The 229,139-nt window shown below is 69.2% G+C and carries 208 protein-coding genes, 3 tRNA genes and 4 pseudogenes (1 of these 215 running past the window's edge); 121 read left to right on the top strand and 94 right to left on the bottom strand.

What is annotated here, in order from left to right:
- Positions 1-588, top strand: partial view of an FtsX-like permease family protein gene (locus CLV30_RS01040; protein WP_106535324.1) — the final stretch only. The gene continues 771 nt to the left of window position 1, outside the view; only the last 588 of its 1,359 coding nucleotides appear in the window; the start codon falls outside the window, past its left edge; its stop codon occupies positions 586-588.
- 155 nt (positions 589-743) lie between these two features.
- Here the strand turns inward: CLV30_RS01040 and CLV30_RS01035 are convergent, their stop codons facing one another.
- From CLV30_RS01035 to CLV30_RS01005, 7 genes are all read right to left on the bottom strand, one after another.
- Positions 744-2,060, bottom strand: a complete 1,317-nt coding sequence (locus tag CLV30_RS01035) for a formimidoylglutamate deiminase (protein ID WP_106535323.1) — start codon at positions 2,058-2,060, stop codon at positions 744-746.
- Positions 2,057-3,232, bottom strand: a complete 1,176-nt coding sequence (locus CLV30_RS01030) for an allantoate amidohydrolase (RefSeq protein ID WP_106535603.1) — start codon at positions 3,230-3,232, stop codon at positions 2,057-2,059. Before CLV30_RS01030 ends, CLV30_RS01035 begins: the two co-directional genes overlap by 4 nt.
- A 17-nt stretch (positions 3,233-3,249) precedes the next feature.
- On the bottom strand, positions 3,250-4,413 hold the full coding sequence (locus CLV30_RS01025; RefSeq protein ID WP_106535322.1) for an NAD(P)/FAD-dependent oxidoreductase: 1,164 nt from the start codon (positions 4,411-4,413) through the stop codon (positions 3,250-3,252).
- A complete protein-coding gene (locus CLV30_RS01020; RefSeq protein WP_106535321.1) occupies positions 4,410-6,077 on the bottom strand; it encodes a urocanate hydratase in 1,668 nt (555 codons plus the stop codon). The genes CLV30_RS01025 and CLV30_RS01020 overlap by 4 nt, the downstream gene beginning before the upstream one ends.
- A gap of 31 nt (positions 6,078-6,108) precedes the next feature.
- A complete protein-coding gene (gene hutH, locus CLV30_RS01015) occupies positions 6,109-7,662 on the bottom strand; it encodes a histidine ammonia-lyase (protein WP_106535320.1) in 1,554 nt (517 codons plus the stop codon).
- A 94-nt stretch (positions 7,663-7,756) separates the two neighbouring features.
- Entirely contained in the window at positions 7,757-7,954 is a 198-nt protein-coding gene (locus CLV30_RS01010) for a hypothetical protein (protein WP_106535319.1), read from the bottom strand.
- Positions 7,955-8,162: 208 nt separating this feature from the next.
- Complete coding sequence (locus CLV30_RS01005; protein ID WP_106535318.1) at positions 8,163-9,200, bottom strand: hypothetical protein; 1,038 nt, start codon at positions 9,198-9,200, stop codon at positions 8,163-8,165.
- A 154-nt stretch (positions 9,201-9,354) separates the two neighbouring features.
- Between CLV30_RS01005 and CLV30_RS01000 the strand changes: the two genes are divergently transcribed.
- The 16 genes from CLV30_RS01000 to CLV30_RS00925 all read left to right on the top strand — a co-directional run bounded on the left by CLV30_RS01000 (position 9,355) and on the right by CLV30_RS00925 (position 28,827).
- Positions 9,355-10,164 carry an IclR family transcriptional regulator gene (locus tag CLV30_RS01000; protein WP_106535317.1) on the top strand — a complete coding sequence of 270 codons (810 nt, stop codon included), beginning with the start codon at positions 9,355-9,357 and terminating at the stop codon, positions 10,162-10,164.
- A gap of 109 nt (positions 10,165-10,273) precedes the next feature.
- Complete coding sequence (locus tag CLV30_RS00995) at positions 10,274-11,101, top strand: universal stress protein (RefSeq protein WP_106535316.1); 828 nt, start codon at positions 10,274-10,276, stop codon at positions 11,099-11,101.
- 85 nt (positions 11,102-11,186) lie between these two features.
- Complete coding sequence (locus tag CLV30_RS00990) at positions 11,187-12,881, top strand: sensor histidine kinase (RefSeq protein WP_106535315.1); 1,695 nt, start codon at positions 11,187-11,189, stop codon at positions 12,879-12,881.
- Positions 12,882-13,115: 234 nt separating this feature from the next.
- The gene (locus CLV30_RS00985; protein WP_106535602.1) at positions 13,116-13,886 is read left to right on the top strand and encodes an SDR family NAD(P)-dependent oxidoreductase; all 771 of its coding nucleotides are present in this window, start codon (positions 13,116-13,118) and stop codon (positions 13,884-13,886) included.
- Positions 13,886-15,250 carry a lyase family protein gene (locus CLV30_RS00980; RefSeq protein WP_106535314.1) on the top strand — a complete coding sequence of 455 codons (1,365 nt, stop codon included), beginning with the start codon at positions 13,886-13,888 and terminating at the stop codon, positions 15,248-15,250. The genes CLV30_RS00985 and CLV30_RS00980 overlap by 1 nt, the downstream gene beginning before the upstream one ends.
- Complete coding sequence (locus CLV30_RS00975) at positions 15,247-16,200, top strand: thiamine pyrophosphate-dependent dehydrogenase E1 component subunit alpha (RefSeq protein WP_106535313.1); 954 nt, start codon at positions 15,247-15,249, stop codon at positions 16,198-16,200. The genes CLV30_RS00980 and CLV30_RS00975 overlap by 4 nt, the downstream gene beginning before the upstream one ends.
- Positions 16,193-17,173 (top strand): alpha-ketoacid dehydrogenase subunit beta, encoded by a 981-nt coding sequence (locus tag CLV30_RS00970; RefSeq protein WP_106535312.1) that lies wholly within the window; start codon positions 16,193-16,195, stop codon positions 17,171-17,173. The genes CLV30_RS00975 and CLV30_RS00970 overlap by 8 nt, the downstream gene beginning before the upstream one ends.
- A gap of 91 nt (positions 17,174-17,264) precedes the next feature.
- Positions 17,265-18,260 carry a sugar ABC transporter substrate-binding protein gene (locus CLV30_RS00965; RefSeq protein WP_106535311.1) on the top strand — a complete coding sequence of 332 codons (996 nt, stop codon included), beginning with the start codon at positions 17,265-17,267 and terminating at the stop codon, positions 18,258-18,260.
- A 28-nt stretch (positions 18,261-18,288) separates the two neighbouring features.
- Positions 18,289-19,803 carry a sugar ABC transporter ATP-binding protein gene (locus CLV30_RS00960; protein WP_106535310.1) on the top strand — a complete coding sequence of 505 codons (1,515 nt, stop codon included), beginning with the start codon at positions 18,289-18,291 and terminating at the stop codon, positions 19,801-19,803.
- Positions 19,800-21,014 carry an ABC transporter permease gene (locus CLV30_RS00955; RefSeq protein WP_106535309.1) on the top strand — a complete coding sequence of 405 codons (1,215 nt, stop codon included), beginning with the start codon at positions 19,800-19,802 and terminating at the stop codon, positions 21,012-21,014. The genes CLV30_RS00960 and CLV30_RS00955 overlap by 4 nt, the downstream gene beginning before the upstream one ends.
- Positions 21,011-21,517: a VOC family protein gene (locus tag CLV30_RS00950; protein ID WP_106535308.1), complete on the top strand. Its 507-nt coding sequence runs from the start codon at positions 21,011-21,013 to the stop codon at positions 21,515-21,517. Before CLV30_RS00955 ends, CLV30_RS00950 begins: the two co-directional genes overlap by 4 nt.
- Before the next feature lie 120 nt (positions 21,518-21,637).
- Entirely contained in the window at positions 21,638-22,486 is an 849-nt protein-coding gene (locus tag CLV30_RS00945) for an amidohydrolase family protein (RefSeq protein ID WP_106535307.1), read from the top strand.
- A complete protein-coding gene (locus tag CLV30_RS00940; protein WP_106535306.1) occupies positions 22,487-23,560 on the top strand; it encodes a Gfo/Idh/MocA family protein in 1,074 nt (357 codons plus the stop codon).
- A complete protein-coding gene (locus tag CLV30_RS00935; RefSeq protein ID WP_165358394.1) occupies positions 23,557-24,579 on the top strand; it encodes a LacI family DNA-binding transcriptional regulator in 1,023 nt (340 codons plus the stop codon). The genes CLV30_RS00940 and CLV30_RS00935 overlap by 4 nt, the downstream gene beginning before the upstream one ends.
- Positions 24,580-24,593: 14 nt before the next feature.
- Positions 24,594-25,367, top strand: a complete 774-nt coding sequence (locus tag CLV30_RS00930) for an E3 binding domain-containing protein (RefSeq protein ID WP_106535304.1) — start codon at positions 24,594-24,596, stop codon at positions 25,365-25,367.
- Positions 25,368-25,494: 127 nt separating this feature from the next.
- The gene (locus tag CLV30_RS00925; protein ID WP_129710808.1) at positions 25,495-28,827 is read left to right on the top strand and encodes a glycosyl hydrolase family 95 catalytic domain-containing protein; all 3,333 of its coding nucleotides are present in this window, start codon (positions 25,495-25,497) and stop codon (positions 28,825-28,827) included.
- A gap of 111 nt (positions 28,828-28,938) precedes the next feature.
- Here CLV30_RS00925 and CLV30_RS00920 read toward each other — a convergent pair whose 3' ends face one another.
- The gene (locus tag CLV30_RS00920) at positions 28,939-29,622 is read right to left on the bottom strand and encodes a response regulator (RefSeq protein WP_106535302.1); all 684 of its coding nucleotides are present in this window, start codon (positions 29,620-29,622) and stop codon (positions 28,939-28,941) included.
- 146 nt (positions 29,623-29,768) lie between these two features.
- Between CLV30_RS00920 and CLV30_RS00915 the strand changes: the two genes are divergently transcribed.
- The 5 genes from CLV30_RS00915 to CLV30_RS00895 all read left to right on the top strand — a co-directional run bounded on the left by CLV30_RS00915 (position 29,769) and on the right by CLV30_RS00895 (position 34,473).
- A complete protein-coding gene (locus CLV30_RS00915) occupies positions 29,769-30,239 on the top strand; it encodes a Fur family transcriptional regulator (RefSeq protein ID WP_205740354.1) in 471 nt (156 codons plus the stop codon).
- Between the two features lie 196 nt (positions 30,240-30,435).
- On the top strand, positions 30,436-31,482 hold the full coding sequence (locus CLV30_RS00910; RefSeq protein WP_420841947.1) for a FecCD family ABC transporter permease: 1,047 nt from the start codon (positions 30,436-30,438) through the stop codon (positions 31,480-31,482).
- Positions 31,483-31,555: 73 nt separating this feature from the next.
- Positions 31,556-32,503, top strand: a complete 948-nt coding sequence (locus tag CLV30_RS00905) for an ABC transporter substrate-binding protein (RefSeq protein WP_420841946.1) — start codon at positions 31,556-31,558, stop codon at positions 32,501-32,503.
- Complete coding sequence (locus CLV30_RS00900; RefSeq protein WP_106535300.1) at positions 32,500-33,300, top strand: ABC transporter ATP-binding protein; 801 nt, start codon at positions 32,500-32,502, stop codon at positions 33,298-33,300. Before CLV30_RS00905 ends, CLV30_RS00900 begins: the two co-directional genes overlap by 4 nt.
- Before the next feature lie 72 nt (positions 33,301-33,372).
- A complete protein-coding gene (locus CLV30_RS00895) occupies positions 33,373-34,473 on the top strand; it encodes a baeRF2 domain-containing protein (protein ID WP_129710807.1) in 1,101 nt (366 codons plus the stop codon).
- Positions 34,474-34,488: 15 nt separating this feature from the next.
- Here the strand turns inward: CLV30_RS00895 and CLV30_RS00890 are convergent, their stop codons facing one another.
- From CLV30_RS00890 to CLV30_RS00875, 4 genes are all read right to left on the bottom strand, one after another.
- Positions 34,489-35,439 carry an endonuclease/exonuclease/phosphatase family protein gene (locus CLV30_RS00890; RefSeq protein ID WP_420841945.1) on the bottom strand — a complete coding sequence of 317 codons (951 nt, stop codon included), beginning with the start codon at positions 35,437-35,439 and terminating at the stop codon, positions 34,489-34,491.
- 309 nt (positions 35,440-35,748) lie between these two features.
- Positions 35,749-35,826: transfer RNA gene (locus CLV30_RS00885), tRNA-Asp, on the bottom strand.
- A gap of 45 nt (positions 35,827-35,871) precedes the next feature.
- A tRNA-Glu gene (locus tag CLV30_RS00880) sits at positions 35,872-35,944 on the bottom strand.
- A gap of 69 nt (positions 35,945-36,013) precedes the next feature.
- Positions 36,014-37,546: a metallophosphoesterase family protein gene (locus CLV30_RS00875; RefSeq protein ID WP_205740352.1), complete on the bottom strand. Its 1,533-nt coding sequence runs from the start codon at positions 37,544-37,546 to the stop codon at positions 36,014-36,016.
- A 68-nt stretch (positions 37,547-37,614) separates the two neighbouring features.
- Between CLV30_RS00875 and CLV30_RS00870 the strand changes: the two genes are divergently transcribed.
- On the top strand, positions 37,615-37,965 hold the full coding sequence (locus CLV30_RS00870; protein WP_205740351.1) for a metallopeptidase family protein: 351 nt from the start codon (positions 37,615-37,617) through the stop codon (positions 37,963-37,965).
- A gap of 301 nt (positions 37,966-38,266) precedes the next feature.
- Here CLV30_RS00870 and CLV30_RS00865 read toward each other — a convergent pair whose 3' ends face one another.
- Genes CLV30_RS00865 through CLV30_RS00855 form a run of 3 tightly spaced genes read right to left on the bottom strand, consistent with a single transcriptional unit; the run spans position 38,267 to position 40,226 of the window.
- The gene (locus CLV30_RS00865; RefSeq protein WP_205740350.1) at positions 38,267-38,896 is read right to left on the bottom strand and encodes a hypothetical protein; all 630 of its coding nucleotides are present in this window, start codon (positions 38,894-38,896) and stop codon (positions 38,267-38,269) included.
- Between the two features lie 39 nt (positions 38,897-38,935).
- Positions 38,936-39,565: an MBL fold metallo-hydrolase gene (locus tag CLV30_RS00860; protein ID WP_106535294.1), complete on the bottom strand. Its 630-nt coding sequence runs from the start codon at positions 39,563-39,565 to the stop codon at positions 38,936-38,938.
- Positions 39,566-39,587: 22 nt separating this feature from the next.
- Positions 39,588-40,226, bottom strand: a complete 639-nt coding sequence (locus CLV30_RS00855) for a cob(I)yrinic acid a,c-diamide adenosyltransferase (protein WP_106535293.1) — start codon at positions 40,224-40,226, stop codon at positions 39,588-39,590.
- Between the two features lie 109 nt (positions 40,227-40,335).
- Between CLV30_RS00855 and CLV30_RS00850 the strand changes: the two genes are divergently transcribed.
- Positions 40,336-41,037 (top strand): ABC transporter permease, encoded by a 702-nt coding sequence (locus tag CLV30_RS00850; RefSeq protein WP_211299992.1) that lies wholly within the window; start codon positions 40,336-40,338, stop codon positions 41,035-41,037.
- A gap of 6 nt (positions 41,038-41,043) precedes the next feature.
- Here the strand turns inward: CLV30_RS00850 and CLV30_RS00845 are convergent, their stop codons facing one another.
- The 6 genes from CLV30_RS00845 to CLV30_RS00820 are packed head-to-tail and all read right to left on the bottom strand — an operon-like array spanning position 41,044 to position 49,490.
- The gene (locus CLV30_RS00845; RefSeq protein ID WP_106535291.1) at positions 41,044-42,819 is read right to left on the bottom strand and encodes an IucA/IucC family protein; all 1,776 of its coding nucleotides are present in this window, start codon (positions 42,817-42,819) and stop codon (positions 41,044-41,046) included.
- The gene (locus tag CLV30_RS00840; protein ID WP_106535290.1) at positions 42,816-44,147 is read right to left on the bottom strand and encodes a lysine N(6)-hydroxylase/L-ornithine N(5)-oxygenase family protein; all 1,332 of its coding nucleotides are present in this window, start codon (positions 44,145-44,147) and stop codon (positions 42,816-42,818) included. Before CLV30_RS00840 ends, CLV30_RS00845 begins: the two co-directional genes overlap by 4 nt.
- Positions 44,148-44,765: a GNAT family N-acetyltransferase gene (locus CLV30_RS00835; RefSeq protein ID WP_165358393.1), complete on the bottom strand. Its 618-nt coding sequence runs from the start codon at positions 44,763-44,765 to the stop codon at positions 44,148-44,150. It abuts the gene before it with no gap.
- A complete protein-coding gene (locus tag CLV30_RS00830; RefSeq protein WP_106535288.1) occupies positions 44,762-46,576 on the bottom strand; it encodes an IucA/IucC family protein in 1,815 nt (604 codons plus the stop codon). The genes CLV30_RS00835 and CLV30_RS00830 overlap by 4 nt, the downstream gene beginning before the upstream one ends.
- Positions 46,573-48,087, bottom strand: a complete 1,515-nt coding sequence (locus tag CLV30_RS00825; RefSeq protein WP_106535287.1) for a pyridoxal phosphate-dependent decarboxylase family protein — start codon at positions 48,085-48,087, stop codon at positions 46,573-46,575. Before CLV30_RS00825 ends, CLV30_RS00830 begins: the two co-directional genes overlap by 4 nt.
- A complete protein-coding gene (locus CLV30_RS00820; RefSeq protein WP_205740348.1) occupies positions 48,084-49,490 on the bottom strand; it encodes a diaminobutyrate--2-oxoglutarate transaminase family protein in 1,407 nt (468 codons plus the stop codon). The genes CLV30_RS00825 and CLV30_RS00820 overlap by 4 nt, the downstream gene beginning before the upstream one ends.
- 254 nt (positions 49,491-49,744) lie before the next feature.
- On the opposite strand from CLV30_RS00820, the gene CLV30_RS00815 reads away from it, so the two are divergent.
- Entirely contained in the window at positions 49,745-51,121 is a 1,377-nt protein-coding gene (locus CLV30_RS00815; protein ID WP_165358392.1) for a zinc carboxypeptidase, read from the top strand.
- A gap of 100 nt (positions 51,122-51,221) precedes the next feature.
- On the opposite strand, the gene CLV30_RS00810 is transcribed toward CLV30_RS00815, so the two are convergent.
- The gene (locus tag CLV30_RS00810; RefSeq protein ID WP_106535284.1) at positions 51,222-52,607 is read right to left on the bottom strand and encodes an FAD-binding oxidoreductase; all 1,386 of its coding nucleotides are present in this window, start codon (positions 52,605-52,607) and stop codon (positions 51,222-51,224) included.
- Positions 52,608-52,796: 189 nt separating this feature from the next.
- Here CLV30_RS00810 and CLV30_RS00805 point away from each other — a divergent pair, with 189 nt between their 5' ends.
- From CLV30_RS00805 to CLV30_RS00795, 3 genes are all read left to right on the top strand, one after another.
- Complete coding sequence (locus CLV30_RS00805; RefSeq protein WP_106535283.1) at positions 52,797-53,867, top strand: ArsR/SmtB family transcription factor; 1,071 nt, start codon at positions 52,797-52,799, stop codon at positions 53,865-53,867.
- A gap of 90 nt (positions 53,868-53,957) precedes the next feature.
- Positions 53,958-54,506, top strand: coding sequence for a DinB family protein (locus CLV30_RS00800; protein ID WP_165358391.1), 549 nt, complete (start codon positions 53,958-53,960; stop codon positions 54,504-54,506).
- The gene (locus CLV30_RS00795; RefSeq protein WP_106535281.1) at positions 54,503-55,435 is read left to right on the top strand and encodes an alpha/beta hydrolase; all 933 of its coding nucleotides are present in this window, start codon (positions 54,503-54,505) and stop codon (positions 55,433-55,435) included. Before CLV30_RS00800 ends, CLV30_RS00795 begins: the two co-directional genes overlap by 4 nt.
- Before the next feature lie 6 nt (positions 55,436-55,441).
- Here the strand turns inward: CLV30_RS00795 and CLV30_RS00790 are convergent, their stop codons facing one another.
- Positions 55,442-55,915: a DUF488 family protein, N3 subclade gene (locus CLV30_RS00790; protein ID WP_106535280.1), complete on the bottom strand. Its 474-nt coding sequence runs from the start codon at positions 55,913-55,915 to the stop codon at positions 55,442-55,444.
- Positions 55,916-56,070: 155 nt separating this feature from the next.
- Here CLV30_RS00790 and CLV30_RS00785 point away from each other — a divergent pair.
- From CLV30_RS00785 to CLV30_RS00765, 5 genes are all read left to right on the top strand, one after another.
- A tRNA-Lys gene (locus CLV30_RS00785) sits at positions 56,071-56,142 on the top strand.
- 101 nt (positions 56,143-56,243) lie between these two features.
- Entirely contained in the window at positions 56,244-58,040 is a 1,797-nt protein-coding gene (locus tag CLV30_RS00780; protein WP_205740347.1) for a tyrosine-type recombinase/integrase, read from the top strand.
- Between the two features lie 546 nt (positions 58,041-58,586).
- Positions 58,587-58,862, top strand: a complete 276-nt coding sequence (locus CLV30_RS00775) for a hypothetical protein (RefSeq protein WP_106535278.1) — start codon at positions 58,587-58,589, stop codon at positions 58,860-58,862.
- Positions 58,863-58,949: 87 nt separating this feature from the next.
- Complete coding sequence (locus CLV30_RS00770) at positions 58,950-59,162, top strand: hypothetical protein (protein WP_106535277.1); 213 nt, start codon at positions 58,950-58,952, stop codon at positions 59,160-59,162.
- Positions 59,159-59,599 (top strand): hypothetical protein, encoded by a 441-nt coding sequence (locus tag CLV30_RS00765; RefSeq protein ID WP_106535276.1) that lies wholly within the window; start codon positions 59,159-59,161, stop codon positions 59,597-59,599. The genes CLV30_RS00770 and CLV30_RS00765 overlap by 4 nt, the downstream gene beginning before the upstream one ends.
- Positions 59,600-59,656: 57 nt before the next feature.
- Here the strand turns inward: CLV30_RS00765 and CLV30_RS00760 are convergent, their stop codons facing one another.
- The 3 genes from CLV30_RS00760 to CLV30_RS00750 form a co-directional block, all read right to left on the bottom strand.
- Positions 59,657-60,139: an SAM-dependent methyltransferase gene (locus CLV30_RS00760; RefSeq protein ID WP_106535275.1), complete on the bottom strand. Its 483-nt coding sequence runs from the start codon at positions 60,137-60,139 to the stop codon at positions 59,657-59,659.
- Between the two features lie 58 nt (positions 60,140-60,197).
- Positions 60,198-61,604, bottom strand: coding sequence for an NsdA family TPR-like regulatory protein (locus tag CLV30_RS00755; RefSeq protein WP_106535274.1), 1,407 nt, complete (start codon positions 61,602-61,604; stop codon positions 60,198-60,200).
- A gap of 250 nt (positions 61,605-61,854) precedes the next feature.
- The gene (locus CLV30_RS00750) at positions 61,855-62,247 is read right to left on the bottom strand and encodes a GntR family transcriptional regulator (protein ID WP_106535273.1); all 393 of its coding nucleotides are present in this window, start codon (positions 62,245-62,247) and stop codon (positions 61,855-61,857) included.
- Between the two features lie 145 nt (positions 62,248-62,392).
- Here CLV30_RS00750 and CLV30_RS00745 point away from each other — a divergent pair, with 145 nt between their 5' ends.
- The 4 genes from CLV30_RS00745 (at position 62,393) to CLV30_RS00725 (ending at position 64,860) form a co-directional block, all read left to right on the top strand.
- Positions 62,393-62,635 (top strand): helix-turn-helix domain-containing protein, encoded by a 243-nt coding sequence (locus CLV30_RS00745; RefSeq protein WP_205740346.1) that lies wholly within the window; start codon positions 62,393-62,395, stop codon positions 62,633-62,635.
- A 106-nt stretch (positions 62,636-62,741) separates the two neighbouring features.
- Entirely contained in the window at positions 62,742-63,152 is a 411-nt protein-coding gene (locus tag CLV30_RS00740; protein WP_129710806.1) for a hypothetical protein, read from the top strand.
- On the top strand, positions 63,149-64,000 hold the full coding sequence (locus tag CLV30_RS26190; RefSeq protein ID WP_165358390.1) for a hypothetical protein: 852 nt from the start codon (positions 63,149-63,151) through the stop codon (positions 63,998-64,000). Before CLV30_RS00740 ends, CLV30_RS26190 begins: the two co-directional genes overlap by 4 nt.
- A 56-nt stretch (positions 64,001-64,056) precedes the next feature.
- On the top strand, positions 64,057-64,860 hold the full coding sequence (locus tag CLV30_RS00725; RefSeq protein ID WP_106535268.1) for a hypothetical protein: 804 nt from the start codon (positions 64,057-64,059) through the stop codon (positions 64,858-64,860).
- Between the two features lie 59 nt (positions 64,861-64,919).
- On the opposite strand, the gene CLV30_RS00720 is transcribed toward CLV30_RS00725, so the two are convergent.
- On the bottom strand, positions 64,920-65,255 hold the full coding sequence (locus CLV30_RS00720) for a hypothetical protein (protein ID WP_205740345.1): 336 nt from the start codon (positions 65,253-65,255) through the stop codon (positions 64,920-64,922).
- A 259-nt stretch (positions 65,256-65,514) separates the two neighbouring features.
- On the opposite strand from CLV30_RS00720, the gene CLV30_RS25825 reads away from it, so the two are divergent.
- The 11 genes from CLV30_RS25825 (at position 65,515) to CLV30_RS00665 (ending at position 75,625) form a co-directional block, all read left to right on the top strand.
- Positions 65,515-66,237 carry a hypothetical protein gene (locus CLV30_RS25825; protein WP_129710805.1) on the top strand — a complete coding sequence of 241 codons (723 nt, stop codon included), beginning with the start codon at positions 65,515-65,517 and terminating at the stop codon, positions 66,235-66,237.
- Positions 66,234-67,778, top strand: coding sequence for a type IV secretion system protein (locus tag CLV30_RS00710; protein ID WP_106535265.1), 1,545 nt, complete (start codon positions 66,234-66,236; stop codon positions 67,776-67,778). Before CLV30_RS25825 ends, CLV30_RS00710 begins: the two co-directional genes overlap by 4 nt.
- Positions 67,778-68,803, top strand: coding sequence for a C40 family peptidase (locus tag CLV30_RS26850; RefSeq protein ID WP_205740413.1), 1,026 nt, complete (start codon positions 67,778-67,780; stop codon positions 68,801-68,803). The genes CLV30_RS00710 and CLV30_RS26850 overlap by 1 nt, the downstream gene beginning before the upstream one ends.
- Positions 68,804-68,817: 14 nt before the next feature.
- Positions 68,818-69,174 (top strand): hypothetical protein, encoded by a 357-nt coding sequence (locus CLV30_RS00700; RefSeq protein WP_106535264.1) that lies wholly within the window; start codon positions 68,818-68,820, stop codon positions 69,172-69,174.
- A gap of 160 nt (positions 69,175-69,334) precedes the next feature.
- Complete coding sequence (locus tag CLV30_RS00695; protein ID WP_106535263.1) at positions 69,335-69,682, top strand: DUF6112 family protein; 348 nt, start codon at positions 69,335-69,337, stop codon at positions 69,680-69,682.
- Positions 69,683-69,728: 46 nt separating this feature from the next.
- Positions 69,729-71,192: an SCO6880 family protein gene (locus CLV30_RS00690; RefSeq protein ID WP_106535262.1), complete on the top strand. Its 1,464-nt coding sequence runs from the start codon at positions 69,729-69,731 to the stop codon at positions 71,190-71,192.
- Positions 71,189-72,760: an ATP-binding protein gene (locus CLV30_RS00685; RefSeq protein ID WP_205740344.1), complete on the top strand. Its 1,572-nt coding sequence runs from the start codon at positions 71,189-71,191 to the stop codon at positions 72,758-72,760. Before CLV30_RS00690 ends, CLV30_RS00685 begins: the two co-directional genes overlap by 4 nt.
- Before the next feature lie 6 nt (positions 72,761-72,766).
- Positions 72,767-74,602: a type IV secretory system conjugative DNA transfer family protein gene (locus CLV30_RS00680; RefSeq protein ID WP_106535261.1), complete on the top strand. Its 1,836-nt coding sequence runs from the start codon at positions 72,767-72,769 to the stop codon at positions 74,600-74,602.
- On the top strand, positions 74,599-74,952 hold the full coding sequence (locus CLV30_RS00675; protein ID WP_106535260.1) for a hypothetical protein: 354 nt from the start codon (positions 74,599-74,601) through the stop codon (positions 74,950-74,952). Before CLV30_RS00680 ends, CLV30_RS00675 begins: the two co-directional genes overlap by 4 nt.
- Positions 74,949-75,350, top strand: a complete 402-nt coding sequence (locus tag CLV30_RS00670; RefSeq protein WP_106535259.1) for a hypothetical protein — start codon at positions 74,949-74,951, stop codon at positions 75,348-75,350. The genes CLV30_RS00675 and CLV30_RS00670 overlap by 4 nt, the downstream gene beginning before the upstream one ends.
- Complete coding sequence (locus CLV30_RS00665; protein ID WP_106535258.1) at positions 75,347-75,625, top strand: hypothetical protein; 279 nt, start codon at positions 75,347-75,349, stop codon at positions 75,623-75,625. The genes CLV30_RS00670 and CLV30_RS00665 overlap by 4 nt, the downstream gene beginning before the upstream one ends.
- Positions 75,626-75,939: 314 nt before the next feature.
- Here CLV30_RS00665 and CLV30_RS25820 read toward each other — a convergent pair whose 3' ends face one another.
- A complete protein-coding gene (locus tag CLV30_RS25820; protein ID WP_129710804.1) occupies positions 75,940-76,377 on the bottom strand; it encodes a hypothetical protein in 438 nt (145 codons plus the stop codon).
- A gap of 446 nt (positions 76,378-76,823) precedes the next feature.
- On the opposite strand from CLV30_RS25820, the gene CLV30_RS25815 reads away from it, so the two are divergent.
- The 6 genes and pseudogenes from CLV30_RS25815 to CLV30_RS00640 all read left to right on the top strand — a co-directional run bounded on the left by CLV30_RS25815 (position 76,824) and on the right by CLV30_RS00640 (position 81,979).
- Positions 76,824-78,008: a hypothetical protein gene (locus tag CLV30_RS25815; protein ID WP_129710803.1), complete on the top strand. Its 1,185-nt coding sequence runs from the start codon at positions 76,824-76,826 to the stop codon at positions 78,006-78,008.
- A 282-nt stretch (positions 78,009-78,290) separates the two neighbouring features.
- Positions 78,291-78,953: a recombinase family protein gene (locus CLV30_RS00660; protein WP_106535257.1), complete on the top strand. Its 663-nt coding sequence runs from the start codon at positions 78,291-78,293 to the stop codon at positions 78,951-78,953.
- The gene (locus CLV30_RS00655; RefSeq protein ID WP_106535256.1) at positions 78,950-79,516 is read left to right on the top strand and encodes a hypothetical protein; all 567 of its coding nucleotides are present in this window, start codon (positions 78,950-78,952) and stop codon (positions 79,514-79,516) included. Before CLV30_RS00660 ends, CLV30_RS00655 begins: the two co-directional genes overlap by 4 nt.
- Positions 79,517-79,733: 217 nt before the next feature.
- The gene (locus CLV30_RS00650) at positions 79,734-79,949 is read left to right on the top strand and encodes a hypothetical protein (protein WP_106535255.1); all 216 of its coding nucleotides are present in this window, start codon (positions 79,734-79,736) and stop codon (positions 79,947-79,949) included.
- A 265-nt stretch (positions 79,950-80,214) separates the two neighbouring features.
- Complete coding sequence (locus tag CLV30_RS00645) at positions 80,215-80,832, top strand: SGNH/GDSL hydrolase family protein (protein ID WP_106535254.1); 618 nt, start codon at positions 80,215-80,217, stop codon at positions 80,830-80,832.
- A 289-nt stretch (positions 80,833-81,121) separates the two neighbouring features.
- Positions 81,122-81,979: pseudogene (locus tag CLV30_RS00640) on the top strand (IS5 family transposase).
- 9 nt (positions 81,980-81,988) lie between these two features.
- On the opposite strand, the gene CLV30_RS00635 reads toward CLV30_RS00640, so the two are convergent.
- A complete protein-coding gene (locus CLV30_RS00635; protein WP_106535253.1) occupies positions 81,989-82,705 on the bottom strand; it encodes an SDR family oxidoreductase in 717 nt (238 codons plus the stop codon).
- Between the two features lie 98 nt (positions 82,706-82,803).
- Here CLV30_RS00635 and CLV30_RS00630 point away from each other — a divergent pair, with 98 nt between their 5' ends.
- Positions 82,804-83,190 (top strand): MerR family transcriptional regulator, encoded by a 387-nt coding sequence (locus CLV30_RS00630; RefSeq protein ID WP_106535252.1) that lies wholly within the window; start codon positions 82,804-82,806, stop codon positions 83,188-83,190.
- Between the two features lie 28 nt (positions 83,191-83,218).
- Here the strand turns inward: CLV30_RS00630 and CLV30_RS00625 are convergent, their stop codons facing one another.
- The 4 genes from CLV30_RS00625 to CLV30_RS00610 are packed head-to-tail and all read right to left on the bottom strand — an operon-like array spanning position 83,219 to position 85,101.
- Complete coding sequence (locus CLV30_RS00625) at positions 83,219-83,503, bottom strand: hypothetical protein (protein WP_129710802.1); 285 nt, start codon at positions 83,501-83,503, stop codon at positions 83,219-83,221.
- A 33-nt stretch (positions 83,504-83,536) separates the two neighbouring features.
- On the bottom strand, positions 83,537-84,361 hold the full coding sequence (locus CLV30_RS00620; RefSeq protein ID WP_106535250.1) for a helix-turn-helix domain-containing protein: 825 nt from the start codon (positions 84,359-84,361) through the stop codon (positions 83,537-83,539).
- Positions 84,358-84,897, bottom strand: coding sequence for a DUF6879 family protein (locus CLV30_RS00615; protein ID WP_106535249.1), 540 nt, complete (start codon positions 84,895-84,897; stop codon positions 84,358-84,360). Before CLV30_RS00615 ends, CLV30_RS00620 begins: the two co-directional genes overlap by 4 nt.
- Before the next feature lie 3 nt (positions 84,898-84,900).
- On the bottom strand, positions 84,901-85,101 hold the full coding sequence (locus CLV30_RS00610; RefSeq protein ID WP_106535248.1) for a hypothetical protein: 201 nt from the start codon (positions 85,099-85,101) through the stop codon (positions 84,901-84,903).
- A 183-nt stretch (positions 85,102-85,284) separates the two neighbouring features.
- On the opposite strand from CLV30_RS00610, the gene CLV30_RS27450 reads away from it, so the two are divergent.
- Positions 85,285-85,416 (top strand): hypothetical protein, encoded by a 132-nt coding sequence (locus tag CLV30_RS27450; RefSeq protein WP_276319969.1) that lies wholly within the window; start codon positions 85,285-85,287, stop codon positions 85,414-85,416.
- A gap of 72 nt (positions 85,417-85,488) precedes the next feature.
- Here the strand turns inward: CLV30_RS27450 and CLV30_RS26185 are convergent, their stop codons facing one another.
- On the bottom strand, positions 85,489-85,644 hold the full coding sequence (locus tag CLV30_RS26185; protein WP_165358389.1) for a hypothetical protein: 156 nt from the start codon (positions 85,642-85,644) through the stop codon (positions 85,489-85,491).
- A complete protein-coding gene (locus CLV30_RS00605) occupies positions 85,641-86,030 on the bottom strand; it encodes a hypothetical protein (RefSeq protein WP_106535247.1) in 390 nt (129 codons plus the stop codon). Before CLV30_RS00605 ends, CLV30_RS26185 begins: the two co-directional genes overlap by 4 nt.
- A 175-nt stretch (positions 86,031-86,205) precedes the next feature.
- On the opposite strand from CLV30_RS00605, the gene CLV30_RS00600 reads away from it, so the two are divergent.
- The 8 genes from CLV30_RS00600 to CLV30_RS00565 all read left to right on the top strand — a co-directional run bounded on the left by CLV30_RS00600 (position 86,206) and on the right by CLV30_RS00565 (position 97,715).
- Entirely contained in the window at positions 86,206-86,958 is a 753-nt protein-coding gene (locus tag CLV30_RS00600) for a helix-turn-helix domain-containing protein (RefSeq protein ID WP_106535246.1), read from the top strand.
- A 155-nt stretch (positions 86,959-87,113) separates the two neighbouring features.
- Positions 87,114-87,518, top strand: a complete 405-nt coding sequence (locus tag CLV30_RS26845) for a hypothetical protein (protein ID WP_205740342.1) — start codon at positions 87,114-87,116, stop codon at positions 87,516-87,518.
- Between the two features lie 65 nt (positions 87,519-87,583).
- Positions 87,584-92,533, top strand: coding sequence for a helicase-related protein (locus CLV30_RS00590; RefSeq protein ID WP_170119621.1), 4,950 nt, complete (start codon positions 87,584-87,586; stop codon positions 92,531-92,533).
- Between the two features lie 71 nt (positions 92,534-92,604).
- On the top strand, positions 92,605-93,186 hold the full coding sequence (locus tag CLV30_RS00585; RefSeq protein ID WP_106535245.1) for a single-stranded DNA-binding protein: 582 nt from the start codon (positions 92,605-92,607) through the stop codon (positions 93,184-93,186).
- 100 nt (positions 93,187-93,286) lie between these two features.
- Complete coding sequence (locus CLV30_RS00580; RefSeq protein WP_146154780.1) at positions 93,287-93,826, top strand: hypothetical protein; 540 nt, start codon at positions 93,287-93,289, stop codon at positions 93,824-93,826.
- Between the two features lie 6 nt (positions 93,827-93,832).
- Positions 93,833-94,702 carry a bifunctional DNA primase/polymerase gene (locus CLV30_RS00575; RefSeq protein WP_106535243.1) on the top strand — a complete coding sequence of 290 codons (870 nt, stop codon included), beginning with the start codon at positions 93,833-93,835 and terminating at the stop codon, positions 94,700-94,702.
- 713 nt (positions 94,703-95,415) lie between these two features.
- Positions 95,416-96,567 (top strand): serine/threonine-protein kinase, encoded by a 1,152-nt coding sequence (locus tag CLV30_RS00570; protein ID WP_106535242.1) that lies wholly within the window; start codon positions 95,416-95,418, stop codon positions 96,565-96,567.
- A complete protein-coding gene (locus CLV30_RS00565) occupies positions 96,567-97,715 on the top strand; it encodes a hypothetical protein (RefSeq protein ID WP_106535241.1) in 1,149 nt (382 codons plus the stop codon). Before CLV30_RS00570 ends, CLV30_RS00565 begins: the two co-directional genes overlap by 1 nt.
- Here CLV30_RS00565 and CLV30_RS00560 read toward each other — a convergent pair.
- Together CLV30_RS00560 and mobF are read right to left on the bottom strand one after the other, a co-directional pair.
- Complete coding sequence (locus CLV30_RS00560) at positions 97,698-98,489, bottom strand: helix-turn-helix domain-containing protein (RefSeq protein WP_106535240.1); 792 nt, start codon at positions 98,487-98,489, stop codon at positions 97,698-97,700. The two genes, CLV30_RS00565 and CLV30_RS00560, sit on opposite strands and share 18 nt — an antisense overlap.
- A 413-nt stretch (positions 98,490-98,902) precedes the next feature.
- Positions 98,903-102,685: a MobF family relaxase gene (gene mobF / locus CLV30_RS00550; protein WP_106535238.1), complete on the bottom strand. Its 3,783-nt coding sequence runs from the start codon at positions 102,683-102,685 to the stop codon at positions 98,903-98,905.
- Positions 102,686-103,484: 799 nt separating this feature from the next.
- Between mobF and CLV30_RS00545 the strand changes: the two genes are divergently transcribed.
- Both CLV30_RS00545 and CLV30_RS00540 read left to right on the top strand, forming a co-directional pair.
- Entirely contained in the window at positions 103,485-104,447 is a 963-nt protein-coding gene (locus tag CLV30_RS00545) for a DUF2637 domain-containing protein (protein ID WP_165358388.1), read from the top strand.
- On the top strand, positions 104,425-104,655 hold the full coding sequence (locus CLV30_RS00540) for a hypothetical protein (RefSeq protein ID WP_106535236.1): 231 nt from the start codon (positions 104,425-104,427) through the stop codon (positions 104,653-104,655). Before CLV30_RS00545 ends, CLV30_RS00540 begins: the two co-directional genes overlap by 23 nt.
- Positions 104,656-104,714: 59 nt before the next feature.
- Here CLV30_RS00540 and CLV30_RS26180 read toward each other — a convergent pair whose 3' ends face one another.
- A complete protein-coding gene (locus CLV30_RS26180; RefSeq protein WP_165358387.1) occupies positions 104,715-104,882 on the bottom strand; it encodes a hypothetical protein in 168 nt (55 codons plus the stop codon).
- A gap of 9 nt (positions 104,883-104,891) precedes the next feature.
- Between CLV30_RS26180 and CLV30_RS00535 the strand changes: the two genes are divergently transcribed.
- From CLV30_RS00535 to CLV30_RS00495, 7 genes are all read left to right on the top strand, one after another.
- Positions 104,892-105,266, top strand: coding sequence for a hypothetical protein (locus CLV30_RS00535; RefSeq protein ID WP_129710801.1), 375 nt, complete (start codon positions 104,892-104,894; stop codon positions 105,264-105,266).
- An 894-nt stretch (positions 105,267-106,160) separates the two neighbouring features.
- Positions 106,161-108,248 carry a methylation-associated defense system DNA methyltransferase MAD2 gene (gene mads2, locus CLV30_RS00525; protein WP_106535599.1) on the top strand — a complete coding sequence of 696 codons (2,088 nt, stop codon included), beginning with the start codon at positions 106,161-106,163 and terminating at the stop codon, positions 108,246-108,248.
- Positions 108,245-109,675 carry a methylation-associated defense system restriction endonuclease subunit S MAD5 gene (mads5, locus tag CLV30_RS00520; protein ID WP_106535234.1) on the top strand — a complete coding sequence of 477 codons (1,431 nt, stop codon included), beginning with the start codon at positions 108,245-108,247 and terminating at the stop codon, positions 109,673-109,675. Before mads2 ends, mads5 begins: the two co-directional genes overlap by 4 nt.
- On the top strand, positions 109,669-113,898 hold the full coding sequence (gene mads6, locus CLV30_RS00515; protein ID WP_106535233.1) for a methylation-associated defense system protein kinase MAD6: 4,230 nt from the start codon (positions 109,669-109,671) through the stop codon (positions 113,896-113,898). Before mads5 ends, mads6 begins: the two co-directional genes overlap by 7 nt.
- Entirely contained in the window at positions 113,889-115,544 is a 1,656-nt protein-coding gene (gene mads7 / locus CLV30_RS00510; protein ID WP_106535232.1) for a methylation-associated defense system protein MAD7, read from the top strand. The genes mads6 and mads7 overlap by 10 nt, the downstream gene beginning before the upstream one ends.
- Positions 115,520-120,964, top strand: a complete 5,445-nt coding sequence (mads8, locus tag CLV30_RS00505) for a methylation-associated defense system ATP-binding protein MAD8 (protein WP_106535231.1) — start codon at positions 115,520-115,522, stop codon at positions 120,962-120,964. The genes mads7 and mads8 overlap by 25 nt, the downstream gene beginning before the upstream one ends.
- Before the next feature lie 1,287 nt (positions 120,965-122,251).
- Positions 122,252-125,242 (top strand): RNA 2'-phosphotransferase, encoded by a 2,991-nt coding sequence (locus tag CLV30_RS00495; RefSeq protein WP_129710800.1) that lies wholly within the window; start codon positions 122,252-122,254, stop codon positions 125,240-125,242.
- Between the two features lie 609 nt (positions 125,243-125,851).
- Here CLV30_RS00495 and CLV30_RS00490 read toward each other — a convergent pair.
- The 3 genes from CLV30_RS00490 to CLV30_RS00480 all read right to left on the bottom strand — a co-directional run bounded on the left by CLV30_RS00490 (position 125,852) and on the right by CLV30_RS00480 (position 127,030).
- Positions 125,852-126,298, bottom strand: a complete 447-nt coding sequence (locus CLV30_RS00490) for a hypothetical protein (protein WP_106535229.1) — start codon at positions 126,296-126,298, stop codon at positions 125,852-125,854.
- A gap of 115 nt (positions 126,299-126,413) precedes the next feature.
- Entirely contained in the window at positions 126,414-126,719 is a 306-nt protein-coding gene (locus tag CLV30_RS00485) for a hypothetical protein (RefSeq protein WP_106535228.1), read from the bottom strand.
- Positions 126,719-127,030, bottom strand: a complete 312-nt coding sequence (locus CLV30_RS00480) for a hypothetical protein (RefSeq protein ID WP_205740340.1) — start codon at positions 127,028-127,030, stop codon at positions 126,719-126,721. Before CLV30_RS00480 ends, CLV30_RS00485 begins: the two co-directional genes overlap by 1 nt.
- Before the next feature lie 246 nt (positions 127,031-127,276).
- Here CLV30_RS00480 and CLV30_RS00475 point away from each other — a divergent pair, with 246 nt between their 5' ends.
- The 4 genes from CLV30_RS00475 to CLV30_RS26175 all read left to right on the top strand — a co-directional run bounded on the left by CLV30_RS00475 (position 127,277) and on the right by CLV30_RS26175 (position 129,883).
- Positions 127,277-127,744, top strand: coding sequence for a hypothetical protein (locus CLV30_RS00475; protein WP_106535227.1), 468 nt, complete (start codon positions 127,277-127,279; stop codon positions 127,742-127,744).
- Between the two features lie 164 nt (positions 127,745-127,908).
- The gene (locus CLV30_RS00470; protein ID WP_165358386.1) at positions 127,909-128,718 is read left to right on the top strand and encodes a DNA/RNA non-specific endonuclease; all 810 of its coding nucleotides are present in this window, start codon (positions 127,909-127,911) and stop codon (positions 128,716-128,718) included.
- Entirely contained in the window at positions 128,715-129,164 is a 450-nt protein-coding gene (locus tag CLV30_RS00465) for an antitoxin YezG family protein (protein ID WP_106535225.1), read from the top strand. Before CLV30_RS00470 ends, CLV30_RS00465 begins: the two co-directional genes overlap by 4 nt.
- Before the next feature lie 557 nt (positions 129,165-129,721).
- Positions 129,722-129,883: a hypothetical protein gene (locus CLV30_RS26175; RefSeq protein WP_165358385.1), complete on the top strand. Its 162-nt coding sequence runs from the start codon at positions 129,722-129,724 to the stop codon at positions 129,881-129,883.
- 20 nt (positions 129,884-129,903) lie between these two features.
- On the opposite strand, the gene CLV30_RS26170 is transcribed toward CLV30_RS26175, so the two are convergent.
- Positions 129,904-130,041 carry a hypothetical protein gene (locus CLV30_RS26170; RefSeq protein ID WP_165358384.1) on the bottom strand — a complete coding sequence of 46 codons (138 nt, stop codon included), beginning with the start codon at positions 130,039-130,041 and terminating at the stop codon, positions 129,904-129,906.
- 208 nt (positions 130,042-130,249) lie between these two features.
- Here CLV30_RS26170 and CLV30_RS00450 point away from each other — a divergent pair, with 208 nt between their 5' ends.
- The 6 genes and pseudogenes from CLV30_RS00450 to CLV30_RS00430 all read left to right on the top strand — a co-directional run bounded on the left by CLV30_RS00450 (position 130,250) and on the right by CLV30_RS00430 (position 134,781).
- A complete protein-coding gene (locus tag CLV30_RS00450; RefSeq protein ID WP_106535222.1) occupies positions 130,250-130,597 on the top strand; it encodes a MarR family winged helix-turn-helix transcriptional regulator in 348 nt (115 codons plus the stop codon).
- A gap of 42 nt (positions 130,598-130,639) precedes the next feature.
- Complete coding sequence (locus CLV30_RS00445; protein WP_106535221.1) at positions 130,640-132,040, top strand: MFS transporter; 1,401 nt, start codon at positions 130,640-130,642, stop codon at positions 132,038-132,040.
- A gap of 33 nt (positions 132,041-132,073) precedes the next feature.
- Positions 132,074-132,370, top strand: a complete 297-nt coding sequence (locus CLV30_RS00440; protein WP_106535220.1) for a DUF1330 domain-containing protein — start codon at positions 132,074-132,076, stop codon at positions 132,368-132,370.
- Positions 132,371-132,845: 475 nt separating this feature from the next.
- Positions 132,846-133,013 (top strand): annotated as a pseudogene (locus tag CLV30_RS27710) (DNA/RNA non-specific endonuclease); the annotation flags it as partial.
- 101 nt (positions 133,014-133,114) lie between these two features.
- Entirely contained in the window at positions 133,115-133,408 is a 294-nt protein-coding gene (locus CLV30_RS27125; RefSeq protein ID WP_240723123.1) for a hypothetical protein, read from the top strand.
- Between the two features lie 488 nt (positions 133,409-133,896).
- Complete coding sequence (locus tag CLV30_RS00430; RefSeq protein ID WP_205740339.1) at positions 133,897-134,781, top strand: DUF5677 domain-containing protein; 885 nt, start codon at positions 133,897-133,899, stop codon at positions 134,779-134,781.
- A gap of 338 nt (positions 134,782-135,119) precedes the next feature.
- On the opposite strand, the gene CLV30_RS00425 is transcribed toward CLV30_RS00430, so the two are convergent.
- The 5 genes from CLV30_RS00425 to CLV30_RS00405 form a co-directional block, all read right to left on the bottom strand.
- Complete coding sequence (locus CLV30_RS00425; protein WP_106535218.1) at positions 135,120-136,403, bottom strand: nucleotide-binding domain-containing protein; 1,284 nt, start codon at positions 136,401-136,403, stop codon at positions 135,120-135,122.
- Positions 136,404-136,405: 2 nt separating this feature from the next.
- Positions 136,406-137,113: an SLATT domain-containing protein gene (locus CLV30_RS00420; RefSeq protein WP_205740337.1), complete on the bottom strand. Its 708-nt coding sequence runs from the start codon at positions 137,111-137,113 to the stop codon at positions 136,406-136,408.
- Positions 137,114-137,622: 509 nt separating this feature from the next.
- Positions 137,623-138,069: an antitoxin YezG family protein gene (locus CLV30_RS00415; RefSeq protein ID WP_106535216.1), complete on the bottom strand. Its 447-nt coding sequence runs from the start codon at positions 138,067-138,069 to the stop codon at positions 137,623-137,625.
- Positions 138,066-138,887, bottom strand: a complete 822-nt coding sequence (locus CLV30_RS00410) for a DNA/RNA non-specific endonuclease (RefSeq protein WP_165358383.1) — start codon at positions 138,885-138,887, stop codon at positions 138,066-138,068. Before CLV30_RS00410 ends, CLV30_RS00415 begins: the two co-directional genes overlap by 4 nt.
- A gap of 590 nt (positions 138,888-139,477) precedes the next feature.
- On the bottom strand, positions 139,478-140,338 hold the full coding sequence (locus CLV30_RS00405) for an MBL fold metallo-hydrolase (protein ID WP_211299991.1): 861 nt from the start codon (positions 140,336-140,338) through the stop codon (positions 139,478-139,480).
- Between the two features lie 50 nt (positions 140,339-140,388).
- On the opposite strand from CLV30_RS00405, the gene CLV30_RS00400 reads away from it, so the two are divergent.
- Complete coding sequence (locus tag CLV30_RS00400) at positions 140,389-140,988, top strand: CGNR zinc finger domain-containing protein (RefSeq protein ID WP_106535214.1); 600 nt, start codon at positions 140,389-140,391, stop codon at positions 140,986-140,988.
- A 249-nt stretch (positions 140,989-141,237) separates the two neighbouring features.
- Here the strand turns inward: CLV30_RS00400 and CLV30_RS00395 are convergent, their stop codons facing one another.
- Positions 141,238-142,245, bottom strand: coding sequence for a DUF6528 family protein (locus CLV30_RS00395; protein ID WP_205740336.1), 1,008 nt, complete (start codon positions 142,243-142,245; stop codon positions 141,238-141,240).
- 187 nt (positions 142,246-142,432) lie between these two features.
- A complete protein-coding gene (locus tag CLV30_RS26840) occupies positions 142,433-142,570 on the bottom strand; it encodes a hypothetical protein (protein ID WP_211299990.1) in 138 nt (45 codons plus the stop codon).
- Positions 142,571-142,589: 19 nt separating this feature from the next.
- Here CLV30_RS26840 and CLV30_RS00390 point away from each other — a divergent pair, with 19 nt between their 5' ends.
- The 5 genes and pseudogenes from CLV30_RS00390 (at position 142,590) to CLV30_RS00370 (ending at position 146,627) form a co-directional block, all read left to right on the top strand.
- Positions 142,590-143,561 carry a hypothetical protein gene (locus CLV30_RS00390; RefSeq protein WP_129710799.1) on the top strand — a complete coding sequence of 324 codons (972 nt, stop codon included), beginning with the start codon at positions 142,590-142,592 and terminating at the stop codon, positions 143,559-143,561.
- Between the two features lie 17 nt (positions 143,562-143,578).
- Positions 143,579-143,932, top strand: coding sequence for a hypothetical protein (locus tag CLV30_RS00385; RefSeq protein ID WP_129710798.1), 354 nt, complete (start codon positions 143,579-143,581; stop codon positions 143,930-143,932).
- Between the two features lie 32 nt (positions 143,933-143,964).
- Positions 143,965-144,236 (top strand): annotated as a pseudogene (locus CLV30_RS27705) (sugar phosphate isomerase family); the annotation flags it as partial.
- Positions 144,237-144,472: 236 nt separating this feature from the next.
- Entirely contained in the window at positions 144,473-145,348 is an 876-nt protein-coding gene (locus CLV30_RS00375) for a helix-turn-helix transcriptional regulator (protein WP_106535211.1), read from the top strand.
- 82 nt (positions 145,349-145,430) lie between these two features.
- The gene (locus CLV30_RS00370) at positions 145,431-146,627 is read left to right on the top strand and encodes an amidohydrolase family protein (protein WP_106535594.1); all 1,197 of its coding nucleotides are present in this window, start codon (positions 145,431-145,433) and stop codon (positions 146,625-146,627) included.
- 99 nt (positions 146,628-146,726) lie between these two features.
- Here the strand turns inward: CLV30_RS00370 and CLV30_RS00365 are convergent, their stop codons facing one another.
- A complete protein-coding gene (locus tag CLV30_RS00365) occupies positions 146,727-147,035 on the bottom strand; it encodes a putative quinol monooxygenase (RefSeq protein ID WP_165358382.1) in 309 nt (102 codons plus the stop codon).
- A 209-nt stretch (positions 147,036-147,244) separates the two neighbouring features.
- Between CLV30_RS00365 and CLV30_RS00360 the strand changes: the two genes are divergently transcribed.
- Positions 147,245-147,793, top strand: a complete 549-nt coding sequence (locus CLV30_RS00360; RefSeq protein WP_106535593.1) for a VanZ family protein — start codon at positions 147,245-147,247, stop codon at positions 147,791-147,793.
- A gap of 103 nt (positions 147,794-147,896) precedes the next feature.
- On the opposite strand, the gene CLV30_RS00355 is transcribed toward CLV30_RS00360, so the two are convergent.
- The gene (locus CLV30_RS00355; protein WP_106535209.1) at positions 147,897-148,847 is read right to left on the bottom strand and encodes a glycoside hydrolase family 6 protein; all 951 of its coding nucleotides are present in this window, start codon (positions 148,845-148,847) and stop codon (positions 147,897-147,899) included.
- Positions 148,844-151,144: a glycoside hydrolase family 9 protein gene (locus tag CLV30_RS00350; protein WP_106535208.1), complete on the bottom strand. Its 2,301-nt coding sequence runs from the start codon at positions 151,142-151,144 to the stop codon at positions 148,844-148,846. Before CLV30_RS00350 ends, CLV30_RS00355 begins: the two co-directional genes overlap by 4 nt.
- Positions 151,145-151,443: 299 nt before the next feature.
- On the opposite strand from CLV30_RS00350, the gene CLV30_RS00345 reads away from it, so the two are divergent.
- The 5 genes from CLV30_RS00345 to CLV30_RS00325 all read left to right on the top strand — a co-directional run bounded on the left by CLV30_RS00345 (position 151,444) and on the right by CLV30_RS00325 (position 156,983).
- Complete coding sequence (locus CLV30_RS00345; protein WP_106535207.1) at positions 151,444-152,730, top strand: extracellular solute-binding protein; 1,287 nt, start codon at positions 151,444-151,446, stop codon at positions 152,728-152,730.
- A gap of 166 nt (positions 152,731-152,896) precedes the next feature.
- Positions 152,897-153,769, top strand: coding sequence for a carbohydrate ABC transporter permease (locus CLV30_RS00340; protein WP_106535206.1), 873 nt, complete (start codon positions 152,897-152,899; stop codon positions 153,767-153,769).
- Positions 153,766-154,593, top strand: a complete 828-nt coding sequence (locus tag CLV30_RS00335) for a carbohydrate ABC transporter permease (protein WP_420841944.1) — start codon at positions 153,766-153,768, stop codon at positions 154,591-154,593. Before CLV30_RS00340 ends, CLV30_RS00335 begins: the two co-directional genes overlap by 4 nt.
- Positions 154,590-155,921, top strand: coding sequence for a GH1 family beta-glucosidase (locus CLV30_RS00330; protein ID WP_106535205.1), 1,332 nt, complete (start codon positions 154,590-154,592; stop codon positions 155,919-155,921). The genes CLV30_RS00335 and CLV30_RS00330 overlap by 4 nt, the downstream gene beginning before the upstream one ends.
- Before the next feature lie 54 nt (positions 155,922-155,975).
- Positions 155,976-156,983: a LacI family DNA-binding transcriptional regulator gene (locus CLV30_RS00325; RefSeq protein WP_106535204.1), complete on the top strand. Its 1,008-nt coding sequence runs from the start codon at positions 155,976-155,978 to the stop codon at positions 156,981-156,983.
- A 96-nt stretch (positions 156,984-157,079) separates the two neighbouring features.
- Here CLV30_RS00325 and CLV30_RS00320 read toward each other — a convergent pair whose 3' ends face one another.
- The 5 genes from CLV30_RS00320 to CLV30_RS00300 form a co-directional block, all read right to left on the bottom strand.
- Positions 157,080-158,912: a DUF2264 domain-containing protein gene (locus CLV30_RS00320; RefSeq protein ID WP_106535203.1), complete on the bottom strand. Its 1,833-nt coding sequence runs from the start codon at positions 158,910-158,912 to the stop codon at positions 157,080-157,082.
- Positions 158,909-159,886, bottom strand: coding sequence for a hydroxyacid dehydrogenase (locus CLV30_RS00315; RefSeq protein WP_165358420.1), 978 nt, complete (start codon positions 159,884-159,886; stop codon positions 158,909-158,911). The genes CLV30_RS00320 and CLV30_RS00315 overlap by 4 nt, the downstream gene beginning before the upstream one ends.
- A gap of 163 nt (positions 159,887-160,049) precedes the next feature.
- The gene (locus tag CLV30_RS00310; protein ID WP_106535202.1) at positions 160,050-161,129 is read right to left on the bottom strand and encodes a substrate-binding domain-containing protein; all 1,080 of its coding nucleotides are present in this window, start codon (positions 161,127-161,129) and stop codon (positions 160,050-160,052) included.
- Positions 161,130-161,273: 144 nt separating this feature from the next.
- Positions 161,274-162,155 (bottom strand): alpha/beta fold hydrolase, encoded by an 882-nt coding sequence (locus tag CLV30_RS00305; protein WP_106535201.1) that lies wholly within the window; start codon positions 162,153-162,155, stop codon positions 161,274-161,276.
- A 197-nt stretch (positions 162,156-162,352) separates the two neighbouring features.
- Positions 162,353-163,078, bottom strand: a complete 726-nt coding sequence (locus CLV30_RS00300) for an SDR family oxidoreductase (RefSeq protein WP_420841943.1) — start codon at positions 163,076-163,078, stop codon at positions 162,353-162,355.
- Positions 163,079-163,162: 84 nt separating this feature from the next.
- Here CLV30_RS00300 and CLV30_RS00295 point away from each other — a divergent pair, with 84 nt between their 5' ends.
- Positions 163,163-164,134, top strand: a complete 972-nt coding sequence (locus CLV30_RS00295) for a LysR family transcriptional regulator (RefSeq protein ID WP_106535199.1) — start codon at positions 163,163-163,165, stop codon at positions 164,132-164,134.
- On the opposite strand, the gene CLV30_RS00290 is transcribed toward CLV30_RS00295, so the two are convergent.
- The 4 genes from CLV30_RS00290 to CLV30_RS00275 form a co-directional block, all read right to left on the bottom strand.
- Complete coding sequence (locus CLV30_RS00290) at positions 164,131-165,774, bottom strand: ATP-binding cassette domain-containing protein (RefSeq protein ID WP_129710797.1); 1,644 nt, start codon at positions 165,772-165,774, stop codon at positions 164,131-164,133. The two genes, CLV30_RS00295 and CLV30_RS00290, sit on opposite strands and share 4 nt — an antisense overlap.
- The gene (locus CLV30_RS00285) at positions 165,771-166,901 is read right to left on the bottom strand and encodes a molybdopterin-guanine dinucleotide biosynthesis protein MobB (protein ID WP_106535590.1); all 1,131 of its coding nucleotides are present in this window, start codon (positions 166,899-166,901) and stop codon (positions 165,771-165,773) included. Before CLV30_RS00285 ends, CLV30_RS00290 begins: the two co-directional genes overlap by 4 nt.
- Positions 166,902-167,117: 216 nt before the next feature.
- Positions 167,118-168,299, bottom strand: a complete 1,182-nt coding sequence (locus tag CLV30_RS00280; RefSeq protein ID WP_106535197.1) for a metallophosphoesterase family protein — start codon at positions 168,297-168,299, stop codon at positions 167,118-167,120.
- A gap of 508 nt (positions 168,300-168,807) precedes the next feature.
- Positions 168,808-169,266, bottom strand: a complete 459-nt coding sequence (locus CLV30_RS00275) for a winged helix-turn-helix transcriptional regulator (protein WP_106535196.1) — start codon at positions 169,264-169,266, stop codon at positions 168,808-168,810.
- An 84-nt stretch (positions 169,267-169,350) separates the two neighbouring features.
- Between CLV30_RS00275 and CLV30_RS00270 the strand changes: the two genes are divergently transcribed.
- Positions 169,351-170,592, top strand: a complete 1,242-nt coding sequence (locus tag CLV30_RS00270; RefSeq protein WP_106535195.1) for an MFS transporter — start codon at positions 169,351-169,353, stop codon at positions 170,590-170,592.
- A gap of 263 nt (positions 170,593-170,855) precedes the next feature.
- On the opposite strand, the gene CLV30_RS26165 is transcribed toward CLV30_RS00270, so the two are convergent.
- Positions 170,856-171,374 carry a hypothetical protein gene (locus CLV30_RS26165; RefSeq protein ID WP_165358381.1) on the bottom strand — a complete coding sequence of 173 codons (519 nt, stop codon included), beginning with the start codon at positions 171,372-171,374 and terminating at the stop codon, positions 170,856-170,858.
- 209 nt (positions 171,375-171,583) lie between these two features.
- Here CLV30_RS26165 and CLV30_RS00260 point away from each other — a divergent pair, with 209 nt between their 5' ends.
- From CLV30_RS00260 to CLV30_RS00250, 4 genes are all read left to right on the top strand, one after another.
- A complete protein-coding gene (locus CLV30_RS00260; protein ID WP_106535194.1) occupies positions 171,584-172,144 on the top strand; it encodes a GNAT family N-acetyltransferase in 561 nt (186 codons plus the stop codon).
- Between the two features lie 119 nt (positions 172,145-172,263).
- A complete protein-coding gene (locus CLV30_RS26160; RefSeq protein ID WP_165358380.1) occupies positions 172,264-172,434 on the top strand; it encodes a hypothetical protein in 171 nt (56 codons plus the stop codon).
- 84 nt (positions 172,435-172,518) lie between these two features.
- On the top strand, positions 172,519-173,433 hold the full coding sequence (locus tag CLV30_RS00255) for an NAD-dependent epimerase/dehydratase family protein (RefSeq protein ID WP_106535193.1): 915 nt from the start codon (positions 172,519-172,521) through the stop codon (positions 173,431-173,433).
- Entirely contained in the window at positions 173,430-174,353 is a 924-nt protein-coding gene (locus tag CLV30_RS00250; RefSeq protein WP_106535192.1) for an RNA polymerase sigma-70 factor, read from the top strand. The genes CLV30_RS00255 and CLV30_RS00250 overlap by 4 nt, the downstream gene beginning before the upstream one ends.
- Positions 174,354-174,407: 54 nt before the next feature.
- On the opposite strand, the gene CLV30_RS00245 is transcribed toward CLV30_RS00250, so the two are convergent.
- The 6 genes from CLV30_RS00245 to CLV30_RS00225 form a co-directional block, all read right to left on the bottom strand.
- Positions 174,408-175,238 (bottom strand): PASTA domain-containing protein, encoded by an 831-nt coding sequence (locus CLV30_RS00245; RefSeq protein ID WP_106535191.1) that lies wholly within the window; start codon positions 175,236-175,238, stop codon positions 174,408-174,410.
- Positions 175,235-175,735, bottom strand: a complete 501-nt coding sequence (locus tag CLV30_RS00240) for a SigE family RNA polymerase sigma factor (protein WP_106535190.1) — start codon at positions 175,733-175,735, stop codon at positions 175,235-175,237. Before CLV30_RS00240 ends, CLV30_RS00245 begins: the two co-directional genes overlap by 4 nt.
- Before the next feature lie 34 nt (positions 175,736-175,769).
- Entirely contained in the window at positions 175,770-176,153 is a 384-nt protein-coding gene (locus CLV30_RS00235; RefSeq protein ID WP_106535189.1) for a hypothetical protein, read from the bottom strand.
- A gap of 94 nt (positions 176,154-176,247) precedes the next feature.
- The gene (locus CLV30_RS27700; protein ID WP_205740398.1) at positions 176,248-176,484 is read right to left on the bottom strand and encodes a hypothetical protein; all 237 of its coding nucleotides are present in this window, start codon (positions 176,482-176,484) and stop codon (positions 176,248-176,250) included.
- A gap of 134 nt (positions 176,485-176,618) precedes the next feature.
- Positions 176,619-176,834, bottom strand: a complete 216-nt coding sequence (locus CLV30_RS26830) for a hypothetical protein (RefSeq protein ID WP_205740331.1) — start codon at positions 176,832-176,834, stop codon at positions 176,619-176,621.
- A gap of 452 nt (positions 176,835-177,286) precedes the next feature.
- A complete protein-coding gene (locus CLV30_RS00225; protein ID WP_106535188.1) occupies positions 177,287-177,826 on the bottom strand; it encodes a dihydrofolate reductase family protein in 540 nt (179 codons plus the stop codon).
- 281 nt (positions 177,827-178,107) lie between these two features.
- On the opposite strand from CLV30_RS00225, the gene CLV30_RS00220 reads away from it, so the two are divergent.
- Positions 178,108-178,932: a DUF5937 family protein gene (locus CLV30_RS00220; protein WP_205740330.1), complete on the top strand. Its 825-nt coding sequence runs from the start codon at positions 178,108-178,110 to the stop codon at positions 178,930-178,932.
- Here the strand turns inward: CLV30_RS00220 and CLV30_RS00215 are convergent.
- The 5 genes from CLV30_RS00215 to CLV30_RS00195 all read right to left on the bottom strand — a co-directional run bounded on the left by CLV30_RS00215 (position 178,929) and on the right by CLV30_RS00195 (position 184,700).
- Positions 178,929-180,428, bottom strand: a complete 1,500-nt coding sequence (locus CLV30_RS00215; RefSeq protein WP_205740329.1) for an MFS transporter — start codon at positions 180,426-180,428, stop codon at positions 178,929-178,931. The genes CLV30_RS00220 and CLV30_RS00215 overlap by 4 nt on opposite strands.
- 92 nt (positions 180,429-180,520) lie before the next feature.
- The gene (locus CLV30_RS00210; RefSeq protein WP_106535186.1) at positions 180,521-180,970 is read right to left on the bottom strand and encodes an RrF2 family transcriptional regulator; all 450 of its coding nucleotides are present in this window, start codon (positions 180,968-180,970) and stop codon (positions 180,521-180,523) included.
- A gap of 63 nt (positions 180,971-181,033) precedes the next feature.
- Positions 181,034-181,801 (bottom strand): hypothetical protein, encoded by a 768-nt coding sequence (locus CLV30_RS00205; protein ID WP_106535185.1) that lies wholly within the window; start codon positions 181,799-181,801, stop codon positions 181,034-181,036.
- The gene (locus CLV30_RS00200; protein ID WP_165358379.1) at positions 181,798-184,101 is read right to left on the bottom strand and encodes a GMC oxidoreductase; all 2,304 of its coding nucleotides are present in this window, start codon (positions 184,099-184,101) and stop codon (positions 181,798-181,800) included. Before CLV30_RS00200 ends, CLV30_RS00205 begins: the two co-directional genes overlap by 4 nt.
- On the bottom strand, positions 184,098-184,700 hold the full coding sequence (locus CLV30_RS00195; RefSeq protein ID WP_106535183.1) for a TetR/AcrR family transcriptional regulator: 603 nt from the start codon (positions 184,698-184,700) through the stop codon (positions 184,098-184,100). The genes CLV30_RS00200 and CLV30_RS00195 overlap by 4 nt, the downstream gene beginning before the upstream one ends.
- Positions 184,701-184,857: 157 nt before the next feature.
- Here CLV30_RS00195 and CLV30_RS00190 point away from each other — a divergent pair, with 157 nt between their 5' ends.
- Complete coding sequence (locus tag CLV30_RS00190) at positions 184,858-188,520, top strand: CARDB domain-containing protein (RefSeq protein WP_106535182.1); 3,663 nt, start codon at positions 184,858-184,860, stop codon at positions 188,518-188,520.
- A 25-nt stretch (positions 188,521-188,545) separates the two neighbouring features.
- Here CLV30_RS00190 and CLV30_RS00185 read toward each other — a convergent pair whose 3' ends face one another.
- The 3 genes from CLV30_RS00185 to CLV30_RS00180 form a co-directional block, all read right to left on the bottom strand.
- Positions 188,546-188,857 carry a TraR/DksA family transcriptional regulator gene (locus CLV30_RS00185; protein WP_106535181.1) on the bottom strand — a complete coding sequence of 104 codons (312 nt, stop codon included), beginning with the start codon at positions 188,855-188,857 and terminating at the stop codon, positions 188,546-188,548.
- An 83-nt stretch (positions 188,858-188,940) separates the two neighbouring features.
- A complete protein-coding gene (locus CLV30_RS26155) occupies positions 188,941-189,105 on the bottom strand; it encodes a hypothetical protein (protein ID WP_165358378.1) in 165 nt (54 codons plus the stop codon).
- A 143-nt stretch (positions 189,106-189,248) separates the two neighbouring features.
- Positions 189,249-190,103, bottom strand: a complete 855-nt coding sequence (locus CLV30_RS00180) for a LysR family transcriptional regulator (protein WP_205740327.1) — start codon at positions 190,101-190,103, stop codon at positions 189,249-189,251.
- Positions 190,104-190,172: 69 nt separating this feature from the next.
- Between CLV30_RS00180 and CLV30_RS00175 the strand changes: the two genes are divergently transcribed.
- The gene (locus CLV30_RS00175; RefSeq protein ID WP_106535180.1) at positions 190,173-190,922 is read left to right on the top strand and encodes an SDR family oxidoreductase; all 750 of its coding nucleotides are present in this window, start codon (positions 190,173-190,175) and stop codon (positions 190,920-190,922) included.
- Positions 190,923-190,962: 40 nt separating this feature from the next.
- Here CLV30_RS00175 and CLV30_RS00170 read toward each other — a convergent pair whose 3' ends face one another.
- The 6 genes from CLV30_RS00170 to CLV30_RS00145 form a co-directional block, all read right to left on the bottom strand.
- Positions 190,963-192,279, bottom strand: coding sequence for a sulfatase-like hydrolase/transferase (locus CLV30_RS00170; protein WP_106535179.1), 1,317 nt, complete (start codon positions 192,277-192,279; stop codon positions 190,963-190,965).
- On the bottom strand, positions 192,276-194,126 hold the full coding sequence (locus CLV30_RS00165; RefSeq protein WP_106535178.1) for a glycoside hydrolase family 2 protein: 1,851 nt from the start codon (positions 194,124-194,126) through the stop codon (positions 192,276-192,278). Before CLV30_RS00165 ends, CLV30_RS00170 begins: the two co-directional genes overlap by 4 nt.
- Before the next feature lie 108 nt (positions 194,127-194,234).
- On the bottom strand, positions 194,235-197,201 hold the full coding sequence (locus CLV30_RS00160; RefSeq protein ID WP_165358419.1) for an alpha-mannosidase: 2,967 nt from the start codon (positions 197,199-197,201) through the stop codon (positions 194,235-194,237).
- A gap of 108 nt (positions 197,202-197,309) precedes the next feature.
- On the bottom strand, positions 197,310-198,119 hold the full coding sequence (locus CLV30_RS00155; RefSeq protein WP_205740325.1) for a carbohydrate ABC transporter permease: 810 nt from the start codon (positions 198,117-198,119) through the stop codon (positions 197,310-197,312).
- Between the two features lie 71 nt (positions 198,120-198,190).
- A complete protein-coding gene (locus CLV30_RS00150) occupies positions 198,191-199,045 on the bottom strand; it encodes a carbohydrate ABC transporter permease (RefSeq protein ID WP_106535175.1) in 855 nt (284 codons plus the stop codon).
- A gap of 56 nt (positions 199,046-199,101) precedes the next feature.
- Positions 199,102-200,445, bottom strand: coding sequence for an ABC transporter substrate-binding protein (locus tag CLV30_RS00145; protein WP_106535174.1), 1,344 nt, complete (start codon positions 200,443-200,445; stop codon positions 199,102-199,104).
- A gap of 275 nt (positions 200,446-200,720) precedes the next feature.
- Between CLV30_RS00145 and CLV30_RS00140 the strand changes: the two genes are divergently transcribed.
- The 9 genes from CLV30_RS00140 to CLV30_RS00100 all read left to right on the top strand — a co-directional run bounded on the left by CLV30_RS00140 (position 200,721) and on the right by CLV30_RS00100 (position 210,344).
- Positions 200,721-201,941, top strand: coding sequence for an ROK family transcriptional regulator (locus CLV30_RS00140; RefSeq protein ID WP_106535173.1), 1,221 nt, complete (start codon positions 200,721-200,723; stop codon positions 201,939-201,941).
- Positions 201,942-202,108: 167 nt separating this feature from the next.
- A complete protein-coding gene (locus tag CLV30_RS00135; protein WP_106535172.1) occupies positions 202,109-202,861 on the top strand; it encodes a DeoR/GlpR family DNA-binding transcription regulator in 753 nt (250 codons plus the stop codon).
- A 75-nt stretch (positions 202,862-202,936) separates the two neighbouring features.
- Positions 202,937-203,980, top strand: a complete 1,044-nt coding sequence (locus CLV30_RS00130) for a DctP family TRAP transporter solute-binding subunit (protein ID WP_106535171.1) — start codon at positions 202,937-202,939, stop codon at positions 203,978-203,980.
- On the top strand, positions 203,967-204,563 hold the full coding sequence (locus tag CLV30_RS00125) for a TRAP transporter small permease (protein WP_106535170.1): 597 nt from the start codon (positions 203,967-203,969) through the stop codon (positions 204,561-204,563). The genes CLV30_RS00130 and CLV30_RS00125 overlap by 14 nt, the downstream gene beginning before the upstream one ends.
- A complete protein-coding gene (locus tag CLV30_RS00120) occupies positions 204,560-205,834 on the top strand; it encodes a TRAP transporter large permease (protein ID WP_106535169.1) in 1,275 nt (424 codons plus the stop codon). Before CLV30_RS00125 ends, CLV30_RS00120 begins: the two co-directional genes overlap by 4 nt.
- Positions 205,835-205,889: 55 nt before the next feature.
- The gene (locus tag CLV30_RS00115; protein WP_106535168.1) at positions 205,890-206,714 is read left to right on the top strand and encodes a class I fructose-bisphosphate aldolase; all 825 of its coding nucleotides are present in this window, start codon (positions 205,890-205,892) and stop codon (positions 206,712-206,714) included.
- On the top strand, positions 206,711-207,793 hold the full coding sequence (locus tag CLV30_RS00110; protein WP_205740324.1) for an alcohol dehydrogenase catalytic domain-containing protein: 1,083 nt from the start codon (positions 206,711-206,713) through the stop codon (positions 207,791-207,793). The genes CLV30_RS00115 and CLV30_RS00110 overlap by 4 nt, the downstream gene beginning before the upstream one ends.
- Positions 207,790-209,340 carry a xylulokinase gene (locus CLV30_RS00105; protein ID WP_106535167.1) on the top strand — a complete coding sequence of 517 codons (1,551 nt, stop codon included), beginning with the start codon at positions 207,790-207,792 and terminating at the stop codon, positions 209,338-209,340. The genes CLV30_RS00110 and CLV30_RS00105 overlap by 4 nt, the downstream gene beginning before the upstream one ends.
- The gene (locus CLV30_RS00100) at positions 209,337-210,344 is read left to right on the top strand and encodes a 2-hydroxyacid dehydrogenase (RefSeq protein ID WP_106535166.1); all 1,008 of its coding nucleotides are present in this window, start codon (positions 209,337-209,339) and stop codon (positions 210,342-210,344) included. The genes CLV30_RS00105 and CLV30_RS00100 overlap by 4 nt, the downstream gene beginning before the upstream one ends.
- Before the next feature lie 212 nt (positions 210,345-210,556).
- Here CLV30_RS00100 and CLV30_RS00095 read toward each other — a convergent pair whose 3' ends face one another.
- The 3 genes from CLV30_RS00095 to CLV30_RS00085 form a co-directional block, all read right to left on the bottom strand.
- Positions 210,557-211,237: a potassium channel family protein gene (locus CLV30_RS00095; RefSeq protein WP_240723121.1), complete on the bottom strand. Its 681-nt coding sequence runs from the start codon at positions 211,235-211,237 to the stop codon at positions 210,557-210,559.
- A complete protein-coding gene (locus CLV30_RS00090; RefSeq protein ID WP_205740323.1) occupies positions 211,230-212,498 on the bottom strand; it encodes a TrkH family potassium uptake protein in 1,269 nt (422 codons plus the stop codon). The genes CLV30_RS00095 and CLV30_RS00090 overlap by 8 nt, the downstream gene beginning before the upstream one ends.
- Positions 212,499-212,772: 274 nt before the next feature.
- Positions 212,773-215,343 carry a DUF4118 domain-containing protein gene (locus tag CLV30_RS00085; RefSeq protein ID WP_106535164.1) on the bottom strand — a complete coding sequence of 857 codons (2,571 nt, stop codon included), beginning with the start codon at positions 215,341-215,343 and terminating at the stop codon, positions 212,773-212,775.
- 94 nt (positions 215,344-215,437) lie between these two features.
- Here CLV30_RS00085 and CLV30_RS00080 point away from each other — a divergent pair, with 94 nt between their 5' ends.
- Entirely contained in the window at positions 215,438-216,127 is a 690-nt protein-coding gene (locus CLV30_RS00080) for a response regulator (protein WP_106535163.1), read from the top strand.
- A 30-nt stretch (positions 216,128-216,157) separates the two neighbouring features.
- Here the strand turns inward: CLV30_RS00080 and CLV30_RS00075 are convergent, their stop codons facing one another.
- The 6 genes and pseudogenes from CLV30_RS00075 to CLV30_RS00050 all read right to left on the bottom strand — a co-directional run bounded on the left by CLV30_RS00075 (position 216,158) and on the right by CLV30_RS00050 (position 221,457).
- Positions 216,158-216,514, bottom strand: coding sequence for a hypothetical protein (locus CLV30_RS00075; protein WP_129710795.1), 357 nt, complete (start codon positions 216,512-216,514; stop codon positions 216,158-216,160).
- Between the two features lie 9 nt (positions 216,515-216,523).
- Complete coding sequence (locus CLV30_RS00070; protein ID WP_205740322.1) at positions 216,524-217,984, bottom strand: sensor histidine kinase; 1,461 nt, start codon at positions 217,982-217,984, stop codon at positions 216,524-216,526.
- Entirely contained in the window at positions 217,981-218,691 is a 711-nt protein-coding gene (locus CLV30_RS00065) for a response regulator transcription factor (RefSeq protein ID WP_106535161.1), read from the bottom strand. Before CLV30_RS00065 ends, CLV30_RS00070 begins: the two co-directional genes overlap by 4 nt.
- Positions 218,692-218,738: 47 nt before the next feature.
- On the bottom strand, positions 218,739-219,572 hold the full coding sequence (locus CLV30_RS00060; RefSeq protein ID WP_106535160.1) for an ABC transporter permease: 834 nt from the start codon (positions 219,570-219,572) through the stop codon (positions 218,739-218,741).
- Positions 219,569-220,483 (bottom strand): ATP-binding cassette domain-containing protein, encoded by a 915-nt coding sequence (locus tag CLV30_RS00055; protein WP_106535159.1) that lies wholly within the window; start codon positions 220,481-220,483, stop codon positions 219,569-219,571. The genes CLV30_RS00060 and CLV30_RS00055 overlap by 4 nt, the downstream gene beginning before the upstream one ends.
- Before the next feature lie 237 nt (positions 220,484-220,720).
- Positions 220,721-221,457: pseudogene (locus CLV30_RS00050) on the bottom strand (SDR family oxidoreductase).
- Between the two features lie 101 nt (positions 221,458-221,558).
- Here CLV30_RS00050 and CLV30_RS00045 point away from each other — a divergent pair.
- Complete coding sequence (locus CLV30_RS00045) at positions 221,559-222,389, top strand: helix-turn-helix transcriptional regulator (RefSeq protein ID WP_106535158.1); 831 nt, start codon at positions 221,559-221,561, stop codon at positions 222,387-222,389.
- Between the two features lie 110 nt (positions 222,390-222,499).
- Complete coding sequence (locus tag CLV30_RS00040; protein ID WP_106535157.1) at positions 222,500-223,174, top strand: haloacid dehalogenase type II; 675 nt, start codon at positions 222,500-222,502, stop codon at positions 223,172-223,174.
- A gap of 41 nt (positions 223,175-223,215) precedes the next feature.
- Here CLV30_RS00040 and CLV30_RS00035 read toward each other — a convergent pair whose 3' ends face one another.
- Entirely contained in the window at positions 223,216-223,620 is a 405-nt protein-coding gene (locus CLV30_RS00035) for an ACT domain-containing protein (RefSeq protein WP_106535156.1), read from the bottom strand.
- On the bottom strand, positions 223,617-224,075 hold the full coding sequence (locus CLV30_RS00030; protein ID WP_106535155.1) for an OsmC family protein: 459 nt from the start codon (positions 224,073-224,075) through the stop codon (positions 223,617-223,619). Before CLV30_RS00030 ends, CLV30_RS00035 begins: the two co-directional genes overlap by 4 nt.
- A gap of 65 nt (positions 224,076-224,140) precedes the next feature.
- Between CLV30_RS00030 and CLV30_RS00025 the strand changes: the two genes are divergently transcribed.
- The 4 genes from CLV30_RS00025 to lnt all read left to right on the top strand — a co-directional run bounded on the left by CLV30_RS00025 (position 224,141) and on the right by lnt (position 227,435).
- A complete protein-coding gene (locus tag CLV30_RS00025; protein ID WP_106535584.1) occupies positions 224,141-224,848 on the top strand; it encodes an ArsR/SmtB family transcription factor in 708 nt (235 codons plus the stop codon).
- A gap of 213 nt (positions 224,849-225,061) precedes the next feature.
- On the top strand, positions 225,062-225,778 hold the full coding sequence (locus tag CLV30_RS00020; RefSeq protein ID WP_165358377.1) for a class E sortase: 717 nt from the start codon (positions 225,062-225,064) through the stop codon (positions 225,776-225,778).
- A complete protein-coding gene (locus CLV30_RS25810; RefSeq protein ID WP_146154779.1) occupies positions 225,779-225,934 on the top strand; it encodes a DUF4175 domain-containing protein in 156 nt (51 codons plus the stop codon).
- Entirely contained in the window at positions 225,927-227,435 is a 1,509-nt protein-coding gene (gene lnt, locus CLV30_RS00015; RefSeq protein ID WP_205740321.1) for an apolipoprotein N-acyltransferase, read from the top strand. The genes CLV30_RS25810 and lnt overlap by 8 nt, the downstream gene beginning before the upstream one ends.
- 96 nt (positions 227,436-227,531) lie before the next feature.
- Here the strand turns inward: lnt and CLV30_RS00010 are convergent, their stop codons facing one another.
- Entirely contained in the window at positions 227,532-227,939 is a 408-nt protein-coding gene (locus CLV30_RS00010; RefSeq protein ID WP_106535152.1) for a VOC family protein, read from the bottom strand.
- Between the two features lie 60 nt (positions 227,940-227,999).
- Between CLV30_RS00010 and CLV30_RS00005 the strand changes: the two genes are divergently transcribed.
- Positions 228,000-229,010: a helix-turn-helix transcriptional regulator gene (locus CLV30_RS00005; RefSeq protein ID WP_106535151.1), complete on the top strand. Its 1,011-nt coding sequence runs from the start codon at positions 228,000-228,002 to the stop codon at positions 229,008-229,010.
- Positions 229,011-229,139 lie beyond the last annotated feature (129 nt).

Genomic DNA, 229,139 nt, shown 5'->3' with positions numbered 1-229,139 from the left:
GGCGCGCTGCTGAGCCGCCTTGGTGCCGGCGGCTGGATGGCGACACAGAACATGCGCCAGCGTGTGCACCAGATGGGTGGTGCCCTGATGCCGATCATCCTGTTCACCGGGATCGCGACGGGCACGCTCTACATGCAGAGCATCGAGAACGCGGCGGCGCCGGTGGCGAACACGGTTACCACCGCGGAGGAGGCGCAGACGATCGAGACGCTCAACCTGGTCGTGGTCGGCATGATCGCGCTGTTCGCGGCGGTCATGGTGATCAACACGCTGGTGTCGGCGACGACGTACCGGCGCCAGGAGTTCGGCCAGCAGCGCCTGGCCGGCTCGACCCCGCAGCAGGTGCTGCGGATGGTGGGCGCCGAGGGGGCGGTGCTGGCTTCGGCCGGTGTGCTGTTCGGCTCGATCGCGTCGATCGCCACGGTGATCCCGTACAGCATCGCGCGGACCGATTCGGTGCTTCCGGACGTGACCGTGCTGCTGTACGTGGGCATCGTGTCGGCGGCGGCGCTCCTGACGCTGGCGTCCAGTCTGGGCGCGGCGCGGAAGACGATCAGCACTCCGGCGGTCGAGGCGGTCGCCGTGTGAGAGGGACGACCCCGGCGGGGTGGCCGGCGCGTGTAGGAGCGTGCCGGCCACCCCGTCGCCGTCGTCACGGGACCGCCTCGTCGCATCACCAGGCGATTGCACGCGTCACCAGGGCTGTACGGGTGGTGACGCAGGGAATTCCATGGTGAACGTGGTCATTTTCCGGCGGCTGGGGGGATTGTGGCGGTGAGGAGGTGGGCGATGTCGCCGAGGTGGTGGTGGCCGTCCCGCACGACGACGCGGCCGCCCGACACGACGGTGTCGACGTCGGCGGCCGTGGCGGCCAGGACCAGCTGGGCGGGCTCGGCGCCGGCCGTGCGGACAGTGTCGGTGCGGACGGCGACCAGGTCGGCCGATGCGCCGACGGCGATCCGCCCGTCGCCGGCCCAGCCGAGCGCCGCGTGACCGTGCCGCGTCAGCGCCGCGACCAGCTCGGACGGGTCGAACACTCCCCGTTCGCCACCGGCCAGCCGTTCGTGCATCTCGAGTAGCCGGGCCTCGCCCAGCAGGTCCACCACGGTGTGCTGGTCGCTGCCGAGACACAGCGGGGAACCGGCCGCACGCAATGCGGCCGCCGGCGACAGCCCGTCCGCGAGGTCCTGTTCGGTGGTGGGACAGGCGCAGATCGACGTGCGCGTCGACCCCAGCAGCCCGACGTCGCCGGGACCGGGGTGGTTGGCGTGCACGGCGGTACTGCGCGGGCCGAGGGCGCCGGCGTCGGCGAGCAGTTCCGTAGGGGACACGCCGTACGCGGCCCGGCAGTGCTCGTTCTCCGCCGGCTGCTCGGACAGGTGGACGTGCAACGGTGCGCGACGCTCGTGCGCCCACGCGGCGACGGTACCGATGGCTTGCGGCGGCACCGCACGGACCGAGTGCACGGCGGCCCCGACCCGGAACCCCGGCCCCTCGCGCAGCCGCGTGACCCGGTCGGCCCACGCCTGCGCGGACCCGTCGCCGAACCGCTGCTGCGCGCCGGTGAGCTCTCGCCCGATCCCACCCTCCAGGTAGCAGGTGTCCAGAAGGGTCAGCCGCACGCCCGCGTCGTCGGCGGCGGCACGCAGCGCCTCGCCCATCGCGTTCGGATCGTCGTACCGAGCGCCGCCCGGCCCGTGGTGCAGGTAGTGGAACTCCCCGACGACGGTGACGCCCGCGAGCGCCATCTCGGCGTACACCGCCCGTGCCAGCTGGTGGTACGACTCCGGCGTCAGCCGTCCGGCCAGCTCGTACATGCCCTCGCGCCAGCTCCAGAACGAGCCGCGGCCGCGGTGCGTGCGCCCGCGCAGCGCCCGGTGGAACGCGTGCGAGTGCGCGTCGGCGAACCCGGGCAGCACGAGCCCCGGCAGCCGGACGTCGTCCGCTTCCGGATCCACGCCGGAGGTGACCGTGGTGATCACACCGCCGCCGACACCGATCCGCACTCGCGCGGCCGGAGCGTCGTCCAGCCACGCGTGCTCGGCCCAGTACGTCGTCATCGGGTCAGCTCGGTGAGCGCGGCGGCCAGCGCCCGGACGCCCGCGTGGCAGTCGTCGCGTTCGGCGTGCTCGGCCGGCGAGTGCGAGACGCCGGTGGGGTTGCGGACGAACAGCATCGCCGTCGGCACGCCCGCTGCGCCGAGGATGCCCGCGTCGTGACCCGCGCCGGTCCCCAGCAGCGGCGCCCGCTCGCCGGCCGCGCCGACAGCATCGCCGACCGTGTCGGCCAGGCGGGTCGCCAGCGCCGCGTCGAACGTCGTCGGCGGCGTCCACGACTCGCGCACGGGGTCGAACGAGGCGAGCTCGGCCAGCACGGCGGACACCGCGTCCACGCCCGGAGCGCGGCAGTCGAGCCAGGCCCGGACCCGCGACGGGACGGCGTTGACGCCGTTCGGCTCGACCTGCACGCGGCCGACCGTGGCGAGCGCGTCGTGCCGGACCGCCGCGGCGCGGACCTCCTGCACCAGCGCGGCCAGGTCGATCATCGGGTCGCGGCGGTCGGCCAGCGGTGTGGTTCCGGCGTGGTTGGCCTCGCCGTCGAGGGTCACCCGCCAGCGGCCGTGCGGCCAGATGCCGCTGCCGACGCCCACCGGGTGGTCGAGCTCGACCAGCCCGCGGCCCTGCTCGACGTGCAACTCGACGAACGTGCCGACGCGCGCCAGCGCCTCGCGGTCCGCGCCGGCGGCGTCGGCGTCGTGCCCGGCGCGGCGCATCGCCTCGGCGACCGTCACGCCGTCGACATCGGTGAGACCGAGTGCGCGCTCGGCCGGCAGTGCGCCGGTCAGCAACCGCGACCCGGCGCACGCCACGCCGAACCGGGCGCCCTCCTCGTCGGCGAACGCAGCGACGCCGATCGGCCGCGACGGGCTCCATCCGCGTTCACGCAGCAGGTCGACGGCGGCGAAGGCGGACACGACACCCAGCGGACCGTCGAACGCGCCGCCGGACGGGACGGAGTCCAGGTGACTGCCGGCGACCACGCCCGGGCCGTCCCCGTCGGGGTCGCCCCACCAGGCCCACTGGTTCCCGGCCCGGTCGACGACACAGCTCAGCCCGCGGCGCCGGGCCTCGGCGGCGAACCACTCGCGCAGGGCGGCGTCCTCGGCGGTCCAGGCGAACCGCCGGTAACCGCCGTCCGCGTGCGCGCCCACCGGGGCGAGCTCGGCCCACATCGTGTCGAACGTGGCGCTCACCGCTGCACCTCGTCCGGGCCGGTCGCCTCGATGCGGCGGCCGGGGGCGAACGCGGGCGGGATCTCGGCCGGGCGGTCGAGCACGGCGTCGGCCACGAGCTTGCCGGAGTACGGCGCGAGCGTCAGGCCCTGCGGCCCGAAGCCGGTGGCCAGCCACAACCCGTCGACACCGTCGGCGCGGCCCACGAACGGCTCGCCGTCCCGGCTGGCCGGGCGGATACCGACCCGGACCTCGAGCCACTCGGCCCGGTCGAGTCCCGGGACGACCGCGCGGCCCTGATCGAGCACCCGGGTGATGCCGCCTGCCGTGGCGCGGCCGTCGAAACCGCTGTCGTCCTCGCGGGTGGCGCCGAGTGCCAGCCGGTCGTCGTCGAACGGCACCAGGTAGTGCCCGCGCAGCGTGTTGAGGATCGGCAGTTCGCCGGACAGCGGAGTGCGGACGTGCACGATCTGGCCGCGCTGGGGGTAGACGGCCAGATGCAGGCCCGCCGGCGCCGCGGCGGCCTGCGACCACGCGCCCGCGGCCAGCACCACGTGGTCGGCCTCGACGAGCCCGGCCGGCGTTCGTACGCCGCGCGCCGCGGGCGGCCCGGCCGAGCCCGGGGTGGTCACCAGTTCGGCGCTCGCCTGGATGACCTCCGCTCCGTGCCGCCGCGCCATCGACATCAACCGGTCCCGGACGGCCCGTCCGTCGAGGCGGGCGACCTCCGGCAACCACAACCCGCCGTGCGCGGAGGTCAACGCGGGGAAGCGGCGCAGCACCGCGGCGCCGTCGAGCAGCTCCGGAGTGCCCACGCCCTCCGCGCCGTGGGCACGGACCAGGGCGTCGGCGCGCTCGGCCACCTCCGACAGCCGCGGCGTCTCGGCGTCGTCCAGGGCGACGATCAGCTCGCCGGGCACGGCGTAGGAGTGGTCGTCGTACCCGGACGCACGGAAGCGATCCACCAGCGCCCTGTGGTGCTCGGCCGCGGCGACGACGAACCGGCTCTTCTCGTCGGTGCTCGGGCGGGTGCTCACCGGCGCGATGATCCCCGCGCCCGCAGCGGTGGCCCGGCCGGACCGGGCGTCGTCGACGACGATGACGTCGACGCCGGACGTCGCGAGGTGGTAGGCGACACTGGCGCCGGCGATACCGGCGCCGACGACCACGACCCGGCTCATGGCTGCTCCGGGCCGAGCATCGGCACCCGGACGCCACGCTCGCTCGCCACCCGGCCGGCGTGCTCGTAGCCGGCGTCGACGTGTCGCATCACCCCGGTCGCCGGGTCGTTGGTCAGCACCCGCTCGAGCTTCGCCGCTGCCAGTGCCGTACCGTCCGCGACGGTCACCTGCCCGGCGTGGATCGAGCGGCCCATGCCGACGCCGCCGCCGTGGTGGATCGACACCCAGGACGCGCCGGAAGCGGTGGTGGCCAGGGCGTTCAGCAGCGGCCAGTCGGCGATGGCGTCCGACCCGTCGGCCATGCCCTCGGTCTCGCGGTACGGCGAGGCCACCGACCCGGCGTCCAGATGGTCGCGGCCGATCACGATGGGCGCCGAGATGCGGCCCTCGGCCACCAGCTCGTTGAACCGCAGCCCGGCGCGGTGCCGCTCGCCGTAACCGAGCCAGCAGATCCGCGCCGGCAGCCCCTGGAACGACACCCGGTCCTGGGCGGCCCGGATCCACGTCCGCAGGTGCTCGTCGTCGAACAGCTCCAGCACCGCCTCGTCGGTGACGGCGATGTCCCGCGGGTCGCCGGACAGCGCTGCCCACCGGAACGGGCCCTTGCCCTCGCAGAACAGCGGCCGGATGTAGGCGGGCACGAACCCGGGGAAGTCAAAGGCCCGCGGGTACCCGCCCTGTCGTGCTTCGTCACGCAGCGAGTTGCCGTAGTCGAACACCTCCGCGCCCGCGTCCAGATACCCCACCATCGCCTCGACGTGCCGCGCCATCGACGCCTGGGCACGCTCGGTGAACTCGGCCGGTTTCCGCGCGGCGTAGTCGTGCCAGTCGGCGACGTCGACCCCCTCCGGCAGGTAGGACAGCGGGTCGTGCGCCGACGTCTGGTCGGTGACGACGTCGGCCTCGACGCCGCGGCGCAGCAGCTCGGGGAGGACGCTCGCGCAGTTGCCCACCAGCCCCACGGACAGCGCCTGGCGCTCGTGCTTGGCCGTCTCGACCCGGCGTAGCGCGTCCTCGAGGTCGCCGGCCACCACGTCGAGGTAACGCTGCTGCGTACGACGGTGCAGCCGGTCGGCATCGACGTCGACGACCAGGCACACGCCGCCGTTCAACGTCACCGCCAGCGGCTGCGCGCCGCCCATGCCCCCGCAGCCGCCGGTGACGGTGAGGGTGCCGGCCAGTGTCCCGCCGAAGCGGTGTGCGGCGACGGCGGCCAGCGTCTCGTACGTGCCCTGCAGGATGCCCTGCGTGCCGATGTAGATCCACGAACCCGCGGTCATCTGCCCGTACATCGTCAGGCCGAGCTGCTCGAGGCGGCGGAACTCCGTCCAGTTCGCCCAGTCGCCCACCAGGTTGGAGTTCGCGATCAGCACCCGCGGGGCCCACTCGTGCGTGGTCAGCACACCGACCGGCTTGCCCGACTGGACCAGCAGCGTCTCGTCGTCGGCGAGCGTGGTGAGCGTGCGGACGATGGCATCGAAACTGGCCCAGTCGCGTGCGGCTCGCCCGGTGCCGCCGTAGACGACCAGGTCGTCGGGGCGTTCGGCGACCTCCGGGTCGAGGTTGTTCATCAGCATCCGCAGCGGCGCCTCGGTCTGCCAGCTGCGGGCGGTGATCCCGGGGCCGCGTGGTGCGCGGACCGGGCGGGCTTCGGGGTGCGACATGGCGGGCTCCTCGCGGGGTGGCGGGCCGGGTCTAGGCAAGGTCCCCGACGGCGGTGGCGGCTGCGGTCGCCAGCGTCCCGGCGCGGATCTGCCGGGCGACGGCGTCGATCTCGGGGGAGAGATAGCGGTCCGGGCCCGGACCGCCGACCTCGGCGCGGACGGCGTCACGGACCGCGCCCGTCCCCGGCGCCGTCGTCAGCGGGGTGCGCAGATCGAGGGCGCGCGCCGCGGTGAGGATCTCCACGGCCAGCACCCGGGTGAGCCCGTCGACGGCGCGCCGGAGCTTCCGGGCACCGGACCAGCCCATCGACACGTGGTCCTCCTGCATCGCCGACGACGGTAACGAGTCCGCGGACGACGGCACGGCCAGTCGCTTGAGTTCGGAGACGATGCCGGCGGAGGTGTACTGGGCGATCATGTGGCCGGAGTCGACGCCCGGGTCGTCGGCCAGGAAGGCGGGCAGCCCCTGGCTGCGGGCGACGTCGAGCATCCGGTCGGTGCGCCGTTCGGCGATGCCGGCGACGTCGGCGACGGCGATCGCGAGGAAGTCGAGGACGTACCCGACGGGCGCGCCGTGGAAGTTGCCGTTGGACTCCACCCGGCCGTCCGGGGTGATGACGGGGTTGTCGATGGTGGCCGCGAGCTCACGCTCGGCGACGGTGCGCGCGTGCCCGGCGGTGTCGCGGGCGGCGCCGTGCACCTGCGGTGAGCACCGCAGCGAGTAGGCGTCCTGGACCCGGGTGCAGTCGGGGGTGCGGTGGCTCGCCATGATCGCGGAGTCGGCCAGCAGCGCACGCAGGTTGGCCGCGGACTCCGCCTGTCCCGGGTGCGGGCGCATCCGTACCAGATCGTCGGCGAACACCGCGTCGGTGGCCAGCAGCGCCTCGACGCTCATGGCCGCGGCGATGTCGGCGGTGGTGAGCAGCGCGTCCAGGTCGTGCAGAGCGAGAATCAACTGCCCGAGCATGCCGTCGGTGCCGTTGATCAGCGCCAGCCCTTCTTTCTCGGCCGGTACGACCGGCTCGAGGCCGGCCGCCGTGAGCGCCTGCGCCGCCGGGATCCGCCGGCCGTCGGCGTCGTCGACCTCGCCCTCGCCGATGAGCGCCAGGGCGCAGTGCGCCAGCGGCGCGAGGTCGCCGGAGCAGCCGAGGGAACCGTACTCGTGCACCACCGGGGTGATGCCGTGGTTGAGCAGATCGGCGTAACCCTGTGCGGTCGGGGCCCGTACGCCGGTGCCGCCGGTGGCCATGGTGGACAGCCGCAGCAGCATCAGCGCCCGTACGACCTCACGTTCCACCTCGGGGCCCGAGCCCGCGGCGTGCGAGCGGATCAGGCTCGCCTGCAGCGTGGCACGGCGCGAGGCGGGGATGTGCCGCGTCGCCAGGGCGCCGAACCCGGTGGACACGCCGTAATGCGGAGCGTCGTCGACCGCGAGGGTGTCGACGACCGCGCGCCCGCGTGTGATGGCGTCCTTGGCCTGCTCGGTGAGAGCGACGGGTGCGCCGGCGCGCGCGACCGCGACCACGTCGGTGGCCGCGACGGGTCCCCGGTCGAGCCGGACGGTGTCGGTGTGCGTGGTGGGCATACCCACATTGCACCGCTGCCGGCGGGGTCGGTGGTACTCGTTCGCCCGTGATTGTGTCTGGGATGCCAGACACAATCACGGGCGACGCCGTGGATCAGCGGTTGCCGCGCCGACCCTTGAACCGGGGCTGAGCCAGTACCTGGCTCTGCCTGACCTGATCGTTCTTCCGCGGCGACGCGGTGGTGCCGGACGGCGCCGACTTGCCCGCTCGGCGGGCGCGCCGTTCGGCGCGGTTGGCCGGGGCCGCGGAAGCGTCGGCCGTGCGGGCGTCGGTGTGCTGCTGCGAAGACATGAGGCCTCCTGAGGTGCTCGTGAGCACGGGCCAGACCGTGAACGTCTGCCTGTAGAGCCACGGCGGGAAAGCCGATGCTCGAGGGACAGTGCGGATGGCGGGCGTCCCACCGACGCGTCACGTTGCGTGGCGGGAGCTCAGGAGAGAAGGCGCATGTCGCTGACGCTACCGCACTCTCGTGATCTCGCCAACGGGTTTTCGCCGGGGCTCAGCAGTCTCCCCGCCAGGCGGTCATGTCGCACATGCCCGGGCCCTGCCGCCAGGTGAGACCGCCACGGGCGTTCGCCCCGAACGGCCTGACGACCTCCACGTCACCGGCGGCGCCCGAGTCGAGGGTCAGCCAGTACCGCAGCTCCGTCGTCCTGACGCCGTCCAGCCGGATCACGTAGAAGGGGGCCGCGACCGGAGAGCGTCCGCCGCCGGGAGCGGCCCACCAGTCCGACCCCTGCGCGGCGGCCGGATCGACGAACATGCAGTCGTGTGCCGCCCCGCGGTACCAGCACCGCCGCGGTTCCGCGCCGCCGTAGCGGCCGACACTGTCGTCGGTGACGACGCCGTCGAGAGCGCGCTGGTAGGTGTTCTCGCACGCGCCTTCGCGGCAGGCCACCCAGTCGGTCCAGGCGTGAGCGCGGGCGGCCGCGCGGCCGGCGCCGTCCGCACGCCGTGCGCAGTACTTGTCGACGATGAACGGCGCCATCCGCTCGGCGGCGTACTTGGTGTCCATGGCCTCGGCAGCGGTGAAGTCGGTTCCCAGACCCGCCGAGTCGAGCTGCCACATCCCGATGCCGGGGTGGAACCACAGGCCCGGAGCGCGGTTCTGCGGGTCGCCGAGGCTCGGCTGGGTGTCGTAGCGCGACAGGGTCATCGGTGACGGAGGCGCTCCGGACGGCGACACCTCGGGCCACGTCATCGCGATGACCATGGCGGTGGCCTCGTTCGCCGTGATCGAGCAGGTGGCGGAGCCGGCGGCACGGGTGGCGGCGTCGGTGACGTAGTCGAGCGGTTCGGCGCCGAAACGTAGCTGCTGGCTTCGCGGGACCCACGCGTTACTCAGCTTCAGCTCGTCGACGTCGGTGCCGTCCCGCTCGCCCGGTGCGGCCCCGGTGGGTGCCGTCGCGGGTTCCGGTGTGCCGGGTGCGGGCTCGGCGGGTGCGGGATCGGCATGGGCGGACGTGATCGCCGTGGCGAGCAGGGTGGGCGCGCAGACGGTGACGAGCAACCGGCGAAGCGGTGCCGAGAGGGCCATGGTCGGTACTCCCGTGGGTTGCGGATCATGCCCCGGATCTGTCGGGGCGGCGTCGTAGGGGATGTGCGGCCAGGTTTTGCCAACTATGCCGGAATCCGAACCGCGACGCTGGGTGAATCGTCAAAACCACCTCGGGCTCCGAGACACTGGTCCCATGGGGAACAGCAGCCGGGTGCCGGCGTTGCGGCACGGTCTGCACATCGTGCGGCACCTCGCCGGCCTGGGCGGCCCCGCGCCGGCGTCCGCGATCGCCGAGGCCCTCGGCCTGCCCAGGTCGACGGTGTATCACCTGCTCAGCGAACTCGAGCGGGAGGGGTTCGTGGTGCACCTGCCCGAGGAGCGGCGTTACGGGCTGGGGATCGCGGCTTACGAGCTGGGCACCGCGTACACCCGCCAGGCGCCGCTGGCCCGGCTCGCCCGGCCGCTGCTGGGCCGGCTCGTCGACGATGTCCGGCACAGCGCACACCTGGCCGTCCTGCACGGGCGTGAGGTGCTGTATCTGCTCGAGGAGCGCGCGCCGGGCCGCGCGTCGCTGGTCACCGACGTCGGGGTGCGGCTGCCGGCGCACCTGACCGCGAGCGGGCGGGCCGTGCTCGCGCGACTACCGGCCGCGCAGGTCCGGGCGCTGTTCCCGGACGCCACCGCCTTCACCCACCGGCACGGGACCGGACCACGCGGACTGAGTGAGCTGCGGCAGGTGCTGAGCGACGTGCGGCGGCGCGGGCACGCGGTGGAGGACGGCGAAGTGACCCCCGGCTTCGCCTCGGTCGCGGCAGCCGCGGCCGACCACACCGGGTACCCGGTCGCGGCCGTCGCCGTCACGTTCGCGCGCGAGGCCGTCGCCGCGGACGGATGGGCGGCGATCGGCGACCGCGTCAACGAGACCACCGCCGAGCTGAGCCGTCGCCTCGGCGGGCCGGGGACGGCGGCATCACCCCCGTCGTCGCCCCCGGCGGCATCGTGACCGCCGGCTCCGCGCGGCTGTCAGCGCACCGAGCTACGCACCGGGATCGTCGCGTTGCCGCCGACCGGTAGGTGGGTACGGGCCGTCCAGGACGTGGCGAGGGGGCGGTATGGCCGGAGAAGTGTTCGTCGGAGTCGACGGGTCGAGCGAAGCGGGACACGCGCTGGCGTGGGCGGCGCGCGAGGCGGACGCCCGCGGGGCGCGGTTGCACGTGGTGGTGGTCGCCGTGGGCGGCGACCAGACGCAGTCGTGGAGCGACGACATCCTGGATCGCGCGCAGCTGACCATCAACGCGGTGGCGCCGGACGTCGAGGTGACCGTGGAACGCATGGACGGGCCGGCGGCCAGGGTGCTCGCGGAGGCCGCCGCGTCGTCGTCGATGCTTGTGGTGGGGCGCCGGGGGATCGGCGGCTTCGCGGGCCTGCTGCTCGGTTCGGTCGCGCACGGCGTTGCGCAACTCGCCGAGTGCCCGGTGGTCGCGGTGCCCGCGCCGGAGGTTCCGGTCGCCGACAGCGTCGTCGTCGGCGTCGACGGTTCCGAGGGGAACGAGGCCGCGATCGGTTTCGCCTTCGCGCTCGCCGACCTGCACGGTGCGCGGCTGCGAGCGGTGCACACGTGGACGCAGCCGGTGCCGTTCGGGCCCGCCGACGCGTTGCCGCTCGTGTACGACGTCGAGGCCGTCCAGGCCGACGAGTCGCGGGTGCTGGCGGAGTCGCTGGCCGGCTGGCAGGACGAGCACCCGGACGTGCAGGTCGAATCCCGGACGGTCCGCGGGCATCCGGTCCGCACGCTCGACGCGCAGGCGTCCGACGCGCTGGCCGTGGTGGTCGGCCGCCGCGCGACGAGGAACCGCGTCATCGGCCTGCTCGGGTCCGTCAGCCACGGCCTGCTGCACCACGCGCGGTGCCCGGTCGCGGTCGTCCCGCCTCCGGCGTGAGCAGCGACGAGACGGTCACGCGGACCCCTGGACAGGCCACTGTGGCGCTGCCACTGTGTGCAGTGAGGGCATCGGGCGGAGACGCATGGAGAACACCGGGGTGGAGCAGCTCTTTCCGCGGATGCAGCTGGACGAGCTACTCGAAGAGCTGCAGACCAGGCTGCAGGCCGTACTGACCGCCAGGGACGGTGTGCATGCCCTGCTGGAGGCCGTGGTCGCCATCGGGCGCGACCTCGAACTCGACACCGTGCTGCGGCGCATCGTCGAGGCCGCGACGTCGCTGGCCGACTGCCGCTACGGCGCGGTCGGCGTCATCGGATCGGACGGCGAGCTCGCGCAGTTCCTCCCGGTCGGGCTGTCCGACGACGAGATCGCGCGCATCGCGCAGTGGCCGCACGGGCGAGGCATCCTCGGGCTGCTCATCAAGGAGCCGCGGGTGCTGCGCCTGGACGACATCTCGGCGTCGCCGGAGTCGTACGGGTTCCCGGCCGGGCATCCGCCGATGCGCGGGTTCCTGGGTGTGCCGATCCGCATCCGCGACGAGGTCTTCGGCAACCTGTACCTGACCGAGAAGAACGGCGACCGCGAGTTCGACGAGCAGGACGAGCTGATCGTGACGGCGCTGGCGACGGCCGCGGGCATCGCCATCGAGAACGCCCGGTTGTACGAGGACACCCGGCGGCGGGAGAAGTGGCTGGACGCGTCAGGGCAGATCACCCGCGAGCTGCTGTCCGGGCTCGGGACGCGGGACGCGCTGCAGCTGATCGCCGCGCGCGGGCGTGAGATGGCCGGTGCCGCGGTGACGCTGGTGGCGGTGCCCGACGACGACGGCGCCACCATGTCGGTCGCCGCCGCGGACGGCGCCGACGACATGGTCGGCACCACCATCGACGTGGAGGGAACGCTCACCGGGTCCGTCTACGTCAGCGGCGAGTCCGTCGCGGTGAACCGGATGACCGGCGAGCTCGGCACCGCCCCGCTGATCGAGCGGTTGCCCGCCGGGCCGGTGCTGGTCATGCCGCTGGGAGCGCCCGAGCGGGTCCGCGGGGCGGTCCTGATCGGCAAGGGACCGGGCGGGACGCCGTTCTCCGGAACGACCGCCCGAATGCTGCAGCAGTTCACCGACCAGGCCGGGTTGGTCCTCGAGCTGGCCGACAGCCGCCGTCAGGCCGAGCAGTTCGGCCTGATCGACGACCGCGCGCGCATCGCCCGTGACCTGCACGACGTCGTCATCCAGCGGCTGTTCGCCTCGGCGATGGAACTGTCGGGCGTGGTACGCATGGTCAACCAGCCCGACGTGGCCCGGAGGGTGGAACGCACCGTCGACGACCTCGACACGACCATCCGCCAGATCCGGTCCACGGTGTTCGCGTTGCAGACCAGCCACGGCGACGGCGAGGGCGAGGGGTTCCGGCGGCGGATCCTCAAGATCAGCTACAGCGCGGGTGAACAGCTCGGGTTCGCGCCGAGCCTGCGGCTCGAGGGGGCGCTCGACACCGACGTCTCCGACGAGCTGGCCGAGGACGTCCTCGCGGTGGTGCAGGAGACTCTGGCCAACGTCGTCCGGCACGCTCGCGCCACGCGCGTGGACGTCGTCGTGGGTATCGAACGCGGCGGGGTCCGCGTCGTGGTGGCCGACGACGGCGCCGGCATCGGCGGCGCGGAACGCAGCAGCGGCCTGGCGAACCTGGCCGAGCGCGCGCACCGGCGCAGCGGCACCTTCGAGGTGCGGCCCGGCGACGGGGGCGGCACCGTCGTCGAGTGGCACGCCCCGCTCTAGCGGCGGCTGTTCTCGAGGGCCACCTCTCCACGGAGGGGACCCAGTCGGACCGGGCCGATCGGGCCGTAGGAGTCGACCGTCTCACCGGCGACGGCGTTGCCCGGCATCCGGAACGATCACCAGCGACGACGGACCGGTGACGGCGAATGCGGCAACGGGCACGCCGTCCTCTTGTTGGACCGATCGCCGGCTGGTAGCGTCCAGTCAATCGTTTGACTTGAAGGGTGTGTGAGCGTGTCAGTCGACCTCGAAGGGCGGCGTGTCCTCGTCACCGGCGGAGCGGGTGGCCTGGGCTCGGCGTGCGTGCGGGCCCTGCTCGGCGCGGGAGCGCGGGTGGCGTTCTGTGACGTCCCGGACGGACGAGTTCGGGACGCGGCGGACGCGTTCGGACCGGCAGCCGTCGGACTCGAGTCCGATCTCACCGCTGCGGGTGAGCCGGCGCGCGTCGTCGAGGAGTCGAACCGCGTCCTCGGCGGCGTCGACGCACTCGTCAACTGCGCGGGCATCATGGAGACGGTGCCGCTGCGCGACGTCCACGAGGACGCCTGGCGCCGGGTCCTGGACGTCAACCTCACCGCGACATTCCTGGTCACGCAGGCGGCAGCGAACGCAATGCGGGACGACGGTGGCGCGGTCGTCACGCTGGCCTCGGTCGCCGCGCGCTCCGGTCGCCCGCACGCGGTCCACTACGCCGCGAGCAAGGCCGCGCTGCTCTCGATGACGAAGTCGGTGGCACTGGCCTACGGGCCGACCGTCCGCGCGAACGCGGTCTGCCCGGGTGTCGTGCGCACGCCGATGTGGGACGGGATCATCGCCGATCGTGCGCGCGAGTTCGGGGAAGGCGCCGGTGAGGCCTATCTGCGCGACGTCACGAGTTCCGCGCCGCTCGGCCGGGCGGGCGTGCCGGAGGAGGTCGCGTCGGTCGTGCTCTTCCTGGTCAGTGACCTCGCGGCGTACGTCACCGGACAGGCGATCAACGTCGACGGTGGACTGGAGATGGACTGATGACGGTATCCGGTGCCACCCCCGGTCCTTTCCGCCTGCTCACGGCGTTGTACGCGGACGAGCCGATGGCGCGGATCTTCGGCGAGGACGCGACAGTGGACGGCTGGCTGCGCGCGGAGCTGGCGTTGTGCCGGGCCGAGGCGGCAGTGGGAATCGTCGATGCCGAGGACGTCCAGGAACTCGAGAAGGTGATCGCCGACAGGGACCTCGACCGGGCATCGCTGTGGGCCGAGTCGCGCAACGTCGGTTACCCGGTGCTGCCGCTGGTCCGCCAGCTCACCCACCCGGCCGAGGGGCGGCGTCCACCACGGGTGCACTGGGGCGCGACGACGCAGGACGTCATGGACACCGGGCTCGTTCTCCAACTGGTCGCGGCCGGTGAGCGCCTCGACGACCTGCTGCGTGCCTTCGGCGACGCCGTGGCAGCGCTCGTGGACCGGCACCGGGACGCGGTGATGGCCGCGCGCACTCACGCGCAGCAGGCCGTGCCCACCACGTTCGCGGTCAAAATGGCCGTCTACCTCGGTCAGATCACCCGAGACCGGGTGCGGCTGCGCGCGGCCCGCACCGCGGTGGCGACCCTGTCGCTGTACGGCGCCGGCGGCACGTCGGCCGCGATGGGCGCGGCGTCACCCGACATCCGGCGGGCGATGGCCGAGGATCTCGGGCTGGCGGTGGATGACGTGCCGTGGCACGTGGCACGGGACCGCCTGGTCGAGTTCGGCACGGCCGGCGCGACCGCCGCAGGTACCGCGGGCCGGCTCGGGCGGGAGATCGTCGACCTGTCCCGTACCGAGATCGGTGAGGTGCGCGAGGTCGACGGGCACCACCGGGGTGCCTCGTCGACGATGCCGCAGAAGCGCAACCCGATCTCCTCGGAGGCCATGATCGGATTCAGCGTGCACGCGGCGACGCTGCTGCCCGGGCTGTACCGAGGTTTGGAGGCCGGGCACGAGCGCGCGGCGGGCGAGTGGCAGGCCGAATGGATGGTCCTGCCCGACCTGGTGTGCAGCGCCGCGAGCGCGCTCGCCCTGGCCGCGGACGCCGCCCGCGGGCTGCAGGTGGACGACGGGGCGATGCTCGCGAACATGACGGCCGAGGGCGGTCTCGTCATGGCGGAGGCCTACATGATGCGGCTGGCGCCCCACGTCGGACGCGAACGTGCACACGACATCGTCTACGCCGCCGCCGCTCAGGCGCGGGCGGAGAACGTCACGTTGGACGACGTCATCGACAGGTCCGGTGGAACCGCCGACGCCGGGCCCGGCCGCCTCGATCCACGCGAGTACGTCGGCGAGGCGGAATCGATCTGCGACCGCGCCCTCGAGGCGTGGCACGACGAGTGCGAAGCGAGGACGGAATGACCGAAACGGACAGGATGCTGCGTGATCTGCGTGACATCTGGCGGATCCGGCTCCTCGAGGAGAAGGTCCGCGACCTGAGGGCATCCGGCGAGATCGTCGGATCCGTGCACCTGTGCATCGGCCAGGAGGCCGGGCCGGTCGGCGCGTGTGACGCGTTGCGCCCGACGGACGCGCTGTTCGTCACGTATCGCGGGCACGGATGGGCCGTCGCGCGCGGCGTGCCCGTGGTCGGCATCCTGGCCGAGCTCCTGGGTCGGGCCTCTGGGGTGAACGGCGGCCGGGGCGGTTCGGCGTACTTCAGCGCCCCCGAGTACGGGTTCCACGGCGAGAACTCGATCGTGGGAGCCGGAGCCCCGCTCGCGGTGGGGGCCGCGTTGGCGGGGCGGTACGACGGGACGGACCGAGCCGCCGTGTGCGTGTTCGGCGATGGAGCGATGAACCAGGGCGCGGTGCACGAGTCCATGAACTTCGCGGCCGCCTTCGACCTGCCTGTCGTCTTCGTGTGTGAGAACAACGGGTACTCGGAGCTGACGCCGATCCGCGACATGGTGCGTCACGACGTGCTCGCCGAGCGCGCCCGGGTGTACGGCCTCCTCGGTGAACGGATCGACGGCGACGACCCGGCCGTCGTCCGTGAACGGGTCGCCGATGCCGTGGAGAGTGCGCGCGAAGGTGGCGGGCCGGTCCTGCTCGAGCTCATGACGGCGCGGCTGGTGGGTCACTACATCGGCGACGCCGAACAGTACCGCGCCCCCGGTGAGCTGGAACGCCTCGCCGAGGTGGAACCGGCGGCCCGTCTCGGGCGTGCCCTGCGCGAAGCGGGCGTGCCGGATGCCGACATCGACGCGGCGCGGGCCGATGCCGCCGCCGAGATCGACGCCGCCGAGGCGGAGGCCCTGGCGGCGACCCCGGCCGACGTCGAGACGGTGAGGAGCCACGTCCATGCCTGAGACCCGTACGATCTCCTTCGGCGAAGCGGTCAACGCGGCGCTGCGGCGGTCACTGGAGGAACGCCCCGAGGTCCTGCTCTACGGCGAGGACGTCGGCGTTCCCGGCGGCGTGTTCGGCGTCACCAAGGGGCTGCACAAGCAGTTCGGTGACCGGGTCTTCGACACGCCGATCAGCGAGTCGGCGATTCTCGGGTCGGCGATCGGCGCCGCGATGTTCGGCCGGCGCCCGGTCGTCGAGATCATGTGGTCCGACTTCTTCCTGGTCGCCCTCGATCAGGTCGTGAACCAGGCCGCGAACGTGCGCTACGTCTCGGAGGGCCGTCTCACCGCCCCGCTGACCATCCGCACGCAGCAGGGTGCCGTGCCCGGGTCGTGCGCTCAGCACTCGCAGAGCCTGGAAGCGTTCTTCCTGCACACGCCCGGCATCCGGGTATGCATGCCCTCGACGGCCCAGGACGCGTACGACCTGCTGCTCGCGGCCGTCGACTGCGACGATCCGGTGGTGGTGATCGAGAACCGGGCGCTCTACCACGCGGGGAAGACGGAGGTGGAGGTCGGTGGCCCGGTCGCGCCGATCGGCGGCGCACGTCCCCGGCGTACCGGCGACGCCGCCACGGTCGTCTCGTGGGGAACGCTGTCGTCGCAGGCCGTGGTGGCCGCCGACTCGCTCGCGAGCGAAGGTCACGAGGTCGAGGTACTGGAGACCCCATGGCTCGACCCGTTCCCCTGGGACGACGTCACGGCGTCCGTGGCCCGTACCGGTCGTCTGGTCGTCGCTCACGAGGCGAATCACACCGGCGGCTTCGGCGCCGAGATCCTGGCCCGGGTCGCCGAATCGGGGATCACGTTGCGGGCGATACCGCAGCGCGTCGCCGTTCCGGACATGCGGCTACCGGCCGCACCGGAGCTCGCGCGGGCTGTGCTTCCCGATGCGGCCGGCATCGCCGACGCGATCCGGCGGGTCGTCTCCTGATGTTCGTAACGCAAACGATTGAACGTTCGACGTCCATCCGCTGAGGGCGTCCGGCGCTCTCATCGATCGAAGGGATCGTGAGGACACAGTCATGAGGCATCACAACGGAGTGCGCGCCGCCACCCTGGCCGGAGCAGCGATGATGGTCCTCGCTGCGTGCGCGACAGAAGAGCCGAGCGCAAGCTCACAGGCCGGAGGCGACGAGACCTCCGACAGCTGCCGAATCGCCATCGACAACGGGTCCGGGACCGGGTTCCCCTACCCGAACGCGGGAGCCAAGGGCATCATCGATCGGGCCGAGGAGATCGGCTGCGAGGTGATCGCCCACCTCGACGGGAAGAGCAACGTCCAGACCGAGGCCGCCAACGTACAGAACATCATCTCGCAGCAGCCCGACGGCGTGATCATCATCCCGGCGAACGCCGCCGAAGCGGGAGAGTTCGTCGACCAGATGACCGAGGCGGGCATCAAGGTCGTCGCGTACCACAGCATCATCGGCGCCGATCGTGGGCTGAAGGACGTGTACCCGTCGCTGAGCGCCCTGGTCATCGAGAACGAGACCGGCGTGGGTGAGCAGGTCGGAAAGAAGATGATGGAGCAGATCCCCGAGGGCGGGCCCATCGGCCTGGTCCTCGGTGCTCCGGGATACGCCGAGAACCAGCTCCGGGTCGAGAAGTTCCGCGAGGTCACCGAGGGCACGTTCGAGATCGTCTCCGAGCAGCCCGGCGCCTGGACCGCCGACGGCGGCCGCGCGGCGTGCGCGTCGATGCTCAGCGCCAACCCCGACCTGGTCGGGTTCTACTCCATCTCCGACGACATGGGCGTCGGCTGCCAGCAGGCCGTGGAGGCGGCGGAGTCGGACGCGATCGTCTGGGGCGTCGGCGGCTCCAAGCTGGGCATCAAGTCCATCGAGAACGGCGGCATGGACGGCACCGTCTGCTACAAGCCGTACGACGGGGGCAAGATCGCGATGGACGAGCTGAAGAAGGTCCTCGACGATCCCGACTACGGCAACGGCGAGCTGGTCTTCTACGACACGCCGGTGATCACCGCCGAGAACGTCGACGAGTGTGAGCCGCAATGGTGACCGACGCCCGCGTGCCGGAGATCCTGACATGAGCGCAGCGTTGCTCGAGGCCCGCGGGGTGAGCAAGGAGTTCCCGAACGGGACTCGCGCGCTCCGGGACGTGAGCCTCACCGTCGACGACGGCACGATCCACGGGCTCGTCGGTGCGAACGGCGCCGGAAAGTCGACCCTGTTCACGATCATCGCCGGCGCCATCCCGCCCACCGCGGGCTCGCTGCGGTGGCGCGGCGAGGAGGTGTCCTGGACGGCGCCGGGGGACTCGCGTGCCGCCGGTGTCGCGACCATCCACCAGCACATCCCGCTCGTTCCCACCCTGACCGTCCTCGAGAACGTCTATCTCGGCGAACTGTCCGGCCTGTACCGCCGGGCGCCGTTGATGGAGCGCTACGAGCAGCTGTGCGAACGACTGGGGTACCGCGCGGACCCGGGCCGGATCGTCGAGGAGCTTCCGCTCGGTGAACGCCAGATGGTCGCGGTGGCCCAGGCGCTGGCGACGGGCGCCTCGCTGGTGTGCATGGACGAGCCGACGGCGTCCATGGCGCAGGCGGAGGTCGAGGTCTTGTTCGACGCCGTCAGGCGCCTGCGGTCCGACGGCATGTCCTTCGTCTTCTGCTCGCACTTCCTCGACCAGGTTCTCGAGCTCACCGACACGGTCACCGTGCTGCGCGACGGCGAGGTCGTCGCGACCGAGGACACCGCCGGCCTGGACGAGGACGCGCTCGTCGACGCGATGGTCGGGCGGACGCTGCACCAGATGGAGGACGAGCGAGCGACGCCGTTGGCCCCGGACGCGCCGGTGCTCGTCAACGCTCGCGACCTGCGCTCCCCGGGACGGCTCGACGGGATCGACCTCACCGTGCGATCCGGCGAGATCGTCGGTGTCGCGGGCATCCTCGGCTCGGGCAGGTCGGAGCTGCTGGAGGCGCTGTTCGGCGCCGACAGCCGGTGCAGCGGTGAGGTGACGGTCCGTGGCGAGGTGGTGCCGCACGACGTGCGCGCCCGGATGGCCGCGGGTTTCGCCTTCGTCCCCGAGAATCGGGTGCGCCAGGGTTTGGTGCCGTCCTGGGAGATCTGGCGCAACGTGTCGCTGCCGGACCTCGCGACGTTGTCGCGTCGCGGCGTCCTGCCCGATCACGCAGCCGAGATCGACCGCGCCTCCGCGGCGATCACCGAGCTGGGCATCCGCACCCCGTCCGCCGACACCCCGGTGACGTCCCTGTCCGGTGGCAACGCGCAGAAGGTCGTCTTCGCCAAGTGGCTGTTCGGCGGAAGCTGTGTCTACCTGCTGGACGAGCCGACGGTCGGCGTGGACGTGGGCGCCAAGGCGGACATCCTCCGGCTGGTCCGCGACTTCGCCGCGCAGGGCAACGGCGTGGTCATCGTCTCCTCAGGCCTCGAGGAGTTGCTGGCGGTGGCCCACCGGATCCTCGTGATGCGTGCCGGCCGTGTGGTAGCCGAGCGCGCGACCACCGACACCGACGAACCCGAGCTGCTGGCGCTGGCCAGCGGCCTGACCACCGTGACGGGAGCGAGTCGACCATGACGACCACCGCGCCGCGACCGGCCGAGACGATCGCGTCGAGGCCGGCTCCGTCGATGCGCCAGCGTCTCGAGCCGTTCCGGCTGCAACGCGCCGGCGTCGTGTACGCGTTCGCGCTGATCCTGCTGACGTTCACGCTGGCCTCGGAGTTCACCGGCCGGCCGTTCTACCTGTCGCCGGTGAACTCGGCGAACATCCTCGACCAGACGGTTCAGGTCGGCATCCTGGCCATCGTCATGACGATCTGCCTCATCAGCGGCAACTTCGACCTGTCGGTCGGGGCCACGGCAGCGCTGGGGGCAGGGGTCACGCTGACGGTGCTCAACACCGGCGCCGGGGTGACGGTGGCCGTGCTCGCCGGACTGGGGTCCGGCGTCCTCATGGGCCTGATCAACGGTGCGCTCGTTCAGGGCATCGGGTTGAACGCCTTCATCGTGACGCTGGGCACCATGACCGGGGTCCGCGGACTGCTGTTCATCCTGACCGACGGGCAGTCCATCCAGACCGAACGGGCCGACCTGGGCGAGCTCTTCGGCGGAGTGGTGCCGATCAATGCCAAGGTCTGGGCGGCGATCGCCGGGCTCGCTGTGCTGGCGCTCGGCGTGGTCTCCCTCCGGCGCGAGCGGATGGGGCAGGTGAGCAGCGGATACGGCCCGTGGCTGATCGGGTCGGGGGCGCTGCTCGCCGTCTTCTCCCTGGTGTTTTTCCCCACCCGGTGGGAGCTGACGACGCAGGTTTACATCTTCGCCGCCATCGCCGTGATCGCCTGGTTGGTGCTCCGGTTCACCGCCGTGGGCCGTCGGCTCTACGCGGTGGGCGGCAACACCGAATCCGCTCGGCTGTCCGGTATCCCGGTGGCGCGTTACAAGATCACCCCGTTCGTGCTCAACGGCTTCTGCGCCGCGCTCGTCGGCATCTTGTACGTGTCGCGGTTCTCGGCGATCAATCCGCAGGCGATGACCGGACTGGAGCTGACGGTGATCGCGGCGGCGATTCTCGGTGGAACGTCGTTGTTCGGCGGGGCGGGCAACGTGCTGAAGTCGGTGGTGGGGGCGTTGATTCTGTTCACGCTGATCAACGGCTTCGGCGTGATGAATCTCGGTGCGAACTACCAGGACCTGATCAAGGGCGTGGTGATCATCGGAGCGGCGACCGTGTACGTACTCGCCGAACGACGCGGAACACGTCGACGACCGAAGGCGGCCACGCCATGACCTCCTGGACCTCGCCATCCGATGGTGCCGTGGCCGGTCGGCTGACCGGTGTCTGGCACTTCAGCTTCACCGTGGCCGACCTGGACGCCTCCGTCGCGTTCTACCGGGATCTCCTCGGGATGACGCTGGTTCACGTCCAAGACCAGGACAACGCGTACACCCGGTCGCTGGTCGGCTATCCCGATGCGCGGCTGCGGGTCGCGCAACTGGCCGCCGGAGAGGTGTCGGGCACGGGGTCGTCGCACGATCTCGAACTCGTGCAGTATCTGGCACCGGCCATGTCGCCGCTGGCGCCGGAACGGGCCCGGGCCGGCGCCGCGCACCTGGCGTTCGTCGTCGACGACGCCGACGCGGTCCACGGGCGGCTGTCCGCGGCCGGGGTGCGGTTCCTGTCGCCTCCGAACGCGATCACCGCGGGGGTCAACCGGGGCGGGAAGGCGTGTTACTTCCTCGATCCGGACGACATCACGCTAGAACTGGTCCAGCCTCCGGGTGAACCGTGAGCAGCGTGACGCCCCGGCGAGCCCGTCGGTGCCGGCCAGCCCGTGAGCGTCCACGGCGATCATGGCCGGTGGTGGAGATCAAACGATTGCCTTATAGTCGGTCCGCGAGGAGGGCACCGCATGCGAGTCGTTGACGCTCATCAGCATCTCTGGGACCTCGACGCCGTCGAGTATCCGTGGCTGACGCCCGACGCGGGCCCGATCTACCGGACGTTCGGCTGGTCGGATCTGTCGCCCGAGCTGGCGGCGACGGGTGTCGACGCCACCGTCCTGGTGCAGGCGGCCAACTCCGTCGAGGACACCGAGGCCATGCTCGCCCAGGCGGACGCGCACCCGGAGATCGTCGGGGTCGTCGGGTGGGTGGACCTGACCGACCCGGCCGCTGCCCGTGCCACCCTGGAGCGGTTCGCGTCCGACCCCCGGTTCGTCGGCGTCCGGCATCTCATCCACGACGAGCCGGACCCCGACTGGCTCCTCCAGGACACGGTGCTGGACACACTCGGGCTCCTCGTCGACCACGACCTGAGCTTCGACGTCGTCGCGGTGCTGCCGCGTCATCTGGAACACGTGCCGAGGCTCGCGCGACGTCATCCCGAGCTCCGCCTGGTGATCGACCATCTCGCCAAGCCGCCGATCCGCGAGAAGGGCTGGCAGCCGTGGGCGTCGCTGCTGGAGCAGGCGGCGGCCTTCCCGACCGTCCACGCCAAGGTGTCCGGACTGGACACGGCGGCGGACTGGCGGACGTGGACCACGGACGACCTGGCGCCGTACGTCGAGCACGCACTCGAGCTGTTCGGCCCCGATCGGCTGATGGCCGGCGGCGACTGGCCCATCAGCGTCCTGGCGGGCGGGTACCGCAAGGTGTGGGCCGCGACGGACGAGCTTCTTGCCCCGCTCTCCGACGAGCAGCGCCGGCGCGTTCTCGGGGAGACCGCCGTCGAGTTCTACCGGATCCCGGAGGCCCCTTAGATGCTCGACATCCTGCGGCCGATCGCCGCGGCCTGCGACCTCTCCGTCCCGGTGGAGCACCGGCTGCCGGTCGCCGTGATCGGCGCCGGTTCGATCGTCGACGTCGCCCACCTCCCGGCGTACGCGGGAGCCGGGCTACCCGTCCGGGGCATCGTCGACCTCGACGTCGCCAAGGCCGAGCAGGTGGCCGACCGGCACGGCATCGACCGGGTCTACGAATCGCTCGACGACCTGCTCGCCGACGACGTGCCCGTGGTGGACATCGCCGTCGCCCCGACCGCACAGCCGGACATCGCCCGTCGGGCGCTCGACGCGGGCAAGCATCTGCTCTGCCAGAAGCCGTTCGCGTTGGAGCTCGCCGACGCAGAGGACCTCGTCGAACGCGCGGCCGCACGTGGCCGCCGCGTCACCGTGAACCAGCAGATGCGATACGAGGAGGGCATCGCCGCGGCCCGTGCCATGGTCCAGCAGGGGTGGATCGGCGAGCCGACCTCGATGACGATCACCGTGAACATCGTCACGGACTTCTCGGTCTGGGACTGGCTGTATCGCAGTCCGCAGCTGGACTTCTGGTACCACTCCATCCACTACTTCGATGCGGTGCGGTCGATTCTCGGCGAGCCCGAGCAGGTCTACGCGGTGGCCGGGCGTACGCCGGGCCAGGGGCCCGCGGGGGAGACAAGGACCATCAGCACGCTGTCGTTTCCCGGCGGCGCGCAGGCGATGGTGTTCGTCAACCACGAGAACCGGGCGGCCGATCCGCAGGCGTCGTTCCGCATCGACGGCTCCGAGGGCGCCGTCCGCGGCACCGTCGGCCTGCTCTACGACTATCCGCACGGGAGGCCGGACACCCTGGAGGTCTACAGCCGGTCGGTTCCGACCGACGGATGGTTGTCGTATCCGGTGACGTCGCGATGGTTGCCCGACGCCGTGGCCGGGCCGATGCGTGCTCTGCTCGCCGACGTGGCGACCGGGGCCGAGGCGCCGACCTCGGGACGGGACAACATGCACACGCTGCGGTTGATCCACGCGCTCTACCGCAGCGTGGACACCGGTCAGGCACAGGTGCCATGAGCGCCGGCAGTGAAGGACGTCGTACGACGCTGGCCGACGTCGCCGCCCGGGCGGGCGTCGACCGCTCGGTGATCTCCCGGGTGCTCAGTGGCGACTCCCGTCTCCTGATCCGCGACGAGACGCGGCAACGGGTGCTCGACGCCGTGCGCGAGCTCGGCTACCGGCCGAACGCGGCCGCGCGCACACTGCGCACCCAACGCACCGGCACCCTCGGACTGCTGATCCCCGACTACGCCAACCCCGTCTACGCCGAGATCATCAAGGGCGCGGAGACGGTCGCCGCCGAACGGGACTGCGTCCTGCTGACCGGCAGCGCCGACGCCGACCGCGGCCTGGGGTCGTATCTCGACCTGCTCGGGCAGGGGCGTGTGGACGGCCTGCTGCTGGCCGGCGAGATGGCGTCGAAGGAGGCCCTGGACGGGCTGACCGCCGACGGTCTGCCGTGGCTCCTGGTCAACCGCACGATGCGCGGTGAGGCGCGGCACGTGGTCCTCGACGACGAACGCGCGGCGGGTCTGGCCGTCCGGCACCTGGTCGAGCTCGGGCACACCGAGATCGCGCATCTCGCCGGTCCGTCGTCGTCCAACACGGCGCAGCGCCGGGCCCGGGGGTACCGGGCGGCGTTGCGCGAGCACGGGCTCGAGGTGCCGTCGAGCCTCACCGCACGGACCGACTACAGCGCCGACGGCGGCTATCGCGCGATGTTCCAGCTCCTGGACGCACAGACCCGGCCGACCGCCGTCTTCGTCGCGAACCTGGCGTCGGCGATCGGTGCGTTGCACGCGTTGCGGACGCAGGGGGTGGACGCGCCGGGGGCGATGTCGGTCATCGCCGTACACGATCTGCCGCTGGTCGAGCACATCTCACCAGCGCTGACGACCGTGCGGATGCCGCTGCGTGAGCTGGGCCGCCGCGGTGTCGAGCTGTTGTCCGACCTGGGGCCGAACGACACCGTGAAGGAGGTCGTCACGGGCCCGATGGACGTGGTGGTGCGGGAGTCCACCGCGCCCCCGCGCTGACAGGAGAGCCACCGATGAGTCGACGCCCGACCGGCGTGCAGTTCCGCACCGATATCGATTCGCCCGTGTCCGTGCCGCCGACGCCGGTCGTGCGTGACCGGGCCGAGGAGCTCGGCGTCGCCCTGGACACGGTCCGCGGCTCCGGGGTCGCGGGCCGGGTGCGCCTGGCCGATCTCGCCGCTGCCGCCGGCGAGCCCGTGCCCGTGTCCGGGCAGCGCCGGGCCGGCGTCCGGACCGATGACCGGATGGTGGGCGACGCACGCGCCGTCGTCATCGTCGAGGCGGACGTGACCCGGCGGGCCGGCGACGGGGCCGGCGATGGGACGGAACTGTGCGGTCATGTCGTCTCGGCCGCGCTCGAGGCAGCGGCGGGCGGGATCGCCGGGGCAGCGGTGGCCGTCCCTGATCAGCACGGTGGCCTGCGTCCGGTCGAGGTGCCGAACGCGACCGAACTGTCCGCCGGCGGGCTGGCGCGGGCCATGGCCACGGTGATCGATCGGGAGCCTTCGTCGACATCCCAGCCGGCACCGGGTGCTCCGATGCTCACCGTCGTCGAGGCGATGGAGGGCGCGTCGCTCGACCTGCCGGTGGTGCGGCCCGCGTCGGCCGTGACCGCGGCCGTGGGGGCACCGGAGCTACGAGTGGTGCCCACGGGACCGGACGACCACGGGATCGCCGTCCGGCAGGTGACACGGGTGGCCATCACCTGGGACCCCGTGATCCTGGCGCGGTCGCTGATCGCGGACGTGGTCGCGGCGATCCGTTCGCGCCTCGAGGGTGGCGCGTAGCACCGGGACGTCGACCGGCTGACGGCGGTGTGGTTTCGCCGGCTAGTCAAACCATTGACTGGCCGGCGAGCCATTGGTTAGGTAGCACAACTCAATCGTTTGTCTGGAGGCAACGATGCGCAGACGGATGCTCCCGAGAGCACTCGCCACGATGCTGGCCGCCGGCATGACACCACTCGTGGCGGTCGCGGCCGGCAACGCCGATCCCGGGTCCTCGGCCCCGCCGCGACCCACCACCGCATGGCGGGACGGCGCACTACAGGTCGACACCGCCGGCGTCGTCTCCCGTTCCGACCTGATCCTCGAACAGGCCCCGTGGCGCGACTACGAGAGCATGCCGCTGGGCAACGGTCACCTGGGGGCGGCTGTCTGGGCCGAGAACGGCTTCACCGCCCAGCTCAACCGCAACGACACCTTTCCCGATCTGAAGTCGGCAGGTCAGCTGGTCATCCCGGGTCTGTTCGGCCTCTCCGCCGCCGGCGACTACTCCGGCCGGCTCGACCTGTACGACGCCAAGCTCCGGCAATCCGGCGCGGGGATGACGGCGGTGAGCTACGTCCGGGCTGACGCCGATCAGTTCGTCGTCGAGGTCGAGGGGGCGGACCCGGACAAGCCCCAGACCGTGGAGCTTCGGCTTTGGGACGACCGGTCGCCGGCGACGCTGGCCGACGGGGACGTCGTCGCGCTGGCCGAGACCTTCACCGACGAGCGGTCCGGCAGCACGACGGGGGCGGTCGCCGCGGTGACCGCCGTGGGGCGCGATGTCACCGCCGAGGTCGTCGACGACGTCACCGTGCGCCTGACCTTCCGGCCCGAGGCCGACGGATCGTTCCGCATCGTCGCCGGCGTACCCGCCTACACCGGGGGTGACGTCTCCGCGGCTGCGGCGGCCGCGGTCGACGGAGCCGCCGCCGACGACATCGACGCCGCTCACGCCGGCTGGTGGGAGGGCTTCTGGGCCGACGTGGCGCCGATGCGGATCCAGTCGCCGGACGGCGTCGGCGAGTACATGGAGAACCTCCGGCTGCAGCAGCTCTACACGACCGCCGCGACGCAGCGGGCCGAGGTGCCCACTGGCCAGGCCGGCGCCGCGAACATGCTGTATCCGTTCGAGGACCGGATGATCTCCCCGGACAACTATTTCCACTTCAATCTCCGGCAGCAGGTCTTCGCCAACTTCGGCGCCGGTACCGCGGAGTTCAACGACGCCTACCTCAGCCTCTACACCGACCGGCTGCCACAGATGCTCGACTGGACGCGGCAGGTGTGGCCGGGGACCGAGGGCGTGTGCGTCCCGGAGCTGTTGCGCTTCGACGGCACGGGCACCGACGCGTGCCACGGCGACTGGGGTCCAGAGTTCCTCAACCGGGTCATCTCGACCGGTCCCGAGGTGGCGCATCACCTCTACCAGCAGTACCGGTTCACCGGCGACGAGAGCGTCCTCGACGAGGGTTATCCGCTGATGCGCGAGGTGGTGCGGTTCCACCTCTCGCTGCTCGAGGAGGGGGACGACGGAAAGCTGCATCTGCACCACGTGAACGCCCTCGAAACGCAGTGGGACACCACGGACCCGACGTCGGACCTCGCCGCCATGAAGGTGCTCTTCCCGATCGTCGCCGACCTCGCCGACGCGCGCGGCGACGGCGATCTGGCCGCGGAGCTGCGCGACGCGGTCGCGCGGCTGCCGGAGTTCCGCACCACCACGCGCAACGGCGTCGAGGTCATGGCGTGGTCGGCGACCGACGAGCCGGCGAAGAACACCCAGAACGTCGCCCTGGAACCGCTGATGCCCTGGAACCTGTTCGGCATCGACTCCGAGCTGATGCGGAACACGTACCAGCAGCGGGTCTTCCCGTTGACGCGCGAGTGGGACGAGAGCCCGATCTGGGCGGCCCGGCTGGGGCTTGTGGACGACATGCGCGCACGCCTCGTCGAGGGCACGGTCGACCTGCAGAAGTTCCCGAACGGCTTCACCGGTCACGGCAAGAACGACGACCCGGCACGGATCAACAACTACTACAGCTCCTGGAACGCCGTGGTGGCCGGGGCGCTCCAGGAAGGACTCGTGCAGGCTCATGAGGACGTGATCCGGGTCGCGCCGTCGTGGGTGGACGAATGGGACGTCGACGGAGCCGTGCAGATCCCCGGCGGGCACCGGATCAGCACCCAGGTGCGCGGCGGAGTTCCCTCCTACGTCGGCGTCGAGGCCGGGTCCGACGAGGTCATCCGCATCGCGAACCCGTGGCCCGGGGAACGCGTCCGGGTCGTCGACGGCGATCACCCGCGGGCGCCGATCGTGTCCGCGACCGATGCGGACGAGGTGGAGCTGAAGGTCGAGAAGGGTGCGTCGTACCTGGTGGAGCGGGTGTCGAGCCCGAACCGGTCGTTCCGGTACCGCCAGGTCGATGGCGAGCCGGCAACCGAGGCGCGGCACCTGGGCGAGGCCACACTCGGCGTCGAGTCGAGCACGCCGGAGATCCGCAGCGATGTCGTCGACGTCGTCGAGCCTTCGTACCTCGCGCGCATGGTGCGTGCCGAGGACGGCGTCGATCACCAGCTCGAGAGCAGCGACGTGCTCACGGACCTGCCCGAAGCGCTCGAGGGTGCGGCGATGGTGCGGGGTGCGCCGGACGACGCCGAGGACGCCGTGCCGGCGGACTACCTGACACTGGACCTGGAACAGCGCAGCGACGTCTACGTCGCGATCGACCAGCGCGGACAGGGCACCTGGTGGCCCGACTGGCTGCAGGAGAAGGGCTTCACCCGTACCGGCACGACGATCGGGACGGAGGACTATCTGCCCAGTGTCGGGCTGGAGCCGGACGGCAGGATGCGGGCGAACGAGTCGGGAGTCACCCTCGTCGAGGGCGGTGCCGACTGGGGCGATCAGGTGCTCGACGTGACCGTGCAGCAGGTCCAGGTCGGCACCGGGGTCATGTTCCGGGCGCAGGACGAGCGGAACGGCTACGTCTGGCAGATCGGCGGGGACCTCGGCAGTGACGGCGGCCTGGGCCAGTTGCAGATGTACACGATGGTCGACGGCGACATGACCCGGATCGGGCAGGTCAACCCGATCACTCCGGCGGCAGGCAACGAGTACGAGTTGCGGATCGAAGCCGTCGGCGACCGGATCCGGACCTATCTCGACGGAGAGCTCGTGGACGATCGGCGCGACGACACCTTCGCCACCGGCCGGGCCGGTATCCGGCTGGACGGCAGCGAGATCGGCGAGTACGACCGGTTCACCGTGACCACACCGGACGGCGAGACCCTGTTCGACGACGACTTCAGCGGGGACCTGTCGGCGTGGGACGTCCCGCCGAACCGGGACGACGTCCCGCTGGTGGTCTGGCACAAGGAAGCACCGGCCGGGCGGCTCGTCCTCGGACCGAACACCGGAATTCCCGGTGAAGGTGAAGGCGGGTACGTGACGTTCGTCGACGAGGGCGGTACGGGCTGAGATCCACGTAGGTCACGCGGTCGTCCTCGCCCGGACGCGTGACTGCGCGAGCCGTCGGCGGCTTCACGTCGCTGGCGGCTCGCGCGGTGCTCGACCGGCGGTCGGTCTGCCTCAGTCGTGGTGCTTGAGGTCTGCCCGGAGCTGTGCGGACAGTGCGGCGACCTGGGTGCGCCGCTGCATGCTCAGCTTGGTCAGGATGCCGGAGACGTAGTTCTTGACGGTCTTCTCGGCGAGGAAGATCCGCTCGCCGATCTGCCGGTTCGTCAGCCCGTCGCCGATCAGGTCGAGGATGCGCCGTTCCTGGTCCGACAGGCCGGCCAGCGGATCGTCCTCGCGGCTGTGCCGGTCGCGTAGCCGTTGCAGCACGCGTCCGGTGCTCGCGGGGTCGAGCAGCGACTGGCCGTCGGCGACCGCGCGGACGGCGCCGACGAGGTCGGTCCCGTGGATCTGTTTGAGGACGTACCCGGAGGCACCGGCCATGACCGCGTCGAACAGCGCTTCGTCGTCGGCGAACGAGGTGAGCATCAGGCAGGCCAGCTCCGGCATCCGCGACCGCAGCGCGCGGCACACCGCCACCCCGTCACCGTCCGGAAGCCGGACATCGAGAACGGCCACGTCCGGGTGGAGCGCCGGAGCCCGGGCTTCGGCCTCTTCGCCGGTCGACGCCTCGCCGACGATCTCGATGTCCGGCTCGGCCGACAGCAGGGCCGCGACCCCGCGGCGGACCACCTCGTGATCGTCGAGGAGGAACACCCGGATCGACGCGGCCCCCGCAGCGGTCGGGTCGGTTTCCACACCGCCGACGGTAGGCCGGTACGACCGCGGCGACAACTGCTGTGGTGCCAAGAGCAGCGGATTCGCCCCCCGGAGCTCGTGGGGAGGTCGTGGCGTGAGGGGGCGGGTGGTGGCGGGCGCCCCGCGGGTCACGCGAGACTGGGGCCGTGTCCGTACAGCCAGCCGTCGACACCCCCGACGACCCGCCCGCCGCGGTGCGCCGAGCTCTGCAGCGCCTGCGCGCCGGCGGGCACCGGGTCACCGGGGCGCGCCGCGCCGTCATCGAGGTACTGGCCGAGGCGGCCGGCGGGCATCCCAGTGCGGAACAGTTGTGCGGCCGGGTCAGCGAACGGTATCCGGCGGTGCACCGCGCGACCGTGTACCGCACCCTGGAGCGGCTGGCGTCCCTGGGCGTGATCACCCACGTCCACGTCGGCGGCGCGGCGACCACGTACCACCTGGCGGGTGCGGCCGGCCGGCACGAGCACCTGCACGCCAGCTGCCGCGCCTGCGGACGGATCATCGATCTGCCGGGTGACCTGCTGGAACCGGTCCGCGAGCGGCTCGCCGCCGAGAACGCCTTCGATCTGGAGCCGCCGCACGTGGCGCTGTCCGGCACCTGCCACGCCTGCCGCTGAGGCGAACGGGAGCGAGGGCGCGCAATCTTGACGCGACTTTGTCGCAACTGCGACTCTGTCGGACGTTCGATTCATCCGCTTCGTTCGAGCCCGGAGGAGGGCGAGGGTCCTGACCTCCGCACCACACGTACGACCGCCGGACGCGCCGCTCGAGCGGTCGGTCAGCGGCCCCGACGTCGACGGGCCGGTCGACGAACTGGACCGGCCGGCTCAGCGCCGCCGCCTGGTCGGTTGGGTTCTGTCGCTGGTGGCGGCGCTGATGGTGACGCTCGTGCTGGCGGTCGGCATCGGCGCGGTCGCGATCACGCCGTCGACGGTCGCCCGGGTCATCGGCCATCACCTCGTCGGGGTCCCGGAGGTCGCGACGTGGACCCCGGCGCACGACTCCATCGTGTGGCAGGTCCGGCTACCGCGGGTGCTGCTGGGCGCGACGGTGGGTGCGGGGCTGGCGGTCTGCGGCGTGGCTCTGCAGGCGATGGTCCGGAACCTGCTGGCCGACCCGTACCTGCTCGGTGTCACCTCGGGCGCCTCGACCGGCGCGGCGGCGGCGATCCTGTTCGGGCTGGGCGCCGGGCTCGGCGAGAACGCGCTGTCGGCCAGTGCGTTCGGTGGTGCGCTCGCCGCGTCGCTCGCGGTGTTCGTCGTGGCCCGCGCCGGCGGCCGGATCACCTCGCTGCGGCTGCTGATGTCCGGCGTCGCGGTCGGATACGCGCTCTACGCGGCGACCAGCTTCCTGATCTTCGCCTCCGGTTCCGCCGAGGGCGCGCGGTCGGTGCTGTTCTGGCTGCTCGGCTCGCTCGGTCTGGCGCGATGGTCGGTGCCGCTCGCCGTGGTCGTGGTGGTGGTGTGCCTCACCGTCGGGGCGCTGCTGCTGTGGAGCCGCAGACTCGACGCGCTCGCCATCGGTGACGAGACCGCGCACACGCTGGGGGTGCGCCCGACGCGGTTCCGGGTCCAGCTGCTGGTCGTGGTGTCGTTGTGCGTCGGCGCCGTGGTGGCGGCCTCGGGAGGCATCGGATTCGTCGGGCTGGTCATCCCGCACGTCGCGCGGCGGTTCGTGGGCGCGGCGCACCGGCGCGCCGTTCCGGTCGCGGCGCTCGTCGGCGCGATCTTCCTGGTCTGGGCGGACGTCGCCGCGCGGGTGGCGCTGCAGCCGCGTGAGCTGCCCATCGGCATCATCACCGCGCTGGTGGGAGCGCCGTTCCTGCTCATGCTGGTCCGCCGGTTCCATGCGTCCGGGTGAGCGCCCGGTGCCCGGCACGAGGAGGCGCACCATCTCGGCACGACGACACGGCCGCGTGGCGACGGTCCTCTCGATGGCGCTGCTCGCCGCCGCCTGCGGTGGCGACGGTCCCGCGGCGAGCACCGGTACCGCTGGTGGCGGGCACTACCCGGTCACCGTCGAGAACTGCGGCGCGGAGGTCACCTTCGAAGCGCCGCCGGAACGGGTGATCCTGCTCAAGAGTGCCCCGGTGCCGATCCTGCGTGGGCTCGGGGTACTGGACTCGGTGGTGCTGCGTGCCGGCGCGTTCCCGCCGGAGTACTACGACGACGAGACCGACGCGGCGATCGAGGCCGTCCCGTCCCTGGGCGACGACGTCGACGAGACCGGGCACCTGCGGATCTCGGAGGAGGTCGTCATCAACGAGCAGCCGGACCTGGTGCTCGGCCTTCCGGACGGCATCACCCGGGAAGGTCTGGCCGACGTCGGCATCGCGTCCCTGGTCCAGCCGGTGATGTGTCCCGAGGGTGCCGGAGCCACCAGGTTCGACGACATCTACGCGCAGGTCGACCTGTACGGCCGGATCTTCGGCCGGGAGGCTCGGGCCGCGGACTACGTCGCCGAGCTGCGTGACCGGGTGGAGAAGATCCGCGCCGAAGCCGACGGCCAGCAGCGCACCGCCGCCGTGCTGTTCCCCACCGTCGGCGGCGGCAGCACCTACGCGTACGGCAACCACAGCATGGCCCATCCGCAGCTGGAGGCCGCCGGACTGGCCAACGTCTTCGCCGACGCCGACGAGCGGGTCTTCGAGGTGAGCACCGAGACGCTGATCCAGAAGGACCCGGACGTCCTGGTGCTGCTGCACGTCGACGGCGAACCGGGGCCGGTCGAGGAGGCGGTGCTGAACCTCCCCGGCGCCGGGGCGATGACCGCGGTGCGCAACGGCGACATCCTGGTCCAGCTGTTCAACTTCACCGAGCCGCCCACACCGCTGTCCGTCGACGGTCTCGCGCGCATCACCGAACGGTTCGGTCCCGGATGATCACCGCCGAGAACGTCTCCTTCGCCTACGACGACGCCGTCGTCCTGAACGGCGTGCGGGTCACCGCCGCGCCGGGCCGGGTGGTCGGCCTGATCGGGCCGAACGGCAGCGGCAAGACGACGTTGCTGCGCACGCTCTACGCCTCGCTGGAGCCGCGGGCGGGACTGGTGTCGCTCGACCACGCGCCGATCGGGTCGTACACCCCGCGAGAGGTCGCGCGGCGGCTGGCGGTGGTCGTCCAGGAGGGCTCCGGCGAGCTGCCGTTGACGGTGTCAGAGTTGGTACTGCTCGGCCGTGCGCCACACCTGTCCACGTTCCAGCGGCAGTCGCGCGAGGACTACGCGATCGCGGCGGCGGCGCTCAGCAGGGTCGGCACCCGGCATCTGGCCGAGCGGGTGTTCTCCGGGCTCTCCGGCGGCGAGAAGCAGCGGGTGCTGATCGCGCGGGCTCTCGCGCAGCAGGCCGACCATCTGCTGCTCGACGAACCGACCAACCACCTGGACATCCGCTACCAGCACGAGGTGCTGCAGCTGGTCCGCGCCCTCGATGTCGCCACGGTGATCGTGCTGCACGACCTCAACCTCGCGGCGCGGTACTGCGACGAGCTGGTGCTGCTGGACGGCGGCACCGTCGCCGCCGCCGGTACGCCGGACGAGGTCCTGCGGCCGGAGGTGCTCGAGCCCGTCTACCGCATCGGCGTGCAGCGGGTGCCGACCGACGACGGTGTCCAGCTGCTGTTCCGGCCGTTGGAGCAGGGCGAGCACCGTGAGCCGGCGGACGGCTCCGGGCCGGCCTGACGGTCCGCGTCGTGGTGTGCCATCCGGTCCTCGTGGGTACTCGCCGGATAGCAAACCAACGAGGGGGTGGCGATGAACGTCGACACGATCGCCGGGCTGCAGCGCTATCCGGGCCCGTTCGTCAGCGCATACTTCGACGTCACCCGGGACACCGCGGACGCGCCGCACCGGATCGACCTGGCCTGGCGGCCGGAGCGTGAGCGGCTGCTGGCCGCGGGTGCTCCGTCGTCACTGGTCGAGCAGGTGCAGGAGCGGGTGCTGCGGCCGACGTCGGCACCCGGCCCGGTGAGCCGGATGGTCATCGCGGCCGGCGAGGACGTGCTCGTCGACGACGAGATCCGCCGTCCGAACGGTGCGACCGTCGTGTCCTGGGGACCGTTGCCGGACGTGTCCGGTTGGGTGGTCGACCGGGACACGATGGTGTCGGTGTTGCTCGTGCTCGCGGATCGGGAGGGAGCCGACCTCGAGCTCTACGACCCCTGGCCCGGGTTCGAGGTCGACGAGGAGAGCGTCGACGGCGAGAGACTGCACATCAACAAGGTTCCGAGCGGCGGCTGGTCGCACAAGCAGTATCAGCGGCACACCGAGGAGGTCTGGCGGCGCAACGCGGAGGAGGTCGCCGCGGAGGTCGACGAGCTGGCCAGGAAGGGGGTCCGGCTGGTCGTTCTCGCCGGCGACGTACACGCTGTCGGGAACATTCGGGGCGAGCTGGCCGAGCCGACCGCGTCGAAAACGGTGACGCTCGAGGTCGGAAGCCGGGCCGAGGACGGTTCGCGCGAGAGCCTCGACGACGCTGTCGGGCAGGCCGTCCGTGACGTGGTGGTGCGCGAGCACCTCGCGATGGTGCGTGAGCTGGAGGAGGGCAGCGGCCAGCGCGCCACGTCCGCATACGGCATCCCGGACGTGATCGAGGGCCTGATCCAGGGGAAGGTGCGTACCCTGCTGCTGGCCCCGGGCACGGCCGCCGGCTACGGCGTGCCGCCGGCGGAGTACCCCGGACTGCCGTTGTCGTCCGGGGCGCTGGAGCACCAGCGGCTGCGCGCCGACCTGGTGACGATCTGTGCCGCCGCGGCGACCGACGCCGAGGTCGTCGTGCTCGGGCCGAAGTCCCTGCCCGACGACGGCGTGGCCGCGATCATGCGCTGGCAGGCGGAGCCGGCTGCCGCCGAGTGACACGGTCCCTCGTCGTCAGCCGATGCCGAACCTGGCGACGACCGGCGCGTGGTCGGAGTGCGTGGCCTGCGCGCGGGCCGTCGGCGTGTCGTCGACGGACGGCAGCGCCCGGTCGACGAGGCTGTCGACCTCGTCGACGTGCTGCAGCAGTTCGTGCGACACCAGGACGTGGTCGATCAGTTCGCGCCGTCCGCGGTAGATGCGGCTGTAGCGCCGCTCCTGCGGAATGAGCGGTGCGGTGTTCCACAGCCGCCACGCATCACCCTGATCCGGCCGTTCCTCGCCGGGCGTGCCGATCTCCGAGCCGCCCGGGCCGAGCAGGATCTGGGTGGTCGCCGCACGCACCTCGTCGTTGAGGTCGCCGCACACGACGACCGAACGCTGCTGCCCTTCGCCGTCGATGATCCGGTTCGCCCAGCTGCGCACCGTCGTCGCCTCGGCCGCGCGCTGGTACAGGGCGTACGCGCCGTACCGGGCACGCTCACCCTCGCTGCGCGGCCAGAACCGTCCGCCCGGGTAGGTCAGGAGTTTCGACTTCAGGTGACAGGTCACCACGTCGACCGGGCCGGCGTCGGTGTCGAAACGTGCCCGGAACGCGCCGCGGCGCATCCGCGTGGTGGTTTCGCCGTCGTCGGAGCTGCGGACGCCGCCGAGCTCGGCCGGGAACTCGGCGACGTCCTCGGTCTCGGTGATCGGGCGGGTCGACAGGACGCCGACGCGGATGCCGCGCGGATCCGGATGCTGTGACAGGTGGACGGTCCAGCTCTCGCCCAGCCTCGCTGCGAGATCCGTGGCGGCCTCGGCGTCACCGACCTCCTGGACGGCGAGGACGTCGACGGCTCCCGCCCCCTCGACCGTCGACGCCAGGGCGTCCAGCTTGGCGTCGTAGGTCGCGCGGTCGGGCGGGTGACCGGACCCCTCGCCCGGCAGGAACAGGTTCTCGAGGTTCCACGTCGCTATGACCACCATCACACGTCCCGCCCGCCTGTCGTCGTGAGCGCTCGGCCCTGACGACAGGACAGCACATCCGGGTGGCGTGCCGTCGACACCCGGGCCGACGGCAGGTGACGGACGGGCCGGGCGGTCAGGTGCTTGCGCCCTCGAGGGTGACACGGGAGGCACCTGTTGATCGCTGTGTCACCCCGTACGGGCCGAAGACGTCAGTCTTCTGACGAGGCTGTACGGGCCGGACCGGACCGGCGCGATCGCGAGATCGTCACAGGATCGGTGGCGCGTCGCCGACGCCGGACAAGCCGGGCGGAAACATCCAGCGGTTGGCGGTCCTGACGGGATTTGAACCCGCGGCCTCCACCTTGACAGGGTGGCGAGCACTCCTAACTGCTCCACAGGACCTTGCGTGATGGTGCTGTGATGATCCTGCCATAGACAGGAACACCGCATCCCCAACGGGATTCGAACCCGCGTTGCCGCCTTGAAAGGGCGGAGTCCTAGGCCGCTAGACGATGGGGACCAGACCGCTGGACGACATGGCCCTTGGCTCGCCGCCGTCGGGGACACTGAAAGCATAGGGGGCAGGGGGTCAGTTCGCCAAACCGGGAGCTGGGGACATTGTCGCGGGGGCTTTCGCCGCGTCGTCGTCCTCGTCGTCGGCGCGGTGCCGGTCGATCTCCGCGCTCGTCCGGCCGAGCCCGCCGAGGGTGAGGTCGTCCCAGGCGACCAGCTCGTGCGATTCCGGGTCGAGGTAGAGCACCGAGAGGTTGACGGGGGTCGGCTCCTCGTTACGGAGCCCGCGCAGACCGGCGGCGCCGGTGGAGCCCTGCACCATGACGCGCGTGCCCTCCTCGAGGACGTAGGTCTCGCGGCTGTGCATGTGCCCGGAGAGCACCAGCGGTGCGATGCCGTCGAACAGTTCGGCGTTGCTGGGGTCGTGGTAGACGAGGACGTCGGGCGGCGGCTGCACCTCCGCGGCCTGTTCGGCGAACTCCTCGGTCCCCGCGAGCAGAGTGTCGTCCGGGACCCCGCGCACCGACTTGTCCGGCGTGAACCGCGGGTCCGGCGCGCCGATGAACCGCACGCCCGCCACCTCGACCGGTTCACCGTCGAGGACCGTCGCGTTCGGCTCCGCGGCGACCGCCGACGTGGTGGCGGCCGAGTCGTGGTTGCCCTTGACGAAGACGTACGGCCGTTCCAGCTCGCTGATCGACCGGACATAGGCGTTCTCGACCGGCGTGCCCTGGTCGACCATGTCGCCGCTGTCCACGATGACGTCGACGTCGTACTGCTCGGCCACCGAGTCGATGACGCTCCACGCCGCCGGGTTGAGATGCAGGTCGGACACGTGCAGCACCCGCACGGTGTCGTCGGTCGGCTGGAACGTGTCCAGGCTGAGCGTGGTGTTGTAGACGCTGGCGACGTTGGTGACGAAGCCGGCGAGCTGTTCGGCGTACGCGTCGAAGTTCGTCGCGATGTCCTCGGCGTTGCCGATCAGCCGCGGCGCCGCCGCGAGCGGGCCGGTGTAGGTGGGCTCGCTGACCGACGCCGGGCTGTACGTCGCCGCGGCCAGCCCGTAGGTGCCGAGAACGAGACCGGTGGCCACGCCCGCGGCCAGCAGCGTGCGCCGGACGGAGCGCAGAACCAGCGCCGCGGCCAGCGTGCCGCCGATGACGGCGGTGAGACCGGAACGGATCGCGGCGTCCACGATCACGTCCTGCAGCCCGCTGACGAGCTGCTCGTCAAGAGCCGTCAACGAGTTCGGGTCGGACACGATGCCGTTGAGGCCCTGGATGTCGACCTGACGGACCGCGACGTTCATGGTCACCGGCGCGCGATGGGTGTCGAGCACGACCGCGCCCACCGGGTCGAGGTGGATGACGGACTCGCCGGCGATGGTCGGCTCGAACGACACGTCGACGGCGAGCGGCCCGATGTAGGCATGCGTCGTCCCGACGACGATCAGGGCGAGCCACGCGCCGCCGAGGGCGAGGAGCACCGGCGAGATGATCGAAACGAACCGGCGCAGCCATGCCGGCCAGTTCTCCGGTCGCCAGGTGGCCCGAGGCGACGACGCCGGTGGCGCCTCCGGCGGCTCGCCGGCCGTGCTGGTGTTCTGCACACCTCGTTGTTAGCACATCCGACCCCCGGCATCTCGATGACGGACGTCGGCAGGTGAGACTTGTGATCGTGCTGGAACTGACGGAGGCGGAGTTCGAGGACCTGATCGCCCAGGCTCTCGACGAGATCCCGGGCGAGCTCGCCGCGATGATGGAGAACGTCGTGGTGCTGGTCGAGGACGAGGCTCCGGAAGAGACACCGGAGCTGCTCGGGATCTACGAGGGGACGCCGCTGACCGAGCGGGGCGAGTGGTACACGGGCGTGCTGCCCGACGCGATCCGGCTGTTCCGGCTGCCGATCCTCCGGCTGTGCGAGACCTGGGAGGACGCGGTCGAGGAAGTGCTGGTCACGGTGGTGCACGAGGTGGCGCACCACTTCGGCATCGACGACGACCGGCTGCACGAGCTGGGCTGGGAGTAGAGCTCCGCCGCAACGGAGAGCTCCGCCGTAGCGGAGAAGAGTGGAAAAAGGACGCCGGACCGGGAACGCCTCTCGGCGCAACGGCCGCTCGTAGCGGCTAATCAGTGGGACCCGGGGTTACCGCGGCCCGACGCCCAGCGAGGGCCCCGAAGGGCTGTCGCCAGTACCCGAAACTACCTGAACAATCGATGTGTTCCCAGCCCGGCGGCGTGGGGATGATCACGTTGAGATGTGCCGCCCGGTGTGAGAGACGCGCACGCGGTTCCGTCAGCCGGCCTCGACGTGACCGTCCGGGTGCGCATCAGTGCAGCTCGTTGCGCCGCCACATGGCCGCGGCGTGCTCGAGCTCCTCGGCCATCCGGAGGTTCCCGCGGGCGAGCCGGGTCTGCCGTTGCGCCTCGGAGTCGTCCGCGTCGTCGGCGACGTGCGCGCGTCCTGCGGCCACGACCCGGCAGAACGCGCCGGCCCGCTCCAGCGCGACCGCGAAGTCGCCGGTGAACGCACTGGTCAGAACCGCGTCGCCGAGCGTGGCGACCTCTTCGGGACCGGGCGGCCGAGCGACGCCGGCGACCGCGGTCAGCACCTCCGCCGCGTGCTCGCCCGCCGCGAACACGCGCGCGGCCTCGGCGCCGTTGCGGTGCACCCAGCTGCGCAACAGGTACAGCGACCACAGCGTTCCGGGCAGCGTGTCCGATCCGGACTCGCGCCAGAGCTCGGCGATCTCGTCCAGGCCGACACGGTCGGCCAGGTCCAGGAGCCGCTGGGTGGTGTCCGGCGTGGAACCGTCGTCACGTGCGGCCTGCAGGACGGCGGCGGCGGTCGCGTGCGCTACCGCCGTCCGGTCGGCGGGGTCGGGGTCGCCCGCGACGTCGGGCATCTCGCCGCGCAGTTGCGGGCGGCGGGGCGGTGGGTCTGGTCTGGCGTCGGTCACGGTGAAGCTCGTCCCTCGTGTGGTGAGTCGGCGGCAGCGTCAGAGCTCGATCGACTCGCCCGGGGAGAGCACCGTGACGCGGGTCTCCTCGGGGGCCAGCCGGTCGAAGAGGTTGTAGTGCATGGTCGGGTTCGCGAGCACCGCCTCGTGGATCGGCACCGCGACGTGCGGGGTGACCGCGCGGACGTAGTCCACCGCCTCGCTGGCCTTCAGCCAGGGTGCGCCGGTGGGCAACCCGAGGACGTCGACGTCCAGGTCCGGGATGGTGAACGAGTCACCCGGGTGGAAGAACCGGCCGCCGATGTGAAAGCCGACGTTCGGCACGACCGGAACGTCCGGATGGATCACGGCGTGGTGGCCCCCGTGCGCCGTGATGCGGGTACCGCGCTCGACCGTGTCGCCGGGCCGGACCGCGGTGGCGGCCACGCCCGCCTCCGCGAGGATCGCCGCCGTTCCCGCGTCGGTGTACAGTTCGGCGCCGTCGTTGCGTTCGAGGAGTGGACGCAGCCGGTCGACGTCGAGATGGTCGGGGTGCTGGTGTGTGATCAGGACCGCGGTCAGCCCGGTGAGCTGGTCGAATCCCTGAGAGAACGAGCCCGGGTCGATCAGGACACGGGCTGGGCCGTCCTCGACGAGGACACAGGAGTGCTCGTATTTGGTCAGCCTCATGTTCCCGAGGCTAGCGCTGTGTTCATGGTGACGGGGTCGTTTGCGGGCCGGGCGGCTCCGCACGGCCGCCCCCGGGCTGCCAGAGCACGTCGCCGGCGTGCCGGTTGGCGTAGCGAGCCAGGATGAACAGCAGGTCGGACAGCCGGTTGAGGTACTTGGCCGGCAGCGCGCTCACACCGCCGTCGCCATCGCCGTGCGTGTCCAGCGCCTGCCAGGCCGAGCGCTCCGCCCGACGGGCCGTCGTGGCCGCCACGTGCAGCTGGGCGGCGGTGAGGGTCCCGCCGGGCAGGATGAACGACCGCAGCTTCGGCAGTTCGGCGTTGTACCGGTCACAGTCGGCCTCGAGCTCGGTGATCCACTCGGCCTCGACCCGCAACGGCGGGTGCTCGTACTGCTCGCGCAGCGGCACGCACAGGTCGGCGCCGACGTCGAACAGGTCGTTCTGCACCCGGGTCAGGGTGGCGATGACGTCGTCACCGAGGTCGCCGCCGCCGGTGCCGGCGCGCTCGGCCGCCACGACGACGCCGATGGTGGCGTTGGCCTCGTTCGCGTCGGCGTAGGCCACCAGCCGCGGATCGGTCTTGCTGGTGCGGGTGAAGTCGCCCAGTGCGGTGGTGCCGTCGTCGCCCGTGCGGGTGTAGATCCTCGTCAGGTTGACCACGCCGTCCACCCTATGGCCGGGGCTTTCCCAGTGGCCATGGCGCGGCCATGGCATGGTCACTCGGGTGTCGTCGACGTTACTGCCGGTGGAACCGGCTCTCGGGATCGCCATGGCCGCACTCGTGCTGGTGGGGGTGGCGGCGTGCGTCGTCGGCAGCCTCGGGTACGCGCGGGCGGTGCTGACCGCGGCGGTGCGTGCCGTGGGTCAGCTCGCGGCGGTGTCGTTCGTCCTGGCCGCGATCGTGGAGATCGAACCGCTGACGCTGGCGTTCATCCTGGTCATGGTCGGCACTGCGACGGTGACGGCGGGCCGGCGGATGACGCCGAACCGGTCGGGCCTGTGGACGAGCGTGCCGATCGTCGTCGCGACGGCGCCGGTCGTCGTCGCGTTGCTCGTCGGCGGTGTGCTGCCGTCGCGGCCGCTCGCGGTGATCCCGGTCAGCGGGATCCTGATCGGTGGTGCGATGACCGCGACGGCGCTGGCGGGGCGGCGAGCGCTGGACGAGCTGGCGTCGCGGTCCGGTGAGGTCGAGGCCGCGCTGTCGGTCGGTCTGCTGCCCCGGGACGCGACGCTGGAGATCTGCCGGCCCGCGGCGGCCGGCGCGATGATCCCGGTGCTCGACCAGACGCGGACGGTGGGCCTGGTGACGTTGCCCGGTGCGTTCGTGGGGATGCTCGTCGGCGGCGCCGACCCGGTGGAGGCCGGCGCGTTCCAGGTGTTCGTGCTGATCGGGCTGATGGCGGTCGAGGCGGTGGCCGTCACCCTGACCGTCGAGCTCATCGCCAGGGGGGCGATCGCGCGGCCGTCCTGACGTCGTTCACGGCGCGGCGAGGGGGTTGGGGACGCAGCCCTGGGCAGCGATGACGGGACGTTCGGCGTCGTCGGCGTAGCCGCGCTCGAAAAGCCGCAGCCGGTTCAGGCACAGCTTCGGAAACGTCGGCGTCTCCAGGTCGAACAGCGCGAACCGGTCGGCCAACTCGGTGCCGAACCGCTCCTGGTACGCGGCCAGTGCGGCCCGTGCGGACGCCCAGAACGCCGTCTCCGACACACCCAGCCGTTCCGCGGTGATCTCGGCGAGGTAGCGGTACACGCACACCAGCAGCCCGTTCTGCAGGTACTTCGGCAGTGTCTTCGGGTCGAGGGTCACGTCGGCGAGGGCCGACCGCACCTGTGGCGTCAACCCGTCGTGCTCGGGCAACAGCTCCGAGCAGATCGCCAGGTCGTCGACGAAGTCCTTGACCACCAGCCGGGTCGGAACGCCGTCGCGGTGCACGATCATGCAGTTCTGCCCGTGCGGCGAGAACATCGCTCCGTACCGGTACAGCACGTGCAGCAGCGGCGGCAGCACGGCTTCATGCAGCCGCCGCACCCATTCGGTCGCATCCAGGCCGCTGCGCTCGACCAGGGCCTCGGTGAACGACGTGCCGTCCGGGTCGACGTGCAGCAGCGCGGCGAGCGACACGGCGCGCTCGTCCGGGCGCAGCGACGGCTGCACGGGCTCGCGCCAGATGGCGCCCAGCATCTCGGTGTGCTGGTACGGCACGCCGGGCATCCGCTCGTAGGCCGGGTGCGCCACGCTCACGCCGGCCACCTCACCGAGCAGGATCATGCCGGTCTCGCGCAGGAACGGGTCGGCGGCCACGACACCGGCCAGCCACTGGGTCAGTGCCGGCGCGGCCAGCGTCCGCTCTCGCGGCAGCCCTCGGTGCACCGACGTGTTGAGGATCGACACCGGCAGCTTGAGGTAGCGACGGTCCGGGTGGTCGGCGTCCGTCAGCGTCCGGACCGCCAGCTGGGGGCGGTACCGTGCGGCGCCGGTGCCCAGCGGCACCATCGCGCCGCGGGCCAGTTCGCCCGCGTGCAGCGGCATGATCCGGTTCGTCCACTGCCACGGGTGCACCGGCAGGTACACGCAGCTGTCCGGGTCGAGCCCGCCGAGCTGGGCACGGCAGCGCAGCCGCGCGAACTCGTCGTCACCCACCTGCTCGCGGATCAGGTCACGGTGCTCGAGCCCGGGCACGGTCACGCTGTCGGCGACGGACGGATCCGCTGCCAGCCAGGTCAGCCGCACCTGACCGCCGCCCTCCGGGCCGTAGGCGAGCAGGTCGTCGACGTCGAAGCCGACCCGGCCCTTGTTCGCGACGATCCACGGGTGCCCGCCCAGCTGGCTCTCGACCTGCACGGGCTCGAGGCCGACCAGCTCGTGGGCGGGCCGTGCGCGGGCGCGCCGGAGCACGTCGGCCATCGCCGTCGCGGACATCTCCGCCACCACACCCGCCGTCACCGACGGGTCGACCCCGTGCTCGCGCAGGACCAGCGCCATCAGGTCCGGCGCGTCCGGCAGCTCGCCCTCACTCCACTCGAGCGAGCCGGCGTCCACCCGCCACCAGCCCAGTTCGCGGCGGGTCGCGTGCGCCGTCAGCACACCGGAGGACAGCGGCCACCGCAGCGTGCCGTCGTCGCCGATCTCCGGTGAGACGACCTCCTCGTACACGAGCTCGGTGACCATCTTGGCGACGAGCTCGCGGTTGGCCGCGACCCAGCGCTCGCGCGTCAGCGCGTCGTGGACGGCCTCGTGCCGATCGGATGTCATGCCGGGTCCTCCAGGGGTTCGGGCTCGTCGGCGGTGTCGGCCAGCGCCGCGGTGCCGAAGCGCTGGAACACGGTGCGGCTCGGCTCCGGGTACACGCAGCGGCCGGCCAGGGCGTTGACGATGACGGAGTTGCGGTGGGCGCCCAGGCCGAGGTCGGGGGCGCCCACGCCGTGGGTGTGCAGTTCGGCGTTCTGGACGAACAGCGTCGACGGCGCGCCGTCGGCCAGCGCCAGCCGGTAGCCGGCGTCGATGATCGGGCGGCCGGCGTGGTCCCGGGCGAGCAGCGCGCCGTCGATCGGCGGTTCGGCGGCAACGTGACCGGTGGCCAGCACCACGACGTCGGTGTCGCGGCTGAACGTGCGTCCCTCGTCGCGGTGGTGCCAGCTCAGCCGCCACCGCCGCCCCGGCTGCGGCGACGGCTCGACCGCGCGCAGCTCGCAGCCGCCGGCGTAGGTGACGGGCGGATCGTCGTGGTCGATCGTGGCTTCGTAGAGCAGGTCGTAGATGCGTTCGCCGGTGCCGGCCGACAGCCCCTTGTACAGCAGGTCCTGTCCGGAGCGGACCTCGTCGCGCACGTGCGGCGCGAGTCCGTGGAAGTGGGCGGTGTACTCCGGCGTGAAGTGCTCCAGGCCGAGCTTGGAGTACTCCATCGGCATGAACCCGCGCGACCGGGTGAACCAGTCCAGGCTCATGCCGGTGTGCAGCCCGGTCTCCAGCAGGTCGGCGACGATCTCGCCGGCGCTCTGGCCCGAGCCCACGACCGTGACGGCGTCGGCGGTCACCGCCTTCTCGCGGTACGTCAGGTAGTCGGCCGAGTGGAAGATCTCCGCGCCGAGATCCTGCCGCGCGGGTCGCGGCACCCACGGCCGGCTGCCCACACCGAACACGACGTGCCGGGTGCGGTGGTGCTCGACCGAGCCGTCGGCCGTGCGCACCGCCACCGTCCAGCCGCCGTCCGTCGGGGTCACCGACTCGACGCGGCTGCCGAACCGGCACGCCGGCAGCGAGCCCGCGACCCGGCGGGCGTACGCGTCGTACTCGCGGCGCGGCACGTGGAAGCGCTCGTAGAAGTAGAAGCGGTACAGCCGTCCGCGTTCGTGCAGGTAGTTGAGGAACGAGTGCCTGCTGGTCGGGTCGGCCATCGTCACCAGGTCGGCCAGGAACGGCACCTGCAGCGTCGCTCCCGGCAGCATCAGCCCCGGGTGCCAGGCGAACTCCGGCGCGGCCTCGAAGAACGCCGCGCGGACGTCGGTGACCGGTTCGAGCAGGGCGGCCAGGCCGAGGTTGAACGGCCCCAGCCCGACGCCCACGACGTCGAGGTCGTCCATCTAGCTCGCTCCTTCGACGGCGGCACGGTCGCCGGGCCAGCGGGCGTCGAACTCGGCGCGGGTGCACGTCAGCAGCGCCGCGCGCTTGTCCGGCAGATCGATCTCGCCGTCGTGTCGCAGCCCCAGGCCGCGGCAGAACGCGAGCATCCGGGCGTTGCGGACGTCCGGCTCGCACACCGCGCGGTCGCCGTGCCCGAGCAGCGCGGCGAGCGTCACCCGGGCGAGCAGCTGCGGCGTGCCGGTGCCCAGCTGTTCCTGCGGGCCGACCAGGACGTGCCAGCCGACGTCACCGGGCAGGGCCGGGTACGCCGCCGCCAGCGGGTCGTCGGCGACCCGGTACGTCTCCACGTAGCCGAAGGCGACGTCGCCGGCGCTGACCACCCACGGCCACAGGTGCTCCAGACCGTCCAGGTACGCGCGGATGCCGTCCAGCGCCCGGTCCAGCTGCCACCACGGCACCACGTGCGGCCGGTGCATCCAGTCGTGGATCAGCTCGGCGTCCGCGTCCGCCCTCGCCGGGCGGAACGTCAACGCCGTCGTCGCGCCGGGCAACGTGACCGACCAGCCGCGACGCGGCAGCTCCGGAGCGGGGGCGGGCACCGTCCGCGGCGGGGTCACGGCAGCCCCCGCAGCGGGTTCGGAAGGCGCACGTAGACCGACTGGGTGGCGATGTCGCCGGCCAGCTCGTCCATGTCGTGCACCCGGGTCAGCAGGTTCGCCTTGCAGGGCCAGTGGTCGTCGTCGAGCAGCCGGTCGAGCAGCGTGGCCGGGTAGCGCCCGCCCTGCGCGCGTTCCTGCGTCAGCATCCGCCGCAGATCGCCGAGCAGCACCGTCTCGTCCATGCACGCGCCGAGCGCGTTGACGACCCCGAGGGTGAGGTTGACGAACAGGTAGTAGACGAGGCGCTCGTCGGCCAGGGACTCCGCGAAGATCGACTCGCTCGCCTCGCCCAGGCCCGGCAGCACCGCCGTCACGTCGGCGTGCGCGGCCTCACGGTGGAAGTAGCCCTGGCTGTCCCGGTACACCCCGCGCACCGGCCAGCCGCCGTCCAGCTCGACCAGGGTGTTCTGCTGGTGTGCCTCGAAGCAGAGCCCGACGTCCAGATAGAGCCGCAGCAGCGAACGGACGACGACGTCGCCGAAGCGCGCGAACCACTCGCGGGCGACGTCGGCCTCGCCGCGTCCTTCCCTGGCGGCGACGGCGCGGACCAGGGCGACGAGCCGGCTGTCGCCGCCGTACGGGTGGTCCTGGCACAACGTGGTGACGGCGCTGACGTCGCGCGGGCCGTCGGGGGGCCACCGGTTCTCGCGCAGCAGCACCGAGAACCCGTCGGCGACGGCGCCGTCGGGCGCGACCGTGAGGTAGGCGGGGTCCTGGACGAGCCGGAACCGGGGCGCGGCCGCCGCGGCCCGCCGCCCGATCTCGCTGTGCGCGAGCCGGCCCGCCTCGACGGCGCGGTCCAGCTCCTTCGGCAGCGTCACCCGCATCGAGTTCGTCACCCGCACGTGCAGCGAGAACTTCAGCTGCCACGGCGCGTCCGGCCGGTGGACCGTACGCACCGAGGTGGTCGCCGCGTACGGCGAACCCCAGGCGCCGATGTCCACCACCGCGCCGGTGTCGAACAGCCCGGCCGTCGCGGGATCGGTGGCGAGATGGCCGGCCTCGTACGGATGCGCGGGCATCAGGACCCGGTCGCCGCCGACCGCGCGGATCGTCGCGTCGAGCGCGGCGTCGTCGGTGGCGGGGTCGTCCCGCAGCAGCCGCTCGGCCAGTTCCGGCGCGGGCGTGCCCGTTGCGCTGGCGTGACGGACGAGCCCGGCGTCGACGGCCAGCCAGTGCAGCGGGAAGCAAGCCGCCGACTCCGGCGCGTACCGGCGCCGCTGCGCCACGGTCATCTCGCCACGGCTCTTCGGCGTGGGGTGGGCCAGGTGGCCCAGCAGCAGGGCCTGCTCGGTCTGGGCGAACGTCAGCGGCGCGGCCGACCACAGCCGGTCGATCTCGCCGGTCCTGGTGGTGAGGTCGTCGGTGACGGCGTCCGCGCTGTCCAGGACCCGGCGCAGCAGCGTGTCGGTGTGCCCGGCGCCCCGCGGGTGGTCGGCCAGTGCGTCGGTGAGCAGCACCGTCAGCGTCGACAGTCCGACGGGACGCGGCGCGGCGTCGCTCACCCGGACACGGACCGGCAGCTCCAGCTCGTCGCGGAACGTCGCCGACCGCCGTCGCACACCCACCAGCAGCTCGGCGTCCCAGCGGGGCAGCGGCACGGTGATCGTCGACGGCGCGCCGTCCGGGACGGCGGGGTGGATGCTCCAGCCGGACGTCTCGCGCAGCCAGCAGGTGAGCAGGGCGCGTGTCCCGGCGTCCTCGGCGGCTTGCCCGGGCGAGCGGGGCGGTGCCTGCGCGGGCGCGGGCGGATCCGCGGTGGTGGTCATGTGGTGGTTCCTCCGGTGGGCGTGGCGATGCCCGCGCCCGCGGCCGCGATGGTGTCCAGCAGCGCGGCGACGTCGTCGTGCCCGGTCATCGGGTTGGTGAGGGTCAGCTTCAGCGCGGTCCGGCCGCGGTGGCGGGTCCGGCCGATCACCGCCTCGCCGGTGGCGAGCAGGTGCCGCTGAACGGCGGTGTTGAGCTGGTCGAGGCCGTCGTCGGTCCGGCCGTCGGCACGGCAGCGGAAGAGCACGGTGACGGTCTGCGGGGGAGCCACCAGCTCGAGGCCGGGATGTGCACGGACCGAGTCGGCGGCACGTCCGGCCAGGTCGACGACGTGTTCGACCATCGCCGCGAGCTGCTCGCGTCCGGTGGAGCGCAGCGACACGAGGATCTTCAGCGCGTCGAAGCGCCGCGACGTGTCCAGTGACCGGTCGGCCAGGTCCAGGGCACCGTCCGGCTCGCCACGGTTGAGGTAGTCGGCCGGCTCGCGGACACCGGCCAGCGTCGCCGCATCGCGGACCAGCAGCGCGCTGGCACCGATCGGCTGCCACCACAGCTTGTGCAGGTCGGCGGTGACCGAGTCGGCCCGGCCGAGCCCGTCGAGCATCGGACGCAGCCGGTTGCTGAGCGCCAGCGCGGAGCCCACGGCCGCGTCGACGTGGAACCACAGCCGATGCCGGCAGGCCCGTTCGGCGAGCGCGTCCAGCGGGTCGACGGCGCCGGTGTCCGTCGTGCCGGCGGTGCCGACGACGGCGATCGGCACCGCGCCGTCGTCGTGCAGCTTCTCGATGGTGCGGTCGAGCGCGATGGGGTTCATCCGGCCGGCATGGTCGGTGTCGACGGCGACGACGGCGTCGCGGCCGAGTCCCAGCACGGCGGCTGCCTGCCGGATGCTCATGTGTGCCGCCGACGAGGCCAGGATGCGCCACCGTCGCGCCGTCGCGGGCAGGGCGCTGCCGGCGGGGCCGGCCGCGGCGCGTTCCCGGGCCAGCAGCAGGCCCAGCAGGTTGGACGCGGTGCCGCCGGAGGTGAGCACCCCGGTCGCGTCCGTCGGCAGTCCGAGCAGGCCGGCCAGCCGCGTGATCAGGTGATCCTCGGCGTAGGTCGCCGCGGGCGCCTGGTCGAAGGAGTCCATCGACTGGTTCGTGGTGGCGATGGCCAGCTCGGCGGCCGACGCCGTGAGCAACGTCGGCGGGTGCAGGTGTGCCGCGCAGCGCGGATCGCCCACGCGAGCGCCGCGGGCGAGCACGTCGCGGCTCACCTCGCCGACCACCTGCTCGAGAGGCACCCCACTGGCCGGCAGCCAGTCGGTCGCCGCGATCGACGCGTGCAGGATCTCCGGCGACTCGGCCGGGAACGGCCCTCGGGAGTCGGTGGCCGTGATCGCGTCGAGCACGGCGTCGACAGCCCGGCACAGGGCGGCGTGCGAGGCGGCGGTCCCGTCGAGGAAGAGCGGATGCTGGTGGTCGGTGGTGCCGGGCGGTCGTGCGGGGGTGTGGTGCGTGCCGACGCTCACCCGAGGCCTCCGCGGGTGGCACGCAACGCCGCCCCGAACGCGTCGACGACCTGGTCCGCCTCGGCGGCGGTGAGCACGAGTGGCGGCAGGAACCGCACCACGGCGTCCGCTGCACCGCCGACCTCGACGATCACCCCACGGCCCAGCATCTCCGCCTGAACCCGCGCCGCCAGCGCCCCGTCGGGCAGCGGGACCCCGTCGGGGTCGGCGGTGTCCGGGTCGACCATCTCGACGCCGAGCATCAGCCCGCGGCCGCGGACGTCGCCGACACGCGCGTCGCCGGCGGAGACCGTCCGCAGCCCGGTCGTGAGCCGGTGCCCGACATCCGCGGCGTGCTCGGCCAGCCCGGCCCGGCGCACCTCACGGATGGTGGCCGCACCCGCCGCCAGCGCCGGCGTGCTGCCGCGGAACGTCCCGGCGTGCGAACCGGCCGGCCAGCCGTCGAGCTCACCGTGGTGGACGACGACGGCGAGCGGCAGGCCGCCGCCGATCGCCTTGGAGAGCACGAGCACGTCCGGGTCGAGGCCGACCGCGTCGCCGGCCCACAACGTGCCGGTGCGGCCCAGGCCGGTCTGCACCTCGTCGGCGACGAGGACGGTGCCGGCCGCGCGGGTGCTGCGGCGCAGCGCGGAGGCGAAGGCCGGCGGCATCGGGTGCACGCCGCCCTCGCCCTGGACGGGTTCGACGACGGCGGCCGCGGGCGCCGCGATGCCGCTGTGGTCGTCGGTCAGCGCCCATTCGACCAGGCGCGCCGCGACGGCCGCCGTGTCGTCGGCGCCGAAGGGGGAGCGGTACGTCGTGGGGAACGGCAGGTGGTGGACCTCGCCGAGCAGCGGACCGAGTGCCTCCTTCGCGGAGCGGCGGCCGGTCAGCGCCAGCGTGCCCTGTGTCATGCCGTGGTAGGCGCCGCCGAAGGCGAGCACGCCGGAGCGCGCCGTGGCGGTGCGGGCGAGCTTGACGGCGGCCTCGACGGCGTCCGCGCCGGTGGGACCGCAGATCAGCAGTTTGCCGGTGCGCATCGGCTCGGGCAGCGCGTCGAACAGCGTCTCGACGAAACGGTCCCGCGTGGGTGACGGGAGGTCGAGCGTCGACAGCGGCGCGCCGTCGTCGAGGACGCTGCGGATGGCCTCGACGACGACCGGGTGATGGTGACCCAGTGCCAGGGCGCCCGCCCCGGCCAGGCAGTCGATGTAGGCGGTGCCGTGCCGGTCGCGCACGGTCGATCCGGACCCTTCGACCAGCGCGACCGGCAGCCGTCGTGGATACGAACGGGCCGAGGACTCGCGGCGGCGCTGCCGCTCGAAGAGCTCGTCTGCGGTGCCGGTGGCTGGTGCGGGATGGTGCTGGTGGATGCGGTCGACGGTCGGCGGCTCGGCGAGCCGGACGCCCTCGGAATACGCCACGGGCGGAGTCCTTCCACGAGAGGTGTACGTAGAAGACAGGTTTGCCTAACCTAATCAGCTACGCAACCCCTTCGCCGTGATTCGGCGCGATCGCGGTGTCGATTTGGCCGGTTTTCCAGCGGAATCTGTCGCCATGGTGCGAAGATCACCCTCTGACGCTCCGACGACGGCGACGGGGAGCCGTGCACGTGCCTGCGAGGAGGACGCAGATGAAACGCACCCACCGTCCAGCTCTTCGAACTCGTATGAAGCCGGTGCCGGCAGCCGTGCCGGTGCTCGTGGGCTCGCTCGGACTCGCGGCGGCGCTCGGCCTGGCCGCGCCGGCCGCGGCCGACAGCCCGTCCGGCGCGGCGCCCGCCGAGTCCGGTCCGGTCGAGTCCGGTCCGGCCGATTCCGACCTACCCAGCGGCGGTACCGGCTACCGCTCCCTCACGGACTATCACGAGGACATGGCCGAACTGGCGGCCGAGCATCCGAACCTGGTCAAGCCGATCACACTGCCGTACCGGACCAGTTCCGGCCGGGAGGTCCGCGGCCTGGAGATCACCCGCGACGTGCACACCGACCAGGGCAAGCCGGTGTTCGTCGACGTGGGCATGCATCACGGCGACGAGTTCCCGAGTGGCGAGCTGACCATGGAGTTCGCCGTCGACCTGGTCGAGAACGCCGACGACCCCGTCTTCGCCGATCTGCTGGACCGTGCTCGGGTGGTGATCGTGCCGATCGTGAACGTGGACGGCTTCGTCCGCGGCCGGCGGCACACCGACACCGACGTCGACATGAACCGCAACTACGGGCTCGGGTGGCTGCCGATAGCGACCGCAGGTGCGGCGCCCTGGTCGGAGCCCGAGACGAGGAACATCGAGTGGCTGCTCTCGACGCGGCAGGCCACGGTGTTCAACACCCAGCACACGTGCATTCAGGTCGTGCTGTACCCGCCGCTGCAGCTCGAGGCCGGCCCGGCCCAGGACACCGGGCGGCTGCACGACCTGGCGTCGTCGATCGCCGCGCACTACGGACCGACGTACGAGGCGATGCCGTCCGCCGAGGACTACGAGACCACCGGCGAGGCCATCGACTGGGCGTACTACGCCACCCGCGCGCTGTCCGTCACCACCGAGACGTGCCCCGACGAGGGCGTGGAACGGACCTTCGAGACCCAGGTCGTCGACCCGTACCCGTCGCATCGGGACGCCATGGTCGAGGCTCTCGAGACCACGGCGGAACCGGGCCAGCACGCGACGATCGAGGGACACGCGCCGAAGGACGCGGTGCTGCGCGTGACGAAGTCGTTCGACATGTACACCAGCCCCTTCGAGCAGCCGGATGGCAGCACCGAACCGGCGTCGTTCACCACCACACTGAGCTCCGAGCTCGACGTCGCCAGCCGCAACGGCAAGTTCAGCTGGGCGGTCAACCCCTCGTACCGGCCGGTGCCGGCGTATCAGGCCGACGGCATCAAGGGTGGGCAGACGGAGTTCTACGAGGAGCCGTGGACGCTCACATGTGAACGGCCGGACGGGACGGTGCTGCAGACCAGCGCCGTCAACGTCCACCTGGGCGAGACGGTGGGGGTGGATCTCACCGAGTGCCGCCGTGAGTTCCACCGCGGCCGGCCGCGCCCACATTGACCGGCCGACCGCGGCGACTGTGACCACCGCGGTCCACCGGGCAGCGAGCCGCCCGGCCCGATACAGGGGTCGGGCGGCTCTGCCGGCACCGTCGGCCCGGTTACGGTGCCGGCGGGATGTTGTGGTTGAGCCGGAACAGGTTCGTCGGGTCGTAGTGGCTCTTCACCTCGGCGAGACGGTCTAACGTCCCGCCCGGATACGCCTCGCGGACGCGGTCGGTGCCGTCGTGGCCGAGGAAGTTGGCGTACGCGCCGTCGGCGCCGTTGCGCAGGGCCGAGGTCAGGTCGTCCACCCAGGCTTCCTGAGCGGCGTAGTCGTCCGCGCCGTCGTAGAACGACGTGATGTTCATCATGTACCGGCGGCCGCGGTGCGCGTACGCGGTGGCGTCGTTGGCAACACGGTCGATGGCGCCGCCGAGCGGCCGGATCTGGACCGCCCGCATACTGCCGGCCGACGAGGAGATGCGGTCGATGATCGTGTCGACGGTGTCGGCGGCGATGTCGTCCGCGTAGAAGGTGCGGCTCGCCGCCGTCGGGTGGAAGTCCTCGCCCTCCCCAGGTGGGAACATGCCGGAGTAGGGGATCGACTGGATCATGTCCGCGACCGGCGTGGCGACGGCGCGGAACGGCGCGAGAGCGCGCTGGCCGTCGTCGTCCGGCCCGGCGTAGCAGGCCAGCAGCAGGACGACCGGTTGGCCGTGCTGGTCGGCGGGGATGAACGGCATCGGCGGCGCGAGCATCGTGTTGATGATCAGCGAGAGCTCATCCGGGGCTTCCGCGGCCGCCGCCAGCACTCCGCGCAGGACATCGGCCGTCGCCGGCAGCAGCATCATGCCGCCGACCACCGTCGGTACCTCGTGCAGCCGGTACCGGAACCGGGTGACCACGCCGAAGTTGCCGCCGCCACCGCGGATGGCCCAGAACAGGTCCGGATGGTTGTCGGCGTCGACGTGCAGGATGGAGCCGTCGGCCGTGACGATCTCGGCCGCGAGTAGATCGTCGATGGTCAGCCCGTACCGCCGGGAAAGGAAACCGACACCGCCACCGAGAGTGATGCCGCCGATGCCGACGACTCCGGTGTCGCCGAACCCGGTGGCCAGCCCGTGTTCGCCCACCGCATTGGTGTACTCGCCGGCGGTGAGCCCGGCTCCGGCCCAAGCCGTGCGGGCGTCCACGTCGATGTCGAGGTCTTTCATCTCGGCGAGATCGAGGGTGATGCCGCCGTCGCTGACGCCGTGCCCGGCGAGGCTGTGCCCGCCGCTGCGCACGGAGACCTCGGCGCCGGTCTCGCGGACGACGGACAGTGCCTGCGCGACGTCCGCGGCGTCACGGGGGCGGAGGATGGCGGACGGGCGATGGTCGACGTCGCCCGGGAAAACGGTGCGCGCTGCGTCGTAGCCGGGGTCCTCCGGCGCGATCAAGCGGGTGTCGAACATGGTGCGCAGCTGTGTCAGCGCGGCGGTGTCCAGTGTGGGAAGCGTAGTCATGGGTGTGGCGTCTCCTTCATGGTCGCGGGACCGAACGCCGACCCGGCCGGTGCTGCCGGTTCCGGCGTCCGGTACCGGAACCCATTCAACCGGCACCCACTGACAAAGTCCTGACAGATCGCTGGCAGCCCGTGCCCAGACGCGGTCGTGTCGGATGGGACCGCCGCTGCGCTCGAATATCGTGGCCTTATGCCGATCTCGCTCGACATGACCGGCGCTACGGACACGGATGTGCGTATCAGCACGTCGCCGCTGGCCGAGTTCGGATCGGCGTGGCACGTCCTCGTCGCCGACCACCACCCGGAGCATGCCGACTGGGCCGCCCAGGTCTGGGCGAAGCTGCCAGCCGGCGTCACGGACGCTCTGGCGGACTGGTCGTTCGCGGTTTCCGCCGTGCGCGCCGCGCTGCTGGCGGACCCAACCCTGGTCACCGGGTCCGGCTGGAGCGAGCAGGTGGCGTGGATCCGGCGGATGCCGCCGAAGGACTTCGCCGCGTCGGTGCTGCGGCCGCTGGCCCGCCGGCGCGGTCGTGCGGGCGATGTCGGCGACGCCACGGTGCGGGCGCACGTGCGGAGTCTGGCCCGTGCCCGCGGCCCTCGTGCGCGGCGCACGGTCACCTTGGTGCTGGACGAGCCGGAAGCCGCCCGCGACGCGTTCGCCGACCTGCTGGACCAGGCGTGGACGTCGTTCTTCGCCCGCGAGTGGGGCAGCGCCGCGCCACGGCTCGGCGAGGAGGCGAGCGCGCGCTCGGCGATGCGTGACCGGGACGGCTGGAGCCGTGCGCTGTCGAGGTTGTCGCCGGCCGTGCGGGTCGACGCCGCCGCCGGTCGGATCGTCGTCGACAAGGTGCAGAACAAGCGGCTCGCCGTCGCCGGGCGAGGGCTCGTCCTCGTCCCGACCGTCCTGGGTAGCGGGCATCTCTACGTGGCCGACGAACCGGGCCGTCCCGTCGTCGTGCACTACCCCGTCCCGTCGCCCGCGAGCGCCGCCGGCAGCCGATCGACGTTGCGCCGGCTGAACGTGCTCGCCCACCCGGCACGGCTGGAGGTGTGCCGGGCCATCGCCGTCGAGCCGCGTTCGGCGCGCGAGATCGCCCGGCTGTGGGGGATGGCGGAGTCGACGGTCACCAAGCACCTGTCGGCGTTGCGTGCGGTCGGGCTGGTGCACAGCGAACGCGCCGGTCACTACGTCCGGTACAGCCTGGACGAGCGCGTGATCACCGGGCTGGGCCCGGATCTGCTGGACGTGCTGCGCCGCTGACACCGCGAGGCTGGTGAGTCGCCGGCGGAAGGCTGCCGGAGGCCGGCAGTCATCGGACATCCCGGACGCCGCGGCCGTAGGTTCACCGGCGTGACATCGAACGACGACACCGTCGCGGCCGACGAGGCCGTCCGACGCGCCGCTGACGACCACGACCTGCTGACCGACCTGGTCAGGGACCTGCCCGACGACCAGCTGTTCGCGCCCTACCGGGTCGGCGACGGGCCGCTGGGGCATTTCTGCGATTCGCTGGGTGACCTCGTCGCGCACATCCTGATGTGGGACGAGATCAATCTCGCCGTGCTCACCGAGGCGCGGTCCGGCCGGATGCACTGGAGTCTCGACCCGCGCTGGGAGATTCCGCCCGCCGGGGTCGAGCTGAACCGGGCGGGGGTGGCCGCCGGACGCGAGATCTCCGGTGATCAGCTCCTGCACCGCTTCGACACGGTCCGCGACGCGCTGCTCGACGAGCTCTCCCGGGTCCCCTGGACCGCCGCGCCGGCGTTCACCCACCCCGTCGTGACCAGCATGGGCGCGTTGGCCCAGTACGTCATGTCCGTCCCCGGCGGCGAACCGTTCCGGCACGTCGGCATCCACCTCGGCGCGACGTCCGGCAGCACCGAAGGAGGCCACCGATGACGCTCGATCCGGACGTCGAATCGCTGCTGGCGGCGCAGGCCGACGCCCCGCCGCTGGAGACACTCACGCTGGACGAGTCGCGGGCCGCGATCCGCCGCGTCGCGGCGTTGCAGGGTGACGCGGCCGAGGCGGTGTCGGTCCGCGACATCGAGGCGCCGTCGGCGGGTGAGCCGGTCGGCGTCCGTCTCTACTCCCCGGACGGTGTTGCCGCGCCCGCGCCCGTCGTCGTGTGGGCACACGCCGGCGGCTGGACACGTGGCGACCTCGACACCTGGGACACGCCGCTCAAGAATCTCGCGCACCGCCTCGAGGCCGTGGTCGCGAGCGTCGACTACCGGCTGGCGCCGGAGTCACGCTTCCCGGCGCCCGTGGACGACATGCTGGCGGTACTGGCCCACCTGGCGTCGTCGGCGGACCGGCTGGGAGTCGACCTCTCCAGGGTCGTGGTCGGAGGCGACAGCGCCGGCGGCAATCTCGCGGCCGCAGCCGCGTTGGCCGTGCGCGACCTGGCCGTCGGTGTGCCGCTGGCGGCGCAGGTCCTGCTCTACCCGCCGCTGGAGCCGTCGTGCGCCACCGAGAGTGCGCTGCGCTACGCGACCGGCTACGCGTTGACCAGGGCCGCGATGCAGCAGGCCTGGCACGAGTACCTGCCCACGGCGTTCGCGGGGTCACACCCGTACGCGGCACCGTTGCGCGCGCGAATACTGGCCGGGCTGCCGTTCACCGTCATCGCCACGGCCGAGTACGACCCGGCCCGCGACGACGGCGAACACTACGCGTCGCGGCTGGCCGCCGACGGCGTGGACGTCGTCGCGCGCCGGTTCCCCGGCATGATCCACGGATTTTTCCACCACAACGGGGCCGTCCCCGCCAGCACGGCGCTGCCGGAATGGCTGGCCGAACGGCTGCGGCCCGTGCTGCACGGCTGAGCCGGGTCAGTCCTGGGTGATCCGCGTGCCGCAACCGGGGCACGTCGTCGGCGGCTCGTCCGGGACGAAACGGCCACACTCCGGGCACACTCCGGCCAGCCAGCACGCCGGGTCGCCGCCTTCGTCGGGTTGGCCGTTCTCGAGCAACTCGGCCAGGACGGCGGCATGGCTGTGTTGGACGTCCTTGGTGGCGGTGAGCAGCGTGACGGTGGTCGTGGTTGCTCGCAGTCGGTCCAGCGTCTGGCGTGCGGTGGCGGTGTCCAGCTCGGTCCGGTATCGGCGGCGGAACTCGGCGAACTTCGACCGATCGTGGCCGAACCACCGGCGCAGGTCAGAGGACGGCGCGAGGTCGCGGAGCCACTCGTCGTGCGCCAGCCGCTGCTTGGCGATACCGCGCGGCCACACGCCGTCGACCAGGACGCGCAGACCGTCGTCGGACTGTGGTTCGTCGTAGACGCGGCGCACCTGGACACTGAGCATGCGGCGCACCTCCTCGTGCCGATTGGGAGCCGTCGCTGCAGTGCGGATACCCTAACGGGGCGGTGTGGATGTCGAGCCGGTTCCAGCGTGGCGGCATCCGCGGCGTGCAGGGCGCATGCGTTCAGACCGTTCGAGCGGTCGAGCATTCGCCAGCCGGGCCTCTAGCTCAACGGCAGAGCAGCGGACTTTTAATCCGCGGGTTCGGGGTTCGATCCCCCGGGGGCCCACCCTCCTGACCAGCATTCTTGACCAGCTTGGCCCAGCTTCATGAGTCCGTTCATCCCGTCATGACACGGACTGTGACGCGAAATCGCGATAGCGTACCCCTGTGACGTCCGAGGGAAAGCGCCGAAGCAGGCAGCAAGGCAGCATCGATTTGTTGCCCAGCGGCGCCCTCCGCGTGCGTGTATACGCGGGCGTGGATCCCGTCACCAAGAAGCGCTACGACCTCGTCGAAGTGGTGCCTGCAGGTCCGAAAGCCGCCAAAGAAGCCGAGGCGGCGCGCGTTCGGATGCTCAACGAGATGAATGAGAGACGCAACCCGCGAACGAACGCGACGGTGTCCCAGCTCCTCGAACGGCACCTGCGGGAGAACAAGCTGGAGCCGAGCACGGAGGGGACGTACCGGGGCTATCTGAAGAAGCATGTGCTGCCGTTCGTCGGCAAGGAGAAGGTCGGCAAGATCGACGCGGAGATCCTCGACTCGCTGTATTACGAGATGCGTCGTTGCCGGGAGCACTGCTCGGGTAGGAAGGCTCTCGTCGATCACCGGACGTTGCGTGAGCACGACTGTGACGAGCGCTGCCGGCGGCACGAGTGTCGTCCACTCGGCGAGTCGACTATTCGACAGGTTCACATGATTCTGAGCGGGGCGTTCCGGCGTGCTCAGAGGTGGAAGTGGATCAGTGTGAATCCGGCGTCGACGGCGGAGCCACCTGCTCCGGCGCGGTCGAATCCGGACCCGCCGTCGCCGGAGGAGGCCGCACGAATCGTGACGGCCGCATGGGACAGCGACGCCGATTGGGGCATGCTCGTCTGGCTGACGATGGTGACTGGCTACCGTCGGGGTGAGTTGTGTGCGATCCGGTGGGAGGACATCGACTTGCCGAACCGGGTCCTGCATCTGTCACGGAGCATCGGGCAGCTCGGACGCCGGCGGTGGGAGAAGGACACCAAGAGCCACGCGGACCGGCGGGTGGTCCTTGACGAAGCTACCGTCGAGCTTCTGGGTGAACATCGGGACCGCTGGGTGGCCCGCATGGCCGCGTTGGGGATGGAGTTGAGTCAGGACGCCTACGTGTTCTCGCTCAAGCCTGACGGGTCGGAGCCGCGGATCCCTGACTCGGTGACCCAGCGCTACGGCAAGCTCGCGCGGCGGCTCGGGATCCGCACCACGTTGCACAAGCTTCGCCATTACAACGCGACCGAGCTGATCGCCGCGGGTGTGAACATCCGCACGGTCGCCGGGCGTCTTGGGCACGGCAGCGGCGGTACGACGACGCTGCGTTCCTACACCGCGTGGGTGTCGGAAGCAGACCAACGTGCTGCCGGTGAGATCGCCACCCGCATGCCCGAACGGCCTGCCCGTGCGGCTCTGCCGGAGCGGCAGGAGTTCGAGGCGAGCAACCCGTACGAGAAGATCGCCGTCGACCTTCGGGACCGCATCTACGCCGGTGAATTGGCGATCGGTATGCCGATTCCGTCGGTCAAGCAGTTGGCGCGTGATCATGACGTGTCGGTGTCCACGGCGCAACGCGCGGTGCGACTACTCGAAGAGTGGGGCCTGGTGCGAGTCGCGACCGGACGGCCGACACTCGTGCAACCGCGCGCCGACACGGAGCCACAAGAGCCAGTCACGGAGCAGACAAACGTCGAAACAGAGCCTCCCGGTGCGACGGGTGATGGCGTACAACCGGTGGACCTAGAGGTTCGCAAGCTGGGAGCGACGGTGGCGACGTTGCGGACCAGCGCGGACCCGGCCGACGCTACGGTCCTGCACCGGCTGTTAGTCGGTGCGGTGAAGCGTGACAGTGCGGAGCTGGCCGCGATCGACGAGTACGAGCTCGTCGTCCGTCGTGCCGGTCACGCCACTGTCGTGACCACATACGTCGCGGCAACCGCGTAAGTCTGGTCGCCCCCGTCGGCGAGCCTTGACGTCTGTGATCACTGCGGGCGCGCGCGTGTGCGCGCTGCTCCGCACCCACATATATGAGGCGGTCATCCGCGTAGGCGCGTGGCCGGTAGTCCGACGTCTGTATCGCGCCGAGCGCCGAGAGGAGCGGCGACGTAGTAGCGGTAGCGCCCCTGCCCGGAGCGGCAACTCCGGGCAGGGACTTGATCCACCACCCTGAACCAGCAGGAGGCGAACCCAATGCAGGACTCTACCCAGTCCGAGAGCATTCCTGATCATGAACTTGTGGAACATGTCTTCGACGTGGTCGACGATCTTCGCGACGGCGTTGTGGAGAAGCATGGGCGCGCGGTGAATTCGTTGCGGCAGCTGCGTGAGCGTAGCGAGGACGCTTACGGGGCTGGCGGAGACCGGGACGATGGTGACGAGGGGTTCGAGTATGTGTGCCCTGGCTGCGACGGAGACGCTCGGAGTGTGGCTTGGGCGTTCCAGCGCGGTGAGGCGTGCCCGATCTGTGGTCTGCCACCGGATGTCGCGGACATGGTCATTGACGCTCGGGACCGGGCGGTCGGACCCGGTGGGCGTGACGCGTTGGCGCGGCGGTATCCGTTGGTGGCGTTCCTCGTGGCGCGCAGCGTCGAGGCCGACGACGGTAACGACCCCAGTAGTCGGGCGCTCGCCCGGCTGATCGATCGGGTTCTCGGCTGGCCGCGCGGTGACGGGCGGCTCTCGCAGCGTGACGAGGACCTGTTGCGGATCGCGGCCACGGCCTATGCCGCGCATCCGGACTACGACCCGCGCTGGGCCGTGCGGTGACACGGCGCCGACTCGTGACCAATAGGGCGCCTACACGTGAAAGGGCGGTCTTGACTTGATCTGTCTAGCGGAGGGTGGACTACGCTGGTGAAGCGGACGGCAGTCATCAAGAAGATCCGCCGTGCCGCGAAGGAGGCCGGCGTGCAGTTCGAGGTCACCGAGGGCGGCAACCATACGAGGCTGTTGGTCGGCACGGTGCGTACGACCATCGGACGGCACAGCGAGGTCGCCGAGGGTGCGGTTGAGGCGCTGTACAAGCAGCTCGAGCCGGCGCTCGGGAAGGGATGGTGGAAGCGATGACCACGTACACGGCCACCGCGACCCGTAGCGGCAAGTGGTGGGTCGTACAGTGCGATCAGTATCCCGGTGCGATCTCACAGGTGGCGCGGCTGGCCCAGGCGGCGGAGGTGCACCGCGAGGCGATCGCCTTCGTCGCCGGCGTCGACGAGAGCCAGGTCGAGGTCGAGGTCCGTCCGGTTCTGCCGGACGATGTCGAGGACCACCTCACGCATGCAGCCGAACTCCGCGAGGCCGCGGCGCGCGCGAACTCCGGAGCAGCGAAAGAAGTGCGCACGGCGGCCCGATCACTGCGAGAGGCCGGGTTGACGGTGCGCGACATCGGCACCGTCCTCGGAGTGTCGTACCAGCGCGCCCACCAGCTCACCGCCGACGACCCACACGAGTCCGAATCTGACCCGGATCACGCCGACACAGCTGCGGCGGCCGGCGCTCGATAGGACCGCGGGACCTGACGGGAATCGCCGTAGCTCACGGTCGCTCCCCAGCAGCGAGTGTCACACCTCGGGCGGTTCGTAGTAGTCGCGGAGCATGGTGGTTGTCCATTCGGGCTGGTGGATCTCGCCGCGGGGTCCCATCTCGGTGAACCAGGGCTTGATGTCGAGCACGGGGGTGCCGTCGACGGCGTCGAGGTCTTCGACGTGCAGGTCGAGTCCGTCGACTTTGAGCAGGTGGCAGCGGGAGACGCCGAGCCAGTTGAGTCGGCGCATGTTGCGGTGTCCGAATGTGCCGACTTCGGGCCAGTGGGGGTTGTTGCGGGGTCGGCGGGCTCCGAGGTTGAGGTCGGACTGGTCGGTGAGGTGGAAGCGGAAGACGAGCTCGAGATGGGAGAACGCGTCCAGCCCTTTGGTGGCGTCTGTGGTGAATCGGGCGTTGTCGATGCGCACGATCGCGCGGGTGCCGCCCCAGTAGTCGTCGGTGGGTTCGGTGCGTCCCCCGACGACGTGGGCGACGGGTACGACGTCGAACGTTTCGGGCATGGTCGTCCTCCGGTGCGGGTTCGGCTGAGGTGGTGTGGGCTCTGCGACTCTATCGATGTCAGCGTGTCGACAGTCCGCCTGTGGTGTCGAGGTAGGCGGCTGCTCTCGCGTCGAGTTCTTCGGCTGCGCGGACGTGGCGCCGGCGAAATGGGGAGAGTGCGGCGCGCATGTCGCGGGCGGTCTGACGGGTGCGGCCCGAACGGATGCCGTCCATGATGTCCAGCGCTTGTGACCAGGTGGCGCACCCGTTGTCGAGGTTGCCCTGCTCGACCTGGACAGAGCCGAGGTAGCCGAGGGTGACGGCGTGTGTGCGCGTGAACGTGCTGGCTTGGCGGGTGCGGACGCTGCGGCGGAACTCTCGTACGGCGCCGTCGAGGTCGCCGATGTCGCGGAGGGTGCAGGCGGTTTCGTGGGCCAGGCTGGCCTCGGAGAAGAAGAACACACGGCGAGGTTCGTTGTCGCCTGGTCCAGCTGCGCCGAGGTCCGATTCTGCTCGATTCAGGGCCGCGACGGCTTTGTTCTTGTCGCCGTGGGCGGCGAGGGCTCGAGCGTGGACGACGCCGAGGAGTGCACGTTCGCGTGGGCTGGCTTCTACGTAGCGGGGACCGTCCACGGATGCGTTGGCGATCTTCAACGCTCGGGATGGGTGTCCGAGGTCGACGGCCTGGTGGGCCATGGCCCGGAGGATGTGCCCGGCCATGGGCGCGTCGCCGGCTTCGGCGGCGAGTTTGGTGGCGACGCTGAAGTACTGCTGGGCGGTGGCGTGCTCACTGTTGTCGAAGGCCATCCAGCCCGACAGGTAGGCGAGTTCGCTGGCTGCCGAGAACATGTCCCGCCGCACTTGATCGTCGTGGAACGTGCCGGTGAGGTGCTTGGCAACGTCCGACGACAGGTATTGAACGACGGTGGCGCGCGCGTGACCGCCGCCGCGGCGTTGGTCCATCTGGGAGAACATGGCGACCATGTCCTGAACGGCGTCGACGTCACCGCGGCCGACTCTGCCGCCCGACGTGTTCCGGTGCCGCCCGCGCTCGGCCATCTGTCCCCACCAGCCGTCACTGGGCAGCGCTGCGGCGGCGACGCCGTAGGTCAGCGCGCTCAGTGCCCGTCTGCGGTCCATGTCCAAGTCGACGCTCCCGAGGGCGGCCAGTGCAGTCAGCGTATCGGTGTGCCAGTCGGCGGTCAGTTCCGAAGTCTGCTGATCGGTACCCAGTCCGGCGTCCTCGAGACTGACGACGCGACCCAGTCTGCGGGATAGAGCTTCACATAGCAATACACTGCTTCGGCCAGACGGACGCGTCCCGCGGACCCAATGCGATACGTGCGAACGCCCGACGCCGGCGAGCTCATCGGCGCCGTTCTCGAGAGCGACACGGACGAGCGCCGATGCTGCCTGTCCGTGTGACCAGCGCGCTTCGTCGATCAACGCGGCCAATTGGTCATTGCGGGTACGTCCCTGCACCATTGCCCACCCCTGCGCGGCCGACAGCTTTCACCGCTTTCACCACCCTGTGGTGCGTTCACTACGCACAGCGAGGTGTCGAGCGTGATTCGCTACCAAGCGTAGTTGGCGGTAGTTGCCCTCGAGATCGTCGAGTGGACAAGTAAGGAGGTGTGGCGAGTGTTGTCCGACTCCGAACAGCGGCGCATTCGAGCCGAACTTCGGATGCTGGCTGAAGAGATCGAGAGCACAGCCGCGGACCTGCGTGAGCGAGTCACGAGTCTTGCTGCCGAGGCCGATGGACCTCGTCCTCCAGTTTGGTGAGCCGCTGGTCGAGTTGGCCCATCTGCTCGCGGACAGCAGCTCGTAGTTGCTCGATCTCCGCCATCAGTGCGGTGAAGTCGGCGCTGGGCTCGGCGCTGTCGTCCGACGAGGCAGCTGCTCGCACGAAAGTGCCGCGCCCGACCGCGCCGTACAGGACCCCTTCGGACTTGAGGACGTCGACCGCCTTCTGCGCCGTCATCGGTGCGACGCCATACTCTTCGGCAAGCTCACGCGCCGCGGGCAGTTTCTCGCCGGCTGTCAGCGCCCCGGTCGTTATGGAGTGACGTAGGTCGTCGGCGACCTGCACGTACCGCGGCCGCGGGTCCTCGTCACGCACCTTCATGCGACGAGGTTAGCGGTTCGGGATTCCGTACGACGCCTTGAGGAGACACGAGACAGTTGATGAACCTAGGTTCACTATGTAACCTAGAGTCATCTGTTGGCTCAGTGATGGGAGTGGACCGGTGGGACGGATGCTGACAGCTCACGTGGAGAGTTCCGATGCCCCGGAACGGCGACGGTTCTACTCCGTCGCGGAGGTGGCGCGGATGTTCGGGATGTCGACGATGACGGTGTACCGGGCGATCGCCGATGGGGAGTTCCCGGCGGTGAAGATCCGGGGCCGGTTGATCGTGCCGGCGAAGGCGTTGGACGCGATGGTCGATGCGGCGACGTCGACGCAGGCGGCGGTAGACGCTGCCGACTACGTGATCCCGTCGAGTGCCGCCTGATCAATAGCGCGTAGCGCTACACAAAGTTTCTTAGCCGGCGCGGGGGCGCCACTGGCTACCAACCGTTCGCCCCCGCGCCTTCCAAACCTCAGCAGGGAGGTTCGGCATGTCTGATTCTAGGAGCGCCGACGGCTCCGTGGCGGGCGTTGAGCGACCGGACTGGTGGCTGGCCCGTCGCGCCGTGGACGGTGACGGTGAGGCGGCCTCGGCGGTCGCGATTCTGTGCGATCCGCTGTTCGCTGATGACTGGCGGGTGTGGTCGCACGTCGACGACGAACACGAGGCGATCGACTGGGCCGCGATTCTGGCCGAGGGCACCTGGTCGTCGGGGGAGCGGGTCCTGCTCGCTCTGGGGCGGAACCTGTGGAGCGGTGGTCGGCACACGGCGATCGACCTGACTGACGTGCTGGGCCTGGGGGATCGCTTCCTCGGTCTGGCGTTGGAGGCGATGCAGGCGCGGCGCGGTCGCGCGTTGCTGCTGCCTCGGCATGGGGTGGCTGGTGGAGGTGCGTCGTGATCTTCGACGTGCGCACTGACGACGGTCTGCGGCAGGCTCTAGCCCGGATGCCACAGGAAGGCGGCTGGGATGGGCCGTTGGGTCGGGTGGTCATCTCGGCGCTGTGGGACAAGGCGTCGGCACTGGTGAATCGGCAGCGTTCCGACGTCCGGGACGCGCACCGGGTGCCGCATCTGGTCGGACTCGGCTGGGAGTACCTCGCGCAGCACGCCGCCTATGTCGCAGGCGCGCGGTCACCGTGGGCCGTGCTGCACACGGTGATGCGCCGCCAGGCCCGAGCGGCCGAGCTGGGTGATGAACTTGGGGTGTCGGAACGCCGCGCCCGCGAGTCGACCCGTACCGAGCGGCGCGTCGAGGCGCACACGGCCACGCGCCTGGGCGTCGACCACCCACCGACGGACCACGTGGGTGATCCGACGCAGGACCCGACGGCCGGCGCCGCAGTGCCTGCGTGGACGGGCGGGTGGGATGCCGCGTTGCGGGAGCTGCGTGACCAACTTGTCGCCGCGGGCGCGCCGGCAGCGGCGACCGACGACGCGATCAGCGCGGTGCTGGATGTGCTGTCCACGGTGCGCCGCTCACATGCGCACACCGAGGTCTACCAGTCCACTCGCCTGGACGGGCTCGATCGTGATCAGCGCCGCGCGTTGCTCGAACTGCTGATCGGTACCCGCAGGGGCGGCCCGGCGAGCTCGGCGTGGCTGGCGCTGCGCCAGGCACCGGAGCGTGGCGAACTGCCGTGGGCATCGATCGACCGCGCGGCCGCCGCGCGGTTCGCGCGGTTCGCGTCCCCGTTCCGGCAGGCCACCCGGGCACGCGAGTCGGAATTTGCGCTCAGCGCCGCCTGAACATGTCGAAGCCCTCGCTGCCACGGGGGCTCCAACCCAACGATTGGACAGCACGAGTGTCCAACGATCACAGCGTAGCCACCGGGGTGATCTGGGGCTACCCGTCGTGGCGCGACGAGTGTCACCTGCGTGACCTGATCCGGACGGGCAAGTTCGCCTGGCAACGGGCCCTCGGTGAGGTCGACAACCTGACTGCGGCCGCACACCACGTCGCGCTGGCATGTGCCCATTTCGCTGCCGTCGACGGCACCCGCATGTTCGCCGGGGAGAAGCGCATCGCCACGATGTGCCGCCGGTCGGTGCGTCACGTGCGGACCCAGCTACGGCGCCTCGTCGCCGCCGGTTATCTGAAACGCCTGACCCACGGCGGAGGACGTCCGCGGCGGGGCCAGCAACGCCGATACGGCGCTCGCTACGAACTCACCCTCCCCGCCCACCTCGCACGAGACGAATCTCGCGCACAGCAACCCCGGACCAGCCGTCGCGGTGAGGATGTGAGCCCGGATCCGGCTCCGGCCGTCGGGGACGTCAACGATCCTGCTGCCGTGGCCGCCGGACTCATCGACAAGCTCCGCGACACCCTGCAACGCCCCGGGCTCACCGTCGATGAGGGCACCGAGATCGCGAAGTCGATCCTCGACGCCGCCGCGGCAAGAGTGAAACGCCCGTCCGCGTATGTGCTCACCTCGGTTCAGCGAGACCCGCAGCGCTGGCGACCCACACCGACTCCGGGGGATCCGTGCGGGATCCATCCGCTCCAACAGGCCGCACGCTGCCCGGACTGCCGCGCTGCACCACCGGCGTCGCCGGAGACGATCAGCCGCGCCCGCGCCGCTGCGCGAAACCCCGACGCGACGTAGGTCATTTGCCTCCGAATGGCCCCGTCCAGCGGACGGTCGCGGTACCGGAGCGAAGCTCGTCAGGGGTCCTGTGCCCACGCGGCCAGCGGCAGTGATAGGTACACGCCGAAGCCACTCAATCTGGTCGCTGACCGGATGGCCTCGCGCAGCTTGTTGACGCGTTCCTGCTGGTTGGCGGCCCTGCTCTGGAACCACTTGGACTTGATCTCGATCACCACATTCAGGCCGCTGCGATCCAACGGGCCCAGTGCCCGGAACCGGATCTCGACGTCACCGGGCTGCAGGTTCCCGTCGTAGGGCTCTTCCGGACATTTCACGGCCTCGGACACCAGGTGCGGCAGCACTGACCCCAGCTCGCGCAGCGTCGACTCGGCGACGTCCGGTGCATAGGTCACGTCTACGAGCGGCGCGGGGGCCACTGTAGGGCCGAACGCTGATGCGTCGAATACGCCCGTCCGAGCACCGCCTACCGTCGCCGCCGCGTGCACGAAATACCGGCAATCCACGACACGGCAGCGCGGAAATACCGGCACACCAGGTCGGCCCATCTAGATCAGGTCATGGGACGAACAGATCATCACGCGCCGCGGCCTCGTGTGCGCGGTTCGGCCCACCCACCCAGTGAGACGGATTCGACTGACTGGGAGGCATGCGATGAACGGCGTTCGGCAACGGTGGACGGAACAGTCGGGGACTGCCAAGTGGGGGGTCGGCGCAGGCGCCGCCGCGCTGCTTGTGGTGCTGGTGTTGGGCTGGCTCAGCGACGGGCCGACTGCCGGAAGCCCTACCGGTGACGACGCGCCGGGCAAGGCCGCACGGACGAGTGGTGCGCCGACGGGGCCGGACCCGACACCTGCGCCGAGCCGGTCGTCGTCGCCGGAGCCGTCGGCGACGACCGGCCCCGGGTCGCGGTTGAAGCGCCCAGCGGATACGTCGTCGCCGGAGGAGTACGCGGCGAGTATCGCGCGGATTGTGCTGGGCACGAACCCGCGCGATCACGCCCGTGATGACTACCTGGCCGTGTTGCTGGGTGAGGTTACCGACGAGGCGGTGGGCGAGTCTCGCGACCGGGTCGAACCGGTCATCACCTCGGCGTTGCCGGATGAGTATCAGTGGCTGCGCCAGCGTGACCACGGCCAGGTGAACACGTTCACCGTCGAGCATGTGTGGGAGCCGGACGCGGTCGACGGTGCACGTGACGAGATCCCGGACGGGTACGCGGTCCGAACCGTGGCGGGCACCCAGACCACCAGGTTCGTCGGCGAGAACGGCAAACCGGCGACGTCGTCGACGCCGCGGCTGATCACGGTCATCGCCTACTGCCCGGACGGCGGGACGTGTGCGCTGGTGAGCATCCCGCAGGAGGTCATCCGATGACACCGATGTTCGATGTGTGCGACGTCCCCGTCGTCGGGAGTGGCTGCACCATCCTCGAAGGCCCCAGCGGCTGGTTCAAGGACATGGTCACCGCCGCAGCAGGCGCGATCTTCGGGTTCGCGATGTCACTGATGTCGTGGATCTGGAACCTCATCACCACCACCACGAGCCCGCACACCGACGCCGGGTTCGTCTACGAGTGGGCCGGGCGCGTGTTCGGGATCGCGTTGCCGATCACCGTCGGGTTCCTGGCCATCCAGGTCATGACGGTGATGCTGCGCAACCGCAGCACCGCCGGCATCGGGAAGTCGGTCGCGCTGGCCGGCACGGCGGTGCTCGGCACGGCCGCGTCGCTGCCGATCATCCACCTGCTCACCACCGCCGTGGACGGCCTGTCGGAGGATCTGACCGCGATCACGTTCGGCGACCTCGACGGCGTCGGGGACCGGTTCACCACGGTCCTGTCCAGCGTGCTGGAAAGTGCTGACGCCGTCCCCGGCCAGGAAGCGAACTATGCCCTGCTCGGTGGCGGGTCGATCGTGGCGGGTGCGTTCGGGTTCATCGTGTTCGGGATCTTCCTGGTGTTCGGTTCGCTCGCGGTGTTCGCGGCGCTGCTGGTGCGCACCATGCTGCTCGACATCGCCGTCGTCCTGGGCCCGTTGGCGATCATGGGGCTGGCGTGGGAGAAGACCCATGGCTGGTTCAAGAAATGGGTCAGTCTCGTCGTCGCGCTGATCTTCACCAAGCTCGCCGTGATGATCGTGTTCGGGCTCGGCGTGTCCGGCCTGGAAAGCCTCAGCTTCGGTGACGACGGCGCCGGGATCGTGGGTGTGCTGCTCACCTCCACCCTGATGTTGCTGCTCGCCGCGCTCGTGCCGGTGGCGTGTTTCAAGTTCATGAGCTTCCTCGGCGACGAGATCGAAGCGGGATCCCTGCACGGCGCGGGGACGGCGGCGGCCAGCCGTGGGCGTGAGGTCGCCGGACGCGCGAACCCCGCACAGATCATGAACGCCCGCAGCGGAGGCGGTGGCGCCGGTGGCTCCGGCGGCAGCAGCTCTGGTGGCGGGTCGGGAGGCTCGTCCGGTGGCGGGCAGCGCTCGACACCGCAGCCCGATCCAGCCGCAGCTTCCGGGACTGCGGGTGGAGCCGCTGGTGCCGCGGCCGGGGGCGGCGGGGCGGCGGGTGCCTCGTCTCGTGACGACGCGGCCACGAGCCCCACGGGGCCGACGTCGAACCGCGCCGAACCGGCCACGTCCGGGGCCGGTGCATCGTCCTCGGGCGCGTCCGGCGCCACTGGAACGGCGACCGCAGGGAACGGCACCTCGGGTGCCGGCGCCACGGGGAACGGGACGGCGGCGGCTGGTGGCGGTGCTGAGCCCCGCGTGCTGGCGCCGGCCGGGCCTACGCCGTCGCCGGCGTCGGGCTCCTCGCAGGGCGCCGCCGGCAGCGGTCCGGCACCGTCTGCACCGTCGTCTCCACCTCCGTCAGCTGAGCGTGGTGGCCCGGACCTGACCCGCCGGGACGAGTCTGGGGGCAGCTGATGAAGAAACTCGCTGTCGGGTTTCCGTTCGCCGTGGTCGGTATGGCCGCGGTCGGGCTGGTGTTCGCCGGCGCCGGCCGCGGCGGCGCGCAGGAAGACCAGCCGTGCCCACCGGACGACACGGCGCCGGTCGCCGAGCTGGACGAGCACCAGTCCGCGCACGCACGCACCATCGTCGCCGTGGGCGAGCGGCACGACGTGCCGGAGTTCGGTCTGGCAGTGGCGTTGGCGACCGCGGCGCAGGAGTCGATGCTGCGTAACCTCGACCACGGCGACCGGGACTCGGTCGGGCTGTTCCAGCAACGCGAACCCTGGGGCAGCTTCGGCGAACGCACCCACCCACCGACCGCGGCGAAGTTCTTCTACACCGGCGGCGCCGGTGAGCAGCCCGGGCTGCTCGACATTCCCGGCTGGCAGAACATGCCCCTCACCGAGGCCGCGCAGGCGGTGCAGGTCAGTGCCTATCCGGACGCGTACGCCAAGTGGGAAGACGACGCCTGGACGTGGCTCGCCGACATCACCGGCACCCCGCCGCCGGACAACGGCTGCGACCCGGACGACGGGGAGCCCGACAAGCCGGTAGGAGAGGACCCACCGCCGCTCGTCGACGACCCAGCCGCGCTACGAGCGCGGGCGCAGGCGTTCGCCGACGCCAGCGAGGCCGGGCTGCCGGACCCGTTCTACGGCGCCACCAGCTACTACCTCCTCTGCGCACAGCTCGCCGCACGGGTGCACGGGCACGCGCACTCCGGGCACATCTCCGCGCTCGACCAGTGGCAGGCCTACACCGCCTCCGGCGTCGCCGTCACCGACGGCTCCCCGCCACCACCGGGTGCGCTGCTGTTCTACACCAACCAACCCTGGGGCCACGTCGCCGTCTACCTCGGCAACGGCAAGGCCATCAGCAACGACATCCTCGACGAACAGACCGGACGCCAAGGCGGCGTCTACATCGTCGACACCACCGAATTCACCGACGGCGCCTGGAAGCTGCCCTACGCGGGCTGGGCACCACCGATCTACTGACAGGGAGGCCCTTGATGCTCACCACCACGGCAAGTCCCGCCCGGCCGGAGACGGTCCTCGACCACGACATCGCGTGCCCGATCGGCTGGTGCGACGAGACCGGCCCACACCCGACCCACCGCCAATACCTGTACACCGTGCCTGGTGCCGTGCGCGAGGACGGGCACCTCGGTGTGAACCTCGTGCAGCGCGACCGGCCCGGCGAGCCCATCCGGGTCGAGCTGACCTCGACCACCGCCCGCAGCGACGACCTCGCGCTGAAGCTGAACACCACCCGCGCCACCGACATCGCCCAAGCCCTCACCGCCGCCGTCACCAAGGCCGCCCGGCTGCACTCCGCCACGTCCGGGCAGGAGCCACCTGTCGGATAGCCGCCCGAAATGTTCAGGGCCGGTGACGGATGCGGATTCACGCGTCCTCACCGGCCTCTTTGCGTTCCGCGGGCTGATGTGTGCGCGGACGTGGCCACCCAACAGGTATACGGCGCCCCGTACCCGGGGTCGCACTGGCTCAACGGAAAGGGAACCGGAGATGTTGCAGAAGCTCACCGCACTGGCCGTCGACATCCAGGCCGGACCGGGCAAGGAACCCGGCACCAACGCCGGCACGAACCCCGGCATCACCCCAAACACGACCGGTCTGCCCGGCCTCGGAGTGCTTAAAGACATCGTGGGCGCGCTGGTCGCCTGGGGACTGGTCGCCGCGGTCGCGGCCCTGGTCGTGTCCGCGGCCGCACTCGGGTTCGCGAAGGTCACCAACCGTGGCGGCATGGCTGATCAGTCGAAGACGGGCGTGCTCTACGCCGCTCTCGGCGCGATCGTGCTGGGCGGCGCGAACGCGATCATCGCGTTCTTCGCCGACACCGGCGCCACCATCTGACCCCCACGCCACCAGACACGAACGAGATGAGTGGAGGTGACGATCAGTGACGACCGACACGGCTGACCGCCCGGTGGAGCGGCGGGTGCAGTTTGGGCGGCGCCCGCAGCGGGGTGTGCTGCTGGGGCTGCATGTGCCGCAGTTGATCTGGGTGGGCTTGGCGCTGTTGGTGTTGGTGCCGAGTCTGTATGTGGGCCAGTTTGCCCTGGCGGTGGCGACGTCGCCGGCGTGGGTGCCGCCGCTGGTGCTGGCGTTCGTCAGCGTGAAGGGCCGCAAGCTGGCGGACTGGCTGCCGATCGTGGTGTCGTTTCAGCGCCGACGCCGCGCCCGCCAGGCATCATTCCGCAAGCAACAGAGCAAACCGCGCCCGGATGGGACGTTGGCGCTGCCGGGCACTGCGGCCAGGTTGCGCCGGGTGGTGCACGACGCGACCGGTGCGGTGATGGTGCACGACCCGCACGCCAAAACCCTCACCGCGACGCTTCGGGTGATTCCGGGGGCGTGGACGCTGGCCGAGCCGGCCGAGCAGGACCGCCGTGCGGACGCGTGGGGGGCGTTGCTGTCGGAGTTCTGCACGTCGGACTCGGGCATCATGCGGGTGCAGGTGCTGGAGCGCACGCTGCCGGAATCGGGTGTGGCGGCCGAGGCGTACTGGCGCGCCCACGGCCGCGACGACGATTCGTGGGAGGTCGCCTCGTACAAGCAGCTGCTTGCTGCGGCGACGCCGGTTTCGGAGCGCCACGAGACCACCATCACGCTGGTCCTGGACATCCGCGCCGCTGGGCGGGCGGTCAAGGACGCTGGTGGTGGTGTGGCTGGGGCGGCGGAGGTGCTGGCCCAGCAGGTCGGGATGCTCACCTCGCGGCTGTCGGGGATGGACGTGCGCCCGGACGGGTGCCTGGACAGCACCGCGATGGCGGGGGTGTTGCGCGGCGCGTACGACCCGGCCGCGCTCGCGCAGATCGCCAAGACGGGGGTCGGGACTGCGCTGGAGCGTGCCGGGCCGGTGGCCGTTGAGGAGGAGTGGGACCATCTGCGCGCGGATTCGGCGTTCCACTGCGTGCTGTGGGTGGCCGAGTGGCCGCGGCTGGAGGTGCCGGTGAACTTCCTGTGGCCGCTGTTGCTCACCTCCGGCGTGCGCCGCACGGTGTCCACCACGTTCCGGCCGGTGCCGACGGCGAAAGCGCTCCGCACGGTGCGGGCGGAGCTGGTTGATCATGAGTCGAACGCGCGTCAGCGCGCCAAGCGTGACGTCATCGAAACCGAATCGGACCGGCGGGAGTGGAACGACACGCGGCGCCGTGAGGTCGAGCTGGCCGCCGGCGCCGGGGACATGGACTACGCCGGGCTCGTGGTGGTGTCCGCCTGGTCGCTGGACGAGCTGCGCGCCAACGTGGGGCAGATCACCACCGCCGCGGCCAAGGCGCACTGCGAACTCAGGGTGCTGTACGGCGAGCAGGCCGAGGCGTTCACCGCTGGTGCGCTTCCGCTGGGACGGGGGCTGCGATGACCCGCCGACGCAACGTGTCGACGACGTCGCTGATGACGCCCAACCGCGAGAGCTGGTCCGCCCGGCGGGCGCGGGTCGCCGCGGAGCGGGAACTCGCCCGCGAGGCCCGCCAATCCGATGTGGCCGACGCGGCGGCGCGGCGCGCCGCGACCGCGGAGGAGGAGCGGGTTCGCCGGCAGGTGCCCGCGGCGGGGGAGAGGCGTCCGCACGCGCTGCGCACGCGGCGCCGGTTCCGTCTCGCGCCGCATCGGGCCACCACGAGGAACCTGGGCGGTCTGTACGTGTTCCAGGCCGAAGGTGGCCTCGGTGCGGACGGGATGCTGATCGGCACCGAGGTGTACACGTCCGGGTCGTTCTTCTTCGACCCGTGGGTGCTGTACGAGGCCGGCGTGCTGACCAACCCGAACATTTTCCTCGTCGGCGAGATCGGGTCCGGCAAGTCCGCCCTGTTCAAGGCCATGGTGATCCGCTCGCGTGCGTGTGGTGGGCACCGCGCCTACATCCCCGGCGACGTGAAAGGCGAATGGACACCGATCGTGCAAGCGTTGGGTGGGGCCGTCATCGCGGTGGGTCCGGGGATGGCGAACCGGATCAACCCGCTCGACGAAGGGCTGCGCCCACCGGGGCTGTCGGATGAGGACTGGGCCCGCGAGGTCCGCGCGCACCGCCTCGAGCTGCTGCGCTCGCTCGCGGAATGGCTGGGCCGTCGCTCGTTGGCGCCGACCGAGCACACCGCGTTGGCGATCGCGCTGGACACCGCCACCGAGAACCACGACACCCCGCTGCTGCCGCACGTCGTGTCCCTGCTGCACCAGCCGGACCAGGCACGGCCGCTGCAGGTCGGGTTCGACACCTACGACCGGTTGCGTGAGGCCGGGCACGAACTCGGTCACCTGCTCGGGGTCATGGTCTCCGGCGAGCTCGCCGGCATGTTCGACCAGCCCTCGACCGTCAGCTTCGACCCGAACCTGCCGGCGATGAGCGTGGACATCTCCCGGCTCGGCGAGTCCAACCCGGCGATGCCGCTGGTCATGACGTGCGCGTCGTCGTGGATGGAAGCCGCCGTGCGCGACCCCGACGGTGGGCGGCGGTTCATGGTCTACGACGAGGCGTGGCGGATCATGCGCGAACTGCCGCTGCTGCGGCGGATGCAGTCGCAGTGGAAACTCGCCCGCGGTCTCGGGATCTCCAACGTCGCGATCATGCACCGCTACAGCGACGGCTCCGCCGTCGGCGACGCCGGCAGCGAACAACGCGCCCTGGCCGAAGGCCTCATCGCCGACACCGCCACAAGGATCATCTACCGCCAGAAAGCCGACCAGATCCGCACCACCGCCGACGTCGTCGGCCTCAACAGTCAAGAAGCCGGCATGCTGCCGCGGTTGGACCGCGGCGTCGGGCTCTGGCGGGTCGGGAACCGCTCGTTCGTCGTGCACAACCACCTCACCGACGCCGAAAAGAACCTCACCAACACCGACCAGCGCATGCACACCAACCCCGGTGAGTTCAGGAACTCCGAAGCCGCCACCAGAGACGAACCCGCGCCCGTCGCGATTGAGGGGGCGTGATCGGCGATGGCCAGCGAACCGACCGAACGTGACCGCGACGCGCCCGCCGTCATCGCGCTCATCCTCGCCACCCTCGCCGCCGGGCTGGTGCTTGCGCTGGTGTGGTGCGGCGCCGCCCTGTCGGCGCTGGCCACCGGACACCCGGCTCCGCCGTTCACCGCCGGCGGTGCGTGGGGCGCAATCCGCCACCCCGCCGCACCTGAGGCGGCGTGGGGTACGCCGATGCCGGCCGCCGGGCTGGTGTGGTCCGCTACCGGCATCATCACCGCGCTCGTCGTCGCAACAGTGGTCACAGCGGTGCTGGCGTGGCGCCGCCGGCACGGCGGCACGGCGGGGGCCAGAACCGGGTACCCGGATGGGACGGCCGAGCGCCGAGACGTCGCCCGTGTCGCCGGCCGCGCGGCGCTGATGGCCCGCGCGTCCCGGCTGCGGCCCAGCCTCGACAACCCACAACCGGGGGAGGTGGGGCACCGGCTCGGGTGTTCCCGCGGCGTCGACGTGTACTCGACGGTTGAGGACTCGCGGATCATCCTCGGCCCGCCGCGCTCCGGCAAGGGCCTGCACCTGGTGATCCCGATGATCCTGGACGCGCCCGGCGCCGTCGTGACCACCAGCACCCGCCCGGACAACATCACCGCCACCCTCACCGCCCGCCAGCAGGTCGGCCCAGTGGCGGTGTTCGACCCGCAACAGCTCGCGCCCGGCATCCCCGGCGGGCTGCGCTGGTCGCCGGTCCGTGGCTGCGAAGAGGCACAGACGGCGATGGTCCGCGCCCGCGGGCTCGCCTCGGCCAGCGAGATCGGCGGCAAAGGCGTGGAGAACGGCGGGTTCTGGCAAGGACAGACCGAAGCCGCCCTGCGGGGGATGCTGCACGCCGCCGCGCTCGACAACCGCGGCGCGGCCGACCTGTACCGGTGGTCGATCGACCCAGTCGCCGCGCTCGAAGCCGTCCGCGTGCTCACCGACCACCCACGAGCGGCCACCGGCTGGGCCGCCGCACTCGAAGCTGCCGCGACGGCCGATGAGCGCACCCGCGACTCGATCTGGCTCGGTGTGCGCCAAGCCCTCGGCTCACTCGCCGCGCCCCACGTGCTCGACGCCGTCTCACCCGGCCCGGGGGAGCAGTTCGACCCCGCCGAATTCCTCACCAGCCGCGGCACCCTCTACCTGCTTGGCACCGCCACCGGCGCCGGCAACGCCGCACCCCTGATCAGCGCGTTCATCGAAGACATGGTCGAAACCGCGCGGAAACTCGCCGCGGCCGCCCCAGCGGCGCGGCTCGACCCGCCGTTGAGTCTCGTCCTCGACGAGATCGGCAACCTCGTCCCGCTGAACTCGCTACCGACACTGATGTCCGAAGGTGGCGGCACCGGACTCGTCACCACCGCCGTGTTCCAATCCCTCGCCCAACTACGCGCCGGGTGGGGCGACGACACCGCCCACACCATCTGGGAATCCGCCATCGCGAAAATCATCCTCGGTGGCGCCTCCACCAGCAAAGACCTCCAAGACCTCGCCACCCTCATCGGCGAACGCGACGACGAAACCGTCTCCCTGTCCCGCTCTACCGGTCGCGGGGACAAATCGCGCTCGAGGCAGACCTCACTGCGCCGCGTCCCCATCCTGGACACCGCCGCGCTACGCACCCTGCCGTTCGGCACCGGCGTGCTCATGCTCCGCTCCGCCGCCCCGATCATGCTCGACCTCACCGCATGGACCAGCCGCGACGACGCCGACCGGATCGACACCAACCGGCGCGAGGTCGAAACCCGCATCGGCGACGCCTTCGCCGCCCAGGCCGGCACCACCGCGACAACGACCAGTGAGCAGGTGACGACATGAGCACGCAGACGACGGCGCCGGCCGCGATCCGCGAAGCCTGGCAAATCCTCGCCTCCGCCGCGTACATCCTCGACACCGAACGACCGACAATGCGGGACCTGCTCGCCATGACCGTGCTCGGCGACGCCATGGACGCCCTCACCGTCGGCCGCCAGCCAGGCGAGCACATCGACATCGGTGACCACGCACCCCACCCGCCCTACCAGGCCGCCCGGTGCGCGCTCACCGTCCTCGACACCTACCGCACCGACCAGCCCGCCGACCGGCTCCGCGTCACCCGCGCCCGCCGGCACCTGCGCCGCCTCATCGACGGGCCCAGCACCGCGGGCCAGGGAAGGGGAGCATCGTGAGGCCGCTACGGCCCCTCGCACGTGTCGACGCCCGCCGCGCGGCCTACCGCCGCCGCTACGCCACCTACATGACCTCACCCGCCTGGTGGCGTCGCCGCGAACGCTGGTACCGAGACCAGACCCTGCTCACCGGGCAGACACCGCGCTGCGCCATCTGTGAGCACGAATGGACGCTCGCGGCCGGCGACCTGCACCACACCAGCTACGACAACCTCGGCCACGAACACCACACCGACCTCGTGCCCATGTGCCGGACCTGCCACGAACAGCTGCACCAGATCCTCGACACCTCCAAACACTGGCGCCGCCTCGACCGCGCCACCGCCACCACCCAGCTCATCACCATCCTGCGCCGCCACCACACCAGCGGCGACCATCCAGAAGGAGACCACCCATGACCACCCGCATCGACAATTACGGCGACGAGATCGACATCATGATCACGTCCCGTGACGAGGTCATCGACGTCGCCGTAGACGAGCTCACACAGCTCGCCCGCGACCGGTACCTCACAGCCGCCGGGGAGCGGCCCTTCGACTTCGCCGACGACCTCGCCACGATCCTCGGGCAGCTCAGCACCAACGTCGGAGATCCAGCCGAGCTGTTCGGCGGACAAGACATCACCACGAACGTCGAACACGTCGCTGGCCTGATCGGCGCCGACCTGCCGTAATCGCTGCCCTCCGACCGCTCTGAGCCGATCCAGCTGCCCCCTGTACATCGACGGCCAATTCGAGGAATTCGGCCTGCGAGACAAGCCGCCGCCCCGTCCCGGCAGATCCTCGCCCTGACCGGCAAACTGGAAATCCTCGCGCAGGCAAAGAAAGAACACGCACCCAACCACCGGTCAACCACGCCTTCACCCCATTCAGCCGGACCTTCCCACATGACGCAACGAAATAACCCTCGCGAGCCTATTGAAATGAGGCAACACGCGAAGATTCGCCCACTAGTCAATGGCAGCAGCTCGGGCGCTGACAATTATGGTCAGTTGCGGCGAGGATCTAAGTATATATCCCGATCAGACCGCTCACGAACACTGCTTAGCTCGGCAACACCCCGCCCCACAAGAGATGCTAAAATGCTCACAATCAGTATCGACCATTCGGCCATCGCCCAAGGCGCCCCTACTACTATACCGAGAAAACTGTAGATTCCTATCAGGCGACGTATACTGGCCAGTCCGTGCCGATTGAATTTTCTCTCGATAAAGAATGTCGTCGGTATAACAATAAGCGTGAGAATCGGAACGGCAGCAACAGCGGTCACGCCAGCCAAAAAGAGCCCTGCGGACCACTGGTCATCGATTACGAATGTTCCTAAGAATCCCATCGCGGCACACGCAGTCAAATACGCACCAAATGCGCCCCAAGCGAAATCGGGAAGCTCCAAAGGCTTGCGATAGCGAACTCGAGGATCGGGCATTTGGCTCTTTCGACGCCACATATTCTTTTAATACCATATCATGGAGTTCAAGTCAAGACCCACCTCGCAGGTCGATGTTCTCCGGCATCGAGACTGCGCTGTACAGGGCCGGCATGGCCGGGCAGCAAAAGCTTGTGATTTACACCACATTGACCGGATGCATCATAAGTGGTCAGATGGGGAAATCGTCGACGATATTGCCAGAATTGGACGTGTGACGGGCAAAATTCTTTGGGGTGTCGATGTCTAAAGCCTTACAGTGCTCCCGAAATCTGGCGTATTGTGCATTATCTATCGCCACTGGACTCGCGGTAGCGTCCGTTTACGAAACGAGAGCACTTGCCGAATCTGACGTTGGTTCCGAGTCGATTGTCACTCTTTCGCTCGAGAACTCTGGGATGGCGCCGAAAAGTGCCCCGAGCGCGGGGTCTACTCGAGAATTGCTGTTGAAACTCTCGCTTGATTCGTCGGATGTTGTTAAGGACCAAGAACTGCGAGTCGAGCGGACGGCGCAAAGCGCGAATCACCAACTGATCGAGTGGACTGCTGACGCCGAACAAATCGCATTGGACTGGGGTGTTCCGGACGAAGTATCTTCGGCAACTACCTGGCAGATTGTTCGCGATGGTCGCGCGATCGAGACTGTTAGCTCGACCCAATTTGTGGATCGAAGAGCTGACCCAAGAAGGGGTCATCTGTACAAGATACGCGCGCTCCACACCAATGGTTCTGTCGGCACGTTCAAACCATACTTCTTCATGATTGATGTACCAGAGCGGCGAGATTATCGCGGACGGACCTTCTCTGAAGTCAAGGCCATGGAGCTGTCTGACGGTAAGGAGATCAATCAGGAGGAGAGGGTCGAAGGACACAATGTATGGTGGAACACATTTATTCCACCCCATCATGTCGAAAGTTCCTTGTCACAAGTGCTCTGTCCCGAACTCATCCTCCCGTCTGATCACCTATTCCGCGGGGATGGCACGGCCGCCCAGACAATCAATGAATTCTTTGCTATCGGAGCGGATGGAATCCCAAGAGAATTCACCGAATCAGGCAATTTCGGCTGGGATATTCCGGGTGAGGAATCATCACGCACGTCCACGCGGTGGCGGAGTCGGTTCTACACGCCTCAAGGGGCTACCGATCCAACAACTTCAACTGCCTCATGGCACGGGAAGGTGGGTACGACCGCTATCGACGAGAAGATCACCGAAGAAGCTCCTGAACCACTCGATGAATGGTACTATTTCGAAACGGTTGAAGAGGCTGAATCTGATTTGAACTGGGAACCGATCTACCAGAACTACGAACCAGATATGGCCTACACGTATTTGGAACATGATGCTAGCGATCCGCTGTGTGCAGGCGGAGCGGCGCCTGCGATCAGTTACGGTGCTGCCTTCTTTTCTCATCCTGGCGGTCGTGTATCGATTGTCGGTGAACACGATCAGGCACCATCGCACGAAATTGGCGTCGATTATTACGTGAACGGGAATCACCGAGCCAACAAGTGTCTCTATCGATTCAATAATCGTGGATTTGAGTTTCTGGCTCCGCCTGCTCCAAATGCGACGGTTGACATTGATTTGAACATCCTCTTGTGGTCGCGTTTGTGCAATCCCCAATAGGCAGTATCAGTCATGCGCGAGGAGTGTAGCTCGTGCCGGACGTGACTGGCGCATCGTGCACGCTGCTGCGTGGTGGAGCGGTTGGGCCCCGAGGAGCACGAATCACGCTCCCGGGGCCCACTTTCCATGAACGCGCGTCGCTCCAACTGAACGTCAGTAGACAATCGTTTCCTGACATCACCCCGAGGACCACGAATCCGCAGGCCACCGACGTCAGGAATTCCCGACAACCCCCGGGTGTCAGCAACACCCTGTCGGCGATTGCTGACACGATACGGGGTCATGACGAACGCCGCCGACCCCGACGATCTGCTCACTCCCTCGCCGGCGCGGCGCTCGGAGATCCTGATCGGCTACGCCCTCGTGTCCACGACCGAGCAGAACCTGGACCGGCAGATCGACCAGTTGCAGCAGGCCGGGTGCCGGCGGGTGTTCGCGGACAAGAAGTCCGGCCGCACCGCCGAACGCCCCGAGTTGAAGGCCGCGCACGCGTTCCTCACCGCCGGGGACACGCTGGTGGTGCCGAGCCTGGACCGCTACGGGCGCACCCTGCACGACCTGATCACCATGGTCGCCGACCTCCGGGCCCGTGACGTCGGGTTCCGCAGCCTGCACGAACAGCTCGACACCACCACACCCGGCGGCAGGTTGATCTTCCACGTGTTCGCCGCACTGTCGGAATTCGTCCGCGAGCTCATCGTCGCCGGCACCCACGAAGGCCTCGCCGCCGCCCGCTCCCGCGGCCGCGTCGGTGGCCGCCCGACGGTGGTCACCGACGACCTGATCCGCGCCGCACGGGACATGCTGCCCAACCCGGACCACACCGTCGACTCCATCGCGCGGATCCTCGGTGTCAGTCGCGGCACCCTGTACAACCACATCCCCGACCTGCAAGAACTCCGCAGCGTCGCCAACACCCGGGCGCTCGGAACAGGTCGGTCGTGACCTGGACCGCCTACGTCGACGAGTGCGAGGCCGTGTACCGGGGCCATACGTACAGCTTGGCCGCGTCGCTGATCGATACTACGGCCGCCGAGGAGATCGCCGATGCGCTCCGCGCGATCACGGTACCGCGGTCGCGGAAGCTGCACTGGTACGACGAACACAAGACCGAACGCCGGACACTGCTGGCACGCACGGTAGCGGAGTTGGCTGGGGTCGAGCATCTCGTCGTTGTCTTGGCTGCGGCGCCGTCGGGCACCAGGCCCGAAAGGCGCAGGAGGCAGTGTCTAACCCGCCTGTTGCCCGAGCTGTGCGACCTGGGCGTTACCCAGGTAATCGCCGAGGCCCGCGAAGCGAAGCAGAACGCGCGAGACGTGCAGTTGCTGCTCGGCCTGCGCAATCAGAAGATTATCTCCGGACCGTTCCGACTCGATCACGTGCCAGGGCCCTCGACGCCGTTGCTGGCGGTCGCGGATATCGCCGTCGGCGCGGTGATGTCTGCCTATGCTGGCGACCCCACCTACCGGGACATCCTCGACGGCAAGATCACTGAACTGGTGATCTGACCCCAGACAGCGCGAAACCCGGGACCCCACTCCGAGCGGGAACTTCCCGGGTTCACTTCCGAATCCACCGCGATGGACCGGCCTGAAGCCCAGTATACGCAACGTTGAGCCGTACACGCAGCCCTTAGTGACAGCGACTGTAGGGCACCGGCGTGTGTGCGCACCGGCGGGCCACCCATTCAGTGAAGACAACGTCGACTGACTGGGAGGACCCGGCATGGCTACCGATCTGAGCCCGTTCGAGCTGACGATCCTGCGGTACTACTTCACCGGATCCCTCGCTGGCGACCTGGTCGTCGCACCGGACGAGGTGATCTCGTGGGCCGGGACTGTGGCGGCTGCGGGGCCGAGCTGTGGTCAGGTGGACCGGCCTACCGGACCACGTGGACAGGCATCGTTCTGCCGGACCGCGATGACGGTGCGGACGAGCTGAGCTGGACCCGGATACGGCAGTGGGTCCGTGACCTGCCCAGCGCCGACCGGGACATGCTCGTCGCGGCTCACATCGTGTACCGGAAGCGGCGTCACGCCGTTCGCTCCGCTCTCGGAAGCGACGCAGACCACGATCCCGGTGTGCGAGAGGCGGCCGCGGTGCGCGATGCCGTTTTTCAACGCTGCGTTGGGTGAACCGGGCTTATGTAGTGCGGGAAGGGGTCGTAACCGTGGTGGCCGTATTCAGCGTTGATAGCGTTCGCGCGATGCCGACCCCCGATCAAGCCAGGAACCATCCCACCGCCGTGTTCTATGGCGACTCCATCGTCACTGGCTGGCGCGGTACGACTGCTCCACGGGCCCGTTGGCCGAGCATTATGAGCGACACGCTCGGCTGGCGGGAAGTTGCCTTGGCGATCAACGGAATGGGTTACTACCGTCGCCGCGGCCCGCGGGACGGTCGTGGGGAACTGTCGCCGTCGTCGACGGACACAACCCTTCTGGACGCGGCCATCCGGTTGACGCCCGACGTGGTCGTGGTGTGCCTTGCTGCCAACGATCTTCAGTTCATGGATGAGCATGGCGAAGACATCTACGCGAGTATCCGCCGAGATCTCACCCGCCTCCGCGAGGAGCTACATGGTGCACACGTCGTGGTCACGGCGTACTTTCCTACAAGCGACCTGTCACCGCGTGCTGCACGAATTCACGAATGGATCACGACCACGAGCAGTGACCTGGGTCTCACCTATGTCGAACAGTTCCGCTTGGCAGTGAACGGATCGCCGCAACTTCTGTGCGACGACGGGGTGCATCCCAACGACGCCGGCCATGCAGCCCTGGCAGACGCTATTCTTCCGGTACTGCGCAACCTGCGGATCTGAGCGAGATCTACCCTGTCACGAGACGGACTGCCAGGGAGGACATCCACCGGCTGTCGAATCCCGACGGCCGGCGTGGTGCTGGAGCAAGGCATACCGTCGATACGCAGACGGTCACGGAGGCTGGCGCACCACGTGCGCGCAGTACGCTCGCGGCCACTGTCGCGGAGCTTCGCATCGGCGGGTTAGGGCGTGTCTCCTTAATAGGTGCTGAGGCGCGCGGCAGACTGGCCGGGTGACGTCTTCGCGGTACCGGGCCCTGGCTGATGAGCAGTGGGAGCAGATCGAGCCGATGTTGCCCTCGAACGTCGGTCGGCCGAGGGCGCCCGTTTGGTGACAACCGGCGGGTGGTCGAGGGGATCGTCTACCGCTACCGGACCGGGATCCCGTGGCGTGACTTGCCGCGCGAGGAGTTCGGGCCATGGAAAACGGTGTGCAAGCGGCACCGCCGGTATGCCGGTGACGGGACTTGGGACCGCGTGCTGGCGCGGCTACTTGCGGAGGCCGACGCGGCGGGGAAGATCGTTTGGAACGTGTCGGTGGACGCGACGATCAGCCGTGCCCACCAGCACGGCACCAACACCTCGCGACCGGAGCAGGACACAGGGGGGCGACGTCGAACTACACGCCGACACCGGCCGGGTTCGTCCACAGCCCGCTCGGGGGTGAGCGTGAGCCTGCTGGTCACGGCATCGGTCGCTCGCGCGGCGGGCTGAGCACGAAGATCCACGCGGCGGTCGACGGGCGCGGTCGCCCGCTCGCGGCCGTGGTCACCGGTGGTCAGCGCAACGACGGCGCGGTGCTCGTCGACGTGCTGGCAGATATCCGCGTCCCACGCCTGGGACCAGGACGGCCACGTACACGTCCCGACACCGTGATCGCCGACCGCGCGTACACCAGCGGCAAGGCCCGCCGGATGCTTGCCGGCCGGGGCATCAAGGCGGTGATCCCGCAGAAGAAGGACGAGACCGCCGCCCGCCAGCACAAGGGTTCCGCCGGCGGGCGCCCACCAACGCTGGACGCCGTGACCTACAAGGGCCGCAACGTCGTCGAACGCTGCTTCGCCCTGGCCACCCGCTACGACAAGCTCGCCATCACCTACCGAGCCGCCGTCCTGCTCTCAGCGTGCATCACCTGGACACGCATTTAGGAGACGTGGCTAGCCCGCCATGGCCCGGACGTAGCCGTTGGGTTCACCCGTCAGCGCGGCCTTCGCGGCCCGGCTCTCGGTGTCGACGAGCACCTCGGCCGTGCCCGCCTCCAGTCCGTCGAGCGATGCGCGCACGACGTCTTCCGGCGCGATCTTCGGGATGTCGAATCCGGCGGAAAAGTCCGTGTCGACGGCGCCGAAGTGCAGGCCCTGCACCAGGACGCCAGCCGGAGCGAGCTCCGACCGGAGGCCATTGGACAGGCTCCACGCGGCCGACTTCGTCGCCCCGTAGGCGCCGTTCTGCGGCGGCGAGAACCACGCGATGGCCGAGAGTACGTTGACGACTGCGCCGCGCGATGCGCGGAGCGCGGGCGCGAAGGCGCGGGTGAGCTCCCACGGCCCGAACACGTTCGTGTCGAACAGTCGCCGCGCCGTCTCGAGAGATCCCGTGAGCAGCGACTCAAATGCCACGGCGCCGGCGTTGTTGACCAGGACGGTGGTGTCGCTGGCTACGTCCGCGGCCCTGGTGATCTCACCGCGATCGGTGACCTCCAGGCGCACGACCTCCACGCGCGGGTCGTGGCTCAGCTCGTCATCGATCGACAGCGGATCGCGCACGCCGGCATAGACCCTGCTCGCCCCCCGCGCCAGGAATCCTGAGACGAATGCGCGCCCGATACCTCGGTTCGCGCCGGTCACAAAAGCGGTCTGTCCGCTGAGTCTCATCGAGCATCCTCTCGTCGGCTCGCCTCGTCGTCTGCGAGGCTTCACCGACGGTAGGACCTAACATCCATGTAAGGGGCAAGCCGTTGAAGGGATCGAACATGAGGATCGGAGAGCTCTCCCGCGCCACGGGTGTGAGCATCCGGTCGCTGCGCTACTACGAGGAGCAGCGACTGCTCGCAGCCGACCGCACGCCGACGGGGCAGCGTGTCTACGCCACGGACGCGCCGGACCGGGTGCGGCTGATCCAGTGCCTCTACTCGGCCGGTTTGCCCAGCAGCTCCATCGCGCTGCTGCTGCGCTGCGAATCGACGGGGCGCATCAGCGCCGGCATGATCGATGAGGTACGTGGACAGCAAGAGCGCATCGCGCGCCGGCTCGAGCAGCTGACGGCCGCGGCCGCCAGGATCGACGCTCTCGTCGATACCATGGTGGCGTCCGCCGAGGGACCACCCGTCGACGCCGCTGAGTTGGGAGACACGCCCTAGCTGACATGCTCGGGCGGTGATTCGCTCGTTAGTTTCGTTGGCGGTTGGACCTGCCTATTGGCAATCCGGTGTGCTCAGTGCGGAGGATGCGGTGCACATCTTGGGCGCGCAGCCAGGCAAGTCGGTCGCGGCCGAGGGCGCCGGTGTGGTGGACGTCGACCATGACGTGTGTGGATGTCCATCTGCGCGCTTCGGCGGGCCGGTAGTGCACGCCGTTCTCGTCGTCGACCAGGCGGGCGATCACGGGGATGCGGCCTTGGTTCTGCTTCGGGATGCGGTCTGGCATCTCCTCGTTGTGGTATTGGGCCGACATGACCGCATTATCGAACACAGGTACGGGTGATCGCTAGTCGTGAGCGCGGGCGATGAGGCGGTGTGCGTCGGCGCCGTACACGGCGATGTCGGTGAACTGGTCCCAGAGTCGTAGGTAGATGTCGACTTCGGATTCGTCGGTGATGGTGAGTTCGGCGGCGGCGGTTTCGACTTTGACGAGCTTGCGGTCGTAGATCCACCAGCCGTGGAACGGTGTGATGGGCATGGGTGCGGCCAGCGGGATGATTCCGAACGTGAAGCTGGGGACGCCGACGGCGCCGGCGAGGCGGTCGAGCTGGCCGGCCATCGCTTCCGGCGGGGCGAGCTGGATATGTAGGGCGCTTTCGAGCACCAAGAAGTGGAACTCGCGGCCGGGCTCGTACAGGATCTGTTGGCGGCGCATCCGCGCCGCGACACCCTCGTCGACGTCGACGGGTGAGTTGTATACGTCGGCGACCCGGGTGAACATGGCACGGGCGTAGTCGGCGGTCTGCAGCAGGCCGGGGATGCACCCAGTTTCGAGGTTGAGCACCTGCCGGGAGTTGTCCTCGAGAGTGCCCCAGGCTTCCTGCCGGGCGCGGTTGCCGGCGGCGAGCTGGCGTTTCCAGGCGGCGTAGTGTGACTCGAGGGTGCGTAGCCGCTGGTGCAGTTCGTCGGCCGCCGTGGGTTGGCCGACGCCGCGGGCCCAGGTGGTGAGGTCGTCGCGGGTGGGTGTCTGCTTGCCGAGTTCGAGCTTGGACACCTTCGACGCCGGCCAGGCGAGCACATGCGCGAGGTCGCGTCCGGTCAGACCTGCCTCGGTGCGCAGCTCGCGCAGCCGTGCACCGAGGGCGTGTCGTGCGGTCTGGAAGTTGGTCACCGGGCGGCGGCGCTGATCCTCTGCTGGTAGGTGTCGAACGTCTCGGCGTAGTGCCAGGCGGCGTCGCGCCAGTAGTTGTGCGTGACGACTTCGGTCGGGGTGTCGTCGAGGGTGACGCCGAGGAATCGGTCGCCGTCGTCGTCGAACTCGAGCTTCGCGAGGATGCGGGAGTCGAACAGCCAGTAGTCGTAGCCGGGTAGCCCGAGCTGGGCCGCGGTGTGCCGGTGTAGGTAACGGATGTCCTCGCCGGCGGCCTGGTTGTGCGGGTTCAGCCACATCTCGAACCGCAGGTAGTCCGACGGCGGGTCGTCGACGACGCGGACTCGCTCGACCCGTTTGCCCTGCCCGGTCTGCTCGACCATCAGGTCCAACCACGGCTGGAACCACGGCAGGTCCGGTTCCTCGCCGGCGAGGAAGCGCGGCAGCGTGTCGTCGGCCTCGGTGTCGTAGGCCCGGCGGACCTCGAGCCGGTACGCGGTGTGGGCGAACTCGCGGAACAGGTCGGTGAACGCGTCGCCGGTGATCAGTCCGGCCAACGGTCAGGCTTTCGGGTCGAAGCCGGCCAGCAGTTCCCGCGGCACAACCACCGCGGTCTCGCCGTCGAGGACGTCACGCAGCTGATCCAGCGCTTCGGCGTCGGTGAGCGCGGAACCCTGCACGACGATGCGTCCGTCGTCGGTCTCGTACAGCGTCGGGCACGAGCCGCCAGGGCTGGTGGAGTAGAGGAACCGGAGCTTCATGGTCGCCACCTTCCGGGGTAGTTGGGCGTGTCCCTGACGGTACGGAGCAACCGAACGCCCGTACAGACCCAGCATGCGAAATCTCGAGAAATCGCGACCAGATTTCGCCGTCCGCGTGTCTAGCGTGCAGGTCACAGGCACACCCGCCAACCCTCCGTTTCCCGGCGGCAGAGGACCGACACCATGCGACTGGCCACGACCCGACACCAGCACTGCGAACACTGCGGCCGCGTCACGGTGCACGACGTCACCGTCTACTACGACGACCCGATCAGCTCCGAAGAGATCGTGTACTGCACCGCATGCGGCGAGTAGACCCACGCGAGTCACTGATCACACTGTCCGACCGCGGCGCGACGCACCCACCGCGAGTGTCGGCGTACCGTCTCACCTCTTCGGTGCGGTGGTGACGATGCCGCAGGTCTCGCAGACGAGGATGGTCTTGCCGGGCACGTGGGTGCCGTCGTCGCGGCGTAGTTCCTCGTGCGGTGTGCGGCGCTGGCAGCTCAGGCAGATCTGGCGGGTGAGGATCTTTGTGCTCACTGGTGGTCACCGCCTCGGCGGGTGACGCGGTGGCAGCGGCCGTGATGTGGCTGGCGGCCGGGGGTGTCGGGGTCGAATCCGTGGTTGATGGCGAGCACGAACGCGGCGGGTTCGACCTGGCGGCAGTCGGGGTCCGGGCACCGGTACCCGAGTCGGGGTGTGATGTTCGGCAGCGGTGAGGACCATTCGACTCGGTCGAACCGGGCCCGCCACGCGGCCGCCTCGTGGAGGATGCGCTGGTCGCGCTGCTCGGCGGCGAGGACGTCGCCGAACAGGTCCAACTGTGTGGCAGCGCCAGTGCCGCGGCGCGGGAGCGGGGCGCGGTCGACCCTGCAGTGACCGCCCGGCGTCGGCTGGTGCTGGTGCGTAGGCTGCTCGGTGGGCATCGCAGGTACCTCCGGGTAAAGGGGTCGTTTGCTGGTGTCCGGGCGCCGGCGGTGTTGCTGCACCGTCGGCGCCGTCCAGGTTCGGTGGGTCTCACTGACTGGGTGGCGCACCGGCGCGCACATTCGTCGTGACCACCGCACGGGGAAGGTTCCGGAGGCGGAATAATCACGAGGGATGGACTGGATCGGGGTATCCGAAGCGGCCCGGGTGTTGGGCGTGTCCGAGACCCGGGTGCGCAAGCTGCTGCGGCAGGGGGCACTGCGGGGTCGGCGGGTCTCTGGGGTGTGGCTGCTCGACCCGGCGTCGGTGGAACAGCGGCGCCGCGAGGCGCCAACGGTGGGGCAGACGGTGACGCCCGCGCATGCATGGGCGGTGCTCGCCGCGGCCACGCTGCTGGACCGGCAGGAACAGTCCGGGTTGTCGGGGCTGCTGGCGGCGGTGCCGGTGGCTGGGTCGGCGCGGCAGCGGCTGCGGGAGAACTTGTCCTCGGCGCCGGATGCGGACGGGTGGTCGCGGTGGCTGGCTGGTCGTGCTGTGCGCAGGAGTTACGTCCTGGACCGTGCCGGAACGTACCGGCTTGCCGATGACGGCCGCGTCAGCCTGGGCGGCCCCCGCGGCCTGGCTCGCGCGGGGGAGATGACGTCGCCGGTGGGTGACGCGATCGACGTGTACGTGCCCGAAGGCTCTGTCGACGCGGTCGTGGCCGCGCATGGCCTGAGCGAGGATGCGGTGGGGAATCTGGCTCTGCGGGTGGTGTCCGCGTCGGTGCCGGCCGCGCTGGCGCCGATCCCGGGCCGTCCCGCGCCGGCGGCGGCATGCCTGGTGGACCTGCTCGACCGGCCCGACACGGGAGACGCCGACAGTGCGACGGACCGGTTGGGGCAGATTCTCGAGCGGGTTCGGCGGCTCACCGGGCGAGGGGCGTAGCTCGAGGTGTGTGCGCGGGGGTGGTCCACCACGTCTGTGACCGACACGGGCGTGAGGGGAGACGTGGTGGCTGATGCCGCGGCGCAAGCAGAAACAGGAGATCGACGGGCAGCTGAGTCTGGAGTCGTTGTGGGCAGGGACGGAGAGTGAGCGTGATGAACAGGTACGCGCAGATGGCGCAGAAGCACTGGCAACAGGCGGCCCCGGATCGGGTAGCAGCGCTGGAGGACCCGACGGAGTTCTTTTCGACCTTGGGCGAGCAGGTCGAGACCCGGATCCAGCAGCTGCAGGACCATCTGGCGGGCCCGGACCCGGCCGGGGAGGAGTACCTGGCGAAGGTGGGCCGGCTGAACATGGCCAGGCTGCAGGCCGAGGAAGTGGCGCTGGCCGAGCTGGTGTGGCTGACCGACCCGGCGACCGGGTCGACGGTGGAGGACCCGGAAGACCTGGACGAGCTCGGGGACCCGGACGAGCCGAGCGAGATGGATCGGTTCCTGTGGAGGATCCACTCGGACAACGGGACCGCCGAGGACGAGACAGCGAACGATCCGGGCCGGTAGACGCGCCGGCACGGTTCCGCCCGGCCCACCAGGACGACCTCGCCCCATCCGGCGCGAAAGCGCGCGTGCGAGCGAACGTCGACGCGATCGCGCTACTCGACACGCTGGACCGCGAGAACCGGGCCGCCACCGCCAGTGAGCAGGCGGCGTTGGCGCGCTGGTCCGGCTGGGGCGCCGTGCCGCAACTGTTCGACGAACACAACACCGACTGGCGCACCGAACGCGAACACCTGCACCAGCTGCTCGGCGAGGACGCGTACACCGCGGCACGCAGGACGACCATCAACGCGCACTACACCGACCCCGACTACGCGCGGGCGATGTGGGACCTGCTCACCGCGCTGGGCTTCGACGGTGGGCGGGTGTGGGAACCGGGCTGTGGGGCGGGCACGTTCGTCGGCCTCGCTCCGGACACGGCCGAGATGGTCGGGGTGGAGCTGGACCCGACGTCCGCGCGGGTCGCGGCCGCGCTGTATCCGGACGCGACGGTGGCCGCGGAGTCGTTCGCCGACACCCGCTACCCGGCCGGGCATTTCGACGCGACCATCGGCAACGTGCCGTTCGCGAACGTGCGCCTGCACGATCCGCGGCACAACCCGGGCGGGCACGCGCTGCACAACCACGCCATCCTCAAGTCTCTCGGGCTGACCCGCCCGGGCGGGCTGGTGGCGGTGCTGACGTCGCATTTCACGCTGGACGCGCAGAACCCGGCCGCCCGCAGGGAGATGAACGCGCTCGCTGACCTCCTCGGCGCGGTGCGGTTGCCGTCCGGGGCGCACCGGCGCGCGGCCGGCACCGAGGTCGTGACGGACCTGCTGGTGTTCCGGCGCCGCGACGACGACACGCCACCACGGTCGACGTTGTTCGAGACCGTCGCCGCCCGTGAGGTCGACGGCGAGGTGGTGCGGGTGAACTCGTACTTCGACCACCACCCGGGCCGGATCTTGGGTGAGCTCGGCGTCGGGCACGGCATGCACGGCGAGCAGACCCTGCACGTCACCGCCGACCTCGGTCAGCTGCCGGGCCGGCTCACCACGGCACTGGCCGACGTCGCGGACGCCGCGCGCCGTGACGGGCTCACCATGACCCCACGCCGCGACGACACCCGTGAGGGGTCGCGGCCGGTGGCGTTGGCACCGGACGGGCTGTGGGACGGGCACCTCGTCGCCAACGACGACGGCACCTTCAGCGTCGTCACCGACGGGGTGCTGGCCGAGCAGCACGTGCCGCGCACCCAACGTGCCGAACTGACCGCTCTGTTGGGACTGCGGGACGCCGCGCGGGCACTGTTGACGGCCGAGGCCGCCGACCGTGAGGACACGCCCGAGATCGAGACCCAGCGGGCCGATCTCGCGTCGCGGTACAGGGCGTATGTGGCGCGGTTCGGGCCGATCAACCGGTTCACGACCCGCCCGACCGGCCGCACCGACCCCGAGACGGGCGAGCTGAAGATGGCGCGGGTGGCGCCGCCGGTGATGCGTATCTTCCGCACCGACCCGTTCGCGGCGCTGGTGAAGGGCCTGGAGCACTTCGACGAGGCCACCCAGACGGCGACCCCGGCCACGATGATGTCCCAGCGGGTGGTGGCGCCGCGGGCCCCGGTGCTGGGGGCGGACACCCCGGGCGAGGCGCTGCAGGTCGTGCTGGACACGGCCGGGCGGGTCGAACTCGCCGAGGTCGCGCGGCTGCTCGGCACCAGCGAGCCCGACGCACGGACGCAGTTGGGGGAACTCGTCTACGACGACCCGCACACCAAGGACCTGCGTACGGCGGAGGAGTACCTGTCCGGCAACGTCCGGGCAAAGCTCGCCACCGCCGAGCAGGCCGCTGAGACCGACCCGGACCGCTACGCGGTGAACGTGGCCGCATTGCGGCGGGTGGTGCCGGCCGATCTCGGGCCGGGGGATATTGAGGCGCGTTTGGGGGCGGCGTGGATCGATGCGGCCACCCATGAGCGGTTCCTGGCCGAGCTGCTCGACGACGACACGATCCAGGTGGAGCATCCCGGCGGGGCGGTGTGGGAGGTCCGCGGGAACAAGCACTCGGTCGCCGCGTCCAGCGAGTGGGGCACCGAACGGATGCCCGCACCGGCGATCGTGAAAGCGGTGCTGGAGCAGCGCCCGGTCCAGGTGACCGACGAGACCGAGGACGGCAAACGGGTCCTGAACCCGGTGGAGACCGCGGCCGCGCAGGAGAAGGCTGGCCTGATCCAGGAACGCTTCGCCGAATGGGTGTGGCAGGACCCCGACCGGGCCGCGGAGTTGCAGCGCGAGTACAACGACCGGTTCAACGCGATCGTGCTGCGCGACTACACCACCGCGGGGCAGCACCTCACGTTGCCGGGACTGGCGGAGACCTTCGAAGCGCGGGAGCATCAGCGCACCGCGGTCGCCAGGATGCTCGCCGAGCCCGCCGTGGGCCTGTTTCATGAGGTCGGTGCGGGCAAGACCGCGGAGATGGTCATCGGGGCGATGGAGCTGCGCCGGTTGGGCATGGTCACGAAGCCAGCCGTGGTGGTGCCGAATCACATGCTCGAGCAGTTCACCCGCGAGTGGCTGCAGCTGTACCCGACCGCGCGGGTGCTGGCCGCCTCCAGCGAGGACCTGCGCGGTGAGCAGCGGCGCGTGTTCGTGGCCCGCTGCGCCACGAACGACTGGGACGCGGTCGTGATGACGCGTGGCGCGTTCGAACGCATCCCCGTCTCGGCGGATGTGGAGGCGGCGTATCAGGACCGGGAGATGGCCACGTTGCGGGCGATGCTGGACAACTCCCGCGCCGGCCATGGACTGAGTGTGAAACGGCTCGAGAAGAAGATCCTCGCGGCGGAGGAACAGCTCAAGGAACGCCTCGCCGGGCCCCGGGATCCGGGGATCAGCTTCGAGCAGACCGGCATCGACTACCTCGTCGTCGACGAGCTGCACGACTACAAGAACCTGCGCACGGTGTCGAACATCCGCGACGCCGCCATCGACGGCAGCCGCCGCGCCAGCGACCTGCACATGAAAACCGAATACCTCCGTTCCCGGCACGGCGAGCGCGTCATCACCGGCGCCACGGCCACCCCGATCGCCAACTCCGTGACCGAGGCGCACGTGATGCAGCGCTACCTGCGCCCCGACCTGCTGGAAGACGCGGGTGTGGGCGAGTTCGACGCGTGGGCGGCGACGTTCGGGCAGACCGTCACCGAGATCGAGATGGCCCCGGCCGGCGGGTACCGGCTGCAGACCCGGTTCGCGAAGTTCCAGAACGTGCCCGAGATGCTCACCGTGTGGCACGTGTTCGCCGACGTGAAAACCGCCGACGACCTCAACCTGCCCACCCCGGCCCTCGCGCCCCGCGACGCCGATGGTGAACGGGCCCCGGTCACCGTCGTCGTGCCCGCCGCTGGCGAGCTCACCGCCTACGTGAACCAGCTCGGCGAGCGCGCGGAGAAGGTGAAGTCCCGCGCGGTGGACAGCAGTGTCGACAACATGCTGATGATCAGCACCGATGGGCGCAAGGCCGCACTGGACATGCGGCTGGTCACCACCGAGCACCCTGACGCCGAGGCGACGAAACTCGACACCGTCGCCGACACCGTCGCCCGCATCTGGAAGACGCACCGCGAGGACACGTTCCTGATTCCCGGCACCGACCAGGTGTCGCAGACACGTGGGGCGTTGCAGATCGTGTTCTGCGACCTCGCCACCCCATCAGACGAGTGGAACGCCTACGACGAGCTCCGCGACCAGCTCGCCCGTCGTGGGATGCCGCGCGAGCAGGTGCGGTTCATGCACGAGGCGGGCAACGACACCGAGAAGGCGCGCCTGTTCGCCGCCGCCCGCGCCGGGCAGGTGTCCGTGCTCGTCGGGTCAACGGCGAAGATGGGCGTGGGCACCAACGTGCAGAACCGCGCCGTCGCGCTGCACCACCTCGACTGCCCCTGGCGGCCCGCCGACATCGCACAACGCGAGGGGCGCATCCTGCGCCAAGGCAACCAGAACCCCGAAGTGCAGATCTATCGGTATGTCACCGAGGGCAGCTTCGACGGGTACCTGTGGCAGACCGTGGAACGCAAAGCGCGCTTCATCGCGCAGATCATGCGTGGGCGCCTCGACGTGCGCTCCATCGACGACGTCGGCGACAACGCACTGTCGTTCGCCGAAGTCAAAGCCCTCGCCGCCGGTGACCCGCTGGTGCTCGACCGCGCCAACGCGTCGGCCGAGGTGAACCGGCTGCAACGGCTGCAGCGTGCACACCACCGCCAGCTGGACCACCTGCGCCAACGCCGCGACACCGCCACCGGCCTCATCGAACAGTGCGACCGCGACCGGCCACTGCTCGAAGCGGCGATCGCGCGCACCACCAACACCACCGGTGAGGCGTTCGCGATGACCGTCGACGGTGCCCGGTTCACCAAGCGGCCCGACGCGGCGGCCGCGATCGCGGACTGGGCCCTGCGAGTCCTACCGGAAAACGCGCGCTCGCCAGTGGAGCTCGGCGAGATCGGGTCGCTGGCCGGACACACCGTCGAGGCGACATACCTGCCCCAGCCCGGCCTCGGCCAGGACGCACACGTGGAACTGCGGCTGCGCGACGTCCCCGCGTCCGCGGCGACCGTGTCCGTGGACAGCATCTGCGACCCGGACACCCACGGCGTCGTGCGGGTGCTGGAAAACCGCGTCGCCGCCATCGGTGCCGAGCTGGGCAAGCTCGACCAGCAGCGCGCGTCCGCCGTCGGCGAGCGCGACACCGCCGAGGCCGGACTCGACGCGCCGTTCAAACACGAGACCGCCCTCACCGAAGCCCGCGCCACCCTCGACCGCATCGATGCCGAAATGGCCGAACACACCACCCCGGCAGACGACGGCAGACCCGCCGACCAGAACGAGACCCCCGACACGCAGCCGCCGGGCGGTGACCTGGTCAATGCGGCAATCCACGACGCGCTCGGGCTCGCGGGAATGACTCCGCCGCGCCCGGCGCACACCGGGCAGGGACAGATGCGCCCGCCCGGGCACGGCATCGGCCTCTGACACCTCGGGTGTGCGCGGGGGTGGGCCGCCCCGTGAGTGACCGACGTAATCGAGGTGGGAGGAGACCACCCATGAGTAACGCGTTCCCGGCCACCACGCCCGGGCGGATCGCCACCGACCCGCAATACACCGGCGGCGCCAACCCCAGGTTGACGTTCCGGCTGGCCGTCGACGACCGCTCCCAGGGCCAGGACGGTGAATGGGCCACCAGGCAGACGGTGTTCCACGACGTCGTCGCGTTCGGCCGCTCGGCCAAGACGTTCGCCGACCTGTACCGCAAGGGCGACCCCGTGGTGATCTCAGGGGAGGTCCGGTTCAACAACTACACCACCCAGGCCGGGGAGAACCGTACCGGAACCCAGATCGTCGCCCGCGTCGTCGCGCCGGACCCGCGCCTGTGTCAGGTCAGCATTGACCGTACCCGCCAGGCCGAACGTGGCGCCGGCGCCGACGGCCCGGCCCCGTCGGCGCCCCAGACGACGACCCAGTCCGGCGCGGCGGCAGAGGCGGTCGACGTGCAGGTCGATGTTCCACCGCCTCCGGTGCCGGCCCCGCCGCCAGTCCCGACTCCGCCGACTGCGGCCGAGGCTGCGGCGCGGCCGCGGTGGCCGCAGCAGCCGACCGGCACGGCGACCGGCGGCGTCGGGGTCTGAGGCAGCACCCATCAACCCCGGGATGCCCTGGTGCCCGCCACGACCGCGGGCACCAGGGCCACGCACGTCCGGGCCACCAACCCAATGGGAGGGCATGACGATGACCGACAACGACCACATCCCGAGCGGCGACGAGCACGGCCACGACAGCGACTCGGGTGAGCTGACGCCGGAGCAGCTGGATGCGCTGATGCAGGACACCCTGGGCGCGGCGATCCCACGCCCGGTGCGCTGGGCCGAACTCGACCCTGCCGACGAGGCCACCGAGCTGGTCACGCTCGCGACCTGGGTGTCCTGGCTCGGCGCCCGCTATGGGCTGGACAGCCGGGAGCTGCCGCCGGACTGGTGGCGCCACGGCGCCCTCGTCGAGGAACTGTCCGCGCTCAAAGGTGCGTGGGATGTCGCCTACGACCAGACCCAGGCCGCCTCCGCCGCCGCGGACTGGCACATGACCTTCTACAACACCCGCATCCGCCTGCGCGAGTGGACGTCCCGCCTCGGCGGAAGCCCGGGGAACCGCACCGGCACCGACCTGCAGCGCTGGCTCGCCGACCCCGACGCCTCCGGCTGGACCAGCGAGTTCCGGACCTACTTGTCCACGCTGACCGGTCCCGAGCAGCCCTCAAGTCCCGGGAGGTGACCTGTCATGGTCATGGTCGACGAGGCCCTGTCGTTCGCCGCGGCCGGTATCGCGGTGTTCCCGTGCGCGGCCGGCGGCAAGCAGCCGCTGACCGAGCACGGCTACACCGCCGCTACCACAGACCCCGGACAGATCCAGGACTGGTGGCGCCGGTGGCCGGACGCCAACCTGGCCATGCCCACCGGCGCGCCGCTGTGGGATGTCCTCGACATCGACATGAAGAACGGCGAATCCGGCTACCCCGCCCTACGTGAGCTCGCCCGCGCGGGGCTCACCGACGGGTGGTCGCACGCTGTGCGGACCCCGTCCGGTGGGCTGCACCTGTACTACGCCGGCACGGCTGAGGGTAACCACGCGCTGCACCGACACAAGATCGACTACCGCGGCGCGGGCGGCTACGTCCTCCTGCCCCCATCCCTCGTCACGACGGACCACGGCACACAGCGCTATGACACGATCGATGTGCGCGACCCCGGCCAGGTCCAGCCGTTCGACTGGACCACCGCACGCGACCTGCTCCAACCACCCGCCCCCACGCCGCCCCCGGACGTCGGCACGGCGGGCGGTGGGCACGCGCCGGCCGAGCCGCGGATGACCCACCTGGTCAACCACGTCCGCAACACCCAGCCCGGCAACCGCAACAACGCGCTCTACTGGGCCGCCAACCGCGCCCTCGACAACGGCTCCACCGACCTCACCCCGCTCGTCGCGGCCGCCATCGAGGCCGGGCTCGAGCACCACGCCGCGCACCGCACCGTGGCCTCCGCGCAGCGGCAGCGCGCCAGCCACCCGCAGCACCACAGCGGCGGCCCGGCCGGTCGCCGCGCGTCAATGCAGGCGGCACAGCAGCACGCAGCGCCGGGGCTATCCATCTGACTGACGCGCGTACCGAGGCCTGGCCGAGGTCTTCCCGTCCTCCTTGTTCCTTGAGCACGTGCAGAGGCATCACCAACCTGGGCCGCGCGGACCTTGTCGGGCGGCCCAGGTGGGGAAGCCCAAGGGTTTCCAGGAAGTTCGCTCCGCACGACAAGCCGTGTCCGAGATCGGCGTACAGTCCGCCCGAGGGTGCCTGGATGCTGGGCCTCCCCGCGATCGCCGCCTTGGGTGCATCGCTGGCGACCTGGATCGGAGGATCGATAAGTCCGAGCAGCGGGAACACCTCGCCGTCACGGCGCAGCGGGCGCAAGCCGTCGGAGTATGAGTGCCCCGTGTCGACGGCTAGAGGGAGGATCGTCTTCTCGTCACCGCCGAGCATCAGCTGGTAGTGCGAGCCCGACTCGGTCGAGACCGCCCAAGAGCCGCCCTCGTCGAGGTCGAGCCTGTCGCGCCGCTCGGGTCCGGCCATGGCGGTGCTCCACTCCTCCACGACCAGCGTAGGCCGAACCCCTCGCAGACTCGGCCTGCGTGCGTTTCGAAGTCACAGAACTCCGCAGCGGCATCCGAGGGATGTCCGGTCGGATGGGGCAATCGGTCGCTCGAGGAGCAGATGCGGTCGTCGTCCCAGCTGATGGTGCTGACCAATGGGCCAGGTCACGAAATGTGTTGTGCGTACTTGAGCTCGACATGATCGATCGCGAACGAGGTCGAGGGTGATCCGCGCGCTCGCCGTCTGGCGCGAACGGATGACGATGAGCATGAAGCAGACCAGGACCGTGCTGTGCATCGCCTTCGTGACCATCCTGGCTTCGAGCAGCACGACGTGGGACGGCCCGACGATGGCTAGACCAGAGCCTGCGGCCGCGGCCGCCACGCGGTCAGGATCGACCGGACCCTGCCCCTGGCCGACGCAGCGACCGCCTTGTCACTTCATGATCGGCCACTTGTCGGGCAAGATCCTGGCGCGCCCTGTTGCTTGGTCCGCGACACGATTGACCAACACCGTCCTGCCCGTGCAGATATGCCAGGATCATGAGATGACCGACCTGCTACACGAAGCCTGCTCCCAACTGGACGTTGCGCCCGCGCGCGCCCTTGTGCAGGGCGGGCAGAAGCAGGTGCATGTCGTGACACACCTCGACGGCAACGAGAGCGTCCTCAAGCTTATCGACCTCGGTTTGGCCGCAGACCCGGCGGCGCTCGAGCGCGCTCGGCGCGAGGTCGACCTGCTCAAGAGCATCGACCACCCCAACGTGGTCGCTGTCAGCTCGGACCTCCAGCTGCTCGGCGACCCGCCCGTCGCGGTCTTCTGGCTCGAGGAATTCCTCGACGGCACCGACCTGCGCTATGGCGGATCGGGGTGGCCTTGGGAGCACCTGCTCGCGCTGGGAGGGGACGTGGCGGCCGGACTCGGCGCGCTGCACAAGAAGAAAGTCATCCACCGCGACCTCAGCCCTGGGAATGTCCAGCGGCTCGCGTCCGGGAAGTTCGTGGTGACGGACCCCGGTTTCGCAAAGCACACCCTCCGGAGTGGGCTGACCGTCGGCGGCCAACCGGGCACCCGCGGCTTTATGACGCCGGAGCACCTCCAGGCGTACTCCGGCTCACCCACGGCCGCGTCCGACGTCTTCGGTTGCTGCGCGCTGGTCTACCTGGCGGCCACCGGCCATCCGCCCGTTCCCTACAAGGGTGATGACTTCGAGTACCTCCGGCGCCTCCGGACCGCGGAGCACATACCTCTGCGGGATGCACGCCCGGACGTGCCCGACGGTCTGGTCGCGGTCGTGGAGCGGGGGCTTCACCCCCAGCCCGCACGACGGTACCGCAACGGCGACGCACTGCAGCGCGCGTTCGAGGAGGCGTGATGGGAGTCTTCCTTGGCGACACGGCCCGGAACACGCTAGTCAAGTGGGCCACGAGCGCGATACGAGGCAGGTACGCGACCGGCGCGTACCTGTCGCCCTTCACCTCCCCGCGCCTAGCCAACGGTTTCAAGCGCTCGGCGCAGGACACGTCCGAACAGATCCGAGCAGCGGGCGGCGAGTTCTGGTTCGACCCCATGACCTACGCCCTGAGCATGCCCCGCGCCGGTGACTTCCGGCACTACGACACATGGAGCCTCTGGAGCGGCGCACGTGGCGACGTGTCTTCACGAGCGGCCATGCGCGACCACATCGACCGCGTATACGCGAGTCAGCGAGAGCTCTCCAGCCCGCTCCTCGCCTCGTCCCTGCTGGTGTCCTACCCCGACACGCCCGCGAGCCAGCGCGCGCTCGAATTCAGCCAGGAAGCCATGGACGTCGGGCCCGCTGCGTGGATCACCGTTGCAGGGGACCAGCAGTTCTGGGGTGCCGGCGCAGAGTTAGATGCCCACATCGGTGCGCTGGACCAGCTGGAGCCGGCTGGCTGGCTGCTCGTCGTGACACGGTCGGACAACTCGATGCCGCCCGGCGCGACTACCGAAGAGGTGTACGGCCTGATGCGCACGACTTTCGCGCTCAGCCAGGACCGCCCCGTGCGCATCGCCTTCGGCGACATCGCCGCGCTGCCGGCCATCGCCGCCGGAGCGGAAGCGATCGGGACCGGGTGGGACATCCGCCAGCGCATCTGCGCCTACCAGGACTTCGAGGAGCGCGAAGGCGACCAGAACGGCGGCGGCTGGTACCAGCGCCCGACGCTCGGCGGACTCATGGGCGGGCTCTCCAATCGCGAGTATTCCGTGCTGTCCTCGGAGGAGCCCGCGCTGGCCTCACGCCTGACCCCCGGCACCATCGGCCCCAAGCCGGAGCAAGCGTTCCAGCACCACGCGTCGATCCTGACCGCCATCGTCGACGAGCTGAACGGCTTGACCGGCCGCGATCGAATCGCCGCATTGCGACGCCGCTACACGGATGCCCGTCCCGAGTGGCAGCAGGTCAAACGGACCACCGGCGCGCCGATCGGCCCCGACCGCTGGATCAAGCCGTTCCTCGACGGACTCGAGCTCTTCGCCGCGTCAGAGGGCTGGAGCTGAGGACACCGTGGCGGCGTACAAGTGCTCGAAGCCCCAGAGACGCTTCGCCGGCGCGGGACGCCTCGCGCGCGGCCTGACGATCCATCCCGACGATGAATACAAGCCCGCCCCGTCGTGAGCGACTCGCTCAGCGGCGCGTCGCTCCGCCACCGGGCCTACATCCCCTAGGAGCACGACGTAGTTGTCGGCCCAGGAGCGGTACGCGCGGCCCTGCAGAACCGCCTTCTGCCAGTCCTTCACCTTCGCCTCCAGGGCGAACGCTGATCCTCGTGGCACCAACGCCTGGTTCACCCTGTGCGCGCCGCCGGAGGTCTTCTCGACCGCGCCCGCATTCTCGAGACGGTCTAGCACTGGCTCGAGAGCGGCTGGCGACCACCCGACTCGCCGAGCGATCGTCGTCGACGAAAGCGCCTGTCCCGGGTGCAGCACCGCCAGCACCGAGCAGTCGGCCTCAGCGAGAAGCGGCTGGACGCCCGCAGCACCGCGCGCCTTAAGCCAGTCCCGGCCCCCGGCCAGAGCGATGAAGTCCGGTAGGCCCAAGGGACTGCGCATCTCGGGGATGAGCAGCACCTCTCCAGCGGTGCCAGGGAGCGAAGCCGCGGCTGGTTGAGCGAGGTCGTGCAGGACCAGCTCGGCCTGGGGTTCGAACCTGCGTCCGCCGAGCGACGAAATCGGAGCCACGACTGTCACGCTATGCACGGTCATGGCCTCCCACTTCTTCGAATCAACTACGGCCGAGCGCTCTACGTTCCCGCCCGTGGCAAGCATGCGCATCCCACTCGATCATCCCAACGACGACAGACATCACATGATCCGCCTGCGGGCTTCTGCCCGTCCGTCAAATGTTCTATGAGTGCCGGAACTCCACGGCATTCGGCTTCAGGAACACGCTTCCCGACGCCAGTGAGCATGGGCTCGCGGAGTTCGGCCCGGCCAAGATTCAAGCGTTGGTGCCGCAGTGGTCGCTGGTCCGTGGGTATCCGCTCCTCGTGCATGTGTCGTGGCACCTGGAGCCCGATCTTAGCGACGCGCCACACGAGGACGACCTGGCAATCCGACGGCCCTGATTCATCGGTCACGACCAACCTCCCTCGCCCCCGACCTGTAGACCGCTGCCGTGGCAGGTGACGTGCTTCTCGGCAACGCGCCCCTGGATGGTTTGTGGGCCTTGCTGTGTGCCCGGGCTGTCAGAGGGTCCTGTCGGCGCCTGGCGAGCGCTGGTGCGGCTGTTCGACCGGGCGGCCAGCATCCCCGAACCCGGCCAAGCGCCGCGCCGCGGTAACGGCGTGGGTGGCGTGGCGGTGGTCGTGGCGCTGTGTCCAGCTTGACCCGGGATCGCCCGCCGGGGTGGTGCTGTCGGTGATGTCGTGGCGTTCCCGGTAGGCGGCGACGACCTGGACACACCGTTGCCATTGCGCGGCCGCGGTGTGGTCGGTGGGCTGGGGGCCGAGGTGGCGCAGCCACGGCGCCTGCTCGCTGACGGCGCGTTCGGCGAGCACTCTGGCCCGGTCTTCCAGCAGTGCTTCGCGTTCGGTGAGTGCGCGCTGCATGTCCGGGTCGGTGATGCCGAGCGCGACCGGCACCAGCCCAGCAGCCAGCCGTCGCTGGTGTTGTAGTCCGCCCGGTGTGGATTGCATGGCGTGGTCGGTCCACCGCGCCAGGCGGGCGGCGAGCACCCGCGCGGGGTCCTGCTCCGGGTCGATGGGTTGCGCGGCCGCGAGCTTCGGCAGCGCGGCGTCCGGGTCGAGGCCGTAGGTGTCGGCGCGGCGCACTGCGCCGGAGAACGCGACGAGATGCTCGGAGTTCTCGACGGCCTCCGGGTCGATGCCGCACGAGGCCAGCTGGGTGGTGTGCCGGTCGGCGGCCGCGGCGCGGTGCAGCGTGTCGTACTCCGCCGCGAGCTGCCCGATCGACCGGGCCCGTTCGGCTTCGGCGTGCGCGGTCTCGCCGGCGGACAGTTCCGCGCCTTGGCGCAGCAGCACGGTGGTCAGCACCGACCGGGCCGTCGGCGCGGCGTCGTCGTGCAGGTGCCGCTCGTCCTCGGTGGTGTCGGTGGCGACGTAGGCGTGGTTGGCTTGGCGGGCGCGGGTCATCGCCACGTAGAGGACTTCGCGGGTCATGCTCGGTCCGGTCACGACCGCGTGGGCGGTGTCCACGGTCGCGCCTTGGGCGCGGTGCGCGGTGGTCGCGTAGGCGAGTTCGACGTGCTCGGTCACGTACGCCGCGGGCAGCGTGATGGTGCCCGCGCCGGCGGAGCGGCGGACGGTGAGCGCGCCGTCGCGGTGGACCTGCTGGACGTGCCAGGTGTCGCCGTTCTTCACCCACCCGGAGCCGGCGGTGAGGCGGCGTTGGTTGTTCCTTGTGATCACCCGGTCCCCGGCACCGGCGACGGTGCCGTCGTGCAGCGTGACACTGTGCTCGTCGACGAGCCCGGCGGTGAGGCGGTCGGCGCGGGCGCGCTGGTTCAACTCGGTCACGGTCGCGGTGTCGCCGGCGATGAGCAGTGACACCCGCCCGGCCTGCTCGTCGGCGCTCCAGGCGGTGTAGGCGGCGTCGAGCATGTCCTCGGCCGCGCCGCCGAGCAGCCGCCCATGCGTGCTGTAGGCGTCCAGGGCGGCGGTGTCACCAAGACGCAGCTGCACACTCGCGCGGCGTTCCCACGCCTCGCGGAACCGGCGCACCCCGGTCAGCTCCGGCGCCAGGCCCTCACCACGGTCGCGGACCAGCATCCCGAACGCGCCACCGGCGTCGACGGAGGCGAGCTGGGCCCAGTCACCCACCATGAGCACCTTCGCCCCAGCGGCATGGGCGCGGGTGGCGAGGTCGTCGACGGCGAGCGTGCCCGCCAGCGACGCCTCATCCACGATCACCAGCTGGCCGGGCCGGAACGACCACCGCTGCGCATCCGCCTGCAGCCGTTGAAGCCGGCCGGCGACCGCGTCTCGTGCGTCCGCACCGGCCAAGGTGTCGGGCTGGTCGGCTCCCACCGATGCGGACCAGGCCGCGGCGCGTTCACCGAGATCGCTGGTGCGCGCCAGCTCGGCGAACCACGCGGGATCGCCGGCCTCGAGCCCGCGCAGCACCGTGGTGAGGTGGTCGATCTCGCGCCGGTCCTCGTCGCCCTGGGCGGCGTGGTGCAGCCACTTCGCGGTGGTGTCCGCTTCGATGCCCAGCGACTCGCCGAGCACGTCGGCGGCGGCCGCGGACGGCGCCAGCCCGATGACCGAGGCTTCGCCGTGGTCGAGTTCCCACGCGGTGCGTAGCGCGGCGAGGGTGGTGGTCTTGCCCGCCCCGGCCGGCCCCACGAGGACGTCGACGCTGCGGGCGCTGGAGGTGATGTCACGCACCGCGTCGGCCTGATCATCGGTCAGGAAATGCCCCTCGACCGATGCGGCGGTCACCACGCGCTCGACCGTCTCCGACCCGACCACCGCGCCAGTTCGGGTTCGGGCGGAGGTGAGGAGACGGTCTTCGGCGGCGAGGGCCTCCGCGGACGTGAACAGGCCGGCGTGAGTGCGGGTGAACATCGACGTGCCATCGGCGCGGGTGAACCGCGCCGGCGTCGACGCGGCCACGTCCGGTGTCAGGTCGACCGACATCGCCACTACCCGCTGTGTGATGGTGTCGATCAGGCGTTCGCGTTCCTCGGTGGTGACCATGCGGTGGCGCATCGACGCGCGGGCGGCCGCGGCTCGCACGTTCCACGTCTTCCACGTGGTCCGCTCCGTCGCCAACTCCACGTACGCCGCGCGGGCCAGCTCCTCCAGCTCACCGGCCGCGGCAAGATCGTCCACGCGCAACAGCACCGGCTCCTGCTCGGGGCTGGTGGCGGTCCGGATCGCCCGCTGCACGGGCTCGTCCGGGGTGTTTCCGAGGACGACGGCCGCGCGGTCGCGCCAGTCCTGGGTCATGTCGCTCAGCGTGCGGATCTCTTTCACCGGGCGGGTGGCCAGGGTCGCGATCTGGCGTAGCCGCAGCTTGACGGTGTCGCGTGGGGAGCGGCCGTGCCGGCGGCGGTAGTCGGTGATCAGCCGGTCGGTTTCCTGCTCGATGTCGTTGGCGCGGGTGGAGAACGCCGCGATCAACTCGTCGGAGACGCCATCGATTTCCCAGGCAGTGTTCTTCGTCTTCACCGGTGTCCCGCGTGTCCGCCAACCGGCGCCGACGCGGGCGGTGATGTGATCGGCCAGCAGCGTGTCGTACAGCTCGGACATGGCCACGGTCGCCGGGAACATCGACCCGCGCGAGTCCAGCGTGCGCCACTTCCCGTCCGGGCCCTGCACCCGGTTCGCGATCACCACGTGCGTGTGCAGCTGCGGGTCGCCGGCGCGGGAATCCCAATGGTCGAACGCCGCCGCGAGGACCCCGGCAGTGTCGGCCTGGGCGACACCGTCCGTACCGATGCGCGTCTTCGCGACTTCCCGCTCAAGTGTGGCGATCGTGTCCGTGAGCGCGGCGCGGTGGGCCTCGTAGATCTGCTCCCGCACACCGTGATCAGACAACGCCCACAGGACGCTGACCGACTTCGGCGGGGAGAACGTCACATCGAACCCCGACACCGGCCGCGAGACCTTACGGGCCCGCTCCTCGGCCTCGATCCGCTCCACCATCGCCTCCCGCTCACCGGCCGGCATTTCTTCCGGGAGGGCCTCGACGCGGGCCGCGATCCGTTCCTCGAGTGGTCTTGGCGTTCGGTAGCGGCGGCCGAGTGGTTCGCCGGTGACGGGGTCAGAACCGGTGCGGTAGAGCCGCTCCATCTGCTTCTCGCTCACCTGCGCACCCGCCTCGAGGCCGTGGCCGTCGTTCAGGCCGGCGAGCCCGGACCCGAGCCACCGGCCCGGCGGGTTACCCGCCTCGGTGTAGTACGCCGTGACCGCAGACGCGCCCGGTATCTGCTCACTGTCGGCGACCACCCCCTTGAGCAGGTACCGGTACCCGTCCCCGGCGTGCAGCTCCTTGATCGAGATCACGCGCGCTCACCCACCGAACGTGCGCGGTGAGCGCGCTGGCGGCACCGCTCACCGCAGTACCGCGCGTCCGCTCGCTGCGCGTCGAACTCGACCGCGCACACCGGGCACCGGAACACATGCGCACCCACGTTGGTGCTCACGCGTGCGCGGGCCCGGCGAGCGCGCCATCGACACCGCGGTGAGCAGTACGTGGCATCCGAGCGCCGGCCCGTGAATAGGCGGCGGCAGATCGGGCACCGCCGACGGGCTGCCGCACGCTCGTCGCGAGTCTGGGCTCTGGCCGCCTGTCGGCGGCACGCGCGCGAGCACCACCGTTGCGTTACCGCGGCCGGCACGTAGACGTCGCCGCAGTTCCAGCATCGTTTCGTGGGAAGGTCGTCGGTCGTCACACCCGGTGGGTGCGTACTGCCGCGCACGCTGTCACGGCTATTCGCACGCTTTCCGCTCTTAATGCCAGAGGTGTAAGGCGATCTCGTAACAGCCGCAGGACGGGGTCATCAGACCGACATCGGCGGCGGACAGCCGCGCCGTGCCGTAAAGGCCGCAGGCGGGGTCGTCAGAGCGACAACAGCGGCGGTCGGCCGGCTCCGGCGGTGCAACTGATAGACGGGCCGTCACAGCGACATCGGCGGCCGACGGCCGCACGGCGCCGACGGACTGAGACCTACGTCGGGTGCGTAAGCACCGTCATGACCGAGACCCGCACCCCGCGCGTGCGCGCCGGTGCGCCACCCAGTCAATGAGACCCCGCGCGCACACGCTCAGCGCCGCGCAGCGACACCGGCAGGGAGACGAACACATGAGCACCGAGCCAACGAGCGCAACACCGGGACCGGTGAGCGCGCCCAGCAGCCAGGTCGCGGACCTGAGCGACGCGCCGTCGGTGCGCGCAGAGCGCGACCACCAACCCCCGGCCGCGCGCACCGAGCCGGTGAGCGCTCACGAGCAGCAGGCGTCCTCGCGCGCAACGCTGCGGCGACTGATTACCATGATCGCCGTCGTCGGTGCGGCGCTCGCGATCGGAGCGTTCACGCTCAGCTTCGACGCACTGCGCGAGCTCGCCACCATCTCCGGGCTCAACCCCACCCTCGCGTGGCTGTGGCCACTGATCGTCGACGGGTTCATCCTGATCGCCACCGCAGCAGCCGTCGCACTACGAGACCGTGGCCGCCGCGTCACCTGGTATCCATGGGCCACCCTCATCCTGTTCTCCACCATCAGCGTCGCCGGCAACGCCCTCCACGCCAGCAACCACGCCCACCACACCGCCGTCAGCATCACCATCGCCGCCGCCGTCAGCGCCGTACCCGCCCTCGCACTGCTGCTCGCCAGCCACCTCATGGTCGTCCTACTCAGCACACCGAACCACACCACCGGGCACGAGCCCACGAGGACGAGCCACGAATGCGCAAGTACCTCTGAGCGACCCGCTGAAGGCACCGCCCACGCCGTGGAGCGCCCTTCCAGTGCCGCCACATCGGCAAGTTCGTTGAACGTGACTTCATCGACCACGGCCAAGGAAACCAAGCCGACCCGCGCCACAGTCGATGCCGAGCTGCGAGCGTGGATCCATGGAGAACACGCAGCAGGCCGCACTGTGACCGGTGCCGACGTCGCAGCAAGGCTCAACGTCTCCGCAGCCACGGGACGCCGACGCCTCGCTGCACTCCGCCAGGAGATGCCCGCAGACGCTCCAGACGACTCCAGCCAAGGTTTGAGCCACGGGGAGGCAGGTAGCCATGCACGCGCTGAGCGATCCTGAACAGGCTGGTTACGCGCTCGCGGTCGCCATCGTCACGTTCGGCGGTGCCGGGATCGCAGCGTTCTTCTACGTCTCGCTGACCATCGGCACATCACGAGGCCGCGGACTGGGTCACCTCGCCACCTGGTGGCTACGCGTCACCAGCATCCTGTTCACCATCGCTCTCGGTGCGGTCATCGTCGTGGCCGTATATCGGTCGATCAGGTGAGGGCTCGCAGGTGGCCGCGTCGACGATCTGACCGAGGGGTCATGAGCCAGCGGCAGCAGTCACGGCGCTTTCGACCCTGCGAAACGCGGCGATCCGCGGCGCAGCTCCACGGTCTCGCGCCGCTGCACGACGACCGCAGGGTGCAACGCGACGCCCGGATTCAGCACCTCGGGCAGCAAGGAGTCGCTGGCGGCAACCAGCCGCACCACGCCGTTACAAGCAGGCACACTTGATCTATGGCTAGCCCGTTCATCACTAGCCAGTGCATCATCTGCGGCGTAGGGGCCCGCACGATGGAGCGCTACCCCCGTATCGCCTGCCGGGCCTGCCACCGCCGCGCGGTCAACGCCGCCGGCGAGCGAATCCGGTTCTACACTCCTTATATCGCCGGTGGGTTCGAGGCCCGTCTCGTTGACGAGGCGCAGACGCTCGACGACGAGGTCACCCGGACCAACCTGGTGTACATCGATGGGCAGGCCGTCTTCGCCGACGAAGCCCGGTTCGGCGGCAGCGTGATTCAGCCACTCGAGGATCGCCCGGACCCGGCGCGCAAGCTGCCACCGGAACGCCAACACGAGCTACCGCCGGACTTGCTGCGTGAGCTGCCGTAGGTCACCGCGCCCGGGAGTTGCCTGACATGCCCGAGATGATGACGCGCATGACCGAAACGATCATGTTGGTAGGAGTCCTCGCTGGACTCGCGGTGGTGTGCTGGTTCAGCACAGCCGGCAGTGATTCGCCAGCCCACCGGGGCCAGCGGGTGGCCGGACTGCTGGCGTACCTGGAGCGGCGACGGCCATCGTAGCCGCGACGAAGGTCGGCCCGGCCTCTTACAGCGCGGATTTGGTGGGTGGCATGATGCTGCTCACGACTGCGTCCATCGTCGCCATGACCTACGTCATTGCTGGGGCCAGCGCGTAACCCCGTGACCACGATCCATCGCCGAGCCGACCTCGGCTCGGCACCGTACTGTGTTCACCGGCCAGAGCACCGCCGTCGTGGTCGACCAGGTCGATCTCCACGAAGCCCGGCTCGGCGTCGTCCCCACTCCGCCCAGGTCCGCACCGTGATCTGATCCTTCAGCAGCGATCTGGGCTCGGTGCGCGAACGGCCCTGCACGTCATCGCCGCGCGGTGCTCGGCGCGCTTGCGATCGATCGTGGCCGCGCTCACCCAACACAACAGCTCGGCCTGCGCGTCGGTCAGGTCCAACTCGCCGTCGCGGCGCAGCGTCGGCGCCAGACACTTACCCGCCGGCGCCCGCAGAACCGCCCAACACCTCACCAGCATTCCAGATGAGGCAACGTATCGACCCGCGGACCATCCTGAGATGAGTCAACGCGTGCCGTGTTCGTGCGGCAGATCCACCGATATGCTTCGACCAGCTGGCGGTCGCAGCCCCACACGTGGCCCCGACCTCCTTTGACGAGCGCAACAGACAAGAATGTGATGGTGAGTTCAACCGACATGGTTGACCCGACGACCCTCAACACAGCTCAGCCCGACATGGAGGCTGAGGCACAGGTCCACCACCTCGACGAGGGGTACCTCGTCGACTTCCTCACGGACAAGCCGATCAAGGACACCCCGAAGGAGCAGGTCCGGCAGCGGATCATGCGGGTGCTCTTCCACGAGTACCAGTTCGCTCCGGAGGACATGCAGCTCGACTTCCCGGTGAAGGTCCAAACCGAGAAGGGGATGCGGACGAAGAAGGTCGACATCGCGATTTTCGCGCCGGGCAGCGGGCACACCGAGGACAACCTGCGCCGCGTGGTGGTCTGCAACAAGGAGCCCAACCGCAGCAAGAACGTCGTCAAGCTGCGCACTCATGACCAGATGAAGTCGGAGATGGCTCTCCTGCAGGATCTTCTTGGCGCTGAGGACTACCCCGCGCGATCTTGGGGCCTGTGGACCGACAACGTCAACTTCTTCTTCATCGAGAAGGAGACCACACGCTGGGGTGCGGACTTTCACGAGCGCTCCGATTGGCCGATGGCCGACGGTACCGTCGGCAGCGGCCAGGTTGTCTCCGCCCAGCAGCTTCGCCGCGCCGAGCCGGAGATGCTCAAGATCACGTTCCGGCGCTGCCACAACTATGTCCACGGTAACGAGGGCATGCCGAAGGACGCCGCCTTCTGGCAGTTCCTCTACCTGCTCTTCGCGAAGATGTACGACGAACGGGCCGTCCGCAAGGGCAGCTCACGCCGCTTCTACGCTTCGATGTCCGAGCCCTATAGCGACGAGGGGCGCACCGCGATCCGCGAGCGGATCGAGGACCTCTTCGAGGACGTCAAGAAGCAGTACGCCGAATCCGGTCTCTTCAAGGCCAACGACGAGATCACCCTCTCCGACAGGGCACTCGCCTTCATCGTCAGCGAGCTGGCCCCCTACGACCTTGGTCTGACCGACATCGACGCCAAGGGGCTGGCCTACCAGGAGCTGGTCGGCACCAACCTTCGGGGTGACCGTGGTCAGTACTTCACCCCGCGCGGCGCGGTAAAGCTGATGATCGACATCCTTGACCCGCAGGAGGACGAGACGGTCCTCGACCCGACCTGTGGCACCGGCGGCTTCCTCCACGCCACCCTCACTCACCTGCATCAGAAGATGAAGCGTGAGTGGGACACCGAGGGCATCCCGGACTCACCCGAGGAGGCTGAGCGCTACCGCGACCGCCTTCGCAAGTACGCCGAGGAGCATCTTTTCGGCGCCGACTTCGACCCGTTCCTCGTGCGCGCCACCTCAATGAACATCATGACCCTCGCCGAAATCCCAGGCAATGTCTTCCACATGGACTCCCTCGCCTTCCCGAAGGGACACCTGGGCGGCGTCGCCGAGGCGAACAAGCGGATCCCGCTCGCAAAGGACGGGCGCAGCGGCGTCGTGGACGTGCTCGTCACCAACCCACCGTTCGGTGCTGACATCCCGATCAGCGACGAGTCGGTGCTTGGCGCCTTCCGCGAGGGCGTCGCCAAATCGTGGTCGCGGGATAAGAAGACGGGGGAGCTCCAGGTTAACCCGAACCTGCCCGGCTCGATGGCACCAGAGCAGCTCTTCGTCCAGCGGGCCATCGAGTGGATCAAGCCCGGTGGCCGGCTTGGCATCGTCCTGCCCAACGGTATCCTCTCCAACCCCGGTCCGGCCGATGAGGGCCTCCGCCAGTACATCCTGCAGGAGTGCTGGGTGCTTGCCAGCGTCGAGCTGCCCGTGGAGACCTTCATCGTCGACGCCAACGTCAACATCCTCACGACCCTGCTCTTCCTCAAGCGCAAGACACTCGACGAGAAGATCAACGAGAAGCTTAATGGGTCCATCTCCTACCCGGTCTTTATGGCAGTCGCCGAGAAGGTCGGCTTCGATCGTCGCGGCAACGACCTTTACAAGCGCTCTCCGGATGGCGACCTCATAATGGAAACCTACGAGGAGGCCGAGTACCTCACCATCGGCGGTGAGCGGCGAACGCGCAAGGTAAAGCGGAGTCGGCCGGTCGTCGATAATGATCTGCCGGTGATAGCTGCGAAGTATTGGGAGTTCCGCGAGAGGCATGCGATCCCGGGCTTCGACCCCCGCAATGTTGTAGGGGCCGACGCATGAAGATCGCCAGAATGGACAACCCTGTCCGGGCCGACTGGTTCTCTGACCAAGGGCTCCGGCTCGATGCCTCGCCGTATCTCTCTGGTGCACTGGAGGTGCGCAAGCGCCTTGAAGTCCTCCCCAACACAGTGCGTCTCGCCAGCCTCACGACTGGTTACAACGACGGTATCTTCAACGGGCCGCAGTTCCGCCGAGTCTATCTGTCCAATCCAGAGCACAGCGTGCCGTTCCTTGGTAGCAAAGACATGATGACCAGCGACCTTACGAGACTGCCGCGGCTGAGGAGATCCGACGCCGAGTCTGGCAGTCTCTCCCACCTCCGGCTCAAGCCTGGGATGACGCTAATCTCATGTTCGGGATTCCATGCGGGACGGAGGTCCTACGTACGCCCCGACATGGCGACCATCTGGTCCTCGCAGGATGTTCTCAAAGTCGAGCCCGATCCAGGCAAGATTAGGGCCGGGTACCTGTATGCATTCCTCGCTAGCCGGTTCGGAGAAGCGTTCGTCAAGGCTTCAGTCTACGGATCGGCGGTGAAACATATCGAGCCGCACCATCTCGTCGACCTTCCCGTTCCGCGGTTCGACTCCGTGCTGGAGCAACAGATCCACGACCTGGTCGAAGAGAGCGCCCGTCTGAGGGCCGCCTTCCAGGCAGGACTCGTCGCCGCCTCCGAGGATTTCTTCCGCAGCGCTGGTCTCCCCGAACTCATCGACTACCGTTGGCACGACGAGGAGTCCGACCTCGGTTTCGTCGTTCATGGCGTTACTCCCGTGACACTGCGGGCGTTGAACTTCAGGCCGCGCGCGCAGCGCCTGACCGACGTGCTTCGGTCGGTTCCCGGCACGACGCTGGGGCAGGTGTGCGAGGGCGGAACTCTTCGGACCGGCGCCCGCTTCAAACGGATCGACACCGACGAGGAGCACGGCGTTCGGCTGGTGGGGCAGCGTCAGGCGTTTTGGGGGCGGCCGGAGGGGCGCTGGATCAGTGCTGCTGCGGCACCGGGCGACATCCTCCAAGAAGACGAGACGATCCTCGTGGCGGCGCACGGTACGTTCGGCGAGAACGAAGTTTACTCCCGGTCGGTGTTCATCACAGGGAGCCTGCTCGAGAATGCGTATGGCCAGGACTTCCTTCGGGTGCTGAGTGGCAGAGCCGAGGTTCCGGGAGCCTACCTCTTCGCACTCTTTCGGACCAACGCGATGTTCCGGATCTTCCGGTCCATCAGCGTCGGAGGAAAGCAGCAAGAATATCACACGACGCTCCTTCGCGACTTGCCGATTCCGCTAGCACCTATGGCCGACCGCGAACGCATAGCGGAGACTGTCCGTAAGGCGTACCGAGACCGTGACCGCGCGGACGTCCTCGAAGATCAAGCGCTGGCTTTGCTCACCGACGCGATCGAGGAGGCGGAGGCCCGATGGTGAGGATCGTTCCGATCGGCCGGCCCGTGAACGATGCGGAACGGGCTGTCATCGCCCACCTGCGTGATCACGGGCCGGCCGAGTGGACGGTCCTGCACTCCCTGGAGATCCCGGACTCGCAGGGCCGGCTCTTCGAGGTCGACCTGGTGGTCGTGACCGGCCACATGGTCTACGTGATCGATGTGAAGGGCACCTTCGGCCGGATCGATGTGCAGGGGTCACGGTGGATGCCAGCGGGGCGTTCGCCGTTCCATACGCCGCTACCGAAACTGCGGGAGAACGCCAAACGGCTCAAGAGCCTCCTCGAGGACACGCACCCGCAGCTCTCCCGGGTCTATGTCGACGCTGTCGTCGTGCTCCCAGCTCGGGATGCCCGGCTCGTCGACCACAACACTCCACAGCGTGATGCCGCCGCCACCGTCAACCTGCAGCACCTGGTGACCTTGCTTTCCGACGCCTCCCGGGTGCCGACCGGCTCCTTCTCGGTTGACGCAGACATCGAGCGCAACCACGAGAAGATCGTCGAGGAGGTCAAGCGGATTGGTCAGGTGCCCACCGGGCCGCTGCAGTTCGGCAATTGGCTGGTCCTCGACACGCTGAGCGAGACTATCCATGCTGGCGGGATCGACGTGGTGGGGGAGTACCGAGCGAAGAACGCCAACGCGGTGCAAGGCTCGGGAACTGTACGGCTCGTGGTGCGCCAGCCCGACCTGTACGCACCCACGCGCGAACGGGAGAAGAAACAGAAGCAGATCGGCATCGCGTACGAGGCCCTCGGCAAGCTACCGCCGCATCCGGCGATCGTCGGAGTTAAGGACTTCTTCCCTGACCCCGAGGACCGTGGCTTCGTCACCGTCTACGACGACATCCCGGGACACGCACTCCGGCTGCACTTGGGTGAGAAGCCGGTCGAGCCGCTCACTCGGGACCGGAAGCTGCTGATCCTGCGGCAGGTGCTCACCGGGCTCGCGCATGCCCAGTCCCGCAAGATCGTGCACCGGGCGCTGAACCCGGCGACCATTCTGCTTACCCAGGACGGCCGGGCAATGATCATCGGCTTCGACTACGCCAAGACCGCCCAGATGCGGGCCCATACAGTCGCACTTGACGCCCACGCCGCCGCGGACCACGCCTATCTGGCGCCCGAGGCGATGGAAATCCCGACAAAGATGACCGACAAGGCGGACATCTACGCGGTCGGCGTGATCGGCTTCGAGATGCTGTCCGGCCACCTGCCCTTCGAGTCAGTGACCGAGCAGGTCAAGGCCGGCGGAGCACTTCCGGAGAAGGACTTGGAGCAGGCCGACGTGCCATCGCCGCTGCGGCACTGGCTCTCACTGCTGTGCGCCGCAAAGCCGGAAGACCGGCCCGACGCGCGAGAGGCGATCCGCCGCCTCAACCTAGCGATCGGTGAGGTCAACCGACCTAGGCGCCGGGTCACCGGTGGCAATGGAGGAGAACCGCCGACGCCGCCGGACCATGCGCGGGCTGAGGGTAATGACGAAAAGAGGCGCGATCCGCAGTACTGGCGGAACTTGCCGCGGGACTTCGCGTTAGGCACCAAATACATCGTGCAGCAGCGCCTCGGCAAGCCCGGCGCGAGCGGCGTTGCTTACAGAGTCTTCGACACCATGCGCAACGTCGACCGGGTCATCAAGCTGATCCTCCGCGACGGGGAGGGCACTCGGGAGCGGGCTCGTCGTGAGGGTATGGTGCTGTCCCGGCTTCAGGACGCGACGGCGCATCCAAACGTGGTGCGGATGTTCGACGTCGACGTGCTGCCGAAGCCGCACCCATATCCGTTCCTGGTCTTCGAGTTCGTCACCGGTGAGGATCTCGGCGAGGTTATCCGAGGCGGCACGCTCACTCCAGGCGACGTCCGGCGGATCGGTATCGACGTCGCCGAAGGGCTGAAGTACCTGCACGGCCTGGACGTCTGGCATTGCGACATCAAGCCGGGCAACCTGCTATGGACCGAAGACGGGGTCAAGATCCTCGACTTCGGCATCGCCAAGACCCCCGAATCCACCCAGGGCCACACCGCCAGCACCCCGCGCTACACCCCGCCGGACCTCGATCAGGTGCCGGCCAGCACGGCCGGCTACATCGACCGGGACCTCTACGCGCTCGGGATCACGCTGTACGAGGCCCTAACCAACGCCTACCCGTGGGACGGGGCCAGCACCCCGCCGCTCGCGGTGGCTGCCGAGGACCCGCGCGAGCGATTCGCCCTGCCCGGCGTAACTCCCGAACTGGTCAAGACGATCCTCAAGGCGATCTCGCCGGAGCGCGGTGGTCGGTTCAGCGGCGCCGAGGAGTTCCTGACAGCGCTCAAGGCGGCTGCCGAACCGCCGAAGCCAGCGATGCCCGAGCCAGTCAAACCTGATCCGGTGGTTGTGTCCAGCAGTGACGGCGTGGCACAGGGTCACAACCCGTTCGTTGCCTACCTGCAGACGCTCTACAGCCAGAGCCGGCGTAGCAACCGCGGTACCCGTGGCATGGATGCCGCAGATGTGCGCGTCTACGTGCCCACAGGGCTCGACTTGGCCCTCACCCCGAGCGTGCTGGCCGGCGCACACTCGCTGGTGATAGTCACCGGCAACGCTGGTGACGGCAAAACCGCCTTCCTGGAGAGCCTCGCGGCCACCGCACGTGAGCGTGGCGCGACGTTCACCTCCGAGCGGGCAAACGGCGCCGACTTCGAGCTGAACGGTCGTCGCTTCGACACCAACTACGACGGCAGTCAGGACGAGGACGGCGTCGTCAGTGACGACGTGCTCACCGAATTCTTTGCGCCGTTCGCCGGAGCCGACGAGGTCGGGGTGCTGACCGGCGAGACCCGGCTGATCGCGGTCAACGAGGGCCGCTTGGTCGACTTCCTCAGCCACCACCCCGAGGAGTTCGCTGCGCTCACTCGGGTCGTCGAGGTCGGGTTGCGCGGCGAGGATGACGAACCGGGGCCGGTCGCGGTGGTCAACCTAAACCTCCGTGACGTGACCGTCCGCCCGGCCGACACGCTCAACGGCGAGGGCTCCAACAACTCGATCCTGGAGCGGATGCTGGACTCGTTGGTCCGCCCCGAGTTTTGGTCCGCCTGTGAGGGCTGCGCCCTCTTCGAGGGCTGCTACGCCCGGCAGAACGCGGCCACGATCGCCCACCCGGTCGTCGGGCCGCAGATCAAGGAGCGCATGCGGCGCATCTACGAGATAGCCCAGCTTCGCGGCCGGCTGCACATCACCCTGCGCGACCTGCGCTCCGCACTCGCCTACACCCTGACCTCGGGTCGGGACTGTGCCGAGATCCACGACCTTTACGAGGCCAAGGAGTCTAGGCTGATCCTCGCCAGCCACTACTTCAACGCCTACCGTGGCGGCGACACCGTCATCGAGCGAGACCGGCTGCTTAACCAGCTCCACCAGGTCGACGTAGCCCGCTCACCACAGCCTGTGCTCGACCGGCGTCTGGCCAGCGAGGGCCTGCTGAAGCACTATCTGGTCAGCGCCTCGGACCGGATCACCCCAGAGCGGGACCTGCTTCGGGCGATGCACCCGGAGGTCAACGGCGCCGATGCCAATGCCGATGAGATCATCGAGTTCGTCTCCGCGGCACGCCGTCTGTCGTACTTCGAGATGCGCGACCCCGTCGAGGCGGTGAAGATGCTGCCTTACGCCTCGGTGCAGTCGTTCCTAGAGCTGCTTGACGGCAAGCGGCCGGTCCCGACCGAGCTGTTTCTCGAGGCGCTCAACCGCAGCGAGGGCGTCGTGTCCCCTGAGCTCGCCGCCGGTGGGCTCGTCATCCGGATCCGAGATGTGGTCCGCGGCACCGTCCGCAGCCTGCGGCGCTTCCCTGGCGATGGCTTCCGGGCCGGACGCGTCGGCACCGACGCCCACCCCTACCTGGAGACCCGGCCCACCGCACTCCGGCTCACGTACATCGACCCCGGCAGACAGAATATCCCTCCAGCGGAGTTGCGGATCGGGTTGGACCTCTTCGAGCTCATCGAACGGTTCCGGCGTGGCTACCAGGCAAGTATCGACGACGACCAGGGCTACGCGCTGGCATTGACTGTCTTCAAGAACCAGCTCGCCGCGGTGCCCTACGACGAGGTGCTGTTGACCGTCGACGGGTCGGCGATGCACACGGTGCGACGAAGCGACGACGGCGTTCTCCACCTGATCACCCAGGAGGCGTTGGTGCCCGAGACCGAGGACGCGGAATGGCGCTAGACAGCAAGGACCGCGCCTTCCGATGCGACGCGATCAGCCGCATCGACTACAAAACGCTCGCCATGGACCGTGTCCTCACTGCCTTCCTGGCCAGGCTGTGGCACGGCGGTGTGACCAGCCGGATGCGGCGTGCCACCGACCTCGACGTCAACGCGTACCTGGAACTACTGGTCGACGACAAGACAGGCCGGTTCGACGGGTTCGCCGACAATGAGGACGTCACCCGCCGCTGGGTCGCCACTCACCTGCTGGACCTGGTGAACCGCGGCCGGGTCAGCGAGGCAGTCGCCGGGCCACGTCCGCTGCACGGGTTCGCCTACCGACTGCGGAACACCTTCAGGTCACGTCCCTACGGCGCCGACGAGCAACTCTACGAGCTACTCGCGGTCAACGACATCGCCCTCAAGGCGTTGCGCGAGTTCTTCTTCTCCGACATCGACCCCACCACCGGCGAGGCCGTGCCCGGCCCCGACATCGACGTGGAGTCCCAGGCACTGCTCAGCATGGTCGAGGCAACTCAGGGCAAGGCGCAGGACCGCGCCGAAAACTCCTCCCGTCGTGAGCAGAAGCAACTGTGCCGCCAACCCGCCGAACTGCTGGGCGAGGACGTGCTTCGGCTGCTGCTCCACCGCAACTTCATGCCGCGCACCGTCCTCGTGGAGCACCTCAAGATTCTGCTCTCCTTCCACCTGGCGCTGTACCACCTTCGGATGTTCAAGCTCGTGCCCGCCGCCGTGCGCGACGGCGCTGTCGACAACGCCTGCGTCGGCGGCTACAAGCACGACGAGCAGTGCCGCTTTCGTCCCCAGCTCTTCGTCGACGTCGCCGGCTCGGAGGGCGAGCTGCCCGCGGAGTACGCGGTCAAGAGTGCCGCAACCTGGTACGGCCGGCTGCCGCAGTTCGTTCGTGGCACATTCGCGGTGCTCAAACTCACTGACTTCGCCAAGGACCTGCACCGGCAGGGTAAGTACGCGATGCCCGGCAAGGGTGACCTGGCCGCTGCGGACGCCATCGCGCTGCTCGACAAGAAGTACGAGGCTGACCGGGAGGTCTTCTTCGACATGCGGGTACGCAGGATCCTCGACGAAGAGGAGGAACCCCTCGCGCCCGAGTTGCAGACCATCATCGACCTCGGCCTGAGCCGCTTCGACACTTACCTCGAGCTGATCATGCACTACCGCGGCGCCTTCCAACGCAAGTACCTCGTCGACTGCCTGGACTCGATGTTCCTCAAGGGTCGCCCCGGCGAGCTGCTCACCCAGCCGCGGGGCAGTACCGGCGTACGTCGATTCGTGCTCGACTCCCGGCTGCTGGAGGTGCTACTGCAGGTTTGCTTGGTGCAGCCTGATGCCTCCGGGCAAATGCGGACGCGTCCGATGCGGGTCGACGAGGTCCTCGAGACGCTGCAAACCCGCTATGGTCTCTACATCGACACCTTGCCGACGGAAGACGGCTTCCATGGGCCTGACCTGCCTGATCAGGCCGCCGTGCGCGCCAACACCGCTGCCTTCGTCGACCGGCTTCGCGAGATCGGCTACTACCGCGACCTCTCTGACGCCTACCTGGCCCAGACCGTCACCCCGCGCTTCACCATCGGCGCTCACCTGGAGAGGAGCCAGAGTTGGCTGCCACCGCGGTCGGGCTGACCGAGCCCACCATGGCCGACCGGCGCAGTGCCCTGGAGGACGTGCTCGTCCCCCACCTGCTCGCCCTGCTCTCCAACCGGCAGGCGGGCCACTGCATGCGCGTCACCGAACTCGACGGCGAGCTCGGCTCCCGCCTGGTTCACCGGTTGCGTACTGCCACCTTGCCTGGGACCGTGGTGTGCCTGCTGGCGAATGATGAGGAGGTCGCCAGCGGCGACGACATGCTGGTGACCAGCACCCAGCTCGTCGAGCTGCGGAACCGACCTGTCGAAGAAACCTCCGGGCCACTGCTGGCCTTCGTGCCGCCGGGGCTCCGCGCGAGCGCCGAGGACTCCTTCGGCGTGGCCACCTTCGAGGAAGTCGAGGTCGGCAACGCCTACGGCATGCTACGCGAGGAGCTGATGAGCCGGGTGCCGACTTCGCTGCGCGACGGCATCGACCGTCTGCAGCACGCTCTCGCCCAGAAGAAGGACGGCCGCGCCACCGACCAGGCCTGGGTACATTACCTGCTTACCATCGCTGCCAATGATTACGAACCCGACGCCGCAGGAGCGGCGATCTTCTGTTTCGGCCTGGTTCCCGATCTGGCGCTCTTCAAGACGCTCGATGACGTGTCCGGGCGGGTGGGTCGCAATCGCGTCCATGTGGACGACCTCAGCCGCAGTGACCTTGCCGAGCGGCAGCGGGTGCTCTCCCTCGGACTCGCCGACCCCGGCTTCATCGCCCGGCTTGGCCGCTTCGTTGGGAAGATCGGCCTAGAGGACCGCGGCATCTGGACCCGGCGGATCATCACCGACCGCGACAACCGCGGCCTGACCTTCGACAAGTGGCCCGCGCCGAATGAGCGCGAGGTGCAGGTCGAGATCGACGTCCACATTGTCGGCCTGCCAGTCGTCGGGGACGACGCGGAGCATCTCAAGAACTACCCGGTCTTGGAGACGCTCGCCGGACAGCCGTACCTGATTGCCGGTCCGACAGGTGCCAAGGACATCGCTGCAACCTTCGGCATTGGCCCGGCCCTGACCACCGCTGACGGACTGCTCAAGCTCCGTGTCGAGCTGGTCGCCGAGGATGGTGAGCCCACCGGCAAGGCGGTAAACGTGGCCGCCGGAGTACGTCCGAAGAGTAACTACAAGGGCACGATCCGCAACCTGCGCAAGGCCCAGCTCGACGAGGGCTGGCACCGCCTGATCGTTACACCGATCGCAGAGACCGACCGGCGGATCGTCACGGGCCCTTCCTCCGGCATGAGCGAGCTCTTTTATGTCGTCAACGCCGACGAGAGCGAGGAGCCGCCCGAGACTCGGGCACAGCGTTACGAGAGCCTTACCCACGCGATCCAGCGGCTGGCCTTCGGCCGCCTCGTCGACGGACGCCCCGGCAAGGAGCTCACTCCTGGCGAGGTCTCCTGGGTCAACGGGTCGCGCACCTCGGCGTACGCCAGTGCGAACGTGCACGTAGCCGGTGGTGGCGGCGTCGAGGTCAGGCTCTCCCGGCTGCTGACCCAGATCGAGCGCGACACCTTGATCAGCCCGCGTGAGCTCGGCATGTGGCAGCTGGCGATCAGCCAGGAGGGCGCGCCCTCCGCCCCGGTCCGGGACGAGACCCCGTGGGTCGACTCGCTCGGCCCTGCGGCAGAGCAGGTCTTCGGCGAGTTCATCCGCGTCCGCGATACATTGTTCGAGGCGATCGCAGGTGCCAGTGCGTCAGACATGGAGCCGATCGGTGTCATCGAGACGACCGATCTCTCCGCTATCTCGGCTGAGACCGTTGCCTATTCGGCCAGCTACCAGCGGATGATCGCCGCGCTGTCCGCCCATCTAGGCGAGGTCGCCAAGAGCGAGCGCGGAGCCGCCCTGCGGGCACTCGCCGGTCTACAGCAGATCGATGCGGTGGCGGTCCGCTACCTCGACGCGCTCGGTGGCATCCACCGCGTCCTGCTACCCGGTCCAACCCACCCACTTCGGTTGGCGTGGTTCGCAGGGTGGAGCAGTGTCGGCGCAGCCTGGCGCAAGGAGCTTGCCCTGCACACCAGGGAGGCCGCCGCCGACGCGGCAGCGAGTTTCTTCGACCGGCTCGACTCCCTCGGATTCCCATTCGCAGTGCCGCGACAGGACAACCACCACCTGCTCGCCGCGGTCGCCAATCTGACCCCCTTCTGGACTGCGATGGTGCACCCGCGTACCGACGACGCTGTTGGATTGCTTAACAAATTGTCTGCCGCGCTCGGCGTACCGGACGCGCCCCGCGCCGCTGGTGGCAACCAGGCTGCTGCCGTGTTGGCCGACCGAGTGGAGCGGTATGTGCGCCAGCACGGTTATGTCCGCACCCTGGTCGTCAACGTGATCAATCCCGGAGACGCGGCCCTGATCGTGGAGATGCTCCTCGAACTCCAGCGGCGCTCGACGACCAGGGAGCTGACCTACGATCTCCGGCTGTGCACCGCCAACACCGCCATGCCGGGCATTGGTGAAGCCCTGGCCGACCTGACCCGTTCCGACGGCCGTTTCAACAATGATGAGGCCGAGGCATTCGGCGCGCGACAGGGCAGCGGCGTGCCAAAGCTGGCCTACTCGGTCCGGTCTATGGACGAGTTCGAGGACCGCCCGGGCGAGTTTGAAGCGCACCTGACGATCTTTGTCGACGCCTTCTCCGGCGAGCAACACGAGACGGGGCCGCTGCAAGAAGTTGCACACCCGCCGGCGTACGGGCTCATCCAGCAGGCAACTACGGCCTTCCACGCCAACGAAGACGGAACCAGCGTCACCTGGCGCAAGACCCCCGTCTGCGCCCGTCCTGGTGCCACCGGCGGCGGCCTCGGCGAAGTGCTCGCCAAACTGCCCCAGACCCTTGCCGGCGCGGCGGCCAGCGTAGCCACCGACGGGACCGCGACCGGGCATGTGCCCACGACCACGCTCAACCTCGACGGCCAGCAGCGCTCCCTACTTCACCAGGCCCACGACGTGAGCGACTGGGTGGTCATCATCGACCGCACCCTCGGCCTGGAGTATTTCGACCGCGCCGCCGACAGTGGCAGCCGCAGCGACTTCGTCATCGACTATGTCGCCGGCCGAGTCGGTCTCGGCCGTCAAGTGCTGGTCAGCTCCCGCAAGGTCGAGGAGCTCCGTGGCTTGTTGACGCCGGTGCTCAGCGACCATGGTCTTGTGGTCGACGACCGGCACCTGCAGACCTTCTTTGAGCAGTTACGACTGCTCTCGGGCAGCCTCGCCTTCAAGCTCTCCTCCGCGGCTCGCAATCAGCGCTCTGAGGTGCTTGGCCTCGCCCTGGCGCGACTTTACCTTGAGGGCCAGCGGGTGCTCGACGACCAGATCGTGGTGCCCCTCGACGCTCACCAGGATCTCTACGTCGAGGCACGACGCCGCTCAGGGGCGGAGAAGTCGCTTCGACGTACCGACCTCGCCCTGTTCTCCTTCGACGCCAATGCACGGACTATCACCTGCCGTCTGGTGGAGGTCAAGGCATACTCCAAGATCCGCAACGTCACCGAGTACGAGGCGCTGCGGCGGTCGATCACCGAGCAGGTCGAGACCTCTGAGACAGTGCTGGCCGCCCAGTTCGCTCCGAACCTGTCAGACCCTGACCGGGTCGACCGGGCGGTGAAGAACGTTGAGTTCGCCGCGCTGTTGCGGTTCTACCTGGAGCGTTCCGAACGCTACAAGATGGTCGGGCGTTCGGTGAGCACGCATGCTCGCCGACTGTTGGAGACGCTCGACGACGGGTTCATCCTCTCTTTCGAACGGATCGGGCTAATCTTCGAGCTTGCGGGAGAGAGCAGCCGGCCCGAGGTCATTGATGGAGTGGAGTTCCACCACATCGGGCGAGAAGAGATCGACGAACTCCTCGCCGACGTGCCGACCGAACCCGACCGGCCCCGCGATGCCACCGAGCCGTTCGCTACCACCGTGCCGGCCCTGACCAGGACCCGGCGCGAGGACGCTGCCTTCAGGGCCCCCACGCTCGACGCGTTGGCGGACAAGCCGCAGGAGACCGAACCCGACTGGCAATCACCACCGGTGCCGCCGCCTGTCGACCTCAGCCCGAAGCCGGCTGTGCCCGAAGCCTTCGATTCGGCACCGCCAGTGGACCGGTCGAGCGAGGATAGGGAGACGTCAGTTGCACCCACGACGGATGTTGGGGTTGAGGATCCCCCCGCGCTCCAGGACGTGTGGTCGCACGCTTCAGCCTCTTCGCAGCGGGCCATCACCCCACCGGTACTACTTGGTGTCACGTACACGACGCCGCAGCGGGCGATCTTGGGTGAGGCCGCCGGAGGCCGGAAGATCGGTCTGGATCTAAACGAGAGTCACACCATCAGCCTTTTCGGTGTCCAGGGTGGCGGCAAGAGCTACACCCTCGGTTCGATCATCGAAGGTGCGACGCTGCCCGCGCCGGGTGTGAATGACCTGCCGAACCCACTGGCTACCGTCGTCTTCCACTACAGCCGCACCCAGGACTACGCACCAGAGTTCACCTCAATGAAGTATCCCAACGACGTCGAGAGCCAGATCGACCTGCTGCGTAACCGCTATGGTGCCGAACCGGCCGCGTTGGAGGACGTCCTACTCCTGGCACCCCAGGACCAGGTCGAGGAGCGCCGTGAGGAGTTCCCTGACCTCGACGTTCAGCCACTCCTGTTCGCCTCGTCTGAACTGCAGGCTACCCACTGGCGATTCCTGCTCGGCGCGGTGGGCAACCAGGCGATGTACATCCGTCAGCTCATGCAGGTCCTCAAGGCCAACCGAAACAACCTCAGCCTGACCACTGTGCGCCAGGGGGTCGAATCCTCCGGAATGGCCGACAATCTTAAGGACCTCGCACGTCAGCGCCTCGATCTGGCCTCCAATTACATCGACGACTCCGTGCGGATCTCCGACTACGTCCGGCCCGGACGCCTCGTCATCGTCGATCTGCGCGACGAGTTCATCGAGAAGGACGAGAGCCTCGGTCTTTTCGTTGTGCTGATGCAGCTCTTCGCCGAGGCCAAGATCGACGGCAGCCACTTTAACAAACTCGTTGTCTTCGACGAGGCCCACAAGTACATCGATAGCCTCGATCTGGTCGACGTTCTCGTCGAGTCCGTCCGAGAGATGCGGCACAAGGGGATGAGCATCGTGGTCGCCAGCCAGGATCCGCCCTCGGTCCCGGTCTCGCTCATCGAACTCTCCGACGTCGTGGTCCTACACAAGATGACTTCGCCCGCGTGGCTCAAGCACATCCAGAAGGCGAACTCCGCGCTCAACGGGCTGCGGCCGGAGAACCTTGCACATCTGCAGCCGGGGGAGGCGTACACCTGGGCGGGCAAGGCCAACGACCATGCCTTCACCCGAAACGCCGTCCGTGTGTCTCTGCGGCCTCGGGTGACCCGGCACGGCGGCGAGACGAAGATGGCATCGTCGTGACCAGGCAGGCTCCATATTGGGCATGGCCGACCCGATCGACGACACACAAGTTCGCCAAGTTCCGATGACGTTGGCTGCGGTGGTCGCATCCCATTGGAGTTGCCTGGCTCGTCCTGGTGGCTGGCCTTCGGCGCGACATGAAACCGCGTCACAGGTGAAGTTCGGGCCGCCCAAGAGGGCGGCTTTCACTATCGTTGCTGGTAGCGGCCAGACCAGGCGCCCCATGCGGCTCTGGTTCGCAGGCGTTTGACTCCGGGATGCCTACGATTGTGCTGTGGACACTTCGACGGTCCGACTGTCAGCGAGTAGCCCATGGTTCAGATGCTGTGTCCGGCCTTGCTGCGTCGTCGGGATCGACAACCACACTGAGCGCCTCGGTGAGCGCTTGGCCGGCTCACGTCGGGCGATGACAGTATCGTGGCTCATCACAATCGAGGGTGTAGTCGGGGTCTGAAGCCGCCGGTCTCCAGCAGCGCCCGGGCGACCCGCTCGGCGGCCAGGTGCTCACGCAGTGCCAAGATCCGTGACGTCATCGACGACCACGTCGTGACTGTCTCGACAGCCTTGCGCCGACCCGCCCCGGCGACTCGGACGCAGACCTTGGCGTCCTACTTCGAGATGTCCAGCCCGACACACCGGGCATGTACCACTTCCATTCCCACGGCTCCTTCCCGACTGTGGACCTTCCAGGCGCCCGCCGTGGGGAGGACAGGGAGAAAGAGGAAGTCTGACGCTCGGGCTCACGGCACCAATCCACGGTTCCCGTGGAAGTCCTCCGCCACCATGCTCAACTACAGGCTCACAGACACCAGAGGGTGACCGGGGTCAACCACGACGGACGTACTCAGCATCCAACCGCGACCAACCAGTCGCAACCCGCCCAAGCACCCGAATCTTCGCGCACCACGGTGCGCCCCGAAGGCGGCGCCGGTATGCTCAACTATGAAGAGCGAGTATCGTCTCAGCGGCGCGTGGAACGTGTGTCAACGTCGGATGATGGCCAGCGACGCCACGTGGCGCAAATTCATGCCATAATCTGGTCTTGCACCGTGCACAACGTCGGTGGTCGCCCAAGGATGAGCGACCACCTGCGTTTTACAGTGGCCGGAATGTCACCAGCGAATGGCAGGTGAAGTCGATGCTTGGCGAGCGTACACCACACCGTCGACTTGTGGTGGGCCTATTAACGGCGGCTCGTTCAGCCACATCGTCGGCAGGTAGCGACCACGAGAGTCAGTGCTGTTGGCAGTGCGGCGTGGCCTTTCGTGCGACCCACAAGGAATTGGCGTGAATCTCAACGTCAGCCCCGCGGATGTCGCCCGAAGGCAGTTATCGTCGCGGGTTGTACTCGGTCCGGACGACGAGGTGGAAGTCATGTCGACCCTCAGGAGTCTAGCGATCACTCCCACAAAGTCAGATCGGGCTCCGACCGTGAAACCAGAGGAAGGGGAAGTGCGTTTCAACTCCTTGCTGGCCCCTAAGCCGAAGGCGTCAGAGTTGTTAAGTGACTGGCAGGCAGCTTTGAATGCCGAAGAAGTCTCGGTATCAGAAGCGCTCCTCTTTGAAGCCAAGCTAGCCGTTGGCGTCGGTGCAGTTGCCCGGCAACTCCCTCGAGGAATGACCTACCTAAAGACGCTTCATATTGCCCGTCAGCAAGCTGCTCTGTCCGTTTATAACTATGCGCGAGACGTTAATTGGCGCAGGCCCGTCCTTTTCGTCCAATCTCTTCGCGTCGCACGCGGCTTTCTGCGTGACGTCGTCGGACACGAGGAGATGACTTCAGAATCAAGACGGCGGGAGTTTACGGGACGACTTGGAGTGGCCACTGTGTTGATGTCCAGGTTTGACAGTGTCGACAGCAGCGACGTCACTGAGGCCATCGCCGCGCTGGAACGATCTCTCAAACAGGGTAACGACCCCCCGACCGCCGTGCCGTACCTGCTTGAAGCGAGTGTTCTCAGGTTTGATCTTCAGCCTGATCCGCCAAAGCTGTTGGCGTTAATGAAGAGAGCCAAGAGCTACCTATCGGACTTAGAATACGACGAGAATCCAGCAGCTCAACTTGCGGCATGCGATGCGTACCTTCGCCTTGCATCGTTCGCCGGAAGAAGTGCGAGAAGCGCGGGACTGAGGAAAGCTGCCGAGTGCGTCCGACTTGCGTTCGAGCGCCACCTCGGTTCAGACGAGGTCCGTGCCCTGATGCTGGAGATGTTGATCAATGTGGCGCAAGATGACCCGGCCATCCTCGACGACGGTGCCACGATCGGACTCCGCCTGCCATTCGGTGCGCGCAGCGGAAAGGCTCCGCGGCTGCTCGCAATGCTTGCGGGCGAACTAACTGAGTCGATAATTGACCGAGCGAACTCCGGTGACATGCTCGCCCAAGGTGTGTGCGCCGACCTGCTGGCCGCCGACCAAGGGGACGAAACCCCTGAGCGACTCAGACGAGTGGTGGAGCTACGGAGGGGGACGGTAGTCCGCCCTGGGCTTTCAGATGAAAGATCGGTGCTTCTCGGGATCCGGGACTCCCTGCTGCTCGCATCTTTGGACGGCCGAGACGGTGCTCGGTCGGGCGATCTGAAAACTCTGATCGACATGGCGACGCGCAATGCGTCGTCGGCGTCCCCGCTCCTGTTGCTTGCTCAGGACGTTGAGTCTAACGGCCCTATTTCGGTCCTCGGGCCATTCTCAGGAGAGGCTGGCGAAATTGCTCGATTCCTGGAGACCGGTGATTGGAGGAGCCTGCTCGCGCTTGCGGCCGAGCGGGCGCTTTCCAGTCCGGACCTAGCAGAGAGCCCGCTCGGTGGTCGAAGCGAAGTCACGACAGTGGGCGACTACTATGGGCTCGTCAGCCAGAACTTCGTCATCAAAACGGTTACTTCGATCGCTCTCAAGCGTGAGTCCGAGCGACTAGCGCACCTGGACGTTTCGATCGAGGCAGCAGCAAAGGGCGGTGTATACGGCGTTACGCAACACTTCGTGGCTTCTGACTTGAAGGACGGCATGAAGCGAAGTGTTCGGCGGTTCGTGCCGGGATTACCCGTCGCTAGTGTTGTTGGCGGCGCGTCATCGGAGAAGCGACTGCATTTACTCGCCCGTGTGGCTGGCTTCCTGGCATTCTTGAACGGTGTCGAGGCCGCGACTTCAGACGGTGTCCGGAAGGAGTTGAAGGAAAAGGAGGTGTACCGGTGGCTCCGTGCCATCGGAATCGGCGAACCGCTTCAGACATTTGACGGCTGGTGGGTGATGGTAGCGGACGTCCCGCCTGTTCGACGTCGGGACGCACACTTGGACAACTGGGTGCTAGCCGATGATGGCAAGCTATTCGCCATCGACCTTGAGGCCACTGGCTCACGTCCATTGGGTTACGAGCTCGCTCAGATTACTGATGACGCTCCGGTTTTCGACCCGGGCGATTGGGGTGGGAGACGCCGTGTCTTCGATGAGTACGTCGCGAGTTTGCTGGGGCACCTCAAAGTCGATCCGCAAAGAGCTTGGATTGCCTATCAGGCCAGTGTGGCAGCACGAGCTCTGAGACGATTGACGTGGGATCAGGCGACTCCATCGGATCAATCCCATGCTCAGGCAACACTCGACGGGCTGGCAGTCGATGCTGCTGCTGCCGAACTCCGGGACTGGGTCATTGGTGTGCTTGCTGCATGGAGGCGAAACCGGGGCCTGTCGGAGCTCCCGTCGAGCGAGCTCGTCATCGATGAGCATCGTCGTCGCAGAATCAGTAAGTCGATGGCGTATCACCTGAGACACGGGCCCGTAGTCAGTCTTGATCCAGACGGCTGGGCGTCGATCCAGGAACTGACGTCTGCGATCGGGCATCGGGTTTCCGAGCAAGAGATTGCCATTGTGGCCTCGACTCTCTCAGACCCACGATTCGAGTACCGTGACGGTCTGGTCAGGGCTCGATACGGGCACTCGCGTCGCGTGGAAGGCGCGGGCGTTCGCGAAGGTCTAGCTGAGTATGCTACGAAGGCGTTTCACGCCACCACAATTGATGCCGCCAGCTCGATCATCGAAAAGGGAGAGGGACTAAGGCCATTATCGCGGACGTTCGTCCATCTCTCACGCTCTGCAAAGGAGGCGCTCTTGTCTGGTTTTCGGCACGGTTACCCGCTGCTCCTGTCCACTGACGGTGAGCGCACGACGACATTGATCAGTCGCGGCGGGAATACACTGGTCTCTCCCGAGATCAAGGTTCACGACATACAGGTCGAGCCGCTGACGATGATCTGGAGCGTACTCCCACCGGTGCCGTTCCATTAGTCACTGCGTAGATCGTGATCCGGCCTGTGTGTCGGGACTGGATTCGGGAGCGATGCTTGAAATCTGAGGGTCGGCCGGGGGAATGCCGAAACCGGCCCGGCAGCAAGGACCCTAAGTCCGGTCGCGCTGAAGCCAGCAAAGATCATCTTTGACGACGCGGTCGAGCGTGTTCTCTGGCAGCAGAAGTGGATGCGCGAGGACGAGCGCAAGGCCATGCTGACCTTCTACGGGCTCATCCAGGCGCGGCGTGACGGCGAGGCGGTGTAGGAAACCATCTCGTCGATACTCGATAGGCGTCGCCACCCCGTCGCCGGCCGTCACACTCGACGGCCGGACGCGCGCCGGTTCCTGTGGTGCGGTTCGTGGTGCGAAATGGAGTCAACGAGGGTGGTTTCAGCAGCGTGGTGCGGGCGTTGTAACTATCGTTGCTGGTAGCGGCGTCATGAGGCGTTTTCCTGCTCCCTACGGATCAGTAGGTCGGGGTTCGATCTGACGGTGCGTCCGGTTCCCGTCTCCCAGGTCCTCGTGAGCCCGCCCCGAGTTGGACTTGGTGGTCTTGTAACACCGCCCTCGGCCCGCCCGGTGATTTCGGTCCTTGCTCGGGCCGGTCTACGGCCGGGCTGCTCGCCGGGCGGGGTGCCATTCGGGTAGTAGTTCCTGGTCGCGCAGAAACTTCTTGTGGTCCTCGAGGAGGAGATCTGAATCGGCGTGGCCGCTGCCTGGTGTCTTGTCGTGGATGCCGCCGAATGGCGGGTTCTCGTAGTCGAAGTCAGCTCTGATCTGGCCGTTCTCGTCGATGGTGATGGTGGCGAGGTACCAGGTGCCCTTGCCCTGTTCGTACATGGCGGCGCGTAGCACTTCGACGGCGTCCAGGCCGTCGAGTTCCAGCACGGCATCGATGTCGATACTGCCGTCTTGCGTTTCGATCTCCAAGCCGGTGTCGGTCATCTCGCCGGCGGCCATCACCTCGAGTTTGAGGAATCGCCACCCGTCCGGTGCGGCGACGACCATCGCCTGGCCGACAGCGTTGAGCTTGCTGGGATCAGGGATACTCATTGGCTACCTCCGGATGGCGTGTTGGGCAGCTTCACGCGGCGGCGCCTGGTCGATCTTGCAAGTGCCGGTGACGGCACTTGATCTAGGTGTTGCGGGGGCGTAGGTCTACTTGGTGTCAGCTTGCGGCGAGGAAGTCGGATCGTAGTGTTTCGCGTAGGGCTCGGACGACTTCGTCGTGCACGGTCTCTGGCTGTTGGTCGCCGGTCTGCAGTGCTTCGACGATGAGTGAGCGGGCCAGTGTGGAGACGGGGACGCTGCGGGTGGCGGCGAGTTCGGTAAGCGCGTCGGCTTCGTCCTGTCCGAGCCGCACCGATAGCACGGTCGTCCGGCCGGGCCGGGTCGGCTTGGAGCCGGCGGGGATGTCCATGTCCCGGCTGGCCTCGGACGCCTCGGCCTCGATGTCAACGATGTGCCTGCTCATCAGTGGCTCCTTTCGTCGTGTTCGTATGCGGCGGTGTCTTTCGTGTTGGATCGCCAGGCGTTGACGCCCCACAGGTGGTCGTCCTCGACGACGGTGATCACGGTGATGATGAACCCGGCGGTCGGCGAGTAGCCGATGGTTCGGGTGCTGCGTCCGGTCTTGCTGGCGTAGTCGGGGTCGAACACCACCCGGAGCGTGTCGGTGAATGCCTGGTCGGCCCATGCTGGGTCGATGTTGGTGTCGCCTGGGTGGCGAGTGGAACGGGTCGCAATGTAGTCGCCTCGTATGCTCCAGTCCGGTGTGTTCTCCACCGAGACGAGTCTACTACAAACTACTACGCAATGACCGTCGTTGCTGGCGCCCTGGTCGCACGTAACACGGTCCGTACGCGCGACGGAGCGAGCAGGAGCGGTGTGACAAGTCCTCAGATGTCGGCGCGTGGACGTTGTTGCTGGTAGGGCTGTGTGTGGCGCCGTCGTTCTTCAGGGGGCCTACGAGACCGCCACCGAGACCAAGTCGATGACGATCATGAACACGCCGCGGGACGAGGACGATCGATGAGTATCCCGAACCAGCAGGACACGCTGCACGCTATCGGTCAGGCGATGCTGTGCTCCGCTCCGACGGGGTGGCGGCGGCTGTACCTGGAGGTCTCCGCACTGGCGGACACGGTCGAGACCGCGTTGGTCGTGACGATGGTCGACGGGAAAGTGCGACTGGAGAGCGGCACCGGGCGGCTGTGTGGGCAGTTGCGCGCGGACATGTTCCAGGACGGCAAGGGCACCTGGTACGACGCCCGTATCACGGTCGACGACCAGGGTCAGGTCACTGTCGAGTTCGACACGACACGCAACCGTTCGGCGGTGTCATCGACGAGACCGACCCGGACAGTGAGGGAGACGCCGACGCCGAGCTCCTGCTCGAGGACCACCGCATGTATCCCGGCAGCCCCGGACTCGTCCCCACCTGGCACCCCGTCCACGACGAGACCAGCGCGCCGTAACGGTAGGCCCATGCTGCGGTGATTTCGGTTCGCCCAAGTGGCGAGTGGACGTGTCGCAATGTCGTCGTCGCCTCGTATGCTCCAGCCCAGGGTCCTCTCTGGTCTGGAGACCGGCTATACGTCGCGGACGATTCAAGCGCCATGAGAGCCTGTCTTGACTGCGAAGTGCAGAGAGCGGGTGGTTGCGTGGGCGATCGACCCATCAGGGATGGTGCTGAGGGGTTGGAGCAGGTCCGGGACGAGACGGCGCCGCGTGAAGTCGATGGTCTTCTCGACGTGGTCCGCGGCGACATGGAGAACATCCGCCGCTTGGTCGCTGAGGCTGGCCCACACGCCGATGATGCGCTTGCTGATCTGGACGAGGCCGAGCGGCACATGGGGAGTGACGTGCGTCGGCTGGGGGACGAGGTCGGCGCGGCATTGACCGATGTCATTGGTGAACTCGAGGGCCTGAGTCGTCCAGCAGGCGCGGATCCGTCTGAGCTGTCCGGGAGTGCCGAACAGGTGCTCCTGCGTGTGTCCGGAACTGATCGTAAAGACGCCGGAGTGCGGCGCAGCCCGCCGCCGAACAGCGTCATCGTGGTGGACGACGCGTTCGTGTACACCACTGATGAGTTGGGCCGTGTTGTCCGCGCAGAGGCGACCCTGACAGCTGGCGAACCCGGCGAGCGCAACGACTATGCACAGCACACCCTGAAGGGCAAGCTCCCCGGCGACGACGCCGGCCATCTCATCGCGAGAGTGCTGGGAGGACTTGGCGACCAGCTGAACCTGGTGCCGATGACGCGCAAGGTCAACCGCGAAGAATATGCGGCCATGGAGCGCCGGTGGCGCAGGGCCGTGGAACAAGGCAAGACCGTCGACCTGGAGATCGAGCTGGAATATGACACTGATGCGCGCCGACCGATCTCGATCGTCGTCAGTTATGAGATCGCTGGCCAGAAACCGCGTACCGTGCCGTTCGACAACGACCCAACTGAGGAGATCGAGCCGTGAGCATCCCCGACCCGTCTCTTCTGAACGCCATCGGACAGGCGATGGTAGATGCCGCCCCCGAGGGCTGGAAGATACTCACCCTGGACGTCACCGCGGCCGGGAACCTGACCGATGTCGGCTTAGACGTCCAGATGCCTGACGGTAGCGAGCCCCACGTGGTCATGGCTGGGGCCGGAGTCCGAACGGTCACCGAGTTGCGCAAGGCGATGTACGAGCCGGGGAAGGGCACCTGGTACAACGCCACGTTCACCGTGGACGACACAGGCAAGATCACGGCGGACTTCGACTACGACACCCCGCCGCTCGGCGGCATGGTCGACGACGACGACCCGGACTCCGGGGGCGACGCCGACGACGCGCTGATGCTGAAGGATCACAAGATCTACCCCCGCGACCCGGAGAACCTCCCCGGCTGGCATCCCGCCCGCGCCAACTCGTCGCCCTGATCGGGACGGCGGTGGATGTTCCACCTGTCCTGTCGCTCGCAGCGCTGGCGCCGCGGTGAGCCGTTGAACCGGCCGGCGTGACACGGTTCGTGACGCGAAACGGGGTCGAACAGAGTGGTGTGACACGATTCAAGGGGTCGACTGGGTAAGCGTTGTTGCTGGTAGTGACTGTATGAGGTGCCGTCACGCGGCCTTTTAATCCGCGGGTTCGGGGTTCGATCCCCCGGGGGTCCACCCTCCTGACCAGGGCGGCGGCAGCTCACGGTGAGCATTGGTTCTTCGGCGTGGAACGGTCCGTGGAACACCCTGTCGCTTCGACGGGTCCATGCCGGAGGCGGAACGTCGTCCGACGAAACTGTAGGGGCATCTCGAGGAGTTGCCGTCTGGCGCCTCTCGCGAGACCGGGTACGCGGGCGTCGCTCGAGTCGACGAAGCGCTTCAACTTCCGTAAGACCGTGCCCGCTGGGCTCCCAGGCGGACGCTGGGGCCGAGCGGGTCCGCACGCGCGTGTTCTCGCAGAGGTGTACGAGCGGCGGCATCCACGAACGAACTCGGCCGTGGATCAGCTGCTTCAGCGGCACCTGCGGGAGAACAAGCTGGAGCCAAGTACGGAGTGGACGTACCGGGGCTATCTGAAGAAGCATGTGCTGCCGTTCATCGGTCTTCCCGCACACCGCCTGACCGTCCGCTGGGACGCGTCACGCGACGGTCACACATGACCGGAGATCGCGCCACTTGGCTACTCGCCGGGCGCGTGGTCCGAAAGCATCAGGTCCAGGTGGTCGTGGACCCGTACCTGCGCCGCGTCCACGGCACGGCGTTCGCCGTCTACACCACCCGCGTCGGCCGGTTCCTGCCTGGGCTCGGTCGGGCGCATGTCGGGTCTTCGAACTTGACCGGCCCGGTGGGCACGGTCCGCTGTCAGGGTATCGACGAACCCTGATCCCGGGATGCATAAAGGATTCATATAAGACTGCTATGCTTCAGGCGTGAGTCGCCGAGACGCCACGCACGCCGCTTCCGATGCCATCGGGTCAGCCCTCTACGGTCTGGCCACCAGGGCCGTGAGACGCCTTCCCCGCGACATGAGCCTGACGTCCGCCGCCACCTTGGCCGCCCTGGACAAGACCGGCCCGCGACGGATCACCGATCTGGCGGTGGCCGAGGGCGTCACGCAGCCCGCGATGACCGTCCTGGTCCGGGTGATGGAGGAATCCGGGCTGGTCGAGCGGAAGGGCGATCCGTCCGACAAGCGGGTCACGCTGGTGTGCCTGACCGAGGCCGGCGCGTCGTACGTCCGGACGCGCCGCCAGGCGGGCGTCGACGCGTACGCGCGGTTGATCGACGAACTCACCGGGGACGAGGTCGAGGCCTTGGCAGCAGCCCTTCCGGCGCTGCTGCATCTGGCGGAGCTCGAAAGCCACGCCCGATGAGGAGTCCGACCGGTGAGCGCGGCCCAGGCTCATGACCAGCCCATGAGCACTGCCCTGATACGTTCCGAGGCACGTCTGCTGGTCCCCGCCCTGATGTTCATCGCCCTGGTCGTGGCGGCGGTCGCCAGTCTCGGGGCGCCGCTCATCACCAGCGTGGCGACCACGTTCCACGTCTCCCTCGACAGCGCGCAGTGGACGCTGACCATCGCCCTGCTCAGCGGCGCCGTCGCCACACCCGTCCTCGGCCGGCTCGGAGCCGGTCCGCACCGGCGGGCCACGATTCTCGCCACGCTGGCGATCGTCGTCGTCGGCAGCGCTCTCACCGTGCTGCCGCTGCCGTTTGCCTGGCTGCTCGTGGGCAGAGCGGCCCAAGGCGTCGGACTCGGTCTCACAGCGCTGATGATGGGCATGGCCCGCGACCATCTTCCCGAGGAGCGCAGCGCGGCCACGATCGCCCTGATCTCAGTTGTCTCCATCATCGGAGCCGGCGTCGGCTACCCGCTGGCCGCGCTGCTCGCCGAGTTCGGCGGACTGCCGGCCGCCTACGGCCTCGGCCTGCTCGTCAGCGCCGTCGCCTTCGTGACCGCGTGGCGCTCCGTGCCCGTGGCTCCTGAAGGCCGCTCCGCTCACGTGAACGTGGCAGGCGCGGTCGTCCTGACCGCTGCGCTGCTCCTCGTCCTGTTCCTCGCCGGCGAGAGGAGCCTGTGGAGCCGACACCTCGTCGTGGCGGTGACTCTTGCCGTCGCCGCCGTGATTCTTCTGTGCGTCTGGACCGTTTCCGAACTACGAACCAAGACGCCCCTGGTCGACGTCCGGGCGGTACGGCACCCGGCGGTCGCCAGGGCGAACCTCGCCATGTTCGTCGGCGGGATCGGCATGTACCTCCTGTTCACGCTCATCACGCGCTACGCGCAGACGCCGCACAGCGCCGGCTACGGCTTCGGACTGACCACCTTCGTGGCGGGGCTGGTCCTCATCCCGTTCTCCGTGCTGGGGTTCGTCGCCGGCAAGCTCACGCCCCGGGTCCGCGAACGGATCGACGGCCCTCTGCTCCTGGCCGGCAGCGCCGTCATCGTCGGCGGCGGGTTCGTCCTGTTCGCCACCGCCCGGTCCAACCTGGCCGAACTGCTCGCGGCCATGGGCGTACTGGGCTTCGGAGTCGGCGGCTTCGCGGCCGCCATGCCCGGCGTCATCCTGGCCGTCACCCCCAAGAGCGAGACGTCGAGCGCCATGAGCTTCAACTACGTCGTCCGCAGCGTCGGGTACTCCCTGGGCAGCGCCATCGGCGGTCTGGTCCTGGCCGCGGGCACCGGCCCCGGCCGCCTCTTCCCGAACGACGACGCCTACACCACCGCGGCGCTGATCGGCGTCGCCGCGATGACGATGACAACGCTGACAAGCCTCGCCCTCGCCCGCCGACGCTCGTCCGAGACCAACCCGTAAGTCAGATGCACTCATTCCAACACTGGAGGTTCCATGCCCAAGGGCTACTGGGTCAGCGTCTACCCCACCATCGAGGACCCCGAGAGGCTTGATGTCTACAACGAACTGGCAGGTCTAGCCGTCGCGGCCGCGGGCGGGCGGGTGCTCGCGAGCATCGGCAGCCGGGTCGACGCACACGAAGCCGGAATCGCCGAGCGCGTCGTCCTGATCGAGTTCGACAGCTTCGAGCAGGCGGTCGCCGCACGCGCGAGCGCGGCCTACCAGGAGGCGCTGGCCGAACTCCCCGACGGCTTCGAGCGCGACTTCCGCATCGTCGAAGGCCTCGACTGACGACCGAGGCTGCGTCGGCGACGAACACGCAGCCGACTGCGGGGATCACCCCGGCTCGTCAGCGCGCCGCACCGTCGCGAACAGCGTCAGACAAGTGGCATCGGCGGTGATGTCCAGCCCGGCGACGGTTCCCGGCGGCACGGACGTCGTTGGACAAGCCCGTGGCCCCCTCACGTGATCCTTCAAGCCGAACATGGGGTGAGTACCGGCCACGGTCCTGCTCGATGCGGAACGCTTCATCGGCCATGCGCCTCGCCATGTCGCCTCGCGCGGCTGGCCAGTTCCGTGCAGCAGATTGTGACACGGCGTGTGGCGTCTCAGGTGCGCAGGCGGACCGGGACCATGATCGGCACCATGATGCTCACAGTGCCGGTCGACCTGGTCCCCGTTCTTGAAGGCCATTCCAGGAGCCCAGGTTCGTTCGGAGCCGTGATCGCGGGCACTTCACTGTGCGGCGCGGCGCCCCCAGACGGAGGTGTCGCCGGAGCAGCTGCGGAACCCGCGGGCCGAGCGCACTCTGCAGGGTCGCCTACCTGGAGACCATGCCGGGCACATCATTGCGCGGATTCTCGGTGGGATCGGTGGCGCGATCAATCTCGTGCCGATGGAGGGCCGCAGGGTCAATCAGGGCCGCTACCGTCGTCTGGAGCGGCAGCGGCAGCTGGACCCGGAGGTCTCGGCGCTGGCGGACACGGTCGAGACCGCGCTGGTGGTGACGATGGGCGACAGGAGCATCGACCGGAAGTGCGACTGGAGAGCGGCACCGGGCGGCTGTGCGGGCAACTGCGCGCGGACATGTACCAGGACGGCAACGGCACCTGGTACAACGCCCGCATCACGGTCGACGAGCAGCGTCAGGTCACTGTCGAGTTCGACTACGACACGCCACCGTTCGGCGGTGTCATCGACGAGACCGACCCAGACGGTGAGGGCGACGCCGACCCCGAGCTCCTGCTCGAGGACCACCGCATGTATCCCCGCAGCCCGGATCTCGTCCCCACCAGGCACCCCGTCCACGACGAGACCTGCGCAAAGTAGTCAGCGGCCCGTGCTCGCGTGGAGTACGTTCCCCGCCGAGCCGCTGGTGCATGTGCAGCGTGGAACGGTTTGTGGAACGAAGCGGTGTCAACAGGTGTGGTTCTTGGGGCGTCTGGGTGGCCGTCGGTGTCACTATCGTTGCTGGTATTGGCTGAATGAGGTGCGCTCGCGCGGCCTTGTGATCTGCACGTTCAGGGCTCGATCCGATAGAGCGTGTGATTCGGCGTCGCTCAACACGGCTGAGGCCGTGGTGCACGGCCGGCGTCTTTCGCGGCGGAATGACGCAGGTCACACTGCTCGTTGCGGATCCGAGACGTCGCCCGCATCTCGCGCTTCGCGGCGGCGGCCCTTCCACGGCATGAGACCGTCGGGAGGACTGCGATTGGGGAGCACACGGAGCGTCTGGGGACAATGTGTCTCCGGTGCTTCCCTTGCGCATGGGTGAGCAAGGCGCCCGAACCGTCGAGCGTTCCCGATAGCATCGCGGCATGCTCGAGCCCGACCAAGACGCAGCGTCCTTGCTGCAGCGCCGCATCACAGCTGTACAGGAGTTCTCCGACCTCGCCGACAAACTCTTCCAGATCGGGGACGTCGACTGGTCGGAGGCGATGGGACGCGATCTTCGCCTCTTGGCGGTCAACGCCGCGTTTCGCCGGCAACTCGAATGCATCCGGGCCGCGCTTATCCTCGCCCGCGCGGGTCTCGGCCACCTCGCGGTCGGGTTCATTCGCGCCTCGCTTGAGGAGGTGATGTACCTCGCGTTCCTGTCCAAGCTGGAACGCGAGGATGCGCACAAACTCTTTCAGGTATTGGCAAAGTGGGACGGTCTCAGGTCGTTGAACGCCCAGCGTGCATACGTCGGCGACGAGGTCATGCACGGACTGTGGTTTACCGACGAGTTGCTGGCGGCGGCTGAAGCATCGACCGGCCAGGTGCGCAATGATCTGAAAGCTTTAGGAAGGTCGTACGGATGGGGCGGGCTCCTCCCGAGTGGCGAGTGGGTAGCCGACCAGGCAGGCCACCGACGACTGTATGACTACCTCCACTCTGCCTCTAGCCGCTCAGTGCACTTCTCGGCCGGAGAGATCCTGCGTCGGTCCTGGGGTGAGCCGGGCGGCCAGATCACAACCAACAAGCCCGAGTTTCGCGAACACCTCGCGGATTTCTCACTCCACCAGATCGTCCTCCTCTTCTTCGAGACCTGGTCGGTTCTCGACGACACCGGCGCCACGGGCATTTCCCTCAACGAGGAAATCGACGAGTCCGAGGTCGATGCCGTTGTACATAGGATCGCGGCGCTCGGGCAGGTGTCCTTGGTGCACGCGCACGAATGGAACCTGACCCCGGACGGCCCTCTGCCACCAGCCCACTAGCCGTGTCGCTCCTTAAGCATGCCTAGTGGGTCGCCGCGGTGATGACGACTGTTTGTCGCCTCGGCCCGTGACAGGCGCGGCCCTCACGTGGCGAGGGCCAACCACGGCGGCGCGGGTCATGACCCGACGACGACAAGCTCGGTGCTCTGGCCGCCGCGAAGCGGAGATCAACAGAGACCGGTTCGGATTCTGTGGGCGTGGTGACAGGCGGCGGAATGATGATGAGAGACGGTTGAACTGATGACCGGGAGCGCGAGCAACGGAAAGGCGGGGTTAGGGGTGCGGGTCCTGACATCGCCATCTACTGATCGGCTCGCTTCCAATATGTCGCGGCAACCCTACGCACCGTTGGCGCTGATCGGCACCTCGACGAGGTCTCGGGCGACGAGGATGCCGTCCTTCACGATGTAGCACTCGACCAGGTGATCGCCGCGGAACTGGGTGTGCTCGTGGAGACTCTCGTTCGGACGGTTTGACCCGATGATCTGCCCGCGGATCTTGTTGCGGCGCTCGGCCTCCGCGCCGCGGTTCAGCACCTTCCACTTCACTTGGTACGGCCGAGGGACGCTGCACTCCGTGATGGTGAAGTCGAGGTCTTTGTTCGGCAGGAGCAGGCTCCCAGTGCGGAGCATGTCCCGCAGCGAGGCCGGTCGCCAGCCGCTCTGAGCGACCTGGCAGTTGATCGTGAGCGTCTCGCCGATGTCCACTGGGAACCAGTTCTCGATGAACTGCTCGGTGTCCTTAAAGTTGAATGCGGATTCGGTAGCCTTCAGCGGCACCGAGGTTCCGAACACTTCGCGCCATTTCTTGTTGGCGGCGGCCTTGCCTTCGTTCTCGATCGCTTCGAGGCACCGGTTGTAGGCCTTCTTCGCCTTCGGCTGGAACTGGGCCTTCACCTTCACTCGCTGGTGGCTGCCGAGAGCAAGGTAGTACTCCTTGTCGGGCTCGGTGGCCAGGAACTCGAAGAAGTCGCGAGCCATCACGTCGTACGAGTCGGTGTCAGCGGTGTCGTAGTCGTCGTTGTTCGCGAAGAAGCGGTGCACGAGGGTGTCGATGAGAAGGCCACCCATGTTCACGCCGTTGGTGTTCTTCCACGCGCGAGTCATCCGCGCGAGCCGGCGCATGTTGTTCGAGGTGCGCTGGTTGCAGGCCCGCGTCTCGCTGATCTCGTCGCGCGGCTTGGTCACCTTCCAACGCTTGGCGACAGTGTCGGGGTAGTCGAAGCTGTCGTCGTTCTCGAACGTCGGCTGGACCTCGAACTTGAAGTTGGTGAACTGGACGCGGACGACGCACTGATCGACGCGGATGTCGGTGGTCCGGTACCGCGCCTGGAGGGTGTCTCGGACTCTCTCAAGGACTCGCATCGGACCGGTTTCACCGTCGTAGGTGGCCCGGAGACCCGCCGGGAGGATGTAGATCATGTCGAGGTCGGAGATGCTGCGGATGGCGGTGTACCGACCATAGGAGCCGACCATCAGCTTGTGGTCGGTGGAGCCGTCCTTGGCCCTGAAGTTCTTGTTCAGCGCCTTGGTGATCTCGTCCCGACGCGCCGCGATGGTCGTGCTGGCGTCGCCGACCTTGAGGTTGTCCAGCAGGGCATCGAAGATCTCGGAGGTCTTCATGCTCACGCCTCGCTCTCGTTGAGCCGGAGTGCCTCAGGCAGGAACATATCGATCTCCCGCGAGGTGAAGGTCATCTCCTCGTTGTTCTTGAGTCCGTCGCTCGCCTTGGAGAAGGCCTTGGCCGTGGTTCGCGGTGCCTCGGAGTAGGCAGAGCGGGCGGCCTCTTGGAGCTCATCGCGGCGAGCACGGGCGTCGGACTCGGCGATCCTTCCCGCCATCAGATCGGCGATCAGCGACAGGTACGACTCGCGGACGTCCCACAGGTGCGCAGCGGTGGCGCGGTGCGCATCAGCCTCATCGGCGAACTTGAAGGTCTTCGTGGCAAGGCTGATTGCGGTCACCAGCAGTGCGATCAACGACGTCACGAGGCTGCCGATCTTGGGGCTCGCGACGACGCCAACGACGGAGGCGAGGAAGGTCCCGGAGCTGATCGCGGTGAGCCCAACCAAAGCCACCTGTTGCCAGCGGTACTTCGTGAAGCAGAAGTCCGCCTGCTTCTCGTGCGTCTTGTGGCTGTACACCACACGGCCGAACGACTCGCGCACTTGGGCAAGCAGGTACCGAGCGGGATCGGGCATCGATTCCACGGCGTTTGTCATGTCGCTCCATTTGTTGGCCATCAGGGACGCGCTGCCGCCCGGAGAAACCGGTGCATGCCATCCCGGGTGAGCGATGACGAACGATGCGCGCTCCGTGAGTATGCCGGGCACCACCGACACTCTTCGGAGCTCGCCGCGAAGCGCTCGCCTAGTTGACACGCCCAACATGAGCTCGGCGGCCGAGAGTCGCCGCCGTCTTCAGCCGGTTGAAGGTCGGTAGACCTTCGCTAGAACGTCCCACATCGCGCCAGGAGCGTGCCCTACATCCGGGGACGAACCGGCGCATCGATGCAGCGCCAAAGTTGCTGCATTCTGGGCCGACTGACGCACGTTGCAACGGCTCGGCGCGTCGTGCTTGTGGTGCGGTTCATGGTGCGAAACGGAGTCAACGAGGGTGGTTCCAGTGCTGTGGTGCGGGCATTGATGCAACCGTTGTTGCTGGTAGTGGCGTTATGAGGTGCCTTCCTGCTCCCTACGGATCAGTAGGTCGGGGTTCGATCTGACGGTGCGTCCGGTTCGCGTCTCCCAGATCCTCGTAAGCCCGCCCCGAGTTGGACTTGGTGGTCTGTGTAGCACCGCCCCGGGCCCGTCCGGCGGTTTCGGTCCTTGTCCGGGCCGGTTTACGGTTGGGTTGCTTGCCGGGCGGGGTGCCATTCGGGTAGTAGCTCTGGGTCGCGTGGGAACTTCTTGTGGTCTTCGAGGAGGAGTTCTGGGTCGGCGTTGCCGCTGCTGGGGGTTTGGTCGTGGATGCCGCCGAATGGTGCGTTCTCGTAGTCGAAGTCGGCTTTGATCTCGCCGTTCTCGTCGATGGTGATCGTGGCGAGGTACCAGGTGCCCTTGCCCGGTTCGTACATGTCGGCGCGTAGTTCTTCGACGGCGTCCAGGCCGTCGAGTTCGAGCACGGCGTCGGTGTCGATGCTGCCGTCTTGTGTTTCGATCTCCAAGCCGGTGTCGGTCATCTCGCCGGCGGCCATCACCTCGAGTTTGAGGAATCGCCACCCGTCGGGTGCGGCGGCGACCATCGCCTGGCCGACAGCGTTGAGCTTGCTGGGATCAGGGATGCTCATTGGCTACCTCCGGGTGGCGTGTTGGGCAGCTTCACGCGGCGGCGCCGCCCATCGATCGTGTAGGTGACGGTGATGGCACTGGATCTTGGTCCTTCGTCGGGGTAGTGCAGGGCGATCTCTACCTCGACAGGTTTGCCGGCGGTGACTGCTTCTCGCCAGGTGTTCTCGATCGTGGCGAACTTCGAGCGGTTGAGGTCTCGGGTCATCGGCGTGAGGTTGAGTTTGTCGCCGATGCCACCAAGCATGTGCGCGATCAGGTGCCCTGCGTCGTCGCCGTCGAGCTTGCCTGCCAGCGTGCGCTGGGCGTACTCGTTGCGCTGGCCCGGCTGCGTGGCCGTGAGTGTCGCATCGACCCTGACGACGCGGCGGTGTTCGTCGGCGGTGTAGACCGTGGTCTCGTCCACCACGAGCACGCTTGCTGCGGGTGGGTTCGCCCGAAGGTCCGCGTCCTTGGGGTCGGTGGAGGAGAGATGGACGACTGGAGGGTGCGCGGCTGCGGGCGCGATGTGATCAACCACGGCGGGTGTGTGGTCGGATGGGCGCTTCAGGGCTGTGAGTTCATCGATCGCCTCGGAGATTGCTCCGGCCACCTCGTCGCCCAGACCGCGGAGCTCGTGCTGCGTGCGAGCCTCGACAGCGTCCAGCTCCTCGAGTGTCGAGGCCTCGGCCGCATGGTACGTGGCGCGCTCGACCAATCGGCGCACGTTCTCGATGTCGCCGCGCACAAAGTCGAGGAGACCGTCGATCTCTTGCGGCACGGTCGCGTCTCGGACCTCGGCCAGTCCTTCGACGGCACCCTCGATCGGCCGGTCACTCATCTCAGCGCTCCGCCCTGTCGTCGCACGCCACAGCGTCTCACGCCTGAAGGTCAGCATGTGACACGGCTTGTGACGTGTGCTTGCCCAACCAGGAGCTCCGGACCGGGGCAGACTGCCGGTATCGGCGGTACGGTCCTGCCCAAGGCAGGTTCCGCGCGCCCAAGCGTCACGGTGTCGTACTAGCGCGCTACCCCAACTTACGGTGCGGAGGACTCACATGAGTCCGTGCCCGACACGGACGGCGCCAACACAGCTCCGGTGGGGGCGTGATGAGCGATGCCCTCAGGACTTCGATGGTCCGATACGCGCGCAGATAGATCATTCTGCCAGCGCCGAGGAATCCGTCGGCGCCGGGTCGGGGGAAGTGTCGATCTGGCGGTAGAAGATGAAGTCGTAGTGGGTCGTGCCGGTCACCGTCGCTGTAGTCGCCGTAGTCGAGAGTGTCGTAGAAGCGCTAGACCAGGTTCTTGTTGTTCTCGCTGGACATGTGGGCTCCTTGCTGGGCCGACGTGCAGGGTGCAAGTCCGTCTGCTCCGTGGGCGCGGCGCGTGCACTGGATCCACGGAGCGATGCGTGCACGGAAGTGGGACTCAGTGGTCGCGGCCCCAGTCGAGGCGGTCGGCCAATCCGGCGTTGGTGAAGGCGGCTTCCAGGTGCTGGCGGCCTTCGGTGAAGTGGGCCCAGCTGTCGTAGTGCACCGGCACCACTCGGCGGGCATCGACGATGCGGCTGGCCTTGGCGGCCTGGGTGCTGTCGAACACGATGGGCTTGCCGTCGAAGAGTATGGCGAAACTGGGCGCACCGGCGAACATGATGGCGGTGTCTACCGGGGCGAAGCGATCGGCGATCTCGCGGACCAGCTCCAAGGAGGCGTTGTCCCCGCTGACGTAGACAGTGGGCAGGCCGTCACCGGTGAGGACGAAGCCGACGACTTGGCCGGCGAACGGTTCGACCTCCTCCCGGGAGCCTGGCCCGTGGATCGCCGGGACGGCAGTGACGGTGACCGTACCTCCTGCAGGGCGGTCGAGCTCGATCGATTCCCAATCGGCCAAGCCGCGGGCCTTGTCTCCGAGGCGCTGCCCGCCGCCGGTGGTGGTGAGGGTGAGCGGCACGTCGGCCAGCAGGGCGCGACCGGAGTCGTCGAGGTTGTCGGCGTGCTCGTCGTGGGAGAGCAGCACAACGTCAACCCGGCCGAGGTCGGCCGGGTCGCCCTCCGACGGGGTTGTCTTGGTCAGCAGCGGCCCGTTGGGCACCTGGTAGTCGCCGGGGGCGTCGAAGGTCGGGTCGGTCAGGAAGCGCAGGCCGCCGTACTCGAACAGAGCGGTCGGGCCGCCGAAGACCCGGATGGGAAAGGGCGCGGTGGCTGCAGCGGAAGCTGGCACGATAAGTCCTCTCACGGATAGATTGTCGCAAACCGTGATACCACGATAGGTGGCATCACGCATGATCACAAATCAATCCGTGAACATCACGGCTTATCTGATCGTGTACCATGAGTTCTATGGAGGAGTTCGTGTCTGTTGAGCGTGGCCTGCCGCCCGCGCCAGGAGAGGATCAGTACCTCTCCCTGGCGCTGGCCAACAGCTCCCTCGCGCTGCCCGGCGGGTACTCCATCGACCTGCTTGGCAGCCCCGGCGCATCGAACGAATGGTTGTCCGAACGCGACCTCGCGCCGGTCGAAAGCGACATGCAGGAGATGTGCGCGAGCCAGCTCCGGTCCCTGCGGGAGCAGGTCAGAGCGCTGTTCTCCGCACGTGTGGCCGGTCTGCCCGCGCTGCCCGCTGCTCTGTCCGCGATCAACGACGCGCTGACGAGGGTGCCGACCGCCCCGCTGCTGCACTGGGACGAAAAGACGGGTCCCTACCGTGCGGTGCCGCACCCCACCTCACAGGTCGTCGACCACGCCCTGGCAACGCTTGCCGCCGACGCCGCCGACCTGGTCGTCGGACCCGACTCCGAACGTCTCACCGCTTGCGGATCGAGCCCCTGCAACCGGTTCTTTCTCCGGCGCGGCCGCCGACACTGGTGCTCCACCCGCTGTGGTGACCGCGCCCGCGCCGCCCGCGCCTACACCCGCCGTACGCAGCACAAAACGGACTGATCGGCCCTGCGCTGGGCCTCGGGAGCCGGATCTTCAGGGCCCTCTTGGGGCGGCCTCGGATCATGTCGAGCCAAGCCGGCCGGGCTCGTGCTGGCCCGGGCCGGCGGAGATCGATGCTCGCGGTCACGTACGGCCCGGCATCCGTGACCGGCTGAGCACTGTCGGAGACTTGACGCCGATCGGTACCGCGAGCACTGCGAAGCGTGGGACGACGTGTTCTTCGACCGATCGATGCTGCGCAGCATCCAGTTATGAGCGAGCCGGATCGACCCACCAACGCGCCTTGTAGATCTGCGAGTCCGGCAGCGTCCGCGACTCGGTCGGCTGGTGCATCCGTACGGTCGCAGTGCACCAGCTGCAGCCGGTGCCCTCCTCCGGCGCTGCGGTCAGCACCTGGCCCGTGGCCGGGTTGGTGGTCACCGACTTGACGCCGTAGCTGTCGATCGTCTCGGCACCTGGGTAGTCGTCGTGGAACACCCCGGTGCGGACGTCGAGCTGATAAACGTGGCTGCCGCTGCTGACCCACAGCCGGTTGTCGTCGCCCGGCACGGGCTGCAGGTCGTGGCCCCACGGCGTGGGCAGCTCGTAGCGGGTGGTCGCGGTCAGCGTCGGCTCCGCAGGCGGGCCGCCCACGGTGAGGCCGACGACCTCGTAGTCGCCGACGGCCCACAGCAGCTCCCGATCTGCGTCCCAGACGACACCGTGCGCCCCCGGGAAGTCGAACTGCGTGTACGTCGTGGACCGAGCCCCCTGCGACGCGGTGTAGACCCGTACCCAGGCGCCGGTGCTCGCCGCCACCGCGACGTTGCCGTCGGGCAGGACCTCCATGCTGTGCGCGTTCGCCCCTCGCCCGACGTCCGCGGCCCAATACGAGCCGTTGCCTGACGGGTACGGCACCATCGCCGCCAGGCCGTACGAGTCGGTGGTCAGCAGGTAACGCCGACCCTGGAAATGGCGCAGCTTCGCCTCGTCAGGCAGTCCCCAGTTGTCGACCAGACCGTCGAAGCCTTCGTCGAGTGTCGGTTGCCAGGCCCACTTCACGGCCCGGGAGCCATGCTCGGCGTCCCAGTCCTGCTTGCCCGCGTCCAGCACCAGAATCTGGTCGCGGGCCTGATCCGTGACGACGATGTCACAGCAGCCCTCGCTTCCCGGCGCAGCGTTGCCGGGCGAGGCCGTCGTGGCGATAGACGTCATGGTTGTGGCGGCCGTCAGGGCGAGTCCGGCGGCCAGTGGCCAGAGAGTACGGGTGAGACGCACGGTTCCTCCACGGTCGGCGTGATTCGTGTGATTCCACCAATGCCTGGCGAACGTCGGACTCCTGCCTGGCGAACGTTCTTGACACGGCGCGGGACCCCTCGGTAAACGTCGACGCGAACGGTTGCCAACGGCTCGAAGCGGGTGACCCGCACGCAGGTGTGGCCGGGCACGGCCGATGCAGCCGACATCAGCCCGCCCGCGGGCGATACTGGTACCGTCGCAGGACGAGCCCGCTGCGTCCGGCCGTGCACGACGCGTCCAGTTCCAGCAGGTCGACGCTCACGCTGGTCTCGAGCCCTCGACCTGACGTAGTGCCGTTGTTCAACTGATCGCAGGGGCACAGTATGGGCAGAACTGTTTTCGGCGTGTTCCATCACGCGCGTCCCGGCTTGCGACTGTTCGCCTGCGTCATCTGTTTCGGCCTGGCAGGGCTGATCTGGTCGCTGCCACGGCTGCGGATCCGTCGCCTGCGTCGAGCCGCGAGATGCCGGACATGTTGGACTCATCAGCGCGTGCGTAACGTTGCGGTATTCGCGGTCGCGGCGCTGTTGGTGGCGGGGTCCCTGGCCCGGCTGCAGACCGTGCTGGCGCCCCAGATCAGGTGCCACAGCCACGTCACTGCGGAGGGCGACGTGCGTCCGGAACCCAAGCTGAACATCTCGCCTCCGCCGTGGTGGGCGGCCACGCGGAGTTTCCTGGTTGCTCCTATCAGTGGCGTGGGCGTTCTGGCCGGGTGGGCGCAGGGCATGGAGTCGTGCTCGGGCCCAACTCTGCTGGTGATGTTCTGGCCGCCGCCGCGCATCAGCGGCGGGGGGACGACGCTCGGGGACGTTTTCGTGGCGTGGATGCCTCCCAATGGTCCGACGCATGGGTACCTGAGTGAGGATGTCTATGGCATCACGGACGAGGGTTGGTACTTTCGCTACGGGCCGAACATCTCCGAGGACCGGGTGAACGAGGCCGAGCTCGGCTTCCACGAATCACGGCACGTGGATCAGTGGGCCGTGGGCACTCTAGTGGCGGGACCGTTCGCGTTCCCGCCGGCGTACTTCATCGATGGCACGTTCTTTCCAGGCTCACGGAACCACTTCGAACGGCACGCCGGTCTGCTCCGCGGTGGATACGCACCGGTTGACGACAACTGGCCCGCCCCGCTGTGGCCGCAGACAGCGGGACTCGTCGCCCTGGCCGTGCTGATTTGGAGGCGGCGCCTGAGGTGGCTGATCCGCGTCGCAGTTGGTGGTCGCTCGCAGGTACGCGTGCACGCTCCAGGTCGCTGCCCGGTCCACACGACGGGCTGGCGACCGTTGCGCTAAGCGGGTCATTGCGCTGTGTGGCCACCGTCGAGCGGGTCTGCACGCGTGTACTTGCAGAGGTGTACGAGCGGCGGCATCCACGAACAAACGCGACTGTGGATCAGCTGCTCGAACGTCACGTGCGGGAGAACAAACTCGAGCCGAGCACGGAGGGGACGTACCGGGGTTATCTGACGAAGCATGTGCTGCCGTTCATCGGCAAGGAGAAGGTCGGCAAGATCGACGCGGAGATCCTCGACTCGCTGTACTACGAGATGCGTCGTTGCCGGGCGCATCAGTGTCGTCCGCTCGGTGAGTCGACTATCCGGCAGGTTCACATGATTCTCAGTGGGCGTTCCGGCGTGCTCGGCGGTGGAAGTGGATCAGTGTGAATCCGGCGTCGACGGCGGAGTCGCCGGCTCCTCCGGACGCGATACCCGCGGTGGGCGGTGCGATGGATTTGGCGGTCGGCGCTAAGCAGGTCTTCGTGACGATGTCGCTGTTCACAAAGGGGGCGAGGCAAAGCTCGTCGAAGCGTGTACGTACCCACTCACGGCGTTACGCTGTGTGAACCGGATTTACACCGACGTCGCGAAATTCGAACTCACCGAGCAGGCGATCATCGTCCGTGAGACCTGGGGAATTTCGTACGCCGAGATATGCGCGCGCGTCGATGTGCCCCTGATGCACGGCTGAGACACAACGGCATGCGCCGCGGTAGCGTGGCTGGAGGCTTTTGGCAGCAGAATCGTCGTTCTCGGACAATCCGGGACATGCCGGTGGACGTGAGCGTGACGTGCCTGGGTAGGTATCCGTTCGTCCGTCAAGACACTGCCTGTGACGCGATATTTGCGGCAGCGGACCGCCGTGAAGCCTGGGGGACTCGCCAACGCCCCTCGTGACGCGCGCGAGCGGGAACTACCGTCGAGTGCATGGATCATCGGGCTGAGTTGCGTGGGTTCCTGTCGTCGCGGCGGGCTCGGCTGTCTCCGGACGAAGCCGGCGTGCCGGTGTTCACCGGGTCCCGGCGGGTACCCGGGTTGCGCCGCGAAGAAGTCGCTCATCTTGCCGGAATCAGCGTGGACTACTACACGCGTGTGGAAAGGGGAAAGATCGCCGGGGTCTCCGAAGAGGTTCTCGAGTCGGTCGCCCGGGCACTGCGGTTGGATGACATCGAACACGATCATCTACTGCACCTGGTGCGCTCGATGCGCGGCAGCCACGTCGTCCGACGCTCGCACCGAGCCGAGCCGCAAGTCCGGCCGGAGACGCAACGTGTGCTGGACTCCATCGCGCTGCCTGCGCTGATCCAGAACGCCCGCTTGGACATCCTGGCCGCCAACCGGATCGGGTGGGCGGTCTACCCGTACGCAAGGGAGGTCGGGTCCGGCACGTTCAACCACCTGAAGTTCCAGCTACTGGACCCGCGGGCACGGAACTTCTACCGGGACTGGGAACTGACCACGAAGAACGCGGTCGCCTTGTTGCGGGCCGCGGCGGGACGCGACCCCGAGGACGAGAGCATCAGCCAGCTCGTCGGCGAATTGTCCACCCACAGCGAGCGTTTCCGGCAGCTGTGGGCCTCCTCGCATGACGTGCTGGGTTTCCGCAGGGGTGTCAAGAGGTACCGGCACCCGCTGGTGGGCGAGATCGATTTCGATCTCGCGTCGTTCGACCTGGCCGGCGAGCCTGGGTTGGTCATGCTGGTCTACTCGGTCCAGCCGGGCTCGCCCAGCGCTGATGCGCTGCAGATCCTGGCAAACTGGAGCGCTTCGAGCCCTGCGGGGTTCTGCCCAGCCGGGTCCTGACAGACCCTGCCTGGCGGCGTCGCGACCGCCTAGCGTGCGGGAGACAGCCCTCGAGACGGCCACGAACGCGCTGGGAGTGAAGATGCCGACAACGCTGGTCAACGCCCGAATTTTCGATGGCAGCGCGGTGCGGCGAGAACGATCACTCACCATGGACGACGGAGTGATCACAGCGATCGGGGCCGAGGCGGCAGCGCTCGACACGGTCGTCGACGCCGGTGGGGGAACAGTGCTGCCCGGTTTGATCGACAGCCACGTCCACACCACCGTTGCGGAGTTGGGCACCGCGCTGCGGTTCGGGGTCACTACCGCGCTCGAGATGCAGGGGTTCTGGACCGCCGAGGAGCGCGCTGCCGTCGCCGCCGACCCTCGGGTCGCCGACCTCAGAGTCGCTCTCACCGGACTCATGGCGAAGGATGGGCACCCCAGTCAGCTCATCAAGGCTCACAACAACCTTGCCGGCGACGGGTGGTCGATGCCCTCGGCGTCCACACCCGACGAGGCCGCGGCGCTGGTCGCGGCACAGGTGGCCGACGGTGCGGACTACATCAAAGTCATGATCGAAGAGGGCACGGTTCTGGGTCACCCAGGTCTTCCGGTGATGACGACCGACACGCTCCGTGCTGGCGTCGACCAGGCCCACCATCTGAACAAGAAGGTCATCGCGCACGCGATGACCGTCAGGGCCACAGAGCAAGCGCTCGAGATCGGCGTCGACGGATTGGCCCACCTCTTCGTCGATCAGGCGGCCACCTCACGAGTCGTGAGTTCATTGGTCGATGCCGGTGTATTCGTCACCCCCTGCCTGGTGATGAACTCATCGACGGTGGGATACGACGCTTCCGCGCTGGCCGCGGATTCTCGAGTCCGGTCACGGCTCAACCATGAGTGGCTCGACGCGCTCGGCAGCAGCTTCAACTCCTACCCCGAAGGCCGGCTTGCCGACGTCTTCGAAAGCGTGGCCGCGCTCCACGAAGCCGGAGTTCCGATCCTGGCCGGTACGGACGCATCCCCGTTGAAGCACGGCGGAATCGTCCACGGAGCGAGCGTTCATCACGAGTTGCAGCTGCTCGTCGAGGCCGGCCTCAGCCCCACAGACGCCCTGCGCTCCGCGACGCAGATCCCTGCGGAACGGTTCGGTCTCGCGGACCGTGGGCGTATCGAGGCCGGCAAACGAGCCGACATCCTCCTCGTCGGAGGCGATCCCACCGCGCACGTCTCCGACACCCTCGATCTTCGCGGCATCTGGCGTGCCGGCATGCGTCTGGAATGTTCCTAGACGATTACCGCTGATCCGGGCAGGATCAGCAGCGGACGGATATTCCGGGCCGGGCTGGCAGGGGCGGCGTCGACGCAGTCCAGCCCGGACGATGGGTGTTCAGGCTCGGGGGTCTCTCTCATTGAGCGCGTCGAACTTGCGCACTTCGTTTCGCATGTGCGGGCCCCACTTGGCGAAGAGCGCCTGGACCTCCGGTTCGGCGAGGTGTCGGTCGAGCGCCTCCTGGGACGCCCATTGCTCGAGGACCGTGACGGTTCCGGCCGCCGCGTCTTCCACGCAGAACGAGATCAGCACGTTGCCCGGGTTCGCCGCAGCGATCGGGTACGTCGCCTGTGCCTCGGCGACGAACGTCTCGACGTCGCTGGCGGGGACGGAGACCCTGCCGGCAACGATGAGTGCTGTCCGCACAGACGGTTGCGTGTCGGCGGCGGTGGCCGCCTCATCCTGAGGTAGATCCATGTTCGTTCTCATCCTGGGTGTCCTGGTGCAGAGCCCGTCGAGCCTGTTGTGCACGCTATCCCCTGACGTTGGCGTCAGGGGCAAGGTGAGCATCTTCAGGGATCGGATCGGCTCGATGTCGGCTGATGCGTGTCGAGGGCAGTGGGATCATGTGCCTCGTGATCACCAACGTCCTGATCGAAAACTCGACGCTGGTGCCGGTGGTATTCGTCCTGATCGCCGTTGCCTGCGTCGGAGTCGGCTACCTCATCCTGCGCACCCGCCGGCACGGGAACCGGGCCCTGTGGATTCTCGTGTTGCTGTCCGTGCTGCCGGTCGCCGTGCTGCCCCTTGTCCCGACCTCGACCGGGGGAGACGGCATCACCTGTACGATCCAGTTCCACATGCCCACACCGGGTAGCGTCGAACTTCTGGCCAACGCAGCCCTGTTCCTTCCCCCGGTCTTCTTCGCCACGCTGGCCACCCGGCGACGACTGCTGATGCTTGCAGCCGGTGCTGTACTGTCCGGTGCGATCGAAGCGCTCCAGGCGGTGGTGCCCGCTATCGGACGTGCCTGCGACACCAACGACTGGACGATGAACACTGTCGGCGCCGCCCTCGCCGTCCTCTTGGCCACCGCAACAATCGCGCTCGCCGACCGCACGGCTGTCCGGAAGGCCGAACGTGTCAGCGCTGATCCACCACCTGGCAACCATCCTCAACCGTGACCGGGTACCCGGGCCAGACCGCGCCGGTCCTCGAAGGTGGGCGGGCCATGCTGACGACTGGGCCGGGTCACCCGGCAGGGACCCGGGGACCCGGCCCAGTGGATCAGGTGTTTTCGATCAGCCGGATGGCGAGCTCAGGATCGAACTGCCCTGCGGGTGTGTTCGGGGCGATGCCGCACTCGCCGTCCGAGTTACCGGGTGTCTTGATCCACAGCAGCATCTCGGCTCCTCCGCCGACTTGCGGCGGGACGCCGAGCTTGCGTCCTGCGGGATTACACCATTCACCGTTCGACCCGTTGCCGTTGCGACTGGTGTCCACCACGAACCGGGCCGAGTGGCCGAGGGCGGCGTTGACCGAGTTCGCGTAGCTCACCGACGAATCGGTCGTGTAGTAGTTCGACACGTTGACCGAGAATCCACGAGCGTTGTGCACACCCGCGGCGTCCAGCCTGTCCGCCATCGTCGAGGGCGCCACCCATCCGGCGTTGCCGCCGTCGAGATACACCCACGTGTTGGGTGCCTTCTCCGCGAACTTCTCGGTGGCGTACCTGAGCATGTCGAGGCGTTCCTGAATGGCCGTATCGTCCATGCAGGCGAAGTCGCCGAGCGCATCCGGTTCGACGATGACCACGGCGGGCCGGTCGCCGATCCCGGCCGCGAAGCTCGCGATCCACACCCGGTAGGCACCGACGCTGCCCGCACCGCCACCCGAATGCCCACCGCACGCATCCCGGCCGGGGAGGTTGTAGGCGACCAGTACCGGCAGCTTGTCGTGACTGTGGGCCTTGCCGACGTGGTCGGCGACGACGCCACCGATGTCGCTGGAGTTCCCGAACCAGCGTGCGATCGGCCGGGAACCGATCTCCTCCTGGATGCGCGCGGCACGCGAGTCGTCTGGGTTGTTCCGGGCCCATGTGGCGGGTGAGGAGTCGGGATCGACGTAGAAGCCGTCCGTCTGGTCGATCGGGCTGGCAGCAGCGATCGGGGTGACCGAAACCGTCAACAAGGTGAGTAGGGGGAACACAATCGTCGCACGACGAATCATCCGCTTCATGTGGATTCACCTTTCTTCACTGCTGGGTTCCGCGGGCCCCGGCGCTGTGCCGCCCGTTCGTCTCCCGTGGGGCGCCACGGCGGGCGGTTCGCAACGGAGTCGGCGAACGCCGCCACCCAGGCGAGGGACGAGTTCCAGTTGATGGCCACTTCGTTGGTCGACCACGAACCGATGTCGTCGATGTAGCAGGTGGCCGGGGCGCAGCCGCGTAGGTTCTGCTGCGCCACCGGATCCTGCAGGCCCGAGTTGGGCCCGCCCGCCATGGCGCCGGGCGGCGGGGTGGGAAGTGAGGGGTCGATCTGGTTGGCCCAGTACCGGTGGTGCTGGTTGTGGCTGGCCCGCTCGCCGTAGCCACTGATGAACGACTGGTTCAGGGCGTTCCGGCCGAGCAGGTAGTCCATCGACTCCAGCACGGCGTTGCGGTAAGAACGCTTGCGGGTCAGGTCGTAGGCCGTCGCCATGATCACCATGCTGGTCGTGGTGGCACTGTTCGAGCCCCACGCGTAGGCGCCGTCCTCCGGCATCGAGGGATTGGGGTAGCCCTGGGCCCGCAGGTTACGCACGTACTCGTCGGCGACCCCGAGGACCCGCTTGCGCGCGGCGAGGTAATCCCGCAGCGGGAAGCGGGACGGCAGCCGGACGATGGTCAGGTCGGCCAGGCCACCGGTCTCCTTCCAGAAGAAGCCTTCCTTCGTGAGTTCGGTGTCGACGAAACGCAGATAGTCACGCTCGCTGGTAGTGGCGTACAGCTCCGCGGCGGCCCAGGACGTTTCGTCGCGGATGTCGGTGTCGTCGTAGGGGCCGCCGCCGTCGCTCTCCGGGGGAGCATGGCGATCAGGGTGCTCGAGTGCCGCGTTCCACGCTGTCTCGGCCGCAGCGTGGCAGCGATCGGCGAACTCCCGGTCTCGGAACCGCCAGATCCGTGCGCACTGGGCGCCTACGGCGGCCAGGTTCAGCGTGGCGGCGGTGGACGGCGGGTGGAGGTAGCGCGGCTGGGGGTCCTCGTGGGGCAGGGTCGGGAGCGGGGTCCAGTCCGCGTCGTGGATCTTGTGGTGCACCATGCCGGCCAGCGGTTCCCCCTCGGGTACTTGCATACGCAGCAGGAATTCCACCTCCCAGCGCGCCTCGTCGAGGATGTCGGGGACGCTGTTGTCCTGCTCGGGAATCCGCAGCAGGCCGTCGCGCACTCCCTCGAAGTCACGGTTCCGGAGGGAACGCTCGTAGAGGTCCATCAGTTGCCACGCGGCCAGCGCACCATTCACCACGTACTTGCCGTGGTCGCCCGCGTCGTACCAGCCGCCGCGCACGTCGAGGGTGTAGTCGCAGGTTCCGGGAAGGCAGGGGACGTCGGTGTCGCCCGTGTTGGGTGCGACCCCGAGATGTCCCGCGGGCCGTGCGTAGTCAGTGCCGACGTACTTCGACTCGATCGGCACCCCGCTACGGCTGTGGTAGAAGTACGCCAGCGCGTCCCGGCGTAGCGTGTCGTACGGATTGTCCAGGATGTCGAAGGGCGTGCTCACCTCGCCATCAACCCACAGCGTGTAATCGCTTCCAGCCTCGCGGATCCGGGAGAAGTCGGCGATGTGCACGTGGTCGCCGGACATGGAGTCGTCCCCATGCACTCGGGTACGGCCCCTCGCGACGATCGTCCCGTCACCGTCCCGCACGTTCCACGGCACCGGCCGCGTCGACGAGTCGACAATGGACGCCCGCTTCGGCCCCGAGGTGAGGTAACCGTGCTGGTTGACCCGCACGGGGGTGCCGAAGTCCCTGCCACCGCCGGGTGGGATCACCCCACCGGTCAGTGACACGTCGTCCACGCAGAAGGTGTACGGCTGCGGCGCACCGCCCATCTGAAAGGACAGCTGGGCGTGCCTGGTCGCGACGGTCGAGGTGCCGGTGAACTCGAAGGTCCGCGGTTTGTCGGTCAGCGTCACCTGCCCGTCGAGCGTGCCGGTGTGCGGCTCGTGCGCAAGCTGGACGGCCGTGCGGATGGTGACGTTCACCGAGGCAGAGGCGGTGAAGCGCAGAGTGTAGGGCTGGTCGGCCTCCAACGGGATGTCGTTCTGGCCAATCATCGAGTCCCAGGGGTTCACGGTTCCGGCGGGGACGTCGGCGCAAAGCTGCCCGTCCTCGACCCGGGACGGCGTGTTGCCGCTACTCCACCATGGACTCTTCGCACCGTCGAAGGTGCCGTTGAGTACCCGCTCGTAGCCGTCAGCATGCGCGGGAATGGCCAGTCCGGCCACAAGTACGAGGGAAAGGCCGGCCGACGCCAGCCTGAGGGGGACGGACATACCGGGCCTCTCTGGTAGCAGGTTCCGGCCTGCCGCAGCGTCAGTGGTCCGACATAGTCACAGCGCTGGCTCGGCGTGTCAATGGTTTCACTCGATCCAACTCCCTTGGGGTTGTCCTCTTCACAGGACAGGGGCGACGGGTTAGTGTGCGCTGTAAGCGCTTCCAATTCCTTGTGAACGAAGTGTGCCAACACCGGCACTCGCCGCAGCGTCGCAGCAGGTGAACGGTGTTTTAGGTAGTCCCGACCTGCGATCTTGCCTTGTTATCGCTTCCGGGACGGCGAGACTGGAGGTACTACATGCCTGTCCGACTGAGGCGGACGCTGCTCGCGACCGCGCTCGCCGGAGCGCTGGCGGCAACCAGCGCCTGCGGCGGGGAAACCGGAGACTCGGCGGGGTCAGGGAAGACAACCCTGGTCATCAAGACTTTCAGCCAGTTCGGCTACGAGCAGCTCTTCGCGGAGTATGAGGCGTCACATCCGAACATTTCGATCGAGGAGGAGAACATCGGCAGTTTGGGCGATTACCTGCCCAAACTGCAGCAGTGGATCGCGACCGGCGAGGGCGCGGGCGACGTGGTCGCACTGGAGGAGGGCATCCTCAGCCAGTTCATGGCCAACCCGCAGCACTTCGTGAACCTGTTCGACCACGGGGCCGCCGAACTGGAAACCAACTTCCTGGACTGGAAGTGGCGGCAGGCACTGACCTCGGACGGCAACAAGCTCATCGGCCTGGGTACCGACATCGGGGCTCAGGGCATGTGTTATCGAACCGACTTGTTCGCCGAGGCCGGGCTGCCAACCGATCGGAAGGCGGTCGGCGAGCTCTGGCCGACGTGGGAGGAGTATCTCGCCACTGGCGAACGCTTCCTCGCCGCGGACACCGGCGCCCACTTCTTCGACTCCTCGAACGGCATCTACCAGAACATCCTGATGCAGCAGGGCGACCACACCTACTACGACACCAGTAACAATCTGGTGATCGACAGCAACCCGGCCGTCCGCACCGCATGGGACATGACTGTCGACATGGTCGAAGCCGGACTCTCAGCCAACATCGAACCATGGAGTCCGCAGTGGAACGCGGGGTTCAAGAACGGTACGTTCGCGACGATCCCGTGCCCTTCGTGGATGCTCGGCACGATCGAGGAGCAGTCCGGTCCGGAGAACGCCGACAAGTGGGACGTCGCTCGGGTACCCGGTGACGGTGCCGTACGTGGTGGGTCGTTCCTCGCCGTGCCCACGCAGAGCGAGCACCAGGCGGAGGCGGCCGAGCTGGTGAAGTTCCTGACCAGCCCCGAGGGTCAGATCGCGGCATTCAAGTCGAAGAACAACTTCCCTTCCTCGCCACAAGCCATCGACGACCCGGCAGTGCAGAACTTCACCAACGACTACTTCAACGATGCGCCGGTCGGGAAGATCTTCGGAGAGAGTGCGAAGGCGCTCCAGCCCGTGTACCTCGGCCCGGACAACAATCCGATCGGTGACAGGGTCAGCAACGCACTGGTCGCTGTGGAGCAGGACAAGCTCAGCCCGGACGAGGCATGGAAGAAGGCGGTCGAGGACGCCAAACGCCTGGTGAACTGACTGGGGGCCGGTGGGGCGCGGCGCACCGAGAAGCCGCGCCCCATCTGATATTCACAAAGGACATACGTTGGTGACTGATCTGCGGCCTAGAACGGCCGAACGTACCGGGAAGAACAGCGATGTCACGCCGCCGCCACGGCGCCGGCTCGGTGACTTCCTCGGCAGGATGGACGCGAAGTGGTCGCCGTACCTCTTCGTCGCTCCCTTCTTCGTGATCTTCGGAATATTCGGACTCTTCCCACTCGGCTACACCGCATGGGTCTCCCTGCACAAGTGGAGCATGGGTGGATCGGGCACGTTCATCGGCTTCGAGAACTACGTCGAGTTGTTCGACGATCCCGACTTCTGGAACGCGACGATCAACACGCTGGGCATGCTCGTACTGGCCACGGTCCCGCAGCTGCTGATCGCGCTGGTCCTGGCCAGCCTGCTGAACCACGGGCTGCGCGGGCTCACCATCCTCCGGGTGGGCGTGCTGCTCCCGATCGTGACCTCGGTCGCCGCGGTCGGCATCGTGTTCAGCCAGATCTACGCCCGGGACGTCGGCATGGTCAACGGAATGCTCGGCCTGATCGGCGTGGACGCGGTGGATTGGCGCGCGGACAAATGGTCCTCGTGGATCGCGATCTCCACCATGGTCAACTGGCGCTGGACCGGCTACAACGCCTTGATCTATCTGGCCGCCATGCAGTCGATTCCCCGGGACCTGTACGAGGCGGCCACCGTCGACGGTGCTTCCCGGATCAGGCAGTTCTGGAATATCACCGTCCCGATGATCCGGCCGGCGATCATTTTCACGGTCATCATGTCCACCATCGCGGGGATGCAGCTGTTCACCGAACCACTGATCTTCGGCCAGGGCAGCTACGCCATCTCCGGCGGCAGCCTGCGCCAGTTCCAGACCCTGTCGATGTACATGTTCGAGAAGGCCTTCCGAGACTTCGAATACGGGTACGGCTCGGCCGTGGCGTGGATGATCTTCGTCCTGATCATGCTCCTCGCCCTGATCAACTTCCTCATCATGCGAAAGGGGAAATAGCCGTGCGCAGATCCCCCGTGCTGGTCTACTGCACCCTGATCGCAGCGATCGCATTCTCGGCCTTCCCGCTGTACTGGCTGTTCGTGGTGGCCACCCGGACCAACGACGTGGTCGGCGACTGGCCACCACCGCTGCTGCCGGGCGACAACCTTGGTGACAACATCGCCCGGTTGTTCGCGGCCGAGCAGGCCAACTTCCTCACCGGGTTGATCAATTCGTCGATCGCCTCGGTGGTCGTCACGGTTTCGGTGGTGTTCTTCAGCTCGCTCGCCGGGTTCGCCTTCGCCAAGCTGAAGTTCCGCGGCCGCAACGCCCTGCTGGTGATCATCCTGGCCACCATGATGATCCCGGTCCAGATGGGGATCATCCCGCTGTACATGATCATGGTGGAACTCGGCTGGCAGAACGAACTGCAAGCGGTCATCGTGCCGTTCCTGGTCTCCGCGTTCGGGGTGTTCCTGATGCGGCAGTACGCCGAGCGTGCGGTTCCGGACGAGTTGCTCGAGGCCGCGCGAGTGGACGGCTGCAACACCTTCCGGATCTACTGGACCGTGGTGCTGCCCGCACTGCGGCCGGGCGCCGCGGTCCTCGGCCTGTTCACCTTCATGGCCACCTGGAACGAGTTCCTGTGGCCGCTGGCTGTGCTCGAGGCGGACAACCCGACCGTGCAGTTCTCCCTCAGGCAGCTGTCCACCACCTACTACACCGACTACACGCTGATGTTCACCGGAGCACTCGTCGCCACTCTGCCGCTGCTGCTCGTCTTCATCATGTTCGGCAAGCAGATCGTCGGAGGCATCATGGAAGGAGCTGTCAAAGCGTGACCACCTTCGAGCCCGGCATTCTCTGGGGCGCGGCGACGTCGAGCTACCAGATCGAGGGTGCGGTCGCCGAGGACGGGCGTGGACCGTCCATCTGGGACACCTTCGCCGCCACACCGGGAGCAGTGGACAACGGCGACACCGGTGCGGTCGCGGCCGACCACTACCACCGCTACCGCGAGGACGTGGCGCTGATGGCCGATCTCGGGCTGGAAGCGTACCGCTTCTCGATCGCCTGGCCTCGGGTCCAGCCGGCCGGTTCCGGGCCGATCAACCAGCGCGGACTCGACTTCTACCGACGATTGGCCGATGCCCTGCTGGAACACGGAATTCAGCCGTGGCCGACGCTCTACCACTGGGATCTCCCGCAACCACTCGAGGACGCGGGTGGGTGGCCCGCGCGGGACACCGCCGCCCGGTTCGCCGAGTATGCGGCTGCCGTGCACGAAGCCCTCGCCGACCGGGTCAGCCGATGGACCACCCTGAACGAACCGTGGTGCTCGGCCTTCCTCGGCTACGCGAGCGGCAGGCACGCCCCCGGGCGCAGGGAACCCGTCGCGGCTCTGCGCGCCGCGCACCATTTGCTCCTGGGCCACGGGCTCGCCGCGCAGGCGATGCGCGAGACTCCGGTCGGTATCACGCTCAACCTCACCCAGGTATCCCCGCACACCGAATCCTTGGCCGACCGGGACGCCGTGCGGCGCATCGACGGCATGCAGAACCGGTTCTTCCTCGACCCGCTGCTGCACGCCGCCTACCCCGAGGACGTGCGGGCGGACCTGGCCGGTGTCTCCGCCCTGGAGCACGTCCGGGATGGCGACCTGAAGACCATCGCCGCGCCGCTGGACTTCCTGGGCGTCAACTACTACTCGCCCATGGTGGTCACCAGCGAGAGCGAACCCGGCGGGCCCAAGGCCTCGCCGTACGTCGGCTCGCCGCACGTGGCCATGCGAGACAAGGGACGGCCACGGACCACCATGGGTTGGGAGATCGACGAGCACGGGCTGCTGGAACTGCTGCTTCGGCTGCGCCGCGACTACCCGGCGCAATCGTTGTACGTGACCGAGAACGGCGCGGCCTTCGACGAGCCGGTGCACGACGCAGGGCGGATCTCGTACCTGGAGGGTCATCTGCGAGCCTGCGCCGAGGCGATCCACCGGGGTGTTCCGTTACACGGGTACTTCGTCTGGTCCCTGCTGGACAACTTCGAGTGGGCCTTCGGTTACGCGCAGCGGTTCGGGATCGTGCACGTCGACTACGCCACGCAGCGGCGCACGTTGAAGGACAGCGCCCGGTGGTATGCGGACATGATCGCCAGGGGCGGACTGTGAGCGCTTACAAGTTGCTATGCTCGGACGGGTACGCTGCGAAACAGGGGGTCGGTAATGACGAAGAGTGACCGGCCACCCACACTCGAGGAGGTAGCCCAACGTGCCGGACTCTCCACCGGCACCGTCTCCCGGGTGATCAACAACGCCCAGCACGTCAGCAAGAAGGCGCGGCAGGCGGTCGAGCGGGCGATCGACGAACTCGGCTATATTCCGAACACATCGGCTCGCTCACTGGCCACCCAGCGTAGGGGCGCGGTCGTACTCGCGATCTCCAGCGATGATCCGGCGCTGTTCGCCAACCTGTTCTTCGCCGAGGTGATCACCGGCGTGAACGCCGTGATCGAGGAGACCGACCTCGAATTGCTGCTGGTGCTGGCGGCCTCCGAGCGCGGCCGCGAGCGGCTCACCCGCATCCTGCAGTCCCGGGGTGCCGACGGGGTCATGCTGCTGGCCTTGCGAGAGAACGATCCGCTGTCCACGATGGCCGAGGACGCCGGTGTTCCGGTCGTGCACGGCGGGCGTCCGCTGGACCGGACGCCGCAGTGGTACGTGGACGCGGACAACCGGGGCGGTGCGCGCCAGGCCGTGGAGTACCTGATCGCGCAGGGCAGGCGGAACATCGGAACCGTGACGGGCCCGCTGGACATGCATGTCGGTGTCTCCCGCTACCTCGGCTTTCGTGAGGCGATGGCGCTGGCCAGTCTTTCCGACACCCGGGTGGCGAACGGCGATTTCAGCGAAGGCAGCGGAGCGAAGGGGATGGCGCAGCTGCTCGACGAGCATCCCGACCTGGACGCGGTCTTCGTCGCCTCCGACGCCATGGCAGCCGGCGCGCTGACCGTGCTGCGCGACCGTGGTCACGAGGTGCCCGGCGAGATCGCGGTCGTCGGGTTCAACGACATCGTGACGGCGCAACACACCCAACCGGCGCTCACCACGGTCCGCCAGCCCATCGAGGCACTCGGGCAAGAGATGACCCGGGTGCTCGTCCGGCTCATCGACGGCGAGCGGCCGACCCCGCTGATTCTCCCCACCGAGCTCGTCATCCGGGACTCGGCCTGACGGCTGTCCGATGAGGCACAGCACGTTCAGCGTCCACGGGGCCAGTGCCGGGGTCGCCCTTCCGTGGATGTGCTCCGGCACGGGCGGCCCTACGGCTCACCCGGGGACCACATCGAGCGGGTCGAACCGGATCGCGACCGCAAAGCCATCCGGCCAGCGGATCTCGAGCCCGTCGATGGTGACCGAGGCCACCGGATCGCCGGGCTCGGCACCCAGCACAGCCAGCGCGGCCAGTACCTCTGTGCCAACAACGTCCGCGCTGAGACGCGGGAGCACGGCCCACGGAACATAGGCGGTGCCGTGCGGAGCACGTACCTCATCCTGCTGGCTCCAGCCAGCCAGGGGGCGGAGCACCGACTCACCGGGGCCGCTCGCCCAGCCCGTCTGCTCGGCGCGTGCACCTGGCGGAGCGCCGACCACACGATGCACCCGCACCTCGTCGTGCCCGCGAGCCACGGTGACACTCTCGACACGCAGGCTCGGTACGGTCACCGGACCGCGCCCGAAGATCGGACGATGCCAGGACGCGCCCCATCCCCAGCCATCACCCTGGCCCGCGCCGAGCGGATGGATCCGCCGGCGCACACTGCGCACTGCCCCGACGACGATCGCGAAGTGGTTGTCCGCCACGTTGTCCCGGGTGGTGGGGCCCGTGTGGGTGGAGTAGGCGAAGCGGCCGTAGTGCGGGTCGTCACCATCGGCCGCCTCGGCTTCGTGCGGCCGGACGTGGTCGCTGCCGTGGTTGTGCAGCCGGACCACACCGTCGGAGGCGGTGGACTGCAGCAACAGTCCTGGCGCGGGCAGCGCGAGCGCCGTGTCGGCGACTTCGCTGGGCGCGGGTTCCTCCCTCGCCGTCCACAGCGGGTGCTGGGGTGGTGCGAGCAGGCACACGAACGCCTTCGACGCCCAGTACGGCGATCCCGGCCCGGAGTAGAACTGCACGGTTGGTCTGTGTGGACCGTGCCAGCCCAGGCTCAGCAGCCCGTCTTCGTCGACGGCGCCGCGGTCGACGAAGTACCGCAGTGCGCCGCTGAGCAGACGTCGGGAGACACCTGGTCGCAGCGGGGTGTCCGCGGTGATCGCGCCCAGCCCGACGGCAGCTGCCGCGGCGAATCGGTAGGTCAACGATCGTCCGAAATGGATGGGACTGCCGTCGCTACCGAACCACAGCGCGAACGTTTTCAGGTGCTCGCGCAACCGCGGCCCCAGTGCCGTGGGCACTCCGGCGAGATGGGCGTCCAGCACCGGGTACAGGTGCAGCGCCCAGCCGTTGTAGAGATCGAAGGAGCGACCGTCGCCGTCGGCATACCAGCCGTCCCCGCGGTACCAGCCTTCGAGCAGTTCCAGCGCCCGGTCACGTGCCCGCGCGGTCTCGGCGTCGCCGCGGCCCACCGATTCCAGGAACCCGGCCACGGTGTAGGGGAACAGGTACCAGTTGTTCGGCGAGGGTATGTGCCGCAGCGCACCCCGGAGCCAGCCCTCGATTCGGTCCCGTACGCGCTCGTCGAGGGCGTCCCAGAGCCAGGGACGGGTCAGCCGGAGCCCGAGCGCCACGGAGGCCGACTCCACCATCGGCTGCCCGGCGACGTGGTGGTCGAGGATCAGTGGCCACGACTCGGTGTCGTCTCGCCCCGGTGTGCGGGTACCCGCGTCGAGGCCCCGTGCGTAGCGGTCCAGCCAACCGTGGGGGTCCGCGCCGGCTTCCCCGGCAACGCGGAACCCGGCGGCGAGAAACGTCCGAGCGAAGCTTTCGAGGCCGTCCGAGCGGGCACCGTTGGCGGAGGTGGGCCCCGGCAGGTCGAGCAGTGCCCCGCCTGAGGTGGACCACCGCCATGCGGCCTCCAGGAGTCCGTCTGCGGCGGCGACCCAGTGGTCTCTGGTGTAGCCGGTGTACGGACTCAGCGCCCGGTCCTCGTACGGCGGCTTCACGCGATCGTCCGCATCTGCTCACGCCGGACCGGATGAGCGAATCCCTCGCCCGATGACCACCTGGTGACCTCGGCGATGGCCATCTCCGCGAGCCGGCCCCATTCATTGCCCTGCGAACCCGCCAGGTGCGGGGTGATCAGGACGTTGTCGTCGTCCCACAGCGGGTGGCCGGGTGGCAGGACCTCCGGTTCGGTGACGTCGAGGATCGCGCGGATTCGCCCAGCCGCCGTCGCCTCGCTGAGGGCGTCCTGATCGAGTACGGCGCCACGCGCGCTGTTGATCAGCACGGCGTCCGGACGCATCGATGCGATCAGCTCGCGCCCGACCAGCCCACGCGTTTCCGGGAGCAGGGGTGTGTGGACACTGACGACGTCGCTGCGTGCGAACAGGTCGGTCAGGCTGACCACCTCGGCCCCGAGCCGCGCCATCTCCGCAGCGTTGACATAGGGATCGTGCACCAGAACCCGCAGATCGTACGGGCGTAACAGCTCGATCACCCGGCGGCCGATCATCGAGGCGGACAGGATGCCGACCGTCCGCCGGAAGTTGCCGACATGCCGGGGCACAGCCAGCCAGTCGTCACGGACGCGACCAGCCCGGTACTCGCGGGCACGATCGAGCATCCGCTTACCCGACATCAGGATCATCGCCACGGTGTACTCGGCCACCGGCGCCGCGTTGGCGGCAGCTGCGGAACTCACCTCGATGCCCCGATCCCAGCACGCCGCGGTCACGTGCGCGCGGACCGACCCGGCTGTATGGACCACGGCACGCAGCCGGGGTGCACCGGCGAGTACCGCGACGTCCAGGGGCGGGCAGCCCCAGCCTGTGATCAGCAGTTGGACGTCGCGCAGCGTCTCGCGGGCGTCGGGGACGCTGAAGTCGTCGAGCACGCTGTCGGCGAGGTCGCACACCTGGCGCAGTGCCTGCATGGCGGCCTCGTCGAGGACGGCCGATGCCGCGTCGGTGGTCATCGCGAGCGCAGCGCGTGGACGGCTCACGTGACGTCCGGCCAGGCTCGTCGTGAGCACGGAGCGGCTCGTTGCGGGCAATCCGTCGCCTCCTGCGGTTCACAAGCGAATACCCCATAGTCTGATCAACTGAACGAATTACGGTCAATGGCCTCGGTTAACTCGGTCAAACGTTCATGTCTGCGGAGGCGCGCACCTTCAACTCGGGGAGAACCGCCACCCGTCGCGCGGGACCGGCCGCCGGGCCGCGGCCGAGACGTTCGAGCAGGAGGTCGGCTGCGAGCCGCCCCACCTCCGCCTTGGCCGGCGCGACCGCGGTCAGCGGCGGGCTGCCGAGCGACGACACGACGTCGTCGTAGGCGACGACCGAGTAGTCCCGGGGCGCGGCGAGCCCGGCTTCGGCCAGCTGCTGAACGAGGATCAGTGCGTCGATGTCGCCGTGCATGATCACGCCCGTGGCACCGCGATCGCGCATCGTGTGGGCCAGCGGCGGCTCGTGCGGGGTGTTGGCCGGATCGGCCGCGGCGTCCGGCGCGCTGAGCACCACGGCCCAGTCCTGGATCTGGGGCCGCGCCTGGCACGCCTTGGCGAACGCGGCGCGCAGAGCCCGGGCGGTCGGACTGTCGTCCCGCGCGGCCAGCACCAGCCGCTGGTGCCCGAGCGATGCCAGATGCTCCACCGCCAGATCCGCGCCATACCAGTGATCTGTGTACACCGAATCCCTCGAGCGCAGGGCACTGCCTGTCTGTGGTTCGCGTTCCAGCAGCACCAGCGGCCCGTTGGTCTCGGCCAGCCAGTGATCGTCGGCCTCCTCGTCCGCCGCGGTGCGCCAGCGCGGTGCGATCAACAGCCCGCTCACGTCCTCGCCGGAGAGCACGCGTTGCACGATGGGCCGCTCGGCACCCGCGACCTGCGGCGCCGGGTGGAGTACAACCCGCACGGATGCCGCCTCCAGCGCGACACGCGCCCCGTGCACGACCTCGTTGAGGTAGGCATGGCGCTCGGGGACGATCAGGGCGACCACGCCCCTGCTCGGCTCCACCGGCGCCTGCCGCACCGGCACGAGCGACCGCGCCACACCGTGGCCCCGGCGGAGCCTGCCTATGCTCGCGAGGTCCTCGACGTCGCGGCGCGCGGTGATGACCGAGACGTCCAGCTCGGTGGCGAGCTCGGTGACCCGTACCTCGCCCCGCGCTTCCACCATGGCCAGGATTCGCTGCCGCCGGTCCGCGCCCGACTCCCGCATATGTCCACCTCGACTGCTCGTTTGATCGCTTCAGCGTAAACTCGATCAGCAGTCTGGTCGATGCAAGCCGCGCGACGGCATCCTCGCCGGCGGGCCGGACAGGACGGCGCTCGTCCCTGCTGTGGCTACCGCAATCGTGAGCGTTCAGAGCGTGAGCATCGCCGCGGCGACCTCGTCGCACGCCGTGCCGGGGATCGCCGTCGCGGCGTCTTCGAGCACGAGCAGCCGTGCCCCGGGGATCTCGCGCGCGAGCGCCTCGCCGTTGCCGACAGGGAAGAACGGGTCGCGGCGGCCGTGCACCACGAGCGCCGGGATCGCGAGTTCGGGGAGGCGCTCGCGCCAGCGCGGTGTGCAGTCGAGCGTGGCGAACACCATGCCCAGCTGGTTGGCCATGTGGACCGCGGGCTCCGTGCCCGGGGTGCGGTCGAAGACGCGCTCGGCGGTCGCGCGTGCCGCGGCGGGGTCGTTGCCGAGGGTTTCCGCGCCGGCGGCGGCGAACTCGGCCACGGCGGCGCGGTCGGACCAGTCGGGCAGCGGGACCGAGAACCGCCGGTCCATCGTCGCCGCGTCGTGGTCGGGCAGGTCGTCGTCGACCGGGCCCGGCGCGACGGGGCGTGTGCCGGCGAGCGTGAGTGCCGAGAACGCGTCCGGATGGTCGAGCGTGGCGACCTGGGCGACCATTCCGCCGACGCCGATACCCGCCAGGTGTGCCGGCCGGTCGTCGAGACGACGGGCGAGCGCGGCGGCGTCGGCGGCGAGGTCGCGCAGCGTGTACGTCGGAGCGTCGGGGGCGACCGTCGTCGACGCGCCGGAGTCGCGCAGGTCGTAGCGCACGACGTGGCGTCCGCCGCGAGCGAGCGCCTCGCAGAGCTCGTCCGGCCAGGAGAGCATCGTCGTGCCGCCTGCGAGCAGCACGAGCGGGGCTGCCGTGTCGCCGAAGTGCTGCACCCCGAACGTGACGCCGTCCGCCTCGAGCGTCGTCAGCACGCCCGCGGACGTGCGCGACGAGTGATCCGTCGGGTGCATCGTGAACCTCCGGGGCGGTGTCGTGGTGCAGTGGCGCGGACGACGGCGCAAGCGATGCGTCCCCGCCGCTCGTACGTATCGTGCCAGAACGTACACAGCAGGGGTTGTCCGCCGGGGTGGATCACCGGTCGCTATAACGGCCGGCCCGGTCGGTCGAGAACGGCGTTCGGCCTGGGGCGACCCTCCGTCCGTCGAGGTCACCAGGGGATGCGGCCCTCGTCGTTGAAGAAGCCTCCCCGCGGGCCGTCGTCGGGCAGGCTGGCGAGCCGGGTGGCGATCGCGGCCCCCTGCTCGGGCGTCCTGGACCCGTTGTGGCCGGTGAAGTCGGTCGAGACGTAGCCGGGGCAGGCCGCGTTCACGATGATGTTCGTGTCGGCGAGTCGGCGGGCGTACTGTGCCGTGAGGCTGTTGAGCATCGATTTCGACGGCGCGTATGCCGCCAGCTGCGGCCCCGTCTGCAGTGTCAGCGAGCCCATGTCGCTCGACATGTTGACGATCCGCGGCGAGTCCGAGCGGCGCAACAGCGGGAGCATCGCGTTCGTGACCCGGACGACCCCGAACACGTTCGTGTCGAGTACGGCGCGGACGACGTCCAGGTCGAGTGTCGTCGGATCCTGCGCGCCGTCGTCGGTCCGGCCACCGATGCCCGCGTTGTTGACGAGCACGTCGAGCCGTCCGGCCGCCTGCTCGATGGCCGTTGCCGCCGCGGCGACGCTGTCGTCGGAGGTGACGTCGAGCGCGACCCCGAACGCGTCGACACCGTCGGCGCGCAGGCGCTGGACGGCGTCCTCGCGGCGTGCGTCGTCACGGGCGCCCACGGCCACTCTGAAGCCGGCCGTCCCGAGGTCTTGCGCAATGGCGAAACCGATTCCCTTGTTCGCGCCCGTCACGAGCGCGGTCTTTGTGTCGTTCACGTGATCAATGCTCGGCGAGCCGCGTGCTGGTCGTCCAAGACCGATCCGGTGCGCTGTGATACACGACAGGTATCAGCGTCGTAGAGTGGGCTCATGGCCGATCTCGAAACCCGCGAGCTGCGGTACTTTCTCGCTGTTGCCGAGGAACTGCACTTCGGGCGTGCCGCTGACCGGCTCGGGATCGCCCAGCCGCCGCTGTCGCGCGCGATCCGCCAACTGGAGCATCGTCTCGGTGTCCGGCTCTTCGATCGGGACCGGCGCGGCGTGGCGCTCACCGATGCCGGCAGGGTGCTGGTTCGGGAGGCCGGCACGGCGCTCGACGCGGTGGCGGCCGCGGCGCGCCGGACGCGGCGTGCTGGAAGTCCGACGCGGCCGCTGGTGCTCGTGACGAAGGCCGGTGCCTCACACGAACTGCTGCAAGAGCTTCTCGACACGCATGCCGGCGAGCCAGGGGCGACACCGGTCGAGGTGCTCCTGTGCGAGGTCGGTGAGCAGGCTGGGCTGCTCCGTGAGGGCCGGGCCGACGTGGCGTTGATGCACCGCCCCTTCGACGACCTTGCCGGGTTCGACACGGAGGACCTCTGCGTCGAGGGCCAGGTCGCGATCCTGCCCGCATCGCATCCTCTCGCCGCACGCGACCAGCTCACGCTCGCCGAGGTCCAAGACGTTCCGGACCTGCCGATCGCCCGGTGGCCCCGGCTCGACGGCTCGTATCCGGACGGCCCCGGGCCGGAGGTGCACACGCAGTCGCAGCTCGCTCAGCTGGTGGCGCTCGGCAAGACCCTGCTCGTGATCCCAGCCTCGAGTCGTGCCTGGCAGTGGCCCGAACACGTCGCGGTGCCCGTCACGGACGCGCCGGACGTCACCACGGTGATCGCCTGGCCGCCACGACGTCACACCGCTGCGGTTGCCGCACTGGTCCGTACAGCGGCCGGGTTACGGCCGCACAGCCATCCCGACGCGGGTTGCGCCGGTTCTGCCCGGACGCACCGTCGACGCCTGCCCGGCGCCGCACGAGCCGGCGCCGCACGTGCCGGTGGCGGACCAGACGGTGGAACGGACTAGCGGCTCAGCGCAGCTGGCGGAACCCGCGGTGCGCTGACGGTCACGGTGCCGTTGGCGACGCGCCACACCACGTCGGCGGCGTCATGCGATTGCTGTGAGTGCGACACGTACACCACGGTCCCGTCGAAGGTGTCGACGGCCTCGCGCAGCACCGCCACGGTGTCGGCGTCCAGGTGCGCGTCGGCTTCGTCCAGCAGGAGCAGCCGGGGCCGGCCCAGCAGCGCCCTGCCGAGAGCCAGCCGGACCCGCTGGCCACTGGACAGTCCGGCGCCCTGCTCGCCGACACGGGTGTGTTCACGCTGGTCGAGCTCGGCGAGCACATCGTCGAGCCGGACAAGCCGGCGTATCCGCGCGACTTCGACCGGCGAGGCGTCCGGAACCCGGTAGCGCAGGTTGCGATCCACGCTGCCGCGCAGCAGCGGATAGTCGGGACCGACCACCCCCACCGCCGCGCGCAGCTCCCGCGGCGGCACGCTGGAGACCTCCACGCCGTCGAGACGGACGGTGCCACGGTCCGGGGGCAGCAAGCCGCACAGGAGCTGCACCAGGGTGGACTTGCCCGCCGCGTTCGGGCCGTGAACCGCGATCACCTGCCCGGGCTCGGCGGTGACCGAAACGTCGTGCAGGCAGCCGGCCGACACGCCGTCCAGACGGAGCTGTCCACCCTCGCCGGGGAGGTGGCCGCTGGGTGCGGGCTGCGTCGGGCGGGACAGGATCTCGTTCACGCGGTCACGGGCCACGCGGTAGGTGGCGCGGTATTCGTGCACGCGCCCCAGGTCCCGCAGCGGGACCAGGATCACGGTCAACACGACCAGGGCGCTGGCGACGGTGGCGGCCGGCACCTCGCCCAGGGCGGCGGCGACGACACACGACGCGATCGCCAGCCCGGCAGCGCCCTCGGCAGCCGCCCACAGGGCGCCGACGTGGCGGCTGCGGATCACCTCGGCGCGCTGCAGGCGGGAGCTGCGCCGTTCGATGCGATGCCGTTCGCGTCGTTGGGCGCCGTTCGCGGCGATGGTGGGCAGGTGCGCGATCCGCTCGGTGACGTCGGCGGCCATCCGTCCACGCTGGCGGCGCGCGTTGCGGGACGAGCGCCGCAGGGGGACACTGATCGCGGCGTAGGCCGCCACGCCGATCGTCACACCTGCCGCCGTGCCGACGGCGAGCGGCCAGGCCATCCAGGCCAGGAACCCCAGCACGGCTGCAAGGAGCGGCACCGCCACGACCAGGCGCGCCAGCCCCAGGCTCACCCACCGGCGGAACGCCGTCAGGTCGGATGTGAAGCGCAGCGCGGTGCCCCCGGTGCTGCGCCGGGCGACCTCCCGCGGCGGAGAGGCGAGCACGTGATCGAACAGCCGCAGCCGCAGGTCGTGGACGTAGCTTTGCCCGACACGTTCGGCCAGCACCTTCTCCGCTGCGCGCAGTCCCGCCACCGCGAGACCGGCGAGCGCCACGGCCGCGGCGAGCAGCATCACCTCACCCACCGGCGGCGCCGGCCTCTGCAGCGCCGTGAACGCCCTACCCACCGCGAGGCCGCTGACCACGGCCAACGCAGCTTGTCCGAGCCCGTCGCCGACCAGGGCGAGCATCGCCGACGTCCGGCCCGGCGCCAGAACACGGGGCAGCTGCCGATCCGTCACAGCGACTCCCGCACACTGCGGGGTAGAAGTCCGGTGGCTCGGGCGGGCTCGCACAGCTGGCCACAGTCCATGACGGACTCGCTCAGGTGGTGCCGTGCCTCCCGCAGCGCCAACGGCGAGGCGGTGAAGGCGCCAGTGACGGCGCGTACGTCGTGGCCGTGGCTGCCCAGCCAGCTCACCCCTGCGTACGCGCCGAGCACGTCCGCGGCGGCGAAGAGTACGCCGTCGAGGTGCTCCCGCAGTGCGGGGGAGGCCAGCAACGCCGACGTCTCCGGTTGGAACAGACCGTCCGCCACCTCCACGAGCACCACGTCGACCTCGTGGGCGACGTCGGCGAGGAGCTGGGTCGTGATCCGTTCCAACTCCGCCAACGGCACCCGGTACGTCGTGGCGTACCCGGCGTCGGTGAAGTCCCGCACGCTTGCCGCGCCCGCGTCGCGGTAGTGCCACAGGTCGCCGCCCGCGCCGGTGCCGGTCACCTTCACAGCGCCCACCCGCAGGCCGGCGCCGGTCAGACCATGGATCAGCGCGGCCATCGCTGTCGTCTTCCCGGCGTTCATCGCGCTGCCCGCCACGCCGAGCACGGTCGCCCGCCGGACCCCGGGGCGCGGAGGCACGGCCGCACCGAGCGGCGCCCAATCGCGAAGCGACACCCGACGGTCCCGGTACGCGACGATCCCGCGCGGCTGCAGCCGGGTCGGCTCGTCGACGGCCTCCGACTTGGCCGTGTACGTGCCCGCGACCCCGCCCGCGGCGAGCAGGTCACAGGGTCCCAGGTCCGCGGGGACCAGCCCCTCGAACTGGTCAGGTGCATACCGGGCGCCGTAGGCGACGACGATCTCGTCTCCCGCGTAGAGCCTGGCCCGCCTGCCGTCGGGGCGCTCGAGCCGGGCGTGCTGGCCCAGCTCGGTCACCTCGGCCAGGACGAGATCACCCGGCCGTGGGCAGACGTCGACGCCGGAGAGCAGGGACCATCCGGCGTCGTCACCGGAGTGCAGCGGCACCACGTTGCGTGTGGTGAACGCCCGCTTCGCCCGTGCGAGTCTGCGTGGCTCCAGCGACGAGCCCGCGGCCTGCTCGGTCTCGGCGGTGGCGACTGTCGTGATCGTGGTGAGAGTGGCGGTCATCATGTCTCCTGGCGGTGGGGTTCGTGGTGGACAACCGGTGACCACCGTGTCGCCGCGTCATGAGACCGCTGTGATCAAGTGATGAGAACGCTCTAAGCCTGTGTGGTCCGTGGAACCGGGCTCGATCAGAGGTTCCGTTCCTGGCTGGCGGCGTAGTAGTGCCGATCCTCGACCCACGCGACTACTGCGGCCTCGTCGACCGAGCGCAGCACCTCCTTACCGGACGTATCGGGGAAGCGGCTGTGGGTCGCTCGGCCGGCGCTCGTTCGTCAGGTCGATGCCGTAGTCACTCGCGAACAGCGCCTTACTGCCGGTGTAGACACCGTCGACGTTCTCGTCGAGCGTGAACACGCGGGCGCCGCGGAGCCGGTGGTCGTCCGTCCCGCCCAGGCCGTAGGTGCCGAAGCCGGTCCCCGGGCCGTATCCGAGTTCGATGCCGTAGTAGTTGCCCACGTAGGTGTTGATGTGGTCGTGGCCGACGAAGAGACCCTTAATGTCGCCGCGGTGCAGCATCGCGTTGAACATGCCCGAGTTGAACGGCCCCGGGCACTCGTCCTCGTTGCGCTCGCCCACGATGCCGTGCGTCGCGACGGCGCGCTCGTGGTCGGCATCGCTGCGTGCGTCCACGCTGGCGAACCACATGAACCGGTGCTCCCACAGCGCGATGTGCTGGAAGACCAGGCCCGGGACGGGGGTGCGCCGCCGGTGTTCGAGCTCCTGGGACGTGCGCCAGTACCAGTCCACCTGATCGAACCGCAGCCAGTCCCACGTCGGGTAGCCGGTGAAGTCCTGCCCGGCGATCTCGTCCGGCGCGTAGCGTCCGGAGTCCAGCAGCCACAAGGCGAAACTGTCGGAGTTGCCGCGAGCGGACCGTACGGTGAGGACCTGGTTTCCGGTCCCGGTGACGTCCGCCCCGGGCTTGTTGACGTTGTGCCGGTACCGGCGGATGAACGAGAGGATGTCGGCCTCGGTCATGCCGGTGCGCCCGGCGCTGTCCTCGTCGTGGTTCCCCATGGTGAGCGCCCAGCTGACGCCGCGACGCTCCATCGGCATGACGACGTTGTTGATCGCCTGCTTCACCTCGCGGGCGCTCGACATGTCGCCGTTGATCACGTCGCCATTGATGAGTGCGAAGTCGGGCGTGACGTCGTCCAGCACCGCCTCCTGCAGCTCGATGGTGCGGCGATCGGTGGTGTGGTTGTCCTGGGTGTCGTTGAACTGCACGATCGTGAACCGGCCGTCGCGGTTGAAGCGCAGCGCGTTCCGGACCACCCCTTCGTCCGGCGCCGCCGACGCGGAGCCGGAGGTCGCGAACGTGCCGGCGGCACTCGCGGCCCCGATCGCCGAGGTTTGCAGGATGCGCCGGCGGCTGACGGCCGGGTGCTCGGTCTCGGACACTGTAGATCCCTTCGTCCGCGGACGGCGTGTCGCTCCGAGCCTGGTATTCCCCGGTGACGCCGCCTGGTGCGCCTACGTGACGGATGAATGAACCCCGAGCGTCCGGCACCTGCCACCGATCGCCACGTACGCTGTTGACGACCGGGATGTGTATCGCGCGCATCCCGTTGCACGTCGTGGCGCCGAACCGCGCCTCGCCGGAGCGTCGGACCTGCGCGATCACCTGCTCGGTGTGGGAATCGTGATCGCCATCGGCGGCCAGGAAGCGGACGAGCCCCTGGTTGATCCGCGGAGTAACGAGTAGTTCCGCACCCCTGCAGGGCACCGATCTCGGTCGCGAGCCGGTACGCGTGGTCGCTGCAACGCTGGGACGACGTCGGCGATCCGGCGCCGTCCCACGACCTGCGTGTCGTCGAGGCCGTCATCGGGCAGTTCTCTTGTCTCCATGCACGCCGTATTCCGGAGCCGGCGGGTGTGCGGACCAGCGGATTTCGGTGGTCGCGGTTTCCTATCGTGCCTTCTGCACGCGGGTCGTATCGGCGTCGAGTGCGGTGCCGTCTGTGCTGGTCGGTGCGAGTTCGGGCACCGGCGCGCCGTGCTGGTCGATGAGCGTGGAATGGGCTTCGCCGGAGGTGAAGGCGTGGCGTTCTCCCCATTGGCGCAGCGTGACGACGACGGGGAACAGGTCGTGGCCCGCGTTGGTGAGCACGTACTCCTGGCGCCGACCCGACGGTGCGGTGTGCCGGGTGAGGAGCCCGTGGGCGGTGAGCTTGCGGAGCCGGTCGGTGAGGATGTTGCGGGCGATGCCGGTGCGGCGCTGAAACTCGGTGAACGATCGTGCGCCGTCCATCGCGTCACGGATGACCAGAAGGCTCCATCGGTCGCCGACGAGATCGAGCGTGCGTGCGACCGGACAGTCGGGATCGGTCCAGCCGGACTCCGGAGTGCCCGTGGCGGTGCGCGACATGACCCTTCCTCATGAGTTGCAGATTGAAACCATTGTGCCGTAGGTTCCAGTCAGTTGCAATGTGCTACTGAATGGGGTGGCGTGATGGGTGCGTGGCGACGGCTGTTGCTCGCGGCGGTGTGTGGTGTCGCGGTGGCGAGCATCTACACCGCTCAGCCGGTGTTGGAGCCGATGGGTCGCGATCTTGGTGTTCCGGCACAGCTCACCGGGTGGATCGTGGCGACCGGACAGGTGGGCTATCTGGCAGGGCTGGTGCTGTTGGTGCCACTGGGCGACGCGGTCGACAGGCGTCGGCTCATCGCCGTGCACCTGACACTGATCGCGGTGGGCGTGATCCTGACGGCCGCGGCCCATGCGGCATGGGTGGCGTTCGTCGGGCTGGCGATGGCCGGCGTGTTCGCGGTAGTGGTGCAGACCACGGTCGCCTTTGCCGCATCCGTGTCCGCGCCCGGCGAGCATGGCACGAACATCGGCGTCGTGACCTCGGGCGTGGTCGTCGGCATCCTCGGTGGACGAGTCCTCGCTGGCTGGCTCGCCGAGGTGTGGGACTGGCGGAGCGTCTACCTCGTCCTCGCCGTGTTCGCGCTCGGGCTCGCCGCCCTCGTCCTGGCGGTGCTGCCCGCGGACGAACGGACCGAACGTTCGGCAGGGTACGTGCGGGTCGTCGCGGCGCTGGGCGGACTGTTCCGGGAACGGCTGTTCCTCACTCGCGGGCTCATCGCGTTCTTCCTGTTCGCGTCCTTCGGAACGCTGTGGAGTGGCATGGCGCTGCCCTTGGCCGGTGCGCCGTGGTATCTGAGTGAGGCGCAGATCGGACTGTTCGGCATCGCAGGACTCGCCGGAGCGATCGGCGCGGCGCGCGCCGGACGATGGGCGGACTCGGGGCGTGCGAACCCGGTTACCGGTGTGGCGCTCGTCTTGCTCGTCGCCTCGTGGGTGGCGATCGCGCAGCTTCCGTGGGCGCTGTGGCTCGTCGTTGCCGGCGTAGTCGTGCTCGACTTCGCGGTCCAAGCCGCGCATGTCAGCAACCAGCACCGTCTCACTTCGGCGCACCCGGATCTCGCCAGCAGTGTCATCGGCGGCTACATGGTCTTCTACTCGGTCGGCTCAGCGCTCGGTGCAGCCGCCACCACGGCCGTGTTCGCTTCCGCAGGATGGGCCGGTTCCAGCCTGCTCGGAGCAGGGTTCGCCTTCTGCGCTCTCGCTGCCTGGGCGATCGACCGCCGACTGCCCACAGACCAGACGATCACGTCGACCACCCGGCCGGCGGTTCGAAATCGCTACGAGCGCCGTCGACATGATCGGCGCTCAGAGTTGATCAGGTGACATTGCGGCGCGATTCCACGTGCCGTCGTCACCTGATCGTTCTCCGACCGCTATTTGGACATGATCAGGTGACGGATTGCTGGGGCATGGCGGAGCTCGGTCACCTGATCATTTCTCGGGCGCGTCTTCTGCGCCGAGCGACTCCACCACGAAGGGTCGAGGACGTTGAGAAACGGCCGCGCTCGACGTCCTGCTCCGACGACGATGTGCGGTTGGTTGCGCACTGACGTACGCGACCAACCGCACACCTCGTTCGTCGTGCGTCAGACCGTTCCGCGCCGAGCGCGCAGGGTGACCACGACCCCGCCCACGGCGAGCAACGCCACCGCGGTCATCATCATGGTCTGCCCGGGCGAACCGGTGTCGGGCAGTTCCTCGCCGTTCTCGGTGCCGGCGTCGTTACCGGCCTCCGTGCCGGCGTCCGAGCCCGCGTCGTTGCCGGCCTCGGCTCCGGACTCGGTCCCGGCGTCGCTGCCGGCCTGATCGCCGGTCTCGGCCCCGGTCTCCGTGCCTGCGTCCGCGCCCGCGTCGGTCCCGGCCTCGGTGCCGTTCTCGGTCCCGGCGTCGGTGCCCGCGTCGTCGCCGGTTTCGGTCCCGGCCTCCGTCCCGGTGTCCGTACCATCTGCGGAGCCGTTCTCGGAGCCGTCCTCGGAGCCTGCATCGGTGCCGGTGTCCGCGCCGGTTTCGGTGCCGACGTCAGTCCCCGTTTCGGTGCCGTCATAGATGACTCCACAGTTGATGACAGATGAATCGTGTTGATTGCCCGGCTTGTACAGATCCACTCGGGCAGCGACACCGTAGTGGAGAAGGCCGGTTTCAACCGCAAAATCACTTTTATGTCGCTTTCGCGACGCTGTCGCGGCTGACCACACGGGGTCGCTGCCGACGGAGGGCTGTCCGGCTCGGCGGCCTGGGCGCGGACGTATGCCTCGCTCGCGGCTGGCGCGATATCCGGTGGCGGGCACTGCGGTCCGGCAGTGAGGATCGTGCCGTGCACGTCTTCTCGGAAACCGATCGGCTGGTGTTGCGTGCGTTCACCGAGGACGACGTGGAGCACCTCTTCGCGCTGGACAACGATCCCGAGGTGATGCGCTTCATCAACGGTGGTAAGCCGACCAGCCGCGAGACGATCCGGGCGCGAACCCTGCCACGGCTCCTACGCGTCTACCCGTGCTCGGGCACGCGCGGCTACTGGGCCGCCGAGCAGAAGACGACAGGAGTCTTCCTGGGCTGGTTCGAGTTCCGCCCGCTGGACGAGCACGACGCCGCTGTCGTCGAACTCGGTTACCGCCTGAACAGGGCCGCCCAGGGCAACGGGTATGCCACGGAGGGATCCCGCGCCCTGATCGACAACGGGTTCACCGGCTTCGGGGTCGAACGGATCACCGCGAACACGATGGCGGTCAACACCGCGTCCCGGCGGGTGATGGAGAAGGCGGGCCTGTCGTTCCTACGGAGCTTCAGCAGCGACTGGCCTGAGGCGATCGAAGGTTCCGAGCACGGCGAAGTCGAGTACGAACTCACCAGGATGGACTGGGAGCGGCGCCGATGAACTCCGTTGCCCGATCCGGTGACCCGCATGCGACGGCCTGTCGCATGCGCACCCACAATGGGGGAATGCCGGAACCAGTGGCTCGAGCAGGTCGGCGCGGAAGGCCGGTCGTTCTGCTCGTGGCGGTGCTGTTCGGCTTGACGGCGCTCGCGTTCGGAGCAGTCACGGTCTTCGTGCTCCTGTACGGGGGCGTCCGGCTTTGGATCGCGATGGGAATCGTGGTGGCGTTCGCTGTCGGCATCGGTGTCGTCGTCCTGCGCCTTTCGTCTGACCGTTCGGCATGCCGCTGAGCCCAGCTTCGCCCGCATGTCACACGCTGCCGAGCTGCCTCGTCTCGGTGACGAGAATCGGTGCCGGATGAGGAGCGTGGGGTTATGCGAGTGTTCGTGGCAGGCGGGACCGGGGTCATCGGGCGGCGTCTGGTGCCGCAACTGGTGGCCCGTGGGTACGAGGTCACCGCGACGACGACGAGCTCGGCCAAACTGGGATCGTTGCAGGAGCTGGGCGCCGACGGTGTCGTGATGGACGGCCTCGACGGGGCCGCGGTCGGCGAGGCGGTGGCATCGGCCCGTCCGGACGTCATCGTGCACCAGATGACGGGGCTGTCGGAGGCGCATGCGGGCACGATGAATCCGAGGAAGGCCGACCGTTTCTTCGCCACCACGAACCGGCTGCGTACAGAGGGGATCGACCATCTGCTGGCCGCGGCGGAGGCGACCGGCGTCTCCCACGTTGTGGCGCAGGGCCACGCCAGCATGAACGGCGTCCGCACGGGCAGCTGGGTCAAGACCGAGGAGGACCCGCTGGAGGTGATCGCGGGGACGAAGGCGATCAGCCACCTCGAGGACGTGGTCGTGAAGGCCGGCGGGGTGGTCCTGCGTTACGGCGGGTTCTACGGCGGGGGTGCCCACGACGATCAGGTCAGGTTCGTGCGCAAGCGGATGGTCCCGCTCGTCGGCGGTGGCACCGGATACGTGTCGTGGATCCACGTCGACGACGCGGTGAGCGCTACCGTCCTGGCTGTGGAGCAGAAGGCGACGGGCGTGTTCAACATCGTCGACGACGAGCCGGCGCCGATCAGCGCATGGCTTCCGTACCTCGCGGAGTGCGCCGGGGCGAAACCGCCGCGGCGGATCCCGAAGTGGCTGGCCCGGCTGCTGATCGGCCCGATGATGACGGGGGCGATGACCGAGGGGCGTGCCTTCTCGAACGCGAAAGCGAAGCGCGAGCTCGGCTGGCAGCTGCGCTACCCGTCGTGGCGGCAGGGGTTCAAGGAAGAGCTCGCATGACACGGGACGAGGACTTCGAGGGCCTGCGGCCGCTGCTGTTCGCGATCGCCTACCGGATCCTCGGCAGTGTGGCGGAGGCGGAGGACGCGGTGCAGGAGACCTGGCTGCGTTACGAGTCGTCCCCGTCGCGGCCCGTGTCGACGAAGGCGTTCCTCTCGGCCGTGGTCACGCGGATCTCGATCGACGTGCTGCGCTCGGCGCGTGTCCGGCGCGAGGAGTACGTCGGGCAGTGGCTCCCCGAACCGCTGCTCACCGACAGCTACGACGATCCGGCGCGCTCGGCGGAGCTGGCGGACTCGGTGTCGATGGCGGCGCTGTTGCTGCTTGAGCGGCTCAGCCCGCTCGAGCGGGCCGTGTTCGTGCTGCGGGACGTGTTCGGGTTCGGATTTCCCGAGATCGCCTCGATCGTCGGCAGAACCGAGCCGGCCTGCCGCCAGCTCGGAGCCCGGGCGCGACGCCACATGGACGACGGTCGGCCTCGGTTCGAGGCCGACCGTCAGGAACGCCAGGAATTGGCGGCGCGCTTCTTCGACGCGATCCGCGACGGTGACGTCGCCGGGCTGCGGGACATGCTCGCCGCGGACGTCCAGATGGTCGGCGACGGCGGAGGCAAGGCGCCCGCGCTCGCGAAGGGTGTGATCGGCGCGGACAACGTCGCCCGCGTGCTCGCGGCGAACTTCCCGCTGCTGTCCGTGGTCGAGGTGACCGTGGAGCCACGACAGTTGAACGGCCAGCCCGGCGCGATCCTCCGCGATCGGGACGGAAACGTGGGCAGCGCGATGACGCTCGACGTGCTCGGTGGGCGGGTCCAGGCCATCCGTGCGGTGACCAACCCGGAGAAGCTCGCGCACCTGGGCCCGGTGGCCGACGGGTGGGCGGTCGCGCGCGAGGTGAACGAGGCCCGCCGACACAAGGCCTGACCATTGCGCGGCCCGCTCGGGCGTGTCGACCTCGAACTAGCCGGCACGACAACGCTAGGCGGACACCGTCACGGTGACCGCGTCGCCTGGTTGGAGCATGGTGCCCGGTACCGGCGAAACTTCGAGGACGTAGCCCGGAGCGGAGGCAGTGGTCTGCTCGGTACGGATCTCCGCGGTCAGCCCTGCCGCACTCAACGCCTCGACGTACTCTTCTTTGGTCTTGGCTCGGTACTCGCCCGGTACTCCGACCTGGTCCGGAAAGATCTGGATCCGGTCGAGAATGCGGTCCACGGCGGTTTTCGTGGAGGACTCGGCCCGGAACGCGACGTCCATCGACGGGATGTAGACGGTTCCCGCGCAGATCCTGACACGCTCGTCGAGGTGGCAGGTGGTGGCCTGCCGCTCCGCTGGCACACCACCTATCTGGATGACGTCGTCAACGGTGAATCTCCAGGGCTTGCCGTCGCCCTGGTCCACCGTGACGCTGTCCACACCCTCCGGCCGCGGTTGGTTGCAGTCGAGCGCGGCTCCGATGTCGACGATGACGGTGTCCTCCATAGGCACACCACAACGAAACACGTTCGTGCTCCACGTCTGTGGCACTGCGACGGCCGCGTGTCCCAAGCCGGCGAGCCGCATGCCCGCAGGGGTCGGGTCGGGCTCAGGCGTAGCCACCAGCGGCTGCGGGTTCGACGGTCCGTCGGGGACGGCGAACACCACAGCCCCACCCACGATGGCCGCCGCCGCGGCGCCGACCATGGTGAGTGCAGCACGGCGGCGGCGCACCCTGGTGGCGCCCGTGACGATTCCCGCGATGGGCGCCGGGCCGACGGGCGTCCGGTCTGCGGCCTGCTCGAGCAACTCGGGGAGGTTCTGGTCGGTCATGTCGTTCCTCGCAGTTCAGCCAGGTTCGGGTCGTCGGCGAGGGCCTTCAGCGCCCGGGAGAGCCGGCTCTTCACCGTGCCGGCCGGTACCCCGAGCACCGAAGCCATCTGCTGTTCGCTGAGGTGCGCGTAGTAACGCAGCACCACCACTGTTCGCTGGTCGTTACCGAGCTGATCGAGACTGCGTGTGACCGCATCGGCGAGGTCGACGGCCTGCGTTTCGTCGGCGGACACCGTTTCGGGCAACGAGGCGGTCGGGAGTTCCCCGGTAGAGCGTCGGCGTCGCGACGAGTTGAACGTGTTCAGCAGGATGCGGTGGACGTAAGCGTCGCGGTCGTTTGCCCGTTCCACCTTGCGCCAATGGACGAAACATCGAGTGAGTGCCGTCTGGACCAGGTCTTCGGCCTCCGCCGGGGTGCACCCGAGAAGCACGGCCGAACGCACCAGGCGCGGCCATCGCACCTCGACGTACTCGCTGAACCCCTCAGCGCCACCCATGTGCAGCTCCCGTTCGCGTATCCGCCGTCACCCATCAGACGCGATAGCTGACAAGCGAGGTTCCTCCGACGTGTCGGCGGCACAGCTCGAGGTTCACCCGCACGAGGCCGACGAGTTGTCTCGGTGTGGCGTTCACGCCGACCGCGGCAGTGGTGCGCGCTCGTCGACCGGGTGAGTCCTGGTCGAGCACCCAGGCGTCGACGACCGTCGCGACGTAAGCCCGAGCCGGGCGTTTCCGGTAAGGTCGGCGCGGCAGTCCGGTCGGGACCTTCCCTTTCAGCATGGTGATGGTCGCGAGCGTCAGGTTGATCACCGTCAGCGCGACGGCAAGGGCCGATTTGTCGGCGGCGTCGAGGAAATCCTCCAGCCCGGCCGGACGTATGCCGAGCGGCACGAGGCTGGTGATGGCGATGAACACGGCGTCGACCGAGATCCGTCCCTCAGCGGTCCGGTAGACGTCGCGCAGTCGCAGGACGCGTTCGTCGAATCACTATGGATCCCATTGAGGTTTCTCAGCGAGTTCTGTAGCCGTGTTCGAAGTGGGTGAGCACGAGAGCGGCGCTGGTGATCTTGCCAGTCTTGGTGGGGCTGAGGGTGATGTGCTGCAGGGCGCGCCATCGTCCGAGCGGTAGCGCGAAGCCGCGTTCGCCGAGGCAGCGCAATGAGCGCAGCAGCGCGTTGCGGGTGCGGGTGTCGATGTCGAGCTCGCGCCCGTCGGTGGGCTGGCGGGTCGGGGCGTGGACCCCGATCCCGGTGCCTTCGTAGCCAGGGTCGGCAGCCCGTTGCGGCGGCGGCGTAGAGCGCGCCGAGCACGTGGGTGCGGGCCGCGGTCAGGTCGTGCACCGAGCCCGGCTGCACCTCGGAGATCCACACTGGGAGGCCGTCAGAGCGGGTGAGGGCCTGGATGTTGCCCGGAGAAGTCGCGGGTCTTGCCCGAGTACCACGCGTCGATGGTGGCGCCCTTGCGGCTGGTGGTGGTGCCGGCGACGCGGTCGGTGTCGACGATCTTGCCGTCGAGCCCCACGTGCGAGCAGCCCTGCTGTTGGCCGTGAGCCAGTGTGGCGTGCAGATCCGGGGGCCTGGTCGGCGCGCACGTCAATGGCTCCGTCGAGGTAGCGGTAGGCGGTGGCCTGCGAGATCCCAACCCACGCTCGATCAGCGCGACGTCGCGGCGCTCGCGGAACCATACCAGCGCGAATGTGCCTGCTTGCCACACGACAGCGCCTGGGTGCCGGTCCGGGTCCGCGGGCAATGCGCTCGGAGGCCAGCAGCCCAGCCAGGAAGGTCACCAACTCGCGGGGGGGTGGGGGACGTCGAGCATGGCAGGATAGGCGATCACGTGGAGCCCCCGGGTAGAAGATGATCTGTGGAAAGGACCTCTTCTACCCGGGGGGCTCCACGCCTGGTCACGGACCTACGCGACCTCGGCGTGTCGCGCTGGCGCCAGCGGACTCTCCCCGGGGTACCTCGTCCCGCCCCCGATCTTGCTGAGCAAACCTCACTGAACCTGCGGCGTTCGCGTGTCACAGGCCGTCGGCCGGCCGTTCGCGGTCATACGGGCTGGTACCTCACGTACAGCACGCCGGTGTCGAGGGTTCGTGACTCCGTGACGTGCAACGGAATTCGGCTCCCGTCGGGCTCGAACAGCCGCGTGCCGGTGCCGAGCACCAGCGGGTGGACGAACAGCCCGAGCTCGTCGAGCACACCGGCCTCCAGAAGAGAACGGACCAGTGTCGCGCTGCCGTTGATCAGGATGTTCTTCCCGGGGCCTTGCTTGACCTCGGCGAGCGTCTCGGCCACGCCGCCGCTAATGAGTTCTGAATTCTGCCAGTCGACGTGCTCGAGGCTCGTGGAAGCGACCAGCTTGGGCGTGCTGTTCATCCACTCGGCGTGCGGGTCGTCGGCAGTACTTCGCTGGGGCCAGGAGCCGGCGAACACCTCGTAGGTGCGCCGCCCGAGCAGCAGGGTGTCTGCGTCGGCGGCCTGCTCATCGATGATCTTGCCCATCTCGTCGTTGAACATCGCCCACTGCTCGGGTGCCTCGATCACCCCGTCGAGCGACATGAACATCCACGCAACGATCTTCCTCATCTGCGTCTCCTCCCGGGTGCCATCTGCGGTGTGTCGGCCGCCGTCGGCCGAACGCCCAGAGCCTCACAGCACTCCCGAGAACCAGCAACGATTCGAACAGGGCCTAATCTTCAGTGATGATCCGCCTACATTTCAGCGCCGAGGACCTCGGCCGGATTCGATTCGCGTTCTCACCGGTGTGGGAGGCCGTGACGAGCCTTCGCGCACTTGCCGCGAGTCCACGTACCGGCTTGCATACACCCTGGATACGGCGAGTCTCGCAGCTGCTGGACGAGCCCGACATGCAGCTGTTGACCACGGTGGTGCGGCCCGTCGGTTACATCCCGGACTTCCTGCATCCCACCCTCGGGGACAGGAGTCCCAGCTTCGACGACGGTGCCGCAGAGGTTTCGGCCGCCGACCCGCAGGTGGTCGCAGCCGAGTTGTCCCACCTCGCCGAACACCCGCTCGCCCAGCGCGGCGAGGGCCGCGCACGTCGCGTCCGGATGCTGCGGGAGTTGAGCCGGTCACCCGAGGATGCACTCACCCGGATCGTGACCGAACTCGAACGCTACTGGAATGTAGCCATCCGCCCCTTCTGGCCCCGGATCGAGGCACTGCTGCAAGCGGATCTGAGCTACCGGATGGATCAACTCGCCTCCGGGGGTGTCCAGCAGCTGTTCGCGACGCTGCACCCGTCCCTCACGTTCAATGAGGACACTCTCGAGATCGTCAAGTACTACGACGGGTACGCGGAACTGCGCCGGCGCGGGCTACTGCTGATCCCGTGCGTGTTCGCCTGGCCCGACGTCATCGTGCGCACCGCCGATCCACAGCCGGCGGTGACCTACGCGCCACGCGGTGTCGGACTCCTCTGGGAAGCGGAACCCAGCACCCACAAGTCGCCTCTCGGCGACGTGCTCGGGCGTAGTCGAGCGGCCATCCTCGCCCAGCTCGACCTGCCCATGTCCACAACCCAACTGGCTGCACAGTTCGACCGGAGTGCACCGACCATCAACACCCACCTCAAGTCACTGCAGGCAGTCGGCATCGTGTCCGCACGACGCGACGGTCAGACCGTGCTCTACTCGCGGACCGAACTCGGCGATTCGCTACTGGCCGGCTAGGTCCCCCGCAGCCGCCGGCCTCGGTTGTCGTCGCGCGCCGTGGCGTGCCGGTCATGGTCCAGTCGCGTGCTGATTCGTGAGCGGTGCGTTGCCCGCGCCTTCCGCAGCCGGAGTGCAGCGACCATGGCCAGCAGGACCACCAGGGTCAGCGCGAGGAAGGTGTCGGAGTATGCCGGTGCGACGTTGGTGTAGAGGGGATTGACCGCGTCCTGCCCGCCGGCCTGCCGGGCCGAGAGCACGGCTCCGAACAGGGCCGGTCCCGCACCCGCACCCAGGAACTGCGCGCCCTGGAAGATGCCCACGCCGATGCCGACCTGCTCGGGCGGCAGGACCCGGCTCACGGTGCTGGTGGCGAGCGTGACGACGAAGGCGAAGCCTGCGCCGAGCACGAGGACGGCCAGGCCGGCCAGCACCGTGGAAGCGCCGACGGCGACGGTGGACAGGAGCAGCATCGACAGGGCGATGGCCGTCAGGCCGGCGAGTGTCACCGTGCCCTCGTTGGCACCGCGTGCACCGACGCGTCCGGCCAGGGGTGACAACACCGCCAGGGCCACCCCGCCGGGGATCATGACCAGGCTGCCCTGCCCGGGGGAGAGGCCGTTGACGTCGAGGACGAGGATCGGCACCAGGACCAGCGTCGCCAGGTTCGCGACCATCGCCAGGAAGATCACCACGACCGCGGCGACGTAGCCGCGGTTCGTGAACAGCGACGGCGGCACGAACGGATGCGCGGCGGCGCGGGTACGCCAGATGAACAGCGCTGCGAGCGCCGACCCGGCCAGCATGGCCCCCGACGAGTACACGGAACCGAACCCTGCCGCTTCGGCCCGGGTGACACCGAACAGCAGCAGGCCCGCGCCGAGTCCGAGCAGAAGCCCGCCGAGCAGGTCGAACGGGCGTCGATCGTCGGGCGCGTCGTCGATGATGACGCGGCGGGTTGCCGGGATCAGAGCTGCGGCGGTGAGCGTCATGAGCCAGAACAGCGCCGGCCATCCCAGCAGCTGCCCCAGGACCCCGCCCACCACGGGACCGGCCGCCGTGCCGACGCCCGCGGCGGCTCCGATGAACCCGACGCCGACGGCGGTCTTGTCGCTGGGCAGCAGGCGCGCGGCGGCCACGATCGCGAGTACGGGGATGGCCGCACCACCTGCCCCCATGACGATCCGGCCCAGCACGAGAGTCAGCAGGCTCGGTGCGAGGGCGCAGATCAGGCTGCCGATCGCGAAGACGGTCAGCGCGACCGTGAACAGCTGGCGGAGACTGAAGCGGTCCGCGATGCGGCCGTAGACGGGTATACCGATGGAGCAGACGAGCAGGAATCCGGTCACGACCCAGGCCACCTCGGCCGTCGACGCGGTGAATTGCGTGGCGATGAGCGGAAGGACGAGCGAGACCATGTCGGCGGCGATGGGGATCAACAACATCGCCGGGACGAGCACGAGCAGCAGGCGCCGCATGGGGATGACGGTGCTCACCGGCTCCGGGACCGAGTTCACAGGGACTCCGTTCGTTCGAAAACTGTAACTGTGTTGATTGCAGTTATGGGCGAAAGAATGGGCGGAGGGGACTCCTCCGCCCGTCGGGAGTTTTAGCGGCTGACGGGTTCGCCGCGTTCGCGGTCGCGAATCCGGCGGAGCATGTGGGCGACGCTCGTCTCGGCGAGGCGATCTTCCATCGCGCGCTGCGCGGCCGCGAACTCGACCTCCAGCAGCGACTGCATGTGCCGCCCGATCACACAGCTCTGGCTCGGCGGGTGCGCGTGTGCGGGCAGCACCGGCGCGCCCTTCTCGACGGCGGCGTAGGCGTCGCGCAGCGTGATCTGCTCGGCGGGTTTCGCGAGCTGCCAGCCGCCGCCGCTGCCCTCCACCGCGGAGACCAGGCCCTTGTCGCGTAGTAGACCGAGGACGCGCCGCACCAGGACCGGGTTGCTCTCGAGGCTCTCGGCGATGTCGGTCGACGGCTGCAGGTCGTCCGCTTCCCACTGGGCGAGAAACGTCAAGGCGTGGACCGCCACCGCCGTCCTGCTGCTGACACTCATCGCTCGCCCCTCGCCGCCGTCACAGCCGCCACCATACTAGTTACAGTTTCGCGTCAACGCGAACTACGGGCTCGGCCGTCCGGCGATCAGGTCGCCCGCCGTGGTGACGACCCGCCGGAGCGGGCGGTGGATCCGGTGCTCACGTCGTACGGCGCGCTCGAGCTTGTGTGCCGGCCGCGGGCCAGGCCGGTGGTAGCGCCAGCGGGCCCATGGGGACGTGGGTCTGGCCAGCCGTGCGGCCCCGACGGCGAGTACGGGCCAGGCGAACATGCCGAACAGTCCGGTGGGGACCTTCCCTTTCAGCATGGTGACGGTCGCGAGCGTCAGGTTGACGGCCGTCAGTGCGACGGCGACGATCCATTCGTCGACGGTTCCTCCACCGGCCGCGGCGACGAAGTCGTCCAGGCCGGCCGGGCGCATGCCCAGCAAGACGAGGCCGGTGATGGCGACGGCGATGAACACGGCGTCGACCGAGATCCGTCCCTCAGCGGTCCAGTAGACGTCGCGCAGGCGCAGGATCAGCGCGAACTCGTCCAGCACCGCGGCCGCGCCGAGACCGAACACCGCCGCGGCCGCGGTCCGCCAGCCGACGAGCTCGGCCGGTAGGGCGAGCCCGGTGACGCCGCTGATCAGCATCAGGATGATTCCGAGGACGGCGTGGTGGACGTGCACGTCGCCCACGACGACGTTCCGGGACCACCATCGGACGTTCGCCCGGATCAGCCGCGTCGAGATGCGGGCGATGACGAAGCCGGCGATGACGCTGACGAAGAAGGCGAACAGCGGCAGCCGGCCGGTGGAGACGATCGCCTGCTCGAACCAGCCGGTCATCGTCGGCCTGTCCCGACGGGCAGGACGGCGCGCAGCAGTCCGGCGGCGAAGAACAGGCAGAACCGGGCCACCGTCGCGGCCGAGTCGCCCGTCTCGACGCCGCTGGTGGCCCGGATCGTCGTGGGCAGCCGCAGCACCCCGGCCGGCGAGATGCGTAGCCGGCCGGTCGCTGCGGTGACACCGTGCGGTTCGGCGGTAGAGGTCACGGTGACGTCGAGGGTCGTGGTGTCGCGCCAGGGGTTGCCGCGCCACAGCGCCCGGACCAGCTTGGTGCCGGTCAGGGTCCAGGGTGTGCCGTGCTCGTCGGTGAACGGCACCACGTACTCCATGGTCCGTTCGGAGTCGCCGGCGCGCGACGTGAGCAGGTGCATCGTGCCTTCGCCCACTGTGGCCGGCCCGCCGGTCAGCCCGGCTACGTCCACGGTGCCGGTGAGCCGGACCGGGTGCGCCGGGTCGTCGAGGAACTGTCGCAGGTCCGGGATCCACCCGCGCAGCCGCATGGTGACGTGCCGCCAGCTGCCCGCGCCGGAGCTGCCGGGGAGGCGGACGCTGCCGCGCATGGTCTCGTGGAACCGGATCCCCGGACCCGACAGGTCGCGTGGTCCGTGAGCGACCACGGCCCGGACCGCGCGGTCCTCGGGCACGTCGCGCGGGAGGATGGTCGCGCGCTCGGGCGCCGACCACGCCGGGTCGTCGATGATGGTGCGCACGGCCGTCTCGATGCAGCGCTCGGCGACGGCGGCTATGGTCAGGGACGGGTTGCTGCCGGTGGCGCCAGGCAGTGCGGCGCCGTCCAGAACGAACAGGCCCGGGTGCCCGAACACCTCTCCGTCGGGATCGACCACGCCGGTGGACGGGCCGTCGCTCATCCGGGCCCCGCCGAGGTTGTGCACCGTGACCGGCTGCCGGAACAGCCGCCACGTGGGCGTCCCGAACGTCCGTCCGCCCAGTGCGCGGACGACCGCACCGGACATCGCGCGTTCGGCGGCGTACAGCGGGCTGTTGCGGACCACGTCCCAGGTGACGTGCAGGCGCTTGTTCCGCCCTTTCAGCTCGATCCGCCCGTCCGCGCGGTCGCGGCCCATGGCGAGCAGGACCGCGGTGTCCGGCTGCTCGCCGAGCCGGTCGGCCGTCGCGCGGGAGCCCCCGAACAGCCGCAGGGTCTTGGTGCCGATCGACCGTGCGGCGTGCGCCGGCAACCGGGACGGCCGCAGGCTGTGGATCAACGTCGCCAGGTGTTCGGAGTAGCCGCCGTCCTCGAGCACGAACCACTTCTCCTCGGCGTCGGTCCCCGTACGCATCACCGTGGCGGTGGTGATGGTGGGGCCCGCGGCGGGCACGAACGGTTCGCTCGTCCCGGCGCCGAAGCTGAGGAAGTCGCCGTTGCCGGAGTAGCCGTCGCCGAGCGCCTCCGGCAGGTCAGGCAGTGTGCCGTACTGGTCCCGGCTGCGCAGCAGCAACTCCGTGGAACCCAACGCGCCGGCGCAGAGGAACACGTACCGTGCGGCCACCTCACGATCGACGCCGTCGCGCCCTGCGCCCGGATGCCCGTACTCGCGCAACCGGACCCGGTACCCGCCGTCGGCGCGGCCGATGTGGATCGCCTCGGTGCGCAGGCCCACGGCCGCTCCGTGCCGCTCGGCGAGAGCGAGGTAGTTGTGGTCGAGAGAGTTCTTGGCGCCGACGTTGCAGCCGATGCCGCACTCACCGCAGAACACGCAGCCGCGCTGTGGGACGCCGAACCGGTTCAGCTGTCCGGGGCCGTGGTCGTCGAACGTGAGGGCGAGGTTCGGGTGGAAGAACCCGTCCGCCGCACCGAGGCGGTCGGTGGCCGCGGCCATGAACCGCGACTTCGGCGGCGGCTCGCCGGTCCGTGGGTCGGGCGGCACAGGCCGCACGTCGAGCATGTGCGAGGCCAGGTCGAAGTACGGGTCGAGGGCGGCGCGGGTGTACGAGTCCGGCCACGCGTCGTCGAACACCTCGTCCGGCGGTCGTGCCGCCACGTTGGCGTACACCAGCGAGCCGCCGCCGTAGCCGGCCGCGCGGACGGCGAGGATGTCGTTCAGGGGCATGGCGTCGTACAGGCCCTGGCCGCGTTGCCACAGCCAGCCGTCGTCGATGCGTGACAGGTTCCGCGGGAACTCGCCGGGCCGCCACCGGCGACCCCGCTCGGCGATCGCCACGTCCACGCCGGCCTGCGCCAGCCGGCACGCGGCGACCGCGCCGCCGAACCCGCTGCCGATGACCAACGCCTCGTACCGGTCGCGGTCCAGGAACTGCCCTTCCGGTCGCGTGCTCATGGTGCACCGGGTCCCGTGCTCTGATCTCCCTCGTAGTGACGGAGCCCGTCGGTCAGTGTCCTGGCCCATGGGGCGTCGACCCCGACGGCGTCGATGGCCACCACCAGATGGCACAGCGTGCCCTTGGCGAAGAAGTCCTGCACGGCGCCCTCCGCGGCACCGGAGACGGCTCGCGCGTGCTCGACCAGCCCCGCGTATCCGTCGCGCACGGCCTCCAGGATGACGGGCTGCGACGCGGCCGCGCACTGCGCGTGCATCTGCAGCAGCAACAGGTCGCGGTCGGCGATCAGCCGGGCGTACGCGTCGCCCATGGCGTCCAGCACGGCCTCCGGTGAGCGGTCTCGAGCGGCGTCCGCGGCCACGCCCAGGGTGTCGCGGACGAGTGCGAAGCAGTGCTGCACGACCGCGACGAACAGTGCCTCCTTGTCCGGGAACAGCCGGTACACGTACGCCTGGGAGATCCCGGCGAGCTCGGCGACGTCGGTGGTGGTGGTGCCGAAGTAGCCGCGCCGGCCGAAGGCGCTGACGGCTGTGTCCAACACCGTCCTCCTCCGTGCGTCCGCGGTGGAGAGCTGCCGTGTGTGCGCCGCTGTCGACATGTGAGTAATAAACCACTCACACTTCTGGTCTGGCAAGTGTTGGCCAGACAGGCGAGCAGAAGTCGCACATTTGCTCGTGGCCGTCGAATTATTGCGCTCTTGTAGTGATGTGTTGCATCCTCGTCACTCGCTGCTTTCTCTACCGGGAGTAGGTGCCATGTATCGCACGCAGCTCTACCGGCGGCTGACGGCCGGCATCCCGTTCATCGCCCTGGTCCTCGCCGGGCTCACCACACCAGCCGCGTACGGGGACCCGCCCGGCGTCGCCGAACCCACCGCCACGTCCGCGGTCGCCCCGATGGCCTCCGAGGTGCCTCTGGACGGCACCGTCACCGCCAGCGGCTCGCTGCCCGGTTATCCCGTCGCCAACAGCGTGGACGGCGACCAGGCGAGCTACTGGGAGAGCACCAACGACGCGTTCCCGCAGTGGCTCCAGGTCGACCTGGGCGCAGCCCGTCCGGTACAGCGGGTCGTGCTCAAGCTCCCCGCCCACTGGGAAGCCCGCGACCAGACCGTCGCGGTCCGGGGCAGCACCGACGGCAGTTCGTTCACCGACCTCTCCGACGCCACCGGCCGCACGTTCAGCCCTGGCAGGGCCAACACGGTCAGCATCTCGTTCGACACGACCACCACCCGATACGTGCGGCTACGCGTCACCGCGAACACCGGGTGGCCGGCCGCGCAGATCTCCGAGCTGGAGGTGTACGGGCCGGATACCGGCGACACGCAGCCTCCGACCGCGCCCGCAGAGTTGACGCTCACCGAGCCGGCGGAAGGGCAGATCCGGCTCGAGTGGACGGCCTCGACCGACGACACCGGCGTCACGGACTACGTCGTCTACCGCAACAACACCGAGGTCGCGACGGTCGCCGGTGACGTGCTCACCTACACCGACAGTCAGCCGGGCACCGCAAGCGTGGAGTACTTCGTGCGCGCTCGGGACGCCGCGGGCAACGAGTCGCCCGACAGCAACCGGGTGACCCGCGGCGGCGACGGCCCCGGCACGAACCTGGCCGCGGGCAAGCCGGTCGACGCGTCGTCGTCGGTCTTCTCGTTCGTCGCCGGCAACGCCGTCGACGGCGATGCGACCAGCTACTGGGAATCCGCCGGCTTCGAGTCCACGCTGACCGCGCATCTCGGGGCCGACGCAGACCTCGACGCGGTCGTTGTCAAGCTCGACCCCGACCCGATATGGACGCCGCGCACCCAGACGTTCGAGATCCTCGGCCGCGCCCAGGGCTCGACCGAGTTCACGTCCCTGAAGGGCCCCGACACCTACGAGTTCGACCCCGTCACCCGGAACACCGTGACCATCCCGGTCACCGGCCAGGTCGCCGATGTACGGCTGCGCTTCACGGCCAACACCGGCGCTCCCGGAGCACAGGTCGCCGAGCTGCAGGTCATGGGGACCCCGGCGCCGAACCCGGACCTGACCGTCACCGACGTGACCTGGACGCCTGCGGAGCCGACCGAGGCGAGCCCGGTCACCGTGACCGCCACCGTGCGCAACGCCGGCACCGCGGACGCGGACCCGGCCACGGTGAACGTGACCGTCGACGGCGCCGTCGCCGGGAACGCCGAGATCGGTGCCCTGGCCGCCGGCGACTCCGCCACCGTGCCGGTCGACGTCGACGCGCGGCCGGCGGGTAGCTACACCGTCGCGGCGGTGGCCGACCCGGACGACACGCTCGCCGAGCTGGACGAGGGCAACAACGGCCACACCGCTGCCGATCCGCTGGTGATCGCCCGGGCGCCCGGCCCGGACCTGGAGATCATCGACATCGCGCACAGCCCGCAGAACCCGGCCGTGGGCGACCCGGTCACGTTCACCGTGACCGTGCACAACCGCGGGACGTCCACCGCCGCGGCCGCGGTGACCCGGCTGGTGGTCGACGGCACGACGCTCGACACGGACACCGCGGCGGTCGAAGCCGGCGCCACGACGACCGTGCCGATCAGCGGCAGCTGGACGGCGACCCGGGGTGACGCCACGATCACCGCGACCGCCGACGCCACCGATGCCGTCACCGAGCCCAACGAGGGCAACAACGAGCTCGCCCTGCCGATCGTCGTCGGGCGCGGCGCGGCGGTGCCGTACGTGGAGTACGAGGCCGAGGCGGCGAGCTACGACGGCACGCTGCTCACGGCCGACCCACAGCGCACGTTCGGGCACACCAACGTCGCCACCGAGTCGTCCGGACGGCAGTCGGTGCGGCTGAACGACACCGGGCAGTACGTCGAGTTCACGTCGACCAACCGGACCAACTCGATCGTGGTGCGCAACTCGATCCCCGACGCGCCGAACGGCGGCGGCATCGAGGCGACGATCAGTCTCTACGTGAACGGGGAGTTCGAGCGCAAGCTCACGTTGTCGTCGAAGCACAGCTGGCTCTACGGCGACTGCGACGGTCCGGAGTGCCTGACGAACACACCGCAGGCCGACGCCCGCCGCCTGTTCGACGAGTCGCACGCGCTGCTCGGCGAGTCGTACCCGGCCGGGACCACGTTCCGGCTCCAGCGGGACGGGGACGACACCGCGTCGTACTACGTGATCGACCTGATCGATCTGGAGCAGGTCGCGCCACCGAAGAGCAAGCCGGCGGAGTGCACCTCGATCACCGAGTACGGCGCGATACCGGGCGACGGGGTCGACGACGCGGCCGCGATCCAGCGTGCGGTCACCGACGACCAGAACGGCGTCATCTCCTGCGTGTGGATCCCGGAGGGGCGGTGGCGGCAGGAGAGCAAGATCCTCACCGACGATCCGCAGGACCGCGGCCCGTACAACCAGGTCGGGATCCGCGACGTCACCGTCCGCGGCGCCGGCATGTGGCACTCGCAGCTGTACTCACTGATCCAGCCCCAGAACGCGGACGGCATCAACCACCCGCACGAGGGCAACTTCGGCTTCGACATCGACCACAACACCCGGATCTCCGACATCGCGATCTTCGGCTCCGGTCGCATCCGCGGCGGCGGGGGCGCGGAGGGCGGCGTCGCCCTCAACGGCCGGTTCGGCACCGGCACGAAGATCACCAACGTGTGGATCGAGCACGCCAACGTCGGCGTGTGGGTCGGCCGGGACTACAGCAACATCCCGGAACTGTGGGGCCCGGCCGACGGGGTCGAGTTCAGCGGCATGCGGATCCGCAACACCTACGCCGACGGGATCAACTTCACCAACGGCACCCGCAACTCGCGCGTGTTCAACTCGTCTTTCCGCACGACCGGGGACGACTCGCTGGCCGTGTGGGCCAGCCGGTACGTGAAAGATCCCGCGGTCGACATCGCGCACGACAACCACTTCGTCAACAACACGATCCAGCTCCCGTGGCGGGCCAACGGCATCGCGATCTACGGCGGCCACGACAACACGATCGAGAACAACCTGGTGTACGACACGATGAACTACCCGGGGATCATGCTGGCGACCGACCACGACCCGCTGCCGTTCTCCGGGCGGACATTGATCGCCAACAACGCGCTGTACCGGTGCGGCGGGGCGTTCTGGAACGAGCAGCAGGAGTTCGGCGCGCTGACCCTGTTCGCGGCCGGAGGTGACATCACCGGCGTCACGATCCGCGACACCGAGATCCACGACTCGACCTACGACGGCATCCAGTTCAAGTCCGGCGGCGGTGCGACACCGGACGTGCGGATCGCCGACGTGCGGATCGACAAGTCGAACAATGGCGCCGGCATCCTCGCCCATGGCGGCGCCCGCGGCAGCGCCACCCTGACGAACGTGGAGATCACCGACTCGGCCACCGGCGACATCGTGATCGAACCCGGCTCGAGCTTCGTGATCGACGGCGGTTAGCCCCGGCCGATCGGCACCGTGCCGGTCATCGGCTCGCGCAGCCGACGCAGAGCCTGGTCCACGGCCGCAGTTCGAGGCGTTCGGAGGGGATGGCGGTGTCGCATCGTGCGCAGTGGCCGAACGTGCCGTCGGCCAGCCGTGCCTGGGCAGCCTCGACCTCGGTGAGGATGCGCGTGACGCTGGCGCGGTGCGCGGCGGCGGTGGCGTCGCGGTCGGTGTCCGGCAACGCGCCGAGTTGGCTTCGTCGGCTGGTCGCGGCCTCGGTCAGGGCATCCTCGATGCGGCGCCTGACGTCCGCGGGGATCGTGGTGTACGAGTTGCTGGTGTGAGTGTTCAAGGTCGGTCCTCAAGCGTGCCGAAGGGCGCGTCCGGTTCACCGGCGCGCTGGATTTCACGCGCGATGGACGCGCGGTGGCAGGATCAGGACCAGGCGGGCGGCGCGCGGTCGACGCTGCGGCGCAGGACGTCCAAGCCGCGGACACCGCGGGCGTTCTCGGCCAGATCGAGAGCCAGCAGGGCCGGGCCCGACAACACGTGGGCGGGCTCGGCCGTAGCCGTCAACGCCGCTGCCCACCCCTCGACCATGCTCGCACCATAGCAACGAACCTGGTGCCCGGCCACATGTCAGGTGTCCGTGCAGCTCTGGCCGCCGACGGCGGAACTGCGCCAGCATTGTGGAGTTGCTGGGGTGCGCACCCCAGCAATCCCACGTCGCTACTGCGATCGCGCTACACCGCTGGTGCGGTAGCGGCGGCCTCCGTGCTCGCCCGGACGAACGCGGCGACCGCGCGCGAGTGCGTCCGTTCGGGCCATGCCAGCAGGACCGAGCTGCTCGGCGCGTCGAGCACCGGCACGCACACCACGTCGGAGCGCGCGTGGCGCCGCACTGATTCCGGGACCACGGCGACGACCCTGCCCAGGGCGACCAGCTGCATCAGCTGCCCGATGTCACGCACTTCCGGTCCGGTGGCTTGCACCGGATCGTCGCCGGGAAAGCGCGGGAACGTCTCGCTGTCGAGGTCGGCCAGCGCCAGGGCGGTGTGCTCGGCCAGCCGGTGCCCCCGCGCGAGCACCGCCACCTGGTTCAGGGTCAGCAGCGCCTCGGTGTCGAACCCGGTGAGGTCGTCGTGAGGGGCGTGCAGGAGCGCCAGGTCGACGCGCCCGTCGCGCAGCATCCGCGACTGCTCGCCGGCCCCGCACACCTCGACATGGACGTCGACCGCATCCGGATCCTGCCGGTACGCCGGCAGGATCCGTTCCAGGAGGCCGGCGTCTCCCTCGGGCTTCATCGCCACCTTCAGCCGCGGCACGTCCTGTCCGGCCCGTTGCGCCCGCCGCTGTGCCGCGGTGACCGCGTCGAGCGCCTTGTGGCACTCGGCGAGAAAGACCGTGCCGGCCGGTGTCAGGCTCACCGCACGGCTCGTGCGCTCGAGCAGAGTGACCTCCATCCGCCGTTCGAGCCGCTGGATGGCGCGGGACAGCGGCGGCTGTGCGATGCCGAGCCGCTCGGCCGCGCGGCCGAAGTGCAGCTCTTCGGCGACGGCGACGAAGTACACGAGCTCCCGCGTCTCCAAGGCATCCATACCTACAGGGTATCGGTAGGGACGGCATCGGTGTTGGTCGGCAGGGGCACGCCGTGGAGTCTTCGAAGCATGAACGACACCACGATCACCCTGGTCACTGGCGCCAACAAGGGCATCGGCCGCGAGATCGCCGGCCAGCTCGCCGCCCTCGGGCACACCGTCGTGATCGGCGCCCGCAGCGCCGAGAACGGCGAGAAGACCGCCGCGGAGCTACGCGCCACCGGCGCCGACGTCGCCCCCGTCGTGCTCGACGTCACCGACCCGGCCTCCGTGGCGGCAGCCGCCGACACGGTCGAGGCCCGGTACGGCAGGCTCGACGGGCTGGTCAACAATGCCGCCATCGCCATGCCACCCGGTACCGATCAGGCCAGCCAGCTGCCTCGCTCCATCGACCTCGACACCATCCGCACCGTCTTCGACACCAACGTCTTCGGCGTCATCACCGTCACCAGCGCCGTGCTGCCCCTGCTTCGCCGCTCGCCCGCTCCGCGCATCGTCAACGTGTCCAGCAGGGGCGGCTCCCTGAGCTTCCAGGCCGACCAGGAGACCTGGGGCGGCGACCAGCCACCGATCAACGCCGGCTACTCGCCGTCCAAGTCCGCCCTGACGGCACTGACGCTCCAGTACGCCAGGGACCTGCAACCCGACGGCTTCCTGGTCAACGCGGTCTGCCCCGGATTCGTGGCAACCGACCTGAACGGGCACGCCGGGCACCGCACGCCCGCCGAGGGCGCCGCGGCCGCCGTGCGGATGGCGACACTTCCCGCCGACGGCCCCACCGGCACCTTCAGCGACGACGACGGCCCGGTGCCCTGGTGAGGGCTCGAACGGCATCCGACTCGCCCCACTGACGCCGGCGTCAGACGGCGTCGGCGGCCCAGCGCTCGTGCCGACGACGGAACTCCGCCAGTTCGCGGTCGAGCTCGTCGGCGAGGTCGGGGAAGTGTTCCGAGACGTCGGTCTCCTCGGCAGGATCCTCGACGACATCGAAGAGTGCGTGTTCGAGCACGTAGGGCGGGACCATTCCTTCGCGAGCGTGCCGGACGCGTTTGAACCGTCCTCGACGTACCGCCCACTGGTCGTCGTGGGTCCAGAAGACCGAGCGCTCGTGAACGCCGGCATCGCCGTCCGCCTCGGTGCCGGGGGTGCGCCACTCGGCGAGCAGCGAGCGTCCGTCGACGCCGGTGAGCTCGGCGGGCCTCCCGTCGACGGCGTGGAGGACCGTCGGGAGCACGTCCATCATCGCGCCCACGCCCGAGCGGTCGACCCCGGCGGGCAACGCCGCGGGCCACGACGCGATCGTCGGCACGCGGATCCCGCCCTCGAACACCGAGCCCTTCGTGCCGCGGAGCCCGCCGGTCGAACCGCCGTCGTACGACACCTCCTCACCGTCGAGCCAGTTGCGGCTCTCCGCCGAGGGGCCGTTGTCGGAGGAGAAGATGACCAGCGTGTTCTCGCGCAGGCCGTGCTCGTCGAGGGTGCCGACGATCCGCCCGATCGCGTCGTCCATCGCGGCGACCATGGCCGCCATCGTCCGGCGGCCCTCGGGCAGGTGCGCGAACCGGTCCATGTACTCGGCGGGAGCGTGCATCGGATAGTGCGGCGCATTGAACGGGACGTAGCAGAAGAACGGCCGGCCGGCGTTGCGGGCGATGAACTCCGACGCCCGCTCGCCGATCACCGTCGTCAGGTACTCGCCGTTGAGCCACACCTCCTCGTCGCCGTCCCAGAGGTCGTGCACCGGGTTGTGATCGCCCCAGTAGTAGATGTGCGAGTAGTAGTCCACGCAGCCGGCGCGGAAGCCGAAGCTCTCGTCGAACCCGTGGTTCGTGGGGCTGAACTCGGCGGCCGCCCCGAGGTGCCACTTGCCGAAGATCCCGGTCCGGTAGCCGCGGTCACGTAGCTGTGTGGCCAGGGTCTCCTGCTGCGGCAGGCCGCGGGTGCGGCGCGTGCCGCCCAGGATGTTCTCGACGCCGGCGTGGGCGGGGTACTTCCCGGTCAGCAGCGATGCCCGCGACGGCGAGCACACCGGTGAGTTGGAGTACCAGTGCGGCAGCCGGACACCGGACGCGCCCAGGCGGTCGAGGGCGGGGGTCGCCAGATCGTCGGCCCCGAAGCATCCGACGTCGCCTCGTCCGAGGTCGTCGGCGTAGATGATGACGACGTTGGGCCTCATCGCGCTGGACGTGCTCCCTCCTGGGCGAGTTCTATCGCCGCCGGGCGTACCTGAGCGGCGCGGATCCTCGACAGGTCGAACTTGTCCGCACGATCGAAGCCGAAGACGCCGTTCTGCTCCTGGAACACGTCGGTCAGCTGGGTGTAGCAGTACCCGAACATGTGCGGATCGTCGAGCAGGGTGGCGACGAGTCCTTCGAACCGGGCGTAGAACTCGTCGAGGTCGCGCACCCGGTCGCCGTACCCCCAGGACTCGGTGGTCGACTGCGGGCGGCCGGCTTCGGCGGGGTTCCACCAGATGCCGCCGAACTCGCTGACGAAGAACGGCTGGCCCCGGTACGCGATCGACCACGACTCGCCGGTGGCGTCCGAGCGGTTCACGTACGGGTCGCCGTGCGCGAGGCCGGCATGGTTCGCCGCGAACACGCGGGGATCCTGCTCGTAGTCGTGGCTGTCGTAGACGTCCGACTCGGCGATTCGGTGCGCGTATCCGGACGTGTCCAGGACCGGGCGCGACGTGTCGAACGCCTTCGTGGCGAGGAACATCGACCGCATCACGTCGTCCAGGGCGGTGATGCGGTCGCCGTAGGCCTGCCAGGTCTCGTTCATCGGGCACCAGCCGACGATCGACGGGTGCGAGTAGTCGCGCTCGAGCACCTCCAGCCATTCCTGGACGTAGGCGGCGTCGGGCTGCTGGTTCGTCGTCATGCCCTCGCCGGTGTTGCATCCCCAGTCGCCGAACTCGCCCCAGACGAGGTAGCCCAGGCGGTCCGCGTGGTACAGGAAGCGCTCCTCGAACACCTTCTGGTGCAGGCGCGCCCCGTTGAAGCCCGCGGCGAGGGAGAGCTCGATGTCACGCACGAGGTCGGCGTCGCTGGGCGCGGTCATCAGCCCGTCCGGATAGTAGCCCTGGTCGAGGACGAGCCGCTGGAACACCACCTCGCCGTTGATCCGGATGCCTTTGCCGGTGATCGCGACGCTGCGCAGTCCCGCGTACGAGTCGATCCGGTCGACCGGGCGCCCGTCCGCGTCGAGCAGCTCGAAGCGCAGGTCGTAGAGGAACGGGTCGGTCGTCGACCACAGCCGCGTCCGCTCGGTCGGCAGCACGAGGCCGACCCGCGGGGCGAGATCGAGGTCGGCGCGGACCTCGGCGCTGGTCACTTCGCCCGCATCGTCGGAGACGACGACGCGCACCACACCGCCGGGCGGATTCGCCGAGAGCGGCACCTCGACGTCGAACGATCCCGCGGCGACGTTCGGCGTGACGCGCGGACGGCGGATCGCGACCGGCGGCACCGGCTCCATCCAGACCGTCTGCCAGATCCCGGTCGTGCGCCAGTACTTCGCCGCGTGCGGCGTGTACCGCTGCGCCTGCTTTCCCCGGGCCTGAGGTGCGTCGGGCTCGTCGCGGGCGCGGACCACCAGCGGCACCGGGGTTCCGGCGGGGGCGGCGTCGGTGATGTCCACGCTGAAGCTTGCGAACCCGCCCCGGTGCCTGCCGACCTCGGTGCCGTTCACCCACACGGTCGCGTCGTGGTCCACCGCCCCGAAATGCAGGATCACCCGGTCCCCGGCCCAGTCGTCCGGGACGGTGATCGTGCGCCGGTACCAGACGGCGCGCATGAAATCGAGGTCGCCGACCCCGGAGAGCGTGGCCTCGGGTGCGAACGGCACCAGGATCTTGCCCGAGAGCGGGGCGTCGCGCAGGCCGCGTTCGAGCCCGCTGTCGCCGCGGTCGATCTCGAAGTCCCAGCGGCCGTTGAGGTTCAGCCATCGGTCGCGCCGGAACTGCGGCCGCGGATACTCCGGGCGGGGTTCCTGCTCCGCGAACACGTCGTTGACGGACATGGGGTTCTTCCTTCCAGGGTCAGGCCGGTGCGCCTCGGGAGGCCGCTGCGCTCGTCGGGGTGCGGTGTCGCCGGGACGACGGGGTGTCGCCGGGACGACGCGAGTCCATCACGCCGCCGGGTCGCGGAACCGCAGCGTCAGCAACTCGAAGGGCCGCATCACCAGGTCGACCGCCGAACCGGGGGAGACGTCGCGGACCGCCTCGCTGTCCGACGGCCGCTCGAGCAGGTCGGTCGCGGTGACCTCGCTCCAGTCGAACGATGTCCGCACCGTCGCTCGGGAACGGTTGCCGTGTGCCTCGTAGAGCCGCACGACGAGGTCGCCGGAACGATCCTCGGCGAGCTTGACGCTCTCGACGACCACGGCCGGGTCCGACACCTGCACAAGCGGTTCCGTCGGCGTGCCCCGGGTGGTGCGCAGCGGCAGGTGCTGCGCGTATCCGTCGGCGATCGCGTCGGGGATGCCGCCCGGGCGGAGGCTGACCGTGAACGGGTGCCGCCCCTGGTCCGCGGCCGGGTCGGGATACCGGGGCGCGCGCAGCAGCGAGAGCCGTGCGGTGGTCATCGGCTTTCCGTCGGGCGCGTGGCCGTTGCGCACGTCGTGGCCGTACACCACGTCGTTGGCGACGGCGACGCCGTAGCCGGGCTCGCCGACGTGGATCCAGCGATGCGCGACGGTCTCGAACCGTGCCTCGTCCCAGGACGTGTTCTGGTGGATCGGGCGGTGGATGTGGCCGAACTGGATCTCCGACGTCGCCTTGTCCGCACGGACGTCGAGCGGGAACGCGAGCTTGAGCAGCTTCTGCGACTCGTGCCAGTCGACGTCGAAACCGTACTCGATCCGGCCGTCCACCAGCCGGATGGTCATGTCGATGCTCGTGCCGTCCCAGGCGTGCCGGACCAGCACCGAACCGTCCGCGATGTCGACGGAGACCGGGTCGAGCAGATCGCGACCGCTGCGCTTGTCCTCGTCGTTGATGTCCCACGCATCCCACTCGCGCGGTGTGTCGCGGAAGAGCTGGAGAACGCCGCCCGCGAGCCCGCGGGGCAGCAACTCGCGATCCGCGGCCCGGTCGACGACCGAGACCAGCGTGCCGCGCCGGTCGACCTCGGCATACAGCTGTTCGTCCTCGAGCACGATCCGGTCGCCGTGCCACCGCGGACGTGCGGCCGCCGGCGGGGTCGCGGGCGCGACGCCGAGGGCGGGGACTCCGGCCTGCGGGTACGGCCCGGCGTTCGCGGCAACCGGCGCGTCGCCGTCGCCGGCGACAGCGGCGAGGGAGGCGTCGATGAGCTCCGTCAACTCGGTGGCCACCCGCTCGTGGTCGCGTTCTGCCTCCTGATGCACCCAGGCGATCGACGTGCCCGGCAGGATGTCGTGGAACTGCTGCAGGAGCACGGTCCGCCACGCGCTCTCCAGCGCGTCGTACGGGTACGGCGTGCCGCGCAGCACGGCGGCGGTCGCCGCCCACAGCTCGGCCTCGCGCAGCAGCGCCTCACTGTGCCGGTTGCCGCGCTTGCCGCGCTGCTGCGACGTCAGCGTGCCGCGATGCAGCTCGAGGTACATCTCGCCGACCCACACCGGCGGCTCGGGCAGCTCGGCCTCGGCCGTGGCGAAGAAGCTCCGCGGATCACCGAGGCGCACCCGCGGCACGCCGTCGAGATCCTTCTTCCGCTCGGCGGCCGCGAGCATCTCGCGGGTGGGTCCTCCTCCGCCGTCGCCCCAGCCGAACAGCCCGAGAACGTGGCGTGCCGCCCCTTTCTGCCGGAACGAGCTCTCGGTGCGGGCGAGGTCGGAGGCCCCGAGGTCGGAGTTGTAGGTCTCGGCGGGCGGGAAATGCGTGAACACCCGTGAGCCGTCGATGCCCTCCCAGTGGAAGCTCGAGTGCGGCATCCGGTTGACCTCGTTCCACGACGGCTTCTGGGTGAGGAAGTACCGTGCCCCCGCCGCCCGCACGATCTGCGGGAGCGCCGCCGTGTAGCCGAACGAGTCGGGCAGCCAGGCCTCTTCGGTCTCGACGCCGAACTCCTCGAGGAAGAATCGCTTGCCGAGCACGAACTGCCGGGCCAGCGCCTCGCCGCCGGGCATGTTGGTGTCGGACTCCACCCACATCCCGCCCACCGGGCGGACGACGCCGTCGGCGACCGCCTTGCGGACGCGCTCGAACAGGTCGGGCCGGCTCTCCTTGAGCCACGCGTACTGCTGTGCCGAGGACGCCGCGAACACGAAGTCCGGATCACGGTCGGCCAGGTCGAGCACGTTCGCGAACGTCCGCGCCACCTTGCGGACCGTCTCGCGGACCGGCCACAGCCACGCGCAGTCGATGTGGGCGTGGCCCACCGCCGTCACGATCAGCGAGCTGTCGGCGGCGCCGCCGGCCAGAGCCGGAGCCAGCGCTTCACGTCCGAGCGCTGCGGTGCCGTGCACGTCGTCGGGGTCCATGACGTCGACCATGCGCTCCAGCGCATGCACGATCTCGGCGCGCCGCGACCCGTCGGGCGGGAGGACGTCGACCAGCCCGTCCAGGGTGCGAACGTCCTGCAGCAGCTCCCACACCACCGGGTCACGCCGCGAGACGGACAGCTCGGCGAGCCGGTACTGGAACGCGTCGCCCGCCGTCGCCTTGTCGCCGAGTGATGTCGGCTCGTACTCGTACGGCACCTGGACGATGGGGTTGGCGGCCGCCTCGATCAGCAGCCGGAACGGGCCCGGCCCGGGCAGCGGGGCCCAGGCGTTCAGCGGTTCGATCGCCTTGACGATGGTGCCGTCCGGTCGGTACACGGTTCCCTCCGCCTGGAAGCCGGGCTGATCACCCGTGAAGCCCAGATCGACCACGAGCTCCGTCTCGTCCGGCTCCCAGTCGGCCGGGACGTCGCCGCGCACGTCGAACCAGACCGTGTCCCATGGCCGGCCCCAAACCTCGCCGACCGAGAACGGCTCGAACCGCTGCGCCACGGCGTGCTCGAACGGCACCGGCTCACCACCGACCGTCCACGCGCGGATCTCGACCGGGCGCGAATCCCGGTACACCGCGGGACCGATACGGAACTTGGTGAATCGCCGTACCCGCAGCATCGTGAGCGCGGTCGCGTCGAGTTGCACCCGGCCGTTCGGATTGAAGTCGTCAACCAAGGATGTCATCTCCCACAGGGACTGGAATACACGCAGGATCGCTGCGAAGGGTCAGCCTTTGACCGCGCTGCCGATGCTGGCGCGGAACAGGTAGCGGCGTAGGAATCCGTAGAGGATCGCCGGTGGTGTCATGTAAATGACGGCGCTTGCGGCGAGCACGCCCCAATCCACCTGGTTGAACGCAGTGAAGGCGCGGAACAGCCCGATTGACAACGGGTAGAGATCCGGCGACTGCAACAGGACCAGGGGAGTGAGGAAGTCGCCCCACACCGCCATGAAGGCGATCAGAGCCGCTGCTCCGAGACCGGGTCCGACCAACGGGAAGACGATCTTGCGAATGGCGCCGAAGCGGGTGCTTCCGTCCATCCACGCGGCTTCCTCGAGCTCGAACGGTATCGCGTCGATCGCGCCCTTCAGCAGCCACAACGTCACGGGCAGCGCGGCGGCGGCCTCGACCAGGATCAGCCCCAGGTAACTGTTGTCGAGACTCATTTTGACCATCATCAGGTAGAGCGCCACGATCGTGGCCGGCGGCGGGATCACCCGGATGAGCAGGATCGAGAACATGAACGTTTTGCGGCCCCGGAAACGGATGCGCGACAGCGCGTAGGCACCGAAGATGCCGCACGCGAGGTTGAGCGCCGTCGCCGAGACCGAGATGAGGAGGCTGTTCGCGAGTAGCCGCGGGGTGTCCGCCTTCGTGAAGAACCGGACGAAGTTGTCGAGCGTGAACTCGGGCGACTGAACCGTGGGACCGGCCTGAGCGTCCACGGCGCTGAGCACCATCCACGCGAACGGCACCAGGCAGAACAACGCGAGTAGAACGATCAGGACGTACTGCATTGCCTGCCGGACCGCCATCACACGCGACATCCGGCGGTGTGGCTTTCGAACGGTTGCCGTGCTCTTCTCGAGTGTCGCTGCCGTTGCCATCAGACCTCCACCTTCGACAGCCGGACGTAGGTGAGGCCGAGCACCAGGAGTAACGCCAGAAGAATGACGGAGGCCGCACTGCCGAGGCCGATCTGCGAATACTGAAAGGCGTGCTGGTAAATGTAGATGGACGTCAACTGGGTGGCCGAGCCCGGACCGCCCTGGGTGAGGAAGTACACGAGGCCGAACACCCCGACCGTCGTGATGGTCGTCAGCAACAGGTAGAGGAACACCGGTCCGCGGATCAGCGGCAGCGTGACGTATCGGAAGACGCGCATGGCGCCGGCACCGTCCACCCGGGCGGCCTCGATGAGCTCGTCCGGGACGTCTTCCAACGCCGCCTGGAACATGATCATCGCGAGTGCGATGCCGCGCCAGATGTTGACGATGATGATCGAGAGCATCGGAGCTTCCTGCAGCGGTGCGGCCGATGCGCCGCCGAAGAGCCCGATCAGCCGGTTGAACGTGCCCTCGTCGCGTGGCGACAGCACGCTCGCCCAGGTCAGTGAGGCGACGACCTCGGGCACCACCATCGGCAGGAGGATCGCGGCGCCGAACAGTCCTTTCCCTCTGAGCCACTTCTTCCGCAGCAGTAGCGCCGCGGCCATCCCGAGAATGGTCTGCCCGATGATCGCGGAGAAGAACACGAACTGTGCCGTGTGTCCCAGCGAGCCGAGGAACTCGTCCGACGTGAGCAGGTTCTGGTAGTTGTCGAGCCCGACGAAGTCGGGATCTCGGGCGGCGAATCCGGTGAGCTGAGTGTTCGTGAAGCCGAGGTAGATGCCGTAAACGGCCGGGGCGATCACGAAGACGGCGATGAGCAGCACCGACGGCCCCAGCAGCAGTGGCAGCATGCCACGCTGCTGGAGGCGCCGGCGTGGCCGGACAACGGCCGGTACGTGCGCGAACGTCACTTCGCGACCAGGTTCTCACCGAGCAGCTCTGCTGCGTCCTGCGCGAACGCCGACGCGGCCTCGGCGCCGTCGGCCTTGCCGAGCAGGATGCTCTCGGTCGCGCTCTGCACGGCCTGGGAAACGCGGGTGTTGCCGTCACCCTCCGGCGCCACGATGCTGTCCTCGAGCTTCGCCTCCGCGTCGAGCAGGGTCGGCTGGCTCTTGTACGGCTCGACGTCCGAGATTCCCGGATGCGGCGCCGCCGCGCCGATGGCGGTGAGCTGCTCGGCTGCTGCCTTGTCCGAGCTCAGCCACTTGACGAGCTCGACAGCGGCGTCCGGGTTCTCGGTCTCGGCGTTGACGCCGTAGTTGTATCCGCCGCCACTGATCGAGTACGGCTCGCCGCCCGGCGTCAGGGCCGGGTAGTTCCACGTCGCGACCTTGTCCTTCACGTTCTTGATCGGCGCGGCCCCGTTGGGACCCCAGTCGTAGCGCCAGCCCCAGGTGCCCTGAGCGGCGACCGGAAGGGTGCCTTCCGGGAACTGCTTGTACTTCGTCGGTTCCCACGGGTTCGGGTTGAGCAGCGCCTGGGTCGGTAGGAGGCCGGCCTTGGTGAGCTCGGCGTACAGGTCGAACGTCGCCGACAGCCCGTCACTCTCCAGCGTCCACTTCCCGGCCTCTCGGTCGTAGAACGTGCTGTCCGTGCCGGCGACGATCGGCAGGAACCCCTCGGACCACGTTCCGGCACCCCACGCGGTGCCGGCCGGGATCACGATCGACGGCTTCCCCGTCTCGGCCGTGACCTTCTTCAGTCGGCCGATCAGCTCGTCCCAGGTCTGTGGCTGCGAGGTGTCGATGCCCATCTCCTCGAGGACGTCCTTGCGGTAGAAGAGGCTCTGCACGCTCGCCTCGTGGGGCAGCGAGTAGTAGTGACCGTCGACCTGCTCGGCCTTCTGCTTGACGGCCGAGTAGTACTTCTCCCACGTGGGCCACTCGTTCAGGTACTCGTCCAGCTGCAGCAGGTAGCCGGCGCCGGCGAAGCCGGTGACGTGGCTCCCGCCCATGTCGACGACGTCCGGCGCCGTGCCCGAGTGGAACTGCTGCGTGATCTTCGTCCGGAACTGGTCGTCGGTGAGCGGGTCGGTGACCAGCTCGACCTGGATGTCCTTGCCCTGCTCGGCCATGGCGCTCTCGAACCGGGGGATCAGCTTCTCGACGACGTCGGCACGGGCCTGCTGGTACTCGAGGAGCTTGATGGTCACGGGTCCGCTTGTTCCGTCGTCGCTGTCCGAGCACGCTGCGAGCATGCCGACCGCGAGTGCGGCGGCGGTCACGGCCGGGAAGACACGATTGCGCTGCATTGCGACACCTCTCTACACGCTTCCCCGTGGTGGTGATGACGGCGATATTTCTCAACTGGATGGGATAAAGATCGGACCATGCTAGGGAGGTTGGTGGCAACGGTCAACCCCTGGCATGATCGAACAGCGGTGGTCACACGGCGCTCTAGGGGAACCTTCCGGTTGCTCCGCTGTAACAGTGGTCGGTATATATTCATCTATCGACTAGATTAAAGAGGTCAGCGGCGCCGGCCGCCGCAACGGGTAGCTTCGATGCCGTGCAGGGAAGGAGTCGCATGCGGCGAGGCAGCAACCAACTCCGGCTGGCCGACTTCAACCAGGCCGTCGTGCTCGACGTGGTGCGCCGCTCACCGGGGGTGAGCCGAGCCGACCTGCAGCGCGAATCGGGGTTGAGCTCGCAGACGATATCGAACATCACCCGGCGTCTGATCGACGACAACCTGATCTGCGAGACTACCCCTGGCGAAACCACCCGCGGGCGGCCCAGCATCCCGCTGGTCATCGACCGCGACGGCGCGTTCTCCGTCGGGGTGCACATCGACCCGGCGCGGCTGACCACCGTACTGCTCGACCTCGACGGCGAGGTGCGGCTGCAACGCCAGCAGCGCACGCCGCAGGCGACCAACCCGCCGGAGGTCACGGCCCTCATCGCCGACTCCGTCGACGCGCTGATCACCGAAGCCGGCGTCGACCGCAACCGCGTGCTGGGGCTCGGCATCGCCGCGCCCGGGCCGCTGGACGTCCAGGCCGGCCTCATCCTCGACCCGCCGCAGCTGCCCAACTGGCGCAACGTCCAGTTGCGGTCGGACCTGCACGAGGCGACAGGGCTGCCGGTGCTTCTCGACAAGGACGTCACCGCGGCGGCCACCGCGGAGCTGCGCTCGTCGAAGGATTCGCCGAACGCGTTCGTCTTCCTCTATCTGGGCTCAGGGGTCGGCGCCTCCATGGTCATCGACAACCAGGTGTTCCGCGGGACGACGAACAACATCGGCGAGATCGGCGACATCATCGTCGACCCGGAGGCGGAGCAGCTCGAGTGGAGTGGCCGCCGCGGTGGCCTGGCCTCGGCGTGCGTGCCCGAGGCGCTCGTCCTTCAGGCGGCACACCTGGGACTGCTGCCGCTGCCGAACCTGAGTGACTACCTGGCCATCGACGACTCCTGCACGGCGCTGTGCGACCTGGCCGCGGCCGGGGACGGCGGCGCGACCCGGATCCTCGAACGTGCTGCCGGACGTGTCGCCGTGGGCCTCGGCGTGCTGGTGAACCTGCTGGACATGCCGCGTGTCGTCGTCGGCGGCCCGCTCTGGAACCGGCTGAGTACGGCGTTCCTGCCGGTCCTGCCCGAGCTGGTGGCGCAGGAGCTCGTCGTCGAGCGCGAGAACGTCGCCGTGGAAAGCTCCGCCGTGGGCGAGCAGGTGGCGGCACTCGGTGCCGCTGAGCTGGTCATGGACCACTTCCTGGCGCCGCGTGCTTCGGCGCTGATGGTGGGCCCCTGACGCCGTGTCGCCGCCATTCTGCGCGGACTGAGCACGAACTGCGCGAACACGGCCCACTGGTGAACTAATCGCGCAATACTCTTGACGCAATCGCGCATGCCTTCGTATGGTCTCCACCACCCAGACACCGATAGGGTTCGTGACCGACGACGTGAGGAGGCCGCCGAATGGACACCGCCGGGCGCCATGAGGTCATCCTCCGCGAGCTGCTGCACGGCAACGGCCACGTGCTCGAACTGAGCAAACGACTCGGTGTGTCCGCGTCGACGATCCGGCGCGATCTGAAGGTTCTGACCGACACCGGCCGGGTGACACGTACCTACGGCGGTGCCGTCATCGGCAACTCCGAGCCGACACTGCAGCAGAAGGACCAGAAGCACCCGGCGCAGAAGGAAGCCATCGCCCTGCTCGCCGCCACGCACGTCGAGGACGGTGAAACCCTCGTCCTCGACGCCGGCACCACGACCGGCCGGCTCGCGTGGCATCTGCGTCACCGCGAGGGCCTGCACGTCGTCACCAACGGCGTGAACGCCATCACGACGCTGCGCGAGAGCGACGCGGTCGACGTGACGGTGCTCGGCGGCGAGCTACGGCACAAGAGCCAGGCGCTGCAGGGGCCGATCGCCGAAGAGACGCTGCGGAGCCTGTCCGCGGACACGCTCTTCCTCGGCGCCGACGGCATCACCGCCGAGCACGGAGTGTCCAACCGCTATCCGGCGTTGAGCTCGCTCAAGCGGTTGATGGTCGAGCGAGCAGGCCGGGTCTACGTCCTCGCCGATCACTCGAAGATCGGTGCGAGTCCCTTTCATTACTGGACGCCACTCGAGCGTCCCTACACGGTGATCACCGACAGCGACGCCACGGCCGAGCAGCTCCGGCCGTTCCACGACTCCGATCTGGCCACCGTCCTCGTCGCCTGACGGCCACACCTCAACAAGCTTCCACGCCACGCCCTCGGGGCCGTGCGTGCTGATCCGTCGTACCCAGGAGTGCCCATGTCTCGACGAACTATGTCCACTGCCTTTCCCGTCGCGGCCGTGATGGCGGCCTCGGCCCTGGTGCTGTCGTCCTGCGGCGACGACGCGAGTGCCGGTGGAGGCTCCGGAACCGGCCTCAAGCTGGGCATCCCCGACCCCGCGGAATCGGCCGTCGGGGTCGCCGCCCAGGACTTCGCCGACCAGGTCGAGGAGGCGACCGGCGGCGACGTCACGGTCGAGGTCTTCCCCGACGGCACGCTGTTCGGCGGCGACCAGAACGCCGCCGTGAACCAGTTGAAGAACGGGTCCATCGACGCGCTGATGCTCTCGACGTCGGTGTTCGCGTCCTTCGACGATCGGTTCAACGCGATCAGCATGCCGTACCTGTTCAAGGACGAGGAGCAGTACGCCAGCTACCTGTCCGGCGAACCGGGTCAGCAGCTGCTGGCCGGCCTCGAGGACATCGGCGTCACCGGTCTGGCCATGATCCCGCGGACGTTCCGGCACACCACCACCTCCGGCGCGCCGATCGAGTCCCCGGCGGACTTCGAGGGCGTGAAGCTGCGCGTGCCGAACAACGACCTGTGGGTGAAGTTCTTCGAGTCGCTCGGCGCGCAGCCGACCCCGATGGACTTCTCCGAGGTCTACACCGCGCTCCAGTTGGGAGCGATCGACGGCCAGGAGAACCCGGCGGAGGTCCCGGTCGCGAACAAGTTCTACGAGGTCCAACAGCACATCTCGCTCACCGGGCACATCGCGGACGCGTTCGTGCTGGCCCTGAACTCGCAGAAGTGGGAATCACTCGACGCCGACACCCAGGAGACCGTCCGTGGCGTCGCGCAGGACGTCGCCGCACAGCAGGTCGAGCAGGCCGCGGCCAACGAGCAGAAGCTCCTGGACCAGCTGAAGAGCGAGGGCATGAAGGTCACCGAGCTGTCGGAGCAGCAGCGCGCCGCCTTCGCCGCCGAGGCGGAGAAGCTCTATCCGGAGTTCGAGTCGCTGGTGGGCGGCCCGGAGTTCTTCCGGACCACGTTGGAGTTCACCGGCCATGATCTCCCCTGAGCGTTCCGCCGAGTCCCGGTCCGCGGCGGACGGCGCCGAGGAGGCCGCGACGGGCACCGACACCGACGTGTCCGGCCCCGGGAAGCCGGTCCCCCGGGGCCCGCTCTGGACCGTCGTCGACGCGATCCTCTTCGTCAGTGTGCTCGCCCTGGTGCTCACCGTCTCGGTCCAGGTCGGGACCCGGCTGCTCGGCCGGCCGGAGCCGTGGACCGAGGAGCTGACCCGGTTCTGTTTCGTCTACGCCACGTTCCTCGGCATGGCCGTGGGCTTCCGGAACGCGTCGCACGCGCGGATCGTGTTCGTCGTCGGCCGGCTTCCGCGGCCACTGAAGAAGGCCATGGTGCACCTGTACGCCGCGGCCGGGATCCTGTTCTTCTCCCTGGTCGCCGTGCAGGCATGGGAGCTGATTCAGCAGCAGCTGCAGACGGGTGAGAGCACCGCGGTGCTCGGCGTCGGCATGTACCTGATGACGGTGCCGGTGCTCGCCGGCGCCGTGCTCGCGATCGTCGCGCACGTCCAGTCGGTCTACCGGTCCGCCGACGTACGCCACCGCATCGAGCACGGGGAGATGACGTCGGTATGAGCCTGACACTGCTGCTCGTCTTCTTCGCCCTGGCGCTCATCGGGGTGCCGCTCGCGGTCTCGCTGGGTCTGGCGGTGGCGAGCACGTTGTTCATCCACGACGTGCCGTTGTCGGTCATGACGCAGTCGATGCAGTCGTCGATGAACAGCTTCCTGCTGGTGGCGGTGCCGCTGTTCATCCTGGCCGGAACCATCATGACCGGTGGCGGTATCGCGGACCGGATCTTCACCGCGGCCGACTCGTGGGTCGGCCGTTTCCGCGGCGGGCTGGGTCACGTGAACATCCTCGGATCCGCGGTCTTCGGCGGGATCTCCGGCTCGTCGGTCGCCGACGTGGCCGCGCTCGGTCCGCTGCAGATCCGTGCGATGACCCAGCACAAGTACCCGCGTGACTACGCCGCCGTGACCACGATGATGAGCTCCACCCTCTCGTCGGTCATCCCGCCGAGCATTCTCGTGATCATCGCTGCGGCGTCGGCGGGTCAGTCGGTGGGTGCCGCCCTCGCCGGCGGCGTCGGACCGGCCGTGCTGCTCGTCGGAGCGTTCCTGGGCCTCAACTACTACATGTCCCGGCGGTCCGGCTACGGCGAGGTCAGCCAGTTCTCGTGGCGCCGCGCCGCACGGAGCTCGCTGGTCGGCATACCGGCGCTCGGCGGCCCGGTGGTCATCCTGGCCAGCATCTTCACCGGGATCGTGACGCCAACCGAGGCGGCCGGGCTCGCGGTGGTCTACAGCCTCGTGGTCGGAGTCCTGATCTATCGGCAGCTGCGCCTGCGCGACATCCCGCGGATGCTCGTGCAGTCCGGCGTCACCACCGGCACGGTGCTGCTCATCGCCATGACGGCCGCGGCGGCCTCGTACGTGTTCACCATCGACGGCCTGCCCGCGAAGGTCAGCGAGCTGCTGCTCGGGCTGTCGGACAGCCCGGTCGTGGTGATGCTGCTGATGGGGCTGGTGTTCCTGATCGTCGGCGCGGTGATGGACATCATCGCCGCCATCCTGATCCTGGTCCCGGTGCTCATGCCGACCGCCGTCGCGGTCGGCATCGACCCCATCCATTTCGTGGTCTTCCTGGTTGCCGGGCTGACCATCGGGCTGGTGACTCCGCCGGTCGGGGTCTGCCTGTTCGCCACCTCGTACGTCAGCGGCCTGAAGATCGAGCAGATCGTCAAGTCGGCCCGCCTGCACTACGTCGCCATCGTGGCCGTGCTCGTGCTGCTGGCCGTCTTCCCGGCCATCACGCTCACACCGGTCGACATCCTGACGGGCTGACCATCCGGTCGGCCACCCCGTACCCATCCACCTTCACACGCTGGAGACGACACTCATGTCCGTTGGAAAATCCGTCCGCCTGAAGCGCCTGCTCGGCACGTCGGGCCGGCTTCTCGGCATCACGCTCGACCACCCGATCGCCCGTGGCGTGCTGCCCGGCCTGGAGAACGCCTCGGGTGCGCTGGCCGCGGTGGCCGCCGGCGGCCCGGATGCGGTGACGCTGCAGAAGGGCACCGCCGCGAAGCTGTTCGAGCCCTACTCCGGCGACCTCGCGCTCATCCTGAAGTCGACCTCGTACTCGCCGTACCACCGGACGATCGACAGTCCCACAGCCACCGTCGACGAGGCACTGCGCCTCGGCGCCGACGCCATCTCGGTGGGCGTGCTCGTCGGCGGCGAACGCCAGGCGGAGCAGGTGGAGCACCTGGCGGCGATCTCACGGGAGGCCGACCGCGCGGGCCTGCCGCTGGTGGCGCACATCTACCCACGCGGGGAGCTGCTCGAGGGTGAACGGCTGTCGGTCGAGAACCTCTCCTACGCCGTCCGGCTCGGCGCCGAGCTCGGCGTCGACCTGATCAAGACGGAGTGGAGCGGCAGCGCCGAGACGTTCGCGCAGGTCGTCGAGGCGGGGTCGCCGGCGCTGGTCGCGCTCGCCGGCGGCTCGCCCGGCAAGGAGATCCGCGACTACTTCCAGATGACCGCCGACATGCTCACCGCCGGCGGCCAGGGCGTCACGTACGGGCGCTTCGTCTGGGGTGACGAGCAGCCCGGCCGGGTCGTCGAGGCGTTGCGGATGCTCATCCACGAGGGAGCCTCGGTCGACGACGCCACGGCGCACGTCGTCGAGCACCGTCTCGACCGGGAAGGGTCCGCCGCATGACCGCTGTCTCCGTCAACGCCGACCCGGTCGGGCAGGGCACCATGTCGGCGGCGGTCTTCCACGGCCCCGGCGACGTCCGGCTGGAGCAGGTCCCCGTTCCGGACATCGGCCGGGACGAGGTTCTCGTACGGGTGGCGGCCAACACGATCTGCGGGACCGACCTGCGCATCCTGCGCGGTGAGAAGACCCGCGGCGTGCGGCGGCCCTCGGTTCTCGGGCACGAGTTCGCCGGGACGGTCGCGGCCGCCGGTGCGGACGCCGGCGGTTTCGCCGAGGGCGACCCGGTCGCGATGGCGCCGGTCGTGCCGTGCCTGCGGTGCGTGCACTGCCGCAACGACCGCGAGAACGTCTGCGCGGACCGGCGCGCGATGGGCTACGAGTTCGACGGCGCGATCGCCGAGTACGTCCGTATCCCGGCGGCGGCGATCGCCGCGGGCAACCTGTTCCACGTCGACGCGGACCTGCCGCTGGAGCAGCTGGCGCTCGCCGAGCCGCTCGCATGCTGCGTCAACGGCTTCGGCCGTTCCGCGGTGCGGCCCGGTGACACGGTCGTCGTCATGGGCGCGGGACCGATCGGCCTGCTGCACACCCAGCTCGCGGTCAACGCGGGCGCGTCCCGGGTCGTGGTCAGCGACCTCTCCCCGTCCCGCCTCCGCGTCGCCGGCGAGCTCGGCGCCACCACGACCGTCGACGTGAGCGAGCGTGATCTTCTCGACGTGGTTCACCAGCAGACCGGCGGCGTCGGCGCCGACGCCAGCCTCGTCTGCATCGGCATACCCTCGCTGGTGGACGAGGCCGTCCGGCTGACCCGGAAGGGAGGTTCGGTGAACATCTTCGCCGGGCTCGCGGGGGAAGGCGTCTCGCAGGTGTCGGCGAACGAGATCCACTACCGGGAACTCGTGGTCACCGGAACGTCGGCGATGCGCCGCCGCGACTACGAGATGGCGCTGCGCCTCATCGAGACCGGCGCCGTGGACGTCGGGCGTCTGCTCACGCACCGTGTCCCACTCTCCGACGCCGCCGAGGCCTTCGAGCTCGCCGGCTCGGGCGACGGGCTGAAGGTCGCGATCGTTCCGTGACCGCCTCGACAGCCACCGGGCCGCTGGTGCTCTCCGTCGACGTGGGCACGAGCGCGGTCAAGGCCGGCGTGTACACCACCGACGGTGCCCGCGTCGCCGGCTCATCCGCGGCGCTGACCGCTACCTCGCCGCGTCGCGGGCACTGGACGATGGACGCCGGACAGGTCGAGTCCGCTCTCGTGGCCGCGGTCCGTGAGGTTGCGGCCGCGGTACCGGCCCGACGCGTCGCCGCGATGGGCGTCTCGACCGCCGCGCCCACGCCGCTGGTCGTCGACGGCGAGGGCAGGCCGCTCAGCGAGGTCTGCACGTTCTCCGACGCCCGGGCGGCCGGGACGGTGCGGCAACTCGTGGCCGACGGCGCGGGCCCCGGCTTCCTCCGGCGGACCGGAAACCGGCTGGCTGTGGCGACCACGTCCGCGCTGACCGCCACCGCGTTGTGGGACGCCGCCGACAGGCCCGCGGGCGCGCGATTCGGCCATCTGGCCTCGCTGGTCACGCACCGGCTGACCGGACGCTGGGTGATGGACCCGACACACGCCGCGTTCACCGGCCTGACCGACATGCACACGTCCGGGACATGGTCCGAGACGGCGATCGCCGACCTCGGCGTCCCTCCGGAGCTGCTGCCGGAGTTGCTGTCGTCGAGCGAGGCGGCCGGACCGCTCACGCCGGCCGCCGCGGAGCGGTTGGGCCTGCCCGCGGGCATCCCCGTCACCGTCGGCGCGGCGGACACGGCGTGCGCCGCGCTCGGCGTGGGGTGCGTCGAACACGGGCGCACGTTCGAATCGGTCGGCACGTCCGGCGTCCTGACGATCTGCCGTGATCACCCGGTTCCGATGGAGGGCGCGATGAACCGGCCGCACGCGGTGCCGGGGCGGTGGCTGTCGCACTGGGCGATGTCGTCGTCCGGCGGGTCACTGCGATGGCTGGCCGAGACCGGTGTGGGCTCGACAGCGGGGCACGACCCCGCGGACCTCGCGGCGCTCACGGAGCTGGCCGCCGCGGCGCCGCCCGGCAGCGACGGCGTGCTGTTCCTGCCCTACCTGTGCGGCGAGCGGAGCCCTGTCTGGGACGCCGACGCACGCGGCGCATGGGCGGGCCTCGGCCTCGGTACGGGACCGGCGCACCTGGTTCGCTCCGTGCTCGAGTCGACGGGTTACGCGTTGCGGCAGTTCATGGAACTGGAGCGCAAGGAGTCCGGTCTCGAGGTGACGGAGGTGGCGTCGGTGGGCGGCGGGTCGGCCAGCGCCACCTGGAGCCAGATCAAGGCCGACGTCACCGGCAGGACGTTCCGCCGCGTGCCCGATGGCAACGCGGCGTGCCGTGGCGCGAGCCTGCTCGCCTGTTCCGCGGCCGGCCTCGTCGACGACCTGGCGTCCGCGGCCGAGCGGCGGAGCCCGGAACTCTCGACGCCGGTGCGGCCCACGCCGGACGCGGCCGCACGCGAGACCTACGACCGCATGTTCGAGGCGTATCTCAGCCTCTATCCGGCACTACGCGACGTCGACGCGATGCTCACCACCGCGGCCGAGGGAGGGCCGACATGAACGCACCCGATCCCGGACCATCGAGGGTCTGCGTCACCCGCACGCTGCCCGACGCCGGCATGCGCGAGCTGGAGACGCTCCCCGGCCCGGTCGATGTGCATCACGGCGACGGCCCCCCGTCGCGCGCGGAGCTCCTCGACGCCGTCGCCGGAGCGTCCGGACTGGTCACGTTGCTGACCGAGAGCGTGGACGAGGAACTGCTCACCGCGGCCGGACCGGACCTGCGGGTCGTGGCGAACTGTGCCGTCGGCTACGACAACATCGACGTCGACGCCGCGGCACGTCGTGGCGTGGTCGTCACCAACACGCCCGACGTGCTGGACGAGGCCACCGCCGACCTGGCCGTGACGCTGATGCTCGCGGCGTCCCGCCGAGTGGTGGAGGCCGACCGGTACCTGCGGGCCGGCAACCAGTGGATCTGGGACCCGCGGCTGTTCCTCGGCCTCGATCTCAGCGCCGGCGCCACCGTGGGCATCGTCGGGCTCGGCCGCATCGGGCTCGCGGTCGCCCGCCGGGCGAACGCGTTCGGCATGCGGCTCGCGGCCCACCGGATCTCGGAAAGCTGCCGTGCCGAGGCCGACGCGCTGGGGGTGACGGAGGTGCCGTTGCCGACGCTGCTGAGCAGCAGCGACGTGGTCACGCTGCACTGTCCGCTGACACCGCGGACACACCACCTCATCGGCGCGGCGGAGCTGGACGCGATGCCGTCGCACGCGGTGCTGGTGAACACCGCCCGCGGCCCGGTCGTCGACGAAGCGGCGCTCGTCGACGCGCTGGAGCGCGGAGCGATCGGCGCCGCGGCTCTGGACGTCTTCGAACACGAGCCGCGGGTGCACCCGCGGCTGCTGGAACTGGACAACGTCATCGCCGTCCCGCACATCGCGAGTGCCGGGCACGCGACCCGCGACGCGATGGCGACGCTCGCGGTGCGAAATGTCGCGGCGGTCCTGGCCGGCCGCCCGCCGTTGACGCCGGTGCGTGAGCGCTCCAGCTGTCATTCATGACCGTCGCCGGCTCGCGGCCGAGTCGGACGTGCGGCCTTGTGTTCGAATGGGGTGACGTGAGTGGCAGCAGATGACTCTCGTGTCACCCCTTCTGACAACGACGCTTCGCCGCTCAAATGTCGACGCGAGGACACGGCGGCATGGCCCGTCGGGTCGGACGCGTCGGCGAGCTGGCTCGGCCATGAGCGGCCACCCGGCGAGACCGAGGTGGTTCAGGCGAGTTCGCTGAACCTCTCGGTGTCCTCGATGAGCCCGGAGGCGATCAGTGTGTCGCCTGCCTCGACGACGGTTTCGGCGGTGGCGTAGGTGAATCCCTTGCCGCGCTGTTTGATGGCGACGATGGTCACGCCGTGCTTCTGCCGGATGTTGGACTCCCTGAGGCTCAGCCCGACCACTTCGTGCGGCGGCGGGGTCTTGACCATGGCGAAGCCGTCGTCGAACTCGATGTAGTCCATCATCCGGCCGCGGACCAGGTGGGCGACGCGTACGCCCATGTCGTGTTCGGGCCGGATGACGTGGTGCACGCCGATCTGGGTGAGGATGCGGGCGTGCGAGTGGCTGATGGCTTTGGCCCAGATGTTCGGTATGCCCATCTCCACCAGGACGGACGCGGAAAGGATGCTGGCCTCGACGTCACTGCCGACGCCGACGACCGCCCGGTCGGACTCCTGCACCGACAGCTGGCGCAGCGCGTCCTCCTTGGTGGCGTCGGCGACGACGGCGTGGGTGAGCCGGCCGGAGACGCCCTGCACGACGTCCTCGTTGCTGTCGATGCCCAGCACCTCGGTGTGTCCGTCGCGCATGAGCTCGAGCGCGAGGGACTTGCCGAAGCGGCCGAGCCCGATGACCACGACGACGCTCTTGGCGCGTCGTGTCGGTGTTGCCTTACCCAATGATGGGCCTCGCTTCCGGTAGGGCGTAGAGCCGTTCACGCTGGCGCAGCGCCAGCGCACTGGCCAGTGTGATCGGCCCGAGCCGTCCGACGAACATGACCACGGTGAGCATGTAGTGGCCGATCGGCGGGAGGTCGGCGGTGATGCCGGTGGACAGGCCGACCGTGGCGAAGGCGGAGACGACCTCGAACAGCACCCGGTCCAGCGCCAGGTCGGTCATCTCCAGCAGGACCAACGTGGGTATGACGACGACGGCCACGGCGAGCAGCGCCACGGTCAGCGCCTGCCGCTGTGCGCGTTCACCGACCCGGCGGTCGAACACGTTGACAGCCCGCACGCCGCGGACCTCGGCGAAGATGACGAAGAACAGCAGGAAGAACGTCGTCACCTTGATGCCGCCCGCGGTTCCGGCACTGCCGCCGCCGATGAACATCAGCACGTCGGTACCCAGCAGCGTGCCGTCGTTCATCGCGCCGACGTCGAGAGTGTTGAAGCCCGCGGTGCGGGGCATGACGGCGTGGAAGAATCCGGCGAGCAGCTTGCCGGGGACGCTCAGCGCCCCGAGCGTGTCCGGGTTGGCCCATTCGCTGGCGGTGACGAACACGGCCCCGCCGGCGAGCAGCACGCCGGTTCCCGAAAGGGTGATCTTGGTGTGCAGGCTCCACCGTCGTGGCCGGCGCAGCTGACGCCGGAGCTCCAACATGACCGGAACCCCCAGCCCGCCGCAGATCACCGCGACCGCGATGGGCAGGCAGATCCACGGGTCGGTGACGAACGCCGTCAAGCTGTCGCTGTACAGCGAGAACCCGGCGTTGTTGAAGGCCGAGATCGCGTGGAACACACCGAGATAGGCGGCGTGCCCGACGGGTTCGTCGTGGCCGGTGGCCAGGCGCACGGTCAGGATCGCCGCCAGGGTGATCTCGAACGTGACGCTGATCTTCGCGACGCCGACGACCACGGTGCGGACGTCGCCCAGGCCGAGGCTCTTGGTCTCGGCCGCGGCGGTGAGACGTGAGCGCAGCCCCATCCGGCGCGAGATCATCATGACCAGTAACGACGCCATCGTCATGATGCCGAAGCCGCCGATCTGGATGAGGCCGAGAATCACGATCTCGCCGAATGTGGTCCAATACTCGGGCGTGTCGACGATGATCAGTCCGGTCACGCACACTGCCGATGTGGAGGTGAACAGCGCCTCCAGGAACGGCGCGGAGTCGGTGCCTTCACGCGCGAGCGGCAGGGACAGGAAGACCGTTCCCACGGCAATGGTGGTTGCGAATCCGACGACCACGACCTGGGCGGGGCTCTGGAGCCGCGGGATCCACCGCCGCAGGTCAAAGAGCCCATCGTGGTGCTCTCGTTGCCGTCGATCACCATGCACGATTGTCGAGAATACACCGTTGAATCGAAACTCGTGTGCGTTGTCATTCGTTCTTCGCCGGTGGTGCCGGTGGTCGATACGACGATTCTCGAACGGGCGTGTGCTTTCGTGTACAGAATTCGACAACAATGCTGCGGAATGCGTAAAGAAAGCGTTAACCGGCAGGCGGGCCGACGCCCTCTTCGTCGACGGCGTGTTGGCCGGGAACGGCGGGCAGCGAGACACACATCGTGAGGCCGCCACCGGGCGTCGTCTCGGGCAGCAGCGTTCCGCCCATCGCTTCCGTCAGGCCGCGCGACAGGGCCAGCCCGAGTCCCAGGCCGGTGCTGTTGTCCGTGTCACCGAAACGCTGGAACGGGACGAAGATCTGGTCGCGTTCGGGTTCCGGCACGCCCGGGCCGCGGTCGATCACGCGCACGTGCACCTGACCGTCCGCTCGGTTCGCGGTGACCGTCGGAGGCGTCCCGGCAGGGCTGCACTTGACGGCGTTGCCGATGACGTTCACAAGGACCCGCTCCAGAAGACCGTGATCGGCACGGACGGTGGGCAGGTCGCGGGGGATGTCCACCGTGACGGTCCGCCCGTCGGGGCCCAGTTCGTCGAGGGCCCGGGGAACGGCGTCCTCCAGCCCGACGTCGGTCGTCGTGACGCCCAGGGCGCCGGCTTGAAGCCGGCTCATGTCGAGCAGGTTGGCCACCAAGCGAGTGAGCTGGTCGAGTGAGCTGTCCGCTGTGGACAGGAGCTCGCTCTGGACGTCCTCGTCGAACCGGACCTCGCGGCTGCGCAGGCTGGAGACGGCCGCTTTCGCGGCCGCGATGGGCGTACGCAGGTCGTGACTGACAGCGGCCAGCAGTGCGGTGCGCATCCTGTCGGCCTCGGCCAGCGGCTTCACCGCAGCGGCTTCGGCGGCCAGTCGCTCCTGCCGGAGCGCCACCGCCGCCTGGGCGGCGAACGCCTCGACGATACGCCGACCCCGGGCAGGAAGCTGCGGACCGCTGAGCACGAGCACCAGGGCGTCGCCGATCGGTACCTCGGCGTCCCCTTCGGCCGGCGTGTTGCACGGCGGGCGACCCACGTGTGCGGCGATCGACCACGCTCTCGCGTCCCGCTGGCTGTCGGGGCCCGGGACGGCCTCGGGCTGCCGCTCCAGCATCGTGACCGAGCTGAGCCCGAAGGTTTCGCGTAACCGTTCGAGCAGGGCCGTGAGCGGTTGCGCACCGCGCAGGACACTTCCCGCGACGAGCGCGAGCGTCTGGGCCTCCGCATTGGCCTGGGCGGCCTCGCGGGTGCGGCGGGCGGCCCGGTCTACGACGACGCTCACCGCGACGGCCACCACCATGAACACGACCAGTGCCAGTACGTAGCGCGGATGGTCGACGACGAACGTGCGGTACGGCTCGGTGAAGAAGAAGTTGAGCAGGAGGAACCCGCCCACTGCGGCGACGACCGCCGGCCACATTCCGCCGACCAGCGCCACCACCGTGACGGTGGCCAACGCCAGCAGCACGATCGTGGACAGTGACTCCTGGTCGCGCGGCAATCCCGGCCCGAGCGTGACCAGCGGCAACCCGGCCAGAGCGAGGGCGAAGCCGGCCAGTCGGCGATGGGCGGACAGCGCGTTCGCCGCCGCGCCCCGCCGCCCGCCCCCGGCGCCCTCGTGCGTGACCAGGTGGACGTCGACGGATCCCGACAGCTCCGCGGTCGTGGCCCCCACGCCCGGGGAGAGGGCCCGCGCGACCCGGCCGCGCCGGCTGGCGCCGAGCACCAGCTGAGTGGCGTTGACGCCGTGCGCGAACTCGACGAGCGCGTCCGGGACGTCCTCGCTGAGGACCTGGTGGTACGTGCCGCCGAGGCTCTCGACCAGCCCGCGCTGCTCGGCCAGCAGGGCCGGGTCGGTGTCACGCAGCCCGTCGCCGCGTGTGACGTGCACCGCCATCAGGTCCGCGCCCTTGCTGCGTGCCGCGACCCGCGCAGCCCGGCGGATCAGCGTCTCGCCCTCCGCCCCGCCGGCGAGGGCGACGACGACACGCTCGCGCGCCTCCCACGTCGTCGAGACGCCGTGTTCGGACCGATACCGCCCGAGCTGCTGGTCGACCTTGTCGGCCAGCCACAACAACGCCAGCTCCCGCAGCGCCGTCAGGTTGTCCGCCCGGAACTCGTGGGCCAGTGCCGCGTTCACCTGGTGAGCAGGGTGGATGTTGCCGTGGATCATCCGCCTGCGCAGTGCGTCCGGCGACATGTCGACGAGTTCGAGGCTGTCGGCCCGCCGGACGACGGCGTCGGGGACGGTCTCGTGCTGGGCGACGCCCGTGATCTGCTCGACGACGTCGTTCACCGACTCCAGGTGGTGGATGTTCACGGTCGACAGCACAGTGATCCCGGCGTCGAGCAGCTCCTCGACGTCCTGCCACCGTTTCTCGTTCCCGGAGCCGCCGCCGTTGGCGCGCGCCAGCTCGTCCACCAGCGCGATCTGGGGACGCCGTTGCAGCACCGCGTCGACGTCCATCTCGGCACGCCGTCCGTCCCCCGGGACACGGCCGACGCGCGGGACGACCTCGAGCCCGTCGAGCAGCTCCTCCGTCCGGACGCGGCCGTGGGTCTCGACGAACCCCGCGACGACGTCGGCGCCGCGCTCCTTTCGGCGGTGAGCCTCGTCGAGCATGGCGTAGGTCTTTCCCACGCCCGGGGCGGCGCCCAGGTAGATGCGAAGCTGTCCACGTGCCATCGCTGTCGAGCTCCTTTCGGCTCACCCATTGTCGCCGGGTGCCGCGCAGCGGGTCCTACGATGGTTCGAACAGTCGGAAGGCCGAGCGCAACCCATGAACACGGCAGGCCGGGTGCTCGTCGTCGACGACGACCCGGGCATTCTCAAGACTCTCGAGGTGAACCTGCGTGCCCGCGGCTACGTCGCCGACACCGCCACCACCGGCGAACAGGCCCTTCAGCAAGCGGCAAAGCACCATCCGGACCTGGTGATCCTCGACCTCGGGCTGCCGACCATGGACGGCATCGAGGTGATCCAGGGTCTCCGTGGCTGGACGTCGATGCCGATCGTCGTCCTGTCCGGCCGTGGCACCGAGGCGGAGAAGGTGCAGTGCCTCGACCTCGGAGCCGACGACTACGTCACGAAGCCGTTCGGCATGGACGAGCTGTTCGCGCGGGTGCGTGCGGCCATCCGGCGGTCCGCGAACGTGGACGAGCAACCGGTCGTCACCACACCGGACTTCACGATCGACTTCACCGCCAAGCAGGTCACCAGGGACGACGTGCCCGTCCGGCTCACACCGCGGCAGTGGAGCATCGTCGAGGTGCTCGTTCGCGACGCCGGGCGTCTCGTCACCCACGAGCAGCTGCTGCGCGAGGTCTGGGGACCGTCCTACCGGACCGAGACGAACTACCTGCGCGTGTTCATGAACCAGATCCGGCAACGGCTGGAGCCCGAACCGTCGCGGCCCCGCTACTTCATCACCGAGGCGGGCATCGGCTACCGGTTCCACCAACCCGACTGACCACGCGTGTGCCCACCGCCGCGGTGACGATCACGTGCGCGGGACCGGTGTGCGCTCGTCGACGGACGAGTCCTGGTCGAGCACCCAGGCGTCCACGATCGTCGCGACGTACAGCCGGAGGCGGGCGTCCCCGGTGAGACCGGCTCGGCTGAAGGTGTCGAGTCCCTGCTCCTGCGCGCGTCGGTTGACGGTGGCGATGTCTGCGTCGAGGTTCTCCGGCGGGCACTGCGTGGCGTGGGCGGTCGCGTAGAACGCCGCGGCCTCGCTCGAGGGGCGGCTGGAGTCGAAGACGGTGAGGGCGACGTCCGGTCGGGCGGCGATGGCGTACCGACCTCCGGGTTCAGGGCGGACCTCGTCGGCTACCGCCGCAGAGAACGTGCGAGCCATCATGTCACCTCAGCCGTGCTCGAGCAGCGGCAGCGTCAGCCGGAACCGGGCACCTTCGCCGACCGCCGTCTCCAGTTCGACGTCGCCGCCGTAGGCACGGGCGATGGAACGGGCGATCGCCAGCCCGAGCCCCGCGTTGGCGCCCTCCGAACGGTTCCTGGAGCGGTCGGTCCGGTAGAAGCGGTCGAAGACGCGGGTCGCCTGTTCGGCCGTCATGCCGGGCCCCTCGTCCGCCACGTCCAGCACGGCGCGGCCCTGCGCCTCGCCGACGCCGATGCGTACGGTCGTGCCCGGTGGGGTGTGGGCGGCGGCGTTGCCCACGAGGTTCGTGACGACCTGCCGCAGCCGTGCCTCGTCGGCGCGGACCGGGGCCGGGCCGGGGGAGCCGACGCCACCGGGCCCGGTGAGTTCCACCCCGCGGGACGGGTCGAGGGCGCGCAGGTCGTGCCGGGCGTCGTCGGCGAGAGTGCGCAGGTCCATCGGGGCCGCGTCGAGCTGACCCTCCGGTGCGTCGTCGAGCTGGGCGAGCAACAGCAGGTCCTCGGTGAGAGCGGTGAGCCGGGTCGCCTCGCGGTCGATCCGGTGCATCGCGTCGTCGACGTCGGCCCGCTCGGGCAGGCCGCCCATCCGGTAGAGCTCCGTCGAGCCCTTGATGCCGAACAGCGGGGTGCGCAGCTCGTGGCTGACGTCCGACACGAAGGTGCGCATCCGGGCCTCGGACTCGGCCCGGTCGGTGAAGGCGCGTTCGAGCTGGCCGAGCATGCTGTTGAGCGACGACGCGAGGTGCCCGATCTCGGTGCCGGAGGGAGCGATGCCGGGAACGCGCCGGGTGAGGTCGCCGCCGGCGATGGCAGCGGCCGTGTGCTCGATCCGGCGCAGCGGCCGCAGTCCCCGGCCGAGGGCGAACCAGCCGACCCCCGTCAGAAGGACCAGCAGAACGGCACCGCTGATCAGGCTGCTCGCCTGGAGCCGGTCGATGGTGGCGTCGGCCTCGGTGAGTGGTGCGGCGGCGATCACCGTCGTGTCCGAGCCGGTCGTCCGCGCGACGGCCCGCCAGCGTACCGAGCCGTCGGCGGCGCGTAGTTCGACGGCCTCCCCGTCGGTGGGGATCGCGCGTAGCTCGTCGGTCGGCGGGGTGGATGCGCTGTCGAGCCGGGACGAGAGGAAGCCCTCCGCGACTTCGCCGTCCGGGCCCAGGTACACCAGATACGGGGCGCCGATCAGGTCGAGGGCGGAGTCGAGCGGTTCGGGGCGGTCGGAGCCGTCGAGCTCGGACGGCAGTCCGGTGACGGACTGGCTGGAGACGATCGCGGTGAACGAGCGCAGCTGGCTGTCGATGCGATCCAGCTGGTAGCGCTGCAGTTGGTCGGAGACGAGGGCGCTGATCAGGCTCAGACCCGCCAGCAGCAGAACCGTGGTGAGCAGGAGCAACCTGGCCCGTAGCGACAGCCGGCGCAGCGGGCGCCTCATCGGCGCGGTTCCCGCAGCACGTAACCCACGCCGTGGACGGTGTGGATCAGCTTGGGCTCGTCGGTGTCGACCTTGCGCCGCAGATAGGAGATGTAGGTGTCGACGATGCTGACGTCACCGCCGAAGTCGTAGCGCCACACCCGGTCGAGTATCTGTGCCTTGGACACGACGCGCCCGGCGTTCTCCATCAGGTACTGCAACAGCCGGAACTCGGTGGGGGAGACGGCGACGGGGTGTCCCGCCCGCGTCACCTGGTGACCCTCGGCGTCGAGGGCGAGCGGTCCGACGGTCAGCACGTCGGCCTGCGCGCCGGTGGTGCGGCGCAGGACCGCGCGGATGCGGGCGATCAGCTCCTCCAGGTCGAACGGCTTGGTCACGTAGTCGTCGGCGCCCAGCGAGAGCCCGGTGACCTTGTCGGCCTGCTGGTCCCTCGCGGTGAGGAAGAGGACGGGCACCGGCCCGCCGCTGCTCGCCGGACGTTGCTCACGCAGCCGCCGGACCACCTCGAAACCATCCATGTCCGGCAGCATCACGTCCAGCAGCACCAGATCGGGAGGCTCCTCGGCGGCCGCGGAGACCGCCTCGGTGGCGGTCTCCGCGGCGGTCACCTGGAAACCGGCGAAACGCAGTGTCGCGGAGAGCAACTCACGGACGGTGGCCTCGTCTTCGACCACCAGCAGTCGCTCGGCACCTGATCGGGGCGTCATCGCCGGTCCTGTTCCTTCCACGCCGCCAGAGTACGGAGGTGGGGCTCTCAGACGTCGCGTCTGCGGAAGACCACGAACGCCGCGGTCAGCACGGCGAGCACCGCGAGGCACATTCCGCCGAAGTTCAGCCACGGATGCGGGTAGTCGGGGTTGGGCACCGTCTCGAGGATCGCGGCGCCGCCGAGGCTCGGCCAGATGTCCACGAGCCACTGGAGCCACGAGGGGAAGAGACCAGCCAGAGCGGGAACCAGGAAGACGATGCCGACCAGGGTGGCGAGCGCGCCGGCCGTGGCCCGCAGGAGTGTCCCCAGAGCAACCGATAGCAGCGCGATCGCGGAGAGATAGAGCCCGCCGCCCGCCACGGACGAGAACACGCCCGGATCGCCGATGCTCGCGTTCGGCACGTCCTGCGAAGCGAGCATGGCCTGGCCGACGAAGAACGAGCCGAACATCAGTGCCTGGCCCGCCGCCGCGGCGACGGCGGTGGCCACCATCACCTTGGCCGCCAGCAGCCGGTGCCGGCGGGGTGTGGCGGCCACCGACGTCTGTATCAGGCCGGTCGCGTACTCGGACGTCACGACGAGGATGCCCAGGACGCCGATGATCAGCTGGGCGACGATGTACGCCGTCAGGCTGAGGTTGGTCGGATCCCACGGCTGCTGTTCGGCGATCGTGGTCTCGTACTGCGACCCGGCGGAGCTCAGCGAGAGCGCGGTGATGCCGAGCCCGACCGCGAAGAGGCACGCCAGCGTGTACCAGGTGGAACGCAGGCTGCGGAACTTGACCCATTCCGCGTGGAGGGTGCGGGTGAACGGCACGGTGCGCGCCTGGGCGGGCTCGGTCGAGGCGGCCGGTTCGGTGGTGGCGGTGGGCGTGTTCATGCGGCGGCCCCCTGGTACTCCACGCTGTCCTTGGTCAGTTCCATGAACGCGTCCTCCAGCGACGCCTGCTGTGGGGTGAGCTCGCTGAGCGTGACGCCGTGGTAGGTCGCGAGCTTTCCGATCTCCTCGCTGGTCATGCCGGACACGACGAGTGAGGACTCGAGACCGTCGCGCACGGTGGCGCCGGCGGCGGCGAGCCGGGTCGCGAACGAGTCCGGCTCGGGTGTGCGCACGAGCACGGTGCCCTCGCCGTTCGCGCGCATGAACTCGCTCATGCTGGTGTCGGCGATGAGCCGGCCCTGGCCGATGACGACCAGGTGGTCGGCCGTCTGCGCCATCTCGCTCATCAGGTGGCTGGACACCAGCACCGCCCGGCCCTCCCCGGCGAGGGAGCGCATGAAGCCGCGGATCCAGCGGATCCCGTCCGGGTCGAGCCCGTTCACCGGCTCGTCGAAGATCAGCACCTCCGGGTCGCCGAGCAGCGTCGCGGCGATGCCGAGCCGTTGCCGCATGCCGAGCGAGAACCCGCCGACCCGCTTACCGGCGACGCCCTCGAGTCCGGTTCGGGCGAGCACGTCGTCGACGCGGTGCCGCGGCAGACCGTTGCTCACGGCGAGAGCGAGCAGGTGGTCGCGGGCCTTCCGGCTGCCGTGCACGGCACCGGCGTCGAGCAGCACACCCACCTCGGTCAGCGGCACCGTCAGGTCGTCGTAGCGGCGGCCGCCGATGGCGACGGTGCCCCGGGTGGGTGCGGCCAGACCGATGATCATCTTCATGGTCGTGGACTTGCCGGCACCGTTCGGCCCGAGGAACCCGGTCACCTGTCCGGGAGCGACCGTGAACGACAGGTCGTCCACCACGGTCTCGGGCCCGTACTTCTTCGTCAGGGCTTCTACTTCGATCGATGTCATGCTGCTGAGCCTGACCGGCGGATCTGGCCGGCTTCTGAGAGCTTCTGGGAGTTCTCTGAGAGTCCGGCGCTCGTGTCCTGCAAACCCGCCGGAACACCCCGCCCGCGGCGGCCCACGTCACAGAAAACTCTCGGCGTCTGCGGTGCCGAGAATGACCACGTTCACCATGGAATTCCCTGCGTCACCACCCGTACAGCCCTCGTGATGCGTGCAAACGCCTGGTGGTGCTCGCGGCCGTCAGCGCTGGCGGGTGGGGCGGACGACGATTTCGTTGACGTCCACGCCGGCGGGTTGGCTCAGGGCGTAGAACACCGCGGCGGCGATCGCGTCCGGAGTGATGGTGTTCGCTCGGTAAGTCCGCATCGCTTCGGCGGCGACCGGATCGGTGATGGTGTCGGCGAGCTCGGACTCGACCACCCCGGCGAAACCGTGGTGACCCGGATCGACGGGTCGGCCTCCAGGCGCAGCCCTTCGGTGATCGCCCACGCCGCGTGCTTCGTCCCGCAGTACACGGCCGCGGTGGGCGCGACCTCGTGGGCGCCGACGCTCGCGATCGTGACGACGTGCCCGCCGCCCTGTTCCCGGAAGACCGGCAGTGCGGCGGCGATGCCGTGCAGCAGGCCGCGCACGTTCACGTCGATCATCCGGTTCCACTCGTCGACGTGCAGGGCGTCCAGCCGGGACAGCGGCATGACGCCCGCGTTGTTGACGATCACGTCGAGCCGCCCGTGTTCGGCACGGATCTCCTGCACGGCGGCGGTCACCGCGGCCCGGTCGGCGACGTCGAGCTGTCTCGTGGTCAGGCTCCCGGCTTCGGGTGGTGCGAGCTGTGCCAGGCGGTCGGTGCGGCGGGCGGCGGCGACGACGTGGTGCCCCTCGGCGGCCAGGCCGGTGGCTATGGCCGCGCCGATCCCGCTGCTGGCGCCGGTGACGAGCACGACCTTCTCGCTGGTTGCTGGTTGTTCGTTCGACATGACCATGACGATGCCCGGGCTCGTGGCGGGGTGGCAGGACGAGCTCTTCCGGGGAGTGCTGCACCCAGGACGGCGGTGGTCGCCCGGCCTACGATGCCGGTATGGACCGTTCCGAGCTCGGGTCGTACCTGAGCGCCAGGCGCGCCCGGGTGACCCCGGACGAGGTGAACCTGCCCGTCAGCGGGTTTCGGCGGGTTCCCGGTCTGCGGCGCGAAGAGGTCGCGATGCTCGCGGGCGTCAGCGTCGACTACTACACCCGCCTCGAGCAGGGTCGCGAGCGGACGCCGTCGGACCAGGTCGTCGACGCCCTGGCGGCAGTGCTGCGCCTCGACGCGGACGGGCGCCAACACCTGTTCCGGCTGGCCGGGCTCAGCCCTCGGGCCCCGAAGGCCGCCGTGCCCGACCGGGTCGACCCGAGCCTGCTGGAACTCATGGACGCCTGGCCGAACAACCCGGCCATCGTCTACAACCGCGCCTTCGACGTGCTCGCCTCCAACGCGATCGGCGACGCGCTGTTCCACGACTGGGCCCACTCCCGCAACCTGATGCACGTCGTGTTCACGGACGCGGCCGCGCGCACCTTCTACCAGGACTGGCGCGAGGTAGCCCGAAACTCGGTCGCCGGGTTCCGCCTCAGCCACGGCACCGCCCCGGACGATCCGCGGATACGGCAGGTGCTCACCGAGTTGCTCGACCAGAGCCCCGAGTTCGCCGAGCTGTGGGCCCGGCACGACGCCCGCGGAAAGGCCCTCGAGCACAAGCGCTTCCTGCACCACCGGGTCGGCCCGCTGACGTTGACGATGCAGACCTTCGACGTCCGCTCCAGCCCCGGCCAGGAACTCGTCGTCTACCACGCCGAACCCGCCTCACCCAGCAGCGACGCCCTCGCCCTGCTCGGCACGCTCGCCGCCACCGAACGCACCGCCCGGTGACGGCGCCCGCCTGCCGGTCGTCAGCGCAGGTTCCCCGAGGACGGTGGGCGGTGGCAGCCGGTGCCGAGCGGATGAGTCGCCGAATCGGCTGGAACAGCCATAATCGCCCCATGGCGAAACGTCCACAGGTCATCGCGTTCGACGTGATCGAGACGCTGTTCTCGCTCGAGCCGGTCCGCCAGCGGCTGATCGCGGCCGGTCAACCCGGTCATGTCCTGGACGTGTGGTTTCCCGCGCTGCTGCGTGACGCGTTCGCGCTGACCGCCACCGGCGGCTATCGTCCGTTCGCCGACATCGCCGCCGGCACGTTGCGGTCGGCCACCGGCAACGCACTGGACGGCGAGGCCGTGCGCACCGTGCTGGCCGGCTTCGGCGAGCTGGACCCGCACCCCGACGTCGAGCCGGCGATACGTCTCGCCCGCGAGGCCGGGACACGGGTGGTGACGCTCACCAACGGCCCGGCGCTCAACACCGGCACGTTGCTGCAGCGCGCCGGAGTCGCCGACGACGTCGAACAGGTGCTGTCGGTCGACGACGTCCAGCAGTGGAAGCCCGCACCCGAGATCTACCGGCACGCCGCGTACAGCGCGGACGTGCCGCCAGAGCGGGTGGCGCTCGTGGCCGCACACGCGTGGGACACGCACGGCGCCGGTCAGGCCGGTCTCACCACCGGCTGGGTCACGCGGCAGGACGGACGGTTCCCGGAGTTCTTCCGGTCACCGGACGTCGTCGGATCCGACCTCGTGGGGGTCGTGCGCGGGCTCCTCGACCTGCCGGCCGAGTAGCCCGGTGCGGGCGAGGACGTCGACGTCGCCCGATCTCGATGTCAGCCCCGCTCCCACCGGTCCACGACGTTGCGGCACACGGCCGTGTCCTCGTCGGAAACCAGCAGAACAAGTTTGCCGGCGTGGTCGCTGTACTGGACGAGGACGGTGACGCCCGCGTCGCCGAGGAGGCGGGCCAGCGCGCCGAGCTGTCCGGGGGTCTCCTGGTCCAGCCGGGTGATGACGACGTCGCGTACGACCGCGGGACCCAGCCCGGCGGCGACGACCGCGTCCACGGCGGCCCCGCCGTCGTCGACGAGGTAGTGCGCGACGGCACACTCGTCGTCGGTGAACACCCCGCCGCCTTCCAGGCTCACACCGGCACTCCCGAGCGCCTGGCCGAGATCGGCCAGCGCGCCGGGCCGGTTCGGCAGCCGGACCTCGAGATCCTGCGGGCCGGCGTTCACGAGGTCACCACGGTGGTCGTGACCTCGACCGGTACCGACAGGCTGTTGGCGACGTAGCACTCGTGATGCGCCTGAACGGCGAGCGTCCGGACCGTGGCCTCGTCGGTCCCGGTGGCGACCTCCACGGTCACGTTCAGATGGATCGTGGCCAGGCGGGTGGGCTCGGCGGTCGGGTCGAGACGGCTCGTGGCCTCGTCGTCGTAGCCGAGCACGTCCACTCCGGCGCGGGCGGCCGCACCGAGGAAGGAGAGCATCTGGCAGGAGGAGGCGGCCATGACCACCAGCTGTTCGGGGTTGAGCCGGTCGGGGTCGCCGCGGAAGGCCGGGTCCGCGCTCATGTCGACCGGTGCGGTGGCGGGGGCGGCAACGGCGACGTGGTCGCGCGAGTAGGCGCGTGTGCCGGCGGCCGTGGAACCGTCCCAGTGCAGGCGGACGTGGTAGGCGTGCGTGCTCATGATCGCACCGTAGGGCCGGGACGCTTCGGCGCCGGCCGAAGTGTCGTCGTCGTATGGTGACCTCCATGGGCAGGGACCGGGACTTCACCGGCGCGGGTAAGGCGCTGGCCGCCCCCGCGCGCTCGGTGTTCCTGAACCTGCTCATGGACGGCACCCGGCGACCGGCCGGCGAACTGGCCCAGTGGGCCGGGGTGAGCGCCTCCACCGCGTCGGAGCACCTGGCCGTCCTGGTCGATGCCGGCCTGGTGAGGTGTGAGGTGCGCGGACGGTTCCGTTACTACGCGCTCGCCGGTCCCCAGGTCGCCACCGCCCTGGAGGTGCTCGGCGTCGTGGCCCACCCGGCGCCGGTCACGGGATATCGGCGCAGCCGGCAGATGCAGCGCCTGGCCGCGGCGCGGTTCTGCTACGACCACATCGCCGGGCGGCTCGGCACGTGCCTGGCGGATGCGTGGACGCGCCGGGGTTGGCTCGACGACGGCGACTCCCTCGCTCTCACCGACGCCGGTGCCGACGGGCTGCGTGGCGTCGGCGTGGACGTCGACCGCGCGATCCGGGCCCGCCGCCCCACGACCCGGGCATGCCCGGACTGGACGGAACGACGAGACCACCTGGCCGGAGCGCTGGGCGCCGCGGTCGGCAGCCGGTTCCTGGAGGCCGGGTGGGTGGTGCGGCACCGCTCCGGACGGGGCCTGGACGTCACCGAGTGCGGCCACGACCTCGTGCGTGAACAGTGGGGGATCGACCTGGCCGACCAGCCCGCGCCGCAGCGGTGAGCCCGGCCCCGGCGTCACGATGGCCTCCGTCGCCTCCGTGTTGTCGACTCTCCGGATGCCGTCGAGAATGTCACCCGTGCCGTCGGCGTGGTGGTCGCCCGCCGCTGGACGACGCGGCTGCCGAATCCGGGAACCCTCTCGGACGCCGGAGAGTTCGTGATGGGGCGAGTGTGAACCGAGTGGACACAGGTTGGGGGGCGGATGAGCCGTCAGGTGGAACGTGGACGCCGCAGGGCGCGCGGACAGCCACGCCGCAGTGTGTTGTCGACGGTCGTCGGCGCGTTCGGTGAACTGCTGCTGACAGCCGGCGTGCTGGTTCTGTTGTTCGTCGTCTACACGCTGTGGGGTACCGGCATCCAGACCGCGGCCGCGCAGGACGACCTCCGCGGTCAGCTCGATTTCAGTGCCGGCGTGGACGAGGCCGGCGGGGGCCAGGGTGACGCCGAGGCGCAGCCGCCGGCGGAGACGGCGATCGGCGATGCGTACGGGATCATCCGGATCCCACGTTTCGGCGACGACTGGGAATGGGTCATGGTGCAGGGAACCAAGCCGGACGACCTGAGGGACGGCCCGGGCCACTACGTCGACAGCGCCGACCCCGGTGAGCTGGGGAACTTCTCCGTGGCTGCGCACCGCGCCGGGCACGGGGAACCGTTCGCCGAGTTCCCCGAGCTGCGGGTGGGCGACACCGTCGAGGTCGAGACGGCCGAGGGCGTCTACACCTACGAGCTCGACGACGCCCCCGACGGCGACGACGACGGCAACAAGATCGAGATCCAGGACACCTGGGTGGTCGACCCGGTGCCCGGTGAGTCCGGCGAGGTCGAGCCGACCGAGAAGCGGATCACGCTGACCACCTGCTGGCCGCGATGGGGCTCGTCGCATCGCATGTACGCGACCGGAACACTCGTCGATGTGGAGGAGCGGTAGATGTACGCCTGGGTGTGGCAGCGGCTGCCCGGTCCCTGGCCTGCGCGGCTGGTGATCTGCCTGGCGCTGATCGCCGCGCTCGTCTATGCCCTGTTCATGTGGGTGTTCCCCTGGGCGGAGGAGGCACTCGGGATCAGCAACGTCACCGTTGGCTGAGCGGTCTCGCCGCACCACCGTGGTGGTGCGATGCGCCGTCGCCGGTGCGGCCGGTCTGGCCTGGACGCTCGCCGCGCCGCCGCGGGGATGGTGGGTGCTGTTCCCGCTCGGCGTCGCCGCGTTCTCGATCGCGTTGTACGGCGCCGGCGTGCGTCTGCGGGTGGTGCTGGGGGCGGTGTGCGGACTCGTTCTGCACGGTGTCGGGCTCGTCTGGATGACCGATTTCAGCGTGGCCGGTTATGTCGCGGTGGCTCTGCTCGAGACGTGTCTGCTGGTCGCTGCCGCCGCGGCGATGCCGTCGGCCCGGGACGGGCGCTGGTCCGGTGGGTGGTGGGCGCTCCCGGCCGCGCTCGTGCTGATGGAAGCCGTGCAGGCCCGCTTCCCGTTCGGCGGGTTTCCGCTTCCGGCGCTGGTGTACAGTCAGGTCGACGGGCCGTTCGTCGGTGCGGCACCGCTGGGTGGTTCGTTGCTGGTGACCGGTACCGCCGCGGCGGCGGGTGTCGCGCTGGCCGCGCTGGTCGTCGAACGCGGACGCGGGCGGGTGTGGGTGGCCGCGACGGCGCTCGTCGTGGCGATCGTTCCCGTCGCGGCGGGTGCGACGGTCACGACGAGCCAGGATGGGCAGCTGGACGTCGTCGCCGTTCAGGGCGGCGGGCCGCGAGGCGTCCGGGCGATCTTCACCGACTCCATGATCACCACCGAGCGTCATCTCGCCGCGCTCGAGGAGGTCCGGCCTCCGGTGGACCTCGTCGTGCTGCCGGAGAACGTGGCGGACACCGACGGCCTCGTCGCCGAGTCCGAGCTCAGCGCGCGGTTCGCTGGGCAGGCGCAGCGGCTCCGGGCGCACGTCGTCGTCGGTGTCACCGAAGGCGTCGGCGACCGGTTCCGTAACGTCGCGGTGCTGTGGGGGCCGGACGGGGAGCGCGTCGACAGCTACACGAAGGAACACCGGGTGCCGTTCGGTGAGTACATTCCGGCACGCGGGCTGTTCGAGTTGCTCAGTGACAACACCAGGTTCGTTCCGCGCGACGCCGTCGCCGGCAGCGGCGAAGCGCTGCTCGATGCCGCCGGGACGGAGCTCGCGGTGGCCATCTCGTACGAGGTGTTCTTCGCCGACCGGGTGGCCGAAGGCGTTCGCGCCGGTGGCGAGGTCCTCCTGGTGCCGACCAACGCGTCGTCGTACGTCACCGACCAGGTGCCCTCCCTCGAGCTCGCCGCGGCCAGAATGCGGGCCCGCGAGTTCGGCCGGGCGGTGGTCATGTCGGCGCCGACCGGGTACTCCGCGATCGTGCACGCTGACGGCGACGTCGTGGACCGCAGCGCTCTCGGTGAGCGCGCGCTGCTGCGCGAAACCGTGCCGCTGCGGTCCGGACTGACGCCGTACGCGCACGTCGGGGACGTGCCCGTCATCGTCCTCGCGTCCGCGTTGATCGTCGCCCCCGCACTGCTGCGGGCCCGACGACGTCGCCGAATGGCTGGCGAGCAGGCTCGCCCGGCCTGACGGGCGCCGCGTTCCCCGCAGGCCACGCACGTCACACCAGCGACTCTGGCGAGAAGACCGCAGTAATCCCAATGACCGGGGTCGGTGGATCAGGGCTCATTTGAGCCCGAACCTGAACCGAGCCTGTTCGGTCACTGGGGCGAAGAGGTTGACGAGGTTGTTGTCCGGGTCGCGGAACAGCAGAGCGCGGTTGCCCCAAGGCATGGTCGTCGGTTCGGTCACCACGACGTCGAGGGTGTTCTTGAGGCGGTTCCATTCTGCGTCGACATCGGGCACAAGGAACTCCAGGATGGCGGAGCGATTGTGAGCCGGCTCAGCGCTCCCCGCGCCGAAAATCGGCACGGTGCGGGTGCTGCCGATCGCCAGAGTGGCGTGCTGGGTGCGGAGCTCGGCGAACTCTTCGTCGCCCCATTGCGCTGCGATGCCAATGATTTCTTCGTAGAAGGTGACCATGCCCTGGACGTCGTTGGTGATCAGTCGCGTGCTCATGAAGGTCGTGTCCATGGCTTCACCCTGCAATCAATACCGGGCAGCTCCCGCCCGGTATTCCTAGAATGGTCAACCATGGCTCGACCGACCGCACGGGTGTTGCACCTTCTGGAGATCCTCCAGGCCGGAGGCACCCATCCGGTGCGCGTGCTGGCCGAGCAGTTGGAGGTTGACGAGCGCACGGTGCGGCGTTACGTGGAGCATCTGGTCGATCTGGACGTACCGGTGCGCGCGGTCCGCGGCCGCTACGGCGGCTACCGACTGGCATCGGGCTTCCGGCTGCCGCCGCTGATGCTGACCGACGATGAGGCCCTTTCGGGCTTGCTGGGCCTGGCACTGCTCCGGCGCTCAGGGCTCAGCAGCGACGAGGCCACGCGTGGGGCCGAGGCCAAGATCCACCGGGTCCTGCCTCAGGCCCTGGCCAGGCGACTCACAGCGCTCCAAGACGCGCTGCACCTGTCTGCCCCTCAACACGATCCGTCGACAACGGACGCGGGTACCCTCTTGCTGCTGGCCGGGGCAGCTCGTGACCGCAAGCTCGTCTCGTTCGCCTACCGCTCCGCGAGCGGTCGCGAGACTGCACGGACCATCGCGCCCTACGGGATCGTCGCTCACCGGGGACGGTGGCTGGTCTCGGGCATGGACGACACGAGCGGGCAGCTCAGGACCTTCCGGATCGACCGCATCACGCTGCCACGCCAACTCCAGAAGACGTTCCAGGAACCAGACGGCTTCGATGCTCTCAACCAGGTGATGACCGGCATCGCCACCGCGCCACGCCGCAACCATGTGGTGGTTCGGGCCCAGACCTCGCTAGCCCGTGCCCGCGATGCTCTTCCGCCGGCCCTCGCCACAGTGACCACGGGCGAATCAGGCTGGGTCGATATCGAGATCCACGCCGAGTCTTTGCACTGGGTCCCGGCATTGCTCGCCCGCCTGGGATGCCCTTTCACCATCGTTGAACCCGAAGAACTCAACGCACACGTTGAAGCGTTGGGCCATCTCCTCCTGGATGCCGCCCGGGGCAGGAACCATGCAGAAGGTTCCTCGGCGGTCGGCGACGCCGCCAGTGACGCGCATTCGTGACGTCGCCGTCCGGCCGGTCAGTAGTCAGGACCCCGCTCAGAGCCCGTATTCCTCGAGGAGGCGGAGCCAGACCTCGCTCATGGTGGGGAAGCTGGGCACGGCGTGCCAGAGTCGGTCGATGGTGACCTC

The sequence above is a fragment of the Haloactinopolyspora alba genome, assembly GCF_003014555.1.
GTDB classification, from domain to species: domain Bacteria; phylum Actinomycetota; class Actinomycetes; order Jiangellales; family Jiangellaceae; genus Haloactinopolyspora; species Haloactinopolyspora alba.
The sequence above is the reverse complement of the archived record's forward strand: the minus strand, read 5'-3'. Positions and strand labels throughout refer to the sequence as shown.

Excerpts from the sequence above, each read along its gene's own strand:
- CLV30_RS01035 (WP_106535323.1), bottom strand. The coding sequence starts at position 2,060 with ATGACGACGTACTGGGCCGAGCACGCGTGGCTGGACGACGCTCCGGCC.
- CLV30_RS01030 (WP_106535603.1), bottom strand. The coding sequence starts at position 3,232 with ATGTGGGCCGAGCTCGCCCCGGTGGGCGCGCACGCGGACGGCGGTTAC.
- CLV30_RS01025 (WP_106535322.1), bottom strand. The coding sequence starts at position 4,413 with ATGAGCCGGGTCGTGGTCGTCGGCGCCGGTATCGCCGGCGCCAGTGTC.
- CLV30_RS01020 (WP_106535321.1), bottom strand. The coding sequence starts at position 6,077 with ATGTCGCACCCCGAAGCCCGCCCGGTCCGCGCACCACGCGGCCCCGGG.
- hutH (WP_106535320.1), bottom strand. The coding sequence starts at position 7,662 with ATGCCCACCACGCACACCGACACCGTCCGGCTCGACCGGGGACCCGTC.
- CLV30_RS01010 (WP_106535319.1), bottom strand. The coding sequence starts at position 7,954 with ATGTCTTCGCAGCAGCACACCGACGCCCGCACGGCCGACGCTTCCGCG.
- CLV30_RS01005 (WP_106535318.1), bottom strand. The coding sequence starts at position 9,200 with ATGGCCCTCTCGGCACCGCTTCGCCGGTTGCTCGTCACCGTCTGCGCG.
- CLV30_RS01000 (WP_106535317.1), top strand. The coding sequence starts at position 9,355 with ATGGGGAACAGCAGCCGGGTGCCGGCGTTGCGGCACGGTCTGCACATC.
- CLV30_RS00995 (WP_106535316.1), top strand. The coding sequence starts at position 10,274 with ATGGCCGGAGAAGTGTTCGTCGGAGTCGACGGGTCGAGCGAAGCGGGA.
- CLV30_RS00990 (WP_106535315.1), top strand. The coding sequence starts at position 11,187 with ATGGAGAACACCGGGGTGGAGCAGCTCTTTCCGCGGATGCAGCTGGAC.
- CLV30_RS00980 (WP_106535314.1), top strand. The coding sequence starts at position 13,886 with ATGACGGTATCCGGTGCCACCCCCGGTCCTTTCCGCCTGCTCACGGCG.
- CLV30_RS00975 (WP_106535313.1), top strand. The coding sequence starts at position 15,247 with ATGACCGAAACGGACAGGATGCTGCGTGATCTGCGTGACATCTGGCGG.
- CLV30_RS00970 (WP_106535312.1), top strand. The coding sequence starts at position 16,193 with ATGCCTGAGACCCGTACGATCTCCTTCGGCGAAGCGGTCAACGCGGCG.
- CLV30_RS00965 (WP_106535311.1), top strand. The coding sequence starts at position 17,265 with ATGAGGCATCACAACGGAGTGCGCGCCGCCACCCTGGCCGGAGCAGCG.
- CLV30_RS00960 (WP_106535310.1), top strand. The coding sequence starts at position 18,289 with ATGAGCGCAGCGTTGCTCGAGGCCCGCGGGGTGAGCAAGGAGTTCCCG.
- CLV30_RS00955 (WP_106535309.1), top strand. The coding sequence starts at position 19,800 with ATGACGACCACCGCGCCGCGACCGGCCGAGACGATCGCGTCGAGGCCG.
- CLV30_RS00950 (WP_106535308.1), top strand. The coding sequence starts at position 21,011 with ATGACCTCCTGGACCTCGCCATCCGATGGTGCCGTGGCCGGTCGGCTG.
- CLV30_RS00945 (WP_106535307.1), top strand. The coding sequence starts at position 21,638 with ATGCGAGTCGTTGACGCTCATCAGCATCTCTGGGACCTCGACGCCGTC.
- CLV30_RS00940 (WP_106535306.1), top strand. The coding sequence starts at position 22,487 with ATGCTCGACATCCTGCGGCCGATCGCCGCGGCCTGCGACCTCTCCGTC.
- CLV30_RS00935 (WP_165358394.1), top strand. The coding sequence starts at position 23,557 with ATGAGCGCCGGCAGTGAAGGACGTCGTACGACGCTGGCCGACGTCGCC.
- CLV30_RS00930 (WP_106535304.1), top strand. The coding sequence starts at position 24,594 with ATGAGTCGACGCCCGACCGGCGTGCAGTTCCGCACCGATATCGATTCG.
- CLV30_RS00925 (WP_129710808.1), top strand. The coding sequence starts at position 25,495 with ATGCTCCCGAGAGCACTCGCCACGATGCTGGCCGCCGGCATGACACCA.
- CLV30_RS00905 (WP_420841946.1), top strand. The coding sequence starts at position 31,556 with ATGGCGCTGCTCGCCGCCGCCTGCGGTGGCGACGGTCCCGCGGCGAGC.
- CLV30_RS00900 (WP_106535300.1), top strand. The coding sequence starts at position 32,500 with ATGATCACCGCCGAGAACGTCTCCTTCGCCTACGACGACGCCGTCGTC.
- CLV30_RS00895 (WP_129710807.1), top strand. The coding sequence starts at position 33,373 with ATGAACGTCGACACGATCGCCGGGCTGCAGCGCTATCCGGGCCCGTTC.
- CLV30_RS00860 (WP_106535294.1), bottom strand. The coding sequence starts at position 39,565 with ATGAGGCTGACCAAATACGAGCACTCCTGTGTCCTCGTCGAGGACGGC.
- CLV30_RS00850 (WP_211299992.1), top strand. The coding sequence starts at position 40,336 with ATGGCCGCACTCGTGCTGGTGGGGGTGGCGGCGTGCGTCGTCGGCAGC.
- CLV30_RS00845 (WP_106535291.1), bottom strand. The coding sequence starts at position 42,819 with ATGACATCCGATCGGCACGAGGCCGTCCACGACGCGCTGACGCGCGAG.
- CLV30_RS00840 (WP_106535290.1), bottom strand. The coding sequence starts at position 44,147 with ATGGACGACCTCGACGTCGTGGGCGTCGGGCTGGGGCCGTTCAACCTC.
- CLV30_RS00830 (WP_106535288.1), bottom strand. The coding sequence starts at position 46,576 with ATGACCACCACCGCGGATCCGCCCGCGCCCGCGCAGGCACCGCCCCGC.
- CLV30_RS00810 (WP_106535284.1), bottom strand. The coding sequence starts at position 52,607 with ATGACTACGCTTCCCACACTGGACACCGCCGCGCTGACACAGCTGCGC.
- CLV30_RS00805 (WP_106535283.1), top strand. The coding sequence starts at position 52,797 with ATGCCGATCTCGCTCGACATGACCGGCGCTACGGACACGGATGTGCGT.
- CLV30_RS00795 (WP_106535281.1), top strand. The coding sequence starts at position 54,503 with ATGACGCTCGATCCGGACGTCGAATCGCTGCTGGCGGCGCAGGCCGAC.
- CLV30_RS00790 (WP_106535280.1), bottom strand. The coding sequence starts at position 55,915 with ATGCTCAGTGTCCAGGTGCGCCGCGTCTACGACGAACCACAGTCCGAC.
- CLV30_RS00775 (WP_106535278.1), top strand. The coding sequence starts at position 58,587 with ATGGTCATTGACGCTCGGGACCGGGCGGTCGGACCCGGTGGGCGTGAC.
- CLV30_RS00765 (WP_106535276.1), top strand. The coding sequence starts at position 59,159 with ATGACCACGTACACGGCCACCGCGACCCGTAGCGGCAAGTGGTGGGTC.
- CLV30_RS00760 (WP_106535275.1), bottom strand. The coding sequence starts at position 60,139 with ATGCCCGAAACGTTCGACGTCGTACCCGTCGCCCACGTCGTCGGGGGA.
- CLV30_RS00755 (WP_106535274.1), bottom strand. The coding sequence starts at position 61,604 with ATGGTGCAGGGACGTACCCGCAATGACCAATTGGCCGCGTTGATCGAC.
- CLV30_RS00750 (WP_106535273.1), bottom strand. The coding sequence starts at position 62,247 with ATGAAGGTGCGTGACGAGGACCCGCGGCCGCGGTACGTGCAGGTCGCC.
- CLV30_RS00740 (WP_129710806.1), top strand. The coding sequence starts at position 62,742 with ATGTCTGATTCTAGGAGCGCCGACGGCTCCGTGGCGGGCGTTGAGCGA.
- CLV30_RS25825 (WP_129710805.1), top strand. The coding sequence starts at position 65,515 with ATGAACGGCGTTCGGCAACGGTGGACGGAACAGTCGGGGACTGCCAAG.
- CLV30_RS00710 (WP_106535265.1), top strand. The coding sequence starts at position 66,234 with ATGACACCGATGTTCGATGTGTGCGACGTCCCCGTCGTCGGGAGTGGC.
- CLV30_RS26850 (WP_205740413.1), top strand. The coding sequence starts at position 67,778 with ATGAAGAAACTCGCTGTCGGGTTTCCGTTCGCCGTGGTCGGTATGGCC.
- CLV30_RS00700 (WP_106535264.1), top strand. The coding sequence starts at position 68,818 with ATGCTCACCACCACGGCAAGTCCCGCCCGGCCGGAGACGGTCCTCGAC.
- CLV30_RS00695 (WP_106535263.1), top strand. The coding sequence starts at position 69,335 with ATGTTGCAGAAGCTCACCGCACTGGCCGTCGACATCCAGGCCGGACCG.
- CLV30_RS00685 (WP_205740344.1), top strand. The coding sequence starts at position 71,189 with ATGACCCGCCGACGCAACGTGTCGACGACGTCGCTGATGACGCCCAAC.
- CLV30_RS00680 (WP_106535261.1), top strand. The coding sequence starts at position 72,767 with ATGGCCAGCGAACCGACCGAACGTGACCGCGACGCGCCCGCCGTCATC.
- CLV30_RS00675 (WP_106535260.1), top strand. The coding sequence starts at position 74,599 with ATGAGCACGCAGACGACGGCGCCGGCCGCGATCCGCGAAGCCTGGCAA.
- CLV30_RS00665 (WP_106535258.1), top strand. The coding sequence starts at position 75,347 with ATGACCACCCGCATCGACAATTACGGCGACGAGATCGACATCATGATC.
- CLV30_RS25820 (WP_129710804.1), bottom strand. The coding sequence starts at position 76,377 with ATGCCCGATCCTCGAGTTCGCTATCGCAAGCCTTTGGAGCTTCCCGAT.
- CLV30_RS00660 (WP_106535257.1), top strand. The coding sequence starts at position 78,291 with ATGACGAACGCCGCCGACCCCGACGATCTGCTCACTCCCTCGCCGGCG.
- CLV30_RS00650 (WP_106535255.1), top strand. The coding sequence starts at position 79,734 with ATGGCTACCGATCTGAGCCCGTTCGAGCTGACGATCCTGCGGTACTAC.
- CLV30_RS00645 (WP_106535254.1), top strand. The coding sequence starts at position 80,215 with ATGCCGACCCCCGATCAAGCCAGGAACCATCCCACCGCCGTGTTCTAT.
- CLV30_RS00635 (WP_106535253.1), bottom strand. The coding sequence starts at position 82,705 with ATGAGACTCAGCGGACAGACCGCTTTTGTGACCGGCGCGAACCGAGGT.
- CLV30_RS00630 (WP_106535252.1), top strand. The coding sequence starts at position 82,804 with ATGAGGATCGGAGAGCTCTCCCGCGCCACGGGTGTGAGCATCCGGTCG.
- CLV30_RS00625 (WP_129710802.1), bottom strand. The coding sequence starts at position 83,503 with ATGTCGGCCCAATACCACAACGAGGAGATGCCAGACCGCATCCCGAAG.
- CLV30_RS00610 (WP_106535248.1), bottom strand. The coding sequence starts at position 85,101 with ATGAAGCTCCGGTTCCTCTACTCCACCAGCCCTGGCGGCTCGTGCCCG.
- CLV30_RS27450 (WP_276319969.1), top strand. The coding sequence starts at position 85,285 with ATGCGACTGGCCACGACCCGACACCAGCACTGCGAACACTGCGGCCGC.
- CLV30_RS00605 (WP_106535247.1), bottom strand. The coding sequence starts at position 86,030 with ATGCCCACCGAGCAGCCTACGCACCAGCACCAGCCGACGCCGGGCGGT.
- CLV30_RS00600 (WP_106535246.1), top strand. The coding sequence starts at position 86,206 with ATGGACTGGATCGGGGTATCCGAAGCGGCCCGGGTGTTGGGCGTGTCC.
- CLV30_RS26845 (WP_205740342.1), top strand. The coding sequence starts at position 87,114 with ATGAACAGGTACGCGCAGATGGCGCAGAAGCACTGGCAACAGGCGGCC.
- CLV30_RS00585 (WP_106535245.1), top strand. The coding sequence starts at position 92,605 with ATGAGTAACGCGTTCCCGGCCACCACGCCCGGGCGGATCGCCACCGAC.
- CLV30_RS00580 (WP_146154780.1), top strand. The coding sequence starts at position 93,287 with ATGACCGACAACGACCACATCCCGAGCGGCGACGAGCACGGCCACGAC.
- CLV30_RS00575 (WP_106535243.1), top strand. The coding sequence starts at position 93,833 with ATGGTCATGGTCGACGAGGCCCTGTCGTTCGCCGCGGCCGGTATCGCG.
- CLV30_RS00565 (WP_106535241.1), top strand. The coding sequence starts at position 96,567 with ATGGGAGTCTTCCTTGGCGACACGGCCCGGAACACGCTAGTCAAGTGG.
- CLV30_RS00560 (WP_106535240.1), bottom strand. The coding sequence starts at position 98,489 with ATGCGCATGCTTGCCACGGGCGGGAACGTAGAGCGCTCGGCCGTAGTT.
- CLV30_RS00545 (WP_165358388.1), top strand. The coding sequence starts at position 103,485 with ATGAGCACCGAGCCAACGAGCGCAACACCGGGACCGGTGAGCGCGCCC.
- CLV30_RS00540 (WP_106535236.1), top strand. The coding sequence starts at position 104,425 with ATGCACGCGCTGAGCGATCCTGAACAGGCTGGTTACGCGCTCGCGGTC.
- CLV30_RS00535 (WP_129710801.1), top strand. The coding sequence starts at position 104,892 with ATGGCTAGCCCGTTCATCACTAGCCAGTGCATCATCTGCGGCGTAGGG.
- mads2 (WP_106535599.1), top strand. The coding sequence starts at position 106,161 with ATGGAGGCTGAGGCACAGGTCCACCACCTCGACGAGGGGTACCTCGTC.
- mads5 (WP_106535234.1), top strand. The coding sequence starts at position 108,245 with ATGAAGATCGCCAGAATGGACAACCCTGTCCGGGCCGACTGGTTCTCT.
- mads6 (WP_106535233.1), top strand. The coding sequence starts at position 109,669 with ATGGTGAGGATCGTTCCGATCGGCCGGCCCGTGAACGATGCGGAACGG.
- mads7 (WP_106535232.1), top strand. The coding sequence starts at position 113,889 with ATGGCGCTAGACAGCAAGGACCGCGCCTTCCGATGCGACGCGATCAGC.
- CLV30_RS00490 (WP_106535229.1), bottom strand. The coding sequence starts at position 126,298 with ATGAGTATCCCTGATCCCAGCAAGCTCAACGCTGTCGGCCAGGCGATG.
- CLV30_RS00485 (WP_106535228.1), bottom strand. The coding sequence starts at position 126,719 with ATGAGCAGGCACATCGTTGACATCGAGGCCGAGGCGTCCGAGGCCAGC.
- CLV30_RS00475 (WP_106535227.1), top strand. The coding sequence starts at position 127,277 with ATGAGTATCCCGAACCAGCAGGACACGCTGCACGCTATCGGTCAGGCG.
- CLV30_RS26170 (WP_165358384.1), bottom strand. The coding sequence starts at position 130,041 with ATGCGCCCGACCGAGCCCAGGCAGGAACCGGCCGACGCGGGTGGTGTA.
- CLV30_RS00450 (WP_106535222.1), top strand. The coding sequence starts at position 130,250 with ATGAGCCTGACGTCCGCCGCCACCTTGGCCGCCCTGGACAAGACCGGC.
- CLV30_RS00445 (WP_106535221.1), top strand. The coding sequence starts at position 130,640 with ATGAGCACTGCCCTGATACGTTCCGAGGCACGTCTGCTGGTCCCCGCC.
- CLV30_RS00440 (WP_106535220.1), top strand. The coding sequence starts at position 132,074 with ATGCCCAAGGGCTACTGGGTCAGCGTCTACCCCACCATCGAGGACCCC.
- CLV30_RS00430 (WP_205740339.1), top strand. The coding sequence starts at position 133,897 with ATGCTCGAGCCCGACCAAGACGCAGCGTCCTTGCTGCAGCGCCGCATC.
- CLV30_RS00425 (WP_106535218.1), bottom strand. The coding sequence starts at position 136,403 with ATGAAGACCTCCGAGATCTTCGATGCCCTGCTGGACAACCTCAAGGTC.
- CLV30_RS00415 (WP_106535216.1), bottom strand. The coding sequence starts at position 138,069 with ATGAGCATCCCTGATCCCAGCAAGCTCAACGCTGTCGGCCAGGCGATG.
- CLV30_RS00410 (WP_165358383.1), bottom strand. The coding sequence starts at position 138,887 with ATGAGTGACCGGCCGATCGAGGGTGCCGTCGAAGGACTGGCCGAGGTC.
- CLV30_RS00400 (WP_106535214.1), top strand. The coding sequence starts at position 140,389 with ATGGAGGAGTTCGTGTCTGTTGAGCGTGGCCTGCCGCCCGCGCCAGGA.
- CLV30_RS00390 (WP_129710799.1), top strand. The coding sequence starts at position 142,590 with ATGGGCAGAACTGTTTTCGGCGTGTTCCATCACGCGCGTCCCGGCTTG.
- CLV30_RS00375 (WP_106535211.1), top strand. The coding sequence starts at position 144,473 with ATGGATCATCGGGCTGAGTTGCGTGGGTTCCTGTCGTCGCGGCGGGCT.
- CLV30_RS00370 (WP_106535594.1), top strand. The coding sequence starts at position 145,431 with ATGCCGACAACGCTGGTCAACGCCCGAATTTTCGATGGCAGCGCGGTG.
- CLV30_RS00355 (WP_106535209.1), bottom strand. The coding sequence starts at position 148,847 with ATGAAGCGGATGATTCGTCGTGCGACGATTGTGTTCCCCCTACTCACC.
- CLV30_RS00350 (WP_106535208.1), bottom strand. The coding sequence starts at position 151,144 with ATGTCCGTCCCCCTCAGGCTGGCGTCGGCCGGCCTTTCCCTCGTACTT.
- CLV30_RS00345 (WP_106535207.1), top strand. The coding sequence starts at position 151,444 with ATGCCTGTCCGACTGAGGCGGACGCTGCTCGCGACCGCGCTCGCCGGA.
- CLV30_RS00340 (WP_106535206.1), top strand. The coding sequence starts at position 152,897 with ATGGACGCGAAGTGGTCGCCGTACCTCTTCGTCGCTCCCTTCTTCGTG.
- CLV30_RS00325 (WP_106535204.1), top strand. The coding sequence starts at position 155,976 with ATGACGAAGAGTGACCGGCCACCCACACTCGAGGAGGTAGCCCAACGT.
- CLV30_RS00315 (WP_165358420.1), bottom strand. The coding sequence starts at position 159,886 with ATGACCACCGACGCGGCATCGGCCGTCCTCGACGAGGCCGCCATGCAG.
- CLV30_RS00310 (WP_106535202.1), bottom strand. The coding sequence starts at position 161,129 with ATGCGGGAGTCGGGCGCGGACCGGCGGCAGCGAATCCTGGCCATGGTG.
- CLV30_RS00305 (WP_106535201.1), bottom strand. The coding sequence starts at position 162,155 with ATGCACCCGACGGATCACTCGTCGCGCACGTCCGCGGGCGTGCTGACG.
- CLV30_RS00295 (WP_106535199.1), top strand. The coding sequence starts at position 163,163 with ATGGCCGATCTCGAAACCCGCGAGCTGCGGTACTTTCTCGCTGTTGCC.
- CLV30_RS00285 (WP_106535590.1), bottom strand. The coding sequence starts at position 166,901 with ATGACCGCCACTCTCACCACGATCACGACAGTCGCCACCGCCGAGACC.
- CLV30_RS00275 (WP_106535196.1), bottom strand. The coding sequence starts at position 169,266 with ATGTCGCGCACCGCCACGGGCACTCCGGAGTCCGGCTGGACCGATCCC.
- CLV30_RS00270 (WP_106535195.1), top strand. The coding sequence starts at position 169,351 with ATGGGTGCGTGGCGACGGCTGTTGCTCGCGGCGGTGTGTGGTGTCGCG.
- CLV30_RS00255 (WP_106535193.1), top strand. The coding sequence starts at position 172,519 with ATGCGAGTGTTCGTGGCAGGCGGGACCGGGGTCATCGGGCGGCGTCTG.
- CLV30_RS00250 (WP_106535192.1), top strand. The coding sequence starts at position 173,430 with ATGACACGGGACGAGGACTTCGAGGGCCTGCGGCCGCTGCTGTTCGCG.
- CLV30_RS00245 (WP_106535191.1), bottom strand. The coding sequence starts at position 175,238 with ATGACCGACCAGAACCTCCCCGAGTTGCTCGAGCAGGCCGCAGACCGG.
- CLV30_RS00240 (WP_106535190.1), bottom strand. The coding sequence starts at position 175,735 with ATGGGTGGCGCTGAGGGGTTCAGCGAGTACGTCGAGGTGCGATGGCCG.
- CLV30_RS00225 (WP_106535188.1), bottom strand. The coding sequence starts at position 177,826 with ATGAGGAAGATCGTTGCGTGGATGTTCATGTCGCTCGACGGGGTGATC.
- CLV30_RS00220 (WP_205740330.1), top strand. The coding sequence starts at position 178,108 with ATGCAGCTGTTGACCACGGTGGTGCGGCCCGTCGGTTACATCCCGGAC.
- CLV30_RS00210 (WP_106535186.1), bottom strand. The coding sequence starts at position 180,970 with ATGAGTGTCAGCAGCAGGACGGCGGTGGCGGTCCACGCCTTGACGTTT.
- CLV30_RS00205 (WP_106535185.1), bottom strand. The coding sequence starts at position 181,801 with ATGACCGGCTGGTTCGAGCAGGCGATCGTCTCCACCGGCCGGCTGCCG.
- CLV30_RS00200 (WP_165358379.1), bottom strand. The coding sequence starts at position 184,101 with ATGAGCACGCGACCGGAAGGGCAGTTCCTGGACCGCGACCGGTACGAG.
- CLV30_RS00195 (WP_106535183.1), bottom strand. The coding sequence starts at position 184,700 with ATGTCGACAGCGGCGCACACACGGCAGCTCTCCACCGCGGACGCACGG.
- CLV30_RS00190 (WP_106535182.1), top strand. The coding sequence starts at position 184,858 with ATGTATCGCACGCAGCTCTACCGGCGGCTGACGGCCGGCATCCCGTTC.
- CLV30_RS26155 (WP_165358378.1), bottom strand. The coding sequence starts at position 189,105 with ATGGTCGAGGGGTGGGCAGCGGCGTTGACGGCTACGGCCGAGCCCGCC.
- CLV30_RS00180 (WP_205740327.1), bottom strand. The coding sequence starts at position 190,103 with ATGGATGCCTTGGAGACGCGGGAGCTCGTGTACTTCGTCGCCGTCGCC.
- CLV30_RS00175 (WP_106535180.1), top strand. The coding sequence starts at position 190,173 with ATGAACGACACCACGATCACCCTGGTCACTGGCGCCAACAAGGGCATC.
- CLV30_RS00170 (WP_106535179.1), bottom strand. The coding sequence starts at position 192,279 with ATGAGGCCCAACGTCGTCATCATCTACGCCGACGACCTCGGACGAGGC.
- CLV30_RS00165 (WP_106535178.1), bottom strand. The coding sequence starts at position 194,126 with ATGTCCGTCAACGACGTGTTCGCGGAGCAGGAACCCCGCCCGGAGTAT.
- CLV30_RS00160 (WP_165358419.1), bottom strand. The coding sequence starts at position 197,201 with ATGCTGCGGGTACGGCGATTCACCAAGTTCCGTATCGGTCCCGCGGTG.
- CLV30_RS00155 (WP_205740325.1), bottom strand. The coding sequence starts at position 198,119 with ATGGCGGTCCGGCAGGCAATGCAGTACGTCCTGATCGTTCTACTCGCG.
- CLV30_RS00150 (WP_106535175.1), bottom strand. The coding sequence starts at position 199,045 with ATGCTGCCACTGCTGCTGGGGCCGTCGGTGCTGCTCATCGCCGTCTTC.
- CLV30_RS00145 (WP_106535174.1), bottom strand. The coding sequence starts at position 200,445 with ATGCAGCGCAATCGTGTCTTCCCGGCCGTGACCGCCGCCGCACTCGCG.
- CLV30_RS00140 (WP_106535173.1), top strand. The coding sequence starts at position 200,721 with ATGCGGCGAGGCAGCAACCAACTCCGGCTGGCCGACTTCAACCAGGCC.
- CLV30_RS00135 (WP_106535172.1), top strand. The coding sequence starts at position 202,109 with ATGGACACCGCCGGGCGCCATGAGGTCATCCTCCGCGAGCTGCTGCAC.
- CLV30_RS00130 (WP_106535171.1), top strand. The coding sequence starts at position 202,937 with ATGTCTCGACGAACTATGTCCACTGCCTTTCCCGTCGCGGCCGTGATG.
- CLV30_RS00125 (WP_106535170.1), top strand. The coding sequence starts at position 203,967 with ATGATCTCCCCTGAGCGTTCCGCCGAGTCCCGGTCCGCGGCGGACGGC.
- CLV30_RS00120 (WP_106535169.1), top strand. The coding sequence starts at position 204,560 with ATGAGCCTGACACTGCTGCTCGTCTTCTTCGCCCTGGCGCTCATCGGG.
- CLV30_RS00115 (WP_106535168.1), top strand. The coding sequence starts at position 205,890 with ATGTCCGTTGGAAAATCCGTCCGCCTGAAGCGCCTGCTCGGCACGTCG.
- CLV30_RS00110 (WP_205740324.1), top strand. The coding sequence starts at position 206,711 with ATGACCGCTGTCTCCGTCAACGCCGACCCGGTCGGGCAGGGCACCATG.
- CLV30_RS00100 (WP_106535166.1), top strand. The coding sequence starts at position 209,337 with ATGAACGCACCCGATCCCGGACCATCGAGGGTCTGCGTCACCCGCACG.
- CLV30_RS00085 (WP_106535164.1), bottom strand. The coding sequence starts at position 215,343 with ATGGCACGTGGACAGCTTCGCATCTACCTGGGCGCCGCCCCGGGCGTG.
- CLV30_RS00080 (WP_106535163.1), top strand. The coding sequence starts at position 215,438 with ATGAACACGGCAGGCCGGGTGCTCGTCGTCGACGACGACCCGGGCATT.
- CLV30_RS00075 (WP_129710795.1), bottom strand. The coding sequence starts at position 216,514 with ATGGCTCGCACGTTCTCTGCGGCGGTAGCCGACGAGGTCCGCCCTGAA.
- CLV30_RS00070 (WP_205740322.1), bottom strand. The coding sequence starts at position 217,984 with ATGAGGCGCCCGCTGCGCCGGCTGTCGCTACGGGCCAGGTTGCTCCTG.
- CLV30_RS00065 (WP_106535161.1), bottom strand. The coding sequence starts at position 218,691 with ATGACGCCCCGATCAGGTGCCGAGCGACTGCTGGTGGTCGAAGACGAG.
- CLV30_RS00060 (WP_106535160.1), bottom strand. The coding sequence starts at position 219,572 with ATGAACACGCCCACCGCCACCACCGAACCGGCCGCCTCGACCGAGCCC.
- CLV30_RS00055 (WP_106535159.1), bottom strand. The coding sequence starts at position 220,483 with ATGACATCGATCGAAGTAGAAGCCCTGACGAAGAAGTACGGGCCCGAG.
- CLV30_RS00045 (WP_106535158.1), top strand. The coding sequence starts at position 221,559 with ATGGACCGTTCCGAGCTCGGGTCGTACCTGAGCGCCAGGCGCGCCCGG.
- CLV30_RS00040 (WP_106535157.1), top strand. The coding sequence starts at position 222,500 with ATGGCGAAACGTCCACAGGTCATCGCGTTCGACGTGATCGAGACGCTG.
- CLV30_RS00030 (WP_106535155.1), bottom strand. The coding sequence starts at position 224,075 with ATGAGCACGCACGCCTACCACGTCCGCCTGCACTGGGACGGTTCCACG.
- CLV30_RS00025 (WP_106535584.1), top strand. The coding sequence starts at position 224,141 with ATGGGCAGGGACCGGGACTTCACCGGCGCGGGTAAGGCGCTGGCCGCC.
- CLV30_RS25810 (WP_146154779.1), top strand. The coding sequence starts at position 225,779 with ATGTACGCCTGGGTGTGGCAGCGGCTGCCCGGTCCCTGGCCTGCGCGG.
- CLV30_RS00010 (WP_106535152.1), bottom strand. The coding sequence starts at position 227,939 with ATGGACACGACCTTCATGAGCACGCGACTGATCACCAACGACGTCCAG.
- CLV30_RS00005 (WP_106535151.1), top strand. The coding sequence starts at position 228,000 with ATGGCTCGACCGACCGCACGGGTGTTGCACCTTCTGGAGATCCTCCAG.